This window comes from Sphingobacterium sp. KH_072 (assembly GCF_057837975.1).
In genome coordinates this window covers 1,093,360-1,324,045 of the sequence record NZ_CM174457.1, presented here as the reverse complement: position 1 = coordinate 1,324,045, position 230,686 = coordinate 1,093,360, and the positions used below count along the sequence as shown (strand labels likewise).

181 protein-coding genes, 8 tRNA genes, 3 rRNA genes, 3 pseudogenes and 1 riboswitch (1 of these 196 cut by a window edge) are annotated in these 230,686 nt (G+C 42.8%); of the genes and pseudogenes, 79 read left to right on the top strand and 116 right to left on the bottom strand.

Translation table 11 applies throughout. The features are described from left to right. Positions 1-998, top strand: partial view of a glycoside hydrolase family 125 protein gene (locus tag AC3IRT_RS06150; RefSeq protein WP_489395532.1) — the 3' portion only. Its footprint begins 424 nt before the window's first position; only the last 998 of its 1,422 coding nucleotides appear in the window; its start codon lies beyond the left edge, outside the window; its stop codon occupies positions 996-998. Positions 999-1,316: 318 nt separating this feature from the next. Here AC3IRT_RS06150 and infB read toward each other — a convergent pair whose 3' ends face one another. From infB to AC3IRT_RS06130, 4 genes are all read right to left on the bottom strand, one after another. Then, on the bottom strand, positions 1,317-4,298 hold the full coding sequence (gene infB / locus AC3IRT_RS06145; RefSeq protein ID WP_489395531.1) for a translation initiation factor IF-2: 2,982 nt from the start codon (positions 4,296-4,298) through the stop codon (positions 1,317-1,319). A gap of 103 nt (positions 4,299-4,401) precedes the next feature. Next, the gene (gene nusA, locus AC3IRT_RS06140) at positions 4,402-5,640 is read right to left on the bottom strand and encodes a transcription termination factor NusA (RefSeq protein ID WP_489395530.1); all 1,239 of its coding nucleotides are present in this window, start codon (positions 5,638-5,640) and stop codon (positions 4,402-4,404) included. Positions 5,641-5,642: 2 nt separating this feature from the next. Next, a complete protein-coding gene (gene rimP / locus AC3IRT_RS06135) occupies positions 5,643-6,107 on the bottom strand; it encodes a ribosome assembly cofactor RimP (RefSeq protein WP_489395529.1) in 465 nt (154 codons plus the stop codon). Between the two features lie 107 nt (positions 6,108-6,214). Further along, a complete protein-coding gene (locus tag AC3IRT_RS06130; RefSeq protein WP_489395528.1) occupies positions 6,215-8,482 on the bottom strand; it encodes a S9 family peptidase in 2,268 nt (755 codons plus the stop codon). A gap of 116 nt (positions 8,483-8,598) precedes the next feature. Here AC3IRT_RS06130 and AC3IRT_RS06125 point away from each other — a divergent pair, with 116 nt between their 5' ends. The 3 genes from AC3IRT_RS06125 to AC3IRT_RS06115 all read left to right on the top strand — a co-directional run bounded on the left by AC3IRT_RS06125 (position 8,599) and on the right by AC3IRT_RS06115 (position 9,703). Beyond that, complete coding sequence (locus tag AC3IRT_RS06125; protein ID WP_489395527.1) at positions 8,599-9,123, top strand: hypothetical protein; 525 nt, start codon at positions 8,599-8,601, stop codon at positions 9,121-9,123. A 111-nt stretch (positions 9,124-9,234) separates the two neighbouring features. After that, a complete protein-coding gene (locus AC3IRT_RS06120; protein ID WP_489395526.1) occupies positions 9,235-9,534 on the top strand; it encodes a hypothetical protein in 300 nt (99 codons plus the stop codon). 37 nt (positions 9,535-9,571) lie between these two features. After that, positions 9,572-9,703, top strand: a complete 132-nt coding sequence (locus AC3IRT_RS06115; protein ID WP_489395525.1) for a hypothetical protein — start codon at positions 9,572-9,574, stop codon at positions 9,701-9,703. 101 nt (positions 9,704-9,804) lie between these two features. Here the strand turns inward: AC3IRT_RS06115 and AC3IRT_RS06110 are convergent, their stop codons facing one another. The 4 genes from AC3IRT_RS06110 to AC3IRT_RS06095 are packed head-to-tail and all read right to left on the bottom strand — an operon-like array spanning position 9,805 to position 15,932. Next, positions 9,805-12,852: an efflux RND transporter permease subunit gene (locus AC3IRT_RS06110; protein ID WP_489395524.1), complete on the bottom strand. Its 3,048-nt coding sequence runs from the start codon at positions 12,850-12,852 to the stop codon at positions 9,805-9,807. A gap of 19 nt (positions 12,853-12,871) precedes the next feature. Further along, positions 12,872-13,936: an efflux RND transporter periplasmic adaptor subunit gene (locus AC3IRT_RS06105; RefSeq protein WP_489395523.1), complete on the bottom strand. Its 1,065-nt coding sequence runs from the start codon at positions 13,934-13,936 to the stop codon at positions 12,872-12,874. An 8-nt stretch (positions 13,937-13,944) separates the two neighbouring features. Continuing rightward, positions 13,945-15,294, bottom strand: coding sequence for a TolC family protein (locus tag AC3IRT_RS06100; RefSeq protein ID WP_489395522.1), 1,350 nt, complete (start codon positions 15,292-15,294; stop codon positions 13,945-13,947). A 20-nt stretch (positions 15,295-15,314) separates the two neighbouring features. Next, a complete protein-coding gene (locus AC3IRT_RS06095; RefSeq protein WP_489395521.1) occupies positions 15,315-15,932 on the bottom strand; it encodes a TetR/AcrR family transcriptional regulator in 618 nt (205 codons plus the stop codon). 241 nt (positions 15,933-16,173) lie between these two features. Here AC3IRT_RS06095 and clpB point away from each other — a divergent pair, with 241 nt between their 5' ends. Beyond that, entirely contained in the window at positions 16,174-18,783 is a 2,610-nt protein-coding gene (gene clpB, locus AC3IRT_RS06090) for an ATP-dependent chaperone ClpB (RefSeq protein ID WP_489395520.1), read from the top strand. Between the two features lie 86 nt (positions 18,784-18,869). Here the strand turns inward: clpB and AC3IRT_RS06085 are convergent, their stop codons facing one another. Together AC3IRT_RS06085 and AC3IRT_RS06080 are read right to left on the bottom strand one after the other, a co-directional pair. After that, positions 18,870-20,057 (bottom strand): S41 family peptidase, encoded by a 1,188-nt coding sequence (locus AC3IRT_RS06085; protein ID WP_489395519.1) that lies wholly within the window; start codon positions 20,055-20,057, stop codon positions 18,870-18,872. Positions 20,058-20,095: 38 nt separating this feature from the next. Continuing rightward, entirely contained in the window at positions 20,096-20,836 is a 741-nt protein-coding gene (locus AC3IRT_RS06080) for a porin family protein (RefSeq protein ID WP_489395518.1), read from the bottom strand. Positions 20,837-21,332: 496 nt separating this feature from the next. Between AC3IRT_RS06080 and AC3IRT_RS06075 the strand changes: the two genes are divergently transcribed. Both AC3IRT_RS06075 and AC3IRT_RS06070 read left to right on the top strand, forming a co-directional pair. Continuing rightward, entirely contained in the window at positions 21,333-22,751 is a 1,419-nt protein-coding gene (locus AC3IRT_RS06075; protein WP_489395517.1) for an SDR family oxidoreductase, read from the top strand. Positions 22,752-22,816: 65 nt separating this feature from the next. Beyond that, positions 22,817-23,245 carry an EamA family transporter gene (locus AC3IRT_RS06070; RefSeq protein WP_489395516.1) on the top strand — a complete coding sequence of 143 codons (429 nt, stop codon included), beginning with the start codon at positions 22,817-22,819 and terminating at the stop codon, positions 23,243-23,245. Positions 23,246-23,298: 53 nt separating this feature from the next. Here AC3IRT_RS06070 and AC3IRT_RS06065 read toward each other — a convergent pair whose 3' ends face one another. Continuing rightward, entirely contained in the window at positions 23,299-23,760 is a 462-nt protein-coding gene (locus AC3IRT_RS06065) for a 3-oxoacyl-ACP synthase (protein ID WP_489395515.1), read from the bottom strand. Positions 23,761-23,962: 202 nt separating this feature from the next. Between AC3IRT_RS06065 and rpsF the strand changes: the two genes are divergently transcribed. The 4 genes from rpsF (at position 23,963) to AC3IRT_RS06045 (ending at position 25,432) form a co-directional block, all read left to right on the top strand. Beyond that, a complete protein-coding gene (rpsF, locus tag AC3IRT_RS06060; protein ID WP_489395514.1) occupies positions 23,963-24,331 on the top strand; it encodes a 30S ribosomal protein S6 in 369 nt (122 codons plus the stop codon). After that, positions 24,331-24,594: a 30S ribosomal protein S18 gene (rpsR, locus tag AC3IRT_RS06055; protein WP_066750513.1), complete on the top strand. Its 264-nt coding sequence runs from the start codon at positions 24,331-24,333 to the stop codon at positions 24,592-24,594. The genes rpsF and rpsR overlap by 1 nt, the downstream gene beginning before the upstream one ends. A 14-nt stretch (positions 24,595-24,608) precedes the next feature. Next, complete coding sequence (gene rplI, locus AC3IRT_RS06050) at positions 24,609-25,052, top strand: 50S ribosomal protein L9 (RefSeq protein WP_489395513.1); 444 nt, start codon at positions 24,609-24,611, stop codon at positions 25,050-25,052. A gap of 86 nt (positions 25,053-25,138) precedes the next feature. Further along, a complete protein-coding gene (locus AC3IRT_RS06045; protein WP_489395512.1) occupies positions 25,139-25,432 on the top strand; it encodes a hypothetical protein in 294 nt (97 codons plus the stop codon). A 29-nt stretch (positions 25,433-25,461) separates the two neighbouring features. Here AC3IRT_RS06045 and AC3IRT_RS06040 read toward each other — a convergent pair whose 3' ends face one another. Further along, a complete protein-coding gene (locus tag AC3IRT_RS06040) occupies positions 25,462-26,223 on the bottom strand; it encodes a copper homeostasis protein CutC (RefSeq protein ID WP_489395511.1) in 762 nt (253 codons plus the stop codon). A gap of 153 nt (positions 26,224-26,376) precedes the next feature. Between AC3IRT_RS06040 and AC3IRT_RS06035 the strand changes: the two genes are divergently transcribed. The 4 genes from AC3IRT_RS06035 (at position 26,377) to AC3IRT_RS06020 (ending at position 34,790) form a co-directional block, all read left to right on the top strand. Continuing rightward, on the top strand, positions 26,377-26,688 hold the full coding sequence (locus AC3IRT_RS06035; RefSeq protein WP_489395510.1) for a DUF6660 family protein: 312 nt from the start codon (positions 26,377-26,379) through the stop codon (positions 26,686-26,688). 275 nt (positions 26,689-26,963) lie between these two features. Next, the gene (locus AC3IRT_RS06030) at positions 26,964-31,274 is read left to right on the top strand and encodes a CusA/CzcA family heavy metal efflux RND transporter (RefSeq protein WP_489395509.1); all 4,311 of its coding nucleotides are present in this window, start codon (positions 26,964-26,966) and stop codon (positions 31,272-31,274) included. Between the two features lie 7 nt (positions 31,275-31,281). Continuing rightward, positions 31,282-32,580 carry an efflux RND transporter periplasmic adaptor subunit gene (locus tag AC3IRT_RS06025; RefSeq protein ID WP_489395508.1) on the top strand — a complete coding sequence of 433 codons (1,299 nt, stop codon included), beginning with the start codon at positions 31,282-31,284 and terminating at the stop codon, positions 32,578-32,580. Between the two features lie 149 nt (positions 32,581-32,729). Further along, the gene (locus tag AC3IRT_RS06020) at positions 32,730-34,790 is read left to right on the top strand and encodes a heavy metal translocating P-type ATPase (RefSeq protein WP_489395507.1); all 2,061 of its coding nucleotides are present in this window, start codon (positions 32,730-32,732) and stop codon (positions 34,788-34,790) included. A gap of 123 nt (positions 34,791-34,913) precedes the next feature. Here AC3IRT_RS06020 and AC3IRT_RS06015 read toward each other — a convergent pair whose 3' ends face one another. Then, positions 34,914-38,162, bottom strand: coding sequence for a TonB-dependent receptor (locus AC3IRT_RS06015; RefSeq protein WP_489395506.1), 3,249 nt, complete (start codon positions 38,160-38,162; stop codon positions 34,914-34,916). 178 nt (positions 38,163-38,340) lie between these two features. After that, positions 38,341-38,435, top strand: a riboswitch (TPP riboswitch). Positions 38,436-38,504: 69 nt separating this feature from the next. Here AC3IRT_RS06015 and thiD point away from each other — a divergent pair. The 3 genes from thiD (at position 38,505) to AC3IRT_RS06000 (ending at position 40,998) form a co-directional block, all read left to right on the top strand. After that, positions 38,505-39,350, top strand: coding sequence for a bifunctional hydroxymethylpyrimidine kinase/phosphomethylpyrimidine kinase (gene thiD / locus AC3IRT_RS06010; protein WP_489395505.1), 846 nt, complete (start codon positions 38,505-38,507; stop codon positions 39,348-39,350). After that, complete coding sequence (gene tenA, locus AC3IRT_RS06005) at positions 39,322-39,981, top strand: thiaminase II (RefSeq protein WP_489395504.1); 660 nt, start codon at positions 39,322-39,324, stop codon at positions 39,979-39,981. Before thiD ends, tenA begins: the two co-directional genes overlap by 29 nt. Before the next feature lie 69 nt (positions 39,982-40,050). Beyond that, positions 40,051-40,998 (top strand): zinc dependent phospholipase C family protein, encoded by a 948-nt coding sequence (locus tag AC3IRT_RS06000; protein WP_489395503.1) that lies wholly within the window; start codon positions 40,051-40,053, stop codon positions 40,996-40,998. Between the two features lies 1 nt (position 40,999). Here the strand turns inward: AC3IRT_RS06000 and AC3IRT_RS05995 are convergent, their stop codons facing one another. Further along, positions 41,000-42,868, bottom strand: coding sequence for a TonB-dependent receptor plug domain-containing protein (locus AC3IRT_RS05995; protein WP_489395502.1), 1,869 nt, complete (start codon positions 42,866-42,868; stop codon positions 41,000-41,002). 109 nt (positions 42,869-42,977) lie between these two features. Between AC3IRT_RS05995 and AC3IRT_RS05990 the strand changes: the two genes are divergently transcribed. The 4 genes from AC3IRT_RS05990 to AC3IRT_RS05975 all read left to right on the top strand — a co-directional run bounded on the left by AC3IRT_RS05990 (position 42,978) and on the right by AC3IRT_RS05975 (position 47,183). After that, positions 42,978-44,477, top strand: coding sequence for an aminotransferase-like domain-containing protein (locus AC3IRT_RS05990; protein WP_489395501.1), 1,500 nt, complete (start codon positions 42,978-42,980; stop codon positions 44,475-44,477). A 107-nt stretch (positions 44,478-44,584) separates the two neighbouring features. Continuing rightward, positions 44,585-45,754 (top strand): MFS transporter, encoded by a 1,170-nt coding sequence (locus tag AC3IRT_RS05985; protein ID WP_489395500.1) that lies wholly within the window; start codon positions 44,585-44,587, stop codon positions 45,752-45,754. A 47-nt stretch (positions 45,755-45,801) separates the two neighbouring features. Continuing rightward, positions 45,802-45,948 (top strand): hypothetical protein, encoded by a 147-nt coding sequence (locus tag AC3IRT_RS05980; protein WP_489395499.1) that lies wholly within the window; start codon positions 45,802-45,804, stop codon positions 45,946-45,948. A 53-nt stretch (positions 45,949-46,001) separates the two neighbouring features. Continuing rightward, positions 46,002-47,183, top strand: a complete 1,182-nt coding sequence (locus AC3IRT_RS05975; protein ID WP_489395498.1) for a cysteine desulfurase family protein — start codon at positions 46,002-46,004, stop codon at positions 47,181-47,183. Positions 47,184-47,191: 8 nt separating this feature from the next. On the opposite strand, the gene AC3IRT_RS05970 is transcribed toward AC3IRT_RS05975, so the two are convergent. The 7 genes from AC3IRT_RS05970 to AC3IRT_RS05940 all read right to left on the bottom strand — a co-directional run bounded on the left by AC3IRT_RS05970 (position 47,192) and on the right by AC3IRT_RS05940 (position 52,756). Then, positions 47,192-48,175: an MBL fold metallo-hydrolase gene (locus AC3IRT_RS05970; RefSeq protein WP_489395497.1), complete on the bottom strand. Its 984-nt coding sequence runs from the start codon at positions 48,173-48,175 to the stop codon at positions 47,192-47,194. Next, positions 48,165-48,758, bottom strand: coding sequence for a dephospho-CoA kinase (gene coaE, locus AC3IRT_RS05965; RefSeq protein WP_489395496.1), 594 nt, complete (start codon positions 48,756-48,758; stop codon positions 48,165-48,167). Before coaE ends, AC3IRT_RS05970 begins: the two co-directional genes overlap by 11 nt. Before the next feature lie 2 nt (positions 48,759-48,760). Next, on the bottom strand, positions 48,761-49,708 hold the full coding sequence (locus tag AC3IRT_RS05960) for a CdaR family protein (RefSeq protein ID WP_489395495.1): 948 nt from the start codon (positions 49,706-49,708) through the stop codon (positions 48,761-48,763). 115 nt (positions 49,709-49,823) lie between these two features. After that, entirely contained in the window at positions 49,824-50,150 is a 327-nt protein-coding gene (gene yajC, locus AC3IRT_RS05955) for a preprotein translocase subunit YajC (RefSeq protein ID WP_489395494.1), read from the bottom strand. A 39-nt stretch (positions 50,151-50,189) separates the two neighbouring features. After that, positions 50,190-50,636 (bottom strand): DUF1573 domain-containing protein, encoded by a 447-nt coding sequence (locus AC3IRT_RS05950; protein ID WP_489395493.1) that lies wholly within the window; start codon positions 50,634-50,636, stop codon positions 50,190-50,192. A 21-nt stretch (positions 50,637-50,657) separates the two neighbouring features. Continuing rightward, on the bottom strand, positions 50,658-51,608 hold the full coding sequence (gene nusB, locus AC3IRT_RS05945) for a transcription antitermination factor NusB (RefSeq protein ID WP_489395492.1): 951 nt from the start codon (positions 51,606-51,608) through the stop codon (positions 50,658-50,660). Between the two features lie 74 nt (positions 51,609-51,682). Further along, positions 51,683-52,756 carry a Glu/Leu/Phe/Val family dehydrogenase gene (locus AC3IRT_RS05940; protein ID WP_489395491.1) on the bottom strand — a complete coding sequence of 358 codons (1,074 nt, stop codon included), beginning with the start codon at positions 52,754-52,756 and terminating at the stop codon, positions 51,683-51,685. Between the two features lie 152 nt (positions 52,757-52,908). Between AC3IRT_RS05940 and AC3IRT_RS05935 the strand changes: the two genes are divergently transcribed. Both AC3IRT_RS05935 and AC3IRT_RS05930 read left to right on the top strand, forming a co-directional pair. Next, positions 52,909-54,687 carry an ABC transporter ATP-binding protein gene (locus tag AC3IRT_RS05935; RefSeq protein ID WP_489395490.1) on the top strand — a complete coding sequence of 593 codons (1,779 nt, stop codon included), beginning with the start codon at positions 52,909-52,911 and terminating at the stop codon, positions 54,685-54,687. 73 nt (positions 54,688-54,760) lie between these two features. Then, positions 54,761-54,837, top strand: a tRNA-Ala gene (locus tag AC3IRT_RS05930). A 69-nt stretch (positions 54,838-54,906) separates the two neighbouring features. Here AC3IRT_RS05930 and AC3IRT_RS05925 read toward each other — a convergent pair. The 5 genes from AC3IRT_RS05925 to AC3IRT_RS05905 all read right to left on the bottom strand — a co-directional run bounded on the left by AC3IRT_RS05925 (position 54,907) and on the right by AC3IRT_RS05905 (position 64,186). Continuing rightward, entirely contained in the window at positions 54,907-55,215 is a 309-nt protein-coding gene (locus AC3IRT_RS05925) for a hypothetical protein (RefSeq protein ID WP_489395489.1), read from the bottom strand. Positions 55,216-56,508: 1,293 nt separating this feature from the next. Next, positions 56,509-56,826 carry a thioredoxin gene (trxA, locus tag AC3IRT_RS05920; RefSeq protein WP_066750467.1) on the bottom strand — a complete coding sequence of 106 codons (318 nt, stop codon included), beginning with the start codon at positions 56,824-56,826 and terminating at the stop codon, positions 56,509-56,511. Between the two features lie 95 nt (positions 56,827-56,921). Next, positions 56,922-61,346: a DNA polymerase III subunit alpha gene (gene dnaE, locus AC3IRT_RS05915; RefSeq protein WP_489395488.1), complete on the bottom strand. Its 4,425-nt coding sequence runs from the start codon at positions 61,344-61,346 to the stop codon at positions 56,922-56,924. An 89-nt stretch (positions 61,347-61,435) separates the two neighbouring features. Then, complete coding sequence (locus AC3IRT_RS05910) at positions 61,436-61,876, bottom strand: OmpA family protein (protein ID WP_489395487.1); 441 nt, start codon at positions 61,874-61,876, stop codon at positions 61,436-61,438. A gap of 117 nt (positions 61,877-61,993) precedes the next feature. Next, entirely contained in the window at positions 61,994-64,186 is a 2,193-nt protein-coding gene (locus tag AC3IRT_RS05905) for a glucoamylase family protein (RefSeq protein ID WP_489395486.1), read from the bottom strand. A gap of 209 nt (positions 64,187-64,395) precedes the next feature. Here AC3IRT_RS05905 and AC3IRT_RS05900 point away from each other — a divergent pair. Together AC3IRT_RS05900 and AC3IRT_RS05895 are read left to right on the top strand one after the other, a co-directional pair. After that, a tRNA-Gly gene (locus AC3IRT_RS05900) sits at positions 64,396-64,471 on the top strand. A 5-nt stretch (positions 64,472-64,476) separates the two neighbouring features. Then, a tRNA-Leu gene (locus tag AC3IRT_RS05895) sits at positions 64,477-64,561 on the top strand. Between the two features lie 95 nt (positions 64,562-64,656). On the opposite strand, the gene AC3IRT_RS05890 is transcribed toward AC3IRT_RS05895, so the two are convergent. Continuing rightward, the gene (locus AC3IRT_RS05890; protein WP_489395485.1) at positions 64,657-65,490 is read right to left on the bottom strand and encodes a helix-turn-helix domain-containing protein; all 834 of its coding nucleotides are present in this window, start codon (positions 65,488-65,490) and stop codon (positions 64,657-64,659) included. An 87-nt stretch (positions 65,491-65,577) separates the two neighbouring features. Here AC3IRT_RS05890 and AC3IRT_RS05885 point away from each other — a divergent pair, with 87 nt between their 5' ends. From AC3IRT_RS05885 to AC3IRT_RS05875, 3 genes are all read left to right on the top strand, one after another. Beyond that, on the top strand, positions 65,578-66,525 hold the full coding sequence (locus AC3IRT_RS05885; RefSeq protein WP_489395484.1) for an NADP-dependent oxidoreductase: 948 nt from the start codon (positions 65,578-65,580) through the stop codon (positions 66,523-66,525). A 237-nt stretch (positions 66,526-66,762) separates the two neighbouring features. Continuing rightward, the gene (locus tag AC3IRT_RS05880; protein WP_489395483.1) at positions 66,763-67,152 is read left to right on the top strand and encodes a DUF1398 domain-containing protein; all 390 of its coding nucleotides are present in this window, start codon (positions 66,763-66,765) and stop codon (positions 67,150-67,152) included. 157 nt (positions 67,153-67,309) lie between these two features. Further along, the gene (locus AC3IRT_RS05875; protein ID WP_489395482.1) at positions 67,310-67,714 is read left to right on the top strand and encodes an NUDIX hydrolase; all 405 of its coding nucleotides are present in this window, start codon (positions 67,310-67,312) and stop codon (positions 67,712-67,714) included. 33 nt (positions 67,715-67,747) lie between these two features. On the opposite strand, the gene AC3IRT_RS05870 is transcribed toward AC3IRT_RS05875, so the two are convergent. Then, positions 67,748-68,452 carry an SMUG2 DNA glycosylase family protein gene (locus tag AC3IRT_RS05870; RefSeq protein WP_489395481.1) on the bottom strand — a complete coding sequence of 235 codons (705 nt, stop codon included), beginning with the start codon at positions 68,450-68,452 and terminating at the stop codon, positions 67,748-67,750. Between the two features lie 539 nt (positions 68,453-68,991). On the opposite strand from AC3IRT_RS05870, the gene AC3IRT_RS05865 reads away from it, so the two are divergent. Genes AC3IRT_RS05865 through AC3IRT_RS05850 form a run of 4 tightly spaced genes read left to right on the top strand, consistent with a single transcriptional unit; the run spans position 68,992 to position 76,742 of the window. After that, positions 68,992-72,306, top strand: a complete 3,315-nt coding sequence (locus AC3IRT_RS05865; protein ID WP_489395480.1) for a SusC/RagA family TonB-linked outer membrane protein — start codon at positions 68,992-68,994, stop codon at positions 72,304-72,306. Between the two features lie 36 nt (positions 72,307-72,342). Then, on the top strand, positions 72,343-74,295 hold the full coding sequence (locus tag AC3IRT_RS05860) for a RagB/SusD family nutrient uptake outer membrane protein (protein WP_489395479.1): 1,953 nt from the start codon (positions 72,343-72,345) through the stop codon (positions 74,293-74,295). Between the two features lie 36 nt (positions 74,296-74,331). Continuing rightward, positions 74,332-75,534 carry a DUF5000 domain-containing lipoprotein gene (locus tag AC3IRT_RS05855; protein WP_489395478.1) on the top strand — a complete coding sequence of 401 codons (1,203 nt, stop codon included), beginning with the start codon at positions 74,332-74,334 and terminating at the stop codon, positions 75,532-75,534. A gap of 47 nt (positions 75,535-75,581) precedes the next feature. After that, the gene (locus AC3IRT_RS05850) at positions 75,582-76,742 is read left to right on the top strand and encodes a DUF4998 domain-containing protein (protein WP_489395477.1); all 1,161 of its coding nucleotides are present in this window, start codon (positions 75,582-75,584) and stop codon (positions 76,740-76,742) included. A gap of 78 nt (positions 76,743-76,820) precedes the next feature. On the opposite strand, the gene AC3IRT_RS05845 is transcribed toward AC3IRT_RS05850, so the two are convergent. The 5 genes from AC3IRT_RS05845 to AC3IRT_RS05825 all read right to left on the bottom strand — a co-directional run bounded on the left by AC3IRT_RS05845 (position 76,821) and on the right by AC3IRT_RS05825 (position 83,527). Further along, on the bottom strand, positions 76,821-79,295 hold the full coding sequence (locus AC3IRT_RS05845) for a glutaminase family protein (protein ID WP_489395476.1): 2,475 nt from the start codon (positions 79,293-79,295) through the stop codon (positions 76,821-76,823). A 67-nt stretch (positions 79,296-79,362) separates the two neighbouring features. Beyond that, positions 79,363-80,442: a family 43 glycosylhydrolase gene (locus AC3IRT_RS05840; protein WP_489395475.1), complete on the bottom strand. Its 1,080-nt coding sequence runs from the start codon at positions 80,440-80,442 to the stop codon at positions 79,363-79,365. 188 nt (positions 80,443-80,630) lie between these two features. Continuing rightward, positions 80,631-81,917: a type II toxin-antitoxin system HipA family toxin gene (locus tag AC3IRT_RS05835; protein WP_489395474.1), complete on the bottom strand. Its 1,287-nt coding sequence runs from the start codon at positions 81,915-81,917 to the stop codon at positions 80,631-80,633. After that, entirely contained in the window at positions 81,911-82,255 is a 345-nt protein-coding gene (locus AC3IRT_RS05830) for a helix-turn-helix domain-containing protein (protein WP_489395473.1), read from the bottom strand. The genes AC3IRT_RS05835 and AC3IRT_RS05830 overlap by 7 nt, the downstream gene beginning before the upstream one ends. Positions 82,256-82,723: 468 nt before the next feature. Next, positions 82,724-83,527: a class I SAM-dependent methyltransferase gene (locus AC3IRT_RS05825; protein ID WP_489395472.1), complete on the bottom strand. Its 804-nt coding sequence runs from the start codon at positions 83,525-83,527 to the stop codon at positions 82,724-82,726. A 193-nt stretch (positions 83,528-83,720) separates the two neighbouring features. Here AC3IRT_RS05825 and AC3IRT_RS05820 point away from each other — a divergent pair, with 193 nt between their 5' ends. Both AC3IRT_RS05820 and nhaA read left to right on the top strand, forming a co-directional pair. Next, on the top strand, positions 83,721-85,352 hold the full coding sequence (locus tag AC3IRT_RS05820) for an ABC-F family ATP-binding cassette domain-containing protein (RefSeq protein ID WP_489396108.1): 1,632 nt from the start codon (positions 83,721-83,723) through the stop codon (positions 85,350-85,352). A 72-nt stretch (positions 85,353-85,424) separates the two neighbouring features. After that, positions 85,425-86,618 carry a Na+/H+ antiporter NhaA gene (gene nhaA / locus AC3IRT_RS05815; RefSeq protein ID WP_489395471.1) on the top strand — a complete coding sequence of 398 codons (1,194 nt, stop codon included), beginning with the start codon at positions 85,425-85,427 and terminating at the stop codon, positions 86,616-86,618. Positions 86,619-86,640: 22 nt separating this feature from the next. Here the strand turns inward: nhaA and AC3IRT_RS05810 are convergent. After that, positions 86,641-87,363: pseudogene (locus AC3IRT_RS05810) on the bottom strand (DUF6850 family outer membrane beta-barrel protein); the annotation flags it as partial. On the opposite strand from AC3IRT_RS05810, the gene AC3IRT_RS05805 reads away from it, so the two are divergent. Together AC3IRT_RS05805 and AC3IRT_RS05800 are read left to right on the top strand one after the other, a co-directional pair. After that, on the top strand, positions 87,304-87,483 hold the full coding sequence (locus AC3IRT_RS05805) for a hypothetical protein (protein ID WP_489395470.1): 180 nt from the start codon (positions 87,304-87,306) through the stop codon (positions 87,481-87,483). The pseudogene AC3IRT_RS05810 and the gene AC3IRT_RS05805 sit on opposite strands and share 60 nt — an antisense overlap. A 134-nt stretch (positions 87,484-87,617) precedes the next feature. Then, positions 87,618-89,081 (top strand): hypothetical protein, encoded by a 1,464-nt coding sequence (locus AC3IRT_RS05800; protein WP_489395469.1) that lies wholly within the window; start codon positions 87,618-87,620, stop codon positions 89,079-89,081. On the opposite strand, the gene tnpC is transcribed toward AC3IRT_RS05800, so the two are convergent. Genes tnpC through tnpA form a run of 3 tightly spaced genes read right to left on the bottom strand, consistent with a single transcriptional unit; the run spans position 89,060 to position 91,233 of the window. Beyond that, positions 89,060-90,562 (bottom strand): IS66 family transposase, encoded by a 1,503-nt coding sequence (gene tnpC / locus AC3IRT_RS05795; protein WP_489393140.1) that lies wholly within the window; start codon positions 90,560-90,562, stop codon positions 89,060-89,062. The genes AC3IRT_RS05800 and tnpC overlap by 22 nt on opposite strands. A gap of 49 nt (positions 90,563-90,611) precedes the next feature. Continuing rightward, complete coding sequence (tnpB, locus tag AC3IRT_RS05790; RefSeq protein ID WP_489395468.1) at positions 90,612-90,950, bottom strand: IS66 family insertion sequence element accessory protein TnpB; 339 nt, start codon at positions 90,948-90,950, stop codon at positions 90,612-90,614. A gap of 1 nt (position 90,951) precedes the next feature. After that, positions 90,952-91,233 carry an IS66 family insertion sequence element accessory protein TnpA gene (gene tnpA / locus AC3IRT_RS05785; RefSeq protein WP_489393001.1) on the bottom strand — a complete coding sequence of 94 codons (282 nt, stop codon included), beginning with the start codon at positions 91,231-91,233 and terminating at the stop codon, positions 90,952-90,954. A gap of 79 nt (positions 91,234-91,312) precedes the next feature. On the opposite strand from tnpA, the gene AC3IRT_RS05780 reads away from it, so the two are divergent. Further along, positions 91,313-91,504 (top strand): hypothetical protein, encoded by a 192-nt coding sequence (locus AC3IRT_RS05780; RefSeq protein WP_489395467.1) that lies wholly within the window; start codon positions 91,313-91,315, stop codon positions 91,502-91,504. A gap of 713 nt (positions 91,505-92,217) precedes the next feature. Here AC3IRT_RS05780 and AC3IRT_RS05775 read toward each other — a convergent pair. The 3 genes from AC3IRT_RS05775 to AC3IRT_RS05765 all read right to left on the bottom strand — a co-directional run bounded on the left by AC3IRT_RS05775 (position 92,218) and on the right by AC3IRT_RS05765 (position 93,962). Next, complete coding sequence (locus tag AC3IRT_RS05775) at positions 92,218-92,730, bottom strand: hypothetical protein (RefSeq protein WP_489395466.1); 513 nt, start codon at positions 92,728-92,730, stop codon at positions 92,218-92,220. A 105-nt stretch (positions 92,731-92,835) separates the two neighbouring features. Then, complete coding sequence (locus AC3IRT_RS05770) at positions 92,836-93,687, bottom strand: IS3 family transposase (protein ID WP_489393126.1); 852 nt, start codon at positions 93,685-93,687, stop codon at positions 92,836-92,838. Then, on the bottom strand, positions 93,684-93,962 hold the full coding sequence (locus tag AC3IRT_RS05765; protein ID WP_489393147.1) for a transposase: 279 nt from the start codon (positions 93,960-93,962) through the stop codon (positions 93,684-93,686). Before AC3IRT_RS05765 ends, AC3IRT_RS05770 begins: the two co-directional genes overlap by 4 nt. 362 nt (positions 93,963-94,324) lie before the next feature. Here AC3IRT_RS05765 and AC3IRT_RS05760 point away from each other — a divergent pair, with 362 nt between their 5' ends. Next, positions 94,325-97,537 (top strand): S41 family peptidase, encoded by a 3,213-nt coding sequence (locus AC3IRT_RS05760; protein WP_489395465.1) that lies wholly within the window; start codon positions 94,325-94,327, stop codon positions 97,535-97,537. 91 nt (positions 97,538-97,628) lie between these two features. Here the strand turns inward: AC3IRT_RS05760 and AC3IRT_RS05755 are convergent, their stop codons facing one another. Further along, positions 97,629-98,672 (bottom strand): 2Fe-2S iron-sulfur cluster-binding protein, encoded by a 1,044-nt coding sequence (locus tag AC3IRT_RS05755; protein WP_489395464.1) that lies wholly within the window; start codon positions 98,670-98,672, stop codon positions 97,629-97,631. 149 nt (positions 98,673-98,821) lie between these two features. Here AC3IRT_RS05755 and murI point away from each other — a divergent pair, with 149 nt between their 5' ends. Next, the gene (gene murI / locus AC3IRT_RS05750) at positions 98,822-99,646 is read left to right on the top strand and encodes a glutamate racemase (RefSeq protein WP_489396107.1); all 825 of its coding nucleotides are present in this window, start codon (positions 98,822-98,824) and stop codon (positions 99,644-99,646) included. On the opposite strand, the gene AC3IRT_RS05745 is transcribed toward murI, so the two are convergent. Genes AC3IRT_RS05745 through AC3IRT_RS05735 form a run of 3 tightly spaced genes read right to left on the bottom strand, consistent with a single transcriptional unit; the run spans position 99,643 to position 101,770 of the window. After that, the gene (locus AC3IRT_RS05745; RefSeq protein ID WP_489395463.1) at positions 99,643-100,065 is read right to left on the bottom strand and encodes a Dabb family protein; all 423 of its coding nucleotides are present in this window, start codon (positions 100,063-100,065) and stop codon (positions 99,643-99,645) included. The genes murI and AC3IRT_RS05745 overlap by 4 nt on opposite strands. 28 nt (positions 100,066-100,093) lie before the next feature. Beyond that, complete coding sequence (locus tag AC3IRT_RS05740; RefSeq protein WP_489395462.1) at positions 100,094-100,513, bottom strand: SufE family protein; 420 nt, start codon at positions 100,511-100,513, stop codon at positions 100,094-100,096. Between the two features lie 9 nt (positions 100,514-100,522). Then, a complete protein-coding gene (locus AC3IRT_RS05735) occupies positions 100,523-101,770 on the bottom strand; it encodes an aminotransferase class V-fold PLP-dependent enzyme (protein WP_489395461.1) in 1,248 nt (415 codons plus the stop codon). A gap of 338 nt (positions 101,771-102,108) precedes the next feature. Between AC3IRT_RS05735 and AC3IRT_RS05730 the strand changes: the two genes are divergently transcribed. Continuing rightward, positions 102,109-103,428: an NAD(P)/FAD-dependent oxidoreductase gene (locus AC3IRT_RS05730; RefSeq protein WP_489395460.1), complete on the top strand. Its 1,320-nt coding sequence runs from the start codon at positions 102,109-102,111 to the stop codon at positions 103,426-103,428. Positions 103,429-103,582: 154 nt separating this feature from the next. Then, the gene (locus tag AC3IRT_RS05725; protein ID WP_489395459.1) at positions 103,583-105,268 is read left to right on the top strand and encodes a helix-hairpin-helix domain-containing protein; all 1,686 of its coding nucleotides are present in this window, start codon (positions 103,583-103,585) and stop codon (positions 105,266-105,268) included. Between the two features lie 40 nt (positions 105,269-105,308). Here AC3IRT_RS05725 and AC3IRT_RS05720 read toward each other — a convergent pair whose 3' ends face one another. Continuing rightward, positions 105,309-106,454, bottom strand: a complete 1,146-nt coding sequence (locus AC3IRT_RS05720; RefSeq protein WP_489395458.1) for a pepsin/retropepsin-like aspartic protease family protein — start codon at positions 106,452-106,454, stop codon at positions 105,309-105,311. A gap of 123 nt (positions 106,455-106,577) precedes the next feature. Between AC3IRT_RS05720 and AC3IRT_RS05715 the strand changes: the two genes are divergently transcribed. From AC3IRT_RS05715 to rodA, 6 genes are all read left to right on the top strand, one after another. Then, positions 106,578-108,239, top strand: coding sequence for a M1 family metallopeptidase (locus AC3IRT_RS05715; protein WP_489395457.1), 1,662 nt, complete (start codon positions 106,578-106,580; stop codon positions 108,237-108,239). 150 nt (positions 108,240-108,389) lie between these two features. Then, positions 108,390-109,412: a rod shape-determining protein gene (locus tag AC3IRT_RS05710; protein ID WP_066750435.1), complete on the top strand. Its 1,023-nt coding sequence runs from the start codon at positions 108,390-108,392 to the stop codon at positions 109,410-109,412. Positions 109,413-109,568: 156 nt separating this feature from the next. After that, entirely contained in the window at positions 109,569-110,402 is an 834-nt protein-coding gene (gene mreC, locus AC3IRT_RS05705) for a rod shape-determining protein MreC (protein ID WP_489395456.1), read from the top strand. Next, entirely contained in the window at positions 110,395-110,919 is a 525-nt protein-coding gene (locus AC3IRT_RS05700; protein ID WP_489395455.1) for a rod shape-determining protein MreD, read from the top strand. Before mreC ends, AC3IRT_RS05700 begins: the two co-directional genes overlap by 8 nt. A 26-nt stretch (positions 110,920-110,945) precedes the next feature. Beyond that, on the top strand, positions 110,946-112,889 hold the full coding sequence (mrdA, locus tag AC3IRT_RS05695; RefSeq protein ID WP_489395454.1) for a penicillin-binding protein 2: 1,944 nt from the start codon (positions 110,946-110,948) through the stop codon (positions 112,887-112,889). Between the two features lie 46 nt (positions 112,890-112,935). Further along, positions 112,936-114,213, top strand: a complete 1,278-nt coding sequence (gene rodA / locus AC3IRT_RS05690; RefSeq protein ID WP_489395453.1) for a rod shape-determining protein RodA — start codon at positions 112,936-112,938, stop codon at positions 114,211-114,213. Positions 114,214-114,289: 76 nt separating this feature from the next. Here the strand turns inward: rodA and AC3IRT_RS05685 are convergent, their stop codons facing one another. Genes AC3IRT_RS05685 through argS form a run of 3 tightly spaced genes read right to left on the bottom strand, consistent with a single transcriptional unit; the run spans position 114,290 to position 118,346 of the window. Then, on the bottom strand, positions 114,290-115,483 hold the full coding sequence (locus tag AC3IRT_RS05685; RefSeq protein WP_489396106.1) for a BaiN/RdsA family NAD(P)/FAD-dependent oxidoreductase: 1,194 nt from the start codon (positions 115,481-115,483) through the stop codon (positions 114,290-114,292). Beyond that, positions 115,479-116,555: a Gfo/Idh/MocA family oxidoreductase gene (locus tag AC3IRT_RS05680; RefSeq protein WP_489395452.1), complete on the bottom strand. Its 1,077-nt coding sequence runs from the start codon at positions 116,553-116,555 to the stop codon at positions 115,479-115,481. The genes AC3IRT_RS05685 and AC3IRT_RS05680 overlap by 5 nt, the downstream gene beginning before the upstream one ends. 9 nt (positions 116,556-116,564) lie before the next feature. Next, complete coding sequence (gene argS, locus AC3IRT_RS05675) at positions 116,565-118,346, bottom strand: arginine--tRNA ligase (protein WP_489395451.1); 1,782 nt, start codon at positions 118,344-118,346, stop codon at positions 116,565-116,567. Positions 118,347-118,452: 106 nt separating this feature from the next. On the opposite strand from argS, the gene AC3IRT_RS05670 reads away from it, so the two are divergent. The 8 genes from AC3IRT_RS05670 to AC3IRT_RS05635 all read left to right on the top strand — a co-directional run bounded on the left by AC3IRT_RS05670 (position 118,453) and on the right by AC3IRT_RS05635 (position 129,537). Next, entirely contained in the window at positions 118,453-119,844 is a 1,392-nt protein-coding gene (locus AC3IRT_RS05670; protein ID WP_489395450.1) for an arginine decarboxylase, read from the top strand. A gap of 42 nt (positions 119,845-119,886) precedes the next feature. Then, positions 119,887-120,972, top strand: coding sequence for an MBL fold metallo-hydrolase (locus AC3IRT_RS05665; protein WP_489395449.1), 1,086 nt, complete (start codon positions 119,887-119,889; stop codon positions 120,970-120,972). 193 nt (positions 120,973-121,165) lie between these two features. Then, positions 121,166-121,732 carry a sigma-70 family RNA polymerase sigma factor gene (locus AC3IRT_RS05660; RefSeq protein ID WP_489395448.1) on the top strand — a complete coding sequence of 189 codons (567 nt, stop codon included), beginning with the start codon at positions 121,166-121,168 and terminating at the stop codon, positions 121,730-121,732. A gap of 52 nt (positions 121,733-121,784) precedes the next feature. Then, the gene (locus AC3IRT_RS05655) at positions 121,785-122,954 is read left to right on the top strand and encodes a FecR family protein (RefSeq protein WP_489395447.1); all 1,170 of its coding nucleotides are present in this window, start codon (positions 121,785-121,787) and stop codon (positions 122,952-122,954) included. Positions 122,955-123,083: 129 nt separating this feature from the next. Next, on the top strand, positions 123,084-126,452 hold the full coding sequence (locus tag AC3IRT_RS05650; protein ID WP_489395446.1) for a TonB-dependent receptor: 3,369 nt from the start codon (positions 123,084-123,086) through the stop codon (positions 126,450-126,452). Between the two features lie 17 nt (positions 126,453-126,469). Next, positions 126,470-127,882: a RagB/SusD family nutrient uptake outer membrane protein gene (locus AC3IRT_RS05645; RefSeq protein ID WP_489395445.1), complete on the top strand. Its 1,413-nt coding sequence runs from the start codon at positions 126,470-126,472 to the stop codon at positions 127,880-127,882. 12 nt (positions 127,883-127,894) lie between these two features. Beyond that, positions 127,895-128,347, top strand: coding sequence for a DUF4843 domain-containing protein (locus AC3IRT_RS05640; RefSeq protein ID WP_489395444.1), 453 nt, complete (start codon positions 127,895-127,897; stop codon positions 128,345-128,347). A gap of 68 nt (positions 128,348-128,415) precedes the next feature. Then, positions 128,416-129,537, top strand: coding sequence for a metallophosphoesterase (locus AC3IRT_RS05635; protein ID WP_489395443.1), 1,122 nt, complete (start codon positions 128,416-128,418; stop codon positions 129,535-129,537). A gap of 54 nt (positions 129,538-129,591) precedes the next feature. Here AC3IRT_RS05635 and AC3IRT_RS05630 read toward each other — a convergent pair whose 3' ends face one another. Then, positions 129,592-131,067, bottom strand: coding sequence for a helix-turn-helix domain-containing protein (locus AC3IRT_RS05630; RefSeq protein WP_489395442.1), 1,476 nt, complete (start codon positions 131,065-131,067; stop codon positions 129,592-129,594). Positions 131,068-131,196: 129 nt separating this feature from the next. On the opposite strand from AC3IRT_RS05630, the pseudogene aceB reads away from it, so the two are divergent. The 3 genes and pseudogenes from aceB to aceA form a co-directional block, all read left to right on the top strand. After that, positions 131,197-132,384: pseudogene (gene aceB / locus AC3IRT_RS05625) on the top strand (malate synthase A); the annotation flags it as partial. After that, positions 132,370-132,780: a hypothetical protein gene (locus AC3IRT_RS05620; RefSeq protein ID WP_489396105.1), complete on the top strand. Its 411-nt coding sequence runs from the start codon at positions 132,370-132,372 to the stop codon at positions 132,778-132,780. The pseudogene aceB and the gene AC3IRT_RS05620, both read left to right, overlap by 15 nt. 71 nt (positions 132,781-132,851) lie before the next feature. Further along, positions 132,852-134,132, top strand: coding sequence for an isocitrate lyase (aceA, locus tag AC3IRT_RS05615; RefSeq protein WP_489395441.1), 1,281 nt, complete (start codon positions 132,852-132,854; stop codon positions 134,130-134,132). A gap of 158 nt (positions 134,133-134,290) precedes the next feature. Here aceA and AC3IRT_RS05610 read toward each other — a convergent pair whose 3' ends face one another. Together AC3IRT_RS05610 and AC3IRT_RS05605 are read right to left on the bottom strand one after the other, a co-directional pair. Beyond that, the gene (locus tag AC3IRT_RS05610; protein ID WP_489395440.1) at positions 134,291-134,956 is read right to left on the bottom strand and encodes a sterol desaturase family protein; all 666 of its coding nucleotides are present in this window, start codon (positions 134,954-134,956) and stop codon (positions 134,291-134,293) included. 146 nt (positions 134,957-135,102) lie between these two features. Next, positions 135,103-135,738: a DUF3267 domain-containing protein gene (locus AC3IRT_RS05605; protein ID WP_489395439.1), complete on the bottom strand. Its 636-nt coding sequence runs from the start codon at positions 135,736-135,738 to the stop codon at positions 135,103-135,105. 139 nt (positions 135,739-135,877) lie between these two features. Here AC3IRT_RS05605 and AC3IRT_RS05600 point away from each other — a divergent pair, with 139 nt between their 5' ends. Together AC3IRT_RS05600 and AC3IRT_RS05595 are read left to right on the top strand one after the other, a co-directional pair. Continuing rightward, on the top strand, positions 135,878-136,753 hold the full coding sequence (locus AC3IRT_RS05600; RefSeq protein WP_489395438.1) for a carbon-nitrogen hydrolase: 876 nt from the start codon (positions 135,878-135,880) through the stop codon (positions 136,751-136,753). 60 nt (positions 136,754-136,813) lie between these two features. Continuing rightward, complete coding sequence (locus tag AC3IRT_RS05595) at positions 136,814-137,905, top strand: agmatine deiminase family protein (RefSeq protein WP_489395437.1); 1,092 nt, start codon at positions 136,814-136,816, stop codon at positions 137,903-137,905. Between the two features lie 96 nt (positions 137,906-138,001). Here the strand turns inward: AC3IRT_RS05595 and AC3IRT_RS05590 are convergent, their stop codons facing one another. The 8 genes from AC3IRT_RS05590 to AC3IRT_RS05555 form a co-directional block, all read right to left on the bottom strand. Beyond that, positions 138,002-139,063, bottom strand: a complete 1,062-nt coding sequence (locus tag AC3IRT_RS05590) for an alpha/beta hydrolase (protein WP_489395436.1) — start codon at positions 139,061-139,063, stop codon at positions 138,002-138,004. A 214-nt stretch (positions 139,064-139,277) separates the two neighbouring features. Next, entirely contained in the window at positions 139,278-139,844 is a 567-nt protein-coding gene (locus tag AC3IRT_RS05585; RefSeq protein ID WP_489395435.1) for a DapH/DapD/GlmU-related protein, read from the bottom strand. 75 nt (positions 139,845-139,919) lie between these two features. Next, entirely contained in the window at positions 139,920-140,786 is an 867-nt protein-coding gene (locus AC3IRT_RS05580; RefSeq protein WP_489395434.1) for a helix-turn-helix domain-containing protein, read from the bottom strand. 243 nt (positions 140,787-141,029) lie between these two features. After that, positions 141,030-141,113: transfer RNA gene (locus tag AC3IRT_RS05575), tRNA-Leu, on the bottom strand. A gap of 51 nt (positions 141,114-141,164) precedes the next feature. Next, positions 141,165-142,046, bottom strand: coding sequence for a Ppx/GppA phosphatase family protein (locus AC3IRT_RS05570; RefSeq protein ID WP_489395433.1), 882 nt, complete (start codon positions 142,044-142,046; stop codon positions 141,165-141,167). A 108-nt stretch (positions 142,047-142,154) separates the two neighbouring features. Continuing rightward, entirely contained in the window at positions 142,155-143,186 is a 1,032-nt protein-coding gene (locus AC3IRT_RS05565) for a Gfo/Idh/MocA family oxidoreductase (protein WP_489395432.1), read from the bottom strand. A 12-nt stretch (positions 143,187-143,198) separates the two neighbouring features. Further along, complete coding sequence (locus AC3IRT_RS05560; protein ID WP_489395431.1) at positions 143,199-143,786, bottom strand: hypothetical protein; 588 nt, start codon at positions 143,784-143,786, stop codon at positions 143,199-143,201. Positions 143,787-143,860: 74 nt separating this feature from the next. Then, positions 143,861-146,437: a phosphoenolpyruvate carboxylase gene (locus AC3IRT_RS05555; protein WP_489395430.1), complete on the bottom strand. Its 2,577-nt coding sequence runs from the start codon at positions 146,435-146,437 to the stop codon at positions 143,861-143,863. 298 nt (positions 146,438-146,735) lie between these two features. On the opposite strand from AC3IRT_RS05555, the gene AC3IRT_RS05550 reads away from it, so the two are divergent. Both AC3IRT_RS05550 and AC3IRT_RS05545 read left to right on the top strand, forming a co-directional pair. After that, positions 146,736-148,916 carry an FUSC family protein gene (locus tag AC3IRT_RS05550; RefSeq protein WP_489395429.1) on the top strand — a complete coding sequence of 727 codons (2,181 nt, stop codon included), beginning with the start codon at positions 146,736-146,738 and terminating at the stop codon, positions 148,914-148,916. Beyond that, positions 148,909-149,895, top strand: coding sequence for a YpdA family putative bacillithiol disulfide reductase (locus tag AC3IRT_RS05545; RefSeq protein ID WP_489395428.1), 987 nt, complete (start codon positions 148,909-148,911; stop codon positions 149,893-149,895). The genes AC3IRT_RS05550 and AC3IRT_RS05545 overlap by 8 nt, the downstream gene beginning before the upstream one ends. Here AC3IRT_RS05545 and AC3IRT_RS05540 read toward each other — a convergent pair. Next, positions 149,881-150,492, bottom strand: a complete 612-nt coding sequence (locus tag AC3IRT_RS05540) for a TetR/AcrR family transcriptional regulator (protein ID WP_489395427.1) — start codon at positions 150,490-150,492, stop codon at positions 149,881-149,883. The genes AC3IRT_RS05545 and AC3IRT_RS05540 overlap by 15 nt on opposite strands. A 106-nt stretch (positions 150,493-150,598) precedes the next feature. Here AC3IRT_RS05540 and murB point away from each other — a divergent pair, with 106 nt between their 5' ends. After that, complete coding sequence (gene murB, locus AC3IRT_RS05535) at positions 150,599-151,615, top strand: UDP-N-acetylmuramate dehydrogenase (RefSeq protein ID WP_489395426.1); 1,017 nt, start codon at positions 150,599-150,601, stop codon at positions 151,613-151,615. Positions 151,616-151,899: 284 nt separating this feature from the next. Further along, on the top strand, positions 151,900-152,403 hold the full coding sequence (locus AC3IRT_RS05530) for an RNA polymerase sigma factor (RefSeq protein WP_116777136.1): 504 nt from the start codon (positions 151,900-151,902) through the stop codon (positions 152,401-152,403). 196 nt (positions 152,404-152,599) lie between these two features. On the opposite strand, the gene AC3IRT_RS05525 is transcribed toward AC3IRT_RS05530, so the two are convergent. Together AC3IRT_RS05525 and AC3IRT_RS05520 are read right to left on the bottom strand one after the other, a co-directional pair. Then, positions 152,600-153,445, bottom strand: a complete 846-nt coding sequence (locus AC3IRT_RS05525; protein WP_149914427.1) for an IS3 family transposase — start codon at positions 153,443-153,445, stop codon at positions 152,600-152,602. Further along, positions 153,442-153,720 (bottom strand): transposase, encoded by a 279-nt coding sequence (locus AC3IRT_RS05520; RefSeq protein ID WP_149914426.1) that lies wholly within the window; start codon positions 153,718-153,720, stop codon positions 153,442-153,444. The genes AC3IRT_RS05525 and AC3IRT_RS05520 overlap by 4 nt, the downstream gene beginning before the upstream one ends. 75 nt (positions 153,721-153,795) lie before the next feature. On the opposite strand from AC3IRT_RS05520, the gene AC3IRT_RS05515 reads away from it, so the two are divergent. Continuing rightward, on the top strand, positions 153,796-154,005 hold the full coding sequence (locus tag AC3IRT_RS05515) for a cytochrome b5 domain-containing protein (RefSeq protein ID WP_489395425.1): 210 nt from the start codon (positions 153,796-153,798) through the stop codon (positions 154,003-154,005). Positions 154,006-154,030: 25 nt separating this feature from the next. On the opposite strand, the gene AC3IRT_RS05510 is transcribed toward AC3IRT_RS05515, so the two are convergent. From AC3IRT_RS05510 to mgtE, 4 genes are all read right to left on the bottom strand, one after another. Then, on the bottom strand, positions 154,031-154,948 hold the full coding sequence (locus tag AC3IRT_RS05510; RefSeq protein ID WP_489395424.1) for a PfkB family carbohydrate kinase: 918 nt from the start codon (positions 154,946-154,948) through the stop codon (positions 154,031-154,033). 69 nt (positions 154,949-155,017) lie between these two features. After that, positions 155,018-155,091, bottom strand: a tRNA-Asn gene (locus tag AC3IRT_RS05505). Between the two features lie 137 nt (positions 155,092-155,228). Beyond that, positions 155,229-155,302, bottom strand: a tRNA-Asn gene (locus tag AC3IRT_RS05500). Between the two features lie 105 nt (positions 155,303-155,407). Beyond that, on the bottom strand, positions 155,408-156,781 hold the full coding sequence (gene mgtE / locus AC3IRT_RS05495) for a magnesium transporter (RefSeq protein WP_489395423.1): 1,374 nt from the start codon (positions 156,779-156,781) through the stop codon (positions 155,408-155,410). A gap of 658 nt (positions 156,782-157,439) precedes the next feature. Between mgtE and AC3IRT_RS05490 the strand changes: the two genes are divergently transcribed. Then, positions 157,440-160,274, top strand: coding sequence for a hypothetical protein (locus tag AC3IRT_RS05490; RefSeq protein WP_489395422.1), 2,835 nt, complete (start codon positions 157,440-157,442; stop codon positions 160,272-160,274). Positions 160,275-160,364: 90 nt separating this feature from the next. Here the strand turns inward: AC3IRT_RS05490 and AC3IRT_RS05485 are convergent, their stop codons facing one another. The 6 genes and pseudogenes from AC3IRT_RS05485 to dnaB form a co-directional block, all read right to left on the bottom strand. Beyond that, entirely contained in the window at positions 160,365-161,561 is a 1,197-nt protein-coding gene (locus tag AC3IRT_RS05485) for a phosphoglycerate kinase (RefSeq protein ID WP_489395421.1), read from the bottom strand. A gap of 164 nt (positions 161,562-161,725) precedes the next feature. Next, positions 161,726-162,217, bottom strand: a pseudogene (locus AC3IRT_RS05480) (YceI family protein); the annotation flags it as partial. 221 nt (positions 162,218-162,438) lie between these two features. Then, positions 162,439-163,764 (bottom strand): UDP-N-acetylglucosamine 1-carboxyvinyltransferase, encoded by a 1,326-nt coding sequence (gene murA / locus AC3IRT_RS05475; protein ID WP_489395420.1) that lies wholly within the window; start codon positions 163,762-163,764, stop codon positions 162,439-162,441. 69 nt (positions 163,765-163,833) lie between these two features. Then, positions 163,834-164,568 carry a DUF4290 domain-containing protein gene (locus AC3IRT_RS05470; protein ID WP_489395419.1) on the bottom strand — a complete coding sequence of 245 codons (735 nt, stop codon included), beginning with the start codon at positions 164,566-164,568 and terminating at the stop codon, positions 163,834-163,836. Between the two features lie 71 nt (positions 164,569-164,639). Further along, positions 164,640-166,904 carry an ATP-dependent helicase gene (locus AC3IRT_RS05465; protein WP_489395418.1) on the bottom strand — a complete coding sequence of 755 codons (2,265 nt, stop codon included), beginning with the start codon at positions 166,902-166,904 and terminating at the stop codon, positions 164,640-164,642. Between the two features lie 113 nt (positions 166,905-167,017). After that, positions 167,018-168,610, bottom strand: a complete 1,593-nt coding sequence (dnaB, locus tag AC3IRT_RS05460) for a replicative DNA helicase (protein ID WP_489395417.1) — start codon at positions 168,608-168,610, stop codon at positions 167,018-167,020. Between the two features lie 396 nt (positions 168,611-169,006). Here dnaB and ubiE point away from each other — a divergent pair, with 396 nt between their 5' ends. Genes ubiE through AC3IRT_RS05445 form a run of 3 tightly spaced genes read left to right on the top strand, consistent with a single transcriptional unit; the run spans position 169,007 to position 170,964 of the window. After that, entirely contained in the window at positions 169,007-169,744 is a 738-nt protein-coding gene (ubiE, locus tag AC3IRT_RS05455; protein WP_489395416.1) for a bifunctional demethylmenaquinone methyltransferase/2-methoxy-6-polyprenyl-1,4-benzoquinol methylase UbiE, read from the top strand. A 1-nt stretch (position 169,745) separates the two neighbouring features. Beyond that, positions 169,746-170,507, top strand: coding sequence for an SDR family NAD(P)-dependent oxidoreductase (locus tag AC3IRT_RS05450; RefSeq protein WP_489395415.1), 762 nt, complete (start codon positions 169,746-169,748; stop codon positions 170,505-170,507). Between the two features lie 7 nt (positions 170,508-170,514). Next, on the top strand, positions 170,515-170,964 hold the full coding sequence (locus AC3IRT_RS05445; protein ID WP_489395414.1) for a GatB/YqeY domain-containing protein: 450 nt from the start codon (positions 170,515-170,517) through the stop codon (positions 170,962-170,964). Positions 170,965-170,969: 5 nt separating this feature from the next. Here the strand turns inward: AC3IRT_RS05445 and AC3IRT_RS05440 are convergent, their stop codons facing one another. The 3 genes from AC3IRT_RS05440 to AC3IRT_RS05430 form a co-directional block, all read right to left on the bottom strand. Beyond that, on the bottom strand, positions 170,970-172,838 hold the full coding sequence (locus tag AC3IRT_RS05440) for a DNA polymerase III subunit gamma/tau (protein WP_489395413.1): 1,869 nt from the start codon (positions 172,836-172,838) through the stop codon (positions 170,970-170,972). A 234-nt stretch (positions 172,839-173,072) separates the two neighbouring features. Further along, a complete protein-coding gene (locus tag AC3IRT_RS05435; protein WP_489395412.1) occupies positions 173,073-173,567 on the bottom strand; it encodes a hypothetical protein in 495 nt (164 codons plus the stop codon). A gap of 83 nt (positions 173,568-173,650) precedes the next feature. Beyond that, entirely contained in the window at positions 173,651-174,283 is a 633-nt protein-coding gene (locus tag AC3IRT_RS05430) for a C40 family peptidase (protein WP_489395411.1), read from the bottom strand. Between the two features lie 74 nt (positions 174,284-174,357). On the opposite strand from AC3IRT_RS05430, the gene AC3IRT_RS05425 reads away from it, so the two are divergent. Continuing rightward, complete coding sequence (locus tag AC3IRT_RS05425) at positions 174,358-175,260, top strand: EamA family transporter (RefSeq protein WP_489395410.1); 903 nt, start codon at positions 174,358-174,360, stop codon at positions 175,258-175,260. A gap of 63 nt (positions 175,261-175,323) precedes the next feature. Here AC3IRT_RS05425 and AC3IRT_RS05420 read toward each other — a convergent pair whose 3' ends face one another. Continuing rightward, on the bottom strand, positions 175,324-178,491 hold the full coding sequence (locus AC3IRT_RS05420; protein WP_489395409.1) for a TonB-dependent receptor: 3,168 nt from the start codon (positions 178,489-178,491) through the stop codon (positions 175,324-175,326). 182 nt (positions 178,492-178,673) lie between these two features. Continuing rightward, the gene (gene mtaB / locus AC3IRT_RS05415) at positions 178,674-179,993 is read right to left on the bottom strand and encodes a tRNA (N(6)-L-threonylcarbamoyladenosine(37)-C(2))-methylthiotransferase MtaB (RefSeq protein WP_489396104.1); all 1,320 of its coding nucleotides are present in this window, start codon (positions 179,991-179,993) and stop codon (positions 178,674-178,676) included. A 274-nt stretch (positions 179,994-180,267) separates the two neighbouring features. Here mtaB and AC3IRT_RS05410 point away from each other — a divergent pair, with 274 nt between their 5' ends. Genes AC3IRT_RS05410 through AC3IRT_RS05400 form a run of 3 tightly spaced genes read left to right on the top strand, consistent with a single transcriptional unit; the run spans position 180,268 to position 183,416 of the window. Beyond that, complete coding sequence (locus tag AC3IRT_RS05410; RefSeq protein ID WP_489395408.1) at positions 180,268-181,089, top strand: thymidylate synthase; 822 nt, start codon at positions 180,268-180,270, stop codon at positions 181,087-181,089. Between the two features lie 56 nt (positions 181,090-181,145). Further along, positions 181,146-181,646, top strand: a complete 501-nt coding sequence (locus AC3IRT_RS05405; protein WP_489395407.1) for a dihydrofolate reductase — start codon at positions 181,146-181,148, stop codon at positions 181,644-181,646. A 27-nt stretch (positions 181,647-181,673) separates the two neighbouring features. After that, on the top strand, positions 181,674-183,416 hold the full coding sequence (locus AC3IRT_RS05400) for a M61 family metallopeptidase (RefSeq protein WP_489395406.1): 1,743 nt from the start codon (positions 181,674-181,676) through the stop codon (positions 183,414-183,416). A 69-nt stretch (positions 183,417-183,485) separates the two neighbouring features. On the opposite strand, the gene atpG is transcribed toward AC3IRT_RS05400, so the two are convergent. The 9 genes from atpG to AC3IRT_RS05355 all read right to left on the bottom strand — a co-directional run bounded on the left by atpG (position 183,486) and on the right by AC3IRT_RS05355 (position 191,541). After that, complete coding sequence (gene atpG, locus AC3IRT_RS05395; RefSeq protein WP_489395405.1) at positions 183,486-184,361, bottom strand: ATP synthase F1 subunit gamma; 876 nt, start codon at positions 184,359-184,361, stop codon at positions 183,486-183,488. 91 nt (positions 184,362-184,452) lie between these two features. Continuing rightward, positions 184,453-186,027 carry a F0F1 ATP synthase subunit alpha gene (gene atpA, locus AC3IRT_RS05390; protein WP_489395404.1) on the bottom strand — a complete coding sequence of 525 codons (1,575 nt, stop codon included), beginning with the start codon at positions 186,025-186,027 and terminating at the stop codon, positions 184,453-184,455. Between the two features lie 56 nt (positions 186,028-186,083). Next, a complete protein-coding gene (atpH, locus tag AC3IRT_RS05385) occupies positions 186,084-186,632 on the bottom strand; it encodes an ATP synthase F1 subunit delta (protein ID WP_489395403.1) in 549 nt (182 codons plus the stop codon). A 24-nt stretch (positions 186,633-186,656) separates the two neighbouring features. After that, positions 186,657-187,157 carry a F0F1 ATP synthase subunit B gene (gene atpF / locus AC3IRT_RS05380; RefSeq protein WP_489395402.1) on the bottom strand — a complete coding sequence of 167 codons (501 nt, stop codon included), beginning with the start codon at positions 187,155-187,157 and terminating at the stop codon, positions 186,657-186,659. Between the two features lie 110 nt (positions 187,158-187,267). Continuing rightward, the gene (gene atpE, locus AC3IRT_RS05375; RefSeq protein WP_028070619.1) at positions 187,268-187,456 is read right to left on the bottom strand and encodes an ATP synthase F0 subunit C; all 189 of its coding nucleotides are present in this window, start codon (positions 187,454-187,456) and stop codon (positions 187,268-187,270) included. A 36-nt stretch (positions 187,457-187,492) separates the two neighbouring features. Further along, positions 187,493-188,578 (bottom strand): F0F1 ATP synthase subunit A, encoded by a 1,086-nt coding sequence (gene atpB, locus AC3IRT_RS05370; protein ID WP_489395401.1) that lies wholly within the window; start codon positions 188,576-188,578, stop codon positions 187,493-187,495. A gap of 82 nt (positions 188,579-188,660) precedes the next feature. After that, entirely contained in the window at positions 188,661-189,071 is a 411-nt protein-coding gene (locus tag AC3IRT_RS05365; protein WP_489395400.1) for a hypothetical protein, read from the bottom strand. Next, positions 189,064-189,288, bottom strand: coding sequence for an AtpZ/AtpI family protein (locus AC3IRT_RS05360; RefSeq protein ID WP_489395399.1), 225 nt, complete (start codon positions 189,286-189,288; stop codon positions 189,064-189,066). The genes AC3IRT_RS05365 and AC3IRT_RS05360 overlap by 8 nt, the downstream gene beginning before the upstream one ends. A 42-nt stretch (positions 189,289-189,330) precedes the next feature. Then, positions 189,331-191,541, bottom strand: a complete 2,211-nt coding sequence (locus AC3IRT_RS05355) for a helix-turn-helix domain-containing protein (protein WP_489395398.1) — start codon at positions 191,539-191,541, stop codon at positions 189,331-189,333. Between the two features lie 101 nt (positions 191,542-191,642). Between AC3IRT_RS05355 and AC3IRT_RS05350 the strand changes: the two genes are divergently transcribed. Further along, positions 191,643-192,146: a cupin domain-containing protein gene (locus AC3IRT_RS05350; RefSeq protein WP_489395397.1), complete on the top strand. Its 504-nt coding sequence runs from the start codon at positions 191,643-191,645 to the stop codon at positions 192,144-192,146. A 72-nt stretch (positions 192,147-192,218) separates the two neighbouring features. Here the strand turns inward: AC3IRT_RS05350 and AC3IRT_RS05345 are convergent, their stop codons facing one another. From AC3IRT_RS05345 to AC3IRT_RS05295, 11 genes are all read right to left on the bottom strand, one after another. Beyond that, the gene (locus AC3IRT_RS05345; protein ID WP_489395396.1) at positions 192,219-193,019 is read right to left on the bottom strand and encodes a YoaK family protein; all 801 of its coding nucleotides are present in this window, start codon (positions 193,017-193,019) and stop codon (positions 192,219-192,221) included. 1 nt (position 193,020) lies between these two features. Next, positions 193,021-193,506: a hypothetical protein gene (locus tag AC3IRT_RS05340; protein WP_489395395.1), complete on the bottom strand. Its 486-nt coding sequence runs from the start codon at positions 193,504-193,506 to the stop codon at positions 193,021-193,023. A 50-nt stretch (positions 193,507-193,556) separates the two neighbouring features. Beyond that, positions 193,557-196,277, bottom strand: a complete 2,721-nt coding sequence (locus tag AC3IRT_RS05335) for a carboxypeptidase-like regulatory domain-containing protein (RefSeq protein WP_489395394.1) — start codon at positions 196,275-196,277, stop codon at positions 193,557-193,559. 84 nt (positions 196,278-196,361) lie between these two features. Next, a complete protein-coding gene (cls, locus tag AC3IRT_RS05330) occupies positions 196,362-197,825 on the bottom strand; it encodes a cardiolipin synthase (protein WP_489395393.1) in 1,464 nt (487 codons plus the stop codon). 95 nt (positions 197,826-197,920) lie between these two features. Continuing rightward, on the bottom strand, positions 197,921-198,613 hold the full coding sequence (locus AC3IRT_RS05325) for a sulfite exporter TauE/SafE family protein (RefSeq protein WP_489395392.1): 693 nt from the start codon (positions 198,611-198,613) through the stop codon (positions 197,921-197,923). Between the two features lie 12 nt (positions 198,614-198,625). Next, positions 198,626-199,051, bottom strand: a complete 426-nt coding sequence (locus AC3IRT_RS05320) for a FixH family protein (protein WP_489395391.1) — start codon at positions 199,049-199,051, stop codon at positions 198,626-198,628. Between the two features lie 30 nt (positions 199,052-199,081). Further along, positions 199,082-200,458, bottom strand: a complete 1,377-nt coding sequence (gene ccoG / locus AC3IRT_RS05315; RefSeq protein WP_489395390.1) for a cytochrome c oxidase accessory protein CcoG — start codon at positions 200,456-200,458, stop codon at positions 199,082-199,084. 30 nt (positions 200,459-200,488) lie between these two features. Further along, the gene (locus tag AC3IRT_RS05310; RefSeq protein WP_489395389.1) at positions 200,489-201,340 is read right to left on the bottom strand and encodes a c-type cytochrome; all 852 of its coding nucleotides are present in this window, start codon (positions 201,338-201,340) and stop codon (positions 200,489-200,491) included. A gap of 10 nt (positions 201,341-201,350) precedes the next feature. Further along, positions 201,351-201,536, bottom strand: a complete 186-nt coding sequence (locus AC3IRT_RS05305; RefSeq protein WP_489395388.1) for a hypothetical protein — start codon at positions 201,534-201,536, stop codon at positions 201,351-201,353. Positions 201,537-201,558: 22 nt separating this feature from the next. After that, on the bottom strand, positions 201,559-203,688 hold the full coding sequence (ccoN, locus tag AC3IRT_RS05300; protein ID WP_489395387.1) for a cytochrome-c oxidase, cbb3-type subunit I: 2,130 nt from the start codon (positions 203,686-203,688) through the stop codon (positions 201,559-201,561). A gap of 167 nt (positions 203,689-203,855) precedes the next feature. After that, positions 203,856-204,566: a lytic transglycosylase domain-containing protein gene (locus AC3IRT_RS05295; RefSeq protein ID WP_489395386.1), complete on the bottom strand. Its 711-nt coding sequence runs from the start codon at positions 204,564-204,566 to the stop codon at positions 203,856-203,858. A 307-nt stretch (positions 204,567-204,873) separates the two neighbouring features. On the opposite strand from AC3IRT_RS05295, the gene AC3IRT_RS05290 reads away from it, so the two are divergent. Together AC3IRT_RS05290 and AC3IRT_RS05285 are read left to right on the top strand one after the other, a co-directional pair. Further along, a complete protein-coding gene (locus AC3IRT_RS05290) occupies positions 204,874-206,382 on the top strand; it encodes a pseudouridine synthase (RefSeq protein WP_489395385.1) in 1,509 nt (502 codons plus the stop codon). 78 nt (positions 206,383-206,460) lie between these two features. Then, positions 206,461-206,931 (top strand): pyrophosphohydrolase domain-containing protein, encoded by a 471-nt coding sequence (locus tag AC3IRT_RS05285; protein ID WP_166334855.1) that lies wholly within the window; start codon positions 206,461-206,463, stop codon positions 206,929-206,931. Between the two features lie 50 nt (positions 206,932-206,981). On the opposite strand, the gene mnmL is transcribed toward AC3IRT_RS05285, so the two are convergent. From mnmL to ettA, 17 genes are all read right to left on the bottom strand, one after another. Further along, positions 206,982-207,929, bottom strand: a complete 948-nt coding sequence (mnmL, locus tag AC3IRT_RS05280) for a tRNA modification radical SAM protein MnmL/YtqA (protein ID WP_489395384.1) — start codon at positions 207,927-207,929, stop codon at positions 206,982-206,984. A gap of 125 nt (positions 207,930-208,054) precedes the next feature. Then, a complete protein-coding gene (locus AC3IRT_RS05275) occupies positions 208,055-209,386 on the bottom strand; it encodes an alpha-L-fucosidase (protein ID WP_489395383.1) in 1,332 nt (443 codons plus the stop codon). Positions 209,387-209,705: 319 nt separating this feature from the next. Further along, positions 209,706-209,939, bottom strand: coding sequence for a M12 family metallopeptidase (locus AC3IRT_RS05270; protein ID WP_489395382.1), 234 nt, complete (start codon positions 209,937-209,939; stop codon positions 209,706-209,708). A gap of 258 nt (positions 209,940-210,197) precedes the next feature. Next, on the bottom strand, positions 210,198-210,824 hold the full coding sequence (locus AC3IRT_RS05265) for a sulfatase/phosphatase domain-containing protein (RefSeq protein WP_489395381.1): 627 nt from the start codon (positions 210,822-210,824) through the stop codon (positions 210,198-210,200). Between the two features lie 22 nt (positions 210,825-210,846). Next, positions 210,847-211,176, bottom strand: coding sequence for a sulfatase-like hydrolase/transferase (locus AC3IRT_RS05260; protein WP_489395380.1), 330 nt, complete (start codon positions 211,174-211,176; stop codon positions 210,847-210,849). Between the two features lie 122 nt (positions 211,177-211,298). Further along, positions 211,299-211,410 (bottom strand): 5S ribosomal RNA (rrf, locus tag AC3IRT_RS05255). Between the two features lie 196 nt (positions 211,411-211,606). Continuing rightward, a 23S ribosomal RNA gene (locus AC3IRT_RS05250) occupies positions 211,607-214,493 on the bottom strand. Between the two features lie 196 nt (positions 214,494-214,689). Continuing rightward, positions 214,690-214,763 (bottom strand) — tRNA-Ala (locus AC3IRT_RS05245). Positions 214,764-214,781: 18 nt separating this feature from the next. Continuing rightward, positions 214,782-214,858, bottom strand: a tRNA-Ile gene (locus AC3IRT_RS05240). A 150-nt stretch (positions 214,859-215,008) separates the two neighbouring features. After that, positions 215,009-216,536 (bottom strand): 16S ribosomal RNA (locus AC3IRT_RS05235). Together the 16S, 23S and 5S rRNA genes with 2 tRNA genes alongside form the textbook arrangement of a ribosomal RNA operon. Positions 216,537-217,071: 535 nt before the next feature. After that, positions 217,072-217,227 (bottom strand): cbb3-type cytochrome oxidase assembly protein CcoS, encoded by a 156-nt coding sequence (gene ccoS, locus AC3IRT_RS05230; RefSeq protein ID WP_489395379.1) that lies wholly within the window; start codon positions 217,225-217,227, stop codon positions 217,072-217,074. Between the two features lie 12 nt (positions 217,228-217,239). Then, complete coding sequence (locus AC3IRT_RS05225) at positions 217,240-219,627, bottom strand: heavy metal translocating P-type ATPase (RefSeq protein WP_489395378.1); 2,388 nt, start codon at positions 219,625-219,627, stop codon at positions 217,240-217,242. Positions 219,628-219,652: 25 nt separating this feature from the next. Beyond that, positions 219,653-221,047 (bottom strand): oxygen-independent coproporphyrinogen III oxidase, encoded by a 1,395-nt coding sequence (gene hemN, locus AC3IRT_RS05220; RefSeq protein WP_489395377.1) that lies wholly within the window; start codon positions 221,045-221,047, stop codon positions 219,653-219,655. Further along, positions 221,010-221,462 carry a lactate dehydrogenase gene (locus AC3IRT_RS05215; protein WP_489395376.1) on the bottom strand — a complete coding sequence of 151 codons (453 nt, stop codon included), beginning with the start codon at positions 221,460-221,462 and terminating at the stop codon, positions 221,010-221,012. The genes hemN and AC3IRT_RS05215 overlap by 38 nt, the downstream gene beginning before the upstream one ends. A 130-nt stretch (positions 221,463-221,592) precedes the next feature. Next, positions 221,593-222,645 (bottom strand): response regulator, encoded by a 1,053-nt coding sequence (locus AC3IRT_RS05210; protein ID WP_489395375.1) that lies wholly within the window; start codon positions 222,643-222,645, stop codon positions 221,593-221,595. 1 nt (position 222,646) lies between these two features. Next, positions 222,647-223,840: a PAS domain-containing sensor histidine kinase gene (locus tag AC3IRT_RS05205; RefSeq protein WP_489395374.1), complete on the bottom strand. Its 1,194-nt coding sequence runs from the start codon at positions 223,838-223,840 to the stop codon at positions 222,647-222,649. Positions 223,841-223,849: 9 nt separating this feature from the next. Next, positions 223,850-225,532, bottom strand: a complete 1,683-nt coding sequence (gene ettA / locus AC3IRT_RS05200; protein WP_489395373.1) for an energy-dependent translational throttle protein EttA — start codon at positions 225,530-225,532, stop codon at positions 223,850-223,852. A 174-nt stretch (positions 225,533-225,706) separates the two neighbouring features. Between ettA and AC3IRT_RS05195 the strand changes: the two genes are divergently transcribed. Both AC3IRT_RS05195 and AC3IRT_RS05190 read left to right on the top strand, forming a co-directional pair. Further along, positions 225,707-228,259 (top strand): ATP-dependent Clp protease ATP-binding subunit, encoded by a 2,553-nt coding sequence (locus AC3IRT_RS05195; protein WP_489395372.1) that lies wholly within the window; start codon positions 225,707-225,709, stop codon positions 228,257-228,259. Positions 228,260-228,427: 168 nt separating this feature from the next. Beyond that, positions 228,428-228,859 (top strand): hypothetical protein, encoded by a 432-nt coding sequence (locus AC3IRT_RS05190; protein ID WP_489395371.1) that lies wholly within the window; start codon positions 228,428-228,430, stop codon positions 228,857-228,859. Between the two features lie 71 nt (positions 228,860-228,930). On the opposite strand, the gene AC3IRT_RS05185 is transcribed toward AC3IRT_RS05190, so the two are convergent. Together AC3IRT_RS05185 and AC3IRT_RS05180 are read right to left on the bottom strand one after the other, a co-directional pair. Further along, positions 228,931-229,557 carry a hypothetical protein gene (locus AC3IRT_RS05185; protein ID WP_489395370.1) on the bottom strand — a complete coding sequence of 209 codons (627 nt, stop codon included), beginning with the start codon at positions 229,555-229,557 and terminating at the stop codon, positions 228,931-228,933. A gap of 20 nt (positions 229,558-229,577) precedes the next feature. Continuing rightward, the gene (locus AC3IRT_RS05180) at positions 229,578-230,531 is read right to left on the bottom strand and encodes a hypothetical protein (RefSeq protein WP_489395369.1); all 954 of its coding nucleotides are present in this window, start codon (positions 230,529-230,531) and stop codon (positions 229,578-229,580) included. Positions 230,532-230,686 lie beyond the last annotated feature (155 nt).

Genomic DNA, 230,686 nt, shown 5'->3' with positions numbered 1-230,686 from the left:
ATCCATATGCCAATGCATTCTATAACGATCCAACCAAAGAGGGCGAATGGTTTTCGGATCATACCGAGATGAAAGCTGGAATCCATGAGCGCAAGTGGGAAATCGATTCTTTGTGTTATCCAGTTCGTTTGGCTCATGCCTATTGGCAAGAAACCAAAGATACTTCTCCTTTCGATGCGGAATGGGTACAAGCACAGGAAAACACTTACAAAACCTTCGTGGAGCAACAGCGTAAGGAAAGTTTAGGTCCGTACAACTTTATGCGTACCACACCTCGTGGTACAGATACCTTGCAAGTAGATGGCTGGGGATATCCAGTAAAGCCAGTTGGCTTAATCTGCTCTAGCTTCCGCCCATCGGATGACTGTACCATGTTACCGTTCTTGATTCCTTCAAACCTATTTGCGATTGTCAGTTTAAGACAATCAGCGGAGATCTTGAGAAAGGTAAAAAACAACACCGACTTAGCACAGAAAATGGAAGCCTTGGCAAACGAAGTGGAGCAAGCGGTGAATAAATACGGTATCATCGACCACCCAACACACGGACGTGTTTACGCATTCGAAGTAGATGGTTATGGTAGTTATATGATGATGGATGATGCGAATGTACCAAGCTTATTATCGCTACCTTACTTAGGTGCTGTGGATAAGAATGATGAGGTATACCAACGCACGCGCAAATTCATCCTTTCGGAAGAAAATCCTTTCTTCTTTAAAGGAACGGCGGCTGAAGGAGTTGGTGGTCCGCATATCGGACGTGATATGATCTGGCCAATGGCGATCATCATGCGCGCGATGACTTCTTCGGACGATGCAGAAATTAGAACATGTATCCAAACGCTGAAGAAAACGCATGGCGATACTGGTTTTATGCACGAATCATTTCACAAGGATGATCCTAAAAACTACACGCGTCACTGGTTTGCCTGGACAAATACCTTATTCGGTGAATTGCTTTGGAAAACCTATCAAGAGAAACCAAGCTTATTGGTATAATTGACGACGAGATTGACTGATCCAGGAATAGATGCGCTATCTGTAATTCTGTCCTGCTAATCATTTCACACAGAAGAGCCACCCAAGAAAGGTGGCTCTTCTGTGTGAATTATTTATTGCATATAGCTATTCCTACCCTCTTCTTCAACTCGAAATAATCGCCGAATTAGCTGCGCTATTAAATTAGTGCAAAGTGGGATTGAAATTACCTATACAACTTGGTGGAAAAGAAAAAGTCCTGACATGGATAAACCATGTCAGGACTTGTAACTGTATATTCTAGTAATCTTCTACGCTTCTTCAAGCGCGGAGCACCGATTACAATTTACGTTTAACTTCTACTTGCTCATAAGCTTCCACGATATCACCCTCTTGGATCTCGTTAAAACGATCGATGTTAAGACCACATTCGTAACCGAATGTTACCTCTTTCACATCGTCTTTGAAACGCTTCAAGGAAGCTAATTTGCCGGTATGAATTACCACACCATCGCGAATCACGCGGATATCATTGTTTCTATTAATCTTACCTTCCAAGACCATACATCCAGCAATAGTTCCCACTTTAGAGATTTTAAAGGTCTCACGGATCTCCACGTTAGCCACGATCTTCTCTTCGAATTTCGGTGCCAACATACCTTCCATCGCCGACTTGATCTCATCGATCGCATCGTAGATGATGGAGTACAATCTGATGTCGATCTGCTCTTGCTCGGCCAATTTACGTGATCCCTGTGTAGGACGTACTTGGAAACCAATGATAATCGCATCGGAAGCGGATGCTAACAATACATCTGACTCAGAGATTGCTCCCACCGATTTGTGAATGATATTCACTTGAATCTCGTCGGTAGACAATTTCAATAATGAATCGGATAGTGCCTCGATAGATCCATCCACATCACCTTTCACGATCAAGTTAAGCTCCTTGAAGTTACCGATTGCCAGACGACGACCGATCTCATCCAAAGTAATGTGCTTAGTAGCACGCATTCCTTGCTCACGCTGCAATTGTAGACGTTTGTTGGCTACCTGTCTTGCTTCTGGTTCGCTTTCCATCGCGTAGAATTTATCTCCCGCTGTCGGTGCGCCGCCCATACCCAAGATCTGTACTGGAGTAGCTGGACCTGCTTCTTTAACCCGCTCGCCACGCTCGTTGGTTAACGCTTTCACTTTACCAGAGTGTGAACCTGCTAAGATCGCATCTCCAACACGCAATGTACCACCTTGAATCAATACCGTAGTCACAATACCACGACCTTTATCTAGTGCTGCTTCAATTACAGAACCTACTGCACGTTTCTTAGGATCCGCTTTCAGATCTAATAATTCTGCTTCTAATAATACTTTCTCTAGTAATAACTCGACGTTATCACCCGTTTTTGCTGAGATCTCCTGAGCTTGGTATTTACCACCCCATTCTTCTACCAAGATATTCATCGCAGAAAGTTGCTCGCGAATTCTATCTGGGTTTGATCCCGCTTTATCTACTTTCGTAAAGGCAAATACAATCGGCACACCAGCTGCTTGCGCATGGTTAATGGCCTCTTTCGTTTGCGGCATCACGGCATCATCCGCCGCGATCACGATAATAACAATATCGGTTACCTTGGCACCACGTGCACGCATCGCCGTAAAGGCTTCGTGACCCGGTGTATCTAAGAACGTGATCTGACGCCCATCTTCTAGTTTTACAGCATATGCACCGATGTGCTGCGTAATACCTCCGGCTTCACCACCTGTCACGTTAGCCTTACGTATAAAATCTAATAAGGATGTTTTACCGTGGTCAACGTGTCCCATCACCGTTACGATTGGTGCTCTAGGAACTAAGTTTTCTTCTATATCTGCTACTTCAAGATCAGCAACCTCTTCGTCTTCTGGTTTGATGAACTCAATTTCATAACCGAATTCGTCTGCTACAATCGTTAGCGTCTCTGCATCCAAACGTTGGTTGATGGACACGAACATGCCTAAGCTCATACAAGTCGAAATAACCTGCGTCACCGACACGTCCATCAAATTCGCCAATTCATTCGCTGTGACAAACTCTGTGACACGAAGAATTCTTGATTGTGCTTCTTGCTCCATTGCCGCCTCTTCCGCAGATAGGGCAACATCATCGCGTTTCTGGCGACGTAGTTTGGCACGTTGAGCAAACTTACCTGATTTACCAGCTCCGCTCAAGCGAGCTAATGTCGCTTTGATTTGATCTTGGATATCTTTTTCAGTAGGTTCCTCTTTCGGAGTTGCCGGTCCTGTAGCTCTTCCACGATTATCTTGGCGACCTCTGTTTCCTGGGTGATTACGATCTCCCGGTCTTCCTGGTCCACCTGTTCTGTTACGATCATTCGGCCCGCCGCCTGGACGGTTCTGCTGAGATCCCGTAGCTCCTGGCGTAGTTTGGCCAGGTTTATTAGGTGGTGTAATCGTACGTTTGCGCTTACGTCTGTTGTCGTTGTTAGCGGCATCAGATGAAGAGGCAACTGGTTTATTCGATTTAAATACAGGAAGCTCAATTTTACCGATCACCTTCGGCCCTGATAAGGTGGTAGATCTGGCACGAATGACTTCATTGTTAGCTTCTGGAGCTTTAACGGGAGGTTTAGTCTCGTCTTTTTTCTCTATTGGCTGCGCTTTGGCAACTTCCGCTGGTTTTTCTTCCGGCTTTTTATTTTCGGCCGATACCACTGGTTTCTCTACTGGTTTCTGTTCCACTTTAGGTTCAGGTGCTGTTTCTTGTTTCGGAGCTTCTGCTTGAGGTTTTGCTACTACAGGCTCTTCTTTCTTCACCTCTGCTACCACTGGTGGTGTTACCACCGGTTCTGCTTTCGGCTCTTCTTTTACAGGTTGTTCGGCTTTTGGCGCTGGCTTACCCCGCTTAAGGCTATCCAAATCAATTTTACCGACCACTTTCAGCGGACTTCTTTCTTCCTTGATTTCTTCCTGCTTTTGTGCAACAACGGGCTCTACAGGCTCCTGCTTCGCAGCTGGTTCCTGATCGGCTTCCGCTTTACTTTCGCGGTCATCAGTGGCGTCGACAGTAGTTTCAGGCTGATTGACAACAGGAGCTTCATCACGGCGAATCTTTCCGATTACGATTTGTTTTGCTTCGTCTTTTACTATTTTATCTCCCTGAAACTCTTTCAAAAGAACAGCATACATATCTGGTCCCAGCTTCGTGTTTGGCTTCGACTCCACGTCAAACCCTTTCTTCACCAAGAAGTCTACGGCTGTCCCGATTCCTATGTTTAGTTCTTTTGCTGCTTTCAGCAAATTAATGCTTTTACCTTCTGTCATCTAACTTATACTCGCTATAAAATATGATACTACAAAAATATGTTTTTTTTACACCTATTTAACATTTTAATGAAAAATAGTCTTGCCGTTTTTGTTCTGTAGATTATTCAAATTCTGCTTGCAGAATTCGCACAATCTCTTGGATAGTATCTTCCTCCAAGTCGGTACGGCGTACCAATTCTTCTTGAGACAGTGACAATACTGATTTGGCGGTATCCAGACCAACGCGTTTCAATTCGTCGATGATCCAGCTATCGATCTCGTCAGAGAATTCTTCGATATCCACATCCTCATCAATTTCATCATTCTCTCTGTATACATCAATCTCGTAACCAGTCAACTTGCCGGCCAACTTAATATTGTGACCACCACGACCAATCGCTAATGATACTTGATCTGGCTTCAGGTATACGGCTGCTGTAGAATCCCCATCGCTCAATTTAATAGAACTGATGCGTGCTGGACTCAAGGCACGGGTGATGTATAATGAACTATTGGTGGTGAAGTTAATCACGTCAATATTCTCATTGCGCAACTCGCGAACGATACCATGAATACGCGAACCTTTCATACCCACACAAGCTCCTACTGGATCAATACGATCATCATAAGATTCTACGGCTACTTTGGCACGCTCTCCTGGTTCACGAACGATCTTCTTGATGGTAATCAATCCATCAAAAATTTCTGGAACTTCCAGTTCGAATAGACGCTGTAGGAATTCTGGCGCAGTACGAGAGATAATAATTTTTGGATTATTATTCATCATATCCACCTTGTGTACTACGGCACGAACGTTATCTCCTTTTTTGAAATAATCTGCAGGGATTTGCTCAGTTTTTGGCATGATCAACTCATTGCCATCCTCATCCAATACCAAGATTTCTTTTTTCCAGATTTGGTATACTTCACCAATCACTAGTTCGCCTTCGCGATCTTTGTATTTCTTGAATACCTCATCTTTCTCTAGCTCCAATACTTTCGAAACCAACGTCTGGCGAGCAGCTAAAATTGCTCTACGACCAAAGCTCTCTAATGTGATTTGCTCAATATAATCGTCTCCAACCTCCAAATCAGGATCGTATGTATGCGCTTCTTTCAATTCGATCTCTAGATCATCATCTTCAGAAAAACCATCATCCATTACCGTACGGGTACGCCAGATCTCTAAATCTCCATTATCAGGATTGACAATAACATCGACATTTTCGTCGGTGCCAAAGCGTTTACGAATCATACTACGGAATACCTCTTCCAATACGGTGATCACCGTCGGACGATCTATATTCTTGAAATCTTTAAACTCCTGAAACGAGTCAATTAAATTAATATCGCTGCTCATTTTTATTTAAATGAAATTAACACCTTAGTCTCCTTTATATCTGCAAAAGGAATCTCACGCTCTTCTTCGCGTGCTTTCTTCCCCTTTTCTTTTACTTTTTCTGTCAGCTGCACTACCGTATCGGAGGCTGCTAATAGCGTACCTTCTCGCGTGCTTGCATCTTGCAAAGTAATTTTCACTTGACGACCCACATTTTTCTGGTATTGACGCAACAACTCTAAAGGATAATCAACTCCCGGAGATGATACTTCCAAACGATACGCTTGGTCTAGCACATTTTCTTCCTCCAAATGATACCCTACGTGGCGGCTAATCTGTGCACAATCTTCAATCGGTAATCCTTGATCTCCATCTACTAAGATAGACAAAACACCATTGCTTTGCATCTTAATACGAACGATAAATAAGTCATCCCGATCGGCGATTTTTTCCTCCACCAGCTCCCGTACCCGTTGCTCTACCTGCATAAATGATTCACGATTTGAATTAAAAAAAGGGGGCAAATGATGCCCCCTTCCTCTCAGATGTACAAAGATACTAATATTATTTGAAATACAAACTACCGTTATAAAGATTAGTGAAGGTGCTTTCCGAAGAAACCCATCATCGCTTTATAGAATTGAATTTGATTTTCTTCTTTTCCAAAACCATGTCCCTCATCGTACTTCACCATATAAGGTACATCCACACCTTTCTCGCGCAAAGCTTTCACGATCTGGTCTGCCTCAGCAATCTTAACACGTGGGTCATTTGCACCTTGCACGACAAATAGTGGCGCTTGGATCTTCTCGATATGAAAGATGGGAGAAACTTCTGTCGCAATCGCTGCTTCTTTCTCATCATCCAAGTCATACCAGATTTCGTATAACATGTCTTTATAAGGCTTCCAGTATTCCGGAATCGAACTCATCAACGTGAAGATATTGGAAACACCCACATAATCTACACCAGCTTTATACAGTTCTGGCGTCTTGGTCAAACCACGCAACACAGCATAACCACCGTGGCTACCACCATAGATCGCAATATTGTCTTTATCGACCCAACCTTGCTCAATCGCATATTGAATCCCATCTTCTACATCGTCCATGGCTTTACGCCCAACTTGCTTGAACCCAGCACGCAAAAATTCTTTGCCATAACCGCCAGAAACGCGGAAATTCACCTGTAATGTTGCGTATCCACGACTCGCAAAAAGTTGCGTTTCTGGGTTGAAGCCCCAACTATCACGCACACCTTGCGGCCCACCATGCGGATTGACAATCAAAGGCACTTTTTGTCCATCAACTGCTGCTTTTGGAAGCGTAATATAGCCGTGAATCGTTAGTCCATCACGCGAAGTGAACTGAATAGGACGAACCTCTGCCATGTCCGCTTCCTTCAATTGAGGCATTAAGTCGACCAATAAGGTTGCTTTGCCAGAAGCCGTATCATAGTGATAATACTTGCCGTACAACTTATCGCTCTGTACAATAATCAACAGTTGATCCTCATCGTCAGTTTTGCCTACTACTCTAAATTCGTAGCCTGGAAACTGCTTTTCCAGATTCGCATAAATCTTCTTAAAGGTCTCACTGATTGGCTTGATCTCTACCTTCTCCCCTTCGAAACCTACATAATCCACTTCCCAGTTACGTTTTCTGGATAGAGAAATTAAATCGGCATCAAATTGATCGTGCGCAAATATTTCGCGAATCTCTTCATTCTTGTTCAAATCGTACAACACGATACGAGCACGATCGGAAGTGAGATTGGTAATCGCATAGGCTTCATCCTTATTTTCTGAGGCGTAATTGAAGGATACAATACTGAACGAATCATCCCATCTGCCCGTATGTTTCTTTACGAAACCATCTGTACCAGCAGCCTTATAATAATACTCGGTCTGCGTCCCGTTTAGCATCTTGGCGTAGCCGCGTAACACACCTTCTTTATCAAAATCATACCCGACAATCGCATTGGCAGGATCTTCATTGGTAAATAGCTTTTCTAGATCACCTGTATTGATATTTACCTTATAAGGCTCAAAAACTTGTTTATTATCCTTATTCATCTGCACGATGATAAAGTCTTTTTGCTCCTTCAGCATATTGAGAATACTGGCTTGCACACCTTCAAATGGGGTAAGATCTATGCCGTTGCTACCATCGATATTGATTGCAAATAGGTGATAATTTTCATTACCCCCTTCGTCCATCACATAAATCAATCGGTTATCATTAACCCAGCCCGTACCCCGAATAAGCTCGTCTTTCTCTTCGATCGCACGCATGACATTACCCGTAGATACTTCTTTGATCATCACATGACGCTTATTTTTGTCGTCCTTCTCGCGGTACAATATATATTTACCGTTTGGAGATAACTGAAAACCTGAAGTGACGGGCTTAGCAAAATAGTCTTTTACTTGATATGCGAAATCACCAGCGTCTAAAGCGATTAAGGCATCGATCTCTTCGGGACTAGAAACTAGCGACGGATCTCCGGGTTTTGTAATCGTGGTTTTTTCCAGAACTAAAGGCATTTCCATGCCTCCTTGCGAGAATGTTCCTGTGATTTTTCCACTTTCCAACGTGCCGGCATATTTCATTCCGGCTTGTTCTAGAGCCACCGATAAGGTATTATTCTCAAACGTGGATGGGGATAATGGCAATCCGCTCGCTCCCTGCATCGGAATGTCTAACGTGGCAGCGATGCCGTCAGGTGTTTCTGTAATATGGAAGACAAGCTCCAAGCTTGTGCCTTGGATATCCAACTTCCCTTTCCAATCACCTGCGATTTGCGCAAAAGTACTACTCATACCCAAAAGTACAAATATGAGTGTAAATAGATTTCTTTTCATTGTTAAAAATGGCTTTTTATACTAATTAGTAGCGCTAACCTACCGTTTGTTACACTTAATTACAAAAAAACTTTTTTATCCCTGCGCGGTTTTAATTAAGACAGAAAAGTTTAATTATGATTAATCGACCAACAACCTCAGCAGCCTATTTATTGTTTTTGGTATTAGCAACCGTACTCTATAGTTGCCACAGTATAGAACAAAAGCGCGAACAACAAAAAGATCCCGATAGCCTAGACTTGATGACGGATGAGCACGCAGGTACTGTATTAACAGATGTGCCATTTGCGATCGCACAAAATTATTTCGTAAAGAATGATGCCCAGATACCCGAAGATCCTAAAATCACCAGCCAAGCAGATTTTGACCTAGTTTTTGGCAATGCTACATTGATGGGCGAGGATGGGCAGTCGACTCCAATAGATTTTGAGCAGCAATTTGTCATTGCTATTGTGCTGGATCAATCTGATTTTGCAACGAAAATCGAGTCCATGGATCTACGAAAATTGGATGCAGAGAAAATCCAGTTTCGCTATACGGTTACTGTTGGGGAACGCCAACAGTATATTTCTCAACCTGCTTTGATCTTGGTGGTGGATAAAAAACACGATGCTGACGTAGTGCTTAAGCGGACAGATTAAACTTAGAAAGGATCTATTATTGTATCGTTAACTGTTCTAGTCAAGGTAATTTATTGCTTACAACTGTAGCGAGTAGTATTAATTGCCCTAACAAATCTTTAACTTTACCGCATGAAAGCATTGGCTGTACTCCTGTTAGCTCTACTATTCTCCGTAGAAAATTTTGCACAGGAAATTCCTGCCACATACGCCGTTTCTGAAAATTTTAATTTCTGGAATCTTGAAGAAGGTGCAACAGCTTATGTGATTGCAGATGAGGCCTACATCAGAGATTACCCAAGTACAAATGCTAAACTACTGGATTCTATTGTAGTAGGAACCGCTGTCAAAATTATCAGCATTGGTTACAACAACAGTATAATAAGAGGTTTTTATGCGCCTTGGCATATGATTTCGTACCAAAAAAAATAACGAAACCAAAACGGGTTTTATATGGTTAGGCCTATTGGTGTATAAAAACATTGAAGAAGGCGTAGCGGAGGATCCTGATCCGGAAGATTCTAAAATGACCATCACAAAAAGACAGGAAACGTATATCTGGGATGGAAAAATACTCTCACAAGTTGTGGAAATGAAATAAACATAAACTGCATTACGCAATAATAACATTAAAACTGCCCTGATAGCTTAACGCAATCGGGGCAGTTTCATTCAGAAAACACTTCGCAAGTACCGATATTACTAATCCGCTACGTTCGGCGGGATTAGTTTGTAAATCACGGGAGTCACGACACGTGATAGCAAAGTCGAACTAATCAAACCGCCGATCATGACAATCGCCAACGGCGAAATAAGCGGATTAGACGACCAGGCAATCGGCATCAAACCTCCAATAGCGGTTAACGAAGTAAGGATAATAGGCAAGAAGCGAATCTCGCCTGCTTTTTCAATGGCTTCGTTCAAAGGCATTCCTTCTCGACGCAATTGATTGGTAAAATCCACTAACAAAATGGTATTCTTCACCTCTATTCCAGCGAGTGCTACTATACCTATCGTTGCTACAAAAGACAGCGTATTCCCCGTCATTAGCAACGCTAAAACAGCGCCCACAATGCCCAATGGTATCACAGACAATACAATCAGCGTACTTTTGAATGTCTTGAATTCCAAAACCAACACCGCGATGAACATAAAGACAGTGATAATAATTATGGTCGAAAACCCGCCAAAGGCCGCTTCCCGACTTTCTACTTCACCGCCCATCGAATAGCTATAGCCATCTGGAAAATCAAAGCTGTCCATCTGTTGAATCACCGAGGTAATTACCTCGTCGTTGCCGTAGCCTTTTTGCACGAAGGAGTTGACCGAAACTGTACGTTCTTTGTTACGGTGAAAAATGCTTGATGGCGACGATTCTAGTTCGAAGCTAGCCAGTTGGTACAACGGAATCGATTGTCCTTCTATATTTTGTACAAATATGCCTTCCAAGGTATTCAAATCAGCATATTCGCCTCGGGGAACAGTAACCAGTACTTCGTAATCGTTGTCATCAGAGTTGGGATCCGAAAACGTTCCTGCGGAATATCCAGCAAGCGCTACACGCACCGTTTGATCAATCGTGCTACTCGGCACACCAAAAGCCATCGCTTTTTCGCGATTCACGCGCACACGAATATCGGATTTATTACTTTTGATAGGGTTGTTTACATATTCCGTACCGGCTGTCTTTTTAAGCAGTGTCTCTACCGATGCAGCCAATCGTTGGAGCGTATCAAGGTTCTCCCCTTCTATACGAACCTCCACAGGTGAAAGTACAGGCACACCTTGCTCAAAGTCACGTACTTCTACCTTTGCACCTAGATAGGGCGACCAACGTTTGCGTAATTGCTCGATCAATGCGATCTTTTGTTTTGATTTTACATCATCGTGTAGCTGTACAAATATTTCGGCATACGCCGGATTTTCATTGGCTTGCTGCATATTATAATACACGCGCGGATTACCTTTACCGACGTTACTGGTATAGTATTTCACATCCGCAATCTCGCTGAGTTCTTGCTCTATTTGTCGGGTAATGCTGTCTGTCGTCATGGTGTTTGCCTGCTGCGAAGCAGTTACATGCACCATAAATTGCGGTTTCTCGGACGGTGGAAACAGACTGAAACCAACTACTGGAATGAGCGCTAATGAAGCCACAAAAATAACTGCAGCAATCACCGTCGTGATTATCGGATGTTTCAATGCTTTGTCCAATAATTTACCATAGGTCTGGTGGATTCCTTTTTGCATGGTGCGGAGAATGATATTTCCACCCTCGTGCTCATGCGGCTTCAGCAGCTTACTCGCCAAGAATGGTACCACCAACAGCGCCACCAACATCGAGCCAACCACCGAAGCAATTACTGCCGTCGGCATACTGCGAATAAATTCGCCCGCCATTTCGGGCATAAACATCAAGGGCATAAAAGCAATCACCAACGTGACCGTACAACCCACCACAGCCAAGGCGATTTGTTGTGTACCTTTAATAGCGGCATCCAATCGAGAATAGCCATCGCGCATCCAGCGCTCAATATTTTCGACCACAACAATACTATCATCCACCACCAAACCGAGCGCCACTACAAAACCGACAATACTCAATTGATTAAGCGAATAACCCGCAATGTTCATCGTAATTAAGCCCAAGCCAAGCGATAGCGGAATAGCGATCATCACGACCACCGAAGCGCGTGTACCCAGTGGCAACAATGTAATCAGCACCAACGTAATCGCAATTAAGAAATCAATTCCTAATCCACTAAGGCGCTGGTTGACGTTATTTCCTTGATCGAATGATAAAATTAGATCGACATTATCCGGGAGCTTTTCTTTAAAGTTGGTTAATACTTTCGCGTACGCTTCCTGTGTTTGCGCAATATTCTCGCCCTCTTTTTGCGCAGCATTGATCAGTACACATTGGTATCCATTCAAGCGCGTGATGTGTGTATTAGGACCAAAACTCGGATATACATCGGCAATATCTTCCAAAAACACGTTGCGCCCTTCGGCACTTGATACGACTGTACGGCGAATTTGGGTTACATCTTGATAACTTCCGCTTGTCGTTACGCTGAAATGTCGGGTTCCTGCATCCAAACTTCCGCCGGGGATATTTTGGGTTTCGCTGCGTACAATTTGTAAGACGCGATCCATGGGGATTTTCTGCTCGCGCATTTTGTCCATATGCAGATCGACACGTATTTGCTGCGGCGGCATGCCAGATATGTTCACATCTTTCAATGATTTCACTTTTTCCAATTCCGCTTTCAGATCTTCAGAAAGTCGCTTCATGGTCGTTCGTGATGCGTTTTCAGACACCAAAGCCGCTTGTATCACGCTCACGTTGTTGGGATCTACTTTCAGCACTTGCATGCTGTAGATGTTTTCGGGCAATTCACTGCGTGCGGCATTCAACTCCCGTACCATTTCTTGATACTTGCTTTCGTAGTCCGTTTTGAATTCATATTCCACGAAGATAAAAGCCAGACCATTATTGATGGTCGTCTTGATCGTCTTGATGTTGTCTAATCCGTAAAAGCGCGATTCCAATGGTTTTACCACGAGATTCTCCATATCTTTTGGACTGGTACCGGGATAAACCACCACGACTGGAAAGTTTGAAGCCTTCATTTCAGGATCTTCTGCGCGCGGCATAGTGAGCAGGGTGCTAATGGCAACAACCATGATCATTACCACCATAATCAGGGTAAACTGATAGTTTTTGATTGGGTATTTTATAAGGCTCATAGCGATAGTTTCTAAAATATTATGGTTTTACGCGTATGAGTGATCCTTCGGTGAGGTAAGGACTTCCGGCCACGATCACATCTTGCACCTGTTCCAATCCTGAAACGATGGTGACGGATTGCTGACCGATCTCGCCTAATTGCACCGCTTGCTTGGTCGCCGTCTTGCCATCACGTGTTACAAATACATAAGCTTTCTTGCCATCAGCATCTACCAAGGCTTCGTAAGGAATTTCCCAACTATTCTGGCGAGCCGCTGTGCTATTTGGCTGCGCGACGGAGATGCGGGATTTACCAAAAACACCAGTCGCTAGTTTGCCATTAAGGGATGATTTTACATCCAGATAGATCGCAAAAGTGCCAGATTTCGGATCCATCGCTTCCAGTTTTTTCGATACGACCGCTTGCAATTTCTGACCGGGAAGGGCATCTGTTTCAATTTCAGCAGCATCTCCATTATGAATTCTAGCCCATTGGCTATCGCTAACGCCCACTTTCAGCATCCAAGAATGTGTGCCAGCGCCGTTGACTTGCAGTACAGGAGTTCCCGGACCGACGACCTGTCCCTGATTGGCCAAGCGAGCTAGCACAAATCCCGAAACGGGCGCGATAATGTGTAATTGTTGTTGATTGTACTGAACAGTTTCTATGTCGCGTTTGGCAAATTCCCACGCAGAACGCGCATTTTGCAATTGCTCTAAGGTGGCTACGCTATCGCGATACAATTTTTGAGCCCGCTGATAATCGCGCTCCGCTTTCTCTAATCCAACATTGGCTTGCCCGACTTTTGCGTCAACTTCTGTAGCCTGCACAGAAGCCAATCGCTGTCCTTTGCGGATCGGATCACCTTCTTTTACATAAATCTGCTGAATAATGCCGCCATTTTTAAAACCCAAAACGGTTTCATCATCTGTGGTAAATACACCTGTCGCTTCGATGGTTTCTCCACCATCAAGCTGTTGCAGCGATAATAATGTGACCGGAATGGTATCTTCTACCGAAATGGCTTCTTCGCGTTGCGCGTGACCGCAAGACGACAGGATGACGATCGTGATAAGAGATAAATTAATATAAGATATTTTCATGATAGGATTTAATCTAATGTATAACTTGCTGTTTCTCGTTCTAATTTGGCCACCGCGATCATCCACTTGTACAAAGCAAGATTTTCGGCCAATTGGGCATTAGTATATTGTGAACGCGCATCAATCGTTTCGATATAAGTATTTACGCCTTCATTGAATCCGCGTTGAATAAGTCGCTGATAAGTGCCAGCAGCTTCCAGCTGCTTCTTCGCATTTTGATAATTCCGAATCGTGCTGGTCACTTCATTATTCGCAACCCGTGCCGACGTTTCCAACTGCTGTTGCACACGCAGGCGCTGCTGCTGCGCTTCGGCGACAGCGACTTGACTTTCCCGAATTTTTAGCCTGTTGCGACCACCTTCAAAGAGGGGCACAGAAAGCTGTGCGCCGATCATCACATATTGCGACTCTCGATTGAAACGCATATGTTCTGCCTGCGATCCCACATCCACAAATGCGTTTAACTTCGGCACGAAGACTTGCTTGTTCATCTTCACCATTGTCTCCTGTACAATGATCTGATTGTTCAACACCTCCAATTCTTCCCTTCCTTCTACCTGCAAACCGCCACCCTGCTGCACCAAATTCTGCGCATCCGCTGGCTGTTGCATGATAGGCTCCTCTGCATCTCTATTTAATAACATATTAAAATAATAGCGTGCATTAGAAACCTGTTGCTCGGCTTCTACCAACTTGGACTCCGCTTGTGCTATTTCAGCATCCGCACGTACTACATAAGCAGGCAGTCCACTACCCGCTTCAAGCAGTTTTTGATTCACGCGCTTACCTTCATGCGCGAGATCCAAGGCATTTTGATAAACCTTTACCCCATCTTCTGCGCTCCAGTAATTGTAATACGCGATTTTTATGTCGCGAACCAGCTCTCTTTGATAGATTTCTACCTCGTGTTCGCGCATCTGCACCGCTTGTTCGTTCATGTGTTTGTTGTGCTTGATATCGGTATTGATGATGGGCATACCGGCACGAATACGCGCATCGTAATAGTTACGTGGCAAAAAGTTGATGCGCTCATTATTGATCATCGGAAATGCTTGTGATTGTGTAAGTTGATTGAGTGTTTGATACACTGGATTCAGCAAATCTCCAACTGGCAATTCGATCATACGCCCACCATTGGCCGTAGAATACATCGCATCAAAACTAACGGTAGGCATATACATACTACGCGCCATATCTAGATTGACGATCGCTTTATCAAGCGATAGGTTTTTCTCCGCGATCGTCAAGTTATTCTTCAAACCGATCGTGATATAGCCATCCAAAACGCTTTGTGCATTAACCGAATGAAAAAATAAGGTAGTGGCTAACACACACGTGATCAGAAATCTTGTTTTCATAGTTAACAGTGTTTATAAAATTATTTTATCCTTTCCAGCATACTGACGTATAACTGAAAAGTACGTTCTAAAAATTCGGCTTCTAGTGCTTCTGAAAACAATAAATTATTCAATTGTTTCAGGTGACCAGACAAAAACAAAGAAGCCATTCCATGCACTGTACTCCACGATTGTAAAGAAAGTGTTTGCGGATCCATTCCTTTAAAAAAACCTTCCTGCTGACACTCCTTAATCGTCTCTATCAACATTTCAAAGACACGATCACCTTCTTCCCAATAGTCTTCCCCACGATGATCATCTAAGAATTGCATCGGTTCTTTCATCATAAAAAGCAATTCGTAATACCCTGGCTCGGTTACCGCAAATGACAAATAAGCTTTTCCAATAGCTTTTAAACGTTCAAAAGCGTGATCCACATGCATCAATACCTCCATCCTAGTACGCAACAGGGAACAACCTTCCAAATGCAAAGCATACACGATATCTCGTTTATCTTTGTAATACAAATAAATGGTAGTTGGACTGATATCTACTTCCTTTGCGATTTTGCGAATGGAGGTCGCTTCAATTCCTTCTTCCACAAATAACTTCTTCGCTGCAACTAATATCTTGCTACGCGAATCCTCTTTATGTTTCATTTTTTTTTCTTGCACACTCATGACGCCGCAAATATACTTAACACTGTTAATAATTTTATTTTTTTTAACAACCTGACGATATCGTGACGATCCACGAAACTGAAATTTAGGCAGTCCCACCTAAATAAACAAGACATTTTGTCGCCTGAAAATAGATGTAACCGACATAATTTCAGTAAGTTAACTCAGCAATAGACTAGGCATATGATTTGATAAAGCATTCATAACAAAACGACACAACATGAATTTTAACAACTATACTATTAAAGCTCAGGAAGCCATTCAGAAAGCCTCTGAGATTGCTGGTGGAAATCAGCAGCAGGCCATTGAGCCAGCACATATACTGAAAGGATTGATAACGGCAGACGAGAATGTAGTCAATCATTTACTCAAAAAACTACAAGTAAATATCAATCATACAACAGCTGAACTCGATCAGTATATTGCCGCATTACCGAAGGTATCTGGTAGCAATATTTACCTTAGCAACGGTAGCAATACGGTGTTGCAAAAAGCCCAAACGTATTTAAAAGAGTTTGGTGACGAATTTATTTCGGTAGAGCATCTATTACTGGCCTTACTAAGCAGCAGCGATAAGGCAGCTACCTTATTGAAAGATCAAGGCGCAACCGAAAAGGATTTGAAATTAGCGATCAAAGAACTTCGGGGCAACAACCGCGTAACGGATCAAAATGCAGAAGCCACATACAATGCCTTGGGTAAGTATGCGCGCAACTTGAATGAATATGCGGAATCGGGTAAACTAGACCCTGTCATTGGTCGAGATGAGGAAATTCGCCGCGTAATGCAAATCCTTTCTCGCCGCACAAAAAACAACCCCATTTTAGTGGGCGAACCGGGCGTTGGTAAGACGGCGATCGCCGAAGGAATTGCGCATCGTATCCTCAAAGGTGATGTACCTGAAAACCTCAAGTCAAAAACAGTCTTTTCGCTAGATATGGGCGCATTGATTGCGGGAGCAAAATACAAGGGCGAATTTGAAGAACGATTGAAAGCAGTCGTCAAAGAGGTATCGGACAGCGATGGTGAAATTATCTTGTTTATAGATGAGATCCACACCTTGGTGGGTGCAGGTGGTGGCGAAGGCGCTATGGATGCCGCCAACATTCTAAAACCTGCGCTAGCGCGCGGTGAATTGCGGGCGATCGGAGCAACGACTTTAAACGAATTTCAAAAGTTCTTCGAGAAAGATAAAGCCTTAGAAAGACGCTTCCAAAAGGTGATGGTCGATGAGCCGGATACGCAGGATGCGATATCCATTCTTCGTGGATTGAAAGAACGCTACGAAACACACCACAAAGTGCGCATTTTGGACGAATCCATTATTGCGGCCGTAGAGCTTTCTCAACGCTATATAACCGATCGTTTCTTACCAGATAAAGCGATTGACTTGATCGATGAGGCAGCTTCTAAATTGCGACTGGAAATGGATTCGGTACCAGAGGTTGTGGATGAATTGAACCGTCGCATCATGCAGTTGGAGATTGAGCGCGAAGCGATCAAACGCGAAAAGGATACGCGTAAGGTGGATGAACTTTCGGAAAGTATCGCCAACTTATCCAACGAACGTGACTCCTTAAAAGCGGCTTGGCAATCCGAAAAAGACTTGGTAGATCGGGTGAATCAGGAGATTCAACACATTGAAGATTACAAACTAGAAGCGGAACAAGCAGAGCGCGCTGGCGACTATGGTAAGGTAGCCGAACTGCGCTATGGCAAAATCAAGGAAGCACAGGACAATACCGAAAAACTAAAGCTGGAATTGACCGAAAAGCAGCAAAACAGCCGCATGCTGAAAGAGGAAGTAACTTCGGAAGATATTGCTGATGTGGTATCAAGGTGGACAGGTATTCCGGTGAATAAAATGGTGCAATCCGAGCGCGAGAAATTGCTCAACTTAGAGGAAGAATTACATAAACGCGTCGCTGGACAAGAAGAGGCCATCGAAGCCATTTCTGATGCGATTCGTCGTTCGAGAGCAGGCTTGAGCGATGCCAAACGTCCGATTGGTTCTTTCATCTTCTTAGGAACTACGGGCGTCGGTAAAACGGAATTGGCCAAATCTTTGGCTGAATTTCTTTTCGACGATGAGCAAGCGTTGGTACGCATCGACATGTCCGAATATCAAGAACGGCATGCGGTATCACGATTAATTGGAGCGCCTCCAGGATATGTAGGTTACGAAGAAGGTGGTCAGTTGACTGAAGCCGTACGTCGTCGCCCGTACTCTGTCGTGTTGTTGGATGAAATTGAGAAAGCGCATCCAGATGTGTTCAACATCTTGTTGCAAGTGCTGGATGATGGGCATCTGACCGATAACAAAGGTCGCGTGGTGAATTTCAAAAACACGATTATCATCATGACTTCTAACACAGGATCACACTTGATTCAGCAGAACTTCTCGACCTTGAACGAGGAAAATAGGGAAAGTGTTGTGGCAAAAACGAAAGACGAGGTATTCGAGCTATTGCAGCAAAGCATTCGCCCAGAGTTTTTGAACCGGATCGATGAGATCATCATGTTTACGCCGCTAGGTCGTGACGAGATTGGAGATATTGTGCGGATGCAGTTCTCTCGGGTACAAAAACAATTGGCCGAGCAAAACATTTTTGTCGAAGCCACGGAGGAAGCTTTGGATTGGTTGGCACAATTGGGTTACGATCCAGTATATGGTGCTCGCCCGCTGAAGCGGGTTATTCAAAAGCGTATTCTCAATGAGCTTTCTAAAGCCATCTTGGCGGATAAGGTCAGAAAAGACTCGATCATCAAGATCGATAGCTTCGACGGACAGTTTGTATTTGTCGAGAAAGAGCCGAAAACGACGGTATAGTTTACATAATAAAACAGGAAAGGATCGAACTTCGTTCGATCCTTTCCTGTTTTATCGTATTTTATATTCTCATCAAAAAGATGAAATTACTGACGATTAATAAGTTGGATAGCCGCTTCTAACTGCGCATCCCGACCTGTCGCCAAGGTGACAAGATCGACAGGCACTGATACATCTGGAGTCAGTCCGACCCCCTCATAAACTCTATCATCTAACGCCTTGATTTGCAACGAGGAAGTATAGACCAAACTCATAAAACTTGTTGAAAATTGACCTGCGTTGTAAAAAAAATTAGCTGTTAAAGGCCCCATCGCTCCCCAAGTACGCTCTCCTACAAAATGACCATTCGGCAGGGCGCTCACAGCCATAGCTGTAATCTCTGACATACTCATAGAATAATTATCAGCAATCACCACAATAGGCGCCGTAATTTCTTTCGCTTCACTGTCAGGATTTACACTTGCTGGAATCCACGGCGTAAAATCCAACCGATTGTTCGTCAGTTTAGATTTTGTATATCCAAAATGAAGCGGGCTGGTAATCATACGACCAAGTAAGAAATCAAGGTCAGCCAGCGACCCACCGCCATTATTACGTACATCTATAATAACACCACGAGGCTGTTCTCCATCCAAAACATTGGCAAAGAAATGATTCAAAGTGGCTGCGTAGGTCGACGAAGTATTGTAGAGATTTGATAGATTGAATAAATTAAAATACAAATAGGCTATGCCTTCTGAAATTGTTCCGCTCACCGCAAAATATTGTGCATTTGGCTCATTAACAATCACCCTAGACAAGCCTGGGTTTAGGTAGCGTACTGGTATTGTATTATAGAAATGATTCGGATTAATTCGACCTCGAAAATCCTCTATGCGCTGTCTGCGTTGAAAGGACGGATTGATACTTGCAGAATCTCTCAAAATTGGCGATCGAAATTGAAGATCGTAATGGCTATCCACTAATCCGTTTGTCATCGTCTTAAAGTAGGTATAGCTTCTTCTGACATCAGCGGTATCATTGATATTCATAGTAGCGAAAATCGGCTGATAACGACGGTACACCTGATCCCAGTCTGTCGTATCGATATCCCAAAAGATATAATTGTTGTTCATACCATTCCAATACACTTCAAATACTTCTTCAAAGTTACCCCCAACATAATCTCCCGGACGCTCGAGCTCCGGCATATCTTTGCGGCAGGCATTCAGCATCAGGAATAAAGCTGGAATAATTAGAACAACAGATCGTGTGTTTAATATATATTTTTTCATTTTTTTCTAAGTATGAGACAAGAATTGATAAATGGAAATTAGCGACCGCCAAAGCCATATAATACGCCCAATTGCACACCAAACGTATTGTTGTAGCGTGGAATTTGATTGATCATATAGTTTTTCTGCAAGTCTGTTAGGCTATATTGGTAACGTGCTTCGGCAAATACTTTATACTGCGGAGATACGCGATATTCCAAACCTACACCAGCTAAAAGACCAAACTCTAATCGCCTATCCCGACGACTATCAAACGATACGCGCTCATTATAACTCGATAAGTTGAATATTTCGCTAAACCTATACAATTGGTCATCATCACCCAAATCTGTATCTGGCGAAAAAGGATCACCACTGGCTCCACGAATCCTGCTGCTGACCCAATAGCCTGCATATCCACCTAGATTCAAGAAACCTCGTAAATCTTCTCCACCAAAAGAGAAGTGCGCCATCAGCGGAGCTTGTATAAAACTATTGGTAATCTCATTTTCCACCCCTTCAAAAAAACCGGTACGTCGCAGCGCATAATTTTTCTTTATATAGGCGAGATCCAACTGAACACCAAACCAGTCATTAACGTGGTACTGCATCGGAATCGCGACTTGGAAACCGTTTAGCGGATAATTACGGGTGAAGGAACGACTTCCATTGTCCGTAGTCAGCGTATTGCGTGTGTAACCAGCAGATAAGCCGATTTCGTAACGTTGTTGCTGTCCATATAATTGGGTAACACCCACCATGAAAAAATAAGCCAACAAAATGAGTCTTCTTTTAGGCATAGTAGTGAATAGATATATTTCTAAATTTAGTGAAAGGAATAAGCTAGTTTTACTATCGATCACGCAAAAACAAATTTGGTTATCGAAAGGAAAATTAATAGTTGACACAATAATAGTAATATTTATCAATTATTTAGTAACTTGTTGTTAAAAACAATAGCAGATAAAGATTTCCATGTAACTAGCAAGAATAGAAATTGACGCACTAAAACACCTTAAAAGTGAACGCTCTGATACAAATAATTAATTACTTTTTTTACTCGATTTTTTCACGCAGCTTGGAACAGTTTTACCACCTTTCTTTTTAGTGCCTTCCTGTTTATAATCTGACCAGCATGGGTCTTTTTGATCTTTCTTTTTCATGGCTTTGTTTTACATCTAGAAACAGCTATTTGCAACAATTTGTTTAGCAAACAATCCTGCTACTCAGCGGTTCATAAGAGTATGATCGCGTCGAAACAAATCATTTTCATGTAAATCATCATCTTTCTACCGTATGAAAATATTACTGACCGGTGCCACTGGATATATTGGCAAGCGTATTTTACCCGCATTATTGCAGGCCGGGCACGAAGTGATATGCCTGGTAAGAGATGCTTGCCGAATGCCACTGCAATCATACCAAGATGAAAAGCTATCTATTATAGAAGCAGACTTAACCGATCCCGCTACGCTGGATCAAATCCCAACAGATATTGACGTTGCCTATTATCTCGTGCACTCCATGGGCAGCGATGGCGACAATTTTAGCGATACGGAACGTAAATCCGCAGAAAATTTTGCCGACGCAATCCAAAAGACGGACGCACAACAAATTATTTACCTCGGCGGCATCGTGAATAGCCACGAACTCAGTGCACATCTAGCCAGTCGAAAATTGGTAGAAGATGTATTACGCGCTGGAACTGTACCCGTAACTGCACTACGAGCGGGAATTATTATAGGTTCTGGAAGTGCGTCTTTCGAAATAATACGCGATTTAGTAGAAAAACTTCCTGTGATGGTGGCGCCAAAGTGGCTGAATAGCAAATGTCAACCGATTGCCATACGGAATGTGATCGAATTACTCATTGGCGTATTGCTGAAAGAAGAATTGTACGACAAACATATCGATATTTATGGGCCCGATCTGCTCACTTATCAGCAAATGCTAGAACACTTTGCGGAGGTACGAAGTCTGAAACGTCGTATATTCATCGTACCTGTTCTGACGCCAAAGCTGTCATCCTATTGGTTGTATTTGATCACGTCCACATCTTATAGTCTCGCGCGTCACTTGGTAGACAGCATGCGTATCGATGTAATTCCTACAGAAAATGAGTGGGCAGAGCGCTTGGGTATTCAACTTATCCCGTATCGCGATGCCATAAGCTTTGCTTTTGGAAAAATCGAACAAAATCTGGTCTCTTCGACTTGGAAAGACGCCGGAAGTAGACGTGCTTCGCAAAGATTGTCCAGCTATATGGAAGTTCCTACCTTTGGCGTATTAACAGATCGACAGACCATCGCTGTAAAAGATACGACTAAAACGTTGAATAGAATATTTGCTATTGGCGGACGTACAGGTTGGTATTATGCCGATTGGCTGTGGCAGTTTAGGGGATTTTTAGATCGATTGTTTGGTGGAGTTGGTTTACGTCGTGGACGACGAAATGCACTGGAAACCTCACCGGGTGAAGTGTTGGATTTTTGGCGTGTGCTATTTTCTAGCAAAAGTGAAAAACGATTGTTATTGTATGCGGAAATGCGCATCCCAGGAGAAGCGTGGTTAGAATTTCGCATTAATGAAAAAGATGAATTGGAACAGATCGCCACCTTCCGTCCACTTGGAGTTGCTGGAAGACTCTATTGGTATGGCATGCTTCCATTCCATTATTTTTTGTTTAGAGGAATGATCAAGAATATTGCACAATAATAGCGAGTCCTGTTGTAAAAATAACATTTTAGATTCGCATCTGTTTAAGAGACAAACAATACATTATGTGGTTTTTATGGGCAATGCTGGCCTCGATATCAGCAGCTTTGGTGATCGTATTGACAAAGGCAGGCTTGAAGAATGTAGATTCTAGTGTAGCATTTGCCATACAATCCGTTCTTATTTTTACCATCACTTGGTCTGTCGTATGCTATCAAGGCAACGTTGCTACGCTAAAAGAAATTGATAAGCAAGCGTGGATCTTTTTACTCTGCGCAGGTGTTTTCACCACGTTGTCTACCCTATTCTCTTACAAAGCTTTGTCTATGGGACCAGCATCCTATGTCGTAACGATAGAGCGCACCTCTTTGGTGATAGCGATTGTCTTGTCCGTTATTTTCCTCAAAGAAAAAATAACTTGGCAACTCGTTGTCGGCGCTGGTATTATGGTGGCGGGCGCCGTGCTTATCGCTTTATCCGATCCCGCTGAATAAACAAATAACCAAACCATAATATATCTAGGAATATACCTACCATCTTTCCAGTTTTATAGAATTCCCAGAATAACCTGTGATTTTTGCTGAAAGCTAAACTCTTCACCAACTGCTTTACCCAACAGCAATTGTCCAATAGGTGATTGCAGCGATACCACAAAAACCGTTTGCGCTGCACACGTTACCTTTCCGATACCAATCGAAAGAAAATAAAAGCCCATTTCTGTTTTCACCAAGCTGCCTAGTCGCACGCGATTTTCTGTTGCCGGAGGCAATGACGGAATGGACTGTAGGATTTGTAGATCTTTTTGCGCTTCGTTAAGCTGTCTTTGTAATCGATCGAGATCCTGTTGGATCATTTCACGTGACGTCTCATACTTATCTCCAGCACTACTTTTTGTATCACTCACCAAGGCATCTTGAGAAAGATCCAAAGAAGTTTGTATCTGCTTGATTTTTTCGTTGATCAAAATAGTACATTGCTCTAGAAGAGCGTGCTGAAAAGTTGGAGTCATGAATGCTGTGTGGTAAAGCCCCAAAGATAACGTATCTTCGACAACTCTTTATTATCTATCAGCTCGCGTTCGATAATTAATCGAGCAGTAAAATCTCACTAAAAAAGCTGCGCATAATATATTCCATTGTTTAAAATATATTTTCTACCTTTGCACTTCCGTGTATACGGAGACGATTTAATTAACATAACATATCAAACAAATGCAACAGTACGAATCTGTCATCATTCTTACCCCGTTGCTTTCAGAAGATGTAGCGAAAGAAGTCATCGCTAAATTCAAAAACATTCTTTCTGAGGGCGGAGCCGAAATTGTCGCTGAAGACAATTGGGGTTTGAGAAAATTAGCGTATCCAATCCAGAAAAAAACAACTGGATTTTATCACTTAACTGAATTCAAGGCTCCGAGTGAATTAATTCAAAAACTAGAACTTGAGTACAAACGTGATGAGCGCGTGATGCGTTTCCTTACTATCTCATTGGATAAGCATGCACTTGCTTACAACGAGAAGAAACGTAGCGGAGCATTCAACAAGAAAACGGAAACCAAAACTGAGGAGGTAGCAAACTAATGGCAAACGAAAACATCCAATACGTAACTGCCCCTAAAGTAGAGGACAACCGTAAAAAATACTGTCGTTTCAAAAAGAACGGTATCAAGTATATCGACTATAAAGATGGCAACTTCCTATTGAAGTTTGTAAACGATCAAGGTAAAATCTTACCTCGCCGTCTTACTGGAACATCATTGAAATTTCAACGTAAAGTAGCTCAAGCCGTTAAACGTGCGCGTATTATCGGACTATTGCCTTACGTAACTGATTCACTTAAATAGAGAAGGATACGACCATGGAAGTTATATTAAGACAAGATGTTAAACACCTTGGAGAGAAAGACGATGTCGTAGTAGTAAAGCCAGGATATGGCCGCAACTATTTAATCCCTCAAGGTTTTGCTGCTTTGGCAACAACATCAGCAAAAAAAGTATTGGCTGAGAACATTAAACAAGCTCAGTTCAAACAAGAGAAAATTCAGAAAGATGCTGCTGAATTGGCAACTAAATTGGAAGCTATTAAATTGACTATCGGCGCTAAAGCTGGCGAAAGCGGCAAAATCTTCGGTAAAGTAAATAGCCTTCAAATTGCAGAAGCTTTGAAAGCACAAGGTTATGAGGTGGATCGCCGTCGCATTACTTTCGAAGAAGAGCCTAAAAACTTAGGTGAATACGTAGCTAACCTTAACTTACACAAGGAAGTAAAGGTACAAGTTCCTTTCGAAGTAGTAGCTGAGTAAGCATTCATACCGAAAATAATAAAAATGGGATATCACATGATATCCCATTTTTATTTACTTTTATCTCAAACAATGCCTATCATCGTATGAATATTAAAAGTATTATCTCCGCCATCATACTTGCCGCCGTTATTATTGTGCTTTTCAACAACCACGAGGAAGCACCATTTTGGTTATTTGGCACAATATACGCCTCCAAGCTGTTGATATTAGGTATATTCTTCCTTTTAGGAATGATTGCCGGAGGTTTTTTATTTCGTCGTCGCAAAAAAGCACCAAAGGAATACACGGCCAGCAATCAATATGAGCCAACTTCTTCCTTGGAAAATCCACCTTCTGATCTATCTGAAGAAGATCGCAACTATTTACGCAGAGATTAGCCGATAGGCTAATCAGAGAATCACCGTAGCTATACCTTAGAAGAAAGCATTTCTAATTGTTGCACCAATTTCTGAGTGCGCTCTTTCGATGTATAAATCATGGCTTCATTCATACCTTGAATAGCTAAGTTCACATGTCGTACACTAGAATTTTCTACGGTCTTAGCCGAGCTATGTATGCTGTACGCATTTGTGTAGGTCAGTATCTCCGCGATATTATTTTCATCGACGCCTGCGCCTGGCATAATCTCGATTCGTCCTGCGGCTTGTTCGATTAGCTCGCGCAACATCTCCTTCCCTGCCAATGCCGTTTCTTGCTGACCGGAAGTCAAAATCCGCTCACATCCCAATTGAATAATCTCTTCTAAAGCCTGCGCTGGATAAGCACATAAATCAAATGCGCGGTGAAAAACCACTTGCATAGGTCTAGCTGCCGCAATGAGCTGAGTCATGCGCAGCGTATCCACCTGTCCGTCGGCATCTAAAACCCCAATCACAACGCCATCGCAACTCGCTGTCTTACAAAACTCTATATCTTGAAGCATTTCTTCAATTTCCAAGTCCGTGTACACAAAATTGCCCGATCTCGGACGAATCAACACAAAAATTCCGATCGTCAATCGTGTTCTCGCCAAACTAATCTGCGCATGCGATGGCGTGATGCCACCGCTTTCTAAGCTCTGACAAAGTTCTATTCGGCTCGCTCCGCCTTGTTCTGCTGCTAGCGCAGATGTCGGCGAGCTACTGCAAATCTCTAATACGTAATTCCCTATTTTGTGTTCTGTCCCCATATTCATAGACAAATATAAGGAAAGGGCGATAAACGGTCTCTAGTACTATTTGGCAAAAATACCATCGTATTAAATCTACAAAATAAAATTTCACAGACCTTTAACAACACAAACTAGATCGAAAAAAGGTTTTATTCTTATATTTGTTTCACTATGCGGTTAACGACGTTTATACTACTCACTTATTTGATGGCGCTTTTTGCGATGCCATGTAGTGATGCAGTAGCAGCAATGCGCGCCAATGACTTGACCGAATTTTCTCACAGCCATACTGAAAATGCAACAGACTCTTGTTCACCATTCTGTACGTGCATCTGTTGTGCTATCGCGGTCGAGACCCCCCAACTATACAAACTAGAAATATCCACTCCGTTTTTCACTTATTGGTCAACCAAATCAATAACTAAACAATTTATAATGGCGGATATTTTTTTACCATCTATCTGGCAACCGCCTCAATATTAATTAAGAAATATTTTCTTTTCCAGTGAATCTGCTTGGAAGAGTCTATTATTATACCTAGTAAGCGATTAGAATCGCAGGCTTAACTGTGTCTGTTTTTCTAATCAAGAACGTTCTTACTTCACATCTCCTACTTTGGATGAGCTGTATCAAAACTGATGCTGTTCCTAATTGAGAAATGCAGAAGAATCCAACTAATCTATTTCATTCAGAAAAATAGAAAAATCGTGTTAGATAGTATTATAAGATTTAGTATTAAGAATAAGATCATCATCGGAATGATGACCTTAATTCTAATCATTTGGGGTTTGTGGAGTGCCACCAAACTGCCGATCGATGCCGTACCAGACATCACCAACAATCAGGTACAAATTTTTACTTCCTGCCCCACATTGGCTGGGCAAGAAGTCGAACAATTAGTGACTTTTCCAATTGAGCAAAGCATAACAAATATTCCTGATATCGAAGAAATACGCAGTATTTCTCGTTTCGGACTCTCGGTTATTACCGTCGTATTCAAAGAAAGTGTAGACATCTACTTTGCCCGCCAATTGATCAACGAACGCTTGAGCGAAGCACTGGAGAATATCCCAAGTGGCGTTGGCACGCCCGAAATGGCTCCTGTAAGTACAGGACTTGGTGAGGTATACCAATACATCATTCACCCGAAAAAAGGAAGCGAAGATAAATACGATGCAAAAGACCTGCGCACCATGCAAGACTGGATTGTGGCACGTCAATTATATGGCACACCCGGTATTGCCGAAGTAAATAGTTTTGGTGGTGAGCTCAAACAATACGAAGTAGCGGTCAATTCAGAACGACTTCGTGCCATGGGTGTTACCATTCCGGAGGTATTTACCGCATTGGAAAATAACAACCAAAATACGGGCGGTGCATATATCGATAAGAAACCGAATGCTTACTTCATCCGTGGTATCGGCTTAGTCACGAGTTTAGCAGATGTAGAAAACATTCCTATCAAGACAAATGGTGGAGTTCCGATTTTGATTAGAGACGTAGCCGAAGTAGGTTTTGGAAGCGCCGTTCGTTACGGTGCACTGACCTTTAATGGTGAAGTAGATGCTGTAGGTGGCGTAGTAATGATGCTCAAAGGCGAAAACAGCAATGATGTCGTCAATCGTGTCAAAGAGAAATTGCCAACTATACAAAACTCCTTGCCAGAAGACGTGGTGATTGAGGCTTACCTCGATCGCACCGACTTAGTTGGCAGAGCGATGAAGACCGTAGAAACCAATCTGATCGAAGGTGCACTGATCGTCATTTTTGTGCTGGTTATCTTTTTAGGCAATCTACGTGCAGGTTTGATTGTAGCATCCGCGATTCCGCTGGCATTATTATTCGCTTTGGGCATGATGAATGTGTTCAACGTGAGCGCCAATCTGATGAGCTTAGGTGCGATCGATTTCGGATTAATCGTAGATGGTGCAGTGATCGTAGTAGAAGCTACGTTACACCACTTGGGATTGCGAAAAAGTAATCAAAGGCTCACTCAAGCGCAAATGGATGAAGAAGTATTTAACTCGGCTGCCAAAATACGAACACAAGCGGCTTTTGGAGAGATCATTATCTTGATTGTATACATTCCTATCCTCACGCTGGTCGGTGTAGAGGGCAAAATGTTTACACCCATGGCACAAACAGTTGCATTCGCCATCTTCGGCGCACTGATCTTGTCGCTTACGTACATCCCGATGATGTGTGCTTTATTTCTACCGAAACAATGGAGCGGAAAAAAAAGTTGGAGCGACCGCTTTATGGAAAAACTACACATCGTATATGCACCTCTATTGCAGAAAGCTATTCGTGTCAAGTACATTATCATCACGGCTACGGTTGCACTATTTGCGGTAAGCATATTTCTATTCAGCCGCATGGGTGCCGAATTCATTCCGCAATTGCAAGAAGGCGATTTTGCTTTTCACTGTATTCTGCCGCAAGGGAGTTCGCTCAGCCAAAGTATTGAAACTTCGATGCAAGCCTCTCGCATTATTCGCGAATTTGACGAAGTCGATATGGTGGTCGGCAAAACTGGTTCGGCCGAAGTACCGACCGATCCGATGCCACCAGAAGCAACCGATTTGATGGTGGTATTGAAACCACAAAAAGATTGGACATCGGGTAGATCATATAATGAATTAGGTGATGCCATCATGGAAAAACTAGAAGTAATACCGGGCGTATTCTTTGAGAAAAATCAGCCCATACAAATGCGTTTCAACGAACTGATGACTGGTATTCGCCAGGACGTGGCCGTTAAAATATTCGGAGAAGATATGGATAGTCTGGCAACCTATGCGCAACGCGTAAGCCAAATCATACAGTCGGTCAATGGAAGTACGACACCGCAGGTGGAGCAGGTTAGCGGACTACCGCAGATAAACATCGAATACAATCGGGCGCGAATGGCCAATTATGGACTTACTGTACGCGATGTCAATGATATCGTCAGCACGGCTTTCGCCGGAAAAAGTGCCGGCGTGGTTTACGAGAATGAAAGAAGATTTGATTTGGTCGTAAGATTAGACAAAGCAAATCGTACCGGCATCGATGACGTAAGCAACTTGATGATCCCAACTGCGCAAGGTGCTCAAATTCCGTTGTCGCAAGTCGCCCAAGTAGATTACAAACTAGGTCCAGCGCAGATTAGCCGCGAAGAAGGCAAGCGGCGGATCGTGATTGGATTTAACGTAGCTGGGCGTGATGTACAGAGTGTCGTGCGAGAGATCCAAGAAAAACTATCAAACGAAGTGCAATTGCCAACAGGCTATTACTTCACCTATGGTGGCCAATTTGAAAACTTGCAAAAGGCGACCGATCGACTGATTATTGCCGTGCCGATATCCCTACTCTTGATTTTTATGTTACTGTATTTCACCTTCCATTCGTTCAAGCAAGCAGCGCTCATCTTTACCGCTATTCCGATGAGTGCGATCGGTGGCGTTTTTGCCTTATTGCTACGCGACATGAGTTTTAGTATCAGTGCCAGTATAGGATTTATTGCACTTTTTGGCGTAGCCGTGCTCAACGGAATTGTATTGATTGGCAAATTCAATGAACTGGAAAAGGGAGGCATGAAAGATGTTTTCGAGCGGGTGAGAGAAGGTACAAAAATACGTTTGCGGCCAGTTTTGATGACAGCAGCTGTGGCTTCACTTGGTTTTCTACCAATGGCGATCAGTACTAGCGCGGGAGCTGAAGTGCAAAAACCTTTGGCCACGGTGGTAATCGGTGGTTTGGTAACTGCGACTTTTTTGACCTTGTTTGTCCTTCCTTTATTGTATATCATTCTATATACCAAGTTTGATTGGAGAAAACCAAGAAAGGCTGTTGTAGCGACCGTTGTTGGTATTTTAGCATTGGTTTCTTTAGCTATTAATCCGTTGCAGGCGCAAGAACGGCTTACTATAGATCAGGCAATTGACTTAGCGATTTCAGCCAATCTCAGCATCCAATCGCGCACACTTGATATTAGCGCAGCGGAGAGTTTGCGCAAGACGGCTGGAGAACTTCCGAAAACGAATTTAAATTTCCAATACGGGCAAAATGAAGGATTTGAGTTGAATGATGGTATTATGATTAGCCAGACCATTCCTTTTCCATCTTTGTTTGGTGCCAAGCGCAATGCCGCAGATGCACGCGTTGGTGCTTCGAAGTTGGATCGAGCGATCTCGATCAATGAACTGAAGAAGCAAGTGCGTACGTTTTACTATCAAATTGCCTTTTACGATCAAAATGCCGCTACCTTAAAGTCGTTGGATAGCATTTATCAAGATTTTATCAAGATCGCAGAGCTCCGGTATCGCACAGGAGATACGCCTAAAGTGGATATTAGTACGGCCAAAACAAAACGCGGGGAAATCACGGTGATGCTTGTACAAAATAACGTTGCACGTAAAAATGCACTGCAAAGTCTGCGCTTATTGCTGGGCACCCCAGCTGGCTTGGAGTTCTCGACGGAAAGTGAATATACTCCGTTAACATTGCAGAACAGTACTGATAGTAATTTTGTAGCTACCAATCCCGCGATTCAGGCCATTTATCAGCAAGCCAAGATTGCGGAACAAGATCAGAAAGTAGAAAGGGCTACGGGTTTGCCTGATTTTACTGTTGGCTATAATAATATTTCCTTGATTGGAAATTTGACAAGAAATGGTGTAGAGCAGTATTACGGTCGAGGTCAGCGGTTTAGCTTTGTCGATGTAGGCATTACCATTCCTATTACTTACGGCGCTACTAAGGCACGCATTAAATCCTTAGACTTTCAGAAACAAGCTAATATTGCGGCAGCAGAATGGCAGGAAGATCAGCTAAAAACAGAGCATACCAATACGTTACGGGCGTACGAACAAAGCCTCTTTCAGTACCGCTACTTTAGAGACCAAGCTTTGCCCAACGCCGAAGAAATCATTTTGGCTGCACAATTAAGCTATCGCACCGGTGATATTACGTATATGGAATACCTATTCTCTTTGCAGACTGCCACCGACGTAAAAATCAATTACTTAAAAAGTATACAGCAAGTCAACGATGCTGTGATCCAAATTTACTATCTCATCAATAAATAGTACCACAATGAAACGATATTTCAACATCATACTGCTTGTACTCAGTCTTATCTTTACAACGATAAGCTTGAATGCGTGCAAATTTGGCGATAAAAACAATGAACAGACGGCTGAAAGCGACGATCATGATGACGATGATGATCACGACGAAGAATCTAGTATTGCAGAAATCACACCAGCGCAAATGGATGCTGTCGGTATAAAATTAGGTTCGCTAGAAACTAAAAACCTAACGGCTAACATCACCGTAAATGGATTTCTACGGGTGCCCAATCAAAATAAAGCAGACATCACAGCATTGTACGGCGGTGTGATCAAAAACTTGCGTGTAGAACTTGGCCAGCGCGTCAGCAAAGGCCAAGTGGTCGCTACGATCGAAAATCCGCAATTCGTACAACTACAGGAAGAATACATTACGATCGCCAGCCGTATCACGCAGGCAGAGCAAGAGCTCACGCGCCAACAAGAACTCAATGAAGGAAATGCGGGAGCATTACGTAATCTGCAAAATGCAAAGGCAGACCTCACCACGCTACGTACACGACGCGCTTCGCTGCGTCAGCAGATATTGTTAATGGGGATCAATCCGGATCAAGTGAACGATTCCAATCTACGCAATGTGCTCAACGTCACGAGCCCAGTATCGGGTATAGTTAGTCAAGTATATTCTAAAGTCGGTAGTTATGTCGATGTCTCCTCGCCTATTGCGGAGATTATCGATAATAGTCAATTACACCTCGATCTTCAAATTTTTGAAAAGGATTTACCCAAAATCAAAGTTGGCCAAGTGGTCGACTTTACGTTAACGAACAATCCTTCGAAGGTCTATCAAGCCAAAGTATTCAATGTGGGTTCTACTTTCCAAAGTGATAGCAAAACGATCGCAGTACATAGCACGATACAAGGTGATAAGACCGGACTTATCGATGGTATGAACATCACGGCAGCGTTGAGCATTGGCGATGTGGCATCGGTAGCAGTGCCGGATGCAGCTATCGTCGAAGCCGACGGAAAATTCTACGTTTTCATTCAAGTAGATGCTAAGGCTGAAGAGCCGCACGTGCATGTAGAAGGTGAAGAACACGATCACGTCAAGGAGAATGATCATGCAAACAAAGCAGATGCGGATCATGAGGGCGCATTGAGCTTCGAACGGATTGAGGTCGCCAAAGGTGTTTCGTACATGGGCTACACCGGTATTACACCTGTAAAAGAAATTTCTAAAAACACCAAAATCGTCATTAGTGGTGGATTTTTCATTAACGCTAAACTAAATGACGCAGGCGAAGAAGGGCATGCGCATTAAGATAAGTCCAATGATTCTCTAAAACCCAACAGGTGATTACCTTCTTATAGTAGGTAGTCACCTGTAAATCACTTTGACTATAAAAAAACAGGATATAAATCATGTTGCTTTCGGCTCATAGATGACCGGCAAATTATAAGGAAACTATTATGAAACATCAACATACGTACAACGATAAAGGCGAAAGAATGTGCTGCAACCAAACAGAGAAAGTGTACACCAATGCTGGCGCGCAAGCACTATTACACAGGGAATCGGATGCTTCAGAACCGGTTGCACAAGAGAAAAACATACATGGTGACGATGATGGGCATGATCATAGCCATGACGATGATGCTAGCTCTTGGACGCTGTTTCTAGCACCCACTTCAGCACTTATCCTGCTGTTGTTGGCAATCAGCTTTGATAACAATTGGCTCAAATCAGCTTGGTTTGTAGAGACGAACCGACTGCTTTGGTACGTCGTCACGTATTTGATTGTGGGACTTCCTGTATTGAAGGATGCTGTTCGCAGCATGTTGAAAGGAGAAGTATTCTCTGAATTTCTCCTCATGAGCATCGCTACATTGGGCGCTTTCTACATTGGCGAATACCCGGAAGGTGTTGCTGTGATGTTGTTTTATGCAGTCGGCGAAGTTTTTCAGACCTTAGCCGTTTCTCGTGCCAAAAACAACATCAAGTCCTTGCTGGATCAGCGACCAGACGAGGTGACGATCTTGGAAAATGACAATCCAAAAACAGTCAAAGCCGAATTAGCTAAAATCGGTGACATCATCCAACTAAAACCGGGCGAAAAATTGGGGCTCGACGGAGAATTATTGTCCGCACGAGCTACATTTAACACCGCAGCGCTCACTGGCGAAAGTAAACCTGACACAAAGAAAAAAGGCGAACCTGTGCTAGCAGGAATGATCAATCTAAATACGGCCAGCCAAGTTCGGGTAACCGTAGCGTACACCGACAGCAAGCTGAGCAAAATCTTAGCATTGGTGCAAGATGCTACGGCACAAAAAGCGCCAACAGAACTATTTATTCGCAAATTTGCAAAGGTATATACGCCTATTGTCGTTTTCTGCGCCTTGGGTATTACACTGCTCCCTTATTTTGTGGTAGACAATTATCAGTTCAATGACTGGTTGTATCGCGCATTAGTTTTCTTGGTAATCTCTTGTCCTTGCGCTTTGGTGATTTCTATTCCGCTAGGCTATTTCGGTGGCATCGGAGCAGCCAGCCGAAATGGTATTTTGTTCAAAGGAAGTAATTTTTTGGATGCATTAGCCAATGTTCAGCACATCGTGATGGACAAAACCGGAACGATGACCGAAGGCGTTTTTCAAGTACAAGAGGTAAAATTTGATGCAGAGTTCGATGAAAAACAGATGTTAAGTCTGATCAACGCGATCGAAAGCATGAGCACGCATCCAGTTGCGACCGCTATACACGAATATGTAGGTGAAGTAGATCGTTCTATTGCCTTAGATGAAGCAGAAGAAATTCCCGGACATGGCTTACGTGCACTAGCGGACGGAAAAGAATTATTGGTTGGGAATTTTAAACTCATGGACAGGTTCAAGATTGCCCATCAAGTTGATGTTGCGTCCATCATTTACACCGTAATAGCGGTCGCTTATGGCGGCAAATTCGTTGGATACATCACGATTGCGGATGCTATCAAGGATACCGCTGCAGAAGCCATCAAACAATTCCACCAATTGAACGTGCGAAGCACCATGTTGAGCGGCGATAAGACGAGTGTGGTGGAGTATGTGGCGAAACAACTCAACATCGAGCGAGCATATGGTGATCTATTGCCAGAAGATAAAGTCGATAAAGTAAACGCAATCAAAAGCAAAAAAGAATCCGTGGCCTTTGTCGGCGATGGCGTAAATGATGCTCCTGTGGTAGCGCTGAGTGATGTAGGTATTGCTATGGGCGGATTGGGAAGCGATGCCACCATCGAAACCGCCGATGTCGTGATTCAAGATGATAATCCGCTTAAAATTGCGATGGCAATTCGCATCGGAAAGAAGACCAAGCAAATCGTATGGCAGAATATCACCTTGGCATTCGTGGTTAAAGGGATTGTATTGGTATTAGGCGCTGGCGGTTTGGCCACGATGTGGGAAGCGGTTTTTGCCGATGTGGGTGTTTCATTGATCGCTATTCTCAATGCGATTCGCATACTGCGCAGCAATTTCAAGTCAAAATAAAAAAACTGCTCAAGCTTTTAAAATACGAGATCCCGAAGATTGTTCAAGAGAGACAATCTTCGGGATCTCGTATTGTTAAGTTACCGGATACAAAAAGCGGCCTAGCTCAATCCAAGCAATTCATTAAAAGCTGTAACGCAATCCGAACTGCATTTGCCAGCGCGATGCAAAGAAATCGCGCGAATAGTCAGTTACGTTACCTTGGTCAAATGTGTAAATAGGATAAGTCGTAGCCGTTCCAGCGGTGCCCGATGATAGACCGACACTCGATGTAGAATTGAACGTATTGGGAGAGAAATACTGAATGCCCCAATTTCTACTTAAGAGATTGGTCAGATTGATGATGTCATACGTGAATGTCAGTGTTTGTGTACGACGGCCTTCTCTAGTGAAATTGAAATCTTGCGAGAATCTAAAGTCGGCCTGATAGTTCCATGGAGTACGTGCTCCGTTACGCTCTGTAAAGTTTCCGCGTCGGCCTCGCAGATAGCTATCCCCATCGATATATGCATCGAAAGCGGCTGCCTGTGCTCTCCCAGCATCGGTTTGTGCAAAAAACATCGCAGTCTCCTCCAGTGATGGAATGTAGGCCAGACTGATGTTTTGTGCTGTACCATTGATCGTGCTGTTTACAAATCCCAGCGTGTATGGTAGTCCGGATTGTGCATTAAAAAATAGCGAAAAATTAGATACATATTTTCCCTTACTCATCCACTCTGTTCTATAGTTCATCGTACTTACGATACGATGACGGATATCAAAATTGGAATAAGCGAGTTGCGGATCATTAGGATTGAGCGCTTGATTGAGCTGCCAATTAGATTCCATCGAATTACGAATACCATTGGTAATATCTTTAGACTGGCCGTACGTGTAGGCTGCCATCAAATCAAATCCCATCGAAAAACTCTTTGCCACCTGACCGGTAATGCTATAGCGATGTCCTTTATTGGTATTTGATAATAAATAAGCATTGGTATACAACGGATTTATTGCTTGCGAACCATCTACTGGTCTATAAATCGGTTGTTGGCGATCAGTATCATAGGGTAAGTAGATTGGATTATCCTTCAAATTGACATAAGTGAATTGCAAATCGTTGATCACCTTGGTATAGATACCTTCTAACGTGAATTTCCATCGATCTTCGGTCAAGTAATCAAATGCTAAATGGCTTCGCCAAGCTTGCGGCATTTTAAAATTATTATCAATCAAATCTACTTGCGTAGCTCCCAAAGCGTTATTAGGATTTACGCCCTGATTTCGAACAAATCCAGCAGTACCTTCACCCGTCATCGAATCGAAAATTGGATCCGAGCCAGGCGCAGGCATAACCGGATTATCACCGTTATAGGTATATCGCCTGTCAAATGCACCGTAGCTATCTCCATTGTTGTAATACGCATAACCTAGCCAAGCGAAGGGAATTCTTCCGGTAAATATGCCTGTACCTCCGCGCATGATTAATTGATTCGTACCAAACACATCATAATTAAAACCTACTCGCGGAGATACTTGGATCTGACCCAGAAATTCATTACGAATGGCTGAAGGCTGTGTGTAGGTGAAGGTAGTACCATACTGCGGATCGATTGGAGATTCTGTCGTTTTGGCGCTCAGACTAGGTTTGGTAGGCATTTGAGCAAGATCAAACCTTATTCCGGGTGATAAACGCAAATTCTGTCCGATCTGTATATCATCTTGTGCGTATAAACTATACAGATTTACCCGAAATTGAGCGGGTGGATTGTCAATGATATTTTCTCGCGTATTATCTTCATAATTGAAATTAGTACGTACACGGTTCGGTTGATTGTTTAGAAAAGCATTAACACTACCATAATTAATTCGACCATTCCAACCATTGACAAATCCATAATCGATATTATAAAACTCGTTGTGCGTGCCAAACGTAAATTGATGATTATCCTTGATCCAAGTGAAGTTATTGGTGAGTTCAAACGTTCGTTGTCGCAGGTCAAAAATACTCGCCTCTCTATCTGTTCCTAAAAAGATCGTTCCTCCGCCAGAGGAGATTTCTATCTGTGGGAATGCCGGATCGGAAGATGGTCTTCTGTAATCGTGAATATTAGAATACCCTAACAAAAAACTATTGGACATCGCGCTATTGAAATGACTTTTCAACTCGGCTACCGTAGAATTTTGATTGTTCACTTGTCGAAAATCTATGCTCCCGAAACGGAAATTTTGCTGGTCACGCTCTAAGTTGGTTGCTTGGGAAAGGATCGTATTATTGCGTATCGATAGGTTGTGTTTATTATTGATGATCCAATCCAAGCGATTGAAGAATTTGTTCGAGCGGGAGTAGGTATTGTAATCCCCATAATCACCAGCATCGAGATTATAACGACTAGATAAATAATCAGTAATTTGCTGTGCCTGTTCTAGGTTAATGACGGGCATATCTTCCGAGCCCGCTGCCAAAATAACCGGATCCTGTCTTCGCGTAATTTCCTGATTAGTGAAGAAAAACAGCTTATTGCGAATGATTGGAAAGCCCAAACGAAAACCAGTCTGGTATTCATAAAATGATGATGGTAATCTGGAATTATCTCCAGCACGATTCCGACCGGTAATCGTCGCATTTCGTCCAAAAGCATACACCGATCCTGTTACCTCATTAGATCCGCTACGTGTAACCGCATTGATACTTCCGCCTAGAAAGTTTCCGATCTTTACGTCAAATGGCGCCAAATATACTTGGATATCTTGAATCGCATCCAGCGAAACGGGGTTGGTACGTGTACTGCTACCCGGTTGTCCGGAAGTATTTCCTTGTCCACCCAAGGACGGACTAAAACCGATCGCATCGTTATTAATAGCTCCATCTAAGGTCACATTATTGTACCGGAAATTGGTTCCCATAAAAGAGTTATTGGAACTTTGCGGCGTGGTACGTGTGAAATCCTGCAAACTACGGCTAATGGATGGCATTCTCTTAATCTGCGCCTCATTGATTCGCGTACCGCCTCTCACATTATGATTCACTCTACCATTAATTACCACATCTTCTATCCGTGCCGACTCTTCTTGCAGTACAAAATTGTAATTAGATAATCCTAAACTCAAACTGGCATTGGTAATCACATCTGTTGCTAAGCCAATGAATGTAGCTTGTAGCGTATAGGGGCCACCTGGATTGAGATTAGCAATTGTATAGCGCCCTTCCGCATTCGTGGTAGACGTATAACTGGCACCATTTCCATTATTAGTAACAAGAATAGACACACCCGGCAAAGGTTTACCATTTTCATCCGTTGCCCGTCCTGAAATCGTGGAACTGGTAATCTGCGCTTGCGCGATAGAAATAACAGTAAAAAAGAGTAAAGCGACAATTAATTTAAGTTTCATAATCATTATTTGTTTTCGCAGTCAAATATCGATTAGCAACATTACTTTAATGTTAAATAATTCTTAATATTTAACTAAAAACACTTAAAAGAAAATTTAAAGCTAAATATTACAAATTCGTAAACTATCGATAAAATATAGCAGTTTACCAGTATTGATCGATATTTTTAATATATTTGAGTGGCTTTAGGGGTATTCTTTCATAAGAATTGAGACAGTCCCTTCGAACCTGATTCGGATCATACCGACGTAGGGAAAAGCGCGTAGCAGATCTGCCAAGATCTGTTTCCATTTTTTCCATGGTATTCCGTTTTATTAATTTTCTGACTTCGGATAAACAACATGGAAAAATACCAAGTTCCCACCGTATTAAGTATTGCTGGATTTGATGGAAGTGGCGGTGCAGGCATACAAGCCGATACCAAAACCATATCTGCGCTTGGCGCATATGCGATGAATGTGCTAACGGCTTTGCCCGTGCAAAACACACAAGGCGTTCGCCAAATCTACGATATCCCGACTCAGGCCGTCAAAGATCAGCTTAAAGCTATCTTTGAAGACATTTATCCCGACGCCATCAAAATCGGCATGGTACATTCGGTCGAGCTAGTGCGCTGTATTCATACCGAATTACAGGATTATAGGGGATCGATCGTATTCGATCCGGTCATGGTTTCTACCAGTGGTCATCAACTCATCCAAGAAGATACGATTGCTGCTTGCGTAGAACTGCTATTTCCGAGAGCGACGATCATAACTCCCAATTTGGATGAATTGGGTGTCTTGGTGGATAAAGAAATCCAAACGGTGTCGGAGATGGCAATCGCGGCGCAACAACTCATCCAAAGTGGCGCGCAAGCTGTATTGGCCAAAGGCGGCCATCTTGCCGGCTCACAGCTGACTAGTTTGCTATTACAACAGCAAAAGCCCGTGCAATCCTATCATTCGGAACGGATTGAAACGAAGAACACGCACGGATCAGGCTGTACACTTTCTAGTGCTATTGCTACTTTTTTAGCAATGGGAGACGTGTTGGAAACAGCTGTGCCCAAAGCATTGAACTACGTGTACACCGCACTACTATCCAGCGCAGATTTGCGAATTGGAAAAGGATCTGGTCCACTTAATCATTTTCATAACCCTCAAAAACTACATACTTATGCGCTGGAGCAATCAAGCATGGACTAATATTTCCGCACTTTACGATCATATCATCGCCATGCCGTTCATTCAGGAATTGAAAGACGGTACATTGCCATTGGAAAAATTTCAATTTTACATGCAGCAAGATGCCCGCTATCTCGAACAATTTGGTCGCGTGCTAGCCTATATTGGTAGTAAGAGCGGAGAAAATGAACAAGCGATGCAATTTTTTGACTTCGGGAAAAACGCACTGATCGTAGAAAAGGCGCTGCATGAGACCTATTTTAAACAATTCAGCGTGAAAGATGCTCATGAAGATAGCGCTATACAGCCGATATGCCATCACTATATCCATTACTTGAAAAGCACCGCGGCATTCGAGCCGATTGAAGTGGCTATCGCAGCCGTCCTACCTTGCTTCTGGATTTATAAGGCGGTGGGTGATTATATTTTAGCAAACGCCAAATCGAATAATCCGTATCAAGCGTGGATTGATACATACAGCGGCGACGATTTCGCCGAAGGCGTGAAAAAAGCGATTGCCTTCGCAGATAAAATGGCTGATAACACGACAGAAAGAATCCAAATACACATGTGGCTGGCTTTTGAAAAAGCTTCACAGCTGGAATATCAATTTTGGGACGCAGCATACCATACCATCCGATGGAAAGAATGAAGTTTTAAAGAAATTAATTTTCTTAAAACAATACATTAAGCAGTATTTAATATGTAAATTCGCTTAATTATGAATAGGTTGCTGATCGCTTTTGTTGGGATAATGCTAGCTGTATTATGCAGTTCTTGGGGATTTTTTGCTCATCGTCTTATCAATCAGACAGCTGTATATACGCTTCCGACGGAGCTTGCTGCATTTTTTAAAGAACACATTAAAACAATCACCGAACGATCGATTGACCCGGATAAGCGTCGCTATGTCGATTCTGCAGAATCCGTTAGGCATTTTATCGACTTGGATCGCTATGATGAAGTGCCTGACTCTATTCCGATCCATTGGTCGAAAGCCAAAGAAAAATATCAGGAAAGGGTGATGAATGCGCGTGGTATCGTGCCCTGGCAAATTGATCGTTCATATCGCAACTTGGTAAGTGCATTCTCCGAAAAAGACCTATCTCGTATTATAAGAAATGTAGCAGATTTAGGCCACTATATCGCGGATGCGCACGTACCGCTGCACACCACCGCCAATTATAATGGCCAGTACACAGATCAGATAGGCATTCACGCGTTTTGGGAAACCCGATTGCCCGAAATGTTTTCTACAGATTATGATCTGCTGGTTGGCAAAGCCAAGTACATCGCCGACCCTTTAGAAACAGCTTGGGACATCGTAAAACAGAGTTACGAACTGGTTGATTCGGTTCTGCTGGTGGAGAAAGAACTTTCTATAAAAATCCCCGCCAATCTACAGCGCGCGTATCTTACGCGAAATAATGTACTTGGACTACATTATTCCGATCATTATGCTACGGCATATCATGCAGCGTTGAATGGCATGGTCGAGCGAAGGCTGCGATCTTCTATTCATCTAGTAGGTTCCTATTGGTACTCGGCTTGGGTAGATGCAGGACAACCAACGCTTCAAAATTTAAAAAGTATCTCCCCTACCACTGTGCGAGATACCGCACAGCTCTTGCCGACCGATACGTCGCTCGGTCGACAAGAGTGGCATTAACTTAACGCTTGGTATATCGCAAGCCCAGCGTTTGCCAACGCCCCGGCATTGGTACAGCTCCTGCTTCCACATACGTGACGTCCCACAAATTTTGCAGATCAGCAAATACGGTAAACGAACCGATCTGATACGCAGCACGTAGATCCGAAATCACGTAAGCCGTAGCAGATGCACGTTCGATAAATCGATTTGTTGTCGAGAATGTCCAAGCATCTACGCCTAAAGAGATGGTGCTATTGAGTTGATGTTTCAGGTTTTCGATCCGATAGCGTGATATCACACCGTCTGTGGTAGATGCCACACGCGGATTGAGATAGGTATAGCCAAGTCGCACTTTGATCTCCGCGCGATCGCTCAAAGGTTGCCCATATTCCGACGAGAAATGCAATCCGCGCATGCGATTGTTATCTACATTCATTGCTTGGTAAGGCTCGTCTATGCTGCTTCTCTGCCAATCAATAAACTGCGCGACATTACGATAAAAATAGCCTGCCTGTGCCGTGAAGTTTCCGATCTGATAACGAAGACTTCCTTCGGCTTGCCACGCATTTTCCGATTGCAAATCTGCATTTCCGATATTACCGGGACGCTGATCGAGATATAGATCCGTAAAAGAAGGAATACGTTGGCTAGAACCAACATTGGCAGCGATACGCCACTGCGGCAGAAAATGATACGCCACATCAATGCCTGGAAAAGCCTGCCAACCATATTGTGAATTATAATTTACATACGTTCCAATGTTGAGCAATATATCCTGAATGTATTCTGTTCTGAACTCTGCATAGTAACCATGATTTTGTCTGCGATGATTACCAATATTGGTGCTTTCGATGCGCTCCCAACGCGATTCTGCTCCGACACCCACATCACCCAAATTGGTATGATAGCGCGCATTTAACTCTGCCGACCAGACATCGGTTTCGTGCTCACTGCGAGCACGCGAAAGGTCATTTCGGAAATAACGGTAATCATCTGTGTTATTGCGGTAGCTCAGCCGCGGACTGATGCGCAATCGATCATTAAGATCGTGTCGCGAGCTAATTGCGGCAATAGCGGTGCGTACCACCTCCTCCGATTCCACATCGCCAGGTGCCGCATAAAATCCATTAGCCCCAAATTTATTGTCGATGTATCCACCCATTACTTGGATTTCATCTTGCGCGCTTAATTGCATTTTATTTTCATAGAAAGCTCGGAAAGATTCAGAAGCTGTATTGTAACGTTGACCATTACTCTTTTCTGTCGTGAGATAGAGCTGATGCTGATGTTTTTCTCGAACGAACTGTCCGCCCAACTGATGTCCCATGCCATAATAAATACCTGACCTTCCCGCTTCTTCTTCCACCGATTTGAAAGAAGAGCCGGCATACGATTGCGCAAAAATCTCGGAGGATGCAGCTTGGCGCGTCACGATGTTGATAGATCCCGTCAATCCATTGATCCCATAAATACGAGAGGTTGGCCCACGAACTACTTCGATCCGCTCTATCGCTTCTAAAGGTATCGGAAGATTCAAACTATGATGACCTGTCTGTGGATCACTCATCTTAATTCCATTGACCAAAACCAGCGTTTGATCGAAACTCCCACCATCAATTCCAATATCTGCTTGCGCACCAAATGGACCGCGCTGTCGCAGATCAACGCCGTTGATGTGAGTCAATACTTCGTTGATCGTACGTACTGGCATCCGCCGAATTTCCTCGTAGGTAATAATTTCAATATGACGGCTATTCTTATTAAAGGGCACTTGTAATCTATTTTCCTGAATAATAACTTCGGAAATTTGAGCGGTATCTCGGCGACTTATTTGACCAAAAGCGGTGGAGCACGTTAGCAAACCCGCAATAGCTATGATACTTTTCATTTTTTTAGACGGTGTAGTTCGCACTCGCTTCACAGTTTGACTCATGTATTTATTTTAAGTGCTGCAAATGTAGTATATTGCCGGACTACAAAACTGTACCATTTTTTATATGATGACTAGTCCGGTCACAAATCCTATACTTACATCCTTGTCGATCGACCGATCCGCAACGAAAGATATCTACTTGCAGATTGTAGAGCAGATCGCCAACGCGATTCAGCGCGGGATGTTGCGTGAAGGCAGCAAACTACCTGGATCGCGCAGTATGAGCATATTATTGAAAGTGCATCGGCAAACGGTAGTGGCCGCTTTTCAAGAATTGGAATCACAAGGTTGGGTAGAAACACATCCAAATAGAGGTGTTTTTGTACTCAGTAATAAGCTCACAGTTGGCTCTCCACTTCATACGGAAGATGTAGCTTCGCACAAACAGCAGTATCCCACTCGGGTCGGATTTGCATTCAAAAAATCCAACATTTTGGACAATCCTTGGACACAAACCGTCAGTGAATTCACCTTAGATGATGGTGCCCCAGACATTCGGCTCACCCAGATCAATCAATTATCTACTTTTTATTCAGCGAACCTGAAGCGGAAGAGCAATATCAAGAAGCTCGATCGCTACACAAGCGAAGGTAGCGAGTATTTCAAGGAGCAATTGAGCACCTACCTGCATCAATCGCGCGGATTACGCATCAGTGAACAGAATATTCTGGTGACCAGAAGTACCGAGATGAGTTTATATATCATTTCCAAAGTCATACTTTCTCCAGGAGATATCGTGGTAGTCGGTGCGCTGAGTTACTTTGCTACCAATATGATTTTTCAGGAGTCTGGTGCACGGATGAAAACGGTACCAGTCGATGCGCAGGGTTTGGATACCGAGGGGATTCGCGCCTTATGTCAAAAAGAGAAAGTAAGAATGGTGTATGTGACCTCCCACCATCACTACCCTACTACAGTGACGTTGAGCGCACAACGTCGAGTGGAATTGTTAGCATTAGCGCAGGAATTTGGATTTGCAATTGTGGAAGATGATTATGACTACGAATTTCGCTATGATCAGCAACCCATTTTACCGATGGCCAGTGCCGATACAGATGGCATGGTGATTTACCTCGGCTCGTTTGGAAAAACGCTTGCACCCGGTTTCCGCACAGGATTTACCGTAGCGCCATGTGATATTATTGCGGAAATGCGCAAATATCTAGGCATTATTGATAGACAGGGTGACATCACCATGGAATTGGCTCTTGGGGAAATGATTGCCGAGGGCGAGATCAATCGCTATGCGAAGAAATCATTAAAGATTTATGAACAAAGGCGTGCGCATTTGGTGAATCTATTACAAAGTCGACTTTCTGATTACCTGCAATTCGAATCGCCGCGTGGCGGTCTTGCCGTCTGGACAATCTGGAATCGTCGTATAAATCTATCTCAATTAGCCACGCAATGCGAAAAACAAGGCCTGCATATTCCTAGAAATCTACTGTACCAACACAAGGACATCGCTGGAATGCGCATCGGATTTGGACGAATGGATGAAGGCGAAATGACGACTTGTATTGGTAAAATACAATCCGCGTTGCTGCAAATGAATACGATCTAAAATCCGTATTGCAGGAGCAGACAAATACCTTTACATTTGCTTCCGAATTTAGAAGGGTGAGCTTATCGCCGCATCATCTAAAATCATACAATATAGAGTCCTACCACATGTTGAAGAAAAGTTTAATATCTCTTGCATTCGGATCATTTGCGATCGGAATGACCGAATTTACCATCATGGGCATATTGCAGGATATTGCCTTAGATCAGAATATTAGCATTCCTACCACCGCGCATCTTATCGCTATCTATGCTTTAGGAGTTGTAGTAGGAGCGCCCACGTTGGTCTTATTCACTAGCAAATACCAACCAAAGAATGTACTTTTATTTTTGATGCTGCTTTTTGTGGTGTTCAATGCGCTGTTTGCCATCATGCCAGATTACAATTCTTTGATGATTACACGATTTTTATCCGGCTTACCGCACGGTGCATTCTTCGGTGTAGGCTCGGTCGTAGCCACACAGTTGGCCACCAAAGGCAAAGAAGCGCAAGCCATCTCCATCATGTTTACAGGAATGACGCTGGCCAATCTGTTTGGCGTACCGCTCGGCACGTACATTGGTCATCATTATTCTTGGCGTTGGACGTACGGCATTATCAGTCTTTGTGGATTGGCAACGATGGTCACCGTTTTCCTTTGGCTTCCTAAAGTAGTTAATTATCAAGCTGAAAACATGTACAAACAGTTGAAATACTTTGCAACCAAAGAAGCGTGGATCTTAATCGCCATGATTTCTATCGGTACCGGTGGCTTGTTTGCTTGGATGTCGTACATTTCACCATTGATGACCGAAGTTGCAAATCTACCAGAAGAGCATGTGAGTTACATTATGGCATTGGTCGGATTAGGCATGGTTGTCGGCAATTTTCTGGGCGGACGCCTTTCGGATAGTATTGGATCGGTACGAGCTTCTATCGTTTGTTTTTCATCTATGGCCGCATGCTTAGTGTTGGTCTACTTCACTATTCATATAGAGTACTTGGCTTATTTCTTGGCTTTCCTGACGGGAATGATTTCCTTTACGATCGGTTCACCATTGCAGATCACGCTTATTAATTCGGCACGCGGTGCCGAAACATTGGCAGCCGCTGGTGGGCAGGCCGCATTTAATATGGGAAATACCTTAGGTGCGTATCTAGGCGGGATTCCGGTGTTGTATGGCATGGCTTACAATTCGCCTTTACTGGTGGGTATCGGGATGGCGACTATCGGAGCGCTCATTGCTTTTTATTATAAACTATTAAGTAGCAAAACCGTAGTCCCTGTAAGCTCTTAAAACATTTTCGGCGATGGTGGTGTTATCATTGTTAAAAACCACCGCGCATGAAAAAGCAATTTTTCGGTTTCCTAAACAGAGTGAACAAGGCTGTACTACCAAGCTACAGCCAATTAGATCCTTCCGGATTGACCAAATTTCAGCAGGCCATTTTAGCATTTCGCTATTATGTGCTAATCCAATCCAAAGACTAGGTTTATCTTTTCGGCAAACGGGTTTCTTCGTATAGAAACCTTATTTTTATGGGATGATATACTTGGACAACAATGCCACAACTCGTGTAGATGAGGATGTGCTAGCCGCTATGATGCCCTATTTTAGAGAATCGTATGGCAACGCATCGAGCACGCAACATCGATTGGGCAGGCAATCCAACGAAGCGATTCAGCTCGCGCGACAGCAAATTTCAAAAGCACTTTCCATCCAAGACCCCAATGAATTGATTTTCACCAGCGGCGCGACAGAAGCGATCAACATCGCTATAAAGGGTGTGGCAGCGCGATATCATTCCGTCGGAAATCATATCATCACTTGCAAGACGGAACACAAAGCAGTGTTGGAAACCTGTGCGCAGATGGAAAAGAATGGTTGCCAAGTAACCTACTTACCAGTTTTAGCGAATGGACAGATTGAAATAGCACAATTGGAGCAGTTAATCACGTCAGAAACGATCTTGGTGAGCATCATGGCGGCCAATAATGAAACCGGCGTGTTACAACCCATAGCGGAGATCGCCGAAATATGCCAGCAACATGGCATTTTATTTTTCTGCGATGCCACGCAATATATAGGTAAGCAACATACGTTGAATTTAGCGCAAATCCCTATCGACATCTTATGCCTAAGTGCGCATAAATTTCACGGTCCGAAGGGCATTGGCGCTTTGTATGTGCGTCGCCGCAAAAGCAAACCGATCCAGATAGAACCTTTAATCGTTGGTGGTAATCAGGAAGGCGCACTGCGAGGTGGCACCTATAATGTGCCTGCTATAGTTGGATTCGGAGCAGCTATTGAAGGTATTCAATTAGATGAGTGGAAAACAGTAGCTACCTTGCGCGATTACTTAGAAACATCCCTATTGGAATCCATAACGCACATTTCTGTCAATGGTGCGGATTCTCCACGCTTGGGCAATACCAGCAACCTCACGATTAAACATGTGCTCGCTACTGAATTAATTAGTCGTTTGCCAGATATCGCATTTTCTACCGGCTCTGCATGTGTAGTGGGCAGTGCAGCACCTTCGCATGTATTAATCGCGATGGGTTTGCCGGAAGATATCGTGCGTTGCACCATCCGACTATCGCTCAGCAAATATACCACACGAGAAGAAGTAGATCATGTAGTGCAGCAAATGACAAAAGCTGTCAACAAATTACGAGAGCAATCGCCCGTATGGATGTTATTTGAAAAAGGTTTGATCGATTAGATACTGATTTAGGCCATACCTGCCGCAATCAGCGGAACCGATTGAATATCTCGCACATTGATCTGATCTTGTAAATGTATTTTCAGCTTAGAACCATCACCATGGATAGTCCAGATTTCGACAGGCTTTACCAGCGTAATATAGTGCAAAAGATCAGCCCAATCCACATGATCCGAAATGTATAAAGACAGATCATTATGCTGCTGCAATTTAGCCCAACCCGACGCAAAAACCCGTGTCACATTCGTCGCTCGGAAGTAACTATTGAAGGTTAATGGCGGCACCAAATACACTTTATTGGCCAATCCTTCTTTCATATCCTTCCGTCCGTACACTTTATAATTCAAAGCTGCCGCACCATACTCATCGTACAGTCGATGTGCCATAGTCATCCGATGATGCAACAATACGACCTTATCCGGACAATACGTATTCAGCAAATGGGTGATGCGCTGCGATTTCCCGAGCGTATAACAGCCCAATAATATGTTACCGTTGATCGCGTTAAGTTGCTGTATTTCCTGCACGGGATCTGGATGTATAATGTCTGGATCGGCAAATGTCGTCTCGGTAATCAATACATCAGCTTGCACCATTTGGATCGGTTCGCAGGTCGGATCTTCCTGCAATTTATAATCTCCCGTGTACAAGTAGCGCACATCTTGATATTCCATCAGAATCTGAGCCGACCCCAAAATATGTCCAGCTGGTATTAATGTGATCCGCACATGATTGAGCTCCCAAGATTGATTGAAAGGAATAGTTGTATATGCTTCTCTCGTATATTTTGGAAAGCGCTGTTGCATAAATGCGACTGTAAATGGCGTTGCATAAGTATCCAAATGACCGGGGCTAGCGTGATCTCCATGCGCGTGCGAGACGATGGCCGTCTTGACAGGATACAATGGATCGATATAAAAATCACCGTAACGGCAATAATAGGCATCTCCCTTTTTTACCAGAAAATCAGGTAGAATGGTTTTACTTTTCATAGTTTATTAAGCGCTCGTGTATTGTCATCACTTGCGAGATCAGCGATGCTACGCCATCATTGATGATGATCGCATCGGCCAACGGCGTTTTCTGACTATCTGGCCACTGTTTTTCCATGCGTGCTCGTACTTGTTGCTCTGTCACCTTATCCCTTTCCATCACACGCTCGATACGAATCGCCTCATCTGCGGTAACCATAATGGTGAAGTCAAGCTTTTTGTACGAACCACTTTCAAACAGTAGCGCAGCTTCCTTCAAGGAATAAGCACCTTCCTGCGAATCTGCCCAAAGCGCTCCAGCGCGAATCACTGCGGGGTGTACAATACTATTCAGTTCGTCAAGCTTAGCCTTATCGTTAAAGACCATTTCAGCTAAGTACGCACGATCTAGTTCACCAGAATCCTGATACACCTGTTCTCCGAAAGCTTTTTTCAGCGATGCAATAACAGAATCATCCTCTACCATAATGTTTTTCGCTTCTTGATCGGCGTCATATACCGGAATACCTAGCACCTTGAACAGTCGACAAACGATACTCTTCCCAGCGCCAATACCGCCCGTTATTCCTACTTTGAGTCCCATAATTATAAACGTACAAAAAAGTCAATATTCTGCGGTTCAATACGTAAAACCTGACAATATGGAGGTATTTTAGTGAGTTGAATGGGCAAGCTCGTCGCGCGTCCGCGTGTCCAATCTTGCACATCGGCTACCGCTTCAAAATCGCGCGCAGTCCACTTGCTATAATCTAAAAGAGAAACCAATAAAGTTACCTTCACTTTTCCCGGTATGGTACGCACCGAAGTATATGATTCTGCGTTTTGCACCCTAATGGGGAGCTCAATGATCTTCTCTGTCATCTCGCCAACAGGAATCAAAACCTCTGCAAAAGTGGGATAGATCGCGATGTTCATTTTATTTTTACGATTGAGATAACTCACCGTTCGCACATCGTGATCCACTAATTCTCCTTTGATACTATCTGTTTCTATGTAAGCAATATCATCTACATCCTCCGCTGGCCCCGTAATGGTCACAAAGGCAGGGTTTGTCCGCACTTCGCCAACGATGCCATATTGCTTGCGATAGGTGATGCCATATACTGGTTTCACCGGCACGCGCTTCTGCGTTTGCTTCGAGAAATCGAAGTACAAAGTATCTGGCATCACAGAAACGGCTTGTTTATTGACTGGAAATTGCTTGTTTATAAAGCCAATCTGATTGCTGAATGCAATAAAATTTCTAGTTTTCAGACCACCTAAATCAACTTCTAAACGCGTCGTGTCGGGCTGAAATCTCTTGACCAAAATATCCCATCCGCTCATGCGCAAACGAACTTGCACCATCTCCGATTGCAAAGGGTGAAATGCTCTTTCTTCAGGAAGGTTCACATAGCTAACCCGCGACATTTGTAGAAAATCATACGTACTGGAGATCGCGAACAAGGACCAAGCAACAAAGGATACCGCCAAGCAACGCAGAAATACATTTATTTTGCGCTTTTGAATTTTGGAAAACCGACGTGCTGGCATACCTACAAATGTAACATTAACCAATTAAATAACCATGACTTTTGAATAGCACGAAAGCCATTCTCCTTATCGAAGAATGGCTTTGTAGTATGGTCTGAAAAGAACAGAAATGTGCTTACGCGTCTTTCTTCTCTATTTTATCTACGTTTAATGCTTTTGATGCATCTAATGATACCGCAGATTTATCAAAACGAATTTTTACACCAGAACCTACATCCACTAAAAAAGAGGTCTCTCCTACTTCTACGATACGACCGTGAATACCCGCAGTAGTCACGATTTTCGCATTTACACCTAATTCTTGAATATATTTTTTGTGGTCTTTTTGTTTCTTCATCTGTGGTCTAATCATGAAAAAATAGAAAACCACGAAGATCAAAATCATAGGCAGGAACATGCTTAGTCCACTACCTTGAGCTTGTAATAAAATTGTTGATAGCATTATATTAAGTATTAGATTTATGTCGATTATAAGATATGATTAGCTTACCTCGCCTTTAAGCTGAATCGTTTGAATATTGTTTTTGGCATTAGATACTACCGTAATGATCTTTTGTTGTTTCCCAGATTGTCCATGACTATCAAAGCGCACTTTGACTTCACCTTCTTGGTTTGGCGCAACTGGGGTAGACGTGTATTCGGGCGTAGTACAACCACATGACGTGGATACACGTGATATGATCACGGGCTCAGTACCTGTATTTTTAAATTTGAAGGTATGATCTACCACTTCTCCATCCGCTATTTGGCCAAAATCGAACGCCTCTTCTACGAATGAAACTTCCCCATTACCGGTATTGGCTTTCGCCACTTCCGTGGTGTTAGCTGTTGTATCCGTAGATTCACCATCCGACGTTTTATTTGCATTGTTACAAGCAAATAATAGCAGTAAACTCATTACTGCAGATATGTTTTTTATATGCTTCATAGCCTTATTGTATTATTTCGTTTAACCTTGTAAGCCTCGACCTTCTTTGCGGATACGACCCTGCTGTTTAAGGTCAGACAAAATCTTATCCAAGATACCATTTATAAAGGTACTACTTTTCGCCGTACTGTAATCTTTTGAGATTTCGATGTATTCGTTCATCGTAACCTTCACCGGAATAGTTGGGAAATGCAACAATTCGGCAATCGCCATTTGCATCAATAAGCTATCCATTAGCGCGATACGGTCTGATTCCCAATTTTTAGTTTTATCACCCACCAATACTGCATATTCTTTTTGGTTGCGAATAGATTTCGACAAAAGCTCCTGCACATAATCTTGATCCTCTGCCCAGTTTGGGGTAAGATCAGCCAATTTATTTTGAGCTGGATTATCGCTTGAAAAGTTCTTGAACGTTTTAGCAACCATGGCTTGCAACACCTCTTTGTCTACCGACCAATCGATGAAACGCGCTTCTAAAGATTGTTCTATATTTGGTATTTTAAGAATAATCTTTTTGAATACATACTTGATGATATCCTTTTCCTTTGCAATGGAGCGATCTTCCTCCTTCAAATACGCGGTATAGATATCGGAAGCTGTTAGCTGAGCATATACAGAACGAACGATCTCGGGATCGAAGCTCCAATCTACATTGTATTTCTTGACCTTCTCCACGTACTCTCTATTCTGACGCAAGCTATCGATAAAAGCATTGTTATTTAACTTGGTAGAGGATAGAAACTTGTCCTGATCGGAGGGCAACCACTTTTTTCCACGTCCTTCAGAGTCAATTACAGCATATTCAGCTACTTCATCTAGCAAATTTAGGGTCCATATATACATATGGTCCACCTCTTCTATGCTTCTGAATAAAGCTTTTTCAAAATCTTTGATACTTTTATCCTCGTTGAGGGAATACGCATAAAGCGCCTGCATAACTTTTACGCGGAGATGTCTTCTGTTTAGCATTTTTTAAAGAACGGGTGTGTATATAAGAACGAACAATTTAATATATATTAATAGGTAATAAGCACATTAGGCGCCTATTTCAATTTGCGAAGGTCAAAGATACGCTTTTCTGCCAATTGTTTGGCTGCTTCATACGTAGATACGTTATCTTCATTCGCCTTTTGAATTACGTGGCGAGTAGCGGTGTATATATGGCGAATAAGATACTCTGTGCGTTCAGCACCGTATCCCTCCAATTCCGAATAGCAACTAATCAACGCTCCCGAGTTAATCAGGAAATCTGGAGCATATAATATATTGTGATCTTTCAACAATTGTATCGTGCGTTCTTCTTCTTTCAACTGATTGTTGGCAGAGCCTGCAATGATTTTGCAACGCATGCGTGGTACAGAATCCGGGTTGACCGTTCCGCCCAATGCACAAGGTGCATACACATCAATATCGTGCTCAAAACTGGTCGAGTATGTTAATGGCTCCGCTTTGTACTTCGCAGCAATCTTCATGGTACGTTCTTCGGTCATGTCAGTCACATATACCCGAGCATTTTCTCCGCGCAATAGCGCTACTAAATGCTCGCCTACACTGCCCACACCTTCTACCGCGATCTTACGTCCAGCTAAGTTGTCATCTCCGTATAACTCTTTGATGGCAGCTTTGATTCCGTAAAACACACCTTTAGCAGCAAATACGGTTGTATCTCCAGCACCATTCAGCGAAGCTGGCAAACCAGCGACATAATCCGTTTCGGCGTGGATATGCTCTAAGTCGATTTGAGACGTGCCCACATCGGTACTGGCGATAAAATTACCATTTAGTCCTTCTACAAAACGTCCGAATCGACGCATCAATAGCTCCGTTTTCTCGGTACGATGATTTCCCAAAATAATCGCGCTACCTCCACCCAGATTCAAGCCAGCAAGAGAGGCTTTATACGTAATGGCTTTGGACAAACGCAATGCATCTTCGATGGCATCGTCAAAAGATTCGTACGGCAGCATCCGCACCCCACCAATAGCCGGGCCCAATGTCGTATCGTGGATCGCTACGATAGCCTGCAATCCAACTTCTGGATCTTGACAAAAAAATAAATTTTGGTGATCCGATGATTTCATCAAATCAAACAAAGAATGGCCTTGTTGCTGACTCATGGTACTTGTATAAAGAATTATGCTCCGCAAAATTAGAAATAATATTCCACGTGCAGAATTTTATTGCATCAAATACTGGCCTTTCGAAAACACATGATTTACCACGAAATTTAAGAAATCAGATCGCAGATATTTGCGTACTTTTGTACTACATGAAAGAGCTTTCCTACCTCAATAAATATTTCTATAAATACCGCTGGCATGTCATCCCTGGTATTCTATTTGTTATTATTTCCAACTACTTCGGTATACTGCCAGCGCAGGTTATTCGCGAAGCATTTGACTTAGTGCAAGAAAACATTGATATGTATCGTTTGTACGACGGATTTGAACGTCAAAACGTGATTTATAGTGTATTTGGCAGTAGTTTATTATTTTTCGGTGTGGTGGTGCTTGTGTTGGCATTAATCAGAGGAATATTTTTATTCTTGATGCGCCAGACCTTGATTCTAACTTCCAGAAGGATTGAATATGACATCAAAAATGAGATTTATGAGCACTACCAGGCCTTAGATTTCAGCTTTTATCGCCGGAATAATACGGGTGATTTGATGAACCGGGTAACGGAAGATGTGAATCAGGTTCGCAACTATCTCGGCCCAGCCATTATGTATGCGATCAATACAGTGGTATTATCTATTATGATTATATACGCCATGTACAGCGTCAATGCTACTTTGGCCACCTATTCTTTGTTACCTATACCGATTTTAGCTGCCGTTATCTTAGTCGTAAATAAGGTGATCAATCAGCGTAGTACGCGCATTCAAGCGAAGCTTTCCAAACTTTCGTCTTTCGTACAAGAAACTTTTTCTGGCATTCGGGTGGTGAAAACTTACACGAAGGAAAATCAAAAACTAGAAATGTTCGTAGCGGAGAGCAACGATTACAAAGATCGCATGCTTGATTTGGTACGTGTACAAGCGTACTTTTTTCCGCTTATTATTTTGTTGATCGGCCTCAGTACGATCATTACCGTGTATGTCGGTGGTCTGGAACTAAGCAAGGGCAATATTACAGCAGGTAATATTGCGGAGTTTATTATCTATGTCAACCAGTTGACATTTCCTGCGATGTCATTGGCTTGGGTGACTTCCTTGATCCAACGCGCTGCAGCTTCTCAAAAACGTATTAACGAATTTTTGCATACAGAATCGGACATTCCAAACGGTGCGATAGACGAAGAGTTGAAAGGACGTATTAGGATTGAAAACTTATCCTACACGTATGAAACAACGGGTATTCAGGCATTGAAAAATATTGATCTGGATATTGCACCGGGCACTACGGTGGCTTTGATTGGTCGTACGGGATCGGGCAAAACAACATTGGCAAATATGTTGCTTCGCATGTTTGATACGGACGAAGGCCGTATTTTATATGATGAGCATGATATTCGTGATCTGCAAACGACGAGCTTACGCAGTCAGATTGGATTTGTACCGCAGCAGGTATTTCTGTTTTCGGACACGATTGCTCGAAATATTGCCTTTGGTCTGGATGTCCGAGATGACGAACAAATACAGCAAGCAGCACGCGATGCGGCCGTTTACGATAATATCATCCGCTTTGATGAAGGTTTTGAAACGTACATTGGAGAGCGTGGTGTCACCTTATCGGGCGGTCAGAAGCAACGACTTTCCATCGCTCGTGCTTTGGTAAAAGATCCGCAAATCCTCATCTTTGATGACTGTCTATCGGCGGTGGATACAAAAACAGAAGAGGAGATCTTGCACAACTTATCACGGATCATGGAGGGCAAAACTACGATCTTCATTGCGCACCGTATCTCGACGATCAAAAATGCGGATCTCATCGTAGTGATGGATAAGGGTGAAATCATTGAGCGTGGTACGCACGAATCACTTTTGCAGCAACGAGGCGAGTACGCTAACCTGTACGAAATGCAATTGTTGGAAACCGCAGAATAGGCGATGATTTTTGTACAGAATATGTTTTGATATTATACCTGAAATAGTATATTTGCATGCAAATCAATGCAACGGGGGATTAGCTCATTTGGCTAGAGCGCTTCGCTGGCAGTGAAGAGGTGATCGGTTCGAATCCGATATTCTCCACCATTAAAAAAGCGACTATAAATAGTCGCTTTTTTAATGACCCTATATTGACTTATTTCATTATTCGTTTCATCACTCCTCCCACTTGATATAGGTTTCCTCAGATTGAACCTGTGACAACACCAAAGTATTATGATAAAATTCGACCTTATACGTCTGTCCATCATATGTCAATTGATCTTCCACTAATACAAAGTTGCCATTGACAAACTCAATCAACACATTATTTTGGGTATTATAATGCGTAACAAATTCTAAACCATCGTCTGTGGACACCCAGCTGCGCGAATTGACATAGCGCCATTTACCCATAAGTTTGGCTTCAACCGATTTGGATTTACGACGTAAAATAAGACGAGATAGAAGGTTTAGAATTTTCATTGTCTTTAATAGCTCTGCAAAGCTATATCAATTTTACTTTAAATCGATACCTAAAAAGTAGTAAAATCCCATAAATTCCCGTAATACGCATTAGTTACCAATTCAAATCGCGTTGTCGTACCTTCGCGCGATAACGACTTGAAAGACGTCCTTTGCGAAGCCGAGGAACGAGGCTGTGGCTATCTAAACCGATATCAAAAAATCGGTCGATTGATTGCCCCATCGTGCGTTCTTATGACAGTAAAGGTAGAATTAAGTGGATCTCTATATTAAAATTCATTTTCGCTAACTTAGACTTGGAAAACTCTTTGCACCGAACTGATGTATTTTTGTACTGATTATATATCCAGAAGGTTGCTGAAGTGATCCTTGATTTGCAATCTTACCAGTAACGCATTGACTATCCGAATAAACCGATGATGAATGAAGATCAGAAAAAACACCTAGCAGTAAATACAGACTGGAATAATTTCATACAGCTTTGCATATATGCTCAGCCGCTTATGAGCATTTTTCTGACCATATCTCACATGGTTCAACACAATCTAATAAATAACCAACTGATTACTGTGTTCACCTCTACTATTTATGAACTCAGCTTCCTGCTAATTTTGCTCTTTCTGATAGTCAACGTAGTCATCGTCTTCTTTCAGTTCATCCGGCCAACTATATCCACCAATAGTAATCTCTGGCTAATGGGATATACTTTACTAAATATCGGAATTATTTTTTTGCCGGAAGCGCTCCATATCCTCCCCTCACTAAGGAATTCAATCCCCACATAATTTTCGGTGGTGCCATCTGCAATATGCAGCTAACAACGACCTCACACGATCACCATACTTGTTAGCAGCACCGCGATAGGAATAAATTTGCGTTCCATTTTTTTAAAAATTTCCGAATCTGAATGTTTATTTCCGAATATATACTTGCATATATCCAGGCCAGCTAGTACATTTGTAATGTTGTTTATATTTAATCTAAATAAATATTAGTAATAACTTCTAAGTACATTATCTCTTCTCAATACAAATGTCGTAGTCTCCCAAGCTACGGCATTTTTTGTTTTATGTGCGTTTGATATAAGATCTCATTGTTGTACTTCCGCACGATAACGGCAAAAAAACGTATTTGCAAAGCCGAGGCACGAAGGCTGCGGCAAGCTAAAATAGCAAGTCACTGAACTCTACTAACCTTATCAACTCAAAAAAAACAAATATAAAGGGCGAAACTCTACAGTTTCGCCCTTTATATGTACGGATTGTAATCTGCGTAACGCAGATCCCTCCAATTTTACAATTGTTTGTCTAATTTCTCCGTCAACACCGATTTAGGTACTGCACCGACTTGCTTGTCTACGATCTCTCCATTTTTGAAAAACAACAAAGCAGGGATGTTACGGATACCATAGCGTACAGAGATATCTGGGTTATTATCTACGTTTACTTTACCGATCACCGCTCTACCATCATAGTCTTTAGCGATCTCGTCTACTACTGGACCTACCATACGGCAAGGACCACACCATTCTGCCCAGAAATCAATTAAAACTGGTTTATCCGATTTCAAAACAACTTCGTCGAAGTTGCTATCTGTAATTTCTAATGCCATAATTTTATTCCTATTAATTTATCTCTAATAACAAATATAGCTATTCATTTGTTAGTGCCGTGTCCAAAAAGTGTAATTAATATTTCTCTGTTAGATCAATTTAGCTGGTACTCCACGTGTTCCATTTCCTTAATCCTTTCCAGAAACTCATTAGTGAGGTTAATTTTCATTTTCTTGGCCGGCATCTCAACAGCTAGCTGATCCTGCATATCCATTATTTTGAATTTCAACTGACAGTTGGCTTGCTGATCTTCGACCACCGTAAGTGCAATCAGCTCTTCCAAACTTTGCACAAATTCGTCATTCAATGACGACAACAAAACCCTGATAGTAAATGATTTAGCCAATTTATCGCGCAAATCGGACAGCAATTGGATACTACGTAGTTCAAAACCCCAGTTGCCAACTTGCTTGAAGCGCTCTTGCACAATACCACGGACCTGAATGAAATAGCCTTCCTGCAGATAACCTTTAAACTTCACATAATCCTCGCCAAAGGCCATGATCTCATACGAGTCGGAGTAATCCTCAATGACAAAGGAGCCGAACGGTTTCCCATTCTTTTGCGACACGCGGTGCGAGGCCGCTGCTACAATGCCACCAATCACGATTTCTCGGTTCTTGATTTTAGCAAATTGTTGAGTCACCTCCTCATCTACTTCCAGCGCCTTTGCCTGATTGATCAATTGCAGATCTGATACCTTGTTGGCACAAAAATGCGTCATCTCAAACCGGTAACTATCCAAAGGATGATTGGTGAGATAAATACCGATAACATCCTTTTCATACTTCAGCTTCTCGACTAATCCCCATTGGGCACAAGGTGCAAATACGGGCTCAGGCAGCTCCGCTGAACCGCCACCGCCAAATAAACTAGCTTGCGCAGAACTTTCATTTTCTTTAAATCGTTGGCCGAAGCGTATCGCTTTCTCTAAACCGTTTGCTTGCTCACCATCTTTATTAAAATATTGTGCGCGATGCGTATCCGTGAAGCTATCAAATCCTCCGGCATAGGTCAGGCTTTCAAAGGCTTTTTTATTCGCTGCGCGCAAATCAATGCGTTTGGCCATATCAAAGATGGATTTGTACAAACCTTTATCGCGATTTTGTACAATTGTATCTACCGCACCGGCTCCTACGCCCTTCACCGCGCCCATTCCGAAACGAATCGCGCCTTCGTCGTTTACCGTAAATTTATAATGCGACTCGTTGACATCCGGACCTAATACCACCAAGCCCATACGACGACATTCTTCCATAAAGAACGTCACCTGCTTGATATCGTTCATATTATTGGAGAGTACGGCCGCCATATATTCTGCTGGATAATGTGCTTTCAAATAAGCAGTCTGATACGCGATCCAAGCGTAACAGGTGGAGTGCGATTTGTTGAAGGCGTAACTCGCAAAAGCTTCCCAGTCGGTCCAGATCTTTTCCAACACTTTAGGGCTATGCCCTTTTTGCGCAGCCTGATCGACAAACTTGGGCTTCATCTTATCCAAGACGGCTTTTTGCTTCTTACCCATTGCTTTCCGCAATACGTCGGCATCACCTTTAGAGAATCCGGCCAGCTTTTGCGACAGCAACATCACCTGCTCCTGATATACCGTGATTCCATATGTTTCCTGTAGGTATTCTTCACAGGCATCCAAATCGTAGGTAATTGGCTCGATGCCGTGTTTACGCTTTACGAACGATGGAATATATTCCATCGGACCGGGACGGTACAAGGCATTCATCGCAATCAAATCGGCAAAAACCGTTGGTTTCAGCTCCTTCATGTATTTCTGCATGCCCGGCGATTCGTATTGGAATACGCCAACCGTTTCCCCGCGTTGAAATAATTCGTAGGTGAGGCGATCATCGATCGGAAATAGATCGGGATCGAGCGCTACATTGTGGCGCAGGCGCACATTGACCACGGTATCTTTGATCAGCGTCAGCGTTTTCAGACCCAAAAAGTCCATCTTCAATAATCCGGCACTTTCTACCACCGAGTTATCAAATTGCGTAACGTACAGATCCGAATCTTTGGCTACCGATACGGGTACAAAGTTGGTAATATCGTCTGGCGTGATGATGACTCCACAGGCGTGAATTCCAGTATTGCGCATAGAACCTTCTAGTACGCGCGCTTGCTTTATAGTTTCGGCCTCTAGGCCAGCACCATCGGCGATATCTTTCAATCGTTTTACCGCTTCTAGCTCATCACCTCGCAACGCTTCTTTCAATGCTTTATCTTCCAAATGAAAGATTTTGCTCAGCTTTAAGTTGGGGATTAGCTTCGCTATTTCGTTGGCATCCGATAATGGCAAATCCAATACGCGCGCCGTATCTTTAATCGAAGATTTGGCAGCCATCGTACCATAGGTAATTATTTGCGCTACTTGCGATGCCCCATATTTGTCGATCACATATTGCATGACACGGCCGCGACCTTCGTCATCAAAATCAATATCAATATCGGGCATGGAAACACGATCCGGATTGAGGAAACGCTCGAAAAGTAAATCGTACGCAATCGGATCGATATTGGTAATTCCAAGACAGTATGCCACTGCCGAACCGGCTGCCGAACCCCTGCCCGGCCCTACCGATACGCCCATTCTTCGCGCTTCGGCAATAAAATCTTGCACAATCAAGAAATATCCGGGATAACCGGTATTTTCAATGGTGGCCAATTCAAAATCCAAGCGTTCGCGAATGTCTTGTGTCAAGTCAGCATACCGCTTTTCAGCACCGACGTACGTAAGATGACGCAAAAAGGCATTCTCGCCCCGTTTGCCGCCATCTGTCAGATCTTCATCGGATTTGAATTGCTCTGGAATGATAAACTTAGGAAGTAAAACATCACGATATAAGGAATAGGCCTCAATCTTGTCGATAACTTCCTGAATATTGATAATCGCTTGCGGCAGATCGGCAAAGGCCTTTTTCATCTCCGCATCGGACTTGAAGTAGTATTCCTGATTTGGGAATCCAAATCGGTATCCGCGTCCGCGACCCTTTGGAGTGGATAGCTTTTCGCCATCTTTCACACACAACAAAATATCGTGGGCATGCGCATCTGCTTTGTTGACGTAGTATGTGTTGTTGGTGGCGAGCAACTTGACATCGTGCTTTTCTGCAAACTGTATCAAGGTTTCGTTTACCCGAGATTCGTCTTCCTGCCCGTGGCGCATAATCTCCAAATAGAGATCCGCTCCAAAGTGCTCTTTCCACCAAAGCAGCGCTTCTTCTGCTTGGCTTTCACCCATGTTCAATACCTTCGAAGGAATCTCTCCATATAGGTTACCAGAAAGTACAATCAGGTGTTCTTTGTATTTTTCGACCGTGGCTTTATCGATTCGAGGCACATAATAAAATCCTTCTGTATACGCTACAGAGGACATTTTGGCCAGGTTGTGATAACCTTGTTTGTTCTTCGCTAAGAATACGACTTGGTAGCCATTGTCTTTTCTGGTTTTGTCTTTACGGTCTTCGCAGACAAAAAATTCACAACCGACGATTGGTTTAAGTGTTTGTCCATCATAGTGCTCCCCACTTTCCTCGGCCTCCTTCCTTTTACCTTCCACCGCTTTGTTGTGATCGAAGATCTTGCTGACGAACTTAAATGCTCCCATCATATTGCCGTGATCGGTAAGCGCGACGGCCTGATGACCGTGCTTGATGGCAACATCCACTAAGCCATCTACCGAAATAGTCGATTGCAAGACGGAGAATTGCGAATGGTTGTGCAGATGTGCGAAAGATGCACCGTCTAATTCCGCCAACAGGTTTTTGTCGACCACAATCCGGTCGGCGTCGCCCGACTGCTCAGCGCGCAGCGCTTGCGAAGCAGCTTTGAGGTTAACGTGGCGCAGTCCGACTGTCGGAATAGTTTGCGGATTGCGGGTTTTGAAGTCTACAAAATAGCCGGTATCGGTCTGCAGATCTTCCGTTGTGAATACTTCCTGACGTACCAACTCAAAGAAGCAGCGCGTAGTAGCTTCCACATCGGCAGTCGCATTGTGCGCTTCCGCGAATGGCACACCGAAAAGGTATTGGTGCAACTCGGTCAGATTTGGCAATTTAAAACGGCCGCCTCGTCCGCCCGGTATCTTTAATAAATTAGCGGTAATCTCAGTACAAGTATCGAGCAACGGCATCGTGGCCATAGGAGAATCAACGCCGAAGCGATAAAACTCACAACCCATAATATTGATATCAAAGCCGACATTCTGCCCCACCACAAATTTGGCTTTGCCCAGCGCTTCATTGAATTTCTGCAACGCTTCGACGATTGAAATACCTTCTTCTGTGGCTAACTCGGTCGATATACCGTGTATTTTTTCAGCATCGTAAGGAATGTTAAAGCCGTCTGGACGAATCAAAAAATCCTGATGTTCGACCAGATTACCCATTTCATCATGCAATTGCCAAGCAATCTGAATACACCTCGGCCAATTATCCGTGTCGGTAATCGGTGCATCCCAGCGTTTGGGCAATCCTGTGGTTTCGGTATCGAAGATAATATACATGAACTATAAACCTGATTTATTTATAACGACAAAAGCAGCACATGGTATATGCTGCTCTTCATTTTTTTTATGTGTTGGCAAACAGTCTTTTAGTCGAGGATCACGACCTCTACTCTTCTGTTTTTCTGACGACCTTCCGGAGTTTTATTATCTCCAACTGGAGCTGTCTGTCCATGTCCTTTGATACTGATACGAGATCCGTATACACCTGCCGATTCAAGATACGCTTTCACGGAAGTGGCACGTTTTTCAGATAACCATTGATTATAATTAGCTTCTCCGGTAGAGTCCGTATGGCCATCTACTCGGATCTTCTTTTTGTTATCTGCGTTCAACAAATCAGACAATTTATCTAACTCCGTTTTTGCAGCATTTGTTAGGTAAGAGGAATTACTTGGAAACAATAAATCGGAAGAAAGGGTAAATTTGATACCTTCATTAGTCCGTGCAGCATCTTTGAATTCGCCCTTCACGTTATTTAGGCCGTCATCCGTACCATCTTTAGAAACTACCGCTCCAGGGTTTACCATAATATTCTTGGATTTACAAGAATAGAAAGATAGGGTTGCAGCGATACAAATAGCGAGAAGGTTGATCCTTTTTATCATGTCTGGTAATATTTAATCGTTTTTGTAAATATAGTAAATCTAATTCAAAGTGCTTTGGACAAATATTTTTTCTTGTACCGCTTTTATTTCCGGCACTTCGCTATACAGCTTCCAGATCAGTCCGCTGCGGGCATTTTCGATCATAATCGCTACGGATGCTTGGTTGATCGATAAGTATTCGTCCGAAACATCATGATTTTTCAAATCTATCCAGGCACGAAAGCCATATTCCGTCAGCAAAATATCACCATATTCTTTGTATAAAGTCAACAATGATTGCAATCCTTTATCATAATCTACCGCAACGGATGATACGCTGATCGCAGGATTGATATGGGAAATAGCCCGTTGATCCGTTTCTGACTGATATCCCCATACGGCCGCATTGCGTGTGCCGCGACCAGATTCGTTATCTCTTCTTTTCACATATTCAGTGTAGCGCTTTAACACATCGCCAAAGGCGAAATCCGACGTATTGGCCAATGCTGGATTGATGGTTAGAAAAGGCGTATACATCGACAACAAATTGCGATTAGTCAATTCGCCAAATGGAATGCGTACACCGTACAATAACGTATCGCGCAACATATTTTGCCTTTGCAGGGCTTTGTCCAGATCATTCATATCCGATTCCAAAGTGGCATTCAGCTGACGCTGATTTTGCACTAGAAGCTCTGGGTCAATATCATCTGCACTATCGGTTAGCACAGAGTTCTGTGTATTGTATTCATAGTTCAGGTTATTGAGGAAGCCGCTAGATGATATACCATTTTTAGTGGATGCAGCTGCCAAAATATAAGTATTCATACTTTCGTTGAATCCGCCCAGCGGCTTAATCTCAGTTAGTTCTTCAAGCACGCCCACATCAGCCACTAATACATCTTCGGTATTGGCCATTACCAAAGCTGGCCAATTAATATTTTCCCAAAGCTTGTTGATCTTACCTCGAATGTATACTTCATCTTCACTCTCACCATTCAAAAATTGGCGAACCACCAATAAGGACTGCAACATCGTCGTCGTCGCTGTCACGCTATAGTTGGGCCGTGCATCCATATATATAGGCTCTTTTTTTCTGCCATCGTAAAATGAAGCAAAGACACCATGTTTCTCTGGCACGGATTCTAAGAAATCTACGACACGTTTTACCCGGTGGGTAAAGGTGTTCTTAGAAACGAATCCTCTTTCCACGCCCACTAATAAGGCCAATAAGGCAAGGCCAGTTTCATTGGTAGAAACGACCGTCTTTCCTTGCTGACGGAATGGGGTGTGCATGCCGCTGTTGATATCAAAATTATCAACAAAATAATTGACATGTGAGCGCTGAATAAGATCAAACACTTGCTGATCAGCCAACCTCACCGGTTTTACTTCTTGAATTGCTGAATATGGGGATTCTTTGTAATCATAATCTACCCAAGCAATTTTGTAATAATACGTTTTATCTAATGCTGGTACATAATCCAAACCACCTTGCATGCTGATTGGACGAATAGAAACGGGTTCGAAGGTTTTCTTATCTTCCGAACGATAAATCTTCACATAGCGAATACTCGGGGTCAATGGCAGCTGCCATTGCAAATGAATATTTTTGTCGTACGGTGTCACTTTAGAAAGTACTGCTGGCGAAGTAAGGCGCGCTTTAGAATAATTGGCAGGAATAAACTCCACCTGATCAATATAGATATGGTGCGAACCCGTACCTTGCTGATGCAACACGACTGCTTTGATCGCACTTTCGACATCTAAGCCCCGGATCTTGGCGATGGGAATCCGTACATCCAACCAGGTATTCACATTATAATCTTCGATAAAATTGGCCAAATTTACTTTATCACTGTCCTTATTTTTCTGCCTAATAGACAGTGTAGGCAATTGTTTACTTGTCGTTTTGTCTGAATGCACGTATAATTTGAGCACTAAGATATCCTTATTCGATATGCGGTAATGGTATTTCTGACGGCTGTATTTGATTGCTGCCTCCCAATTTCCATCTTCCGTGTTATCATAACGTAAAGAAAGCGAATTGCCGGGTGTGAAAAAGATACTATCGGATACTGGCAGGTGCTTATCAACATTCTCGACCCAACTTCCTCCATCACAACGAATTTCGCTTTTGGCGTACACGCCTTTTATCAGACTATTATCAAAAATCACTTCTGGATAGGTGTCTGCGTGGGCGTTGATCCCGACTAAAAGTCCTATCCCTATAAGTAGATGTGCAATTTTCATATTTTCCTATTAATCCTTCAATCTGTGACATGCTGAGCAAAAATCAAACCAGTAAATATATCCTCATCCAAGGATGATCCTGTAGAGAATCTGGAAAGTGGTGATAAAAATAATTAACGCATTACTAGGCTTTTAGTACGTGTAAATGGGTTTGGACGCACAAATAATTTCTGCATATCGTTTTTCTAGCTATATTTGCAACACCAAAAGCGAAAGTAGCTCAGTTGGTAGAGCACGACCTTGCCAAGGTCGGGGTCGCGAGTTCGAATCTCGTCTTTCGCTCCATACCTGCCTAGGTGGTGAAACTGGTAGACACGCAGGACTTAAAATCCTGTTCCCGTTAAGGGAGTGCGGGTTCGATTCCCGCCCTAGGTACAAAAGCCTTCCTATCAACAAGATAGGAAGGCTTTTGTCGTTTATAAGAATTACTGTTTATCGCAACGACAGTATGGATTCAAACCATAGAAGTATCAACTACTTTTACTAACCCTGTAAGCCCTAAGGCTTACTGTTTTATGTCTTTTGAAAAATTTATTGATATGGCTCTCATCCGCAAAGCCAAATTCATCGGCTATTTCATGAACCCTTTTATCGCTGAAACGCAGCCGATGCTCAATAAGTCGAATCCTATAAGAAGAAATGTACTGTTGGATAGACTCATGGCATTGCTTGCGAAAATAACTACCAAGATAAGTTGGAGATAATCCAAATTTTTCGGCAATTACTGCGACCCTCAAAAGTTCGGGCTGACGTATATGTTCTTGTACATAGTCCAGTATTTGCAATAGACGATTATCTGGATTGTCTGTCAAGTTTTGCGGCTTGATGATAGCTATGTTTCGTGCAGCAATAACAATAATAGCATTCACCAAATGACGAACAAGATCTTCACCATATACCGATTCATTTTCCGCAGCTCTTTGCAGGTTCGTTATTAGTGAAGCGACCATCTGCCTGTCTTCATGGTTTACCAGCACAGAACCCGACAAGTGGGAAGCGTAGTATAACAGGCATTCAATATGATCTATACTGTGCCACTGGTATTCCCTGATATAACTTTCTCCAAAACGCACGACTAAAAACTCACAAGTACCTTCCAAATCAAATTCGTGACAATCCTTGGGAGTGATCAGAAACAAATCTCCTTCAAAAAAATCAAACCTATTTCCATTGACGGCATGACGACCCGTACCTGATATCACATAAACGAATTCAAAAAAGTTGAACTGCCTGTCACGTAACGGACAAGTATCAACTTTTTCATAGAACACTTCAAGTGGTTTATAGATATTTTCTCTAGCCATACCGCAAAAATACCCGAATATACTTGAAATGTACCTATTATTTCCACAAAATACGGTCTATACTTGTTGTGTTAATTTAATTTAGAAATGAAAGCAATCATTTTAAAGAAGTTCGGAGGTGTAGAAAACCTAATCTATGAAGACATGGAAACACCTCAAATAAAGGAAAATGAAGTATTGGTAAAGGTCAATGCGATTGGCATTAATCCGGTTGATGTTAAAGTCCGTAGCCGACAAGCTCCACTAGCTGATGATCTTGAAAATTGTGATCCCTTGATTTTGGGCTGGGATATTTCGGGTAAAGTAGTGGCAATCGGAAGTAAAACAACTAGATTTAATGTGGGTGACGAAGTTTTTGGTATGGTTCATTTCGTCGGACACGGAAAAGCTTATGCTGAATATGTCGCTGCTCCGGCTGACCATCTGGCCCTTAAACCTGAAAATATAAGTCATGTGGAAGCTGCTGCTAGTACATTGGCCGCATTAACAGCGTGGCAGGCCTTCGATAGTTATGGCAAATTAAGACCTCTGGACAAAGTTCTTATTCATGCGGCTTCTGGTGGTGTTGGCCACTTTGCAATACAGATTGCTAAACATATCGGTGCATATGTAATCGGCACCTCCTCTGCCGCCAACCAGAATTTTGTTTTAGGTTTGGGAGCAGATGAATTTATTGATTACAGATGTGTTCGCTTCGAAGAAGTTATACAAGAAATTGATTTCGTACTGGAATCTATTGGAGGTGATAATTTCCAGAAATCGGTGCATGTACTGAAACCATTTGGAACGATAGTGACACTACCCTCCGGACACACGAAAGAAGATGAGTCAAGGGCGCAGGAAAAAAACCTACATGCTTGTTATTTTATGTCTGTGTATTCTAGCGGAAAAGATATGCAGCATATTGCCTCTCTTTTAGAGAAAGGTATATTAAAGCCACATATCTCCGCAGTATATGGATTTGATGAGATGGCACAGGCCCATCTGCACATGGAAACCGGAAGAACCGTGGGCAAAATCGTAATCACAGTGTAAACTATAGTCAACTATCATCACAACCTCAAAAAACAAAAGAAAGCAGAAATCATTTTGTGATGAGCGGGGAAACACTCGCATTCATTCCTTTAACAACTAATGGGAAATTTATGCATCTACTATTCCTTTTGTCGTCTTCTAGATAAAACAATCATCCAATTTGTGATTATCTTTCCAATTGAATTCTTAAGTTTATACATTACTCCATTATTTAGCACGTTAATTTTTTCAAAACATATGTTTACAGTAGAGCAACTTCAAACAGCACACCACAAAGTAAAATCAGGTTCAGATTTCCCAGCGTATGTTCAAGAAATTAAGGCATTGGGCGTAACCCACTATGAAGCTTATGTAAGCGACGGACATCTTGTCTTTCATGGAGAAAACGACCATACAACACAAGTACCGGCAGAATATGAACCTCTAACGATTACGGATGTGGTACATAGCGATGAATTCAAAACGCAATTGCTTGCTCATCAACAAGGAAACACAGACTATTTAACCTTTATAAAAATGTGTGCTGAAACCGGAATAGAAAAATGGATCGTTTACACGGAGAAGATGACGTGTACGTATTTCGACACGGCGAAAAATGAAATACTGATCGAGCAAATTCCGCAATAGGATTGTACTGTGACTGGCCATACTTTGCAAGTTTGCTTAGATCAAATCAGCGCCGTCGATCAAAGTAGGCCATTCAAGAAAATATCCGCTATAGGTACATCTGTAAAAAATACTGTACGTAATGTACTGATTGAAATGTTTGAAATCTAAGTTTTATATGAGGACAAAGATTATTGATAAAGTTGCGCTGATATGCATCAAGGATAAGCGGATACTCACAACCCGTTCCAAAAACAAAGCTAAATACTATTTCCCTGGCGGGAAAAGAGAAGGAAGTGAATCGGACCTCGCCTGCTTAACACGAGAAATCCGGGAAGAACTAGATGTAACATTGATCGAAAGCTCCGTAAAGTTTTTTGATCAATTTGAGGCTCAAGCAGATGGTTGCGAGGAAAGCATATTGGTCAGTATGCGTTGTTATTTTGCTGACTTTGAAGGTACACTCACACCTTCTAATGAGATAGAAAGTTTCGAATGGATTAGCTATCAAGATAAAATGAAAACGTCAGCTGTCGATCACCTCATCATGGATCAATTAAAGGAAATGGATTTAATTGATTGAAGCTCGATATAATGAAGCGAATGATTTTCGTCTTTAATAATCCGTGTTGTTATTCAATGCTAGCAAATAGTGATCTATATACAACTGCTTTTCTCGTGATTTATATTGCTGAATAAAGCGTGGATGATCTACCGTGATTAGGCGGTCAAAAAGCTGCGCTTCTTTATTGAGCTTTTGGATAAACTGTGCATTCTTCTTACCAAGCACAATAACTTCTGACGTATCCAACCCCAAACTGATATGCTGTTGAAGCGAGGTAATCATAAAGTCCTTCACCATCTCAAAAAGACCTTCCTCATCGTAATAATTGGCATTGAGCCACTTACCTTCTTTGAGACGAATTAGTGCTAATGGAAAAGGAGAATTGATATAAAAATTCTGATAGAAAGCTTTGGCCCCGCCGTAAGCTGCAATCACATCATAAATAAAAACGGAGGAAATCTCATGCGTATGCGCCGATTGCATAGGGATACCACATACGCTTTCCAGCCGCTTGGTATCTGTAAATGGTACGCCAGTAACTCCTGCACCATGGCGACTGGGATTGATGCCAATGATAAATTTACGTTGCGCTTTATCATCGTAATACTTTTCGTAAAACTGTCGCATAACGGACATCGTTTCCGGATTATCCATATACGGATTGAGCACACGAAACCCTTCTGGCAGCAAACCATCATAGTGTAGTTTTTGGTTAAAATGGATTACTTTTTCTGCGAAGCTTTGAGCTAAAACCATGCGATGCTATTCTTTTATTCTCTGTTTTGTAGTTTCGATTCTATATACCATATCTCCAAATCGGAAAGAATGTTTGCCCAAATAGCAGCGGATTTGTCTCCTTATTAATTTCAGCGAAAACGTTATAGTTCTGATATTGAGACGATTTAACAATTTATTGAGACGAATTGTGAATTTTATGATCTCTACAATGGTCAAATTTGATCTGTTGAATAATGTCTAACCAACTTATAAACTCAAAAAACATCTAAGCGCAAAATCCTAATAGGATTATTCAACAACATGGCGTGGTCCAATTTTATGCATTTGTAATATCCAGAAAACAGCAATAGGAGACAAAAAATAGGCATTTACCCTAAACTACTAATCCTAAAATCCACCAAGCTGTCATCAAGCTTAAAAAAAACAATTTTTTTTGAGCCTGGAAATCTTTTGCCCTAAAATAAGGTGCACCACACCGCTGCTAACCATAGCCATCCAACCTGTATTGCACAGCGCGGAGTGGCCGACAAGTTATTAATTCTAACTAAATAAAAATTATGATGGAAAACAGATTAAACAGGACCTACAATTTATGGTTGCTCAAAATCGCTGTAATCTTGCTCGGATATCCGCCCGGAAATGCAGACGCATTTGCGCGAGAATATTCGGATAGAACGATCGACGATCCTATTACCCTATTTGATTCGCATGTTTACATCAAAGAACGTCCTGCACTATCCATCACCGACGACGCAGAACCTATCTCTACCCTGCAACAAGATCAGGAAGTACGCGGTAGTGTACGCGATAGCTCTGGAACTTTACTTCCCGGTGTATCTGTCACCGTCAAAAATAGACCGAGTATCGGCACGACCACCGATCTCAATGGCCGCTACATCTTAAAAGTTCCTACAAACTCCACGTTAGTTTTCAATACCATTGGTTACGAATCCAGAGAAATCAATGCGGCAGGTCGCGAGGTAATCGATGTGGTCTTAGTAGAAAGCGGCTTTGTGGTCGAGGAAACGGTCGTCACTGCATTTGGCCAACGGCAAAGAAAAACGGATTTAATTAGTTCGGTTAGCTCCATCAATCCCGAAGAATTGCGCATGCCAAGTAGCAACCTAACGGGTGCGATGCAGGGTCGTGTGGCGGGTATGATCTCGTTCCAGCGAAGTGGCGAACCGGGATTGGACAATGCCGATTTTTTTATTCGTGGGGTCGGCACCTTTGGCGTTAATAGCCGACCGCTGATTCTGATTGATAATATGGAAGTCACGACAGATGATCTTGCGCGGATTCCGGTAGATGATATTGCGAGTTTTTCCATATTGCGCGATGCAACTGCATCAGCAGTATACGGATCTCGGGGTGCCAACGGCGTAATATTAGTCACCACGAAGCTCGGTACAGAAGGTCGTCCAAAGATCACATTTCGCGCAGAACAACGGGTTTCTACGCCGACTCAGATGACCAAAATCGCTGATCCGGTCACCTTCATGCGGATGAATAATGAAGCGATCCTAACCCGCGATCCGCTAGCGATAACGCCTTATTCCGACGAAAAAATAGCCCGCACCGCCGCGGGCGATGATCCGATCAATTTCCCAGCAGTAAACTGGCTCGACGAAGTGACTAAGCCAAGCACGCATACGCAGAATTACAATATCAATATTCGCGGTGGCGGACAGCTTGCCCGTTATATGGTGAGTGGTAACTTGACGCAAGATAATGGACTCGTACGCGTCAACCCCATCAATAATTTCAATAACAATGTAGATTTCAAAGTATACAATTTACGCAGTAATATCGAAGTCAATGTCACCAACTCCACCCAATTGATGGTGCGGACAATAGCTAACTACCGAAATTATAGCGGACCACCTGAAGGCGGAAGTTCTTCGTTTCGGAATGCCCTGAGAGCAAATCCAGCTTTATTCTTGCCGGTTTACGAAGCAGGACCACAACAAGCGTACATCAGCCATCCCCTATTTGGTAATTATGACGATGGTAGCGGTAGTTCGTACCTCAATCCGTACGCCGAAATTGTACGTGGTTATTCGGAATGGTCGCAAAGTAATATGCAGGTACAAATCGAATTGCGACAGGATTTCTCCAAATGGATTGAAGGTTTCAGCTATAGAGGACTCGCCAACGCATCTCGGAGTGCTTACATGGAATACCGCCGACAATACAATCCTTTTTATTACTCACCTCAGGGCATAGACCCCAATACGGGAGCTTATAACTTTTTCAATCTCAATCCACTCGGCGGTACAGAATACTTGGATTACAGCGATAATGGGCGTGGACAAGAATCGCTTTTCTACATGGAAAATGCACTAAACTACAACCGTACCTTCAATGATGAACACGTTGTAACCGGTATGGTCATCAATACGATACGCAATCGCATTACCCTCCCGCGCGACCAAGTTGGTAACGTCATCAATACGCTTCCATTTAGAAATGTAAGCTTTGCAGGATCATTCACTTATGCCTACGACAACCGATACCATGCCCAATTTTCTTTCGGCTATAATGGTTCTGAGGTGTTTGCGCCCAATCATCGTTGGGGATTCTTTCCTTCTGCAGGTATCGCCTGGACAATGCACAACGAAAAGTTCATGGAGCCACTACAAGATGTTATCAATACTGCTCGTATTCGTTTTACGCATGGTTTGGTGGGGAATGATAATATTCACAATAGCCGCTTCTTCTACCTTTCGCAGGTAAATCTGAATGACGGTTTACGACGATTCAACTTCGGAGTGAATACTGGCGATGAAAATTACCATCGCAATGGTGTTTCTATCAATCGCTACGCCAATCCTTATGTCAGTTGGGAAGTATCCCAGCAAACTAACCTTGGTGTGGATCTCGGATTCCTAAATGGAAAATTAACCTTCACCGGAGATGCGTTCCGTCAAATCCGATCTGACATTGTGCAAGAGCGCGCAGCACTTCCTTCTTCGATGGGATTGGCCGCACCCGTGCTTGCCAATTTAGGAAAATACAAAAGTCAAGGATTTGATGCAGAATTAGTTTACAATCATAATGTGAATCAAAATCTGTGGTTTCAAGGTCGAGGAACATTCACTTTTGCCAAAGGGGAATACTTGTATTATGAAGAACCCACTTTCGACCATGCGTATTTAAGTCGCATCGGCACCGATGTCAATCAGCGCCGCGGCTACATTGCCGAGCGCCTTTTCATCGACGATGAAGAAGTTTATAATAGTCCGGAACAATCTTTTGGTGGCGTAGTGATGGGCGGAGATATCAAATACCTTGATATCAATGGCGATGGTATTGTCAACGCTAACGATGAATTACCTATCGGTTTCCCAACCGTGCCTCAGATCAACTATGGTTTTGGATTGACCTCGGGTTACAAAAACTTTGAGTTTTCCTTCTTCTTCAGCGGTATGGGTCGGACTTCGCTCTTCATCAATCCACGCTTGCGGGCTCCGAATGATAACAATGTCAATGGTGCAGCGCCATTCGGCAGCCAGACCTCACCCAATGCGGTATTGCAAGCTTGGGCAGATAGCCACTGGTCGGAAGATGACCGAAATGTCTATGCACTATGGCCAAGGTTGAGTCAAAATCCATTGGAAAACAATGTTATAAGCAGCACACACTGGATGCGAAATGGCGCTTTCTTACGCTTGAAACAGGTCGAGTTGGCGTATACGCTAAACAAAGATTTTTCGCGCCGCTTCAAAATAGATCAATTTAGAATCTATGCCAGTGGGAGCAATCTATTTAGCATATCTGCTTTTGACCTATGGGATCCTGAGATGGGCGATTCTGGTTTGCGGTATCCGCTTCAACGCGTATTCAACTTAGGTTTATTACTCACCTTATAACCTAGAAACATGCTGATTACATCAAAAAATAAGCACATGAAACGATTTTTTAATATCACGGTGGCTACGCTCACCATCCTGTTGAGCAGTTGCAATAAATACATGGATATCGTGCCCGACAATATTGCGGAGCTAGAGCAAGCGTTCTCGATGCGCGCGATGGCCGAGCGATACCTCTTTACCTGTTATAGCTATATTCCCAGAGGGAATGACTTACAGCGTAATCCTGCCCTCCTGTCGGGTGATGAATTCTGGTTGAATTCCATGAGTAATTATTCTCAAAACGATTACCCAAACTGGTACATTGCAATGGGCGCACAAAACACCAACAGTCCGCTACTGAACTACTGGGACGGGAATAATCAAGGTGGCAGTGCCGACGATCATATCCGCCTATGGCGCGGCATTCGCGATTGCAACATCTTTTTGGAGAACATCTACAATGTGCGTGATATGGATGAAACGGAGATCAAGCGCTGGGCTGCGGAAGTGACTTTCTTAAAAGCTTATTTCCACTTTTACCTCTTACGGATGTATGGGCCAATCCCGATTGTAGAGGAGAATACAGCCGTATTTGAGAACCCGGACAATGTAAATTTCGAAAGGCAATCGATTGACGACGTTTTTGCTTACATCGTAGGCAAAATAGACGGCGCTATGCCCGACCTGATGGTCGACGTGATGCAGCCAGTGCAAGAAAATGGACGGGTTACACAGATTGTCGCAAAAGCCATGAAAGCCGAAATCTTGGTAACGGCTGCCAGCCCATTGTTCAATGGAAATGCCGATTATGCCACCTATACGGATGCAGACAACCAACCTTTATTCAATGCGGTAGGGAGCATGGAGAAATGGCAAGCTGCAGCTACCGCTTGTCGCGATGCGATTGAGGCGGCGCAAGCCGCTGGAAAATCTTTGTACAGATGGGTACCTCCTACTACGATGGTGACGCGACCACAACAGAGCACGATCAATCAAATGAGTATTCGCCAAGCGATCACCGAACGGTCCAACAATCCCGAATCGCTGTGGGTGAACAACCGCAGCACGGCCAATCAATCGCATCAAGGACATGCATACATGCCACGAAGTATTGATCCTGCCAGAATTACCAACCAACAAACGGGCGGTTTTATGGCGCCGACCATTAATATCGCTCTGGCATTTTACACTAAAAACGGCGTGCCTATGGAGGAAGACTTCACGTACAACTATGCTGGTCGTTTTGACTTGCGAACAGTGCCGCTGGGAAGTTCACCTTATGAATACGATCTAATTCCGGGGCACACCACCGTAGGAATGCATTTTGATCGTGAAGATCGCTTCTATGGTTCGCTGTCCTTTGATGGTGGTCGTTATTTTATGAACAATCATACCAGCGATATATTGGCTTATCCAATCAATGCCCGACCGGGTGGCAATGCTGCAGCAACCAACTCACCTACGCGTTATTCGGGCACGGGATACACACCCAAAAAACTGGTCAGTTATTTTAATGTGATTGGAGAAGCTCAAGCCTTTAGCACCTACACTTATCCTTACGTGATGATGCGATTGGGCAATTTGTACTTGCTGTATGCGGAAGCACTAAACGAAGTGAATGGACCATCGGCAGAGATTTTTCAATACTTGGACGACTTGCGCGAACGCAGCGGTTTACGAGGCGTCATTGAGTCTTGGTCTGACTATTCAACGAACCCTAATAAACCAAATACCCAGGAAGGACTACGCGAAATTATTCGTCGAGAGCGTACAATAGAATTAGCTTTTGAATCACAACGATTTTGGGATCTCCGAAGATGGAAAACGGCGCAGGAAGAACTGAATACCCCCATATATGGATGGGATATCCGTCAAAACACCGCACAAACATACTATAGAAGAGTCGTAATGTTTACCAGAACATTTACGCAACGCGATTACTTCTGGCCAATCAGCATCAATGAATTGCGTCGCAATGATAAACTATTACAATCTCCGCTATGGTAAGCAACCTTAAAAACGATTCACTTTTAATCAAAAGATATGAGACATTACTTCAATAAAACATACGCTTCACCGCTGCTCTTGCTCGTGCTGCTCTTCGTGGCGGGTTGTGCAGAAGACATTGTGCCTGGCCCATCTCGCCAGGGAGAGAAACCTAACGCCATCACTTCCTATACGGTAACCAGTATACCAGGAGGTGCGGTTATTAATTACGAACTACCCAACCATCCTGATCTGCGCTATGTAAAAGCGGTATACAGCATGGCCGATGGTCGCATTCGCGAAAACAAAGCATCCATCTATAACAACAGTATTTTGGTAGATGGCTTCGCCAAAGCAGGCGATTATCAGGTGAAATTGGTGGCGGTCGGTGTTGGAGATGTAGAATCTGACGCAACACCCATCGCAGTCACGGCTTTAACGCCGACGTACCTACTCACTTTAGAGAAGTTGCGCGAGGAAGGAAATATCACCGCCACCTTTGGTGGCATACGCCTGCTATTCGAAAATGTGACCGAAACACCTCTGGCCATTCATATCATTTCTAGGAATGATGCAGGCCAATGGCAAACGGCCAGAGATTTCTACACGCGGCTTGGCGAGGGTGTGTTTAATGTGCGCGGATTTGCAGCGCAGGAAAGAGAATTTGGCGTCTTCGTGACCGACCGATGGAATAACACCTCAGATACCATACGGGCAAATTTTTTACCATTACACGAAGTGATGATGAATAAATCCCTTTTCCGGGAATACAATCTGCCTACCGACACTTGGCAGGCGCACACCGGATTTCGTACCCCATCGGTGTTGTGGGATGGCAATGATCGCGTATCGAGCACGATCTTTCATACCGCACCAGGAACTGGCATTCCACAGCATTTTAGCTTCGACATGGGTGTTGCGGCAAATCTAAGCCGCTTTCTCATGTATTCCAGATTGAGTTACGAATACCAATTCAATCATCCGAAGGTGTTTGAATTGTATGGATCGAATAATCCAGATCCTGATGGAAGCTGGGAATCATGGACTCTGGTTGGCACCTACAACTCGGTCAAGCCCTCTGGTCTTCCATTAGGCGAAAGCACCAACGATGATATCAACTACGCTCGAGCAGGGGAAGAATTTGACATTGATTTTCAGGAAGAACCCTATCGTTACTGGCGCTGGCGCACATTGGATACTTGGGGCGGAAATTCGGATGTTTCTCTAGGAGAACTCACCTTTTTTGGCACCGTCAATTAGGGACAATTATTTCAGATAATTCACATAATTATTAGCATTGAAAGTACATGAAACTATATTTTAATCAATTACTAGCGGGCTTTATAACCTTCTTAGGATTACTTTTGCTCACGCAATGTACGCCGGTAGATCACTTTTACAGCGACTATCTAGCCGATGGCGAACGCATCTACCCAGGCCGTATAGATTCGATACAATTCAAACCGGGCGACCGCCGTGCTGGCATTCGAGCACGGATCAGCACCGATGCGCGCGTCGTAAAAATGCGTGTATCTTGGGGACAAGGAAATAGCTTCGAAATTCCGGTGTTGCCCAGTGAAATTGCTCAATACAAAGATGTGGTCATTCCAGAAGTACCAGAAGGCACATACACATTCGATATTCGCACGTTTGATTCGAATGGCAACCAATCTATGCGCTCCGAAATATTCGGCCGTGTATATGGACAAAGCTACATCAACAACCTCAATAACCGGATTGTGAATAATCTGGAGCGCACTCCAAATGATGAGATGATACTCCATTGGTTTGTAGAAACTCCAGATACCACGTTACTTGGTACCATCTTACGGTATCCCAATTTAGCAGGCGATAGTGTAGAATTATTTGTGGCGTCAAACAGCAATCAAACGGTATTGCCAGGCATTGATATCCGAGGCACATTCAACTATCGTAACTTGTACAAACCTAATTCATTGGCCATCGACACATTCTATGCTCATCCAATCACATTGAGAACGCGAGAATTGCTACCGCCAGATCGAGAATTGTATCCTTACACCAACTGGTCCATCGCTGGATTCAGTTCGGAAGAACCCAACAACAGCCGCTTAGCAGCCCGATTAATTGACGGTCGGGACGATACCTTTTGGATTGCTCGGTTTTCGAATAACGCGACCAGCTATCCGAATCATTGGGTAACGGTGGACATGGGAGAACCGCTATTGGTCAACGGATTTATGTTCGCGCAGAAAAATGGAGATCGTAAAATAAGAGATATGGAAGTACAGGTGAGCAACGACAATCAAAATTGGAGCGTGGCCACACTGATCCGGTTGGTAGCAGTCGATCGCACCAAACAGTATTTTGACTTGCCAGAACCACTTACTTTCCGATATTTTAAAATCATTCCGAAAGATGGACATGATACGCAACAACAACCCGGTTTAGCATTGGCAGGAACGTTCAAGAACGTTTTCACGAATTAATTCATAATATCTAATAACAACAAAAGCGGCTCAGAATAGAGCCGCTTTTGTTGTTAAATAGAGATTTGTGTTATACAATTATTGCGCTGCAATCTTTCCCTCAAGCATTTTGATAAAGTATCCGCCCACGACAGAGCGCGCTTTGAACCCCCTGCGTACCGGTTTGTCCGTGAATACCCAATCTGACATCGGTGTACGTGTAGTACACGAATTCATGAAATGGTGCACCGGTTTTACAAACTGCTCGAAAGTAGCTTTGTCGTCTGCCATTGTCGCCGTCCAGCAGATCCAATCCGTTTTGGTGTAGGTTTCCCGATTATCCAACGGAAGACCATATTCGTTTTGCTTTGTTAGGTAATAGGCGATTTCTGTATCGATGATATCCTTGTCGAACAAGCCCATATCAAACAATTTATCCCACACCATATTGTATTTTTGGCTCCAAGTACCTGCTTTATCAAACGTCAAACGATAATGATCACCATCCTTGGCCATTTCTTTCCATTTAGCCGCCATATCTTTAGCAATCTTCTCGTATTTTGCGGCCACATCTTGCTTGCCCAACATGGCAGCCATTTTTGCATACGAGCCAATACCCACGATGGCTTTAATGGATAGATTCGCATTGTGCGCGAAGTGCCCCGCAAAATCATCTGTACACAACTGATTGTCTGGATCCAAACCATTCTCCACCAAATAATCTGTCCACGTGGTCAGCACCTCCCAATGCTTTTCAGCATATTTTGCATGTTGCTCCATGCGCGCGATCGCATACGTCAGGATCAACATATTGCCTGATTCCTCCACAGGCATATCACCTCCATACGTTTGCCCGTTGGCCAATGGATACGTACCGATATCATGCGCTGCAAATGGTTTTACCCATTTCCCACTTTCACTATACGCAAAGATGAAATTCAACAACGCTTTCGCTAGGTCAGGATTGTAATACAAATACAGTGGAGCAGAGGGATACGTAACATCTACCGTACCGATTGATCCATTGCTATCATTTTCTTTAGACAATAGCATCAGGTCACCATTAGGTGCTTCCACCAATTTGTGCGCAGCAATCGATTGACGGTATGCGAGGGCACAAAGCTCCGCATACTCTTTGCCTCCGGCCGCTGTGTATTGGCGCATGAAGTCGGCATCAAAAGCGTCTGCTCGCTTACGTAAGGTTTTGTACTGTTGATCTGCTTTTGCAAATACGGCTTCTATGGTGTTCTTTCCGTCTACGTTCCAATAACCTCTTAAGTTTTCTCCAAAATACTGGATAGAATAGACATCGTCATAACCCACCATGATATGATCGTGATGCTCACCATGTACACGGAATGATTTCGCGTACGCAATATTTTGGTGCCCATCAGATCCGGCTCCGCTCACCGTAGCAATGTCGTCGCCAGCAGCAAATGCATTTCGCAGGGCCTGGCTGCCACCGGTACCTACGCTACCATTTTGATCACTCCCTGCCAGATAGAAATATCCCCAATCAATATTGATATGATCTCCACTGCGTTGCAATACAGGTTGCGCAGCGCTTCCAGTTTTGGCAAATAATAAATTTCCTTTCTTGCTAGTCGACGAGGTCGACGCTTGCGAAGGCAGATTTAAAGCCCAGTTCGGTGCTGCTTCCAGATAAATCGACATATCACGCGGTTTGTCGCTCTTGATATCGTAAGATATATAGTTTACCGGACGAGAAACTAGATTCAAATCATCTAGAAACAAAGGCGCGGTGAACGTGACTTTTAAATCGACATCACCACAGCGAAAAGTATAATGTGTCTGCATAGCTTGCACATCAACCGAGATCTGCTGTGCCGTTTTTTCAAACGATCGTGGCATGTCCTTTTCGACGACGACGCCAACGTCAAAGAAACCATTTCCACCCGTGTTATGACAGTATCCCGCGATGAGGTGATTGCCTTTGGTTAGTTTAGCAGTTTGTTCAGGAGTCAGTTTAACACGCTTATTCTTTCCGGTTGCGGGTCCACTATTGACTACTTCTACCCCATCCAAATAAAGCACCACGTCATCATCGTGCGAATACTCAAGGTAAACCGTTTTACCTTTGAGATCCTGATCTAACTGAAATGGTCGGCGTACCCAGATTTTATCTTCATTCCATGCGGTTTTCGAGAGCGATTCACTGTCTGGCGTTCCGAATGCTCCTTCCCCTGTCTGCCAACCTTTATCATTGTATTTCGGAGAAAACCAATTGCCTGAAGGCATTTTCGTCGTGTATTTTCCTTCCCATGCCGTATCCTCGCCCATAGATAGCAAAGCGTACACTTCCACTTCTTCCGTTCCCATAAAGCGGTAGGTTTCATCACCTATTTTCAGCACGCCTAATAATGGGAATGGACGTTCTGTCCAATGTTTCACCGTAGATCCATACAATTCGTCAGTATACGACCAAGCACTGGTATTTGGGTCAATCGTGATCAGTGGATACGCTGGCGCTCGCAGACCGCTCTTAGTGGATTGCGCCGAAGCAGACAGTGCCAGAGCGACTAGTACGACGCCGGTTAAAAATCGTTTTATCATATTATTTATACATTTTGAGAAAGTAGTTTACTAATCCTTAGTAGACCAATCCTTTGATTACAATGGGTTATTTTTTGAAATAAGGTGCTGTTTGCCGCGCAAAGCTTGCTGTATCGCCTGTTACTGTTGGCCAATCATCTTGCCAACGAATCGGATCAAGCATTAGCACGCGCCTAGATGTGCCACTCTCTACACGGTCGTTCTGTGTATCGATACCATGGTATAGCATCCAATCTTGTTGTTTATCATCGGTGATGATGCGTGAATTGTGACCTGTACCCACAAATCTAGAATTCCCTTTCAGCACTAATGTTCCGTTGCCACGTTCAGCGATATCCTTTCCATTTTTATCGAGATATGGGCCTTGCAAGGTGCGGGAACGACCAACTAGCACACGGTACGTACTTTTCTTGCCTTCGCAACAGCTGCCCTTTGATCCAATGAAATAATAAAAACTGTTTCTCTTATGGATAATGACGGCCTCAAAATCTCCCGCTGCCACTTTAAATTTTTGAGCATTCGGGGCGAGAGCTAAGCCATCCTTTGTCAATTCCACCCCAAAATTACCTTGAGTCGGCGCATCGCTAAAGCTGCCCCAAAATAAGTACTTTTTCCCTTGATCTTCGTAATAAAAAGGATCGATGGAATTGGGCACATCAATACTTTTGCTATCGAATACTTTTCCTTGATCGGTAAACGGTCCTTCTGGAGACGGGGCAAGCGCCAATCCAATACCGGGATTGGGATCGCCCCAAGTCGAATAGGCGTAATACAAATGATACTGATTATTCACTTGCACGACATCTGGCGCCCAAATACCACCTTTCGACTTCCAAGTCGGCTTTTCACGCAAAGCATTTCCTACCAAATTCCAATGCACCAAATCCGTGGATTTCAAAATCGGCACGAGCCGACTTCCTTGTCCATCGCCCCAATTGTCTTGTGTGCCATACGCATAAAAAGCTCCCGTAGCAGGATCGCGATATACGGAAGGATCTGCCAAAATTGGCTCAAAAATAGGATTTGCATAGGTTAGTAAGGAATCGGTTGATCGATTCGTGCTGGAATCTACTCGCGCAGCATAACCAAAGCAAGACAGCAACAAAGCGCCTGCTGCTATGCGGAAAGAAAATTTAGAAAAATTCACAAACATCTGTACAAGAATTAGTTCAATTTATAATGGTCGCGATGCGTACACAGGTTTATGTCGACATGCGGGTTAGTTATAGATAGCTATCCATAACAAATTTGAACATTATAGGCCATAGCAATCTATCAATTTAGTTCATAAACTATCCAAATTGTATCATAAAAGGTTTTAGCAAAATGATTATTCTAGATTTCCCGTATCAAAGTACGATCGATAGCTTCGGCTAATTTTTCGTCCACATGGTATGTTTCGGCATATTTTGGCCATTTACGTACGGTTTCTAGAACCTTTGTCATGATACGCTCTGGATGACGGATAGAATTCTGCTTTGCCATTGCTAAAAGATCCTCTTTTACAAAATCTTTCCTTTTGCCATTTATGCTCAGGTTGTGTTGACTTACCCAATCACTGTCAGGACGGTAGGCATGGCATATATCGTAGGCTGGCGCCAATCTCCATTTTCCATCTTGTTCCATGATGAACGCAAAATTCTTCGTGTGGTCGTCACAATTTCGAGCAAATACATTGAACAGCATTCTTCGATACATCTGCTCGGCTTCTGCGTAGCTTAGTTTCAGCAAGCGCATCGTTTGGAACAGTTGTTCGTAGCTATAGCTACTGATCTGGTTAAAATCGTAATGCTGTATGGCGCAAAAAGTCTGTGCATGCAGTTTTTGGTTACCTTTTTTACGATCGAAACGTTTGGTCATAAAATGTGCTCTCCCGTCTTCTTCTATCAGGCGGCTCTCCATCATCTCGATACCGGCATCGGTAGCCATTTTATAATAGGCCATTTCTACCCTTCCGTAGCCAAAGGTTACACCAAACTGTGTGTCCTGGACTCCGTCAAATTTGATCAACCAATGTTCAAAGCTTTCATCCTGCAAAATTTGTCCGGAACGGATCATACCTGTAGATTCATTGTAGGCAATAATTGCTTTCGGTCTGGCACCACCTGCCGAAGTTCCCATCTTCAGTACATCGAGCAATACATCTTGCATATCATGATCCGTATGAGCTTCAAAATTTTCTCTGCTTTCCAATAATTTAATCGTCGTATCGATCAAACTAGACAACTCTATGGTATGTGAGCTACTTTTTGGTGACAGCGTAGTCGGCTCAAACTCTAGTGCGCCCATACCCCGACTGCCAATAAAACAAAGCAGTTCGACTGGGTTCAATGAGTTTTCTGGTCTTCCGTTGCGCGCAAGCCAAATATTAATCAGTTCATTTCCATATCTGTCGGGTAAGCTATCTGCCAATAAGCCCGAAAGGCCTTTAAAGGTGGAGGTATTGCGTAACTCTGGAAAAGAATAGATGCGTGAAGATAAAGTCATCTTGATGGGGGCCACATCTAGTTTTCCTGCGATGAACTTTTTATCGTACTCAAAGAAGCCCAGCTCCAGCTTTTCATCCCAAGCAATTGCACCAATACGCTCGCCCCATAGTTTTACAAATGCGGTTCTTACCATTCCCATTGATCTTTATCATGATGTTTAGTGGTACGATATGCTCTTTTGCGCTTCTTTTCGTCTTCCTTGGCCAGCAGCATTGGACTGATCTGATGCACCACTTTAAATGGCTCAAAAACATACAAGGCATCAAGTACGCGTAGGATTTTAAGCAGATTTTTCAGCGCAATATTTTCGCCTCTCTCTGCCAAGCTGAGTGTTGATCGGCTTATTGCAGCTCGCTCTGCTACCGCATCCTGCGACAGATTTTGTGCTACTCGACGTATTTTAATAAACTCGCCAATCTCTTTTAGAATCGCCGCATCGCTAAGGGTGTTAGTGTATGATAAATCATTCATAACAATGAATTTATTTAACTATTGCATAATATATCACTCAAATATACGCAAATACTGATAAATAATAAAAAATTATTTATGCATTATAAATCATTCAATTATTATAAAAAAACATACTATTGAATGATATTTCACTCACGCATAACATCCTTTATACTAGTTTATGGTAAACATTTAAATATGTGATCTATAACGTCATGCTAGAAGGCATCCATTGTGGTGATGGACTGAAAGCATGTGATGCTGTTAAGGTGAGTAATGTAATTTGTCAACGAAAGCAATGGTTGTAAAAGCGGATTGTCTATAATCGGAGGAATTATAGATTAGCGGCGATAATACTTCTTGCGGATCACACCGTAAGCGTACCAAAGTGTGTGTCCCATCCAAATTGTGTTGAGTATATGCAAGATTATTAACTCCATAATATCAAGACTTAGATATTATTAACATACAGACGTTTAAAATTGTTTATGACATTTTAGTAGCCGACAAGGCGTAGAGCATCGGGATTTTATTTCCGAATTGCTTTATGCGAAATTTCCCCGGCTCAAATTCTTCGGTATCGCTAAAACAGTCGTATGGCGAGTAATCATACTCTTCGAAGTGGTCTATCTGTAATCCATTGGCCAACAAACTTCCCAACACCTCACCTAGACTATGATTCCACATGACATAATCCTGATTAATCGCCGCTTCTTTATCTGCATACGTACCATTTTCATTCTCCACGATAGCACCCGCATTGAAATAGTTGTACTGCACGGTGCTAAAATCATCAGCAAACATCCACACGACTGGATGAAACTCGACAAATACCAATTTACCACTCTGCTTAAGATAGCGCTGGATTATTTTGGCCCAACGATCCAAATCGGGCAACCAACCGATCACGCCGTAGCTGGTAAATACATAATCAAACTGTTCATCCAGATGAGCAGGCAAATCATACACATCGCCGCAAATGAATTTTGCAGAAGAATTGGTCTGCCGAGCAATATCTATCGCGCTATCAATTGCTTTATCGGAAAGATCAACACCAGTCACCGCTGCGCCCAAGCGACTCAAGGAGATAGAATCCTGTCCAAAATGACATTGCAAATGCAGGATGGATTTGCCACGAATATCGCCCAACAGATTCAGTTCAATGTCTTTCAGCGAAGTATTTCCTTGCAAAAAGCCCGGCACATCGTAAAAAGTGGATTTTAAATGCGCATCTGTTCTGTTGTTCCACGATGCCCGATTTATCGCTAAATAGTCTTCCATTGCTTGCATAACATGAATTGGTTATCTTAAAACTAAGAAAATTATTTAGGCCTACCTCTTTTTTTAGTTTCTAAATCGTGACGCAATCATCTCTGATGTGATGAGATTACGCGGATTTCTGTATTATTTCTTCATTAGTAAGCAAGTGCTATACCAGATCGTAAATTCCATTATCTTTGCGAACATTTCAATAACAAACAAAGTGATTAGCGTAAACAATATCTCCGTTTCCTTCGGCGGCACCACCCTTTTTAGCGACGTTTCTTTCTCTATCAATGAGAATGATAAAATTGCCTTAATGGGCAAGAATGGCGCAGGTAAATCCACCTTATTAAAGATTATTGCCGGAGCAGGAAAGCCTTCTTCAGGCAATATTTCGGCTCCGAAGGATGCCATCATTGCGTACCTACCGCAGCATCTTCTCACGCAAGACAATGTAACGGTGTTTGAGGAAACTTCCAAAGCTTTTGACGAAGTCTATCAAATGCAAGCGCAGTTAGAAGAACTGAATGAGCAATTGACCGTGCGGACGGATTACGAAAGTGATTCGTACATGGAACTGATCGAGCAGGTTTCTGAATTGAGCGAGCGCTTCTATTCGCTGGAAGAAACCAATTACGATGCAGAAGTCGAGAAGGTATTGAAAGGATTGGGTTTTGATCGCGCCGATTTTGCACGACAAACATCCGAGTTTTCTGGCGGCTGGCGCATGCGTATCGAATTGGCCAAAATCCTATTAAAAAAACCTGACTTGATTTTGCTTGATGAGCCCACCAATCATATGGATATCGATAGCATTCAATGGTTGGAAGATTTCTTGATTAATTCAGCCAAAGCAGTCGTCGTGATTTCTCATGACCGGGCTTTTGTGGATAATATTACCAGTCGCACCATCGAGGTCACCATGGGTCGCATTTATGATTATAAAGCGACGTATAGCCATTATTTGGAACTCCGTAAAGACCGACGCCAACATCAGCTGAAAGCTTATGAAGAACAGCAACGTTTCATAGCCGACAATCAGGAGTTTATCGATCGGTTTAGAGGTACATATTCCAAGACGCTGCAAGTGCAATCGCGTGTCAAGATGTTGGAAAAACTGGAAGTAATTGAAGTAGATGAGGTAGATACCTCGGCGCTGCGTTTGAAGTTCCCTCCTGCTCCACGCTCCGGTAAATATCCGGTAATGGTCGAAGAATTGACCAAACGATACGGCGAGCATACGGTGTTTGAGAAAGCTTCGATGGTAATCGAGCAAGGTGAAAAAGTGGCTTTCGTAGGTAAAAATGGGGAAGGCAAGTCGACGATGATCAAAGCGATCATGGGCGAGATCGATTTTGAAGGTTCGCTAAAAGTAGGACATAATGCCAAAATTGGATACTTTGCGCAGAACCAGGCAGCTTTACTGGATCAGGAGATGACGGTTTTCGAAACGATCGACCAGATTGCGGTGGGTGATGTACGGGTAAAAATCAAAGATCTCTTAGGCGCGTTTATGTTTAGCGGAGATGATACCACGAAGAAGGTGAAAGTACTTTCCGGTGGTGAAAAAACCCGATTGGCAATGATAAAATTGTTATTAGAGCCCGTAAACGTATTAATCCTCGATGAGCCGACCAACCATTTGGACATGAAAACAAAAGACATCATCAAAGATGCCTTGCAAGATTTTGATGGCACCTTGATTTTAGTGTCACACGACCGGGATTTCTTAGACGGATTAGCAAAAAAGGTGTTTGAATTCGGCAACAAACGTGTACGCGAGCATTTTGAAGATATCAAAGGATTTTTGGAATACAAAAGAATGGACAACCTGAAGGATATTGAGAAATAGTTAATAATATTACACCAAAATCCACGGGGAATTTCGTATATTTATGTGAGTTAATCACTGTTTTAGTCACACATGCAGACTTTCATTCGTCAATTTTTCCAATCCGCATCAGCTGCTGGTGTCATTCTATTTTCATGCGTTGTCGTTGCCCTGATAATTGCGAATTCGCCTTTGGCGGAATCCTTCAATCAGCTATTGCATACAACCATCGGTTTCGAAACCGAACAAATACACTTGCTTTATAGTACGGAGTTGTGGATTAATGATGGTTTGATGGCTGTTTTCTTTTTGCTCGTGGGGCTAGAGATCAAGCGTGAATTAGTGAGCGGTGGTTTGTCTTCGCCCAAGCAAGCGGCTTTGCCGATCTTATGCGCATTCGGTGGTGCTATAGTTCCGGCGCTAATTTACTTTTTTATCAATAGCGGTCAAGACACTGTTAGTGGTTGGGGAATTCCGATGGCGACCGACATTGCTTTTGCATTAGCACTATTGGCTATGTTAGGTGATCGCGTTCCCGTATCTTTGAAAGTTTTCTTAGCGGCGCTGGCTATAGTCGACGATTTGATTGCGATTCTGGTGATCGCTATCTTTTATTCGACAAATTTAGAATTTGTATACCTCGCTTACGCGCTGGGCATCTTTGGGTTGATGCTGGTATTCAATAAACTCGGCATTCGTTCACTCTTCTTTTACCTCATTCCGGGTTTATTTGTCTGGTATTTTATTCATCATTCGGGTATTCACGCTACGATTGCAGGCGTGCTTACGGCATTCACCATTCCGATCCGTTCCGTAAATAGCAAAGAATCTCCGCTGGAACGCTTGGAGCATACCTTATTAACACCGGTGAATTTCTTGATTGTCCCTCTTTTCGCCCTGGCTAATACCGCCATTACTTTTACGCCCGTCATGCTCGATGGACTGACTTCGCCCTTGGGCTTGGGTATAATTCTCGGCCTGTTGATTGGTAAACCAGTTGGTATATTCCTGATGTCCAAAACAGTCACCAAGATAAAACTGGGCGTACTTCCAGCTGGCGCATCTTGGCAGCATATTATCGGTGTAGGATTACTCGCTGGTGTTGGCTTTACCATGGCCATATTTATTGCCCTGCTCTCTTTTGGAGATCCAGCCATGATTGCGGAAGCGAAATTCGCGATCTTAATTGCTTCTTTGATTTCGGGTACAGCGGGTTATATTTTATTGCGAAACACACCAAAATTACCAGAGATCACCCAAGATGGAGCTCCGGTCATTCAGCGGTAAAGCGAGAAAGCGGAAAACCTTTTTATTTTCCCGTCATGCGTACCTCATTGATATACATACGTACACCGATCTGCGCTTGCCAACGGCTTCCTTGTGGCACAAATGTCGGGTCTAAATCCGAACGCAAAGTAGGATCTGTTGCTTTACGATAGTCTACCCCCGCAAAAAATCCTAAATCATTATTACCAAAAAACCGACCGATATACTCTCCTTTAAATTGCGCTCCCCAGTAACGTGCTTGGTAATAGTAATAATCTGTAAACACGACATTTTTGACGAAGTCGGATTTTGCAATCGGATTGTAGTTTAATGTCGTCGATGTAGGTAAACTCAAATAAGGTTGAGCTGACAATCGGAAGCGATTGCCCGAGGGAAGCCTGCTATACAGACTTGCCCATAATCCCACTTCCATATTTCCCGCATCTAGCAAGACTGATTGTACCAAGTCCTGACGGCGAATCGTATGATGACTTAAATCCAAACCTATTTCTTTGACGGTAGCTTTATCCCTCCCCCAAAGCAGGCGATAACTTCCTAATAAATCCGACGTATTCACTTTATAATTAACAATATCCAAGCTTCCCGTCGTTCTGGTATTCCCATCTGATCCTACTTGATATCCTCCATTTAAGGTGAGCATGTGTTGTTTGCTTTTTTGCGATGGACTATACAACGCAATTTGTCCATGAACGCTGTGCAAATCGAATATACCCAGCGGCCCACTATAATTGACGGAAGATTTATCATTGACTTGATTGGTGTTGTGATACCATTGGTATTCTCCTGCGGCTTGTACACGCCATCCATTTTATTTCACCATCATTATTCATTAAAAGACTTATTCAACAAAGTCAACTACTCCTAAGATAAAAGAACTAGGCATATTAAAATTTATGGCGGCTATTCAGATAGTTTAAATAAACGAGAAAACTAATAACCTTCTATTTAAATTTAATCTAAATAAACTATATATTTGTATCATAAAAAAATCTCTACAAAATGAAAAAAAATATCATTAAGTACATTTCAATTATGGCGTGTGCGATAATTTTCAACACATCATGTAATAAAGAAGAATTACTGACCGAATCAAAGACAGGTAACGAAGAAATCGTTCTACGAGAAAGAAGTGGAAAATACCAAGTTATTTTGAGTAAAAATCTAAATGAAAATCAATCATTAGTTGTCGACAAAAAGTCTGCAAACATTCTAAGCGACCTACCTACAAACAGTTTACTAATGGCAAGGTATCTTGGTAGAGGATATATATTTAAAGAGATTCCTATTGCCAATCCTATGAATATTAAGTTCCCCATCGTTGACGTAGCGAAGTTGTACTCTGAAGATCAAGAAGTTATCTACAACCCGAGTACCAGATATGTAAACCACGATTTTTTCTCATTCTCCAATCACAGCCAGTATCTGGAAAAATCAGAGGCTAATGAAACTATAAAGGCAGGATTTAAATTGAATTTTAAGATCTTCTCAATAGGATCACAAAATACTTTCAATAAGGTATTTACGAATAGTTTAACTAACGAAAGCAACAGTGTTTATGGCCAACTAAGTATAAATGTTAATGCTGGAAACTACGAGTTGAATGCGGAAAATTCGCACCTTAGAAAGAAAATCGGAGAAAGATTTCTTTACCAACCATTTGTAGATGAAATATATAATGTGCCAATTAAAAATCTAATTAACAATCAGGGAGGACTTGTCGTAACGAATTTCACACATGGGGGCAACGCAATAGCACTATCTTATGGCACTTCTAATAGCACTGAATCAAAAGAAACTAGAGAACGAAAAATGGATATAAATCTTGATGCGAGCTTTGGAAAAGAGGATGATACATCTACAGTCAATTTCGGTTCTAATAACAGAAAATATCAAGAAATGGAATCGAAATACAAATTTGTAACTAATAAAACCTCTATTATTACAAATGGTGGAAGTTATAGCTCAGGAACTTTTACAACTGCAACAGAACTAGCAAACACATCTATTGATCTAAGCAACTGGATTTCAGGGTTCGAAGACATCAATAAGCACATTATAACAAAAATCAACAATGGGGGACTAACACCTGTATCGGACTTCATTTTGGAAGAAAATTTCCAAAATAGAATAAATAAAATTTTGACTAATGAATACGATTATCTCATCAACCCGACGACGCTAATAGAGCCCTACATTAAGATAAACATAGATAACAAAGGTACATACTCGAGTCTTTCATGCTTTCTGGTTACAAGACATTCAGATGTTATCAAGATCTCTGATCTCGGCATAGACATACCTAATTCCGAAAACCCTATGCAACATGCAATATCAATGGTAAATGACAAAAAGAATTTTTACGATCTGAAATATGTGTTAACTATGAATAGTTCTATAAGTGATGTTGATCTTGTTCAAGATGGTGTATCTATGTATCCGCCCTACGAACTACAAGTTAGCTGATTTTTGAAGTTCTGAGGATAAAGAAGCTTTAAGTTTTTATGGTTTATGGACATGATATTTTCCAGCGTATGTTTTAACCACTGAAATGGATTGACCTGATGTTTTTTGCAGATAGCAAAGAACGAGTAGATCATTGCCGCACGCTGTGCTGCTTCATGGCTTCCTGCGAAGAGGTAATTTTTTCGTCCCAGTGCAACCGGGCGAATAGCGTTCTCGACAAGATTATTATCTATATGCAGATTTCCATCATACAAGTATGCTGATAGCGCATCCCATCTGGCGTATGCATAGGCCATTGCTTTACCAATCTGACTTTTAGGAAGTGTATTTTTTATCTCTTCAAAGATCCATTTTCCCAGTTCGTTGATAACAGGCAGTGATTCGGCCAGACGGATTTCTTTGATCTGTTTGGCATCAAGCTCACCTTCTTTGACCCGACTTTCAACAGCGTAAAGTTTTTGGATCATCAATAATGCCTTTTCAGCTCTTTGCTTGTCATTATCCAGTGCTTTCTCAAACTCACGGCGCGCATGTGCCCAGCAAGCAAGGTGTGTCACCTGTTTCTTTTTACCGTATTTTTCATACACTGCATAGCCGTCCGTCTGGAGATAACCTTTGAAGTTTCCAAGCATCGGTACAGCAGCAATACCACCGCGGGTAGGGCTATAATCAAATAATACGGTTCCCTCCAATGGAGCATGGTATGCCCAATAATAACCTTGGTGGGTAGCGCCTTTTTTATCGCTGTCCAGTACTTTTATTGGGGTCTCATCTACCTGCAGATACCCTTGAGCTTTGGTATCGAAGACGAGTTGTTCATACAGTGGTTCCAGTTTTTCTAGCGCTTGTCTGGTCCATCCTTCGATGGTTGAGCAGGCTATCTGTATGTTTTCCCTGGCAAAGATCTGCTTCTGTCGATATAGAGGAAGGTGATCCATATATTTAGCGGTCAGGATCATCGACAGCAGGCCTGGCCCCGGTATTCCTTTATCGATTACCCGTTCAGGAAGTTCGGCGATGGATACAGCAGATCCATCTCTGGCGGCATACTTATAACGGATGTAACGTTTGATGTAGAACTTAGCAGGCTCGCATTCCAATTCTTCAGTAATTTCTTTTCCGATACAGACCATTTGGGACAGATCACCTTCGGGATGGATTTCAATCTCTTCCACAGCAAGGTGTGCAGGCAATTTAGCACGTCCTTTATGGTTAGGACGTTTACGGACATACTCGATTTTTTCTTTGATTTCTTCCTGTTGCTGCTCTACTTCAGCAGGCTCCGCATTGAAAGGGAGCATAGTCTGGTCAGGATTGCCTTCAAAGCGCTCACGCTTCTGTCCGAACTGCATACGCTTTAGCATTTCAACCTGATATTTTAAGTGATCGCGTTCCTGAATGAGGTGCTCTATCTTTACATCACGACTGGAAATGACCTTGAGAAGGTCTTCTTTTGAGAGGTTTTCCAGCGCTGTTTCCATATGGTGAATATACGAAAAAAGCGACTTTTATCCTATATGAAAGCCACTTTTAAGGTAAATAAAAACGTCTTTTTTGAATACTCTTTACGACCTGTATGCCTTCAACCATCAGTACCAGATCACTCCAGGACAACTCGTTGTTTTTTGTGGACGGAGCAAGAAAAGTTCCACTTTCCAAACGTTTGTAATACAATACAAAGCCACCCTTTTCCCAATGCAATAACTTCATGTGCGTACGGCTACGGTTTAGGAAGACGAATACTTCACCACTGGTGGCTTGCCGTTGAATCACCGAACTGATCAATCCACAAAGTCCGTCAAAACTCTTGCGCATATCGCAATGGCCATCGTAGAGATAGAACCGATGCGAGGAACCCAATGAAAACATATCAATAAAGGCGGATCAACTGGGAAAGTAAACCAAGATCGGTATCTACCTTGATCCGCACCCCATTGGGATAGACAACCTCAATAGTACTGTTTTTGACGGCCTTATCGATCGATATAAAACGCCCGCTGGACGTATCGTCTTCTTTAATGCGCGAAAACCAGTAATAAAACGTAGCCTCATTGATCCCTTTTTCCTCGCAGTATCGTTTCTTGCTCCTGCCGCTCTGCTGCCAGTCTGCTATCATAGCAAACATCTGAACTCTTTTCTCTTCTTTGCTCATAAACCAAAGGTCTGATTTATCAAGAACTTAGGAAATATGTACTTCGACGGGCGGATACGTATCTATAAGCGAATTGAATATGACAAAATACGTAAACCCTTACAACAACATGACTTACTTACTACATCGAGTTGGCAGTAATAGAGTAGCTTATGTAATTTATGATGATTTTATATTGGACACCTATGGCATGCGTAGCTGGTATAATAATCTTCCAACATCTCAAATAAGTTCTAATGAATTTTATCTATATCGTATCGTAGGTTTGTAATACTTTTACTTTTGAAAATTCAACTATTTGATAATCATTTTTTGATTTAATCAAATAAAAGCATAATACTCAAAAGCTGATAACCTGAGTAGAGGCTGTCTTAAAAGGCAGCTTCATTTTTGGTGCCCTCCCGGTTAATCAGGCTGCCATAAGTGGAATTTCAGGCTTATACAGATCATTGCACGACCAGAGGAGTACAAAAACCAAGTTTAAGAATTATTTACTAGCGCACTGGAGATAAGAAAGCGTAAGTCATGATCTTGTAATGTTGAGACGGTCTTTTGTAATAATAAAAAATAACCAAAGATTTCTATGATTTATACTTTGAGGTACAGTAAAAGTGTTTATAGACTGGGACTTATTGCCATTGCTAAAAATTAGGGAAAACAGTCAACAAACTAACCAGTGACAACCGCCTATCACCCGAGATTCATATACAAACGAAGAATATTTAAGAAGGCTATCTCGTGAAATTTGAGACAGCCTTTATTCGTACTTAGCATATGCAGGTCAATATGATAGTACTTCTTAAATTATCATCATACTAAACGTGAAATTGGCATCAGATTTACGACTAATGCACTATCATTTCCTTTAAGTTTTAACAACTTTTAAGCATTGAAAATTACAGACCTGAATTGTAAACGTTTATGCACATTAGTTTCACACAGCTCGATTTCAACAAACATTGAAAGAGCTTAATAAACCTACTCTTAGTAATGAACCAATGCTCCAGCTGGATCATTCTCAACGAAGCGTTCAACTTCTTCATAAATTGGCGATGCGGTACTTATCTCGAACACAAATTCTCCTAAGAACCAACCGTTTGGACTCATTTCAAAATAACGAGACTCTTCATAAACAATCGCAGTAAAATCATTTAATTTTATAGCTAAATCTTTTACTAAATATGGAAAATCCTTTTCACTATAACAATTTATGTTGGGATATTCTTCTGGAATCGCCCAGCAAATATCTTGATATGTATGAAACCTATACCTTTGGACGCTTCCCGATTGAATGTTCCAGTTCGTCTTTCTTATTATATTCACTTTTTTCTGTCTACCATTTATATTCATATTTTTAACTAAATGCACGTAATCACTGTCAGATTTAACGACATTACTTTCTCTAAATTTAGAATCTGATTTTATTTTATCTAGAATAAAACCAGCTTCCGAAATGCTTAAAGAACGATCAAATGTAGTAGCTTTCTCAGAAGACAAATTTTGTAAATCATTCGATATTAACTCCTCAAAATTTGATCTTTGACAAGACGAAATATAGTACTCCCTTTTTGCTGGACAGCAATAGTTCAAACTTAAGTTTATTTACGACACTTTTTTATTATTTTGATAGAATACCTGATTTGGGGTAAAATGGTCCATAGACTGATGTCTTCTTTCCGTATTGTAAAATTCGACATACCTTTTCACACCTTGGAATAACTCCATGCCACCGTTAGGTGGGTTCAAATAAATGTATTCCTGCTTCAATGACCTCCAGAACCTTTCGATAAACACGTTGTCCAGCGCTCTTCCTTTTCCATCCATAGATATACTCACACGATTATCCTTGAGGACTTTGGTAAAGATCGGACTGGTAAATTGTGAACCCTGATCGGTATTGAATACTTCAGGAGTGCCGTGCTCTGCTATTGTTTCCAACAGCACATCCCTGCACCATTCCACCGTCATGGTATTAGAGATACTCCATCCCACAATCTTTCGACTATACACATCTATAATGGCGAACATATACATGAAGCCTCTAAACATAGGAATATAAGTGATGTCGGCCTGCCAAACTTGGCTTGGCCGCTCTATCTTTAAGCCTTTGAGTAAGTACGGGTATTTGTAATGTGTTGCATTTGCTTTACTTAGGTTCTTCTTTGGGTAAATGGTCCGAAGGCTCATTAGCCGATATAAACGCCGTACGCGCTTGGCATTTATACGATACCCTAGATCTTTGTTGAGATACGCAGTCATCCGTTCCACACCGTAAAATGGACAGTCCAGAAACTTGCGGTCAATTAGCTTCATGATGGACTGATTCAACAAGGATTCACCTTTAGGCTTGAAATAATAGAAGCTACGCTGAAGATTCAGCAGCTTACACTGCCCCACAATACTTAGCGGTTTATATCCTGGGGAAACAAGTCCGCGCCTTTCTATCATGCTCATTTCCCCAATACCTTTTTTAAGAAATCAACTTGGATCTGAAGTTCACCAATCTTGGAATAAAGTTCTTTCTCTTTAGACTCTTCTTTCTGTGTAGGTTTCTCTGAACCGAACACCGTGTCAGCTTTCTCCAGAAATTCCCGTTTCCAAGCGGTGATCTGTGTGGGATGAAGGCTGTATTTGGAAGCAAGTTCCTGCATGGTACTAACTTCTTTAAGGGCTTCTAAGACTACTTTGGTCTTGAAAACCGGACTGAATTTTCTACGCTCTTTTTTCATTTTCAACTGTTAAATTATCGAATTTAATCAGCTGTCCAATATTTGGGGAGTATTATAAAATCACTAGTAAGAGTAACACACTGTACAGACGAAGTTTTAAAAGGTTTTTTTTCATGTTTGAATATTTATTTTTATTTATACTAAATCCAAATATATATTAAAATATCGAGCATAATATGCTAAAATTCTTTTTTTATTGATAACGGTAAAAAAAAGAAGCCTCCACAACATACTACCATATGCGTCGCCCAGAAAAATTACCGCGGTAGCGAATTGCCTAGTCAATTCACATAATACTGTGACAATGTATTTCTGCAGGAAAATGTATTTTTGTGTCTAACACTTTATTAACTACTAAGTCTATGCACAAATACTTTTCTATGCGAAAGCTCTTGGTTGCAGCCTGCCTGTGGGTTCCTGTCGTGCTTTCTGCTCAAGAAGCCTTGTGGCTTCGTTATCCAACCATTTCGCCAGACGGTACATCTATTGTATTTGGTTATCAAGGTAACTTGTACAAGGTAGCTGCTAGCGGTGGCAATGCGACGCCACTAACTGTGGGAGAATCGCATAGCATGATGCCTATCTGGAGCCGCGATGGGCAATGGATTGCGTTTGCCAACAATCGCCATGGTAACTTTGATGTCTTTGTGATGCCGGCAAATGGAAGGCAAGCGACGCGTCTTACTTACAATAGCGCCGACGATTATCCGTATGATTTCACGGCAGATAATGGATCGGTTTATTTCGGTAGTGCGCGTCAAGCTCCGGCTGCCAGCGTACGCTTCCCAAGCATCCGTTTGTTTCAAAATGTATATCAAGTGCCTGTAAATGGTGGCCGTGCCAAGCTGATATCTGCCGCAGGTATGGATCACGCCAAGCTAAGCCCGAATGGCAAGCAATTGGTATTTCAGGACCGCAAAGGCTATGAGGATGCGTGGCGCAAGCACCACACCTCTTCGGTAACGCGTGATATCTGGATCTACGATATCGAAAAAAATAACTATTTGGCGCTGACCAATGAAGAGATTGAGCATCGCGAGCCCGTATTCGCTCAAGATGGCCAGTCGGTATTTTACCTTTCCGAGAAAGACGGTACGCTGAATGTTTATAAGAAGGGCGTACAGGGTACTGGCAATACACAGCTGACCCGTTTCACCAAAAATCCAGTACGCCACCTTAGCGCTTCGAGCAACAATACCTTAGCGTTTACACAAGACGGTTCTATTTACACGCTCACAGAAGGTGGCACGCCAACTAAATTGAGTATCCGTATCAATACCGATTCTGGACTACCCGATGTAAAAAACTTGCCATTGAGCGGCGAAACAAGAGAATTCAAGCTCAGTCCAGATGGTAAGCAGATTGCCTACATCACCCGGGGCGAATTATTTGTCACTAGCGTAGAAGGTGATTTCACGAAACGGATCACCGAAACTGCCGGTCAGGAACGCATGCTCGACTGGGCACCAGACAGCAAAACGCTGATCTACGCGGCCGAACGGGATAGCACCGGCTGGGGCATCTATAAAACCGAGATTGGCAAAGCAGGAGAATCGTATTTCTTTAACGCCAGCTTGCTCAAAGAATCTCCTGTTCTGGTCAACAGCCACAATAACTTTGCGCCAAAATATTCGCCGGACGGCAAATCCATCGCCTTCATCGAAGACCGTAATATCCTGAAAGTAATGCCCGTAAGTGGTGGCAAAGCCATTACCATCCTTCCCGAAGGTCGCAATCACTCCTATGCAGATGGCGATTGGGGATTTGAGTGGAGCCCAGATAGCCGTTGGTTATTTGTGGATGATCAGCGTGGTTTCTTTTTGAGCGGCAACACCGCATTGGTGAAAGCCGATGGCAGTGGTGAACTTCGTCATCCTATACAAAGTGGTTTTGGTGATGGCGGAGCCAAATGGTCGCAAGACGGCAAAATCATGACTTGGGAAAGCAGCCGTTACGGCCGCAAATCGCTAGCCTATCAAGGAAGTAGAGAAGTGGACGTATTTGCCGCATTTTTCGATCAGGAAGCCTACGATCGCTTTCAGTTGAATAAGGATGAATTCAAATTGCTAGAAGAAAGAGAAAAACAAGATTCTACTAAGAAGAAAACTCCGGCTCCAGAATTCGTTCCAAATATCGAAAACCTGCGCGACAGAACAATACGCCTCACGATCAACAGTTCGTCCATCAGTGATTATGTGTTGAACAAAGATCTTAGCAAGCTATTCTACTTAGCAGCATTTGAAAAAGGTTATGATCTTTGGGTAACCGAACCGCGTACGCGCGAGACTAAAATCTTGGCTAAGCTGGGCGGATCACCAAGTGGATTGGAGATTAGCAAAGACGGCAAAAGCCTATTTATGACCAATCGCGGTAGCTTGGTAAAAGTAGATGCCGAAAGCGGAAAAGTAACTCCGATCAGCAGCAAGAGCGAAATCAGTCTGGATGCTGCGGCCGAGCGGGAATACATGTTTCACCACGCCTGGCTACAAGTAGAGAAGAAATTTTACGATCCAAAGCTGCATGGCATCGATTGGAAAGGCTACAAGCATACCTATGCGCGCTTCTTGCCTCACATCAACAACAACCACGATTTTCAGGAGTTGTTGAGCGAGTTGTTAGGTGAACTGAATGCTTCGCATACAGGTGGGCGCTACTCTCCGCGACCGTCTAATCCGGATATTACGCCGAGCTTAGGTTTATTATACGATGAGTTGTATATCGGCGATGGATTACGCGTTACCGAAGTGCTTCCAGGTGGCCCGTTGGATAAAGCGAATAGCAAAATTGACAAAGGTAGTACGATCACCGAGATCGATGGCAAACCGCTGAAAGCAAACGAAGATTGGGCGAAATTATTCAACCGCAAGGCGGAACAATACGTGCATATCAGCGGCAAAACAGCTAACGGCACTCCTTTTTCTGAAAATATCAAACCTATCTCGCAAGGTGAAGAAAATGGATTGATGTACAAGCGCTGGATCAAGAGTCGCCAAGCGTATGTAGACAAAATCAGTAACGGCCAGATTGGTTACGTGCATATCGAAGGTATGAACGATGGCAGCTTCCGCGAATTGTACGAGCGCGCCATGGGCGAAAACGTGGAGAAAAAGGCATTGGTAGTCGACACGCGCTTCAACGGTGGCGGTTGGTTACATGATGATCTCAACACGTTTTTAAGTGGTAAGCAGTACCTGCAATTTGCTCCGCAAGGCAACATCGTAAAAGGTGGCGAACCGGCTTCTCGCTGGACAAAACCTTCTATCGTGGTGATGAGCGAAGGCAATTATAGTGATGCGCACATTTTCCCGTACATCTACAAACAAAATGGATTGGGCAAACTAGTCGGTATGCCAGTACCGGGAACTGGAACAGCCGTTTGGTGGGAATCGCAAATCGACCCAACCATTGTATTCGGTATCCCAATGATCGGAACAATTGGCAAAGAAGGCCGCACGACAGAGAACATGCAAGTAGAACCGGATATCCGTGTACCGCTTCCTTATGAAGCTTTCTTGAATGGCGAAGATCCGCAGCTGAAAACCGCTGTTGAAGAAATGCTGAAAGAAGTGAAATAATTCACTCCCATTTCTATTAAAACTACCAAAGCCTCGATGAAAGTCGGGGCTTTGTTGTTTACTCTTTTTTAGCTTGGTGATTTCTTAATGTTTACAACACCTCCACCACTACGCCATCTTCCACAGGATGCGAAGTACAGATCAAGCAGCGGCCATTATCTACTTCCCGATCTGTCAATACTTCATTGTAGGTCATGCGAACAGAGCCAGCATGCACTTGCGATATGCAGGTACTGCACATTCCTGATTTGCAGGAATACGGCAACTTGATCTTCTGTTCAAGACCTACATCCAAGATGGTTTTATTGTATGGAATAGCGAGATCATAGCTTTGGCCTTGAAACTTCAATACCACCTGATACGTATTAGTATCTTCTACTTCCTCTTCGCGCTCATCGTCGTCTGCTTCTTCTTCTGGGAAGAAAAACGTTTCTCGATGAATGGTCTCATCCGGAAATCCCATCCCCAATAAGGTAAAACGACAGAGATCCATGTAAAACACCGGACCACATAGGTAAATAGCCGTTTCCTTTGCAGGATTGTGGAATTGTTGAATCAAGCCAATAACATACTCCCGATTCAAACGAGCCGTCAATAAGTTTTTAGAGTTCGAAAAGATCCATTCTACGTGCAGACGATCTGGGTATTTGGCTTGCCATTCGCGGAGTTCATTCCAAAAGAGAGTTCTTTCAGATGAGCCATTACTATATACCAAAACCACTTTCGTATATGGCTCAGCCACTAAAGCTGTTTTTAAAATAGAAAACAACGGTGTAACGCCCACTCCGGCCGCAAATAAAAAAAGCGTTTTGTGCACATCTGCTTGCGGTTTGTAGGCCAACAAGCCTTGTGCGGCCATTACCTCAATCGTATCTCCTACCGAAGTGCGATGGTGCAATAATCGAGAAATTTCGCCATTATCTACTCGCTTCACCGTAATGGCAATCGGTTCATCCACTACCGGTGAACTACTGAAAGAATACGATCTCCGAACTTGTCGGCCATTGAAATCAAATGCCAGCGTTAGAAACTGTCCTGCCAAGTAAGGCGGAAAATCCTTATCGACATCATCAAAAGCTATGGTGATATTATCATTGGGCTGGCGGATGATCTCTGCGATTTGAAATTTATGCATGTATGACGACGATTCGTTATGGAAAACTGGTTCAAATTTAGGTTATAATTATCAAAATACCTGACAGCTGAGTTTCGAGAGAATGCCTGTACTGAAATTACAACAGACGAACTAGCGGATTTCGAGAATAATGTGTAACTATGCAGAAGATGAATCAAGGACCTATCGGAATTTTTGACTCTGGATTTGGCGGATTAACCGTCTTTAAATCCATTTGCGAGCGCTTGCCACAATATAGTTACACCTACTTGGGCGACAATGCGCGCGTACCCTATGGCAACCGATCTTTTGAAACGGTGTACCAATACACGAAAGAATGTGTATTCAAGCTCTTTGAAATGGGTTGTCCAATCGTGATTGTGGCCTGCAACACGGCATCCGCAAAAGCATTGCGGAGCATCCAACAAAATGATCTTCCGCCTGGCAAAAAAGTGCTCGGCGTGATTCGTCCGACCACAGAAATCATTAACCAATATACCAAAACCGGTCATGTCGGTATTTTGGCTACCCAAGGCACGGTGCGCTCGGAATCGTACAAAATAGAGATTCACCGCTTTCATCCAGAGATTGTGGTACATCAACATGCTTGTCCGGTGTGGGTACCGCTCGTCGAAAACAATGATTTAGATAGCGAAGGGACGCATTACTTCGTAAAGGAAGATGTGGAAGCTTTACTCAGTCAGTCGCCCGAAATCGACACCATTTTATTGGCCTGTACGCATTATCCTTTATTGCTCCCGACTATTCAAGCACACACACCAAAACACATCAGATTAGTCCCGCAAGGCGAACTAGTCGCGGATAGTTTGGCCGATTATCTGAGGAGACACCCAGAAGTAGAAGAGCAGTGCCAACGTGGCAGCACATACACCTTTTATACCACAGATGATGCGGCGGACTTTGGAGAAAAGGCCAAATTATTTTTTGGACAGGAAGTGATCGCCTTTCACACGATCGTGGATGCCGTCGATTAAGCGATAGAATCGCGCACCTCGACTCTGGTCCAGTACTTCGAGAATTTTTCGGCAGCCGCTAAGTGATCAGGATGTTTTTCGTAGATATTGACTTCGTCCATAGAAGGGAATACGGCAATCCAGTGATAAGAAAAAGAATTATCAACCACTTCACGAGGCGTGGTTGGTGCTGGCGTAGCTACTCGGCAGGCTGTAAATCCGGGTACTTTCTTCAAGGCTTCAAAAAACTGTGGAAATTCCTCTTTTTCCTGATCCGTAAGATCGGTACGCAACCAGAAATAGACCGAATGTACGATCGTACCTTCACCCCATTCTACCGAACTTTCAGAAGATTGTGCTACTGGAGAACCGCAAGCGGCCAATACTGCACCAGTCAATACCGTTGCGCTTACGCCTTTTAAAAAAGATTTTCTTTCCATAATTGTAGATGCTTTCTCGAATGTACAATTATTTCATCTGTAATGCAATAGCATACAGCTTCATCTGCTTCACCATGGATAGTAAACCATTTGCCCTAGTTGGCGAAAGATGATCTTTCAATCCGATCTGATCGATAAAATATAAATCGGCATCAGCTATCTCTTTCGGGGTATGCCCCGAAAGCACTTTCACCATCAGACTGACCAAACCTTTGGTAATAATCGCATCGCTATCCGCGGCAAAATCTATCTTGCCCTGGTCGTTCATATCGGGGTGCAACCAAACTTTGGATTGGCAACCTTTGATGATGTAATCTTCGGTCTTATATTTTTCGTCGATGAGCGGAAGTTCTTTGCCCAACTGGATGATGTATTCATATTTTTCCATCCAATCTTCGTAGAAAGCGAAGTCTTCTATCAATTCATCTTGTTTTTCGTTGATCGTCATGTTGTATTCTTATCTTAACATATTTGCGGCGCGGGTTACACCTTTTACTAATGCATCCACGTCTTCTTTGCTATTATATAGGGCAAAGCTTGCGCGAACGGTACCCGGAATACCGTAATAATCCATGATAGGCTGCGCACAATGATGTCCGGTGCGCACGGCGATTCCCATCTTGTCTAATAGTACACCCACATCGTACGGATGCGTGCCGTCGATTAAGAAAGATACGACCGAGCTTTTCTCTTTGGCCGTGCCTATAAATCGCATACCTTCGATCTTAGCCAATTCCTGTGTAGCGTAATGTAACAACTCTTCTTCGTGCTTTTGAATGGCCTCTAGACCAACCTCATTGATATAATCAATAGCATAAGCCAAACAGATCCCAGCTTCGATATTTGGTGTACCGGCTTCGAACTTGAAAGGTAATTCGTTGTAGGTCGTCTTTTCGAGTGTCACTTCTTTGATCATATCGCCACCACCTTGATAAGGAGGCATCGCATTCAACAGATCTTCTTTACCGTACAGAACACCCACGCCCGTAGGGCCATACATTTTATGTCCGGAGAATACCAAAAAGTCCACATCCAAATCCTGTACATCAATCGCGATGTGCTGAATTGCCTGAGCGGCATCAACCAACACAACCGCGCCATAACGATGCGCTTCGGCAATCATTTCCTTTACCGGATTGATTGTTCCAAGCGCGTTAGAGACATAATTGAACGTCACCAGTTTGGTACGCTCGGTCAATAATCCGCGGTACGCATCCACATCCAATTCTCCATTCTCCAACATGGGAATCACCTTTAGCACGGCTTTCTTTTCTTCACAAAGCATCTGCCAAGGCACAATGTTGGAATGATGTTCCATCGCGGTAATGATAATCTCATCGCCCTCTTTCACAAAGGCTTTGCCAAAACTGTTAGACACCATATTGATGCTTTCTGTCGTGCCTTTAGTGATTATGATTTCGTAATCATGTGCCGCATGAATGAATTCCTGCACCTTGCGGCGCGTTACTTCAAAAGCATCCGTAGAAATCTGACTTAGATGATGCACACCACGATGCACATTACTATTCATGTTGGTGTAGTAATCGGTGATTGCTTGAATCACTTGCATCGGTTTTTGTGTTGTCGCGCCATTATCCAAATACACCAACGGTTTGTTGTGCACTTGCGTACTTAGGATAGGGAAATCTGCACGAATTTTATCTATATGAAATGGTTTCAATTGTTCCTCTCTTTTTAATCTCAAACAAAGTTACGATATCTCGTCACAAATCACTCGCTCAGTCGTCCCGTTTTACAGAAAGCATGACGATTCTATGAGATAACATACAGGTATTCGATGTCTAACCTCAAAAACGCTATCACAATGTACTCTTATGAAAATTACAAAGGCTTATTTAGTGTAGTAAATACACATTCCACAAAACTAATATAACTATCTAATTTGTAATATTTTAAATCAAACAAAATGCTTTAAAACATTGTATAACCTATAATAATTCATTTTTATTTATCGAAATGAGATAATTAGTCAGATATTTGCAGAAAAATCACAATTAAGATTTACATTTCATCGAAATCATTATGTTGCTAAATCGATCTGAGAGAAAATTCCCAAGAGTCATCGTTATCGGAGGTGGCTTCGGAGGTATAGAAGTAGCGCGTCGCTTAAAAGACAAAGAAGTTGAAGTTTTATTGATCGATCGCAACAATTTTCATACGTTCCAGCCGCTACTTTATCAAGTAGCTACGGGTACATTAGCGTCCGATTCTATTGCGTTCCCACTACGCAAAATGTTTAAATCTCAGTCCAATTTTCGCTTTCGTATGGCAGAAGTACTACGCATCGACAAAGATGCTAAAATAGTACATACCTCTGTCGGTGAGTTCGATTACGATTACTTGGTGATAGCAAGTGGTGCTACATCCAATTTCTTCGGAAATGCCAATGTAGAGAAGTATTCTTTAGGTATGAAAAGTATCCTAGAAGCGCAAAATATCCGGAGTTATGTATTGCAAAACTTGGAAGAAGCGGTATTGCGTAAGAACGCAGAAGATCGCGAGCGTCTACTCAATTTTGTGATCGTAGGTGGTGGTCCTACAGGCGTGGAACTTTCGGGAGCTATTGCAGAAATACAGTTGCACATGCTCAAGAAAGATTACCCAGAGCTATCCAAACATGAGATGAATGTATATCTGGTGGAAGGATTAGGCGAAGTACTGGCTGCACTTTCCGACAAATCTTCTCGCGATGCAAAACGCTACCTTGAAGAACTGGGAGTAAAAGTGATCTTAAATACGGTTGTAAAAGAATACGATGGCTTGACAGTCACCTTATCCAACGGCGATCAAATCCCAACTAAAACGGTGATTTGGGGTGCTGGTGTGAAAGGTCAATTCCCAGAAGGAATCAATCCTGATCTTGTACAACGCGGCAATAGAATCAAAACGAATGGCCAATGCCAGATCATCGATATGCCGGGCGTATACGCAATTGGTGACGTAGCGGCTACTGTAACCGAAAAAACTCCAAATGGACTTCCGGGTGTAGCGCCCGTTGCACAGCAACAAGGTAAATATGTGGCCGATCACATATTGAGTATTTTGAATAGTGAGAATAATACAGAAGATTTCAAGTATTTCGATAAAGGATCTATGGCGACCGTAGGACGCAATCGTGCGGTGGTTGATATGGGCAAAATACATTTGAAAGGATTCATCGCATGGTGTACTTGGATGTTTGTCCATTTATTATCTATCGCTGGATTCCGCAACCAATTGGTGACGTTCATCAACTGGAGTGTTAAATTTTTCACCAAGAATTCTGGTATTCGATTGATTATTCACAAATTCCACCGTCCGGATCCATTGATGAAAACCACAGAAGAAACGGAACAAGTGTAAACGCTACGGCTGTAGCAATACGACATAAATAATAATATAAAAGGGGGCAATTGCCCCCTTTTATCCTTTCTGGCAAGACGTGTCAATACACATCGCCGATTGCCCATATTTACCTATCTTTGTCTTTCAAATACTGAAAAAACACCCTATTTCCATGGATAATAAAAGCGTCGCAAAGGTTTTCAAACTATATTGTCAGTTGATGGAATTGCTGAATGAAAATCCATTCCGCACCAAAGCCATTACCAGTGCCGCTTTTAAGATTGACAAACTTCCTTTTGCAGCCGAAAAGGCCAGTATGGAAGAACTAAGCGAACAACCGGGAATAGGAAACAGCACGGCCGAAAAAATCAAGCTGATCATCCAATCGGGCACGCTGCCTGAATTGGACAAATTAAAGGAGCAAGTGCCCGAAGGAGTGTTAGAAATGCTTAGCATTAAAGGCTTAGGACCAAAGAAGATTCAGATCGTTTGGAAAAATTTAAACATCGAAAGCATTGGCGAACTGTATTACGCCTGCAATGAAAATCGACTGGTGGAAGCCAAAGGTTTTGGCTTAAAGACGCAGGAAGAAATTAAGAAAAACATTGAGTTCTCGATCGCCAACAAAGGTTGGGTATTGTATGCCCGAGCCACACATTTCGCAGAAGCGGTTTTGGACGCTTTAAAACAAAATTTCCCAGACAATCAGATCGTCTTTACGGGCGATTACCGCCGTAAAGCAGAAGTATTGCAACACATCGATTTATTGATCGATCTTCCGCAGCATGTATTGGTATCGACCTTAGAAAGCAAGGAATATGTTTTGCAGATCGATGCCGACCGAGAAGCTGTGCATTTCAAAGATGATAATAATATTGCGTATCGCATTTTCACCACCGCGACGGATTCTTTTGCCAAAAACTGGCTGTTGACCACCGGATCCAGTGAGCATATCGACTTACTAACAGCACGAAACAAAGACATTCCTAACTTGGCTACCGAAGTCGATATTTATGAAGCGCTAGGCCTGAAGTATATTGAACCCGAATTGCGCGAAGGATTCAATGAAATTGATTTGGCAGTGGAGAATACGTTGCCCGTACTCATTCGCAATGAAGATATCTTGGGCACACTACACAATCACTCTACCTATTCGGATGGTGTGCACAGCTTAGAACAAATGGCGACCTATTGTAAAGAGCAAATGGGTTTACAATATTTGGGTATATGCGATCACTCCAAAACTGCTGTCTACGCCAATGGCCTTTCGGTAGAGCGCATCGAACAGCAATGGCTAGAAATTGACCAACTCAATCAAAAATTAGCGCCGTTTAAAATATTCAAAGGCATTGAATCGGATATCCTGGGCGATGGTTCATTGGATTATCCGGAGGATATTTTAGCAAAATTTGATTTTGTCGTCGCTTCGGTGCACAGCAATTTGGGCATGACGGAAGAAAAAGCGACGGAACGCTTAATCAAAGCGATTGAAAACCCGTACACCACCATTTTAGGTCACCCGACGGGTCGATTATTACTTTCCAGAGCTGGATATCCCATCGACTACAAAAAAGTGATCGACGCGTGCGCAAGTAATAATGTTGTGATTGAGATCAATGCCAATCCGCTTCGTCTGGATTTAGACTGGCGCTGGCATCGCTACGCACTGCAAAAAGGTGTGCTATTATCCATAAACCCAGATGCGCATCGTATGGAAGGATTTCACGACATGCAATACGGCGTATTGGTCGGGCGCAAAGGCGGCCTATCGGCCGACAAATGCTTAAATGCGTTTAATCTAGAAGCCATCCAGGAGTTTTTTGATAAACGAAAAATGCAGAAAACGAAAAAAGCTTAGTTAATTATGTGTAAGCTATAGCCATGTTATGGGAACATGGCTATAGCTCCACCTCTACCAGTTTTCCATCCGACAAAATCTGCAATCGTTCTTTAGCGCGTGGAGAAATTTTCAACATGTCGCAAGGTGCTAAATTATTAATATCTACACCATCCACACTAATAATCTGATCACCAGGTTTCATCTTCGTTTTCAAATCTTCTCGGTAGATAAATCCTATCACCATTTTCTTATCCTTAACACTGGGCGTATAGGCTGGCAATTCTTTAGTAAAATCAACGACCTTTTCATTGCTTTCAAAATAAAAGTGTTTGTGTTTATAATCCAAGATCATATCACCATATTCCAGCAATCCCGTCCCTATCTTGCTACTACCGTTTGATGTTGCGATGTTCATGTTTTTTAGATCAACTGAACCAACACCAATATAATTCGCGGTTACGGCGTATTGATTACTGCTCGCCGATCCATAAATTCCCGTCGACCCAATGCCCTCCAAATCAATAACTTGACTAAAAACTCTTTTCTGAGCCTTCTTCTCATACTCTTTCTTACTTAACGTCAGCTGATGATTATATCCAATATCTACTAATACCGGCACATTTGTCTTTTTATCATCACCCAATGAAAGCGAGATATAGGGTAGTAGTTGTGAACCTACCAGCTTCATTTTTATTGGTATCGTGTTGGGATTTACCTTTGCCAAATCGTCCGTAACTATCAGCCTTTGCCCCTTCCAATCAATTTTCACAATCAAATCCCGAAACAGATTGCTCCCAATAAATCCAACGATATCATAGCAGCTGAACGGAAAGTTGTCTGAAAAATCGTGATCCAACGCGGCATAACCATAGAAACTCACACCGCCCAATGTGAGCGAATCAATAATTCCAAGTGCCATTTTACCTTTTTGATTTTGGCTATCGCTAATCTTTTGTGATTTAGGTTTGACATTGCTTGATAAAAATTCGCCTCGAATCATATTTGGAGCACCCGTATCAAAAAGAAAGCGATGGGTAGTGCCCTGTATTTCTGCCTGCACAATAATATGGCCATGAAAAACCTCAAAAGGCAATTCGATATAAATATCCTTATTAACTGTTCCTTTTTTAAATAATTGCGATTGGGCAAAAGAAGATAATCCGGACAATCCCCATATTAAGATGATGAAAAAGAATTTGTACATGGTTAACTGTTTTGGTTATCCTAATTTACCCAATTATTTACTGATAATCGCACAATCCACAAAGATTTGCCGATCCCTAGCGATTTTTTGTAGATTTACCTTACAACATATTTTTCATCAACCATGATTCAAAAGTTTGCCGCTATATTACTTTTCAGCATCGTGAGCGCACCATTTTGCGCATCAGCACAGCTGATGAAAGCCAAGCAATTATTTACTAAAGCCGATTCTTTACGCGGTGAGCTGACCCCGTACAGAACCTGCTACGATATCAAATATTACCACTTGGATGTGACGGTCGACATCGAAAACAAACACATCGCGGGAACTAATCTATTTCGTTTTGAGGCGGTGAATAATTTCGACACGTTGCAGTTCGACTTATTCGAGAATCTTTCGGTCGATAAAGTCGTGTACAAAGGTAAGGAGCTGGATTTTGACCGCGAATACAATGCTGTTTTCGTGGCTTTTCCAAGCACCATTCCGAAAGGAAAACTAGATTCTTTTGTCGTGCATTATTCTGGCAATCCTATTCAAGCGACACGCGCACCTTGGGATGGCGGATTTGACTGGAAGCAAGATAGCAATGGCAAACCTTGGGTAGCGACTGCGTGCCAAGGTTTGGGAGCGAGCGTGTGGTGGCCCAACAAAGATCATCAGTCGGACGAAGTAGACAGCATGCTCATCTCCGTAGCGGTGCCTCAAGGTGTGATGAATGTGTCAAATGGTCGATTGGTAAAAACCGAAAAACTAAAAAACACGTACACCAAATATCACTGGAAAGTGGTCAATCCAATCAACAACTACAATGTAGCGTTGAATATTGGTGATTATGTGCACTTAAATGAAAATTATAACGGCGAGAAAGGGCCGCTAACGGTAGATTATTATGTGTTGCGAGAAAATGCAGACAAAATGAGCCACTTACAAAAGAACGTGCGCGAAACCTTAGAATCTTTTGAGCACTGGTTTGGCCCCTACCCTTTTTATGAAGATGGCTACAAAATTGTGGAAACTGCGCATTTGGGCATGGAGCACCAAAGTGCGATCGCCTATGGCAACCGCTTTGGCAATGGCTATTTGGGTAGAGACAATTCGGGCACGGGTTGGGGATTAAAGTGGGATTTCATCGTGGTGCATGAATCTGGGCACGAATGGTTTGGTAACAATATCACTTCCAAAGATCTGGCAGACATGTGGATCCACGAAAGTTTCACCAATTATTCCGAAGCTTTATTTATCGATTACTTCCATGGCAAAGAAGCGAGTGGAGCATATGTGCATGGCAATCGTCGAGGCATTTCAAACAACGCACCTATTCAAGGCCCATACAACGTAAACAAGGAAGGCTCTGGCGATATGTATCCAAAAGGTGGCGTTATGCTTCACATGATGCGCACGATTATCAATGACGATGCGAAATGGCGAGAAATTTTGCGCGGACTAAATAGCTCGTTTTACCATAAAACAGTAGACTATAACGACATTGTGCAGTACGTCAACAAAACGTCGGGCATCGATTTTTCAAAAACTTTTGAGCAGTATGTCCAACATGCCGGCATACCGACTTTAGAGATCATCCGAATGCCTGAGGATCAGATCGCTTATCGTTGGATTGCCGAAGCACAGGGCTTCAGCATGCCCGTAGATATCCTAGTAGGTGAAGCGGACAGAATCCGCTTAAAACCGACAGATAAGTTTCAATTCATGGCGTTGCCAGGTATCAAGGATAAGCGTATTACAGCAGATATTTTTAACTATTACATCGGCACATCTATACAATAAACCAATCATTTACTCGTTGCCCTATAGCACTGATCAAACACGATCTTATATTCGAGAAAGTTCCTCATTTTTTATGAGTGAGTATAGCCGAAGAAAAGATTTTTTTCAGTAGGTTTGCATTTAAAATAAAACTTAGAAAATTCGCGTTAGATGGGTCTTTTTAATTGGTTTACGCAAGAAATTGCGATTGACTTGGGTACGGCGAATACCCTTATCATACATAACGACAAAGTAGTGGTGGACGAGCCTTCTATTGTCGCATTTGATCGCACCACAAACAAAGTTATTGCGATCGGTCGGCATGCTATGCAGATGGAGGGTAAAACGCACGACAACATAAAAACAGTACGCCCACTTCGGGATGGTGTTATCGCAGATTTTACGGCTGCAGAGCATCTAATCCGAGGTATGGTGAAGTTGGTGAACAACGGCAAGAGCTGGTTTTTCCCATCTCTGCGTATGGTGGTTTGTATTCCTTCTGGCATTACCGAAGTAGAGAAACGTGCGGTGCGTGACTCTGCGGAGATTGCGGGAGCAAAAGAAGTATATCTTATCCACGAGCCTATGGCTGCTGCTGTCGGTATTGGTATCGATGTAGAAGAGCCCGTTGGTAATATGATTATTGATATCGGTGGTGGTACCACAGAGATTGCTGTCATTGCCCTATCAGGAATCGTCTGCGATCAATCTATTCGCGTAGCGGGTGATAATTTCGACTCAGATATCGTACAATACATTCGTCGCCAGCACAACATCATGATTGGTGAGCGTACGGCCGAGAAAATTAAAATTGAAGTTGGTTCGGCATTGCCTGAGCTACAAGATGCTCCAGATGATTTCCCTGTACAAGGCCGTGATTTGATGACCGGAATTCCTAAGCAGATCACGGTTTCTTACACAGAGATCGCACACTGTCTGGACAAATCTATCTCTAAAATCGAAGAAGCAATTCTAAAAGCCTTGGAGATCACGCCGCCAGAATTATCTGCCGATATTTACCAAACAGGTATTTATTTGACAGGTGGTGGTGCCTTGTTGCGCGGTTTGGATAAACGCGTGCAAGCCAAAACAAAACTTCCAGTTCATATCGCGGAAGATCCACTTCGTGCTGTAGTACGTGGTACGGGTATCGCCTTGAAGAACATAGGAAGATTCAAATTTTTAATGCAGTAATTCATCTCCATTTTGGAGTAGGTAATAGACACGTTTGCGGATGATGATAGAAATGATTCCGTAAACGTGTCAAATAATTTTAGGGACAGGCTACACAGGGATATTTCAGGCAGCTAGCCATCCATAGGAGCAAAAGCAGGAAAATAAAACAACAGGATGAAAAACCTTTGGCTTTTCTTTATTCGTTATAATGCCTTTTTCTGGTTTTTGCTCTTTTTTACGGCGGCCGTGATCCTCGCCATCCGCAATAATTCCTTCCAACGCTCTTCTTTCGTCAGTTCCTCCAATGTGGTGGTAGGATCTTTTTATGATCGATTAAATTCTTGGAAAAGTTATCTAGACCTGAGCACCACAAACGAAGATCTGGCACGTGAGAATGCGCTACTAAGACAACGACTACAAAAGTACATCATACGCGATACGCTGGACTCCATTCCGCTGGCAGATTCCATCGACGAAAGTCGGTATGAGTTTATCGTGGCCGAAGTGGTCAATAATAGTATTCACCAAAAAAGTAATTACCTCACGCTGAGTAAAGGCACCAATGCGGGCATCGAAAAAGGCATGGGCGTCATCACATCCAACGGTGTGGTAGGCATTGTACTGCAAGTATCTACCAATTTTGCGACGGTTCGGTCGCTGCTTCACCCCGATTCTCGTGTTTCTGTTACTTTGGATAGCACAGAAGCTTTCGGTTCTTTGGTTTGGGGGAATAATATTGATCCCAAATTAGCCATGCTACGCGATATTCCAAATCATATCAAAGCCGAAAAAGGACAAGTAATTCGAACTTCAGGATTTTCTTTGTTCCCGAAGGGAATCAAAGTAGGCGAAGTGGATGAAACGGGTATAACGTCGGGAGAGAGCTTTTTGGATATTCGAGTAAGATTAAGTACTAATTTTCACAACCTACACCACGTATATGTCGTGAAAGATAACCTGGAAGAAGAAAAACAAATGTTAGAAGCAGAAAGGGAAGATAATGGCTAGAATCATTTTTCAAAATATCCTCCGCTTTATCGCCATGGTTATTATACAGGTCGTATTGTTTAAGAATATCGGCTACTATAATCTAGCGACCTTCTTCCCATACATTTTAATCATCTTTCTATTGCCGCTCGGCACATCAAATTTCCTTGTATATGTGCTGGCATTCGCCACTGGACTGGCCGTGGATGCATTTTACGATTCGCTGGGTATTCATGCCGCGGCCTGCGTGGTCTTAGCATGGTTTCGGATCGTCTTTGTACGTATTACATTAGAAATGGATGTGCGACAATCTTCCGACAGCCCATCTTGGGGCGAGTTGGGATCCAAATGGTATATCTCATACATCTTCTTTGGTACGCTAATACATCATCTTACGCTTTTTATCATTGAGGTATTCTCTTTCAAAAACTTCTTGATGACGTCATTGAGCATTTTACTAAGTAGTTTAAGTACTTTTGCAATCATTCTTTTGATCAGTCTGCTGTTTTACAAACGGAAGTCTCGATTGGGTATATAATTATAAACAGCCATCGCGTATCGTATATGAACAATAGCTTCTTTACACGCAAGTACATTATTCAAGGTATCTTCCTTACGACCGCTATTCTGATCGTGATCCGGCTTTTCTATATCCAGATTATTGATGACAGCTATATCTTATCGGCCAATAACAATGTGCTGCGCAAGGTCATTGTATATCCTGCACGCGGCGCCATTTTGGATCGCTATGGGGAGATTTTGGTACAGAATGAACCGATTTATGACTTGTTGGTCACCCCTCGCGAAGCGAAAGATATCGACACTTTATTGCTCTGCGAACTAATCGGTATAGACAAGAAAGGTTACATCCAGCGGATCGAAAAAGCCAAAGCGCATTCTCCTTATCGGGCCTCGCAGTTCGAGAAGCAACTTTCTTCTACTACTTATGCACGCTTGCAGGAGCATTTGTATAAATTTCGAGGTTTTTATGTGCAAAACCGTACGGTACGCAGTTATCCAGATAGCATTGCCGCGCAGTTTTTAGGTTATATTCAGGAAGTAAATCAACGCGATATCGAACGATCAGAAGGCTTTTATCGGCCGGGTGATTATATCGGTGCAACGGGTGTAGAGCGCGCGTACGAAGATTTGTTGCGCGGTAAGCGAGGCATCAAAAACCAAATGGTAGATGCGCTCAATCGGCCGCAAGGCTCTTTTATGGACGGTAAATACGACACGTTGGCCGTTACGGGTGATGGTATGGTCTCGTCTTTGGATAAAGATCTTCAAATCTTGGCTGAGCGACTAATGAAGAACAAACTGGGCTCTGTCGTGGCGATTGAACCATCTAGTGGGGAGATATTGGCGATGGTGAGCAGCCCAACGTATGATCCAAACCTGATGGTGGGTCGTGATTTGGGAAACAATTACATGGATTTGTTGAACAACGAAGATAAACCGATGTTCATTCGCCCAATTCAAGCCTCTTATCCACCAGGATCGATTTTTAAGGTAGTTGCGGCATTGACGGCACAGCAAGCGGGCATGATCGATGCACAAACGCGATTTACCTGTAGTGGTGGCTATCGCTATGGCGGCGGACGAGGGTTGATGCGCTGCACGGGCGTGCACGGCACGATCGACTTGGCAAGATCTATTCAATTTTCGTGTAATCCGTACTATGCGAATGTATTTGCGCGAATGATTGATTCACGGGGCATGTCGGGTCCGCAAGCTTACGATTTATGGCGCGAAGCGCTAATGAAGTTTGGTTTAGGAAATACCTTGGGCATAGATTTGCCGGGAGAAAAACCGGGTTTGGTGCCTACTTCAAGCTATTATACAAAAATTTACGGCAGTGGCAAATGGCGCTCTTCTTTTAATATCTCCCTGTCTATCGGACAAGGAGAATTGGGAATTACACCTTTGCAAATGGCGAATATCACTGCGATTGTGGCCAACCGAGGATTCTATTATCGTCCGCATCTCATCAAAGGTATTGGCGATCAACAGATCGTGAAGCCAGAGTTTGCCGAGAAAATCTACGCTGGCGTTGATGCCAAATATTATGAACCCGTGATTGAAGGTATGAGTCGCGTGGTGAATCAAGGCGGTTCGGGTCGTGCGGTGGCCATTCCGGGCATAGAGATGTGTGGAAAAACGGGTACCGTGCAAAATCCACATGGTGAAAATCATGCGGTATTCTTTGCTTTCGCTCCGCGAGAAAACCCAAAAATTGCCATCGCGGTATTCGTCGAGAACGCAGGTTATGGTGGTACTTGGGCTGCGCCCATCGCGAGTATGATGGTCGAGCAGTATATCCGTGACAGCATATCATTACCAAAATATTTGCAAGACCGCATCTACAATGGCGATTTGCGACCAAAGCCGAAGAAACCCGTCGCACCAGCAAATGCAGCACTAAAAAAACCGGCTGATAGCCAAAAACAGAAACCAGAGCAGGCTGCTTTATTGGTACACCATAGTCAAAGACCGCGCAGAGGTTAACCACTGGCACATGCTATAATACTATAAATAGACAGATCGTACGCATATGAATAGTTTACAGAAGAAGAGCTTTTTTGGACAGATCGACTGGTGGACGGTCTGCCTGTGGTTCATGCTTTGTATGATCGGTTGGTTCAATATCCACGCAGCCGTGTACGATCCAGATCAAGCCAGTCTATTTAATCTGAATACCAACTACGGTAAGCAATCGATCTTTATAGGCACGGCGCTAATTATCGGATTTAGCATATTAATCATAGATGCTAACTTCTTTATTTCATCCGCGCCGTTCGTTTACTTTATTGTCACGCTGCTACTCATCGCGGTACTCATTGTAGGACGAAATGTAGGTGGAAATCAGGCGTGGATTCCTTTGGGAAGCTTTCGACTGCAGCCTTCTGAATTTGGTAAGCTAGCCACTTGCTTGCTCCTCGCCTTTTATCTTAGTAATCAGATCACCAAAAACCCCAACCTCAAAACGTTATTTTTTGGATCACTGATTGTCCTTTTTCCTGTTATGCTAGTTATGTTGCAACCCGATACGGGTTCGGCATTAGCCTTCTTTGCATTGATATTTGTGTTTTACCGCGAAGGTTATGTAGGCACGCAAGTGTTGGTTATTGGTGGCTTGGCGATTGTTCTGTTCCTACTTGCTCTGTTGTTTAATCAATGGTTATTGATTGGGGTGTTGGCGGCTACCGCTGGCTTGTTTATGTTTTTGCTACGCAGAAAGCGAAAAAACCTGATCAATATTGCAATACTGTTTATCGCTTCTTCCACCTACATTTTATGTGTGGATTTTGCCTACGATAATATCCTGCAAACGCACCAGAGAAACCGTATTGACATTATTTTGGGTAAGATTGATGATCCGCGTGGACAAGGTTATAACCTCAACCAATCTATGATTGCCATCGGTTCTGGCCAATTGTTTGGAAAAGGCTATTTGCAAGGAACTCAGACAAAGTACAATTTCGTACCTGAGCAAAGCACCGACTTTATCTTCTGCACTGTGGGTGAAGAATGGGGTTTTGTGGGTTGTGTAATTCTGATCAGCGTATACATCGCCTTACTGATGCGACTTGTGAATATTGCCGAGAGACAGCGATCGGCCTTTGGTCGTATTTACGGCTACGGTGTGGTTTCCATCATCTTCTTCCACTTTTTTATCAATATAGGAATGACGATTGGTATCGTGCCGGTGATTGGTATTCCGTTGCCTTTTATCAGTTATGGCGGATCTTCTTTATGGTCCTTCACCATCTTGCTCTTTATTCTACTGAAATTCGATTCTTCCCGCAAGGGTTTATCCAATATAGGTTAAAAGAAAGGGGAATAAGAGGAAAAGATTGGTTTTAGATCACGAGTAAGGGATCTCGTGCAATAAACCTTTCTTTTACTTAGATAGCTTGTGCAATGGCGTAGCCAGATGCCCATGCCCATTGGAAGTTGTAACCGCCAAGCCAACCAGTAATATCGACTGCTTCACCACCAAAATAAAGCCCTTCCACCACTTTGGATTCAAGCGTTTTGGCATTCAATTCGTCGGTTGCTACACCGCCTGACATCACTTCTGCTTTATCATAACCTTTGTCGCCAGCTGGCTTTACTTGAAAGCGATGGATCGTGTCTTTGATGCGTTGCGCATCAGCCTTGCTTAGTGAAGCTATCTTTAGCGTTAATGGCAGCATATCGGCCATGGCATCCACCAGTTTTTTAGAGAAATGATCTTGCAAGAGCTGCGATACGGTGCGTTTGCCACCTTGCTGGCGTTCTACTTTAATCAACTCATCCAATCGATGTGTTGGGAGCAAATCGATAAAAAACACCTCGCCTGCGCGCCAGTATGATGAGATCTGCAGAATAGCAGGACCGCTCAATCCCCAATGCGTAAATAGAATGTTTTCTTCGAAAGAGATCCGCTCATTCCACACGCGCGCAAACAACGAATTGCCCGATAAAGCCGCGTACCAAGCCGCATCTTTGCCCGTAATCGTTAGCGGCACGAGTGCAGCCGCGGTGCGCACAATGCGATGTCCGAAATCACGTGCTACACGAATAGAAAAGTCTGACGCCCCCAATTTTTGCACCGGCAAACCGCCAGAAGCCATCACGACCTTTTTTGTGGTTAGCTGCTGTACTGCGCCACCTCGCTCTACCGTAATCTCAAAGCCTTTGTCTGTTTGCTTAACGCCTTTTACTAAACTATCCAACCACAACTCCTGCTCTGTTTGGTTCATCAACCGGAGAAACATGTCCACAACATCTTTGGCTTTATTGGAAGTGGGGAATAACTGACCTAATGTCTTTTCCGCACCTTGGATGGATCCATATCCTTCGAAGAAGGAAATGGTATGGTCTACCGTCCACTGGTTAAAAGCACTATGTAAAAAGGAAGGATTTTCGGTCACGAAATTATCGACTGAGGTGTGTAGGTTGGTATAATTACACCGTCCGCCTCCGGAGATCAAGATCTTAGCGCCCGGTTTGCTATTGCGCTCCAGCACGAGCACACGTTTGCCTAACAAACCAGCTTGTGCGGCACACATCAAGCCGCAGGCGCCAGCGCCAATGATGATCGCATCATATTTAATCATATGCAATGAGTTCTCCCGCTAAAGCGATCACGGTTTTATCGTTCCAAGATTGCTCACAAAACTCCAATATACGGATCACATCGCGGGCTTGCTCCGGCCGTACGGTGAGTGTACTTTTGCTTTGCAACACATCGACCACATTGGCATAAAAATCTTGTCCAGATCCGCGCTCACTCACGACTTTCTGTGTGTTTTCTACTTGATCGGCATCTACGACAGCAAGCGTACCATAGGTGGACTCGGGTTCTAATCCCCAATCTGCATTCAAATGCGGCAAACTACCATTGCGAAGCATGTCTTCTTGCGGATCTGTTCCAGGTTTCACAAAACATCCGGCTGTGCCGTATAGTGCGTAGCGTGGTGTTGGCAATTTGGCCAACATCTGTCCTTTCAGCGATACTTTTTGTGTGGGATAAGATAGGATAATTTCAAAATCATCGACAGCTGCTGCACCATTTCGTTGTACACGAAGATCGGCAAACACCGAAGTTGGCGCACCGAATAGTTGTAATGCTTGATCGATCAGATGTGCTCCCAAATCATAATGAATACCAGAACCTGGTAGATTCTGCTCACGCCAAGCGCCTTCGCGCAAAAAATTGCGAAAGCGATCGTAACGCGCTTCATAATTCGTCAACCTGCCGACAGCCTTTTCTTGGATCAGCTTACGAACGGTCTTGAAGTCAGAATGGAATCGTGCATTGTGATGCACCGTGAGCAACAAATTCTTTTCTGCCGCTAAAGCGATCAGCTCATCAGCCTGTTCGCTCGTATTGGTAAATGGTTTTTCGACCACGACGTGCTTACCGGCAAGCAAAGCTGCTTTCGCAAAATCGTAATGCATATCATTCGAAGTCGCTACCACAACAATGTCGATGTTAGGATCGTCAAAAATATCCGTGGCAGATGGCACTGCAATAGCGTCAGGATATCGGGCGGCAAGCAGCTCTTGCTGTTCTTGCTTACGTGCCGTGACTTTATATAGCTGCATTGCAGGATTTCCCGCGATAAAAGGCGCGTGGAATACCTGACCACCAATAGAAAAACCGATTAAACCAACTTTATACATAGGTAACAATTACATACTTTCTGGAACCGTGATTCCCATTAAACCCATACATCTGGCAATCACCGATGCCGTAGCAGCTGATAGCTTCAAGCGGAATACTTTAATGTGCTCCTCTTCTACTTTCAGAATGCTCACCTCGTGATAAAACTTATTATAAAGCTTAGCCAATTCATATACATAATTCGCGATCTGCGCCGGACTGAAATCTTTAGCAGCCGCTTCTACTGTTTGTGGATAATTAGATAGTGTCTGAATTAAATCACGCTCGTAAACCGTAATCGCATCGACGTTCTGATCTGAACTCACCTCGCCTGCTTTGCGCAATATGGATTTGATACGTGCATGCGTATATTGAATAAATGGACCGGTATGACCTTGAAAATCTACAGATTCATTTGGATCGAATAACAAGCGTTTTTTAGGATCCACTTTCAGTAAGAAATACTTTAATGCGCCCATACCGATCGTGCGGTACAATTCCTTCTTTTCTGCTTCCGAAAATCCTTCTGTCTTGCCCAATTCTTCGGTACGCGCTTGCGCTGTTTCAACCATTTCTGCCATCAAATCATCAGCATCAACGACCGTTCCTTCACGAGATTTCATCTTGCCAGAAGGCAGGTCGACCATCCCGTATGATAAGTGGAAAAGCCCATCTGCCCAAGCTTTGCCTAGTTTTTTAAGAATCAGGAATAAAACTTTAAAGTGGTAATCTTGCTCATTGCCGACTACATAGATGGATTCTTCCATCCCAAACTCATCGTATTTCAATTGGGCTGTGCCCAAGTCTTGCGTAATGTACACCGAAGTGCCATCGCCACGCAATACCAACTTTTCATCTAAACCATCGGCGGTTAGGTCGATCCATACCGAGCCATCTTCTTTCTTGAAGAACACATGATTATCTAGCCCTTCCTGAATAATATCTTTTCCTAATAAATAGGTATCCGACTCGTAGTAGAATTTATCGAAAGATACACCCAATGAATCGTAGGTAACACCAAAACCAGCATAAACCCATTCGTTCATGGTTTTCCACAATGTGATCACGGCTTCATCGCCAGCTTCCCATTGTTGCAGCATGTGCTGTGCTTCTTTGATCAACGGCGCATTCTTCTTGGCTTCTTCTTCTGTTTGCCCTTGTGCTTTGAGCGCTTCAATTTCGGCTTTGTAGGCTTTATCAAAAGCGACATAATATTTACCCACCAAATGATCGCCTTTCAATCCAGCGCTTTCCGGAGTTTCGCCAGCGCCAAATTTCTGCCAAGCCAGCATCGACTTACAGATATGGATTCCACGATCGTTAATAAGATTGGCTTTTACCACATCATAACCATACGCTTTCCAGATCTCTGCTACCGAAAAACCTAACAGATTATTGCGGATATGGCCTAAGTGCAAGGGTTTATTGGTATTGGGCGATGAATACTCGACCATAATACGCTTGCCTGTCGGCTGAAATACGCCGAACTCCGGAGACAAAATAGATTCGCTCAATAAATTGATCCAATAATGATCGGATAGGACGATATTGAGAAATCCCTTAATCACATTGAAGGATACTACCTCTGCAATTTCCTGTTGTAGCAGCGCACCAATCTCCTGACCGGTTTGTTCGGGAGATTTTTTAGAAAAGCGTGTTACGGGAAAGACAACGATGGTGAACTGCCCTTCAAACTCTTTTCGAGTTTCTTGCAAACTGATTTGAGTATCAGGAATATCGGCTTGATAAAGCGTTTTCACGGCTTTAACCGTCTCTTCTATGAGTATTTGTTGCATGGATAAATCCGCCATATAAATGTAAGAATGTTATAAAGCTTCTGATAATGAGGGTGAAAAATTACGGTGTTTGTAATAGGTATTCATTACGAAAGCATATCTTTGCCAAAAATAACAAAAAATGCAGAGCTATCAGGAATTTCTTGACTTAAGTGTTGGTTTCCCACAAGACGGATTCGACATCATCGATGACGAATTATACTTCCACGACCTTAACCTGATGGAGTTAATTGAGACGTATGGTACGCCCCTGCGTTTTACCTACCTCCCGATCATCAGCAAAAAGATCCAACAGGCTAAAATTTTATTTCAGACTGCGATCTTAAAGCATAATTACCGCGGCTCGTACAAGTATTGTTACTGTACGAAATCTTCTCATTTCAAGCATGTAGTCGAAGAGGCGTTGAAAAACGACATTCACCTCGAAACTTCTTCTGCATTTGATATGCCGATGATCGATGCATTGGAACGTCAAGGCACGGTCAATAAGGATATCACCGTGATCTGCAATGGTTTCAAAACCTATCAATACAAGCAGTATATCGTCGATATGTTGCACGATGGATACACCAATATCATTCCAGTACTGGACAACAAAGAGGAGTTCAATATGTATGATGATGAGGTCGAATTGGGCACACCTTGTAGTCTGGGAATCCGGATTGCGGCAGAGGAGCAACCCGATTCTCAATTCTATACTTCTCGTTTAGGAATCCGCATGGAGGATGTCATTGATTTCTACAACTCTAAAATTGCCGAGAATCCGCATTTCAAAGTGAAATTGTTGCATTTCTTTATCAACTCTGGTATCTCTGATACGCCGTATTACTGGAATGAGCTGGAGAAATACGTCACTCTTTACTGTAAATTCAAAAAAATCAATCCAGATCTAGACACCTTAGATATTGGTGGTGGTATGCCATTCAAAGATTCTCTGGTACATGATTTCGACTTTGAATACATGGTCAATGAGATCGTGAACCGTATCAAACAAATCTGTGCACACCACGAAGTATTGGAACCGGATATTATTACCGAATTCGGAAAATACACCGTGGCAGAAGCTTCGGGTATCTTATACAAAGTATTGGGACGTAAACAACAGAATGATCGTGAAAAATGGCTGATGTTGGATGGTTCATTCATCACTAACTTGCCAGATGTATGGGCGCTAAACCAAAAATACATCTTGCTCCCGATCAATAACTGGGATTCGGAATACGAACGCGTCAACTTAGGTGGTATCACCTGCGATGGACAGGATTATTATAACCAAGAAGCACATATGAACTCGGTATTTATGCCGAAGACACGTAAAGTGCAGTATTTGGGATTCTTCCATACGGGTGCTTATCAGGAAGTATTGAGCGGATATGGTGGCATTCACCACTGTTTGCTTCCTTCTCCTAAGCATGTACTGATTCGCAGAAATCGCGACGAGACATTCAACTACGAAGTATTTGGCGAGGAGCAAAACTCCAAACAAGTCATGAAATTACTGGGTTATCAATAGCAAGTTATCCATTTTACATATATCCAATCTTTGAAACGTTTTATGTGGATCCTTTTCATTCTACTGGTAGTAATAGCCTTGGCTGTTTACCTGTTTAGCAAACAAGATAAGATTGGTTATTATGCCAAAGGCGAGCGCCTGCAACGTATGGAGGCGGCGCCTAATTTTAAAAATGGTGTATTTGACAACTTAGAAAACACACCAAGCTTAGCCGAAGGGGAAACAATGTTGACCGTGATGCGCAAATGGCTTTTCACAAGTAATCCCAACAAACAACCTTTATCCGAACTACCACACGTACAAACGGATCTCAATGCCTTGCCATTAGATAGCAACGTATTAGTCTGGTTTGGCCACTCCTCGTATTATCTACAGCTGGATGGCAAACGTATTTTGGTAGATCCAGTTTTTAGCGGTAATGCGTCGCCCGTTAATAATATCAAAGCGTTCTTGGGCACGAATACATTCGGCGTAGCCGAAATGCCCGAAATAGATATCCTCCTGATCAGTCATGATCACTGGGATCACCTAGATTATGCGACGATTCGTGCTTTAGAACCAAAAGTAAAACGGGTATTGACTGGACTTGGTGTAGGCGCACATTTTGAAGGTTGGGGATATCCAGCTTCCAAAATCACGGAATTATACTGGGGAGAAACCGCGGATATCGAGGGCTTGCATTTCACCAGTTGTACTGCACGGCATTTTTCAGGACGCTGGTTGACACGCAATACCAGTTTGTGGTCTTCCTTTGCCGTTCGCTCCAGCAACCTCAACCTGTATTTGGGCGGCGATAGCGGTTATGGCAAGCATTTCAAAGAAATCGGTAACGCTTTGGGGCCGTTTGATTGGGCAATCTTGGAAAACGGACAGTACAATACGTCGTGGAGATACATCCATATGCTGCCTGATGAGGTTGTACAAGCGAGCCAAGATTTACGCGCAGAGAAATTCATCCCCGTGCATTCTGCCAAATTCGTCTTATCCATACATGATTGGGATGAGCCTTTGAAAGAAGTAACGCAACATGCCAAGAATAAGTCGGCGCTAGCCGCAACTCCCAAAATTGGAGAAGTCGTGTATTTGAACCAAAATCAGTCTTTCGACGCTTGGTGGGAAAATATTTAGCAATTGCTTAGTACCGCTTTAACATGGGTTTAACATAGCCCCAGTACCTTCGTGTACATCAGAGACCTTACTTATCAGCCAAACCTCTAGGTATTCGTTACATCAATCGACGTCAGATTTTTGTTTTTAGTTGTGCTTTTGGTTAAATTTGGAATTCTCTGATATAAGATCTCAGTCTTTCAATGAAGAGTACATGACGAACCCAACTATTGACAACAAAATCTACCTACAAGATGTGGATCATTTCCAATCTGTGTACCGTGATTTTTTTGCGCCCTTATGTCTCTTCGCTTCCAAATTCATTCCAGGGAATGAAAAAGACCTCGTCAACTCTCTTTTTGTAAAGCTATGGCAGCGTGAAATGGCTTTCGACAGCTACGAACATTGTCGAAATTATCTCTACAAATCTGTCCACCATGCCTGTTTGGATGAATTGAGCCTACAAAAGAATAGTAAACTTCGCGAAGATGGCTATGCCCGATCTATGCCTATCGAAGATGCTGCTGTGGATCATCTCATTATGGAGAACGAGTACTGGGCCATGATCTTTCGCGGATTAGAAAAGCTTCCGGCGGCCTACAGCAATGTACTTACTATGAGTTATGTGGAAGGCTTGAAAAATCAAGAAATCGCACAAGAACTCAACTTATCGATGCAAACGGTCAAAAACCAGAAGTCGAAAGGATTGAAATTACTGCGCTCGCTCCTGCTGAAACACGCTTCGCTACCCGCTCTCCTATACTGGTTACTGAATTTATAAAAAACTTACTTTTTTCAGGTACTTATTGATAGGCTGGCCGTATATAGAATATATGACTACCAAGTATCGAATTATTGAATTGCTTCACAAAGAGCGAACAAATGCACTAAATGCACAAGAACAACAGGAACTGACAGACTGGTTGTCTACCGCACAAAATGCTACCTTATACCAGCAGCTCAAAAATAGCGCGTCGGAAAAAGAAGCACTGGATCGATTACAGGCTTACGATACGGAAACCGAACTTGCACAGATTTTGGGCAAGCTTGCTCCACAAAAACCAAACAAAAAGAAAAACCGCAACTGGTTTAGAGTTGCTGCTGTGAGTGCAGCATGCCTCGCGGCCGCATTTATATTCATCCGTCCTTTATTCAAACCAGCGGAAGAAGTGAGCACCGTAATCGCGGCTGGAACGGATAAAGCAGTATTAACATTGGAAGATGGTACCATCGTGCCTTTATCCAATTTTGAAACTACTATGGATGACCTTTCCGGCACGATGCGCGTATATGCGGATGCCGAAGGGCGACCCGTGTATGAATACACAGGTACGGACAACAACAATACCTCCGGTTGGCACACGATCACCACGCCAAAAGGCGGACAATACACAGTAAAATTACCCGACGGCTCAACCGTGTGGCTAAATGCAGAATCAAAATTGAGTTATCCCCTTAACTTTTTGGCGGATAGAAAAGTAAAATTAGAAGGCGAAGGTTATTTTGATGTGCAGAAAATGCCTGTCAACAAGGCTAATTTAGCTCCTTTCACGGTAGAATTGCCGGGACATCAGGTGCAGGTACTTGGCACACAATTCAACATCAACGCGTATAAAGAAAATGCGCAAACGCAAACGACCTTGATCGAAGGAAAGGTGGAGATTAGCGCCGAAGCGAGTACACGTATATTGCGCCCCGGACAGCAAGCCATTGTATCCTCATCAGGATCTGGCGCTATTCGGATACAAGAGGTGGATACGCGCTCGTTTGCCGACTGGAAGGAAGGTTATTTCTACTTCGATGAAATTTCCATTCAAGATATTATGCAAAAGATTGCCAAATGGTATGATATTGAGGTCGCCTATGCAGCCCCTATTCCTACCGAGAAATTTGGTGGGGAAATCTCCCGTTTCGAAAATTTGCAGGAACTCTTAGATCTTTTGGAGATGACCGAAAAAGTGCATTTTAAAGTGGAAGGAAGGAGGGTAACAGTCATGCCATAATGCTATGCGCAAATAAATATGTTACCCTAGAGAATATAACAGGACATTGTTGCAGCAATGCCCTGTCAAATATAGGGCTAACAGCTATCTAATCGTGAAAATCGTAGTTTTCTAACCCTAATCAAATATATGAAATTATCAAAAGCCAAAGGTATCCTTATGCGCTTAAATTTAATCGTTGCCCTATTGCTCACCTGCGCAATCGGCACCTATGCAACAAACACCTTCGCTCAACGCGTTACCTTAAGCAAAAAGGACGCCAAGCTGAAAGATGTATTCTCGGATATTCGGAAGCAAACATCGTATAGTTTTATCTATACGCATGAATTGCTTGAGAAATCGAACCCGATCAATATTGAGGTACTCAATATGCCTCTCGCCGACGTTTTAGATTTATGTCTACAAAATCAGCCGCTCACCTACAAGTTATCAGGTAAAAGTATTATTCTAAAAGAAAAAAACCTGCCAGTAGCAAATAAAGCAAACGCTCGTGCCAATCAGCAAGAAACATTTCCGCTGCGTGGTACCGTGTACATTCGTACCGATGATGGTACCGCTACCGTAGCTGGCGCCAGTGTGCGTAGCAACTCACAAGCTGTCGGTACAGGAGCAGATGGTGTTTTTGATCTTTTGGTAAAACGCGGTGATAACATCGTCATTTCCATGATGGGCTATATCACCAAAACGGTGATTGTTAGCACAGCTCGCACCATCGATGTCATACTCGAACCGTTGATCAACGAAGTAGAAGATGTGGTCATTACTGGATATATGACACAGGAAAAACGCTCTATTACGGGCGCGATGTCTTCCATTAAATCGGATGTACTTGAAAATGTACCCGTACAAAGTATTGACCGCGCCATGCAAGGCCAGTTATCTGGTGTGAATATTATGGCTGCCAATGGTGTACCCGGCGGCCCGGTTAACATCAACATCCGTGGTATGGGGTCTATTACCGCCGGAAATGAGCCTTTGATCATTGTTGATGGTGTACAGCTAAATATGTCTACCAGCTCTGGACAAACGGCCAGCAATCCATTGGCTTTCTTGAACAATAATGATGTGGAAAGCATCGAAGTATTGAAAGATGGCGCTGCGGCATCCATTTATGGTGCACAAGCTGCCAACGGTGTTGTGTTGATCACGACAAAACGTGGTAAAGCGGGCAAAACAAAAATTGGCCTTAATTACTACAACGGTATCACCACACCGATGCCAGAGGTAGCTATGATGTCTACTGAGCAATATTTTGCATCACGATTCGAAGCAAGAAACAACAGATATCCGACGCGTACCCTAGAACGTAACCGCGGAGATATGCTAACCGCAGTTGGGCTACCAGCAGATCTTACCGATGAAGATATTGCTGCGCTAGGAACATACAATTGGCAGGAAGCAGCTTTCCGTACGGGAAGAACAAACAACGCAGATATCTCGGCTAGCGGTGGAAATGAAAAAACACAGTTTTTCGTATCTGCCTCTTACAATAAGACTGATGGTAACGTGGTCGCGATCGATTTTGAACGTGCTACAGCCAAGATCAACCTAAGACACGAGATTTCTAAGCGGCTTTCTTTTGATTTGAACACCAACTTAAGCAGCATCATACAGAATGGTACTTCTGGCAGTAATGGCTCTACTGGCGCGTATGCAGCACCGCAATATGCCGCGCCAACGATGTTGCCATTCATCCCGATCTACAATCCAGATGGTTCTATGAATGCGCCAATAGAAGGTTTTCCAGGATCGGCCAATAGAAATCCTATTCAGGAAAGTTTATTGGGCACCTTGCAAAGTCGTACCAAATCTTTGGTGACCAATGTGAGTGCGACGTACAAGATTTTAGATAACTTATCATTCAAATCGTTTTACGGATTAGATTTTCGGTTAATTGATGATGAGCGCTATGTAGATCCGCGCACCAGAAGTGGATTTGCAGCACAAGGTTCTTTAACGGTCGGCGCTCGCCAAAACCGAAACTTCATCACTAACCAGACATTGCAATACAATACCAGCTGGAACGATCAGCACAATCTATCTGCCTTATTGGGTTTTGAATACCGTAACGACAATCGCGAGATGAATTCAATCTCGGCGAGTGGCTTTACAACACACCAATTCCGCACCCTACAATCTGCGGCGGTAATCGGTAGCGCTTCTGGTAGTTGGACTGGATTTAAACGTGCTGGTTTATTTACACAAGTAAACTATGATTTCAACAAGAAATATTTATTGAGCGGTGTTTTACGCTATGACGGTTCGTCTCGATTTGGTGCAAACAACTACTTTGGATGGTTTCCAGGCGTTTCTGCGGGATGGAATATATCGGAGGAGTCCTTTATGGAAGATCAACCTTGGATAAACCAATTGAAACTACGCGCAGGCTACGGACAAACGGGTAACGACGCGATCGGCAATTTCGATGCTAGAGGTTTGTATGGCAGCTCGAGCTCTGCAAACTATAATCAAGAGCCTGGTCTTCGCCCTTCTGGATTAGCGAATACAGATCTGAGATGGGAGAAAAACATCACCTCTAATATTGGCTTAGATTACGGCTTGTTCAACAACCGCATTTCAGGTTCCATCGAGGTATTCAGACGCGTTAGTAGCGATCTATTGTTAGATCGGCCATTACCTTATTTAAGTGGTTTTTCTAATGTAACGAGCAATATTGGTCGCGTGAAAAACGAAGGTGTAGAATTTGAATTGCGCACCACAAACATAAAATCTGGACACTTTACCTGGACTTCTAACTTCAACATCACGTTCTTACGTAACCGCGTTTTGGAGCTGGCAGACGGTGCGCAAGTATTGCCGGGCAATCAATCAGTACGTGTCGGACATTCATTAGGCACCAATGTGACCTTGGATTATGCGGGCGTAAACTCCGCAACAGGTCGCCCAATGTGGTACGATGCTAATGGCGAAGTAACGTACACGCCAAGTAGTCCGAATGATCTGAAGATTTTCGGCAACCAGATGAGCGATTTCTTCGGTGGATTCACCAACACATTCAGCTATAAAGGTTTCTCTGCTAGTGCATTTTTCCATTATGATTACGGAAGAGAATTGAGCAATGCCGGTATGCACAGCCGTTGGTTCTTAAATGGTGGCGACAACCGTAACACGTTAGAGCGTATCTTCTTAAATCGTTGGACTACGCCTGGTCAAGTCACCACCGTACCGCGTCCATTTGATGCTAACACCGAGGTTGGCAGTATTTCACACGCTACTACCAGTAGTCGGTTTTTGGAAGACGCTTCATTCATCCGTTTAAAGAATGTCACTGTATCCTATCAGTTGCCTACAGGCATCGCACAACGTCTTGGCATGACCAACCTGAAAGTATATGCGCAGGGAGAAAATCTCGCGACGTTTACCAAATGGACGGGTTACGATCCAGAGTTAATGATTGGTTTTGGTGAGTTTTCGTCAACGCAAGGTACGATCCCTCAAACGAAGGTGTACACGCTGGGTGTACAACTTGGATTTTAATAACACAGGAAACGACAATGAAAAGAATATTATATATCACCGCCATAGCTTGGTCTACCCTACTATTTAGCGGATGTGAAAAAATGTTAGAAGTGAATCCTCGGCAATCCATTGACGCCGATGATGCATTGACTAGCAAAGAATCCCTTAAGGCAGCGACAAATGCCGTCTATGCCCGATTGAGAGAAGTAAGTTTATACGGTCGCGACCTGATTGCTATACCCGATGTATTGGCAGACAATACCATTAACACCCTAGCGGGAAATCGCTTGGTACGGGAATGGAATAATCAAATTGGATCGCACCTAAGCAATTGGCAACATTCTTACTACGGGATCAACCAAATCAACTTAGTGCTAGAAGCATTAGATGAATTTGATACTGATCAGGCTTTCAAGGATGGTATCCGCGGACAGAACTTGTTTTTACGCGCATTGTATTACCACAACCTGATGCGTGCTTATGCGTATGATCCAACGGCTATTGTAGCTGCACAAAATCGCGGTGGCGTACCGATCATGGAGCGCGGTGCCATTAAGATAGAACAGATCGTTTTTGGTTCTAGATCCACGATCGACGAAGTGTATGCGTACATCTACCGCGATCTTCAAGAAGCGTATGAGCTGATTCCAGCATCCAGCAATAGCAGAGGACCATTCTTTGCAACTAAAGGTGCGGTAGCCGCTTTATTCTCCCGGGTAGCTTTGTACAACGGAGATTATGAGCGCGTGCTTACAGAGTCAGAAAAAGCCATGAACAGTGGCGTAGCTACTTTCCCAACTGCGGCTCAATTGGTAGCTTCGTGGCGCAGTGAGCGTCATCCAGAATCATTCTTCGAAATTCCATTCGCTACGCCAGACAACATTGGCAGCAACGAATCATTACGCGCTACGTATATGACCAGAACGACGGTAGGTTCTACCGCAACGGCATCACATGGCAATGTCGTGATGAGCGAAGACTTGCTGGCGCAATATATGGCTGGCGATGCGCGACGCGCTTTTACGCAAAGTGGACTAGGTGCTAACCGCACGTATTTTGAGATCAACAAATTCGCAAGTAAAAATGGCGTGCCTAATCTAGACAATGTACCTGTGATCCGCTACGCAGAGGTCGTGCTTAACCGCGCGGAAGCGCTAGCGGCACTCAACCAAACCGCTTCGGCCAATATAGAGTTGAACAAAATCCGGACTCGTGCCAATCTAACTGCGGTAAACCTACAGGGAGATGCATTGAAAGCAGAAATCTTGCAGCAACGCCGATTGGAATTTGCTTTTGAAGGACATCGCTTTTTCGATTTAAAACGATTAGGATTACCGATTGTAAAGGAGTCAGAGACGATCGCTTTTGAAGACCTGCGCATACTGAGCAGAATCCCGGTTCGCGAAGTCGAAATCAATAGTAATTTGGTGCAGAATTTCGGATATTAAACTAACAAAAACATGAAAAATAGTATCATCATAGCGCTGTGTCTTCTTCTGACATCTTGTTTTAAAGATTATGAAGACAAGCTCATCTTTAAAGACTTCATGGTAGAGTTTCAGGACGCCGTAGTCGTGAGCAATGCCGTAGGAAAGAACTACCCTATTATCACTGCTCGCCCCGGCGAGCACAAGCTACAGGTAAATCTGTTGGGAGGCTTGTCCGAAAGCGCGCAAACCATCCGTGCTACCGTCGTAGCAAGCGAAACGACGGCAGTACAGGGCCAACATTATGAACTGAGCCAAGATGGACAAATTCAATTTCCAGCTGGCACGCCAATTAGTTCATTAACATATGTGGTACCGGCGCTAGCGCCGCAGACGGATGTTGTATTGGTTGTAGAGCTTCAAGCAAACGATCAAGTAAAAACAAGTGGAAACTACAAAACCGTAGGTATTCGAATTCGGAATTAAATAACTCCTTAATCAAGGGTTTGATAAAGTCTCTAGACTTCATCAAACCCTTTTTTGCTTTATAAAATATGATCCAATATTTTCTTTTGATAATGGGCTTAGCCAGCTCCGTAAGCTATGCACAAACTCCGACATCGGTAGTAAGTACGAAGCTAGCACAAGACAGCATCCAAGAGCCGCCTCATATCTTCTTTAACGCCAATGACACGCTTATTCGCTGGATAAAAGATGGCGCTTTGCAACAGATATCCAGCGCGGAATCATCTGATTTCAGACAGGAAGTGGCACAAATAACTAAAATATTCGACTTGCCATTATCTGCAGCTCTCCAAGAACATGCCTCGTACAGCACCTTATCCAATCCTTCGTACGAATATTCCGATGTACATGATTGGTTGGCCATTAGCGACATTCATGGCCAATATCCACTTTTTGTTGATTTGCTACAAAGTCATGGTGTGATCGATTCGGCAGCAAACTGGATCTATAATGATGGGCATTTGGTAATTAATGGCGATATTTTCGATCGCGGCGCTGGCGTTACGGAAGCCCTGTGGCTCACCTACAAATTGCAACAGCAAGCGGTATCTGCCGGTGGCAAAGTACATTACTTAATGGGCAATCACGAGCTGATGGTGTTGGATAATGATCTGCGTTATGTGCATAAAAAATACAACTTGATCGCGGAAATCCTCGACAAACCCTACGGAGAGCAATTCGGAAGACGATCGTTTTTCGGACAGTGGATCAGACAACAGCCTATTACGATCAAGATCAACGATACGTGGTTTGTACATGCAGGCATTTCTCCAGAGATCATTCAAGAAAACTTAACCCCCATCCAGATCAACAGCTTATTCCGGGATAGCATCTTTACGCAGCCACGAGCAGATTATCGCGCGAATTCTACCTTAAACTTATTGGCGACGTCCAATGGACCTGTATGGTATAGAGGCTACTTCAAAGATGAAACAATAAATCAAGCTGATATAACGCAGATACTTCAATTCTGGAATGCTGATCGCATGGTCATTGGTCACACTTCGCAAAAACATATCACTCCCTTATTTGAAAACAAGGTCATTGTGATCGATTCCAGTATCAAAAATGGCAAAACAGGTGAAGTGTTAATTTATAAGAATCGCCAGCTATATAGAGGTTTGCTCAATGGGCAGCGAGTCGCGCTTTAAACATCTAACTCGTGGCATATGCGTAAAATACGGAAGGATCAACTGGAAAAATTATTACAATAGGTCCTTTCGCATTTTATCGATAGCAGTTTTCATATTGGAGTTAAAATGCTCTTTCTCCAAGCGGATTGCAGGTGCCTGCCGCACCTCGCAATCAGCAATACTACAAGATTCGCAAGTAACCCCCACATTGATCGTCTTTAAACTGGGCGATTTTACAAATCGGATCTTCTTTATAGTCTGCGAATTGAGCAAAATACCCAAACAATAGCTTCTATTGCTTCCATCCGAAAATGGATTTTTTTGAGACGTGGAGATCACCAAATAGCTTATTCCCAAATCTTTATAATGAGATATCTGCGCATCAGTTAAGGTCTCGTTCTGCTTTAGATGGGCCAGGTTTTTCACTGCAATCCATCGTCCACAGTAATGCTCGTTGGTGGCATTAGCGTGCGGCGCTTGCTGATGATTTAGATGTAATTCTTTTAAGATCTGAATTTTGTCCGAATTTTTCTTCTTCACCAAGCATAAATAAAATAGATCTTTGATACCTAATTCTGAAGACAATATATTCGTCGATCGATAATAAAAAGTCTCCGGCGAATGCGTAAAATTATCAATGAGATCTTCGAAACCTGCCGGTCGCCAACTATTCTGCGAAAAGAAATTAGCGATGCTGTCGCGAATAGCATTTTTTGAGATAAGCAATGCTCCCGCAAAATACGACGCGTAAAAATTATTTAAAATTTCTTCAAAATTCCCAAAATGTAACCAAGAATAGGTGTTAGGACGATACTTTAAGTCTAGCACGTTAAAACCTATCTCCTTAGCTAGGATAAAAGTCTTCTTATCGGCTTCCAATTTATTATTAAGGAGCAATAATTTTTTTTCTGGCAGAAATAAAGATCGAAGATTATCCAAAACACCATAAGATTCAAAATCACTCGACTCAATAGCGTAGTTAAACTTATCAATAAGAACCTTTTCCAGAATTTCCGTCTGTATATTTTTGCCAATCACAAGCTGATTTTCATCGGCAAAACGCAACACTTCCGCTTCAATTTCAGGAAAATTATTATCGTACATTTCTTGGAAAGAGCGCAAAACTGCAAAATAAAAACGTTCTTTTCCAAGGTTATAATTTTGCGCAATTTCAATCAATGCATTGATAAATGCAGTCACTTTTTTTGGGGCATCACTAATGATGCTGATGAGATCATTTTTGTTAATTCCGAAAAGTTCTAAAGGGATTTCCTTAAAAAAATCAGACTGCAAAATCTCATTAAATGGCGCGAGACTTTTATCCAATTTAGTGGATACTAAGTCATCAAAAGTACAACTAAGTGATTCCGAAAGTAGAATGATCTTTTCATGCTTAGGGTATTTCTTTCCGTTTTCAATCTCATTCAAATACGATTTAGACAATCCTGTTTTTACAGCTAGATCCTGCAAAGACCAATTCCTTTTCTGTCGTTGCTGCTTCAATTTAAGTCCGAAAATAGTCTTGATATACTCACTATCTGATGTCATCTATCAAATGTAAATAATTACAATCGTTTATTCGTAAAGAAATTTTTTTAACAAAAAATAGCGAACGTTCGCTAAATTTTTTAAATATTTGTTTATGTTTGTTTTGTTAAACCATAAAATCAATGAGTTATGCATACTAAAAATAAATTCAAAGTAAAAACTAGCAATGAAAGAGCAGATGTTTTCAATTCCGAATTAATAAATTTCTTAGAAGAACTACATCAATTTTTCAATCAGCAAAGATTACAATTACTAGAAGCACGCAAACTAAAACAGCAAGATTTCGATACTGGTCATCTACCCACATTTCTGAAAGAAACGGAAAAGCTACGTCATGATGACTGGGTTTGCGCATCGCTTCCATCCGATTTACTAGATCGCAGAGTAGAAATTACAGGACCTGTTGATAGAAAGATGATCATTAACGCCCTGAATTCGGGTGCATCTACCTTTATGGCCGATTTCGAAGATAGCAACGCTCCAACTTGGAGTAATTGTATCGAAGGCCAGGTCAACCTTTCTGACGCTATTAACCGTAAGATTGACTTCACCAACGAACAAGGGAAATCGTATCAACTCAACGAGAAAACAGCGGTATTAATTGTACGACCTAGAGGATTACACCTGGCTGAAAAACACATTGAAATAAATGGTGAAGCGGCCTCCGCATCATTGATTGATTTCGGAATCTATTTTTTCAGAAATATTAAACAACTTATAAAAAATGGAAGCGCCACCTACTTTTACCTTCCAAAGCTTGAGCATTTTAAAGAAGCCCGTTGGTGGAATGAGGTTTTCGTATTCGCTCAAAACTATCTAGATATTCCGCAAGGCACGATCAAAGCGACCGTATTAATTGAAACAATTACGGCCTCATTCCAAATTGACGAAATACTGTATGAACTAAAAGAACATAGCGCAGGGCTGAATTGCGGACGCTGGGATTACATTTTCTCGTACATAAAAAAATTTCGCAACCTCCCAGAATTCATCGTTCCCGATCGTGATCAAGTGACTATGACCTCTCCTTTTATGAATGCATACTCCAAACGTGTGATCGAAATATGCCACAAAAGAAACGTACACGCTATCGGCGGAATGGCCGCTCAAATCCCAATCAAAGGTGATGAGGAGGCTAACAAACAAGCTTACGAGAAAGTAAGCAACGATTAAAAACGCGAAGCGCAAAATGGGCACGATGGCACTTGGGTAGCACATCCTGCACTGGTCGCGGTGGCCAAAGACATTTTTGACGAGTACATGCCTGCTGCTAACCAGATCGACAAAAAGTTTGATTACCAGATCAAGGAGAGAGATCTTTTAGAGATTCCTAAAGGAGAAATTACGGAACAAGGCGTACGAAAGAACATCAATGTCGGAATTCTGTATATCGAAAGTTGGTTAGTAGGCGTGAGCGCAGCTGCCATCTATCACCTCATGGAAGACGCTGCTACCGCCGAAATTTCGAGAACACAGATCTGGCAATGGCTCAAAAACAAAGCTACGCTAAATGATAATCGCACACTGACCCAAGAACTAATCCTAGAATTGGAAGCAGAAGAACTGATCAAAATCGAGCAGTACGTCGGCGCCGACCGATTCAAAAACGGGCAATTCACACGTGCAACAGAATTACTGAATGAGCTCATTTTTAATGAAAATTTTGAAGAATTTCTGACTTTAAAAGCTTACCCCTTCATAGTAAGTAACTAGCACTGCGCATCGCTATAATTTCAAATAGAAAAAAACCACTAACAAATAATAAAATTTATAAGAATATCATCATGAAAACTACACAAGAACAAATTCTGGCAATCGAAAAAGATTGGGATAGTAATCCAAGATGGAACGGAATCACAAGAACCTATACAGCAGAAGATGTATTGAAACTGAGAGGCTCGTACTTACAGCAATTTACGATTGCTTCGGAAATGTCAAAAACTTTCTGGACTAAGTTGAACAGTCAAGACTACGTCGCTGGATTAGGCGCTCTAACCGGAAATCAAGCAGTACAAGAAGTAGATGCAGGATTGGAAGCGATCTATCTATCAGGCTGGCAGGTAGCTGCAGATGCAAACCTGTCTGGCGAAATGTACCCCGATCAATCCCTTTATCCGGCCAATTCTGTACCATCGGTTGTCAAAAAAATCAACAATGCATTAGTGAGAGCGGACCAAATCCAATCGGTGAATGGTGGCGGAGATAAAGAATATCTAGTGCCAATCATCGCAGATGCAGAAGCCGGATTTGGAGGTAACTTAAACGCCTACGAACTGATGAAGCAAATGATCGAAGCGGGTGCTGCAGCTGTGCATTTTGAAGATCAATTATCTTCTGCTAAAAAATGTGGTCACTTAGGCGGCAAGGTATTGGTTCCTACCCAAGAGGCTATCAACAAATTGATCGCCGCCCGATTAGCCGCTGATGTGTTAGGAGTACCTACGTTAATTATTGCCAGAACCGATGCTGATGCAGCAGATTTATTAACTTCAGACATTGACGATAGAGATAAAAAATTCGTCACTGGAGAAAGAACTGCCGAGGGATTCTACTATGTAAATAATGGCGTAGCGCAGGGGATTGATAGAGGATTGTCTTACGCACCGTATGCCGACCTGATCTGGATGGAAACCTCCAACCCAGATTTGGAACAAGCCAGACAATTTGCGGAAGGCATTCACGCCAAGTTTCCTGGAAAAATGTTAGCCTACAATTGCTCTCCTTCTTTCAACTGGGCAGCCAGACTTTCCGTTGATGAAATGAAAAATTTCAGACAAGAATTAGCTAAACTTGGTTACAAATTCCAGTTTATTACGCTAGCTGGTTTCCACGCACTAAATACTGCAATGTTCGAATTGGCACTTGCTTACAAAGAGAATGGTATGGCAGGCTATTCTGAACTGCAAGAACGTGAGTTTGCATTACAGAAAAAAGGATTCCGAGCCGTAAAACATCAATCTTTCGTAGGAACAGGATACTTCGATGAAATACAAAACGTAGTCACCAACGGAGCAGCAACTACCGTGGCCATGAAAGATTCGACCGAGACAGCGCAATTCCACTAAACCATTATTTCATACCAAATGGTTTGTACACCTCTCATAAATTTAAGACAAGAAATATAGCAGAATACATGGTGTACAACATTAATAGCATCAAGGCCCGATCCACATTGAAAGTTGATCGGGCCTTGATATATTCTATTGTAGTAAATGTATGGAAATTATCCTTCGTGATGATCGTTTGTCGTATTGTTAGTTTTTTTACCTCTCTTTGGGATCATGGTTCCAAAAATGCGATCCCAAAAATACGAACTTACACCAAATCCCTTATCTGGATCCGAATAGTGATGTAACATGTGATGATCTTTAATCTTTTTCAGAAAACCAGATTTGAAATTAGCGTGATGTATCGCATAATGACATTCATCGTAGATCAAATAGCCAAAAAGAAATCCAGCAAAAAATCCAGCTAAATAAAATGTAGAAAAGAAGATGCTAAATAGTACATAAATAATAGCTGCCATCGGGATACTCGCCGATAAGGGCATCACCAACCGCATCCGATCTCTCGGATAATCGTGGTGTACACCATGGAAAATAAAATGGATACGCTTACCCAACTTACCCGGAGGCTCGTAGTGAAAAACCCACCGGTGTAGTACATATTCTGCGAAGGTCCAAAATGCCAAACCATATCCAAAATACAATGCCGTAGCACCACTTCCTATACCTCCTTGAACATACGCTCGCCACAGGAAGAAAATAATTACCGGAATCCAGAATATTAAAGGCACTGCATAATGTACCTTAGTGAGTGAGTTGAGAAGATCGTTTTTAAACATGCGAACCGACTCACCTGAGTTTGAAACATAATGTTTTTTAGCCATACGAAAGATGAAAATTGACTGCGTTAGAATAATTTCGTGCACTGCAAAAGTACGAAGCAGACGTCAGTAATAGACAAATTGAACTCAACTTTTGACCAAAAACTTACAATAGTCAAAAAACTAAATCATAACACAAAGAGTATCAGCTATGGAGTGTAAATAAAATATCCTGCCTCGGAGGGATGATCCAGAATCAAGGTATTAGCCTTCAACTTTCGCATCGTATAAACAATCATGATATCTCCAATGGCGGATACGGTAAAAAAAGTCCCGAACAACAGAAAAAGCCAATTGCCTGTAACCCAAGCGTACACTACAGGCGCGAATCCTAGAACAACCAAAGGAGTAAGTGCCCCAATAATGTAATGGCGAAGCCGCAATGGCTCCTCACAATGACAGTAAGGCACGTAATGGGGTCGAAGTATGCCGAAGCGAATGGACAACCAACCTTTCTTTGCAAAAAATGACCAAGGCAAACCATGTAATAGTTCATGCAAAACAATGCCTAACAAAATAATCAATATCGCTACAATAGGATATAGCCACGGAGCCATCACATCCAAATAACCATCTATAAAAAAAGCGGTGGAGAGTGATTCTTTCCAAAGTAAAAAATAGGGAAAAAAAAAGCCTAACATTACAGGAACCATCATAGAGCAACCCAGACGACTGGCTGCTTGTACATCAATTATGTGTTCTTCTTTGTGGTGTGGTAGCACGCTGAATGATTTGATATAGAACCGTATCGCAGGGATCGCGGCAAAATTTTCACCAAGATACATAATTATGCTATACCGAGTAGCAGATCAGTGGCCTCCGGCCAATTAAATGTCGTTCATTCTGTCGATAATTTTACCAACGTCCCACATACACCGTGTATAAAATAGATATCTTTGCATCTGGAAAAGCAGAGAAGAAACTATGAGTAAAGTAAAAGTTGGCGTCGTCCAGATGTCGTGCGTACGCGACAAGCAAGAGAACTTAGATAAAGCAATTACTAAAGTACGCGAAGCAGCAGCCAAAGGCGCGCAAATCGTATGTCTTCAGGAACTATTTACGTCCTTGTATTTTTGTGACATCGAAGATTACGATAATTTCGACTTGGCAGAAGCTATTCCTGGTCCATCCACCGACGCTCTAGCAGCCGTAGCAGCCGAATTGGGCGTTGTCATTATCGCTTCGCTTTTTGAGAAGCGCGCACAAGGATTATATCATAATACCACCGCGGTATTAGATGCAGATGGATCGTACTTAGGCAAGTATCGTAAAATGCATATTCCAGACGATCCGGCATTTTACGAAAAATTCTATTTCACACCGGGCGACTTAGGTTATAAAATTTTCCCTACCAAATTCGGCAAGATCGGAATTTTGATCTGTTGGGACCAGTGGTATCCAGAAGCATCACGCATTACCGCACTTATGGGTGCAGAAATGTTATTCTACCCGACAGCTATTGGTTGGGCAACGGATCAAGACGACGAAACCAACAAAGACCAATATGATGCTTGGCAAACCATTCAGCGCTCGCATGCCGTGGCGAATGGCGTACCGGTAATATCTGTGAATCGCGTAGGATACGAGCAAGATGGCGCGATGAAATTTTGGGGCGGTAGCTTTGTAACCAATGCACAAGGTCGTCTACTCTACTTAGCATCACACGATCAAGAAGAGGTAGAAGTAGTAGAAGTGAATCTTCAGGAAACGGATTACTTCCGTAAACACTGGCCATTTTTACGTGATCGCCGCATTGACTCATATAGCCAAATCACAAAACGCTTCATCGACGAGGACTAAGAGTTTTAATAAGATTTTTTACCGGAAAGTGCGGAGTGCTTTCCAGCAATAGATATCAGAATGATAAAACAAGGTGCTGACTTGAACTGGCAACAGGATTTTTTAACGACACCAAAAGATTTAGGATTTACGTTCCCGGCAGAGTGGGAACCGCAAGATGCACTTTGGCTTAGTTGGCCACACAAAGAAGCTTCTTGGCCTGGAAAGATCGATTTGATTTATGCGCCCTATTGTGCATTCATAAAAGCGGTATCTTCTCATCAAAAAGTGCGTATCAATGTCGAAAACGAAGATATGCATCACTTTGCCTTACAACATTTGGAAGCAGCTGGTGTTGCTACCGAAGAAATTGAGTTCTTTTATCATGCCACCAATGATGCTTGGTGTCGCGACCACGGCCCGGCATTTGTCATCAACCGTGAAACGGGTGAGAAAGCAGTGGTGGATTGGGGGTATAATGCTTGGGGTGGCAAATATCCACCTTACGATCTAGACGATGTGATTCCTACGCGGATTGCCAATCGTTTTGGTCATCGTTTATTTACGCCATCTATTGTGATGGAAGGTGGTTCTGTAGAATTTAATGGCGCAGGTACCGTGCTAACGACTACAGCCTGTTTGCTGAATGAAAACCGCAACCCGCACCTGACTAAAGAGCAAATCGAACGTTATTTGTTAGAGTTTTATGGCCAAAAACAGGTTTTATGGTTGGGAGATGGTATTGTCGGTGATGATACGGATGGACATATTGATGATATCACCCGTTTTGTAAACGAGGATACGGTGCTTACAGTCGTAGAGCAAAATCCGAGCGATGAGAACTACGCTATTTTGCAAGAAAATCTGCAAGCGCTGCGCGCGATGCGTCTGCCTGATGGCAGATCATTAAATATTGTGGAGTTGCCGATGCCAAAACCAGTGGTTTACGACGATCAACGACTTCCAGCATCTTACGCCAATTTTTATATTGGTAATAAGGTCGTGGTAGTGCCGACTTTCCAAGATGAGAACGATGCGAAAGCGCTTGAAATTATCGGTCGTTACTTTCCAGATCGAGAGGTAATTGGTGTAGATTCTGTTGATCTAATCTGGGGATTGGGCAGTTTTCACTGCTTGAGCCAACAAGAACCTACTGCAAACGCTGCACGGTAAATTCAGTAAACAGTATAGAACAAAAAAAGGAGATCAAACCGCGGTTTGATCTCCTTTTTCACTACAAAACGTACCGATCTGGCAATTAGCGAGCACTTATTGGAGGTTTTCCTTAAAAAAGGAATCCAGTTTTTCAAAAGGAATTACGCCCACCTTATCGTACAAATCTACGTGTACCGCATCAGGAATAATAACAAGCTCTTTTGGCTCTGCTGCCATCTGGTAAATATCTTCACTGAAATAGCGAGAATGTGCATTTGCACCCGCTATGATGAGGATTGGTCGTGGTGAGATTTCTTTGACATACGATAGCAACGGCATATTCATAAACGAGATTGGGTTGGTCACAAGCCACGCACCATTTGAATTGAGTGATCCCGGATGAAATCCTCGAGGAGTACGGTAGTAGTCAAAATAATCCACTACAAACTGTGGCTCATCGCCCTGCAATTGCTCCGGTAGATTGCGCGGACCATCAGCCGGCTCACCATTTGCAGCATCCTTCCAGCGTTGTGCACCCAAGTCTTCTAGCATTTTCGTACGTTGCTCGAGCGTCATGGAGTCATTATAACCTTTCGACATGACTCTGGTCATATCATACATGCTCGTGGTTGCCACAGCCTTTATACGCTTATCGACGGCCACCGCATTTAGCCCCATTCCACCAAAACCACAAATGCCTATAATTCCGATTTTATCTCGGTCTACAAAAGACTGTGATCCGAGGTAATCCACCGCAGCACTAAAATCTTCTGTGTTGATTTCCGGCGAAGCCAAATTTCTCGGTTCACCACCGCTTTCACCCGTGTAAGACGGATCGAATGCCACGACCGCAAAACCTCTTGCTGCCATCTCATTGGCATATAGACCGGAAGATTGCTGTTTCACTGCTCCAAAAGGCCCACTAATGGCCAACGCCGCCAACTTAGCGCTTCCTGCATTTTTGGGTAGATATAAATCACCACTTAATGTGATGCCATAACGATTTTTGAAACTGATTTTTTGTCGAGTAACCTGATCGCTCAACGTAAAAGTATACTGATCTGCTTGTTCTGTTGTATTCATTTTAGTCGTGTTTTTTGAAGATTGTTTTGTCTGCGCTGTTAAGTGACCAAAAGATAGTAAGGTCGCAGCGGTGATGCTTATTAGTGTTTTCATTTTAAATTATTTACTTGATCAAATTCTTCATCAGTTACGGGTTGCAACCACGTAACCTGAACGTCTTCTTTAAAATTGGTAATCGCAATATGTGTCATGGCCTTGGTGGCCGATGCACTTATCTTGCTTCATTTCTTTTTGATTTTGATTGTTACATGCTATGATGGCGATATACGTTATCACCACGAGTAAAGTTATTGTTAGAAATCTGTTTTTATTTTTCATCGTCTATTGTTTTGAGGATTTTTGCAGGAACGCCACCCACGATAACATTATTGGGAACGTCTTTAGCCACCACGGCTCCTGCCGCCACAACCGAGTTTTCACCAATGGTTACACCTGGTAGCACCGTTGCGCCAGCGCCGATCCATGCATTCCGTTTAATCAAAATCGGAGCACATACGATACCGCGCCTTTCTGTGGCCGAGAGAGGATGGTTTTCGGTCACCAGGTTTACTCTGGGACCAATGAGCACGTGATCCTCCAGCGTAATTCCGCCCATATCCAAAAAGGAACAGGCATGATTGATAAAAACGTGCTTACCAATCGTAATAGATCGACCAAAGTTTGTATGAAATGGTGTAAACACAGTGGTACTGTCGTGTAGCGGATAACCAACAATCTCACTGAGCTTTTGTCTGCTCTCCACAATACTGGTAGATGCATTCAGACCGACAGAAAGCGCGAGTGTACGATGAACAACTTCGTCCACCCGATGAAATGCAGGGTCACTTAATGGGACAAGTTCACCTTCTTGTAACCTTTGGAAGATATCTTTCATACCACAAAGTTCGGCACTTGCCGCTCCTGTAGATAAAGCTTATCAAACCGATAATTAAGAAATTCAAACCAATCTCTACCGAAAGGATGTTGGATTGCTTCCCGTGGCTTTTTTAAAGAAATTATTAAAATAGGTTGGGTACTCAAACCCAAGCGCGTAAGCAATTTCCGAAATGTTCCAATCGGTATGCAATAGGAGCGCTTTAGCTTCGGTAATGATCCGTTCGGAAATGTGCGCCGTCGTAGGCTTTCCCGTCACTTCTTTCACGGCACGATTTAAATAATTGGCATGTACATTCAGCGCGACAGCATAATCCTGTGCCATTCGGAGCTTCAGCGGCCTATCCGTCGTTTCCACAGGAAATTGCCTTTCCAACAACTCAAAAAATACAGCCGTCAAACGGCTTGCTGCATTTTTGTACTGATCAAACTCCGTAGCTGGTTGGATCTTTAATGCTTCATGTATAATTAGGTTGATGTAGTTCCCAATTAGGTCATCTTTGTAAGCATATTCACTCTTTTGCTCCTCGATCATCTTAAGAAAGATAGCGTTCAGGTCGCCCCTCTTATCTTCATCAATCTTGATGACCGGTGTACCGCCAATCTTAAACAAAGGGGAATGCTGCAAGCTCTCGCTACGCCCCAACGCATTAAAAAAGTCTTCGGAAAAAAGCACGGTATAGCCCACATAGGTGGTGGAAAGCGTTTCCCAAGAATAGGGAATATGTGGATTACCGAAAAATAAGATCGTCCCCTCATGCTCAAAACTTCTGTCTGCATAATGAACAGTGCTTTTGCCGGTGGTCAGGCATATTTTATAGAAGTCTTTACGATTATAGATTCGAGTCGCCTGGCTGTCGGCCTCCAATTGCCACACGTTAAAGCCTTTCAACTTGAGTTCACTATTGAACTCTGATATCGGACGTTCGATTTTCGCAACCATAACACAAAGTTAAGAAATTCAAATCCATTATTTAGTTGAGCCGTACTCAGTAACTCAAGCCACATTCTTTAAGTGGGTCGGAATGATACAGCCCAACGCTCTACCCTACTGCTTTTTTGCCACTACCCAGAAGCAGGCAGAACGTCGCAAAAAGCACTAATGCTTCTCGAATATGATTTTACAAAAAAACCACACTTTGATTGTTCAAAGTGTGGTTTTTTAACCAATTTATGTTTGGCTTAGTACCCGAGAGCAGATTCGAACTGCCACGCCGTTGCCAGCACCAGCCCCTCAAGCTGGCGCGTCTACCAATTTCGCCACCCGGGTTCGAAGTGTTACAAAAATAGCGGTTTTTCCGATACTTGCAACAGGAATAACTTACAATTTTTCCTTGTTTCTATCGATCAATGTTTGGATAATGCCATCTGCAAGGCCAACGCGTGGAGCCACAATATTTTTTAAGCGACCGAATTTCATCACCGTCAGAAAGATCTCTGCTGCTGGAATGATCACATCTGCACGATCGTTTTTCAATCCCAATACATTAATACGATCTTTGAGCGAGTACGAACTTAAGTACAAGTACATCGCCTTCAATTTTGCATAAGAAATGGGCTGATCTGGCTTATCGCTGGAAAGACGTGCCAGTTTATTGATATTACCTCCGGTACCGATGCCATAGATCACTTTATGTGACTTAGTCAATTCGCGCAACCACAACTTCATCTCTTCCCAAGTCTCTGATCTATCTTGATTATCGATGATACGGATCGTACCCAGATTAAACGATCTCGAATCGATCAAACGACCATTGGCAAATAAAGAAATCTCCGTACTACCACCGCCGACGTCGACGAAAAGGTAAACCCGGTTCTTATCCAGTTTTGCACCCAGATAGCTGTTATAGATGATCAGTGCTTCCACTTTCCCATCGATAATATCGATATCTACCCCAACTTCCTTACAAGCTTTGACGACATCTGCACCATTCGCGGCGTCGCGCATGGCAGAAGTAGCACAAGCCATATAATCCGTTACTTTATATACATCCATCAGATCTTTGAAAGAACGCATTGTCTTGACCATACTCTCAAACTTCGGCTCAGAAATATAATGCTGAATAAAAGCATCATCCCCGAGTCGTAGTGGTACGCGCAACAAAGTGTTTTTATTAAAGGAGATCTCTTGATCTTTGACAATGATATCGGCAATTAATAACCTCACGGCATTAGATCCAATATCGATGGCAGCGTATCTCATATAACGAATAGAATAATAGTGTACAACCTCTAGCAGAAGTCTGCAATTTGCTTGACGCAATGTTACAGAATCAAGGTTATTTAATTGTTAACAAATCATTAATTAACCTTATTTTCTTTTTGCAGGAGCTAGAATTTCTAATTGCCAACGAATTTGATCTGGAGTCACATAATAAGGAGCCCCATGACGAATACTATTGTACACATGTTTGAAAACCTCTTCATAACGTCCTTTCTCCGATGGCACGATCAATTTTTCCAATTCACCATCACCTTTGTTAATGGTAAGCAAGCCGTCGACATCAGTTGCTTCTAATCCATAAATCGGATCGGCTGGCTTGATGCCTGCGAGCAGCTGCGCCTCTTGCACATCGCTACGTTGCTTCACAAAAGAACCTTGCGTACCATGCAGCACAAAAGCGGCTTGCGGATCGGCCACTAACAAACTGGTAGTGATAAACACATTCAGTCCATCTACGTAGCTCAGGATAATCGTACCGTAATCGTCTACCTCAGAGCCAGCGCGATAAGCACCCGCAATCTTCGTCATCGATTTTGGCTTGCCAAACAGAGAAAGCACTTGATCCAATAAGTGCGAACCCAAATCGTAGAGCACACCAGCACCAGGCCGTTTGCTTTCTTTGAAAACCTTTGGACCAATTGCTGTTTTGTAACGATCGAAACGAAGATGCAATTCTATGGGTTGACCAACAAAATTCTTCTCCAACACATACTTTAGCGATAGAAAGTCAGAATCAAATCGCCTATTGTGGTAGGCGAATACGTGCTTGCGGTATTTTTCACCCAATGCAAATAGCTCATTTGCTTCCTCCAAGGTGGGTGCAAATGGCTTTTCTATCAGCACATGCTTACCATATTCGATGGCGCGCTTTGCAAATTCGAAGTGCGTATCGTTGGGCGTATTGACAATCACGAGTTCGATCAGCGGATCTAGCAAAAGCTCATCGACAGAATCATAGCTAGTGATACCCGGATAATCGATATGCGCGTTCTTCTTCGTTCGCTCGACCACCGCATGGAGATCAAACAAATCATTATCGCATAAAAAAGGCGCATGGAATACCTTACCGGACATTCCATACGCCAAAAGACCTGTTGTTATTTTGCCTTGCTTATTCAAATAAACTATAAATTAGTGGTGGCCGCCAGCTTCTTCTTTTCCACCTGCATCCTTGTACAAGGTGCTCAGAGCTTCTAATTTCGAAGCAGCGTAATCTCTCAAATCTTTGTTTGTATTTCTACTCAGACGGCTGAAGTGCTCTTTAATCAACGCCACTTCATGCTGTACATGGTGTGCATAGTGCTCATCCGATAGATCGGCATGCGTTACTGGAGCGCTAGCTACAGTAGAATCTGTGACCGCAACTACCGCATGATTTTCGTATTCCGCTTGGAATTGTTTCGCTCCACGAATCGGGAAATTCACATTGTAACGTGTTGCTAATGTATCCAAATCTACCATCATATCACCCAACGTAGCTCTCACTTTCGCAGCAAGTGCCCGATTTTCGCCTACAGAACTGTTGTTCTCCACATAGGTTGCGTAATCTGTTTCGTAAGGCACTTTTGCTCCAATGGTTTGAAGTGCCAGATAACCATCACCATCAACCTGTGTAGTATGGGTATACTTCAATTGCCGCTCTTTCATAGAAGGCTGGCAAGAAGTCGTAAATAAGATGCCTGCACACGCCCCAACGGCTAAAATTGTATTTATCTTCATTATGATTCGATTTTGATAACAAAAATAACAAAATATCCCTTATTACCCCACAAAGCGAGCAATTGAAATTCGTTCTAAGCTAAATTTCGACCTGCGTTAACAACACCATATACCGTCCGTGCAATCAATTTTTCATACACAGCTTTCTTTTCATCGCTGATCTTACCTTCATTCAGCACGCGAATCGCATAATGTTGAATCGTTAGCAATGGCAAAATGATTTTCTCTCGCTCCAAGATAGACAAACGTTCTACCGGATAGTTTTCCATCAAATGCTTTGATCCAGTGAGCTTGAGCACGTACTCTTTGGTGCGACTATACTCTTCGTATAAACCTTTCCAAAACTCACCGAAGGTCTTATCGTGCTGCACGTAAGAGGTGATATCAAAATTTGATTTTGTCATAGACATCATACAATTGTCGATGATGGTGCTAAACATGCCCGAGGTAGCGTACAGGTTTTGTACAACGGACCACAGGTTGTTGTCTTCTGCCCATTTCAAAGCGGTACCCACACCGTAAAACCCAGGAATATTCTGTTTCAACTGACTCCAAGAAGTCACAAAACTGATAGCGCGAAGATCTTCTAAACGCAGTTCACGGTCTGAATTACGTTTCACCGGGCGACTACTAATATTGATGGAAGACAACATCTTCAACGGACTAAGTACTTCCAGATATTTCAGGAACAAAGGATCGTGGCGAAGATTTAGAAATTTCTGATGACTTTCATGTGCCAATTGATCGATTACGCGCTTTTGCTGATCGGTCAATGTGTCGCCTTCCCTTTGTTTCAGTTCGGAAATAATTCCGGCATGCATCAATTGTTCGATATTATAGCGCGCGGTATCTAGTGAGCCATATTGACTACTAATCGTTTGCCCTTGAATGGTAAGTTGAATATGCTTGTTCTCAATTTCACGACCCATGCTCGCATAGAATCGTTGTGTTTTACCACCACCACGTGCTGGCGGCCCACCACGTCCGTCGAAGAATACTAAATCGACTTCATGCTCTCTTGCCATCGCGGTCAGTTCGATTTTCGCTTTGTAAATCGACCAATTAGCCATTAGGTATCCGCCATCTTTGGTACTGTCGGAGAATCCCAACATGATGGTTTGTTTGTTTCCGCGCGAGCGCAAATGTTCGGCATACCAAGGATGTGTATACAATGTCTGCATCACTTCAGCGGCATGCTTCAAATCATCGACCGTCTCAAAAAGCGGCACAAAATCCATGTGCAATTCGTCTTTCGTCCAGCCTTGCCACAAGAATAATTGCACTAAGCCTAATATATCAGCCGCTTTCTGGCAGTTACTGATGATAAATCGCTGTGCAGCACGCTCGCTACCCGAACGCTGAATATCTTTTACCAAACGGATCACGTTTACGGTATCCTCGATTAAGGAATCCGGAGATTCTTCCAGATCCAATTTGGCTTCGGTGAAGTTAATGGCTGCTTGTTTCGCTTCTGCCGATTCTTGGTATTCAGTTCCCGAAACACCCGTTTCTTTCGGATACTTTGCGATCAAGTGATTAAATGTTTCGCGCAAAATAGAACTATCCTGACGCATATCTAATGTCGTGAAGTAACAACCAAACGTATTGACTTTGTGGATCAAATCATCTACCAACTCGACGAATAAACTACCGTGCTGCTCTACAATCACCTTACGTGCCGCATGCAAATTAGCCAAAATTTCATCCGTAAGATCTACGGCATCCTCCTTCGGATTGAAGCTATTTTCGTAGAAGATATCCTGTAATTTTTGTAATGGTTCTTGTACACCTTGGAAGGTAATTCTGCGTCTTACCACGCGAAAATCTCGGTAATAACAACGGAACAAGATCGTGCGTAACAAAGAGGCTACTTTACGTGTGCTTTCCCAGGTCACATTAGGATTTCCATCCCGATCGCCACCGGGCCAGAAGCCCAATTCGACCAATTGCTTACCACTCTTTGCCGTGTCGTCCAATTCCGCATCCACGCGAAGATGAATTTCGGAAGCTACCTTGTAAAATACATTTTCCAAATACCAAGCTAAACTAGCCGCTTCATCCACCGGCGTCGGTTTCTCTTTATTTAAAAAAGGCGTTTTACCCAATTGCTGCAACAACAAATGTATATTCTGAATATCATCTGCCTTCAGCGATTCGATCAGATCATTGATAATGCCTAATACCGGCCCCGGATAGAACTGGGTTGGATGCGCCGTCAATACCAAACGGACTGAAAAATCTTTAAGCTTTTTAGCGATTTGCTTTTTCAGTTCTGGATTATTCTGCACGGATTTAAAGAGGGCATCCAAACCTTCGGTATCATCAGTTTTGCCTAATGCTTTGAAAGAAGAATCTTCTACTGCATCAAAAAGCACGACTTGGCGCTCGATGTATTGCACAATTCTGAACAAAAAATCAATGCGATCATCCTCCTGTACATATTGTTCATATTGCCCGAAAAAGCTATCGATGATATCTTCTGGCGGCAATTTGTCTTCCACTCCTTTTTGACAATGTGTGGCAAAAAAAGGCAGGATTGTACCGGTATGCTTAACACGCTGAAATGGCAAAGTCAAAAAGAGACTTTTAAACAAATCAAAGCGCACAAGCACTTCATTTTCGAATATAGCTTGTTTCTGTAATGATTTCATGTATACTGTTATTACTAATTGTCCTATTTACACTATCTTCAAATATAACATTTTGTTATTGACAACCAATTTTAATTGCTAATAACGTATTCGATAAACATATTATTTACGATTAAAATAAAAATAAAGACGTAAACTTATCAGTTCTGCTACAAACGATAAGCACGTTGCTGAATAAAAATCAATAGAAAAAGGGAAGTATTCCCCTGCTGAATCGTGCGTAGACGAACAGCAATTTATTGCTCATAAAGATGTTTTGTACAACTCATTATGGTTATCTTTGTAACCGAATACAGAAATGAAACAATCCAAAGAAATAAAAAGTTTTTTTTACGGACAATATTTCGCTGAAGGGCTGCGTATCACCATAGGAAGCATCATTCCTGTCTTGGTGTGCGCGCTGTTGGATCAACTTTTTGTTGGCACACTTATTTCTTTAGGCGCGCTATTGATTGGCTTATCAGACACACCTGGCCCACCGCATCATCGTCGTACAGGCATGTTGGCCTGTCTTGGCGTATGCCTGTTTACATTTTTGGTAACGATCTCGGTCAATAATTCTTTTATATTGATGGGCGTAGTGCTCGCCATCATTTCCTTTTCGTATTCCATGTTTGGCGTATTCAATGCGCGGGCTGCGACGGTTGGTGCCATGGGTATTTTGATGATGCTCATCCACATTGAAGGTGAATATACCTTGAAGGAAGAACTTCAATTTATCCTCTTTTTTATCATCGGTGCCGTATGGTATATGATTGTGAGCTTTTCCTTCAATCAAATACAGCCCTATCGGCTGGCGCAACAGGAATTGGCAGAATCCATTCGCCACGTAGCTGAATTTCTGCGTTTGCGCGCTAATTTTTACAACGTAAAAACGGATCATAATCAGAATTACCTGAAAATTATAGAGAAACAGATCGAAGTGCATCAGCACCAAGAAAATGTTCGGGAATTGCTTTTTCGGAGCAAACGCTCTGTGAAGGATACAACAAAGTTAGGCCGCTTGCTTATCTTGGTATTTAATGATATCGTTGATCTGTATGAGCAGACCATGACGACGTACTATGATTATGACGCTATCCGCAAAATGTTCAACGATACAGGTGTGCTGCATCACTTCCGTTATGTTGTCGTCAAACTCACGCACGAGTTGGATCATTTCGCGTATCAGCTCAATGCTAATCAGATGCCTCGACCAATGCACGATTTCACAAAAGATATTGAGCACTTACGCTTTAAGGTTGAGCAGATAGATAAAAACTATGATCGGAATACGATTCCATTAAAAAAGGTGATCGTAAATATCCGAAAGATGGTGGCGCTGATAAACAATATGTATAATTATAGCCAAGTCAACGCCTCCTCTATCATAAAAGAAGAAATCGATGAGGCGAGCAAGTTTATCCAGACATCACACATCGACTGGAAAAGCTTTAAAAGCAATTTGTCTAAAGATTCTTCGATCTTTAGACATGCGGTGCGCATGGCCATCGTCATGACGGTGAGCTACTTTGGCATGCATTTCTTTAATTTTAGTGATAAAGGTAGCTTCTGGGTGCTGTTGACGGTGCTGGTAATTCTAAAACCTGGTTTTGGTCTCACCAAAGAACGCAATGTGCAACGCTTGATGGGCACCGTAATAGGCGGAATCGTCGGTGCGCTCATTTTGATTACCATTCACAATCAAGTCGTGCTCTTTATCTTATTAATCCTGTTCTTTCTAATTGCATATAGCTTATTTCGGATCAACTATATTCTGTTTGTGGTTTTCCTAACGCCCTATGTGCTCATTATGATTAGTTTCACTGGCGTGAATACTTTTGAGATGGCCAAAGAGCGCATATTCGATACGTTTATTGGTGGTATGGTGGCTTTCCTTTCCAGTTACATCATATTTCCGAACTGGGAAAGCACGAAGATCAAGGAAACAGTTTACAAATTGCTAGTAGCTAACTTTGTGTATCTAGAGCAGGTCGCCAAAATGTTTCGGGATGAGCCCATCAACATTACGGAGTACAAATTAGCGCGTAAAGAACTTTATATTGCGTCAGCAAACATGGGATCCACCTTTCAACGAATGCTCACCGAACCCAAATGGCGGCAAAAGAATACCAAGGATGTCAACCGGTTTGTGGTTCTAAATCACATCTTTTTTTCTTATTCCGCGTCGCTGTTTACCGAGATTGATAAATCAAGCAATCTGCATATTTCAAACAATCAGTATGATTTGTTGAAAAGGACAGCCTTTAATCTCTATCGTCTTATTCAGCGATTTGATGAATATGAAGCACCAGTAGATTGGACAACGAATTTCCAAGGATCTTTGGATGAAGATGAGAATCATGAAGACTCCAAACTAATCACCGAACAGCTACAGTTCTTATTGAAAATATCGAACGATTTGCCATCGGCAACGGATGATGCCATCAAGAGAGATGCCATGAAGTACGACAAAGAAATGGAGGTAACACATGCATAATGACGTGCACGACGTATTGATTATCGGCGGCGGGCCGATTGGATTGGCCTGCGGCATCGCGGCCAAGGCGAATAATCTTTCGCACATTATCTTAGAAAAAGGTTGCCTCGTTAATTCCTTGTACAATTACCCGGTGAATATGACTTTCTTTTCTTCGGCTGAGAAATTAGAGGTTGGTGGAATACCTTTTGTGACGACAAATCCGAAACCCAAACGAGCAGAGGCATTAGAATATTACCGACGAATCGACAGCAATTTTGATCTGAATACCCGTTTATTTGAAAATGTGCTTGATGTGGACAAAGATCAGGATACCGGATTATTCACCATTACCACTTCGCGATCTACCTATAGCGCTCGCCATATTGTAGTGGCCACAGGCTTCTATGATATCCCAATGCAGATGAGCATTCCGGGAGAGGATTTGCCAAAGGTGCGTCATTATTATGATGATCCGCACTATTATGCCAAGCAGAATGTGGTGGTCATTGGCGCCAGCAATTCCTCGATCGACGCCGCTTTGGAAACCTATCGTAAAGGTGCAAACGTCACCTTAGTAATTCGGCGTAGCGAGATTAGCCCGCGTGTAAAATATTGGGTACGACCAGACATCGACAATCGCTTGGCTGCTGGCGAAATTCAAGTATATTTTGAAAGCTGTTTGTCAGAAATTTCGGAGCATGCTGTAAAAATCCGCACGCCCAAGGAGGAGATCGAAATAGAAAATGACTTTGTATTGGCACTAACTGGATATCGGCCAAATTTCACATTTTTGAAACATATTGGCATACAAGTACCCGATGATGACACACGGATTCCTCAGCATAATGATGCGACAATGGAAACGAATGTAGCTGGATTGTATTTAGCAGGCGTGGTTTGCGGTGGACTGAATACGCATTTGTGGTTTATTGAAAACTCCCGTGTGCATGCCGACCTTATTATTCAAGATATTCTCCGAAAATTAGCTCTTTCTTAAGCCATCAATAAAAATTTTAGCCAAGCGCTTTTGCATGTTAAGCATTTGTAACACCTCTTCTTTTATAGGCGGTGTGAATATGGCTTTGAAATCCTTGAGCAATCCCATACGCATTCCTAAGATAGATACGAGGAATATCCGTGCCGTTTCTACTTCATCTTCCATTTCAATTTCTTCATTGGCCACTCCTACTTGTAGTAATCGTACGAATTGCTGCAGCTCTTTCTCGAATATTTTGGGGATCAAATCTTGAATATCGGCCGGTATATCGAACCGAAACGAGTACGCATCTGCAAAAACATTATAATAGTCATTTAGGAAATGCATGCGCTCTTCCAACAACGCATTAGTCACCGTCGCTACTTTTCCTCCGCGAGCAATAATGGCATCTCCCCGATCCAGCAGTTCATCCAGCAAATGATTCCATACCGCGGCATAAAGATTATTCTTATCTGGAAAATAGTAGTAGAGTAATGCTTTAGAAAACGCTAAATCTTTCGCAATCTCTGCCATAGTGGTTTTTGCCATGCCAAAATGAGAAAATCTGCGCAATGCGGATTCAATAATTTTAACGCGTTTTGCATCAGCGCTCTTCATAGTCTTTCGTAGTTTTTCTAGCTTATAAGTATCACAATGGGTATCTTTACCCAGATATTATTAAAGATAAATCTTTTCTTTGATTTTTCCGTACAATTAGTCAAATATGGGCATACAGATTTTGGAGAACGCGGCGCTGGGTCAGATCAACACCTTCCGGATTTCGGCATTTGCCGATCGTTATGCGAAGATTACCAAAGAGACAGATCTTGTCACATTATACCAGCAGAATGCTTTTGTAGCGCCATTTTTTGTATTGGGTGGTGGTAGCAATGTTTTGTTTACCAAAAATTATGACGGACTGATTGTGCACATGGCGATTATAGGTAAACAGCACTTCATCGAAGGGAACTATGTATACGTCACTGCTGCTGGTGGTGAAGTGTGGAATGATTTGGTTTGGTATTGCATCGACCACCAATTTCCAGGATTGGAAAATATGGCATTGATTCCTGGATCCGTAGGCGCATCGCCCGTTCAGAATATTGGTGCTTATGGCGCAGAATTGATGGACGTATTTTATTCTTGCAGAGCATTTGATACGACGACCGGTGAATATGTCACTTTCGACCGAGAGGCTTGTGGCTTCTCTTATCGCGACAGCATCTTCAAGACAGCGTATAAAAAAAGGTATATCATTACCTCGGTGACTTATAAGTTGTATCTCAATGCGGCACAGAATACATCTTACGGCGCGATACAAAGTGAATTAGAGCAGCGCTCCATCACCAACCCGACGATACGCGATATTGCAGAGGTCGTATCGCACATTCGTGTAGAAAAACTTCCAGATCCAAGCATGATTGGAAATGCCGGCAGTTTTTTCAAAAACCCGATCATTTCAGCATCCGCATTTGATGCACTTATGAAAAAGTTTCCAAATGCTGTTTATTTTAACTTGCCAAATCAGGAATATAAGATCGCAGCCGGCTGGCTTATCGAACAATGCGGCTGGAAAGGTAAACAAATCGACCAAGTGCTGGTATGGCCAAAGCAGGCGCTCGTACTTACGAATGCTGGCGAAGCCACAGGTTCCGAAATTTACGACGTCTCTGAACGTATTGTACAAGATGTAGCAGCAAAGTTTGCTATTTCCCTAGAACGCGAAGTCAATATTCTATAATTAATTATTTTTTTTGATAAAATAATTTTTACAGACTAAATAAGTCCTATATCGCGTGTTAAGCCGCAAAATAAATACTTTGTCACCGGATATTAACACCTGATCGTACCCAATTTCTACTCATAAAACTTTTTACTATTCATTTTTGCACGGTATTTGTTTTTACCCTAGTAGCCGTGCGCTTCACTGCGCTAGCGATACATTTCGAATGCTATGACATTCACACATCGCTAAGGTTAGTCGTTTAGAGTCACACATTAATAAACACATAAATAACCAGTAGTATGAACAAGTTAGAATTTAATACACTCGTAATACAACATTCGGATTCGCTAAAATCTTACGCGAGAAACTTCACGAAAGACGGTGACGATGCTAACGATTTAGTTCAGGACACGTTATTGAAGGCCGTTACTTATTTCAAAAACTTCCGTGAAGGCACCAATTTAAAAGGTTGGTTGTATACCATCATGAAAAATACGTTTATTAACAATTATAGACGTGTCGTTAAAACAAACTCTTTCATCACTAAAGAGGAAGAAATTAGCAATGCTAATTTAGTGGTGTCTGCTACGCACAATAAAGGCGAAAATAAATTTATGATGGAAGACATCAATAGTGCCTTAGGAAAATTGAGTGAAGAATACTATATACCTTTCACAATGTACTACGAAGGTTATAAATACCATGAAATTGCAGTACATTTGGCTATTCCGATCGGGACGGTGAAAACCCGTATTCATGTGGCGCGCAAGACCATGAAGAAAAGCTTAAATGCATACAGTTAAAAATGACAGACAGCCTACCTGTGATACTCCCATTTAGTTGGACAACTATTTTCAAACTTAATATATAATCTTCAATTTTTGACTGCACTTGCTGATATTTTTCCTTTTTCAAATCCCCTCCCCAAAGGGATCGAGGGTGTTTGAAAAAGAGGGAAATATTTCATTTATCACCGGCTCAATTTATTGCACCAGCCTTTTACGAGGCCTTTTTTGCAGCATAGAGACTATCTGGAGTCTCATTGTTAATGGAATCATGACGTCGCACCGTGTTATAGAATTGTATATATTCTTTCACTTTCTGATAAAGATCCATCCCTCCATTGGGTGGATTTAGATAGATTTTCTCTCTTTTGAGTGAGCCCCAGAATCTTTCGATATATACATTGTCCAGTGCACGGCCTTTGCCATCCATCGAGATCTGAACTTCAGCATCCTGTAGTGCTTTAACAAAGATACTGGAAGTAAACTGGGAACCCTGATCCGTGTTAAATATTTCTGGCTTTCCATGCGCTGCAATCGTATCAAGCATGATATCTCTGCACCACTCGGCATTCATCGTATTAGAAACTCCCCAGCCCATGATCTTGCGGCTGTAAACGTCGATGATGGCAAACATGTACATAAAACCCCGGAACATGGGGATATAGGTGATGTCAGCCTGCCAAACCTGATTTATTCGTTCTATCTCGAGATTCCTCAGTAGATATGGAAACTTATAATCGGCTTTGTTCGCCCAGCTCAGGTTCTTCTTGGGATATATCGTCTTTAGGTTCATGAGCTTATACAGCCTGCGCACCCGTTTGGAGCTTACCAAATGTCCCAGGTCCTTACGCAGGTGGACTCGCATACGCTCTACGCCGTAAAAAGGACAATCCAGAAACTTGCGGTCTATAGCCTTCATCAATTGCTGGTTGAAGATAGATTCCCCTTTGGGCTTGAAATAATAACTACTATGTGGCAATCCAATCACCTTGCATTGCTGGTGCACACTCATATTCCTGTAGGAAGGGCAAATAAGCCCACGTTTCTCTGATGTGCTCATTTGCCCAAGACTTTTTTTAGGAAATCAACCTGTATCTGTAGCTCTCCGATCTTGGAGTATAATTCTTTCTCCTTGGAGTCATCTTTCCAGGAGGGCTTCTCGGACGTAAACGCAGCTTCTGCATTATCTAGAAATTCCCGCTTCCAAGTATTGATCTGGCTCGCCTGAACTTCGTATTTGGAGGCCAACTCGTGAATGGTTTCCCGTTCCTTAATCGCTTCGATAGCTACTTTAGCCTTGAAGCTTGCACTAAACTTTCTTCGTGATTGTTTCATTTCAAACTGCTAATTTAAACATTTATGCAGTTGTCCAGTATTTGGGAAGTATCATAACCCTCATTCAGTAAAAGCATGTTGGCTCGCCGCAATGGGCAAGACCGACAGGAGATTTGGGTAGCCTATCAAGGAGTTATTTATGATGTATCGAGCAGCAGGCTCTGGAAAAACGGCAAACATTATGAGCATTGGGCTGGACAAGATCTGACCGATGAACTCAAAGACGCACCGCATTCCAACAAAGTGTTTGAAAGATTTCCCGCGGTAGGGATTCTAACTATATAGAAATAGGGAGTAAGGGACTTACTCCCTATTTTATTTCAAATTTGGCTAGCGCAACAAATTTTTCAATTCTACGCGCAATCTCCTCTTTATTCAATTGTTGTAATTTCTCCGTACCAAACTGCTCGACGCAAAATGAAGCCAGCGCAGATCCATAAATGATCGCATTCTTCATATTGTGGAAATTGACTGATTGCACCTTCGCTAAATAACCTACAAATCCGCCGGCAAAAGAGTCACCTGCTCCTGTCGGATCAAAAACATCTGCTAAAGGCAATGCTGGAGCCGAAAAAACCTGACCCTCGCCGAATAACAAAGCGCCGTGCTCTCCTTTTTTGATAATTAAGTAAGAAGGTCCCATTTGCAAAATCTTTTCTGCTGCCTTTACCAACGAATATTCACCAGATAACTGACGCGCTTCACCATCGTTAATCGCCAAAACATCAACTCGTTTAAGAACAGTTTTTAAGTCTTCTAGTGCCACATCCATCCAATAGTTCATGGTATCCATCACGACCAGTTTTGGGGCTGTTGTGAGGCGATCTAAGACAGCTATTTGTACTTTAGGCATCAAATTGCCCAGCAAGAGATATTCGCAGCCTTGATACGAAGTCGGAATCTTTGGATCAAAATCAGCTAGCACATTAAGTTCTGTTGTTAATGTATCCCGGCTATTCATATCAACATGATACTTCCCAGACCAAAAAAATGTTTTTTGATCGTCGACGATTTCGATACCTTCAATATCTATTCCTTTTGCACGTAAGATATTGAGATTATCTTTTCCAAAATCGCCACCAACTGTACCAATAAGCTTTACCTCATCATACAAATAGGAGGCCGCTAAGCCTGCAAATGTAGCTGCTCCACCCACAACCTTATCCGTCTTACCAAAAGGCGTCTCAATCGCATCAAATGCGACCGAGCCAACGATTACTAAACTCATGTCTATACCGTTTTTAAAAATGCATCAAAAAAAAAATGCCGACAATTAATTGCCGGCATTTAACGAGTGCTCCTGAAGCTGGGCTCGAACCAGCGACCCTCTGATTAACAGTCAGATGCTCTAACCAACTGAGCTATTCAGGAATGTCCTTCTCTAAAGCGTTACCCCTCTAAAGCGGTACAAAAGTAGTAATTGAGAATTACACTTCCAAATGCTATTTTAAAAAAATATTGTAAAAAAAATAAGGCTGTCTTCGTAAAAACAGCCTTATTTTTTTGTGCTCCTGAAGCTGGGCTCGAACCAGCGACCCTCTGATTAACAGTCAGATGCTCTAACCAACTGAGCTATTCAGGAATATGCCCCGTTTGCTTTCGGTGACACAATATTCGGAAGATTTGGGGACTTATCAAAATATTCCTACTCAAAAAATCACAAGTTATTCAGTACCAACCAGAATAATTAAGCACCGACATCTTTCAAGATGAGCGAAATGAAAGTAAAGTAGATAAATAGGCCAGAAACGTCTACCAAGGTAGATACGAATGGCGCGGATGAACTCGCAGGGTCTGCCCCTAGGCGACGTAAAATAAACGGCAACATAGAACCAATCAACGAACCCCACAACACAATACAGACCAAAGAAAGAGAAACAGCGCCAGCCAGCAATTGCCAGTGATCGCCATAGGAAGAAGTAAAAGCCTGCCAAGCACCGATTCGCACAAACCCTAAAACACCAAGAATAATTCCCAAGGCAAGACCGGATAAAATTTCCCGTTTCATAACACGCCACCAATCGCCGATCGTGACCTCTCCTAAAGCCATCGCCTGTATAATCAAGGTCGATGCTTGCGAACCACTATTTCCTCCACTAGACATAATGAGTGGCACCAAGGCCAAAAGAGCGACCGTTAATCGTGCTTCGTAATGTTCGATAACCGAAGCAGTGAACAATTGCCCAACAAACAGGACAACTAGCCAGCCTGCACGTTTACTGACCAACTGAAAGATAGAAACATCCATATAAGGCTCATCCAATGCCTCTGTACCACCAAAACGTTGCATATCTTCGGTATACTCTTCGTTTGCCACCCAAAGGATATCATCAATCGTCACAATACCCAACATGATATCTTGATCATCCACCACCGGAAGTGCCACGCGATTGTTCATACGAAATATCGTGACCGCCTCTTCTTGCGGATCGTCTGCGTATAATTTAATCAGTCGATTATCGATTAGATCTTCCACACTGTTTTCTGGATCAGCAAGCAATACGTCTTTGATTCGAATATCATCCACCAGCTTACCTTCCCCATCGATAACATACAATACATCGATCGTTTCAGAAGCTTTACCATAGCGTCGAATATGATCGAGTACACGCGGTATCGACCAATGAGATTTGACGGTGATATAATCTGGCGTCATCAAACGGCCGACGCTATCTTCAGGATATCCTAAAAGTGATAAGGCTTCTTTACGCTCTTCGGGTGAGAGCAGGATAATAATCCGCTTGACCGCATCTCCTTTCAATTCACTCAAGAAGGATGTCCGGTCATCCGGCGGCATTTCGTTAATCAACTCCCGCACTTTCGGAGCAGAGAGCTTCTTGATTATACGCTCCTGCGTAGGAAAGTCAAGAATCCGAAAAACGTTGATGGCCCTTTTAATACTTAAGGTTTCTAAAAACAAAGGACCATGTTCTGGGAGTTCATCAATAATCTCCTCGACATCGGATATATTTAAGTCGTTTAAATAATCCTCCAACGAGAGCATATCACCTTGTTTGATGAGCAGCTCGATGCGCTCTACCTGCATGTCTAGTTCTTCCATAATGCCCTCCTGTTATTAAACCCTACATTGGTATTGTTCTGATAATTTGCTTGCAAAAGTCGGGTATTTTGCTGGGAATCGCTAATTAAATTTTAGGACCATACAAGCGTATTTGGCTCGACGCAATCCCCAAAAAAAAGAACAGCAGATAAACCCAAAAGTTCTATAAAGCTATCCACATAAAGACATAATGTCAGCATAAATTTCAACTTCCAAATACTTCAAATCTCCGCTCTAGAAAAGGAAAATCGATACATCGCCTGATGCAAATACGTTCGGATGTTGACAGGGCGATTTGGTAGTCCAAATGATTGCCATAAGCAGATTGACATTTCGCAACTCAAAAGTTTGGACAACATGATCCTGAACAAAAAGCACGACCGCGGAAATCGTACCCGCTGCAAAAATCTACTAATATCATTTCACAAATATTAAGCTACGATGAGGAATATATCGCAAAATAGTTTAGCTTTATCTTATGATCATACCAAATCGTAAAATGTGCACAATCAACAACTTTGCCACAATTTTAGCAGTAATTAATCGAAATAAATAAAACTCATAAAATACTATATATAAGATAAATACGTGTATCAAATAACTAATCAATATATATAAAATAACCTATTTATACTAAAAAATTTAGTTTTACCTTTAAATGAGCTTCAAAAATAGATTCAAATTATTATTTATCAGCGTTTTAACAGCAATAATATCAACTTTTAATTCACGTATTGTTTTTGCACAGATTATTGACAATGATCAGGTGGATCCACGTATCAAATGGGAACAGTTTAATCTGCCGCATCATCGGGTTATATTTCCGCAGGGTTACCGTCGGCAAGCTTCACTCCTCGCGCATCACCTGGACAGCATGCGACATTTTGCGAACGCAGATTTAAATAGTAACCCAAGAAAAATACCAGTGATTCTACATGCGAATCATATTCTTCAAAACGGATTTGTACAAATGGGGCCGCGGAAAACGGAGTTCTACCCATTACCTAGTGGCGTGGCAAGCAACGTAGAATGGTTACCAAATCTTGCGCAACACGAGCTGCGACATGTAGCACAAATGGACAAATTGACAGGACGACTGAAAGCGCCATTTTTTGAACAATTGGCTTTTGCCATGTTTGGCATTCACTTACCGGCATGGTATTTTGAAGGTGATGCAGTTGCCACCGAAACACAATTTTCTACGGGCGGACGCGGACGAATGCCCTCTTGGTTTATGCCACTTCGTGCTAACGAGTTGAGCGGTCGATCGTATACTTTTGACAAAAACATCTTAGGTTCATTTAAGGATATCACTCCTTCATTCTACCTCACAGGATACCTGATGAATATCCATTTGACGAACCAATTTGGTTATGATATTCGAACAGATATACTAGAAGAAATGCGCGGAAAACTCTTCCGCCCATTTAACTTTTACAAAGCCTTGCACCGAAATTCAGAGACTTTCAATAGCCGAATGCTGTATCAAAATGCTATGGATTCTATGGGAAATATTTGGAAAAGTGAAGCCATGGGAAAGACCTTAATGAATCCAATAACAACGCCATCGAGTCGCTACCCGCAAAACTATCTGCTTCCACAATACGACGATGGGAAGCTATTCAGCCTTTTCCAAGGACCACAAAAAGTAGCCCAAATCGTTAGCATTTCCGAAGGAAAAGCAAAGCATATCGCCTATACAGGGCAGCAGTTGATGCCCTATTTTCACGTCAACAAACACCTGATCGTGTGGGACGAAGTCCGCAAAAATGCGCGTTATGGAAAGAACACTTTTCAAGTCATTCACGTGATGAATTGGAAAACAGGGCACAAAAGAACCCTCCAGCTTCCCGATTTTGTATATACTCCTGCTCTATCTCCAAATAATGAAATATTGGCTACTGTACGCGTTGATCCCGCAGGCTGTAGTAGTTTATTATTATACGATATTGGTTCAGAAGCGATTATTAGCACATTTTCGCTCCCTGAAGGAATACATATTCAACAACCTCAATTCCATACGGATGGACAAAAAATAGTCTGTATAGCGGTTTCTGGCCAAGGCACAAGCTTATTCGAATTTGAAATTGCTAATAGACAGTACAGCCAAATTTTGCCTTGGGGACAACAGACTTTAGAACGTCCAATATATGCTGGCGACGATATTGTTTACAAAGCGCACTATAATTCCATAGATAACTTATATCGTTGGGATCGTAAGAATAAATCCATTCATCAGCTTACTAATGCCGTATACGGCGCTTTTAATCCTGCTCTCGCATCTACTAACTCGATGCTATTCAATGAGTATACGCCAGATGGACATCGGATTGTGCAATTGCCGATCATGGATTTAGAAGAGGTTACAGCCTCTTCTATCAAACACGTGCTATACGATCGACGTGACACGGGGCAATATCAATTGGAATTAACATCCACCCAAAAAATAGCGACAGACACATCACTTACTAAGCCATACAATACAATTTCTAGCTTGCTCAACTTCCACAGCTTATCGATAAGCAGCAATAATTTTGAAAGCTTAGATAATTTTCGACCGGGCATATTTTGGTTAGCAAATGATCTTTTGAACACATCACAAATCATGCTGGGTTACGAGTATGATACCGACATTCGTAAAAGCATCTATAGTGCCGACTTTACATACGCTAAATATTATCCAAAATTCTCGTTGCGCTACGAGAACAGAGGGCAAATTGGGCAGGCGCGCGTGAATGATGGCACCTTTACTCAGTTTGATTGGAGAGAACATGTTTATTCTGCGAATATGCAGATTCCTTTCTCTATCTACCGTCAGCAGATTATCTACAACTATGGGGTGAATTTGGGCACCTCGTACTTGATGCGCTACGATGTAAATATGCGCCTCAACAACTTTAATGATGAAATTGCTTTTCCATTGAATTATCAAGCTTATTTTAATCGTAATATGCGTCGAAGTGTGATGGATTTGCAACCGAGATGGGGACAAAACTTTAGCATGACTTATCGTCATTTACCATTCACGAATGAGGCGCTATCGGGAAACATTCTCTCCTTGAGGACAGGCTTCTTCCTACCAGGTGTGATGCTAAATCATGGTTTGCAGGTACGCATAAGCTTTCAACACAAGACGGGCACATACTTATTCAACAACGATATCCCGGTGGTCAGCGGTTTTGGATATTTCCCATCACCTCGTGTAGACAATACCTTGTTGCTTTCATACCGATTGCCAATTGCGTATCCAGATTGGACTGTCGGGCCGTTAGCGTATGTAAAACGCATTCAAGCACGACTATTTTCTGATTATCAAAATATACAGAATTCTGGAATAGCACCTAAAACATTTGGCCTCGGCATCTCTGCTGATGTCAATTTCTTACGCTACGTGCTGCCGGATGTTAATATGGGTATACAAGGCATTTATATCAATGATAATCGGGCATCGCAACGCGTTGTGCCGGTATTTAACCTGAGTTATACGTACTAATTTGGGGCAAATACCACAAAGCCTGTAAAGGAAATAGCTTCATCCGAAAAATCGGATGAAGCTATTTTTGTAGTACAATAATTATTTTTCTTATTCTCCTTCGGAGATCGCTTTTACACCAGGAAGTGTTTTACCTTCCATGTATTCCAACAAAGCACCACCGCCTGTACTAACATAACTTACATGCTCTGTCATACCAAATTTGGAAACCGCCGCCGCAGAATCACCACCACCAATCAGTGAAAATGCACCTCTTTCTGTTGCTTTTACTACGGCATCAGCGACTACGCGCGTACCTTTTTCAAAGGTTTCCATTTCGAATACGCCCATCGGGCCATTCCACAATAGGGTGTTAGAAGCACTAATTACTTCTGCAAAATGTTCACCAGATTCCGAACCGATATCCAAACCTTGTTTATCTGCAGGAATAGCATCATTGGCGCCATTGTAAACTTCTGCATCATTCGCGAAACGATCCGCGATCTGCGCATCCGTTGGCAAGACTAGATTCACGTTTTTCTCTTCGGCTTTCTTAACCAAAGCATTCGCTAAATCTAACTTATCCAATTCTACCAAGGATTGGCCGATTTCGCCACCACGTGCTTTCACAAAAGTGTAAGCCATACCACCACCGATGATAAGATTATCCACCTTATCCAATAGCGCTTCGATCAGCTCTAACTTATCAGATACCTTCGCGCCACCCATAATAGCGGTGAATGGTCTGGTTGGATTGTTCATCACTTTTTCTGCATTCTCCACTTCTTTGGCCATTAAGTAACCAACTACCTTGTTGTTAGGGAAGTTTTCTGCGATCACTGATGTGGAAGCATGTGCACGATGTGCCGTTCCGAATGCATCATTCACATAAACGTCACCTAATGCCGCCAGTTTTTTTGCAAATTCTTGGTCACCTTTTTCTTCTTCTTTGTAGAAACGAAGGTTTTCCAATAACAATACTTCCCCAGCTTTTAGAGCAGCCGCTTTATCAGTAGCCTCACTACCAATACAATCATTAGCAAATTTAACATCAACACCAAGCACGTCAGAAAGATGTTTTACAATATGCTTCAACGAGTATTTTTCTGTAGGACCTTCTTTTGGTCTTCCAAGGTGAGACATCAGAATAACGGATCCGCCATCCTTTAAAATCTTTTGTATGGTCGGGACAGCACCTTGAATACGATTATCGTCAGTAATATTGAAATCATTATCCAATGGCACGTTGAAATCTACACGAATAAGTGCTTTTTTCCCCGAAAAATTTAAATCGTCAATAGTCTTCATAGTTCAAACTTTAAGGCTTAAATATACAAAAAAGCAGGTCTTTTAAAAGCTAAAGCAATGTTAATTTATGAAGTAAGCTATAGCAAAGGCACAAAAAAAACCTACAGAAAATAATTCTGTAGGTTTATGAGAAAGACCGACCTTCGTCGGGCTACCAATATGTGTTACGCTTTGTTTGCAACAAGGTTAACTTTGAAGTTGATCTCTTTTGAAATCAAATCATCTTGTTTACCAGTATAGTTAACTCCCCAATCTGCACGTGTAATGTTAAAATCAGCTTTAACTTTCACAGTAGTTTCAGTAAGCTCTTCTACAGTTGCGTCGAAAGTAACGTTTTTAGAAATACCTTTGATGGTCAAGTTACCAGCGATAACAACATCATTCGCTGATGCACCTGCTGTAACCTGTGTAATTTGGAACGTAGCTTCCGGAAATTCTGTTACATTGAAGAAATCTTCATTTTTCAAGTGACCATCCAAGTTACCTTTGTACTCACCTTCTAAGTCAGTAGAACTGATGGTGTTCATATCTAATACAAAGTTACCACCAGAGATAGCTTCGTTATCTACCAATAAAGAACCAGATTTGATATCTACGGTACCTTCGTGAGCACCAGTAACTTTAGTACCTTTCCAGATTAGAGAAGACTGACTTGAATCTACGGTGTATGCTGTTCATAGAGCTTCGCCTGCTTCCACAGCATCTGCTGTTTCTGCTTTTTTACCTTCTGGATTGCCAGCACATGCCGACAAAATTAACGCAGCTGCTGCCGCTACTACTGTGATTCTATTCATGATTGATCTATTTAATGTTTAAACATCTAGTTTTAACAAAGATAAAAAGTATTCTGCAATAAGCGAAAAAAATCAAAAAATTGCTAATGACCTTGTGGTGAAGCGTCTACACGCCGAATATCAGCTCCTAATGCTTTCAAACGTTTCTCAATATGCTGGTAACCGCGCTCAATTTGTTCGATATTATGAATAACCGAAGTACCTTGTGCAGACAGTGCGGCAATTAAAAGGGAAACACCCGCACGGATATCTGGCGAAGTCATTTCGATTCCGCGCAACGTATTTTGCTTATTCAAACCAATCACAGTAGCGCGATGCGGATCACATAAAATGATCTGTGCTCCCATATCAATCAGTTTATCGACAAAAAACAGACGGCTTTCAAACATCTTTTGATGAATTAGCACATTGCCTTTGGCTTGTATAGCTGTAACCAATACAATACTTAATAAATCGGGCGTAAAACCAGGCCAAGGCGCATCGGAAATGGTCAAGATAGATCCATCTATAAATGTATCGATCTCATAACTTTTCTGCGCGGGTATATAGATATCATCGCCACGCAACTCGAATTGTATGCCTAAGCGAGCAAAAATAGATGGAATAATCCCCAATTCGGCGAAGCAAACATCTTTGATTGTAAGCTCTGATCCTGTCATGGCCGCTAGGCCGATAAATGAACCGATTTCGATCATATCTGGCAACATACGATGCGTCGTACCACCCAATTTCTCGACGCCTTCGATCGTCAATAAGTTAGATCCGATACCTGAAATATTGGCGCCCATACGATTCAACATCTTACAAAGTTGTTGCAAATAGGGTTCGCAGGCGGCGTTATAAATAGTCGTCTTACCTTTGGCCAATACAGCAGCCATTACAATATTAGCTGTACCGGTAACAGACGCTTCATCCATTAGTATGTACGTTCCTTTTAATTGGGTAGCATCTACATTAAAAAAGTGCTTTTCGGCATCGTAGTTAAACTTAGCGCCTAGCTTCTCAAAACCTAAAAAGTGTGTATCCAATCTTCTACGTCCGATTTTATCACCTCCCGGTTTTGGGATAGCGGCTTTACCAAAACGAGCCAAGAGCGGACCTACGATCATAATTGAGCCACGTAAGCTACCTCCTTTTTGCTTAAACTCTTCGGATTGGAAGTAATCGATATTGATATCTTTTGCTTCAAATTCGTACGTATCTTCATTCAAACGATTAACCGACACGCCCAAGGCAGCTAGCAGATCGATGAGTTTATTGACATCCTTAATATCTGGGATATTGCTGATCGTGATCTTTTCGGGAGAAAGCAAAACGGCAGAAATAATCTGCAATGCTTCGTTTTTTGCTCCCTGTGGAATGATCTCTCCACTCAATGGCTTACCGCCACGTATTTCAAATGCGTTCATAGGTATATAGCATTCCATTGAAGAAACAGAAGAGGTAAATGTCTATCTACCTCTTCTCCTCCTTACAACTTATTGATACTTCTTTCTATTGTTGTTATAATTGCTGTTGTTATTGCTCTTGTTATTATTGTTGTTGCTGTAGCCACCAACTTTTTTCTTCATCATCGGCTTCTTGCCCCCACCAGTATTTTTCTGGTAGCTATTTTGTTGATTGGTAGTCGCAGATTTTGTACGACTTCCTGGAGGCGCAGCTTTGAAATCTAATTTGGTCAACACCGTATCAGCAGGTAATACCAACACCCCTTTGGACAGTTCTTTTAAATCTTGAATGATGTGTTCGTCCGACACAGAATCTTTATTCCATGAAAGGTAAGCCATCTTCATAAAGTTAGCGATGGATAGCGCCATGCGTTCCGTATATTCTGGCTCGGGCTGCGCAATCGCTTTACTAATCATATCCTCTACAGTACGACCGTAGTGCTTATAACGAATACGCTTTTGCGGATAAGGTAATGTTTCTGGTTTTTGTCTGATTTGCCCTTTTTCCGGAATAGGATAAGGAGAATCTACATCGATTTTAAAATCAGAAATAATATAAAGATGATCCCACAGCTTGTGCTTGAAATCGGACACGTCACGCAAATGCGGATTCAAAACCCCCATCATATCGATCACGACCTGCGCCAGACGATTACGCTCTTCACGATCGGTAATGGTACAGATATAATCGACCATATTTTGCACATTACGGCCATATTCGGCCAAAATCAGGTGCGACCGAGTACTATTATAGTCAAAATTCATAGTGTTATTTTATATGCAAACGCCTGATTATAAAGTTAATGACGTTCTGTAATCATTTTAATTGTGCTTTTTTATACAATTCTAAGCTTAGCAAATTTAAGCAACAATTGCTTTTGTCCCAACTCTTTAAAAAAAATAGTTGCTTTTATGTCAGGTCGATTACCTTCTAAGTTAACGACTTTACCAAATCCGAAGCGTTCGTGCTCCACTTCCATGCCCACTTGCAGGCCGCTGGTATCCGATGGTGCAAAGCCCGCCGTCGGCACGTGAGCCTTTGGCAAAATTGAAGTCGTCTTGATCACTTTTGGTTTCGGCTTGCTGAATGATTCTTCCCGCTGCCAAGCGGTACGCTCCGATGAAAAACCACCTTCTTGCTGTGCAGGAACGCGCGGTTTAAAATCTAACTCCAAACATGCTGGAGCTAATTCATCCAAAAATCGACTCGGCTCACAGTTATTCAATGAACCCCAGCGATAGCGGGAAGTAGCATACGATATGTGCAATTTCTTCTCTGCACGGGTAACCGCGACATAAAATAAACGGCGTTCTTCTTCTAATTCCGATCTCGAATTTAGAGACAGTTGAGATGGAAAAAGGTTTTCTTCCATACCGACAATGAATACCGTATTAAACTCCAAACCTTTGGATGCGTGAATAGTCATCAACGATACCGTATCGGCATTGGGATCTTTGTCTTTGTCATCGTTAGTGAGCAACGCCACATCTTGTAAGAAAATATCTAGTCCTTTTTCTTCCAGATCTTCTCTTTCCGAAAATTCTTTGATACCGTTGAGCAGTTCCTGAATGTTTTCGTAACGGCTCAGGCCTTCCACCGATTTATCCTCGTACAGACTTTTTAGCAATCCAGAGTGCTGCGCAATGTGCATCGCCGTATCAAATGCGGAATGATTTTTTGCGACAGCCTGAAAACTTTGGATCATGGTGGCAAAATTGATCACCGCCGTGGCGCTGCGTCCATCCAGAATACTACCGGCATTGGCCAACACTTCCCACAATCGATAATTATTCTGATCAGCAGCGACCATCAACTTTTCAAGAGTCGTATCACCAATCGCTCTACGTGGATAGTTGATCACGCGTTTCAACGCTTCCTCATCATTTGGATTAAACGTGAGCCTGAAATAGGATATTAAATCTTTGATCTCCTTGCGCTGGTAAAATGACGTACCGCCGTACAATTTATAAGGCACATTGAGCTTGCGCAGGGCTTCCTCCAGCGATCTGGATTGGGCATTGGTACGATATAGAATGGCAAAATCTTTATAGACCAAACTTTTCAAAGATTTCTCCTGTAGAATGGCTTCCGCGACAATCTTTCCTTCTTCGTTGTCGGAAAATGCGCGGCTTACTTTAATCTTTTCACCATCCTCGTTGTCCGAAAACACATTTTTCTCCAACTGATTTTTATTGTTGGCAATGATGCTATTGGCGGCATTCACGATCATTTTGGTCGAACGATAGTTCTGCTCCAACTTGAAAACCTTCACATCTGGATAATCTTTCTGAAAATTTAGAATATTTTGAATATTTGCTCCGCGGAAGGCGTAAATACTTTGCGCATCATCTCCTACCACACAGATATTTTCATGCACCGCAGCCAAACGCTTTACAATGAGGTATTGTGAAAAGTTGGTATCCTGATACTCATCTACCATCAGGTATTTGAATTGATGCTGGTATTTGTGTAAAGTATCTGGATGTTTGTTGAGCAAGACATTGGTTTTGAACAGCAAATCATCAAAATCCATTGCTCCCGCACGGTAACAACGCTGCGCATAGGTCATATAAATCTCGCCCAATTGCGGACGGCCATTAGCACGATCTTCGGCCATGATGGCTTCGTTCTTATTGTATTCCTGCGGAGAGATCAAGTTGTTTTTGGCCGAAGAGATCCGGCCGTATACGTGATTGGCATTGTACAGTTTATCATCCAGATTCATCTCTCGAAGGATAGCACGGAGCAAACTTTTGGTATCGTCGGTATCGTAAATCGTGAAATTACGCGGATAACCAATCGATTCGGCTTCCGAGCGTAGAATACGTGCAAACACGGAGTGAAACGTACCCATCCATATATTTTTTGCTTCCGATCCCACGACTTTCATGATCCGCTCACGCATCTCTTTGGCGGCCTTGTTGGTAAAGGTCAACACCAAAATATTGAAGGGATCTACTCCCTGACGAATCAAATGAGCTACGCGGTAGGTGATAACACGGGTTTTGCCAGATCCGGCTCCCGCTACAATCATGACTGGTCCTTGAATTTGTTCTACAGCACCACGTTGAGAGGGGTTGAGCCCCGCTAAATAATCCAAAATAACTTCCTTTTAATTGATGAAAAGTAATGAAACCAAGGTGTAAAACTAAGAAAAATCCGGCAAGAAGCCTAGTTCGATATTGGCCTGCCAGACTGCTCGATTAGAAAAATCTAAAACGGCGCGTCGTCTGGCATATCATTCATACGAGACGGCATCGTGATACCACCACCGAAACTATCGGATGGCGCCATCGCTGATGGCGACGGCGGGCCGCCAAAAGCGCCAAAACCATCATCCTTGCCACTGTCCATTCCATAAAAATCGTCTTCGAGATCGACGAATTTGACATATTTACCAATAAATTTCAGAGGTACAATTCCGGTTTCTCCATTACGGTGCTTGGCGATGATTACTTCACCAACACCGGCTGTTGGGCGACCTTCTTCATCCTCCGTCATACCATAATATTCTGGACGATACAAGAATAACACCATATCGGCATCCTGCTCAATAGATCCAGATTCACGTAAATCGGAAAGCATTGGTCTTTTACTATTTCCAGGTCTAGATTCTACCGCACGACTTAACTGCGATAGCGCCAATACAGGCACATTCAACTCCTTGGCTACGGATTTCAAGGCACGCGAAATGCTACCAATTTCCTGCTCACGGTTTCCGCCACCTTTGCCTTCGCTTTTTCCCTGCATTAGCTGCAAGTAATCGACAATAACCATTTGTATATCATGCTGTGCCTTCAAACGACGGCATTTGGCCCGAAATTCAAACACATTTAAGGCCGGCGTATCATCGATAATAAGTGGCGCTTCGGTTAATCGACCGATACGAGAATGCAATTGCTGCCATTCGTGATCTGCCAGATTTCCTTTTTTCAGTTTCTCTTGCTCAATTTCTGTTTCTCCAGCGATCAAACGATTAACCAGCTGCACAGACGACATCTCTAGGGAGAACACCGCCACTGGCCGCTGATGATCCACCGCCGCATTACGTGCGACTGAAAGTACAAAAGCCGTCTTTCCCATCGCTGGACGTGCAGCGATAATCACTAAATCGGAAGGTTGCCAACCCGATGTCATGCGATCTAAGGCCGTCAATCCGCTAGGAATACCCGTTAGTCCGTCGGTGCGGTCACGCAAGAGTTCCAACGCGTTGATCGCTTCACGCATGATGTCGTCCATCTTGCGCGAATCACGACGCAGGTTATTTTGTGCAATGTCAAAAAGGCTTTTTTCCGCATGGTCCAACAAGTCAAAGATATCGCTGGTCTCGTCGTACGAAGCATTGATAATCTCGGTGGATACTTGAATCAGTTCCCGTTGTATGTATTTCTGCGAAATAATACGTGCGTGAAACTCGATGTTTGCCGCAGAAACGACACGATCTGTCAATTGTGTAATATAATATGCTCCGCCCACCATCTCTAAAGCACCCATTTGGCGCAATTCGGTGGTCACGGTTAACAAATCTATTGGAGATGATTTCTGAAATAGATTGTAAATTGCCTGAAAGATCTTCTGGTGAGATTCTTTGTAGAATGACTCCGGTTTTAGAATATCAATTACCTCACTCAAGGCATTTTTTTCCAACATGAGCGCGCCCAATACTGCTTCTTCCAGATCTGGGGCTTGCGGCGGTAACTTGCCCAGACCGCCGATCAAGTTATTTACACCTGCGCGCTTTCTGTTCAAATTGGCCTTGCCGGATTTTCCGGAGTCATTAGTATTATTTTCGCTCTGTTGTGACATATAAATAAAGTGGTTTTCTAAGGGGGTTTTTCACACATTCCCTGATTCCGTATTGCGGAAAACATTAATGGGATAGCAAAAGTAACAAAAATAGCTACGACGCATCATTTAAGTTTTAAACACTCCTTTTCACTAAACGCTTTAATCCTCTGTTTAGCGTGTGCTACACCAAGCACGTATTCCACAACAAAAAAAAAATTCGTGTTAACAAGCAGCATAAACAATTGAAAAACTGAACAATACAACAATGTTGAATTCACATCCCTGATGTGGATAAGGTATTTACACTCTATTGTAATATCCCCAATTTTCTCCGCCAATGTACTCATTAAGCAGAAACATATTTTTACATAAATAGCAGACCTTCTCCCCACGCATTATCGTATATTTGTGCCTATGACAGCTCCTAATTCAACAGTTAAACCCTATTCGGCAGACGGCAATAAAAAGGAACAAGTAGCTGATATGTTCAACAACATTTCTTCTACTTATGATATGCTTAATCGTTTCATGACGATGGGCATCGATATCATTTGGCGTCGCAAAGCAATCCGTTCACTACGTGTAATCGAGCCACAACATATTCTGGATGTAGCCACCGGAACCGGTGATTTTGCGATTGAATCGATCAAACTGTTGAATCCAAAAAAAATAGTTGGTATTGATATTTCTGAAGGGATGTTGGCAGTAGCCAAAGAAAAAATTAAGAAGAAGGAATTAACAAGCCAGTTCGATGTGATGCTGGGTGATTCTGAAAATCTTCCTTTCGTCGAAGGGCATTTCGATGCTGTTACCGTTGCCTTTGGAGTCCGCAACTTTGAGAACCTTCAACAAGGGTTAAATGAAATATATCGTGTGATCCGCCCTGGTGGGAAAGCCATTGTATTGGAACTTTCTAATCCGACTGCCTTCCCGATCAAGCAGTTGTTTCATTTTTACTTCCACAAGTTTACGCCAGCAATGGGTCGCCTCATTTCTAAAGATAAACGCGCTTACAGCTATTTACCGGAGTCGGTTGCACAATTCCCGAGCGGAGCTGTATTTGCAGAGATGATGCAAACAGCCGGATTTAAAGAAACCAAAGTACGACCACAAACTTTTGGATTTTGCACGATATACGAAGCCACCAAATAATATGAATAGAACTGTACTCATCACCGGAGCAAGTTCAGGTATTGGCCAAGCCTGCGCCTTATTGCTTGCCAAAGAAGGATATCGATTAGCACTTTGTGCTCGTCGTACGGAAAGATTAGAAGCGCTTAAAAATACAATTTTGAAAGATCTTCCGGAAACGGACATCTTCACCTTCACATTAGATGTACGCGACGCCGATGCCGTGCAACAAGCGATGACGGCGCTCCCAGCAGCATGGCAAGAGATCGACGTGTTGATAAACAATGCCGGATTGAGCCAAGGTTTGGATCCTATTCAAAGCGGTAAACTGAGCGATTGGGATACGATGATCGACACCAATATCAAAGGTTTGCTTTACGTCAGCCGTGCGGTGATTCCATTGATGGAAGCCAGTAAAAATGCGCATATCATCAACATCGGCTCGATCGCAGGCAAAGAGGTGTATCCAAACGGAAACGTATATTGTGCGACCAAACATGCGGTAGACGCACTGAACAAAGCGATGCGAATCGATCTGCTGGAAAAAGGAATTCGCGTATCGGCAATCCATCCCGGAATGGTAGAAACCGAATTTTCGGAAGTACGTTTTCATGGCGATACCGAACGCGCACAAGCGGTATATAAAGGTGTGGAAGCGCTCAGCGGACAAGATATTGCCGAAGTGATCGCTTTCGTATTATCCCGTCGTGCCCACATCAATATCAACGATTTACTCATCATGCCTACGGCACAAGCCACAGGTACTATTGTTAATAGAAAATAAATAAAATATGTCTTTAGAACTAACGATTAATCAAGATATCAAGGCGGCTATGATCGCCAAAGACAATGTAAAGTTAAGAGGTTTGCGCGCGATTAAGTCGGCAATCTTATTGGCTAAAACAGAGAAGACACACGTGGAAGATATCTCGGAAGATACGGAGATCAAGGTATTGCAGAAATTGGTAAAGCAACGTAAGGAGTCGGCTGAGATCTACAAAACGCAGAATCGTGAAGATTTGTACCAAGTGGAGATCGAGGAAAAAGAAGTAATCGAAGCCTATTTGCCAAAACAATTGGACCGCAGCGAGATTGAAGCAATCATCAAGGAGATTGTTGCAGAGACAGGTGCTTCTTCTATAAAAGATATGGGTAAGGTAATGGGCTTAGCGAACCAGCGTTTGGCAGGCAAAGCAGACGGCGGCACGATATCGCAAGTCGTAAAAGCTTTATTAGGATAATATATCTAGCTCAAGCCTAGATTAAACTTCTTTCTAAGGGTCTCCAAAGCTGGGTTTTTGGAGACCATCGCTTGATATTTTTCCTGAGAAGTATAGGGTTTTCGCACTTTCGTTTTATCGGTCACTACTTCGCGGATGTCCAAGGCAAAATTGCGCAGCTGTACTCGCAGGTGATTCAAAATATCGACCTTCCCGAGTTTCAGCTCTTCCATTTGCACCATATTTTCGACCTCCACCTCGATGATATTTCCTTTCAGCTCTGGCGTACTAGACGACATGATGGTATACAAGGTGATTTTGTTCTCCTGCTTCACAAAATCCGCGTATGCAGTCCACTTCTTTAAAAAATCTTCCGGTTCTACTTCGGTGAATTCCGAACCTTGCAGCAGTTTATTCTCTTCTTCCGCCTCATCCTTTTGATCGAGAATGGTATTAAGATCGGGCAACAGCTTTTTTGCCGGTAATGCGCCCCATCCTTTCGATGGCGCAACTATCGGTTTCCCTTCCGCTTCTTTGGCGACGGATGGATTATTTCCCGAAGGGATTGCTATGGAATTTTTAGTAATCGACTCGGCCGGCGAACTTGCCGATGACTGTGGAACTGGATTAGCCGTTGTCGAGTTAGTGTTTGCGGTAAGCGGTTCTACTCGCGCTTTTGCAGCCGTTTCGGCTTCGCGACTAGTCGTCGCAGAAGAAGTGCTGGCTATATCGGCCGGTTTATCCGTTAGTTTTTTTTTTACATCAACTTCCGTTGATGTTTCTGTAAGGCTCATTCGAATCGCGGTAGCGATGTGGCACATTTTGAGTAAAGCGAGCTCTACCTGAAGCCGATGGTTTTTGCTAGTTCGGTAATTAATCTCGCACTGGTTGGCGATGTTAAGCGCCGACAATAGCAAACCGCTGTTGAGCTGTTGCGATTGTTCCAAGTATTTTTTCCGAATAGTATCCCCTACTTCAAGTAACTTTAAGGTAATCGGTTCTTTGGCCACCAGCAGATTGCGCAAGTGTGCCGAGAGACCGGCGATAAAATGTCCGCCATCAAAGCCATTGCTCAATACCTTATCAAATATCAACAAGGCCTGCGCGGCATCTTGCTGCGCGATGTGCTGTAGTAGATCAAAGTAGTAATCGTAATCTAGAATATTGAGATTGTCGATTACCGCGCGGTAGGTGACTTCCTTATTCGAGAAACTCACAATCTGATCAAACATAGAGAGTGCATCCCGTAATCCGCCATCCGCTTTCTGCGCAATGACATGCAGGCCATCATCCTCGTAAGTAATGCCTTCATTTTTCGCTATTCTGGCCAAGTGATTGGCCATATCTTCGACTTGAATGCGGTTGAAATCAAAAATCTGACAACGGGACAAGATCGTTGGAAGGATCTTATGCTTCTCGGTAGTTGCCAAGATGAAGATGGCGTAACTAGGAGGTTCTTCTAATGTTTTCAGAAAAGCATTGAAGGCTTGCTGAGATAGCATGTGCACCTCATCGATGATGTAGATCTTGTATTTACCGGTTTGCGGTGGGATGCGCACTTGCTCAATGAGCGAGCGAATATCTTCTACCGAGTTGTTAGAAGCTGCATCCAGCTCGTGAATGCTAAACGAGTTGCCGTTCTGGAAAGAACGACAGCTATTGCATTCGCCACAGGCTTCGGTATTTTCAGAAATCTGCTCACAGTTTATTGTTTTCGCCAAAATACGCGCACAGGTGGTCTTTCCCACACCGCGGGGACCACAAAATAAGAATGCTTGCGCCAACTGATTGTTGTGTATTGCGTTCTTCAGCGTATTGGTGATGTGCGACTGCCCTACGACCGAATCAAAGGTGACTGGGCGGTATTTTCGGGCAGAAACAATAAAATTGTCCATTGCAACGAAGTTACGGAAATATTCGACCCTACGCAATATGAGCACCGCAAAAAAAGGATACAAAAAAAGCCATCTTATGGATGGCTTTTTGATAACTCAGTGGCATGTTTCGCAACAGACCTGTAACTAACTAAACACAAGTATATAAAACAAATAATCTACTTGCACAAAGATAATCCCGTCGTTTGAAGTCTGTGTTATCCATGCGTTATGTTAATACTTTTTTGTAGCGGATCAGCGAGCCTGTGCCTCGGCGATCATCTTCATGACCTCATCAATGGTGGTCTTTGCGGCTTCTTTCATCTTTGGATTACCCGGATAATCGGTATCCAAAGTCACTTCTTTGGATTTTTCCTTGTAGGTAAACTTAAGTACAAATCGGGCAGCCGAAGGCTGACGGTCGGCCACTGGTGTCGTCATGTCATTATCTACATTCCAAAAGCCCAATTCTTGTGCCTTGCGATGTAGGTACAACAGATCATTATCACGCAGCTTTACGGTATCTAATGCGACTGTTCCATTTTTTCGCTCAAACTGATACAGATGTGTCGTGGAGCTGTAATGATTTTGCATAGAATCGGGTTTACCGTAGGTCAGCTCAATGGCTTCGAAGTCGGTAAAGCGAAACGGTGCATTTTTTACCATCGCAGAATAATAGTAAAAACAGTAAATAAAGAATGGAACGATGATACAAATTCCGAGAAAAATCCGTTTTCCTCTGTCAGACATAGTTTTTAAATGTAAAGTGCGCACAAAAGTACGCATTTATGCAGACTTTATGATCGGAAGTGTAGAAAGAAACGATTTGCTGACTAAGTCTTTGGGCTACCCGCACGCTTGAAATAGTGATAATACCACGTATCTTTCAGGTCTGAGATGATGACCCCTTTCTTGGTAGATACATGGACAAACTTACCATTGTGCAGATAGATCCCCACATGGTCGATATTTCGCCCACCAAAGGAAAAGAACACGAGGTCACCTTCTTTTAACTGGTTTTCATATTTTCGTTTGACGTTATCGGCCATATCTCGAGAAGTACGTGGCAGATTTTGACTAAACACTTCGCGATACAACAATCCCACAAAGGCAGAGCAATCCATGCCATTGCGATCCAATCCGCCCGTACGATGTGGCGTACCCATCCAATCGTCGATAAAAAGATATAAGTCACTACTTTTGGAGATGTCTCGACTATTTACGCCCAGCAGTTGCGCATAATTATCCAATTTATTGCCCGAATAAGACATTGAACGTGCTTTGCTAGCATCAGATACAGGCGCTTTTGTTGTATTCCGGTGTTTACCACTTTCTAGTTTTCCATAGCGGTAGTTGGTATTGCTTTTCTTGCGCACCCCGCATGATCCAAACAGCAGCGCGCCGCAAAGTATGAATATGAGTTGATATGCTTTATACGCCGTAACCTGTGTGATAGGAGTTGCCATGTTACAAAAGTATTTTCGCGACACGAAAAAGCAAAGCACTTTTTTCCACAATTGTTATTTACTTTTGCGAGATAATGGAGAAACTTAAAGGATCATTAGCCGTATTTTTCGGAGCAGCAAGCTTTGGCGTGCTATCTACTTTTGTAAAAAAAGCGTACAAAGCAGGTTTTAGCTTGGGCGAAGTAACTGGCTCTCAAGCACTCTTTGGCGTAGTTTTTTTATGGTTGGTGTATGCTATTTCACAAATAGGTAAAGCTCCAAAGCACCATCCCGTCCGGAAGGATCCGAAGTGGTTATTGGTAGTAGCTGGCTTGAGCACAGGCTTGGTTAGCGTACTCTATTATCAATGTGTACAACTCGTACCTGCTTCGATTGCAATCATCTTGTTGATGCAATATATTTGGATAGGCGCCATCTTAGAATGGCTGCTATTCAAAAAACCGCCCAGTCAAATACAATTAATCGGTTGTGTGCTCATTATCTTAGGCACGCTATTTTCTACCGGTTTGCTCGAAGAAGAAGTGCCGAATTTATCTGTTGAAGGGCTACTATATGGTTTTGGTGCTGCTACGGCTTATTCGCTATTCATCATGCTGAATGGGAGAATCGGGAATGATTATCCCACGGTGTTGAAAAGTGCTCTGATGATCACGGGCGCGCTGGTACTTATTCTAGTCTTGTTGCAGCCAATGGGATTGCTATCGTTAGAAACTATGTATCGCCTGCTTCCTTACGGACTTCTATTAGCTTTATTTGGCACGGTGATACCACCCTTGTTATTTGCTTACGGAATGCCTAAAACGGGTTACTCCTTGGGTAGTATTTTAAGTGCGGTAGAATTGCCCGTAGCGGTCTGTATGTCGCACGTGGTATTAGGGGAATACGTATCCGGCTGGCAGTGGTTTGGTTTGTTATTTATTTTGACAGTGATCATTGTCATCCAGTTGCAAAAACCAAAAAAAGCTCCGACGGGTTAGTGTCGGAGCTGTATTATTTATTCCTATAAGAAATATTCTACGAAGCTATTTCGTGGTATTTCATTAAAACGCGTACCGTATTCCGAATTGCACTTGGAATGGATTGCCCGAAGGTGCTACACGACCAAGACTATTGACATTGTAATTAAACTGTCCGTCGGTGAAAGCATTGGTACCTGGCAGACCATACAAGGCTTGTGACCCCAGATTGTGCATTACGCCCCACTCTTTATTGAGCATATTCATAAAGTTGAAGATCTCGCCTGATATTTCTATGCTATGTGTTTTGAACAATCTTACGTTTTTCGCTAGACGAACGTCCACTGTTCCATAGAATCCGTTGATCCCGCCATTACGCTCCGCAAAGGTTCCTCTATATTCCTCAAGATAGTTTTTCATGCTTTGACTAGCTTCCGGATTATCGAGAATTGCTTGCAATCCTGTACGGATATTTTCGGGTGTGTTTGGATTGGTGTAGTCAAAGATATAGGCCAATTTATTCGCTGCACCACCAAAATCACCATTAGTATTCGCTCCTGCTAACAAACTGTATCTTGTTCCGCCAATTCCGGTGTATCTAACACCAACCTGCACGCCGTAAAATGTTGGTAGATTTCCGTAAGCCACCAATTTGTGGCGAAATTGGTTGGATGAATACGTCACCATACTCAGATCGCGTGGATCATTGACTACTGCTTGAGACAATGTGGCCGAGTTGGCTACGTTGCCGTTAAACGAGGTATTATCTTTGGTATCATTCCAAGTGTAACTTACGGTAATAGTACCATCTTTAAAATAGTTGTATGTACCGTCTAGCACGACTGCATAGTTATTTACTTTACCGATACTTGTTAATTCTAGTACACGACCCAATTGGTCGGAAATCCTACCTTGTTGCCAATCCGGCTGTCCGTTACTTGGAAAAGTATTCTGAGGCACAAATACGGCGCGATCACCTTCATTCGCTAAGCGGAAGAAAGGTTCTGCCACCATATTACGATCGATGTAAGTATAATTGTTGCGCCCCAAGGTCATGTATCCCGTCGCACTTACTTTGAATCTATCCGTGATAAAACGTGTATAGGATAAGTTGGCTTTGTACACCGTTGGTACGGCGGCATTTTCGCCGGTGTAATTGATCGTAGGTACTCCGCGATCCAACAGGGTCGGAATAGTGCTCATATCGGCACGATAGGAATTGAAATCTACTGCTGGTACTGCATCACCACGTACATCGACCGTCGCAAAGTTACTTCCATCGAAGGTAAGGTTATTAATAATCATATAATTATTAATATCTGAAGCAAAAATACCGGCACCTGCACGAATGATATCTGTACCATTTTGGTTGATATCCCAATTAAATTGCAAGCGAGGTTGCACGATAAACGTACCAAATTTATTGTCGGTACGAATACCTAATTGCTGATCTACCAAGGCATTATATTGTGCTTTTGGATAGCCTGCGTAATCAAAACGAAGACCCGCCGTCATTTCCATACCTGGGGCAATATCTTTACGCATTTGTCCGTAAAGCCCCAAATTGGCGATAGTTCCGCGTACCGCCACATCATCTTTTAAGGGTACTTCGCGATAGTATCTTGAAGCAATACCTTGTTCAAACTCATCTAATCCCAAGAAGTGAAAACGACCATTAACCTCAGAACCATATACTGATTTGGAAGTGGTTGTCATCAAATCTACTCCAAAAACATATTTTGCCCAGTCGGTATCATAGTACACATTATTCATCAGCTGTACGACATGATTTCGAAAATTTTCTTGCCCAAAACGATGACCACCCAATTGAAGATCAGTACGTAGCGTACTTCCATCTTCGAGCACGGAAGGCACTCTTTCTACAATAGCTCTTGGGATATATCCCGGAGCGATCTGATCGCCTTGCGTACTATTTTGGTATAGATATAGGTATTGTACTTTCAATTCATTGGTCAATCGAGGCGAAATAGAAGTTCTCAATGTTGCCAAGAAATTATTATCCACGTTTTTATCCGTTCCATACGATTCTAACAGATTTATACGGGTATTGTCCGCCAAACCTAAAGGATTGTAATCGTAGGTAAAGTTATTCCGTACGGTTAATAAGTTTTTATCATTGATCTGCCAATCCAACCTTAAGAAACCGGCATCAGACGTACGTTTCTTATCAATCGCTCCGGTCTGTGGCTGATCAGATACGCCATAGCGATTTCTGGCAATATCAAGGTATCGGTTGAGTGTAGTTTCGTTGATACCGAAAACTTGCTGATTCAAATCGCCCCGTAGATCGGCGATTAACAAAGCTCGGTTGTCTTGCTGGCGATCCCACACTGCGAAGAAATGGAGTTTATCTTTGATGATTGGACCTCCTAATGAAAATCCGTACTGATACGTACCGTAGCTACCTAAGCGTGGATTGCCGGCAATATCATATTTACTACTAGACCAGTCGGCACGACCAAACATAAAAGCCGATCCCGTTAAGGTATTCGTTCCTGCCTTGGTCACCGCACTAACTGTACCGCCACCGCTACGGCCAAACGTAACATCGTATTGGTTGGTCACGACTTTAAATTCACGCACCGCTTCCATCGATAAGGAATAAGGCGCACCACTTCTAGCGGTTGTCGATCCGGCAGATGTCGGATTTTTCGCACTCATACCATCAATCGTGAAGTTTGTTGAAGAAGCTAATTGTCCGGAGATAGAACCGCCTGGTGTTGCGAGTGGAGAAAGCTCCGTCAAGGAGGTAAAGTTACGTCCGTTCACAGGTAGGGAGCGAATCACTTTAGAAGAGAATGCGGTCGCTGCTCCTAAATAGTCTTTGGTATTTACTAAACCCGAAGCATTTACTTCGACAACATCTAAGTTAGATGTACGAGAAACGACTTCAATTTCGATACGCGCCACATCACCTTGATTGAGCTGAATACCGGTTACTGCTCCTTCACCGCTGCTCAAGTGCGTAGCAGTAACCACATAAGGTCCGCCTAATGGCAATTGTTTAATATCAAAATTTCCACGATCGTTACTTATTGAACGAGTGGTAAAACCTGTAGACTCATTTCGGACTTGAATAGTCGCTCCCTGAACTGGCGCACCAGAAGCATCTAAAACACGACCGGCGATAGCTGCCTGCGTACCCTGCCCAAATACGGAATTCCCCGCAACACACAGTAACGCAACCAAATAGAAAATGCAAAATGCGTAATTAGTAGCTGTTTTCTTCATAAAACAATAAGTAAGTATAGTGCTGATTAATTGTCAGCAAAAATACTGCTGTATCGTTATGTCAAAAACAAGCCGATATTAAGATAATATTATGAATATGTAGCAGTTATCGATCAGGATATAATATTAATGCATAGCCATGGTAAAACAAGAAATACCGTCAAAATACACTGTAGAAACAACTAATGCACCAGCAATTCTGGAAGTTCTTCCATATCCATCTCCCCGGAATCGGTTACGCTGGCAAAACGTACGGGAACAATTTCATTCACTAACAAAGGATCGTAAGGCGTACGGACTTTCACATAATTTTTAGAGAAACCATGCATATAGCCCTCTTTTTCATCGCCTTCAAAGAGCACATCACCAACGGCATTCACCTGCGATTCGTAGAATGCTCGGCGTTTTTTCTCGGATAGTATGTGCAACATTTTACTTCTGTCGCTACGCTGAGCGCCCGGAACTGCGCCGTCCATTTGCGCGGCAATGGTATTCTCGCGCTCGGAATACGTAAATACGTGTAGATACGATATATCTAATTCATTAAGGAAGTTATATGTATCTAGGAAATCTTCACGAGTTTCCCCAGGAAATCCGACAATCACATCCACACCGATGCAGCAATTGGGCATCAGAGATTTGATCTTTGCCACACGCTCTGCATAGAGTTCACGCTTGTAACGACGACGCATGGCAGCCAAAGTTTTATTATTACCCGATTGCAAAGGCATATGAAAGTGTGGCACAAAACGCTGTGATTGAGATACAAATTCGATGATTTCATTAGAAAGCAAGTTCGGCTCGATCGAGGATATCCGAATGCGGTCAATCCCTTGTACTTCATCCAAAGCCTTCACCAAATCCAGAAACTTATCTTGACGTTTGCCATCACGAATACCGTAATCACCAATATTTACGCCAGTCAATACGATTTCCTTCACTCCAGAAGCGGCGATATCTGCTGCTTGCTGCACCAAATCAGGAATACTTCCCGAACGACTTGCACCACGTGCTAAAGGAATAGTACAAAAAGTACAAGAATAATCACAACCGTCTTGCACTTTCAAAAAAGTACGGGTACGATCGCCAATAGAAAAGGCGGAAACAAATTGTTGCGTCTCCGTAATTGGCGCATTGTGTACGATGGCTTTCTCCTGCTTGGTCAAATCATTAATATGCTCAATGATATTAAACTTTTCGGCGGCGCCCAATACCATATCTACTCCCGGTATTTCTGAGATTTCCTTGGGTTTAAGCTGTGCATAGCATCCTACAATGGTAATGTAAGCGTTTGGAGAATGCTTTAGCGCTTCTTTTACAACTTTACGGCATTTTTTGTCCGCATTATCGGTTACCGAGCAGGTGTTGATGACATAGACATCAGCTTCGCTATTGAACGGGGTTGTATCATAGCCGGCGTCCTTGAATAAGCGGCCAATAGAAGAAGTTTCCGAAAAATTCAGTTTACATCCCAGCGTATAAAACGCCACCTTCTTATTCATTGTCATCTCATCCATGTGCTTACTCTTCTACGCAGCAATACCTACCGAGTTCGATAGGCACTTACTTTTCATTTTGCAAAAATACACAAAATGCCCGAAATGTGCTGTTTGGAAAAAATATGATCTCTGCATGATATGAAAAACCGTTATCTTCGCAGATAGTGGTGTCCACTACCACAAATATGCAGCATGCGCGATGTTTTGATGTCATTACCAAGAACAGGAAGGCGTTAGTAAGGAACATCGATATTTAAAATATGACAGAAATAAGAATATGAAGCAATATCTGGATCTATTGGATCATGTATACCGCACCGGCACCGAAAAGACAGATCGTACTGGAACAGGCACGCGCAGCGTATTTGGCTATCAAATGCGTTTCGACCTAAAAGCTGGCTTTCCATTGGTTACCACCAAAAAGCTACACATGCGATCCATTATCCATGAGTTGATCTGGTTCTTGAAAGGAGATACCAACATAAGTTATCTCAAAGAAAATGGCGTCAGCATTTGGGATGAATGGGCAGATGAAAACGGTAATTTAGGTCCTGTTTATGGCTCTCAGTGGCGCTCTTGGCCTACGCCAGACGGCAATCATATTGACCAGATCGCGCAAGTGATTGATCAGTTAAAGAAAACTCCCGATTCTAGACGAATCATTGTATCTGCGTGGAATGTGGCCGAAATTGGCAATATGGCACTTCCGCCCTGCCATGCTTTCTTTCAGTTTTATGTGGCGCCAGCGCAGCCCGAAAAAGGAATTCTAAAACCGCAATTATCTTGTCAGTTGTATCAGCGCAGTGCTGATATTTTCTTGGGTGTCCCGTTTAATATTGCTTCTTACGCCTTACTCACCATGATGGTGGCACAAGTATGTGATATGGAAGCTGCAGAATTTGTCCACACGTTGGGCGATGCGCACATTTACAGCAATCACTTTGAACAAACGGAATTGCAACTTTCGCGAGATCCGAAACCGATGCCAACGATGAAGATAAATCCAGCGGTGAAAGACATTTTCGACTTCAAATTCGAAGATTTTGAATTGGAGGATTATACTTTTCATCCACACATTAAGGCGCCTGTTGCTGTTTAATTAGTACATAAAGCATTCACCATAGCGTGATTTCGATTACGCTATTATTATAAAGCATGAATAATATTACAATCACAATCATAGCGGCAGCGTCAGAAAACAATGTCATTGGTAAAAACAATGGTATGGTATGGCACTTGCCGGATGATTTTCGCTATTTTAAAAACACAACCAAAGAACATTCGGTCGTGATGGGTCGCAAGACCTTTGATTCGATGGGAAAAGCACTCCCAGATCGTCGTAATATCGTGATTACCCGCGATCAAAAATGGTCGGCTGAAGATGTAGATGTTGCCAATTCCTTAAACGAAGTATTCACCTATTGCCGTGATGAGCGCGAGATTTTTATCATCGGCGGAGCTGAAATATACAAACAAGCACTCCCTTATGCACACAAAATCTTGCTGACGCGCGTACACACGAGGATAGATGGCGATGCGTATTTTCCAGAATTCGACGAGTCGAAATGGAAATTAACAGATTCTAAGCGACATGAGAGCGACGAAAAACATGCTTTCGCATTTACTTTTGAGGTGTACGAACGCATTGAAGCATAAGCTATTTATTTCCCCTTATCCAAATCCATGAGCGAACAGACTACACAAACGATCTCCTATACCCTATCATTCACAGAACCACAAGCACATTATGTGGAAGTCAGCCTTTCTTTAAAAGGTTTCGACGCTGATTTTATAGATCTAAAGATGCCGGTCTGGACACCTGGGTCGTATTTAGTCAGAGAGTTTGCACGTCATGTCGAGTCTTTTTCTGCGCAGCAGGATAATGGAGAAATGCTTCAACAGGAGAAGATTAGCAAAAATACGTGGCGCGTCTATCATCAGCAAAAAGATACGATTGTAAGCTACCGCGTATATAGCTTCGAAACGTCGGTACGTACGAATTTCATTGACGATACGCATGCATTCATCAGCCCTGCGGGCACATTTTTGTATGTAGATGGTCATTTAGATTTGTCATGCACGGTGCAGGTCGAGCTACCAAGAAACTGGTCAACGATTACGACTGGTTTGCCCGAAACAGAAAAACATGTGTACAAAGCGGAGAACTTCGACATTTTGTTTGATTCACCGATCGAGATAGGAAATCAAGATGTTTGGTGGTTCGAAGCGGCAGGAATACCACACGAATTTGCCATGGTCGGCGGTGGCAACTATAATAAAGAACAGCTTGCTGCTGATATTCAAAAAATCGTAGCCGAAGAAACACGGATCTGGGGATCCAACCCCAACGATCGCTATGTGTTTATCACGCACAATTATCAGCAAGGTGGTGGCGGTTTAGAGCATCTTAACTCTACCGTGCTCGGCGCTAGCCGAAATGCGTACACACAAGCTACCTCTTACAATAACTTTTTGAGCTTGGTAGCACATGAATATTTCCACTTGTGGCACGTAAAACGGCTTAGACCAGCACCACTTGGACCATTCGACTACGAAAATGAAAGCTATACGGCGCTGCTCTGGATCATGGAAGGCTTTACCTCGTATTTTGATAATCTCATTACGTACCGTTGTGCATTTCGCGATGAGGCGGATTATTTGCAGATGCTGGCGCAAGAATTTAATCTGGTGTACAATCGCCCTGGCTATGAGATACAATCGGTCGGTCAGTCGAGTTTTGATACGTGGATCAAACAGTATCGCCCGGATGAAAACTCGGCAAATACCAGCATATCGTACTACAATAAAGGTGCGATGTTAGCTGTTGCCATGGATTTAAAAATAATTGCAGAAACAGGTGGCGAAAAACGATTGGATGATGTACTGAAAGCGGCTTACAATCAATTCTACTTGAAAGAGCAGCGCGGATTTGAAGAAAAAGAATTCCAAGCATTAGCCGAGGCAGTATCTGGCGTGGACTTGTCCGAAATCTTTACGGCCGTATATACCACAGAAGAACTGGATTATAACCGCTATTTCAATCGCGTGGGTTATGAACTGATCGATCAATTAGCAGACAGCAAAACGCTTAGTTTGGGTATCCGCACGGTGAATAACGACACGCGTATTTATATTAAAGGAGTGGATCGGAACTCAAGTGCGTGGAAAGCCGGATTGAACGTAAATGATGAGATATTGGGTATTAATGGTGTTCGCATGGATCCAGCTGGAAGAGAATTGGAACTAACTATCCAACAAGGCACAGTCGGACAGTCTATCGACGTCTTGATCGCACGTGACGGTATCATTCGCACGATAAAAACACCATTAGGCTACAGCGATAAAAAATCCTTAGTCGTACAGCGTCGCGAGAATGCTTCTGATCAAGAAAAAGAACTTGGGGAAATTTGGTTAAAACGCTCCTAACGAAAAAAAGGTAGAGATTTTCATCTCTACCTTTTTTATGCGCTATCGCGCTTCGTATTGTGCTTTTTCTTAACTAAGGGCTGCTGCACCGGATACAATCTCGGTCAGCTCCGTTGTAATCGCAGCCTGACGGGCTTGATTGTACGACAATTTCAATTGCTTGATCAAATCACCTGCATTATCAGTCGCTTTATCCATCGCTGTCATACGAGCACCATGCTCCGAAGCATGCGAATCCAATACCGCTTTGTACAATTGTATTTTGATCGTTTTAGGAATCAATTCTTCAATGATCTTTTCTTTTGAAGGCTCAATGATGTAATCGATTTCTTCTACTTTGGTATCTTCTGCTTTCTCTGCTACTAATGGTAGTAATTGCTCCGAAGTAAGAATCTGTACTGCCGCGTTGCGAAACTGATTGTACACTACTTCTACGCGATCCACATGGCCCGCTTTGAACTCCGTCATGACCATGTCGGTCACTTCGGATACATTCTCAAAGCTCAAGCTATTGAAAAGCTCATTGTGATTACCTAATAAGGTGAAGTTACGTTTGCTAAAGAATTCGTGACCTTTTTTACCAATAGCGATGATACTCACATCACCACGAGCAAATTGATCCGCATATTTCGCTGCGATCAAGTTGTTAGCCGTTTTGATAGCATTGGCATTAAAAGCACCTGCAAGACCTCTATTAGACGTGACCACGATGATCATTACCTTGGTAGGAATACGATCTTCCGTATACGGAGAATCATTTCCTTCCACAGATGCCGATACCTGCGTCAAGATCTCTTTCAGCTTATCAGCATAAGGGCGTAACTGTACAATAGCATTGGTTGCTCTTTTCAACTTCGCTGCCGAAACCATTTTCATGGCTTTGGTAATCTGCTGTGTAGAGCTCACCGAGGTAATCCGGTTTCTAACTTCTTTTAAATTCGCCATTTTTCAGATGTAAGATGTGAGATTTGCGTATTGAATATTTAGAATAATGCGCTATACTAAATACTCAATACTTTTATCTCCTATCTAAAAATTAATATTTTGAAGCTAATTCTTTAGCTACTTTTTCTAATACACTTGTTTGCTCGTCAGAGAATTTACCGGCTTTCAAAGCGGCCAACACTTCTGGATGACGTTGCTCCAATTGCGTTACATATTCTTCCTCGAATTGACGAACTTGTTTGACAGGAACACTGCGCAACAAACCTTTGGTACCAATGTAAATAATCGCTACTTGTTTCTCCACAGATACTGGAGAGAACTGACCTTGTTTCAAGATCTCAACGTTGCGAGAACCTTTATCCAATACGGCTTTAGTCGCTGCATCTAAGTCAGAACCGAATTTAGAGAACGCCTCTAATTCACGGTATTGTGCTTGATCCAATTTCAACGTACCAGCTACTTTTTTCATGGATTTGATCTGCGCATTACCACCTACACGAGATACCGAGATTCCTACGTTGATCGCTGGACGAATACCTGCGTTAAACAAGTTGGACTCCAAGAAAATCTGACCATCTGTAATCGAAATTACGTTGGTAGGGATGTATGCAGATACGTCACCTGCTTGTGTTTCAATAATTGGCAATGCTGTCAATGAACCACCACCTTTTACCAAATGCTTGATAGATTCTGGTAAATCGTTCATAGAAGCGGCGATCTCATCATTGCTGTTGATTTTCGCAGCACGCTCCAATAGACGGGAGTGAAGGTAAAATACATCACCTGGGTATGCCTCACGTCCAGGAGGACGTTTCAACAATAGAGAAACCTCACGGTATGCTACAGCTTGTTTTGACAAATCATCATAAACGATCAATGCAGGACGACCTGTATCACGGAAAAACTCTCCGATTGCTGCTCCAGCCATTGGTGCATAAAACTGCATCGGTGCAGGATCTGCCGCAGATGCCGCGATTACTACTGTATACGCCATAGCGCCATTTTCTTCCAGTGTACGAACGATGTTCGCTACCGTAGAGTTCTTTTGGCCAACAGCTACATATATACAAAATACTGGCTCGCCAGCTTCGTAAAATTCTTTTTGGTTGATAATCGTATCGATACACACCGCAGTTTTACCTGTCTGGCGGTCACCGATAACCAACTCACGCTGGCCACGACCAACTGGAATCATTGCATCAATCGCTTTGATACCTGTTTGTAATGGCTCAGTTACTGGCTGACGGTAGATAACACCTGGCGCTTTACGCTCGATTGGCATTTCATACGTTTCACCAGCAATAGCTCCTTTACCATCGATCGGCTGACCTAATGTATTGACAACACGACCTAATAATCCTTCACCTACCTTGATAGATGCGATACGGTTTGTACGTTTGATCGTATCACCTTCTTTGATCTCATCCGATGAACCCAAGATTACAACACCAACATTGTCTTCTTCCAAGTTCAAAACGATACCTTGCAATCCATTTTCAAATTCAACCAATTCACCGGACTGTACTTTCGTCAATCCATAGATGCGAGCGATACCGTCACCGACTTGCAATACGGTACCTACTTCCTCAAGTTCCGCGTCTGATTTAAAGCCTGACAATTGCTCCCTAAGAATTGCCGAAACCTCATCTGGTCTTACCTCTATCATTTTATTATTATAAGGGGGTTTTGAATTTAATTTATACTTATCGCTGGTTATCTAAACTAGATAACATTTGCAGCAAAGTGTTTCTCCAATTTATTTAATCTGCCGGCGATGCTTACATCCACCTGGCGGTCACCTATCTTGATCACAAATCCACCGATCAATGCTGCGTCAACTTTATTGTTAAGCACCACCTCTTTCGCTTGGATTTCTTGGGCAACCTGTGTTTTCAATTGCGCTAGATTTTCTTCCGACAAAGGTACTGCAGAGGTTACTGTGACCTGTACAATTCCTTTTTCAACGCGGTATTCACGAATAAATTCGATCGCTACGTCGACTAAAATATTAGCACGACCTTTCGTCACTAATATGTGGAAAAAGCTCATCACCGAAGGTTGCACTTTTCCATCAAACAAAGCAGACAAGATACTACGTTTCTTATCTTGTTTGATAATTGGATTCTTTAGTACAGCAGCTAACTCAGCGCTTTGTTTTACCACTGCAATAAATTGCTCCATATCGTCCTTCACGGCATCCAAATTACCTTGCTCTTTCGAGAGGTCTATTAGTGACTTGGCGTAACGTGAAGAAACTGTGAATACTGACATAGAAATACTTTAATAATGGGTGAACTAGCTTAACTTAACGTCTTTCAGTAAATCTGCTACTAGCGATTCTTGCTTCGATTGATCCGCAAACTCTTTCGTCAATACCTTACGGGCAATGGCCAAAGATAGAGAAGAAACTTCAGATTTAACTTCTGCCAAGGCACGTAGTTTTTGTTCGTCGATCTCACGCTTTGCATCTTCGATCAGACGAGCACCTTCTGTTTGCGCGTGTAACTTCGCTTCGGCTACGATCTTATCTTTCAATTCTTTTGCTTCTTTCAAGATCAGGTCGCGCTCTTCACGTGCTTCTTTCAGCAATTGCTCGTTTTCATTAGTTAGGCGAGCCATTTCCAATTTGGCCTTTTCGGCAGAAGCCAATGCATCGGCAATACCATTCTCACGCTCCTCTAAGGCATTGACGATAGGTTTCCAAGCAAACTTTCCTAAAATAAAGATAACGATAAGTAGGATGATGAGCTGCCAGAAGAACAAGCCGTACGAAAACTGATTAATAAGTGCTTCCATTATATTGTGTAGTCTTAAACTGTTATATTTTTCTTTTTTGTTGCATTTAAGTAAACATAGTCTGCAACCAACCGTTGCAAACTATGTTTGTACTTTTAGTTGATCTGAGCTTATTTACCCAAAATCAAAGCACCGAATGCCAAGCCTTCAACTAAGGCACCGATGATAATCATAGCAGTCTGGATTTTAGATGCTGCTTCTGGTTGACGAGCGATCGCTTCCATAGCTGAACCACCGATTTTACCCAAACCTAAGCCTGCACCAATTACGATAAGACCTGCTCCAATTAAGTTGTACATAATAATTAATTTATAAAATTTAACAAAAAAATGCGATTAATGATGAGCGTGTTCTTCCACGGCCATACCTATAAATAATGATGATAACATCGTGAAGATAAAGGCCTGCAAGAACGCAACCAATAACTCCAAGAAAAACAAAAGCAATGTTAACAACATCGAAACACCAATACTACCAGGGATCGTCAATTGCTGTTGAAACAAATATACGATAGCGATCAATCCCATTACAACAGAGTGACCTGCCGTAATATTGGCAAACAAACGCAGCATCAAGGAGAAAGGTTTGGTAAACATACCTAAAACTTCGATAGGCGCTAATACAAATTTGAATGGAACTGGTACACCTGGCATCCAGAAAATATGTTTCCAGTAATCTTTATTCGCTTTGAACGTCGTAATGAAGAACGTAAACAAAGCCAAACACAACGTGATGGTGATGTTACCTGTTACGTTAAAACCTAACGGCGTCAATCCCAATAAATTCAATAAAAAGATCAAGAAAAATACCGATAACAAATACGGCATAAACTCTTTGTAACGGTGACCAATATTAGGAATAGCCATCTCATCACGTACATAAAGTACTAATGGCTCTAATACACGACCTGCACCTTTCGGCAAGTTGTTAGCACCTTTTTTATACGTTTTAGCTAAGCTAATGAATCCAATAAACAACAATACAGCAGCAAGCATCAAACCTACTACGTTTTTAGTAATCGAAAAATCTAATGGTTTGGCATTCGTAGGGTGATGATCTGTATCCATATCCAATGTTCCTGCAGCATCTGTTTTGTAGATCTTGCCGTGGAACAGGGTATAATGTTGCCCATCTTTCTCTACAGTATACTCACCATGATGAAATTCACCCGATGAAAAGACTTTCAATCCGTTATCAATTAATATAACGGGCAAAGGAAATCCATAATGTTTTCCAGCTTTCTTATCAGTGAACAACGAAAAATAATGATCGTCTTCCAAGTGATGTTGAATGTACTGGGAAATTTCCTCTGCTTGGCTGTGAGAACCTTCCTGATGCGCATCCGCTGCGCATAGTGAAAATGGACTTACAGCAAGTAAAAATACTGAGAATAAGATAAGTGCTTTGTTAAAATTTAGCATTTTAGATTTCGATTGAAAAACAAAAATTTTGCGCAAAAATACAACTTTCTTTGGCATATGCCTCCATTTCTGAGAACTTTTATTAAAATTTAGTTCCATGATTCGGCTCTGCCTGATTTATAGCACGATAGGCCATATAGACATCCATAAAAAGAAATAGGAAATAGGTAACGAGGAAGTGCGTTGCCAAAAATTTGTCACCCGCCATTTCTAGACCTTCCCGTATAAAAAGATAACCTGCGATAGCCTTTAGGAAAATTATTCCCAGAAAGATAAAACCAAGGTTTTTGGGCATCGCGTATTGTGCCAACAAGATCATCATCGCTACAAACACGCTAAGCAGCATCTGATACATATACAAACCAAGCAAAGAATACCCCGTCCCACTCCATCCATCCGGTACTTTTAGCAGGTATTCGGCACTGTAATGCATGACAAATACGACGACCGAAAAACACAGTACCAGCAAAAAAGATTTGATATAATTATTCATCGCGATTTATGTAGTTTACCAGCCGAATAAAATGATATAAAGAAGCCGCAACACCGATTAAAGTAAATGCTTTCATACACCATTCTCCACTGACGTCATACTTGTTATCTAACCATTGTCCAACCCAATAAAAAAGGTAAATCGTCACGCCCATCTGAAAGGGCATGCTGGCAAATACCAGCCATTTGTTTGCTTTCCTTTTTTCGTTTGGTGACATGGCTATTTGATCAAGTCGACAAATATACATTATTGGACTCTCCTACCCTAATCCCAATAGTTTTTGTCCGATACGGATGTCTGGATAATCAAAACTGCTTCCCAGAATGACTTTGATTTCTGAGGATGATTTGCCTTCGTTTTCGCGCAACACGGTGAGCACACGATCCAACTTGTCTTTCTCGATCAGATCTTCCGCATCAATCTCTTCGCCCACAAAGTGAATGAGGTGACCGTAAATGGTACCGGCAACCATGCCGCGCTTTTCGGCAATCTGCTCGATAGAAGCACCATCCTGATACATCATCAACGTGATGGCTTTGGTATCGGTTGGCATATCTTCACTAGCTACATTCGCGACAGCTTCATCCTTCACCTTTTCTGTTTGTAGGAGTTCTTGCGCCAGGACTGTAATATCGCCTGTTAGCGCTTCGGCAATCGTCAAGCTATGCTTGATCTGCTCGTACTTGCGTTTGTAATCCAGCAAGATGGCTTTTAGTTCGGTGATGTATTTTTTGGTTCTCTTCTTGATCTGCCATTCGGCAATATGTGCTTCCATGGGCTCAATCAGTTCCGATTCCATTTTTGGTGTAAACCAACCTACAGCCGATTTGGTGCGAGCATGAATATCGTCGTAGTTGACGTTCGCAACATCTCGAAACATATTATATAGTTGCGTCACAAACTTATTGGCAACGCCTTCTTGCGCTTTGGCCTGTTGCACCAAAGTGCTAAAAAATGCTTGCGCCGCTTCCTTGCCATCGATATTTCGCTCTGCTAAAGCAGTGGCTTGCGCTTCGGTCGCTTCGACCAGAGTGGCCCAGCGAAAGCTTTGCAATAAGATTTGGCCTAAATACTGCCTTTGATATTGCTGCAATACATGTTGCAACTTGTCACTATCCAATGTACGATCCATGTATCCAACTACCTGCGCATCGGTACGTATCGCATGCGATACAATTTGGCTACGCAACACTAGGCCTTCTAAACCACGCAAACGAGAGAGCGCCACATAAACCTGTCCGGCAGCGAACGATGTTCCTGCATCAATGATCGCACGATCAAAGGTTAGACCTTGACTTTTATGAATCGTAATTGCCCAAGCCAGGCGCAGCGGGAATTGCGAGAATGTACCCATGACCGTTTCTTCGATCTTATCATCGCCTTTATTGTAGCTGTATTTGATATTTTCCCAGGTTTCGCGTTTTACAGTCACTTCGTCAGAGCCATCAGCAAAGCTTACGATCACCTGCTGCTGATCCAGCTTCATTGCTTTTACCGTACCAATCTTGCCATTGAAGAATTTGCGATCTTCGCCCACATCATTTTTAATAAACATGACCTGCGCACCTTCTTTCAATGTCAGCGTTTCTTCGGTCGGGAAAGATCCTTGCTGAAAATCATCTTTCACGACAGCTTTCACATTAAACAGTTTGCCTGACAATTGCTGTAAGGCTTCTTGATTGATCTGATCGGCGAGCCGGTTATGCGAGGTAAGCGTGATGTACTGCTCTTCTTTGGGCGGCACGAAGTCTACCTTATAATAGCTATTCAGATGCGCCAGATCTTCTGCGGTGGTTTGATTATTCCGGATATTGTTTAATATCGTGATAAAGTGATCGTCTTTCTGCCGATAAATCTTCTGCAACTCGAGAATGACCGGCGGATGCTCGCGCAGCACCTTCGCATCGAAAAAGAATGGACTCGAATAATGATCACGCAGGACGTGCCATTCGTGATCGCGTACAACCGGAGGCAACTGGTATAAATCGCCAATAAACAGCACCTGCAACCCACCAAATGGGCGCATATCGCGCCGCACAGATTTCAGAATTACGTCGATCGCATCCAGCGTATCGGCGCGCACCATGGAAACCTCATCAATCACCAACAATTCGAGTTCTTGCAGAATAGCACGTCGTTGTTTGGTAAGTTTAATAGTGCTAAACAAGCGACTTTTGTTGTAGATATGGCTATCTGCCTGATCCCATTGCAAGGGATAATCTTCTATGAATGTGCCAAAAGGTAACCAAAACAGCGCATGTAACGTCGTGCCACCAGCGTGCATTGCTGCTACGCCTGTTGGAGCCGTGATCGCCATTTTTTTGTAGCAATTTTGCTGTATGTATTTTAGAAAAGTAGTCTTTCCAGTACCTGCTTTTCCGGTCAGGAATAGCGGTTGATTGGTTTGATTAACGAAGGCTACTGCTTGTAAAAATGATGGGTTATCGGTATCTAAACTTTCCATTGCCATAAGTTACAAAGCTACAAATATTTCATTCTGACAGGGAGTTTTCACAATATTTTGGCCGTTTTATAGAGAAATCCTATATTCACTTGAAAAACAAATAATAGATGGCAACTTATATTGATAAAAGCGAGCTTTTTAAGCAAATTGAAGAAAAATTAACTAGCGAAGGCTTCGGTATTGATAAAATTGATCAAACTCGCCCTTGGGGTGGTTTCTTTGTAATCAATGAAGATCAAGCGCAAGAATTCGCAAATACATACTTTGACGGACTGGATGTGCAAGATTTGAAAATCTCTGGCAAATTGAGTCCTAAGATTTTAGTGGTTAGCCCGAACAAGAGGCTTTCATGGCAATATCACCACAGACGTGCGGAAATATGGCGCGTAGTGCAAGGTGAGGTAGGTGTCGTAACTAGCCCAACTGATGAGGAACACGAACTAAAAATATTGAAACCACAAGACACGATCCGCTTAAGCCAAGGTGAGCGTCACCGTTTGGTAGGATTAGAAGGTTATGGTGTCTTAGCAGAAATCTGGCAGCATACTGATGTAGATCAGCCATCTGACGAAGAAGATATCGTACGCGTACAAGATGACTTTGGTCGCTAGTAGCTTTCGATTAATCACATAAAAAGGTCCCGATCTCGTTGAGATCGGGACCTTTTTTTTATAGATGGAAGATTAATCCTTAACGCTATCCGTACTTTTATCCTGCAGGGTACCATAGCTCAGCTCATTTTCCTCTGGAGCATCGTGTCTATTGCCGTACGCTTTCTTCGTGCGTTTCAACTTATAGAAGTCGTAAAACGCGATAAACATCAGCATAAAACAGACCACAAAAAAGGTGGCATTACCCAAGAAGTTGTACGATATACCACTGATAATACCTCCGATAACATAGCTAAACATAATGAATAACAGAAGATTGAATTTTTTCACCAACTGTTCATCACTTCGATTTTTTCGTTTGGTAAACATTGAAACTAAAATAGCCAAATCGGTGGTTAGACCAGTTAAATGGGTCGTCTTGATGACGGAGTTGGAGATACTGGCGGTCAAACCATTTTGAAGCCCCATCGCAAATAACAATATACCGACCAGAAACTCGGTCTCCAACAACGTATCGGTATAAAAAAACTGAAGATAGATACCAACTGCCAGTATTCCCAGAAATTCTAACATAATTGGAATAGCGTGCGCTAAATAGGAACTGATACGATCTTTGCCTTGAATGATGACAAAATTGGACAGAAAACTTCCTACAAAGAACAGGAGAATCCAGAAAAGGACGACCGCGCCTTGATATATATTGCCGCGCGATACTTCTTGGGCAAAAACGGCGTAGTGCCCGGTGATATTGGAGGTATAGGAAAAGAAAACAATGACCGACACAACATTTGTCATCCCGGCAGAGAGTGCCGTTAGTGCGCCTAACTTTAAATTATCTCCTTGGGTTCTGTGGTTACTGTATTTTCTAAGCATTTTACTGAACTAAATCGTCTCGTTTTAATAGTATTTTGATAACCCCCTTGATCTGTATATCCAGATTGAGGTGCAATTCCATCTGGTCATTACTTAATGTCTGAATCTGAAAACTTTCGATGGGTGTACCATTACGGCTGATTTCAAGGATGTGCCCACGCCCTTTGATAGACCAAGTCATATTGGCTACCGAATGATCATCGACCTCAAGCGTACCATCTTCCTTAAAAATCCACCGATTTACATGAAGGATTTCCAGCTTATCCAATATCTCAATGCGAATATTCTGTTCTAACACTTCCGCAAAGTTTTGCTCTTCCAAACGATAATCTGGTTTCTCAAAGTACCAACCAGCTTCTTTCCACTCCCCTACGATCATCTTCTCTGGGCTCGCCACATAGATCACCACGAGCAAGGAAGCCAATAAAAGCCCCCCCACCAATAAGTAGTTGAGCTTATATAGGGAATCCCGTTTTAAACGTAACATATATAATATGTATATCTCTTCTCTTAAAAACAGCTAGCAACGCAAGCGCATTAGCGCACGTTGTAATAATAGACTTTACGTCCTATTCCACCCAGTCGATCCATCCCTTCTACCACTACTTTGTAGCGGCCATTGCCATCACCGTTGTAGTAGTCCAAAGTCATCTCTCCTGTTCCCTCAATCAATACATCAGGATTCCAATATATTGTAGAGCGGTAATCTGCTGTATTTTTACTTGCCTGTGTATCATACTTCGGAGAATAGAACGAGCGCACCTTTACATAACCCAACGGATATAAATCAATGACATTCGTTTTTGGCAACATCGCTTCAATCTCGGCCAACGACATACGCGGGCGTTTTGGTGTATCGTCTTTTTTCGTGATGATAGATACCACACCGTCATTCTGATACGTACGACTGACTGTCCCCAAATCATCGCGCAAGAAAATCTCGATAGCCTCAATATCTGCCGGCTGAATGGAGTTTAATGAAGGCTCGTCGATCGGCATACCATTCAAGAAGAACTGTACAGGAACACGGCTACCTTGATTATAGTTGCGCGATATAAAGTACTTCTGCATGTTCGTATCGTGTGTTATTCCCGTCAACAAGGTACTTAGACACATCGTCAAGACATTACATCCTGTAATACGATCTGCTTCAATCCGGTGTTCTGGCATATTAAGTCCAGTCAGTGCACCGAAATCCCGACTACTTTGTTTTTTTACGACCGTTCTATTTATTTGAACTTCATCAATAAGTATCGAAGTCCGAAATTCATTTTTACTGTTAGCTAAATAGGACTGTAATTTCTCATCTATATTTTTTACATAGTCGCCTTTGTATGGCGAGTTCGCATCGATCTCGGGAAAAAAGGTCTGATCCATATTGATGACCAAAGCGCGATAGTTGTCGTTTCCTCTAGCATTGACCGTTACGCGTGCAGAATCTGGGAACACGATGTTGTCGAAAGAAAAACGCCCCTGCTGATCGGTATATGTATCTTTACGCATACCTATGGAAGGGATTGACAACAATAAACCGCCATTCGGTTGTGTGCGCCCCGTATTCATTCGCAATGTTCCTGATAGAGAAATACCTTGCTCCGGCATAAAAGACACTTGCGGATAATTTCCCTTTAACAGTTCTTTGTATTCAAATCTTCGGAAGCCCTGTGTCATCAACAATGCTTCCAGTGCCTCTGCCCGATTCTTATTTTCCGTATTGAAATAGTAATTCGGTTGTTCTACGAAACCCTGCAAATCCGAAACTAGTAACAAATTGCTTAGAATACTCAAATCTTGGTTATCGTCGTAGGGCACTTTTGCTTCATCGGTAACCGTAACGGAGAAGGATCCCATCACGCTATCCGTACCATTTTTAACGCCGATACGCAGTTTTACTGGATCTTTACTGGTATACGAGTCTTTATCTGTCGAGACACTGATATCCAATAATTCTTCGGTCGTCGATTGGCAGAATACCAAGCGTTCGCTCAATGGCGTACCATCTGCTGCGAACAAAGTATATTGTACAATACCATTTGGCATGTTTTCTCGAGGCACTTTGACCAATACCGAAGAATTTTTTAAAGCTACTTGCGCTGCATAGACCAAATGTCCGTTGGACTGCCCCAATACGTAGTAGGCATTATTTTCTACTTTTTTGAAGTGGCTGTCGCTTGTTACGATACCCAACTGCATATGCGTTTCGTCGGCTTTTAGACTAACTAGATTCACCGCTTCATCCACTGGAGCAGGTAGATCATAGGTGCGTTCTTGCCCATTCTCAAAGGTGATCACGGCTTTATACGTTTCGCCCGCAAGCGGAATAAAAGAAAAATATCCCATCCCCATGCCTAGATCTGAAAAAGTTAAGATCTCATTTTTCTTTCCATCGATGAGCTTACCATTGACCGCAGCACTTTTACCATCATTGCTTACCGCTTTGAAGGCCACATTCTTGGCCAAACCACTGATGAGATCCCCACCTTCTGGAAAGAATTGCACATCAGCATCCCACAGGGCAGACGCCAAAGAATATTGTCCAACTAGTTTTTCTTCATTATTATCAATCTGCACCAAAAGTCGCCCAGTTTTCATGAGTTCTTTATTCTTAGCAGAAAGGCTGATGGACACGCGGCCCATATCATCTGTTTCTGCCCTACCTTTGTCGAATTGATCCCAACCATCGTTGGCTTCCCAGGTGAGCTTTTTGCGCGACAAAATCGCGCCCGACTTATCTCTAAATTGCAGTGAGGCTTTGGTTTTGTTGCCATCTGGAGCAAAAGTGACTATCGCCCCCAACTTCTTATTGATGGCATCGCCCACGGTGACGATCTTATTATAGAAATATTCTTGGTTAAAATTGACCATCCACTTGGTGTACGCACGGAAACGGTAATTATCCTGACTCCAAAATTCGGGATCTAGTACCAATTGTCCTTTTCCGACGCCATGCTCCGATTGAATTCGTAGCGTTTGCATCAGGGAATCTCGGCTATTGAGCACTTCCACATACACGACTTTGCTGGGGTCGTATGTACCTAAATTGTAATTGAGGTAAGATTTAAACCATAAGGTATCACCAACGGCATAATAGGGCTTATCGAAATGCAAGTGTACTTTCTCCACTGGGTAGACGTTGAAGTACCCCTGCACCTTTTCTACAACATCATTGATGGGTACGGTTGGTTTTTGTTGCGCATAAGATAACTTGGAGACAGAAAATAGAAGAATTGCTAAATATAATCCGGTATAAAATTTCATGTATTGTACTTTCAGAACAGATAAATATATCGTTTTTTTAGAAAACCTTAAGAAAGGTTACCATTTTTTAACATTATAATAAGGCTAAAGCAATGGAGCTAGGAGACGGCAAATGGAGTCTAAACCGCGTTTCCACCTCGGTCGTGCTGCCCATATGTCGCTAGTTAGCAATCGGCTATTAGCGCTATCATCAGCGAAACTCATCCCCATTTGTTTTCCCAATTTTTGATCAGATACCACCGCTGCAATTTCATAATTGATGTAAAAACTCCGTGTATCGAGATTTACGGTACCAATAAATACCAATTGATCATCGATATTCGCAGTTTTGGCATGTATAAACCCCTTTTCGTACAGATGTACTTTGATACCGCGCTCCAACAACGGTTTTAGAAATGAGAAAGAGGCGTGTTGCACAATCCATGAATCACCTTTGGAAGGCACCATCAGCTCGACAGATACACCGGCCGCAGCAGCCACCATCAAAGCGGTTTCCAATTCGGGACTCGGTATATAATAAGGCGTGCACAATTGGATTTTATGTTTTGCGGCAGCAATGGCAATCAGCAACGCCTCCATATTGTAAGGCGCAGCAGAACCGGGATCGCTAGTCGCAAACGATATAGTCGCATCACCAGCTATATCACTCGTACGCTTTAAATAATATTCATCCAATGGAAAAGAATCCGCGTCAGTCTCATTCCATAAGATCCAAAAATGTAATTGTAGCAAAGCAACAGACTCTCCTTTGATGTGCAGTGACGTATCTCGCCAATATACGCCATCGGGATTGGGGTTGAGATAACTATCGGCGATATTGATACCGCCAATATAGGCACATTCGCCATCTATGATGCAGATTTTACGATGATTGCGATAGTTGCTATTGGCTAGCGAAGTAAAGGTAACAGGTAAAAATGCTTGAAATTGGATTTTGGAGGGATGTTTTTTCTGATACCGCACCATGCTTGGCGACCCAAAGGCATCGACCAACAACCTCACAGCTACGCCTTCATTAGCTTTCGCTTCCAATATAGCAATGACCTCCGCACCGACCTTGTCATGCTCAAAGATATAGTATTCCATATGGATAAAGTGCTTTGCCTGTCGTAGTGATTCGAGCTGGTGTGCAAACTTCTCTTCCCCATTTCGCAAAAGCGTCACCTCGTTGTGCAGGGAAGGAAAACAGACTTGCTCATGCCGTAGATAGGAGTACACGCGGCTGAGGTCACCAATATCCTGCTGTATCTGTTTTAGGTAATCTTGTATTTTGGGCTCCAACTGATTCAACTCGGCGGTGATCCGGGCTGACTGGGTCGCGCTGATACGTTTGAATTTCTGTTCTTTTTTAAATTTTTGACCAAATAAATAATATAAGATAATACCAATAATTGGCAGAAATACAATAACTAATATCCAGGCGACGGTTTTCGTAGGATTTCGATTTTCAATGAGGATGGTCGAAATGACGCCCAAATAAAGAATGGATAAGGGCACCCAGTACCATTCTCGGACAATTGGCCATACCACATCTATAATTTCTTTCATAACTTGTTTTCTGTTGACCTTAGTTCAACAGAAAACAAGTTATGAAAATAGTTTCGAGAATATAGGAATAAGCAATTATTAATCACCTACGTATCCTAGATGCAGTGAGCTGCTCCTGTGGGATACAGGATCGGACTGAGATAGGGAATGTCTAAATTGGCACCACGTAGAATGAACCAAAATCCCATCAATAGGTACAGCACTGGTAAGACCCAAGCAAACCGCCACTTCAAATACCGTTTGGACCATTGTGCAAAAAAGGAGAATAAAAACAACATCGGCCAAGTGCCTAAACCAAAGGCGAGCATAAATAAAAAGCTCGACCACATCCCATCAGCATTGACCGCGGAAGTGAGCGAAATATACACCATACCGCATGGCAACATACCGTGGAACATGCCGGCAACAAAAGAACCGCCCGGTCGATTTATCCAGCGCCCCATGGCGCGAGCAAAAGGTTGTACTGTCCAAGATTGAAATCGTTGTATTGAATCCGACTTCCATCCTAACACTTGGAAAATGCCGATGAGCAATAATAATATACCACTGATAATACTGATCGACTGTTGCCAACCGCCTATTTTGCTAGCTTGACCAATCAATCCTAACAAGAGACCTAGTATACCATACGTAAGCACTCTACCCGATTGGTATCGCAACTGAAACAGCAGACTAGAATAAAAAGTATGTTGACGCTGCTGCATACCAAAGATCAGCGGCCCGCACATGACTGCACAATGCAGACTACCAAATAATCCCATAAAAAAGGCAAAGTAGGCATAATGCATCGCGCGAGAGACCTAAGGAATAAACAGGTGATGTACGGACTGGTACGCTGTGCCGGCACCATTCCACGTGAGTTCTACCTTCCAATGACCGCGCGCGTAAGAAGCAAGTGGCAGCATGACAGAATCGGCCGATGTCTGAAATGCTTGTTCCTTATCTAGTTTCGCATCAGATCGGCGCTTCCAATGCGCTGTGCCTTTGTTGCTTGACGTTGAAAAATAAATACACAAGTTATCACCTTGCAATCGTAGCGTCGGCGTAGCCCGATCACGTTGTAGATTTTCTTTCAGCTTATACACTTCGCTGTATTGCATTCCTTTATCATAGTAATTCTCTTCTTCCAAGGTATCGGTATCTTGCCTTACCATGTAAAAGACAGAACCAACAATAAATGCCATAAAGGCAGCCATTCCTACAACGATACTTCCTCCCCAATTCATATACAATTATTTTAAGATCCCATATTATAGTTAATCTCCTTTACCGATCGGCGCTATGAAGGTGGTCTTTAACGATTTGATTTCTAGATTTTTAGATATCAATTCTATCTTCACATCCGTTTTATATTGCTGGACGTCTTGTTTATCTCGAATTAAGAAGAAACTCAACATCGCTGTACCATCTCTCTTTAGTGAATCGATGGAATTGACTCGCTGTACTAATACCGTGGTATCGGCACTCCGTATTGTAAAGGGAATGTCTTTGCCCGACTTATTCGTGAGTTCCAAAGTATAAAGATTACTCACCGTGCCATCCGCTCGTAATTGATACGAGCTGCCCGTAGCACGTAGTAATCGCGCATCGATAATAGAACGGTTGGCAAGGAGAAACCCAAAACCTATGGATAAAACGACTAGGATGCTAGCATAGGCCCATGTTCTGCCGCTTATTCCTTTCGATTTTTCTGTTTCGCCTTCCAATGTAGCCGCGCTGTAGAAGCCGACAAGCCCAGTTGGTTTCTGCAGCTTGAGCATCACCGCATCGCAAGCATCTACACAAGCCGTGCAATTCACACATTCTAGCTGTATGCCATTTCGAATATCAATGCCTGTCGGGCACACGTGCACGCAGAGCTTGCAATCCACGCAATCACCTTTCAAATCCTCCATTTCAGCATCGCGCTGCTGTTTACCTCGAGGTTCACCGCGACGCTGATCGTAAGCTACAGTCACGGTTGACTCGTCTAACAATACGCTTTGCAACCTTCCATACGGACAAATCGTCGTACAAACGATTTCGCGCAGGTGCGCGAATACGCCATAAAAAACCAGCGTAAACACGATCAATGACAAGAAGCCTATCAAATGCTGCTCCACCGGCTCCATTACGATTCGCCAGAGCGCATTTACACCAATAATATAGGCTAGAAATAGATTGGCTATTAGGAAGGACAAGAGTAGAAATATGCTATGTTTGGCCAACTTCTTCCAAGCGCGGGCATCCGTATCGGGCCCTTCATTCATTCTTCTTTGTTGCACCCAGTCGCCTTCGATCCAATACTCAATCCGCCGAAATACGAGTTCCATAAAGATGGTTTGCGGACAGGCCCAGCCACACCACACACGCCCGGCCATCGCGGTGATTAAGACGATGGCTACGAGCATAATCATCATCCCAAAAACGAAAATGTACAGATCTTGTGGGTAGAATAGGACACCAAAGATTGAAAACTTGCGTTCTACCACATGGAGCATCAACATCGGATGTTCGCCAATCTTGACAAAAGGAAGCACGAAGAGAATAAGCAGCAAGGTATAGCCTACCCATTGCCGGCGTTGATACCAAATGCCTTTCGGCTTTTTGGGATAAATCCATTTTCGTTTATTTTCTTCTGCTATTGATGTCATATCGATCCCTGTTTTTGCGGTATTCGGCCGTTATTCGTACTCTATTTCGGTACCTTCTGCTGCTTTTGGATTGGCAGGATTACTATCTCGCAAGGAGATGATGTAATTACTGACTTCCGCAATTTGTGCAGGCGTCAGCGTTTGTTCCCACGGCACCATCCCTTTGGCCGGCACACCGTATTTCACCGTTTTGAAAATATCGCGGATTTCGCCACCGTGCAACCAATGCCGGTCTGTAAGATTAGGTCCAATAGTTCCTTCGCCTTGCGCACCGTGGCATGCCGCACAATTCGCAGTAAAGATGGCTTGGCCAGCTGTGGCCATCGTGCCCGTAGAATCTACCGTGATCGACGACTCATCGACTAGATCGGCGACCTGACTGAGATACAACTGCCGCGCCTCTTCTGCTTGCGCCACTTCTACCACGTATTCTTGATCCTGATCTAGCCCCCAAGCAAATACATGATAAGAAAGCAGATAACCCAAACCAAAAACAATGGTGGAGTAAAACAAGGCATTGAACCAAAGCGGAATTGGATTATCCAGCTCGACGATCCCATCAAAATCGTGATCTTCGATTACCAGCGTATGTTCTTCCTCGAGTTTATGTAATCCAAGCAGACCATCCCAGCGCGCTTTCGTACGCTGCGTACGAGCGAGCCGAGCGGTAGATTTTTCAGCCAAATCATTCTGGTAGTTTTTTGGAAAACTAATTCGGTAAATCGCCTGCAAGGCACGATGAATTCTATATACGGCCAGCAATAAAACCAACATCGCGACGACCAACGTAATCAAGAATATCGTATGATGTATATCGCCATCTGATAATAGAAATGATTTAAAACCGGCAAAAATGTCTGTTGTCATCAAAAGTGTTGTCATTATGATTGTTTTAAACGGTTTCTGTATCTTTTTCTTGATCGGGATCGTCTAATGGAATCTGCTCCATGTAGGCGGTAAAATCCTTGCGCATCGTCAATAGCATGACAACCACAACAGTAAAGAAGATCAGAAAGATCCACAGCGATAAGATGAGGTATATCTCATCGCCATGTAGATTGGATATTTGCTTAAACATGAGCTTAATGGTTTGATTGTTACTAATTATCGGTCGCCGCCGGTGCTGTATTGACTTTAATATCTGTACCCAGACGTTGCAGGTAGGCGATCATGGCAATGATTTCCCGATCCGAATCTACGTCTACTTGGTTGGCGCGTAATGCCACAGCAATTTCTTGCGCTTGTTTTTTCGCCTCCGGCAATGCTTGTTGAATCTGCTGATCGGTGTACGGCACGCCTAGTGTTTTCATCACAGATAGTTTTTTCGATAAATCGGAATAATCGATTGCTTGCTCGATCAACCAAGGATAGGCCGGCATAATACTTCCTGGTGAAGTGATGGTAGGATCCAATAAGTGATCAAAATGCCATTTGTGCGGATATTTTCCCCCGATGCGCTGCAAATCAGGCCCCGTGCGTTTGGATCCCCACAAGAATGGATGATCGTACACAAATTCACCTGCTTTGCTATATTCACCGTAGCGCGCTGTTTCCGAACGAAACGGTCGAATAGTCTGCGAATGGCAATTCACACAGCCTTCGCGGATATATAAATCCCGACCTTGAATCTCCAGTGCGGTATATGGCTTTACAGATGGGATGCTAGGTATATTGCTGCTCATGGTGAATGTCGGAATCATCTCGACCATACCACCAATTAAGATAGCGACAAGCGCTAGCACCATAAACAGCATAGGTTTGCGTTCAAGGCGACGGTGACGGTATTTTTCCCCGTGGATGGCGTTGTCCAATGCGGGTGCTTCGGCTCTTTCATTTTCCAGCAAACGACCACTGCGCATGGTTTTGGCCAAGTTATAGGCCATCATGATCGCTCCTGTCAAGTACAGTGCTCCACCAAAAGCGCGCATCATGTGCATAGGAATGATCTCTAAGGTGGTAGCTAAGAAGTTTGGGTTTCTCAGTACACCCTCTGGTGTAAAGTCTTTCCACATCAATCCCTGTACGACGGCTGCCCAGTACATCGGGATCGCATAGAATAAAATCCCAAGCGTACCGATCCAGAAGTGGGCATTCGCCATTTTCTTGGAGTAAAGATCCGTGCGGTAGATGCGTGGCACAATCCAATATAAGATAGCGAAGGTCATAAAGCCATTCCAACCTAATGCACCAACGTGCACGTGGGCTACGATCCAGTCGGTAAAGTGCGCAATGGCATTGACTTGTTTTAACGATAACAATGGACCTTCAAAAGTCGCCATCCCGTACGCCGTAAGCGCCACGACCATAAACTTCAACGTAGGTTCTCTACGCACTTTGTCCCAAGCACCGCGCAAGGTCAATAAGCCATTAATCATTCCTCCCCAAGATGGCGCGATAAGCATCACCGAAAACACAACGCCTAAAGACTGTACCCAGCCTGGTAATGCCGTATATAAAAGGTGATGCGGACCTGCCCAGATGTAGATAAAGATCAATGACCAAAAATGTAGAATACTGAGTCTGTAAGAATAAATAGGTCGATTGGCCATCTTCGGCAAGAAGTAATACATCATACCGAGGTATGGCGTAGTTAGGAAGAATGCCACCGCATTGTGGCCGTACCACCACTGTACCAAAGCATCTTGCACACCAGCGTAGATATAATAACTTTTCCAGAAGCTGACCGGCATTTGCATAGAATTCACAATATGCAGTACAGCAATGGTGACAAATGTGGCAATGTAAAACCAAACGGCTACATACATATGTCTTTCGCGACGTTTGATAATAGTACCAAACATATTGATTCCAAAAATGACCCAAATAATCGTAATGGCAATATCAATCGGCCATTCCATTTCGGCGTATTCATGCGAGCTGGTAAATCCCAGCGGCAAGGTAATGGCGGAGGCCACAATAATCAGTTGCCAACCCCAAAAGTGGATTTTGCTGAGCGTATCGTTAAACATCCGCGCTTTCAATACGCGCTGCATGGAATAATAGACGCCCATAAAAATGCCATTGCCCACAAAGGCAAAAACGACCGCATTGGTGTGTACCGGGCGCACACGCCCAAAGGTGGTATACTGTGTCAGAAAATTCATCTCCGGCCAGATCAGCTGTAACGCAACGAGCAGACCGACAGACATGCCGACTATCCCCCATACGATGGTGGCCACCCCAAAATCGCGCACGATCTTGTTATCATATTCAAATTGCTGTAATTGCATTATTCTACGGTTTTGTTTGTCATCCAAAAGTAGAAAAGAAGCCCTGCAGCGCTAATGATGAACTATACCGAAAAAGGTGATCTTAATCACAATTTGCTAGGCAAAAAAATAGTCCATAGACGCGGTGTCTATGGACTATTTTCTTCTATGGCTTAGCCAGAATGATTTTACATCATCGTAGCGGCCGTTTGTGTCTCCGTATCTACTTTGGCCAATCTTCTATAACCAAAGCGATCTGGATTCTCAATCACTGATTTGACAGAGATGAGCTTGTACACGTATGACCCCGTCTCTCTATTGAGATTCAAATCATAATAACTTTCTGTACCCTGACGACGAATAGACCGTTTCAAACTACCACCACCTACATTATAAGCAGCAGCAACTAAGGTCCAATCACCAAATTCACGGTGCAATGCTTTTAAGTATTTTGCGGCAGCATGTGTAGACTTGTTGAGATCCATACGATCATCCACATCACCATTTACGCGCAGTCCATACAACCGAGCCGTAGCCGGTATAAACTGCCAGTAACCGCCTGCACCTTTGTGCGATGAAGTACGGGGATCCAAATCACTTTCCACTACAGGAATGTATTTGAAATCTTCTGGTATGCCATACGATGCCAATATCTTCGCTATGCGCGGCAGATACTCATTCGCTTTGCGATGCATCTTATACGATTGGATCTTCTTGTAGGAAAATCTTTTGAGGTAAGTCGTCAGCTTTGTTTTTACAGCTGGGTCATTTAAGGGTACTTCCTCTTCGGCAAATGTAACATCACTCCAGTAGGGATCTCGTTCTGCCGAGTCTACGGTTTCCGTTGTTTTTTGTAATTTATCGAATTGCCATGCCACTGGATTGGTCCCTTTAGGCATTTTTTCGACATTGGAGCTTGAGTATAATTTCGTCAGCAGAACCGCGACTAATACTACACTACAAACTAATGCTTTCTTTTTTATCATCCACTTCCTTAATGTTATCCGTCCCCAAATTCTTGTGTATGCAAGGGGAAAATGATAACTTGGTAAATTGAGCCGACAAAGATAGGGACGATTTCTTTAATAACCAAATAGTTATCTAGAATACGCTTTATGCCTATTTAAACAACTCCCACAAAATCAATGTAGTTATAGTAATTAATACAGATAAAAGTGTACCTTTGCAACCTAATTTAATTTCTATATGCCATTCAACAACAAAAGGAACAGTCGTGACGACAGCGCCAGAAGAGGTAGAAACAACGAAGACTCCCGTTCTCGTAGTAATGATCGTCCTAAATCCAGCTTTTCTTCATCAGACAAACGTTTTAACAAGGACAGCCGTGGAGAAGACAGCCGATCAAGAAATGCAGGGGAAGGATTTGCAAAAAAATCCTTTAGCGATCGCGATGATCGCAAACCATATAATAGCGACAACCGCAGATCTTCTGAGGATCGTAAACCATACAACAGCGACAACCGCAGATCTTCTGAAGACCGCAAACCATACAATAGCGACAACCGCAGATCTTCCGAAGACCGCAAACCATACAATAGCGACAACCGCAGATCTTCCGAAGACCGCAAACCATACAATAGCGACAACCGCAGATCTTCTGAGGATCGTGGTGGTAACAGAGATTTCGAAAAGAAAGCCGGATTCAGCCGCAACAGCGACAACCGCAAATCTTCCGAGGATCGCAAACCATACAACAGCGATAACCGCAGATCTTCTGAAAACCGTGGTGGTAACAGAGATTTCGAAAAGAAAGCTGGATTTAGCCGCAATAGCTCTTCTCGTCCGGATTTCAAACAACGCGAAGGATTCAATAGAAAACCTTTCAACGATCGTGAGGAGCAAGGCAAAGGTGGCGAGAGAACTAATCTCCGCAGCAGAAAGACTTTTACATCCGGTGAAGGTGATGAAAAGACTCCTTTTCCAAACAGAAAATTCTCCCAAGCACGTAAACCGGCATCTGGCCAAGCTAAAGATGATGGAACAATTCGCTTAAACAGATACATTTCCAACTCCGGCATTTGTTCGAGAAGAAAAGCTGATGAATTGATTGCACAGGGATTGATCGCCGTGAATGGTGAGATCGTGACCGAATTAGGCACGAAAGTAGACCCAGCAAAAGACGAAATCCGTCACAACAACGAACGTCTTAAGCGGGAGAAAATGGTGTATGTCTTATTAAATAAGCCAAAGGATTACATCACGACAACGGATGATCCGCAAGAAAGACGTACGGTCATGCAACTGGTCAGCAAAGCGACTAAAGAGCGCATCTACCCAGTAGGCAGATTGGATCGTAATACCACTGGATTGCTGCTATTAACTAATGACGGCAACTTAGCGGAGAAGCTTTCTCATCCAAGAAACAATATCAGCAAAATGTATCATGTGGAGCTAGACAAAAGTTTGTCTCAAGGTGATATGAACAAAATCGAATTCGGTATCGAGCTAGAAGATGGATTGATCAAACCAGATGAGGTAAGTTATGTAACGGGTGCCAGCAAGAAAGAAGTAGGTATTCAGATACATAGTGGCAAAAACCGCATTGTAAGACGTATTTTCGAGCATTTAGGGTACGAAGTGATCAAATTAGACCGCGTAGTATATGCCAACTTGACCAAGAAAGATTTGCCACGTGGCAGATGGCGTTACTTGGAAGAGCGTGAGTTGATACAATTGAAACACTTGATGAAATAGGAATATACGAGGCGCTAGAAATAGCGCCTTTTTTATTGCCTGTTAAAATGTGTATTTTTGACAAAATTATAATAGCACATGACAGACCCTAAAAGCTTAACATCCGTATCCGAATTTCACAAAACATTCCAGCACCCAATCTTGGAGAGTCCGCAAATCCCTGCTCCGAGCAGATCGGCTTTACGTGTTTCTCTCATAGCAGAAGAATTGAAAGAGCTGGAAGAGGCAATACAGAATAATGATTTGGTAGAAGTGGCTGACGCACTTTGTGATATTCAATATGTACTATCGGGCGCTATCCTCGAATTTGGATTACAGAATAAGTTTAATGCCTTATTCGAAGAAGTACAACGCTCTAACATGAGTAAAGCTTGTAAATCGGAGGAAGAGGCGATACAAACACAGGAGCACTATCGTGCAAAAGGAGTAGAATCCTATTACAAAAAAGTGGATGATCTTTACTTGGTATTCAGAGAGGGAGACCACAAGACTTTAAAGTCTGTTAATTATTCGCCAGCGGATCTAAAAACAATATTAGCAGAGAAATAGCGAAAATTGCTACTGAGCAAACGAATAGATTACGGGATCAGCTTGATCAATTAACCTTGGTAAGCTGATCCTTGTTTTACACCACGAGCTTCCAAGCCTTTGTCAATCTCGGTTTGGATTTTTGATTTGGGGAAGCCCCAATTCGGCGCGATCAAAAGCTCTTTATCTGCAATACCAAAAATCCGTTGAATAATAATGTCTGGTCTAAGCAAAGGGATGAACTTAGCCAAGAAATCGGTATATTCTGGGATAGTAAACAACTTGAACGGCTCGCGCTTATACTTCGCTCCCATGATCGATCCTTCTACAATATGCAGGTGATGTAGTTTCACAAACTTGATATGAGGTTGTTTATTGATTTCATCCGCATATTTAAGCATCATCTCTTCGGTCTCCCATGGAAAACCAAAGATGGTATGCACACAGATTTCTAGCTTGGTGCCTTCCAACAGCTTCATAATGTTCACGAACTCATCATGTAGACAACCTCGATTGATGCGCTCCAAGGTATCATTATAGATCGATTCCATACCCATCTCCAAATCCACATCATATCGATCGGTATAGCTTTCCAATAAAGCAATCTTCTCCAAGTCCAAACAATCTGGACGAGTACCAACTGATAGGCCAACAGTATGCTCTGGACAAATGCTTAACGCTTCGTCGTACATCATCTTGAGCAAATGTGTAGGTGCGTAAGTATTGGTATTGGGTTGAAAATAGATTACAAACTTCTCGGCGCCGTAAGATTTACGCGCTCTGGCAATACCATTCTCCACCTGCTCTCGCATGGAAGGAATCTTGCGCGCAGTATCTGGCGTAAAGGAATCGACATTACAATAGGTACAGCCGCCATATCCCTTGCTCCCATCCCGATTAGGACACGTAAAATTTCCGTCTACAATGACCTTGAAAACTTTCTGTCCTGCGTATTTCTCTTTGAGGTATGCTCCGTAATGATTGTACGGTTTTACTCCTGAATCTAATAGTGTTGCCATCTTGTGCTGCAAAGATACGCATACTTGCTGGCTATGCAACATGCGATGATTGAAGCAGGCGTTAAATACAGATTTGTATTATCATCACCTAGAAGACTTATAATTATTGATTTATAATCAAGATATTAATTTATCACTTCCAATACAATTACACGATTTAATTCATTTTGATGATATCCTGTAGAAACAACAACCTGACCATTGTTAATTTTTGCATTTACCATTGCACCATTTTTTAAATCGTAGGCCTTTTTTATTTTTTTGTAGGGAAACTTATCTAAGATAATGTCATGACCGTCGTTATTAAATACGTGCACATATACTTTGTCGCCTTTCTGCGTTAAGCAGCCCCAAGGCTGCGGAGCGAGATAGCCAGCAGATGTTCCATAGACACTTTCACCATTGATTTGAAGCCATGATCCGATGGTCGATAATCGTTCTTTAAATTCAGATTGAATTTCTCCATTTGGCATAGGGCCAATATTAAGCAACAGATTAGATCCAAGGGCTGCTGATTTCACTAAATATTCAATCAGTTGTTTAGATGACTTATACGTTGTGTCACTCAGATTAAACCCCCATGATTCACTAATAGTCTGACACGCCTCGACAGGTAGATGATCGGATGCTTCTTGAAAACTTAAACCTGATTTATTTTCTCCTGGTAGATCTCTTTCGAACATTTGAAAATCTTCTCCTGGTAGTGGAGTTAAATGGTGGTTATTTCCGATAAGGCATTGTGGCTGTAGTTCATGGATCAAACCGTATATTTCATCATATTTCCAGTCGAGTCGCGAAGTTCTGTCTTCCTCCCCTTCGGGAGCAGTTTGATCCCAGTGGCCATCAAACCAAATCCCACCTATCTCACCATAATTGGTCAGTAATTCGGTCAATTGATTTTTCATAAACTGGAGGTAACTCGCATAATCGCCAGTTCCCTTTCTTCCACTAAACTGTCCTGTTCTCCCCGTTTCATGCGGAAAATCTTCACGAGTCCAATCTAACAAAGAATAATAAAGAAATAGTTTAACACCTTGTTTTTGACATTCGTCGGCCACCAATTTCACGATATCTTGCTTATAAGGCGTATTCATAATATTAAACTCAGAATACTTTGTATCCCAGAGACTAAAACCGTCATGATGCCTTGTGATCAATGTGATGTATTTCATTCCGGCATTTTTGGCCATGCTCACCAATTCTTTTGCATCAAATTCTGTGGGGTTGAAAAAACGTTCAAGAAGTGCATAATTCTCTACGGTAATCTTACGATCATTCATCACCCATTCACCACTACCCGGAATACTAAAAGGTCCCCAATGTATGAAAAGACCGAATCGTGCATCTGTAAACCATTTTCTTGCCTCTATATTGGATGAAGATGGTATGTAAGACTGTGCAGATGATAATTGGCTCATCGTCACAAATAAAACAAATAATATAATTCTATAAATCATTGTATTTAGGTTATAGTCAAATATCTATAATTTTAAGCATTTAGCATTAAAAAATATCATTTCAATAATGCTTATAATTACGACATATTGCTATATCATTTACAGAAAACAATCTAAAAGCAGTAGATTCCAATAAGTAATTAAATCCTTTTGACCTATCTCTCAGGATTGAGCTACCTATCATATAATAAAAATGAGTGGTTAACAGACATGTCACCCACTCACTGTATATTATAGTATTTTGGATATCTAACTTACATAATGCGGTTATGCTTTATTAATATAGTGCATTTATACCTGCATAATCTCCAGCTGTAAGTCATGTACGTTGACTATTCCAAGTGGTGCCATTAAGTCTAGTTAAAGCTGGTAAACTACGATCAATAGAAAAGTCGAAAGAACCATATAGCATCACTGACTCAAAATCGAATGCACCGTGATTAACATAACCCGGCCAAATATTAAAATTACCTCTTACAGCTGGAACACGATTGATATAAACAATAATATATGAATCACGGTCAGGGCGAGTCTGCTCATGCATAATACCCATAGAGTGCAGAGTTTATGTGCCATGATTGCTGGAAACGTAATGTTGGCAATATTAATTTGATTAACACGACCTCAGGACCAACCTAAGGGTGAAATATTAGATGAAGGCGAATATACAAAATTGACATATTCTGGTTGCGTAGTACGTTCTACTAATCGGACGGAAGTTTCTGCTGTGCTGTGATCAAGTTAAAAGCTCCGTATGCTAGCGAGAAAGACGTTGTAATTGGCATTCGATAAGGAATCTTGGACCGGAAGTCTATAAAAAACTGTCCGATTCGGCCAAGTCTGACTTAAGTTCCGGGTGATCGTCGCACGTTCGGGCCCAATCAATATTAAGAACAGAATTTTCAATTACCGTACCAGCTTCAATCACACCCGGATAACGAATCATGAATGGTGTTCTTAACGACACTTCGTATATAAAGCCTTTATCAAACCAGCCATGCTCACCCAAATAAAATCTTTGATCAGAACCATAAATCACAATCGTATTCTCTGCAAGACCGTTTGCTGACAAGAAATCTACCATCTTTCCAATATTACAGTCTAGTGCATTGGCAGTTGCAAAATAATCACGCATATAACGTTGAAATTTCCATTCGGAAAGTGCATTATCATCAAGTTCTTGTTCATTAAACTCTTTACTTACAATGTCGTCATAATAAGCTTTGTATGCCGCACGCTGTTCTTCATCCAATCTACTGTAGATCCCGTTTTTTCCATAATCCACATTGATTTTGAGATCGGAAGCTAATTGCATCGTTTTAGCGATACTCATATCTTGGTGTTCGGTGGCCCTCCGATTTTCATAATTATCGTAAAGGCTTGCTGTAACCGGGAAATCGACATCATCATAGGATCCCAAATCTTCAATCGCAGGCAACCATTCTCGATGGGTAGCTTTTTCAACCCATCATTAGCAAAAAAAGTTTGTCACGATCTCTGTTCTTAATACAATCAGTAGAAAGTTCTGTTATAATGTCGATGACATATCCTTTATAATGCAATCTATCATTATTTTGATTATAAAGATCCGGATTGAAATAATGGCCTTGATTAGGCAAAATTTCCCAATAATCAAATGCATCGTCCGGCAATGTTTCTAAATGCCATTTACCAATCCACGCCGTTTGGTATCCAGATTCGGTCAGCAACCTCGAGAAAAGCAATTGATTGATATCAAACTGATTATCATTGGAAACAAATCTATTTATATGACTGTATTTACCGGTCAATAATGCAGCACGACAAAAATCCTGACTAGGTTATCTTAGAGATTTGTATAGATGCTGATACAACAAAAAATATTTACACAAAAAAAGCCCTTGCAATTTTGTTGCAAGGGCTTTATTATAAAATTAGGCACCGACCTACTCTCCCACCTGTTACGGCAATACCATCGGCTCTGGCGGGCTTAACTACTCTGTTCGGAATGGGAAGAGGTGGACACCGCCGATATAGGCACCTGAATATCTTTATTTCGTATCGAGTATATAGTAGTGCGTATCGAGATCAATCTCTATTGGCAGTACGTATATCCCAGTACAAAAGAATATCGTGACATATATTTGAAAGAAAGAAGGACAGTAAGAAAATATAATCTGCATACCATTCACTATTGCTAGCGTAAGAAACACAGGAAACAACAGAACACGTTTTCTATCATTGCGAAAGCTTCGGGCTATTAGTATCACTTGGCTATGGTATCTCTACCTTTACACCTATGACCTATCAACGTAGTCATCTTCTACGACCCTATAAGGAAGTCTCATCTCGTGGCTAGTTTCGCACTTAGATGCTTTCAGCGCTTATCTATTCCCGACGTAGCTACCCAGCCGTACACCTGGCGGCATAACTGGTTCACCAGCGGTCAGTCCATCCCGGTCCTCTCGTACTAAGGACAGATCCACTCAAACTTCCAACGCCCACAACAGATAGGGACCGAACTGTCTCGCGACGTTCTGAACCCAGCTCGCGTGCCACTTTAATGGGCGAACAGCCCAACCCTTGGGACCTTCTCCAGCCCCAGGATGTGACGAGCCGACATCGAGGTGCCAAACCTCCCCGTCGATATGAGCTCTTGGGGGAGATCAGCCTGTTATCCCCAGAGTACCTTTTATCCTTTGAGCGATGGCCCTTCCATACAGAACCACCGGATCACTATGTCCGTCTTTCGACCCTGATCGACTTGTTGGTCTCACAGTCAAGCGGGCTTATGCCATTGCACTCCACGTACGGTTACCAAGCGTACTGAGCCCACCTTTGAAAGCCTCCGTTACCTTTTTGGAGGCGACCACCCCAGTCAAACTACCCACCAAACAATGTCCTCGGCTAAACCGAGTTAGAAACCGAATACAGAAAGGGCGGTATTTCAAGGTTGATTCCACGACTCCTAGCGAAGCCGCTTCAACATCTCCCGCCTATCCTACACATCCTGTATCCAATTCCAATGTTAAGCTATAGTGAAGGTTCATGGGGTCTTTCCGTCCCGTTGCGGGTAATCGGCGTCTTCACCGATACCACAATTTCACCGAGCTCATGGCTGAGACAGCGCCCAGATCGTTACACCATTCGTGCAGGTCGGAACTTACCCGACAAGGAATTTCGCTACCTTAGGACCGTTATAGTTACGGCCGCCGTTTACTGGGGCTTCGATTCAATGCTTCTCTTACGATGACATCCCCTCTTAACCTTCCAGCACCGGGCAGGTGTCAGGCCTTATACTTCATCTTTCGATTTTGCAAAGCCATATGTTTTTGCTAAACAGTCGCCTGGGCCTTTTCACTGCGGCTTCTCCATCGCTGGAGGAAGCGCCCCTTCTCCCGAAGTTACAGGGCCATTTTGCCGAGTTCCTTAGCCATGATTCACTCGAGCACCTTAGGATTCTCTCCTCGAACACCTGTGTCGGTTTGCGGTACGGGTTTTATATACCTGAAGCTTAGCGGGTTTTCTTGGAAGTCTGATTACCTGCACTATCAGCGCCGCCGAAGCTTTGCTGTACTATCGTGTTTCAGCACAGTCTGCGGATTTGCCTACAGTCTGTATACCTACGCACTTCAACGAACTATTCCGTCAGTTCGCGGCAGTGTCACTACTCCGTCACCACATCGCAGTATATAAAAGTACGGGAATATTAACCCGTTGTCCATCGGCTACCTCCTTTCGGATGCGCCTTAGGCCCCGACTAACCCTGATCCGATTAGCGTTGATCAGGAAACCTGGTTCTTTCGGTGGGCGGGTTTCTCACCCGCCTTATCGTTACTTATGCCTACATTTGCTTTTCTATAATCTCCACAATAAGTCACCTCACTGCTTCTCCGACGATAGAATGCTCCCCTACCAGACATACATCTTTCAGTATGAATCCATAGCTTCGGTAATACACTTGATGCCCGTTTATTATCCACGCCCGGTCGCTCGACTAGTGAGCTGTTACGCACTCTTTAAATGAATGGCTGCTTCCAAGCCAACATCCTAGCTGTCTGGGCAACCGGACCTCGTTAGTTCAACTTAGCGTATATTTAGGGACCTTAGCTGATGGTCTGGGTTCTTTCCCTCTCGGCCTTGGACCTTAGCACCCAAAGCCTCACTGCCGGCCATATCTTGTAGCATTCGGAGTTCGTCTGGATTTGGTAGGATTTGACTCCCCCGCACCCAATCGGTAGCTCTACCTCTACAAGACTCTATGCCGACGCTGTTCCTAAAAACATTTCGGGGAGTACGAGCTATTTCCCAGTTTGATTGGCCTTTCACCCCTACCCTCAGGTCATCCGGAAACTTTTCAACGTTTATCGGTTCGGTCCTCCATTACATGTTACTGCAACTTCAACCTGCCCAAGGGTAGATCACAAGGTTTCGCGTCTACCTCATCCGACTATGCGCCCTATTCAGACTCGCTTTCGCTTCGGCTGCGTCGCTTAACGACTTAACCTTGCCGGACAAGAGTAACTCGTAGGCTCATTATGCAAAAGGCACGCCGTCACGGAATAAATCCGCTCCGACCGCTTGTAAGCACACGGTTTCAGGTTCTTTTCACTCCCCTGTTCGGGGTTCTTTTCACCTTTCCCTCACGGTACTAGTTCACTATCGGTCTCTCAGGAGTATTTAGCCTTACCGGATGGTGCCGGCAGATTCAAGCAGGATTTCTCCGGTCCCGCCCTACTCAGGATACCACTATGCTGTCATTCTTTACCTGTACGGGGCTATCACCCATATCGCGCAGTTTCCCACCTGCTTCCAGTTCATAGCGACAATACAATGTCGTGGTCCTACAACCCCATAATTGCCGTAACAACTATGGTTTGGGCTCTTTCGTGTTCGCTCGCCACTACTTACGAAATCATTATTATTTTCTCCTCCTACGCTTACTTAGATGTTTCAGTTCGGCGCGTTCGCGTATTATACAACTAGTCTTCTACTAGCTAGGTTGCCCCATTCGGAAATCCACGGATTAATTCACATATGCTAATCCCCGTGGCTTATCGCAGCTTATCACGTCCTTCATCGCCTCTGAGAGCCTAGGCATCCCCCGTGTGCCCTTTGTTACTTTCTTCAAATCCTCTTTCCGCTTTTGCTCGGAAGGGACGATTTTTCTATACAACTCCGAAAAGTTGCACAGATATGCTCTGTTGTTTCTTTTCTTGTGTCTTCTTTCTCTCAATATGTCAAAGAACGTTTTTCCTGTAGATATATATACTATATCGCCGTTTCTAATGTGCCTATATACTATATATTACCACTTGGAATAGTGGAGAATAACGGAGTCGAACCGTTGACCCCCTGCGTGCAAGGCAGGTGCTCTAGCCAGCTGAGCTAATTCCCCATCGTGTAAGATTGTGTTTGGTAGTCCCGAGCAGATTTGAACTGCTGACCCCTACATTATCAGTGTAGTGCTCTAACCAACTGAGCTACGGGACTAGCTTTATATATCTCTTCTCGGGTGATACTACCTAACCGTATATCTTTAGATATAGGGTGGGTGCTGTATTTCCTTCTTGTGTGTTCTATCTTTAATGTATTTAAAGTAATGTCATGTGCGTGGTAAGCAATACGTTTCCGCATCTCTAGAAAGGAGGTATTCCAGCCGCACCTTCCGGTACGGCTACCTTGTTACGACTTAGCCCCAATTATCGGTTTTGCCCTAACACGCTCCTTGCGGTTACATGCTTTAGGCACCCCCAACTTTCATGGCTTGACGGGCGGTGTGTACAAGGCCCGGGAACGTATTCACCGCGTCATTGCTGATACGCGATTACTAGCGAATCCAACTTCACGGGGTCGAGTTGCAGACCCCGATCCGAACTGTGACCGACTTTTCGAGATTCGCATCCTGTTGCCAGGTAGCTGCCCGCTGTATCGGCCATTGTAGCACGTGTGTAGCCCCGGACGTAAGGGCCATGATGACTTGACGTCGTCCCCACCTTCCTCTCCGTTTGCACGGGCAGTCTGTTTAGAGTCCCCACCTTAACGTGCTGGCAACTAAACATAGGGGTTGCGCTCGTTGCGGGACTTAACCCAACACCTCACGGCACGAGCTGACGACAGCCATGCAGCACCTAGTTTCCTGTCCCGAAGGACTGATCTATCTCTAAATCATTCAGTAACTTTCAAGCCCGGGTAAGGTTCCTCGCGTATCATCGAATTAAACCACATGCTCCTCCGCTTGTGCGGGCCCCCGTCAATTCCTTTGAGTTTCACTCTTGCGAGCGTACTCCCCAGGTGGATAACTTAACGCTTTCGCTAAGACGCTAACTGTATATCGCTAACATCGAGTTATCATCGTTTAGGGCGTGGACTACCAGGGTATCTAATCCTGTTTGATCCCCACGCTTTCGTGCATCAGTGTCAATCAATGCTTAGACAGCTGCCTTCGCAATCGGTGTTCTGAGACATATCTATGCATTTCACCGCTACTTGTCTCATTCCGCCATCTTCAACATAATTCAAGCTATTCAGTATCAAAGGCACTGCATCGGTTGAGCCGATGTCTTTCACCCCTGACTTAAATAGCCACCTACGCACCCTTTAAACCCAATAAATCCGGATAACGCTTGGATCCTCCGTATTACCGCGGCTGCTGGCACGGAGTTAGCCGATCCTTATTCTTACGGTACATTCAGCTTCCTATACATAGAAAGGGTTATTCCCGTACAAAAGCAGTTTACAACCCATAGGGCAGTCATCCTGCACGCGGCATGGCTGGTTCAGGCTTGCGCCCATTGACCAATATTCCTTACTGCTGCCTCCCGTAGGAGTCTGGTCCGTGTCTCAGTACCAGTGTGGGGGATTCTCCTCTCAGAGCCCCTAGACATCGTAGCCTTGGTAAGCCGTTACCTTACCAACTAGCTAATGTCACGCGAGCCCATCCATATCCTATAAATATTTAAATACATTAACATGTGTTAACGTATTGTTATGCGGTGTTAATCCGAATTTCTTCGGGCTATCCCCCTGATATGGGTAGGTTGCTCACGCGTTACGCACCCGTGCGCCACTCTCAAATCGGGTAGCAAGCTACCCTCAGATCCCGTTCGACTTGCATGTATTAGGCCTGCCGCTAGCGTTCATCCTGAGCCAGGATCAAACTCTCCATTGTAAAATGAATTGTTCGACACCTAACTATTTATATAAAATAATTAGAAATTGTCTTTTTTTAATATCTAATCCGGAATCGTATTTTTTATTCTAGCTTTCTCATTTTCTTATTCCGTGACTTTCGCCGCCTCATTAGAATCTAATTAAGCTAAACTACTCACCACGCATCATGATCATTTCTTTAAAGAACTTGCTCGCCGCCGCATCGCGCTTTGGCCTTTATGTTTTACTCTTTCGAGCTTAACGTTTCATTTTGTTGCCCTTCCTCTCGGTTGGGATTGCAAAGGTAGGAATCTTTTCTGAACTTCCAAATTTATTTTGAAAATAATTTGAAGATCTCCCCGCTCCGAAAATCAAAATTATCATAGCCTAAACCATCATAAACCCTCTTTTCTATCTTTTCAACATCGTTCCTCCCTTGCGGAGTGGTGCAAAGGTAGAATAAAATTTCGCACCCCAAAAACATTTCTAACTCTTTTCTGTTTAACAATACCTAACTGCCTTATTTGTAGAGAGATTTTTTTTAAAGAAAGTCTTTATAATTCCTCCTCCATCTCATCATCGAAGAGAATCCGGTAAGCTGGGGTTTCGGTATCTTGATGCTGCCCTGTGCTATTAGCCCAGAAAAAAGCGCCTAAAAATAGTAAAGCAACCAAAGCACTACAACCAATTAATAAAAAAATAATACCCATGAGCTCTAAAAATTAAAGCAGTTTGCGACGCTTTGCTAACCAACGCGTGCTTAAACTGGTAAACGAAATAATCGTGACGGTACTTAGCGGCATGAGAATAGCAGCAAACAAAGGCGACATCGTTCCCTGCACCGCAAAGCTCAAACCTACTATATTATATAAGATAGATATTCCGAAACTCAGGCGTATCACCAACACGGCATCCTTCGCGAAACGAAAGAAGTAAGGCAGCCGATCAAAGTGCGCCCCATCGAGTATCGCGTCACATCCTGGTGAGAAGTTGTTGATATCATCACTGACGGCGATACCCATATCGGCCTTTCGCAAAGCACCAGCATCATTCAACCCATCCCCTATCATCGCCACTAAGCGACCATCTTGTTGCCAGTTAGCAATTCTCTGGAGCTTATCGCCAGGATGCTGATTGAAGATTAAGCTCGCTTGATCCGGAAACAGCAACGTCATTTCCGAACGGTGTCTTTCATTATCCCCTGATATTAAGTGCAACGTGTACTCTTGCGATAAATCTTGTAAAACTGTGTCTAAGTTAGGTCTCCAGGATTGTTCCACTTGAAAAAAACCTTTTATTTCTCCATCAATTTGCACATATACTACTGTACCTTCTGCATGCACTTTTGCACCCACATGGCGCGCACTTCCCGCTTTCAGTAGTAATCCGGCACAGGTCGCTGTGATTCCTTGACCCGCTATCTCCTCAAAAGCACTCACTTCTCTATATTTTTTCTGAGCGAGGTATTGCACGATTTGGCGACTTAGCGGATGCGAAGAATGCCGACACACAGAAGCTAGGGCGATGGATTCATCATCAGTTAGCGGACCTTGCCACCGCATCCGCGCGGAGGAAGGAGACGAAATGGTACCCGTTTTGTCAAATACGAGGCAATCAATCGCAGCCATTTGCTCAATCACAGCGGCATTCTTAACGTAGAAACGATTCTTATCCAAAATGCTCAACGCTGCCGATAAGGTGAATGGTGAACTTAATGCCAACGCACATGGACAAGCAATGATCAGCACAGCGGTCAATGCCGCCCAAGCATGGTATGTATCCCCTACCAGCCACCAATACATCCACGCCACCAAGGCGATCAGCACCAAACCAATCGTGAAATATTGGCTGATAAAGCCAACGAAAGTGCGGTATTCCTTCGGTGGCGCTTCTTCGTGATCATTGTTCCACAATCTGGTGAGGTAACTTTGAGACACGGGCTTCATGACTTCCAGCTCCATCGCCTCTCCCATTTGCCGGCCACCGGCATAGATCATTTCCCCTAATCCTTTGTGCACGACCGTTGATTCGCCGGTAACGAAACTAAAGTCGACCGCGCCCTCTCCTTTGAGCAAGATGGCATCAGCCGGAATAATTTCTTGATGTCGAATCCAAATCCGATCTCCTACTTGCAATTCTGCCAATGGCACCGACCGTTCGGCTCCGTTATTCAACACCGTTACGGCAACCGGAAAGTAAGAGCGATAATCGCGTTCGAAAGAGAGATGGTGGTATGTACGCTGCTGAACCCAACGACCAATTAGTATAAAAAACACCAAACTACAGAGCGTATCGGCAAAGCCGGGACCAGTATGCATCAATACTTCATAGGCCGTGCGCAAAAATAAGACTAGAATCCCTAATGCCAAAGGCACCTCTAAATTCAAACGCCCCTGTTTCAGACTATGGCAAGCGGAGCTGAAATAGCCGGATGCGCTATATAAAAACACAGGCAGCGCCAATAGTAGATTGAGGTAACCAAAATAGTGGGAAAACTCTTTTTCAAATGCAGACATGCCAAAATAATCTGGAAAGCTCAGCATCATGGAGTTGCCGAAGCAAAAGCCCGCCATCGCTATTTTGGCAATCAAGCCCCGTTGGTCTACTTTTTTATTTTCTTGCACCACATCTTGCAAGGTGATTTTGGGCTCGTATCCTATGGAGGTCAATAAAATCACCAATTCGCGTAAGCTAATACGATGTTGATCGAATACGATACTAGCCTGCTTTTTCATAAAATCGACTTGACCGCGCGAAATCCCCTTATGGATACGGTAAAGATGTTCCAAAAGCCAGATACAGGAACTGCAATGAATCGCTGGAATGTAGAATGTAATAATAGATCGCTGCTCATCCATATAGTCTAGCAACTGTGCCCTGATCTTCGGCTCGTCCAGATAGCTTAGATCAGCGGTATGGTTATCGCGTTGAGATTTCCCAGGATGCGTATTATACTTATAATAGCTATCCATCCCATTATCGTACATGATTTGATAGACGGTCTGGCAACCTAAGCAACAAAACTGTCGGCCATCGAGCAGATAAGGCGCTGGACCAAGACTATCCCCACAATGATAGCAAGCTTGGTCGATAAGTAATTCGGGAGGCATGGGGAATCTGTTTTATGGTAATAATCTATACGGCTTGACTAAATCTAACCGGTAAAACATCGGCTTCTTGATGCAAATATTCATCAAAAGCGGTACATACATTTCGAATGAATGCCTTCCCTAATGGTGTTGCACGGACTACATGATCTTTCACCCGTACCAATCCATCGGCTCGCAGGGAGCGAAGACGTTTCATAATTTCTGCATTCTTATGCATATCTTTTGGGTCTAGCACAACCTTTTCGCGACACATCATCTCTAAGATATAGCGTCGAGATTGCTCGTCATCTTTGGACAATATATGTCCGTGCAAGACGGGCAATTCGTCTTGATCTAGTAGTCGATAATACTCTTCCACCGTTTTGACATTTTGTGCGTAAGCCGACCAGGCATCGCTAATGGAAGAGACGCCCAAACCGATCAAGATCGGTGTATAGCTATCCGTGTAACCCATGAAATTGCGGTGCAACTCCCCATTCTCTGACGCCAGCAATAAGCTATCACCTGGCAAAGCGAAATGATCCATGCCGACTTCCTTATAGCCTGCATCCACGATCATGCCTTTGCCCAATTTATACAGATCCATCTTTTCTTTGCCTACTGGTAGATCCTTTTCGCTAAAGTGCCGCTGACCGGGTTTGATCCAAGGCACATGTGCATAACTATAAAAAGAGATTCGCTCTGGCGTCATGGAAAGTGCAACGGTAATGGTTTCAAACACTGAATGCAGCGTTTGTAAAGGCAAACCATAAATCAAGTCGAAGTTGACCGATGTATAGCCGATAGCACGTGCCTGCTCCATCACAGTTTTCACATCTCCTACACTTTGCTTACGGTTAATCACGCGCTGCACTTCGGGATCAAAATCCTGAATACCCAAACTAAGTCGTCGAAACCCTACATCATACAATACCTGCAGATGCTCTATCGATGTGTTGGCTGGGTGTGCCTCGAAAGAGAAAGCAGGATTGGCATCAAGCATATTCCCATCTAACACCGCATCGATGAGCTGCCGCAAATTTTCTGGCGCAAAAAACGTTGGCGTACCGCCTCCAAGATGTATTTCCTTGATATGCAATGGCTGGACACCTAAAACTGACCGATACATTTGCCATTCTTTGATTACCGCGTTGATGTAAGGCGATTCTACTTGGTGATTTTTGGTAATGCGGGTATTGCAACCGCAATAGGTGCATAGGCTTTCGCAAAATGGCAGGTGTATATAGATACTAATACCTTGCGCGCGGTCACGTGCAAAGTTTTCTTGCAACTGACCGATCCAGCCTGATGTACTGTAACGCGCGGTATCCCAACATGGCACGGTGGGATAAGAGGTGTAGCGCGGAGTCGCTACATTATATTTGTCGATCAATTCGCTGAGGTTATCGGACATCGTGCGCTCCTCCTTCCTGCAATGCATCAGCGCTTTTCTTCGCGCAATCCATGCGGCATTGGCAAGCTTTTCCGGCGCAGCCGCCCACCATCCAATTGGTCAGATTTTGTACTACTTGCGTAGCGATGCCGTAGGACGTTTGATCGTCAAATGGCGTATTGGCTACGTGCATGCGGAGTATGCCAGCAGCCGAAAGATCGATATGCGATGTAGATGTGGTACGCGTAATGATACTTCTCACACCAAGATGGTACAGGTTTACTAACGCTTGCTGATCTAACACATCCCGTTCCGATATCACGATCACTTCTTTGCCATTTACAAAATGCATGGTATCCATCGTCAATGGATTAGAGATAAATGTAAAATCATGAACTTTAGAATTGGCTTTGATGAGCAGTTCTTTCTCTTGCTCCAATATACTGTATGCTATAACTCTCATATCTTTCTTCGGTGTTTGCAGATGATAAAACAACTACGAACAAAGATACCGGACACGAGTAGGCAGCCTCATGCACTGCATCAGCAAAAAATATGATCTTCGTCACCTATTGGCAACGGGTTCAGAAAGTCTAGTGTTTGATACGATGAAGTTTTTGTACCGACTTGACGACAATGGAATTACCTTCTTTGCTAATCAATTTCTCGTCTTTAAAATCAGCCAGCATTCTACTAATCGTCTCATTGGCCGTGCCGGCCAATGCCGCGAGATCCTCGCGGGAGATACGGATCGTACATTGATCTTGCTGCGGAGCAGATTTTTCGGCCACCTCTACCAGCGCATTGGCGACGCGCTTACGCACCGTATCGTAAGCGAAGCCCAACATTTGCTTCTCTTTCGCTTGCACATTTCCAGAAAGCATCTTAATCACTTGCGCTGCCAAAGCAGGTTTTCGGTACATCAGCTCGAAGAAATCTTCTTTGGGCAGCAATGCAACTTCGGCATCTTCTAGCGCCACTGCATTGTCACTATACGTACTATTGAGTAATGGAGATTCGTACCCAAAAAGTCGTTTTTCGGTAATAATCGCCGTTGAGAGTTCTCGACCATCCACATAGCTCAAGAAGGTACGCACTTTACCTTTTATCACATAATAGATGAAATAAGGCACGTCACCAGCTTCGTACAACAGTTGTTTTTTCTTGACACGCTTAATGCGTGCTTCTCCGACCATCTGATCTAAGAGAATTTCCTGAGCAATATCTTCCTGCGGCTCGTTGGTCGCATGCGCAGCGAGTTGACTTCTCTTTTTCAATCGCACCTCGATGGCGTTGAGCAATTCGATATCATCAAAAGGTTTAGTCAGGTAATCATCAGCGCCCATTTCCATCGCCTTCCGGATATCCGACCGTTCGGTCTTTGCCGTTAGGAAGATAAAAGGGATGTCTTTCGTGGTGGGATATTTCCCCAACATATAAAGCACACCATAACCATCCAATTCAGGCATCATGATATCACACAATATAATATCCGGCACATGCTCTAAGGCAAGATCTACTCCTTCGCGACCATGAGCGGCCGTGAATACATGATAGTTGCCCGTTAGTTCCAATATTTCGGCCGTGCCCTCTCGGATTTCCAAATGATCTTCAATGATCAGGACCTTTTGCTTATGTGATGCCATGTTATACTTTACTTGCAGAAAAAGTCATACTAAAAGATGCGCCACTATGCAACTCAGACCAATAACTCAGCTTGCCGCCCATCAGTTCTACATAGCGCTTTACGATATTCAGACCCAAGCCCGTACCGGGAATGCTTCCTGTATTGTGTGCTCGAAAAAACGGTTCAAACAAATTCTGCTGCTCTTCCTGCGGAATACCTATTCCATTGTCTTTCACGGTGATGGCGCAAGATTGCCCATTTATTTCGGTAGAAAACTCAATATAAGTATCTTCCCCAGAATACTTTATCGCATTGGAAATCAGATTGATAACACTGCTTTTTATTAGGTGCGGATCCAACGCAAACGAACCTTCGGAACCGGTGTGTTGGTAGACAATCAATTGATTTTTTTTGCAGATCAACTGCATCTCTTCGGTGATTTCCTCGGCCAACTGCACCACATTGACCAATTGCTTATCTACACGCACTACGCCAGCCTCCAACTTCTCTAAGGAGAGAAAGTCATTGAGAATCGTATTCAGCAATTGAACCGAACCTTTAATCCGTGCCGTATGCTTCGCTACAGCTTCGTGATCTGGCTTTTGCATGTATTTTTCGATCAGCGAAGCGGAAAGTTGCATCGAACTAAGTGGCGTACGAAATTCGTGTGATGCCATCGATACAAAACGAGATTTGAGCTGATTCAGTTCCTTCTCTTTTTCGAGTGACGTGCTCACCTCCTGTTTTGCTTCCTCCAATTGCGAAACGAGATTTATCAAGTCTTTAGTCCGGTCGCGCACCTTCTCTTCCAGTTCTACAGCATATTGCCGAAGTTGATCTTCGGCGGCCTTTTCCTTGGATAGATCGTGGATAAATCCGGTGAATATCTTCCGATTCTGATAAAACACCTCATTTACCGCTAGGCGAAACGGAAACGTTGTACCATCTTTCTTGCGGCCTAATACTTCGCGCCCTAATCCAATAATCTTAGCATGCCCCGTACGTTCATAATTTTGAATGTAGGAATCATGATTACCGCGATCAGGTTCTGGCATGAGCATCCGAATATTTTGCCCCACCACTTCTTCTGCGCGATAACCAAACAAGGCCAATGCAGCAGGATTGATCGATTCGACCAAGCCACGATTATCGATGGTAATAATACCATCGATAGCGTTGACGATGATGGCTTCTAATAGTTTTGCGTTATCCAAAACAAAAGATTACTTCACTAATTTTTTATATTTAATACGCTGTGGCGCTATATCACCTAGGCGCTTTTTGCGGTTTTCTTCGTATTCGGTATAGTTCCCCTCGAAGAAATACACTTGAGAATCACCCTCGAATGCCAAAATATGCGTACAGATTCGGTCTAAAAACCAACGGTCGTGAGAGATCACGACAGCACAGCCGCCAAAATTCTCTAAACCTTCTTCTAGCGCGCGTAAGGTATTCACGTCAATATCATTCGTCGGCTCATCCAGCAGCAGTACATTCGATCCTTTTTTCAAGGTAATGGCCAAATGGACTCGGTTACGTTCTCCTCCAGATAATACGCCCACTTTTTTTTGCTGATCTGCTCCGTTGAAATTGAACTTAGAGACGTATGCTCTGGAATTAACGGGCTTATTACCTAGATTGATATTTTCATTACCATCGGTAATGTTTTCCCAAACTGATTTTTCTGCATCCAGATCGTGGTGCATCTGATCCACATAGCCTAAGGCGACTGTTTCACCGACTTTAAATGTACCTGTATCTGGTTGTTCTTGACCGGTGATCAAACGGAATAACGTGGTTTTACCTGCACCGTTAGGACCAATAATACCGACGATTCCTGCCGGAGGAAGTGAAAAACTTAGGTTCTCAAACAAAATACGATCGCCATAAGATTTAGAAATCTGATCGGCTTCGATCACTACATTCCCCAGACGTGGTCCTGGCGGAATGAATAATTCCAATTTCGCTTCGCGATCTTGTGTTTCTTCCGAAGCCAATTTCTCATAGTTATGAAGACGTGCTTTTGATTTGGCATGCCTGGCCTTTGGTGCCATACGCACCCATTCGAGCTCACGCTCCAAAGTTTTTTGGCGTTTGGTTTCCTGTTTCTCTTCTTGTGCCAATCGCTTGGCTTTTTGATCCAACCAAGATGAATAGTTCCCTTTCCAAGGAATACCTTCTCCGCGATCTAATTCTAAAATCCATCCCGCTACATTATCTAAGAAATAACGATCGTGCGTTACCGCGATCACCGTTCCTTGATATTGTTTTAAATGTTGTTCTAACCAGTCAATAGACTCGGCATCCAAGTGATTCGTCGGCTCGTCGAGCAACAAAACATCGGGCTCTTGTAGCAACAAACGACAAAGTGCCACACGACGGCGCTCACCTCCTGACAAATTGGCAATTACTGATTCTGGGTCAGGACAACGCAACGCATCCATAGCACGCTCCAGCTTGCTATCCAATTCCCAAGCATTGCTCGCATCAATTTTATCTTGCAACACTCCTTGGCGTTCCAGCAATTTATCCATCTCATCGGCATTCTCATATACCTCGGGAAGACCAAATTTTTGGTTGATTTCTTCGTATTCAGCTAACACGGCTACGGTTTCCGCAACGCCCTCTTCTACTATCTGGCGAACCGTTTTTTCTAAATCTAACTGCGGTTCCTGCTCCAGATATCCAACCGAATATCCAGGTGAAAAGACCACCTCGCCCTGCATGGATTTGTCCAACCCAGCGATGATCTTTAAAAGAGAAGATTTACCCGAACCATTCAACCCGATAACTCCGATTTTGGCACCGTAAAAGAAGGATAAATAGATATTTTTGAGTACTTGCTTAGATGGCGGATAGACCTTAGAGACCCCTGCCATCGAGAAGATTATTTTTTCGTCTGACATAGCAAAATTGTAACTTATTTCAGACAAATATAGCGATTTGAAGTCAATTACTGCCATTTTGGTCACCGACGGCCGGTGGCGCGATTGTTGATAAATTTATTGAAACATTAACGTAAAGGTTATTTGTAATTTTACTTACATTTACGATAGCACAAAAATTAGAAAGGTTTATAGATGGAAGCTAAATTTTCACCACGAGTAAAGGATGTGATCTCGTATAGTCGGGAGGAAGCCCTGCGTCTTCGCCATGATTATATCGGTACGGAGCATCTTTTATTGGGATTGATACGTGAGGGGGATGGTGTAGCAATTCATGTTTTGAAAAACATTGGATTGGACATGGCCGCCGTGCGTGAGTCAATAGAAGATGCCGTAAAAGGATCTTCAATGTCTCGCACACCTATTAGCAGTGTACCGCTAACGAAGCAAGCAGAAAAAGTTCTTAAAGTCACGTATTTAGAAGCTAAAATCTTCAAAAGCGATATTATTGGCACAGAACATTTACTGTTGGCTATACTGCGCGACGAAGACAATATCGCCTCACAAATATTGAATAAACATCAGGTTACGTATGAGCAGTTCAAAAATGAACTTGCCCAGAACAAACCTGATATCACTAGCGAAGCAGCTGGCACGCCTCCGGGTGACGACGATTTTGCAGATGATGATGCGCAATTTGCACAGCCGAAGAAGGTATCGGATATAAAGTCTAAAACGCCGGTTTTAGACAACTTTGGCCGCGACCTCACCAAGGCTGCAGAAGAAGGAAAACTAGATCCAATTGTTGGTCGTGAGAAAGAGATCGAACGCGTATCTCAGATCCTGTCGCGCCGGAAAAAGAACAATCCGATTCTCATCGGCGAGCCGGGCGTCGGTAAATCTGCGATCGCCGAAGGATTGGCACTGCGCATTGTACAACGCAAAGTATCACGTGTACTGTTTAACAAACGCGTGGTCACACTGGATCTCGCTTCTTTGGTAGCTGGTACGAAATACCGTGGCCAATTTGAGGAGCGTATGAAAGCCGTGATGAACGAGTTGGAAAAATCACCGGATGTGATCTTGTTTATTGATGAGATTCATACCATTGTCGGCGCAGGCGGCGCTTCTGGTTCACTGGACGCATCCAATATGTTCAAGCCAGCACTGGCGCGTGGAGAGATCCAATGTATTGGTGCCACCACACTGGATGAATACCGTCAATACATTGAGAAAGATGGGGCATTAGACAGACGTTTCCAAAAGGTCACCGTCGAACCAGCAAGTCACGACGAAACAATCGAAATCCTCAACCGTATTAAAGATAAATACGAAGAGCATCATAATGTGGTGTATACGGATGAAGCGATCAATGCCTGTGTGTCACTGACCACACGTTATATTACCGATCGTTTCTTACCAGATAAAGCTATTGATGCCCTAGACGAAGCGGGATCACGAGTGCATCTGACGAACATTCACGTCCCACAGACCATTATCGATATCGAAGAGAAGATTGAAGAGGTTAAGGTAGAAAAGAACAAAGTTGTCCGTAGTCAAAAATACGAAGAAGCAGCAAAGCTAAGAGATACCGAGAAAAAGCTGATCGAAGAGCTGGAAAGTGAAAAAGCGGCTTGGGAAGAAGAAACTAAAACAACACGCCATACCGTAACGGAAGATAACGTGGCCGAGGTGGTGGCGATGATGACCGGTATCCCTGTACAACGCGTTAGCCAGACAGACAGTCAGAAACTGCTCAACATGGGCGACTCGATGAAAGGTCGTATCATTGGGCAAGACGAAGCGGTACAAAAACTAGTGAAAGCTATCCAACGTACACGCGCTGGACTGAAAGATCCTAAAAAGCCAATTGGTTCATTTGTATTCTTAGGTCCTACTGGTGTTGGTAAAACGGAGTTGGCTAAAGAGCTCGCACGTTTTATGTTTGACACAGAAGATGCCTTGATCCAAGTAGACATGAGCGAATACATGGAGAAATTCGCAGTTTCTAGATTAGTAGGTGCGCCTCCAGGATATGTAGGTTACGAAGAAGGTGGTCAATTGACCGAGAAAGTACGTCGTAAACCTTATGCAGTAGTATTGTTGGATGAGATCGAGAAAGCACATCCAGATGTATTCAACCTATTGCTGCAAGTGTTAGACGAGGGACAGTTGACCGATAGTTTGGGTCGAAAAGTCGATTTCAGAAACACGATCATCATCATGACCTCTAACATAGGTGCAAGACAATTGAAAGAATTTGGTCAAGGTGTAGGTTTTACTACCTCAGCCAAAGAGAATCAAGCAGATTCGCACTCACGTGGTGTTATCGAAACCGCTTTGAAAAGAGCATTTGCGCCAGAGTTCTTGAATCGAATTGATGATGTAATTGTGTTCAACTCCTTGTTGAAAGAGCATATCTTCAAGATTATCGATATCGAACTAAGAGCCTTATTCGGAAGAATTTCTGATCTCGGACACACGATTGAACTTTCTGACGACGCGAAGAATTACATTGCAGAGAAAGGATATGATTCTAATTTTGGTGCCAGACCTCTCAAACGTGCTATTCAAAAGCACTTGGAAGATCCGATCGCTGAGGAGATATTGAAAGGTAAGCTAAAAACTGGTGAAACCATCTTAGTGGAATTCGATAAGGAGAAGTCGGAAATCATGGTTTCTTCAAAGGAATCTTCTGCTACAGAAGATGATGATGTAAAATCGGACAAGCCGGATAAGAAAAAATAGAAGACCTTATCATAAAAAAAGGAGCGTTATAAATAACGTTCCTTTTTTTATGGCAATATTTTTGTTAGAACTGTTTAAACCCTGAATACTTAGGTAAGTCTTATAGAGAATTACTTTTACCTATACAGAGATAACATAGCAATACATTTAAAAAACAAATAACTCATTATGAAAAGAATTCTATTAGCCTTAGTGATAGCATCTGCTACTATGCTGTCCTTCAACTCCTGTACAAAAGAATATATTACGAACAACAATATGCTTCCAGGTGTAAGTTATGTTTTCGAAAATGTTAGTAATTGGACCCGTCAAGGAACTAGTGACACATTTTTTACAGACATTGCAATAGCGGACTTGGATGATAGATATTTTCAGGATGGTCATGTGACAGTGTCTCTTCAAATAGTTGATGAACTACAGGGCAATCGGTTAGTTTATGAAATTATCCCATCCCTGGTAGGAATTTACAACTATAATGTTAATTATAGTGTAGGAAGAGTTCGCATTTATGCTGAGTACTTGGGTGATCAGGCTACGCCTGTGGCGCCGGGACCTCAGGTAGTAAAAGTGGTTCTTACAGATGCCGAAATCGGAAACTAAGATTCTAAGTAAAACAGGGTGATGTGCATTGGTAATAAATGCACATCACTTTGTCACTTAAATATTTCTATTTATCTTAAATCTGGCATTATCAGAAGATTTACAAAATCATTTGGTCCTCCAATATAATACAATTTCGCATTATTAGGCGCCAATGCAGCTCCCCTACTGCCCATATTTTGCATGATTATAGGGTCTGAAAAATAAAAGGAGTACTCCCCAAGAAAGTCTGACTTTTCACTATAACTAAAAAAGAACTCTTGAGAACTAGTTCTTTTGCTACTGGAGCCGAAATTTAAACCAATATTACTCAAATTTAACCCAAAATTCGTAGCAAATTCTGCCGAGTTTGTAAACTTTTCAGTCCTTGTTGACTCACCGTCTACTTCATGAATTCGAATTTTCCAACCAAACGCAACAGATTCTAAATTCCAAGGTAATATTTCGATATTTAGATTATATGGTTTTGTCGGTATTCCTTCAAGTGTATACATATTGAATTGAGACCCATTAACTAAGCGAGTATTCAAAGTAAACAGATCATTTGGATTTATAGAAAAAACTTTAGTCAAGTTACCACCAACACCATCTTTTGAATTTATAACAAAATCAATTTGAAATTCAAAATCGCCCTCCGTCCAAAATCTTTTTCCATCTAATCCTTCACGTAAAAATGGATCTTCCGGATCATCCATCATTTTTCGCAATCCAGATTCAGTTATTTGAATCTGTTTAATAAATTCCTTATATCTAGAGATCTGAATGCTCCTGTTGTATTTGTTTTAGTCAATCCAAAATACACGTGATCTCTTTGCCAAGTTGTCTCATCAGTACCCATTTCTTCAAATGCTGACTTTAAAACTGCAAAATCAGCATAACTTTTAGGATAACCCATAGTTAAACCTTGCGGGTTGTTACGGCCTCCAGGTTGTGTAGGATTTGGGCTAACTCCTCTATCAGCGGTCTTCCTCAAATTAATGCTCGCTTTTTTGGAAAGATTCGATTTCGTTCCATCAAATTCATTGTACGTAAAACCATAACGACGATTATTCAATGTATGCGCTGCCGATCTACTGTCAGTTTGCAATGTAGCGGGCTGATTATTTATCAATTTAATTCTTTCATTCGCCTTAATTACCACTACCGGAAACCCTGGAATAAGCTTATCATCACTACGAAATGGCTCATCATTATCAGGACGATGATAAACAAACTCTCCACCTTTTGAAAAACTAGATGTAACAAGGGGAACTTCTGTGTCAGGCTGCCAACCCTCAGCAGAAAAACCACTTGGCAAATTTGGTACTAACATTGTTAATAATGGTAAACTAATCTCAATCATATCGAGCAACTCAGATTTTCCGGCATGTTTCACTAATTTGTCACGGAAAGTCTCTCCATTTGAGACAATTTCATCTCTGACAAAAGGATAGAATACTTCAAAATCTTTGTTCACTTTCTTTAACACTTCGGCCTTCAAGAACTCCCGAACATCTTGGTCTTGCATAGCTATCGAAAGGACTCGTGCAAAAGAATCTTGATATGCCTCAATTGACAATTTTGCATATCCATCATCCAACACTGTTGGATCATTTGAAATCTCAGATTGTTTGCAACTACCCAGCATCAATAATACACTAAAAAATTGCAATAATAATTTTGTCTTTTTCATGATTTTTGTATTTAATTATTTTTAGATGTATGCATAATTATTCATCAATGATAGCATTAATTATAAAAGTAAAATTCAAAAAAAATAAATATATTTAATTAAAACAACTAATACACTTAAAAGAAATACTAAATATTAATAAAATACCTGCAGTT

Bases quoted from the DNA above. Each gene is read 5' to 3' on its own strand.
- AC3IRT_RS05805 (WP_489395470.1), top strand. From the start codon at position 87,304: ATGAACGCTGTGCAAATCGAATATACCCAGCGGCCCACTATAATTGAC.
- AC3IRT_RS05640 (WP_489395444.1), top strand. From the start codon at position 127,895: ATGAAAAATAGTATCATCATAGCGCTGTGTCTTCTTCTGACATCTTGT.
- AC3IRT_RS05605 (WP_489395439.1), bottom strand. From the start codon at position 135,738: ATGTATCTTGGTGAAAATTTTGCCGCGATCCCTGCGATACGGTTCTAT.
- yajC (WP_489395494.1), bottom strand. From the start codon at position 50,150: ATGCTATCAACAATTTTATTACAAGCTCAAGGTAGTGGACTAAGCATG.
- nusA (WP_489395530.1), bottom strand. From the start codon at position 5,640: ATGAGCAGCGATATTAATTTAATTGACTCGTTTCAGGAGTTTAAAGAT.
- AC3IRT_RS05905 (WP_489395486.1), bottom strand. From the start codon at position 64,186: ATGAAAATTGCACATCTACTTATAGGGATAGGACTTTTAGTCGGGATC.
- murI (WP_489396107.1), top strand. From the start codon at position 98,822: ATGAATCAAGGACCTATCGGAATTTTTGACTCTGGATTTGGCGGATTA.
- AC3IRT_RS05360 (WP_489395399.1), bottom strand. From the start codon at position 189,288: ATGTCACCAAACGAAAAAAGGAAAGCAAACAAATGGCTGGTATTTGCC.
- AC3IRT_RS05740 (WP_489395462.1), bottom strand. From the start codon at position 100,513: ATGACGATCAACGAAAAACAAGATGAATTGATAGAAGACTTCGCTTTC.
- AC3IRT_RS06030 (WP_489395509.1), top strand. From the start codon at position 26,964: ATGATGACCTTAATTCTAATCATTTGGGGTTTGTGGAGTGCCACCAAA.
- AC3IRT_RS05755 (WP_489395464.1), bottom strand. From the start codon at position 98,672: ATGCATAAATTTCAAATCGCAGAGATCATCCGCCAGCCCAATGATAAT.
- AC3IRT_RS05940 (WP_489395491.1), bottom strand. From the start codon at position 52,756: ATGAGTCAGCAACAAGGCCATTCTTTGTTTGATTTGATGAAATCATCG.
- AC3IRT_RS06075 (WP_489395517.1), top strand. From the start codon at position 21,333: ATGAAAATATTACTGACCGGTGCCACTGGATATATTGGCAAGCGTATT.
- AC3IRT_RS05660 (WP_489395448.1), top strand. From the start codon at position 121,166: ATGACGAACCCAACTATTGACAACAAAATCTACCTACAAGATGTGGAT.
- AC3IRT_RS05405 (WP_489395407.1), top strand. From the start codon at position 181,146: ATGAATAATATTACAATCACAATCATAGCGGCAGCGTCAGAAAACAAT.
- AC3IRT_RS05870 (WP_489395481.1), bottom strand. From the start codon at position 68,452: ATGGTTTTAGCTCAAAGCTTCGCAGAAAAAGTAATCCATTTTAACCAA.
- AC3IRT_RS05520 (WP_149914426.1), bottom strand. From the start codon at position 153,720: ATGAAACAATCACGAAGAAAGTTTAGTGCAAGCTTCAAGGCTAAAGTA.
- AC3IRT_RS05540 (WP_489395427.1), bottom strand. From the start codon at position 150,492: ATGAAGAGCGCTGATGCAAAACGCGTTAAAATTATTGAATCCGCATTG.
- rimP (WP_489395529.1), bottom strand. From the start codon at position 6,107: ATGCAGGTAGAGCAACGGGTACGGGAGCTGGTGGAGGAAAAAATCGCC.
- trxA (WP_066750467.1), bottom strand. From the start codon at position 56,826: ATGGCATTAGAAATTACAGATAGCAACTTCGACGAAGTTGTTTTGAAA.
- atpE (WP_028070619.1), bottom strand. From the start codon at position 187,456: ATGTACAACTTAATTGGAGCAGGTCTTATCGTAATTGGTGCAGGCTTA.
- AC3IRT_RS05435 (WP_489395412.1), bottom strand. From the start codon at position 173,567: ATGTCTGACAGAGGAAAACGGATTTTTCTCGGAATTTGTATCATCGTT.
- AC3IRT_RS06025 (WP_489395508.1), top strand. From the start codon at position 31,282: ATGAAACGATATTTCAACATCATACTGCTTGTACTCAGTCTTATCTTT.
- AC3IRT_RS06045 (WP_489395512.1), top strand. From the start codon at position 25,139: ATGAATATTAAAAGTATTATCTCCGCCATCATACTTGCCGCCGTTATT.
- rpsR (WP_066750513.1), top strand. From the start codon at position 24,331: ATGGCAAACGAAAACATCCAATACGTAACTGCCCCTAAAGTAGAGGAC.
- AC3IRT_RS05210 (WP_489395375.1), bottom strand. From the start codon at position 222,645: ATGGCATCACATAAGCAAAAGGTCCTGATCATTGAAGATCATTTGGAA.
- AC3IRT_RS05570 (WP_489395433.1), bottom strand. From the start codon at position 142,046: ATGAGATACGCTGCCATCGATATTGGATCTAATGCCGTGAGGTTATTA.
- AC3IRT_RS05645 (WP_489395445.1), top strand. From the start codon at position 126,470: ATGAAAAGAATATTATATATCACCGCCATAGCTTGGTCTACCCTACTA.
- AC3IRT_RS05445 (WP_489395414.1), top strand. From the start codon at position 170,515: ATGTCTTTAGAACTAACGATTAATCAAGATATCAAGGCGGCTATGATC.
- murA (WP_489395420.1), bottom strand. From the start codon at position 163,764: ATGAACGCATTTGAAATACGTGGCGGTAAGCCATTGAGTGGAGAGATC.
- AC3IRT_RS06130 (WP_489395528.1), bottom strand. From the start codon at position 8,482: ATGAAAAGAAATCTATTTACACTCATATTTGTACTTTTGGGTATGAGT.
- AC3IRT_RS05345 (WP_489395396.1), bottom strand. From the start codon at position 193,019: ATGCTTAGAAAATACAGTAACCACAGAACCCAAGGAGATAATTTAAAG.
- ettA (WP_489395373.1), bottom strand. From the start codon at position 225,532: ATGTCAGACGAAAAAATAATCTTCTCGATGGCAGGGGTCTCTAAGGTC.
- AC3IRT_RS05835 (WP_489395474.1), bottom strand. From the start codon at position 81,917: ATGGTAAGAACCGCATTTGTAAAACTATGGGGCGAGCGTATTGGTGCA.
- AC3IRT_RS05365 (WP_489395400.1), bottom strand. From the start codon at position 189,071: ATGAATAATTATATCAAATCTTTTTTGCTGGTACTGTGTTTTTCGGTC.
- AC3IRT_RS05725 (WP_489395459.1), top strand. From the start codon at position 103,583: ATGGATAATAAAAGCGTCGCAAAGGTTTTCAAACTATATTGTCAGTTG.
- AC3IRT_RS05745 (WP_489395463.1), bottom strand. From the start codon at position 100,065: ATGGAAAGAAAATCTTTTTTAAAAGGCGTAAGCGCAACGGTATTGACT.
- AC3IRT_RS05800 (WP_489395469.1), top strand. From the start codon at position 87,618: ATGAAAAAAAATATCATTAAGTACATTTCAATTATGGCGTGTGCGATA.
- AC3IRT_RS05780 (WP_489395467.1), top strand. From the start codon at position 91,313: ATGACAAAATACGTAAACCCTTACAACAACATGACTTACTTACTACAT.
- AC3IRT_RS05350 (WP_489395397.1), top strand. From the start codon at position 191,643: ATGGCAACTTATATTGATAAAAGCGAGCTTTTTAAGCAAATTGAAGAA.
- rplI (WP_489395513.1), top strand. From the start codon at position 24,609: ATGGAAGTTATATTAAGACAAGATGTTAAACACCTTGGAGAGAAAGAC.
- AC3IRT_RS05860 (WP_489395479.1), top strand. From the start codon at position 72,343: ATGAAACGATTTTTTAATATCACGGTGGCTACGCTCACCATCCTGTTG.
- AC3IRT_RS05980 (WP_489395499.1), top strand. From the start codon at position 45,802: ATGAAAAAGCAATTTTTCGGTTTCCTAAACAGAGTGAACAAGGCTGTA.
- AC3IRT_RS05410 (WP_489395408.1), top strand. From the start codon at position 180,268: ATGAAGCAATATCTGGATCTATTGGATCATGTATACCGCACCGGCACC.
- AC3IRT_RS06110 (WP_489395524.1), bottom strand. From the start codon at position 12,852: ATGAGCCTTATAAAATACCCAATCAAAAACTATCAGTTTACCCTGATT.
- AC3IRT_RS06120 (WP_489395526.1), top strand. From the start codon at position 9,235: ATGAAAGCATTGGCTGTACTCCTGTTAGCTCTACTATTCTCCGTAGAA.
- thiD (WP_489395505.1), top strand. From the start codon at position 38,505: ATGGAAAAATACCAAGTTCCCACCGTATTAAGTATTGCTGGATTTGAT.
- AC3IRT_RS05995 (WP_489395502.1), bottom strand. From the start codon at position 42,868: ATGAAAAGTATCATAGCTATTGCGGGTTTGCTAACGTGCTCCACCGCT.
- AC3IRT_RS05355 (WP_489395398.1), bottom strand. From the start codon at position 191,541: ATGGCAATGGAAAGTTTAGATACCGATAACCCATCATTTTTACAAGCA.
- AC3IRT_RS05760 (WP_489395465.1), top strand. From the start codon at position 94,325: ATGCACAAATACTTTTCTATGCGAAAGCTCTTGGTTGCAGCCTGCCTG.
- AC3IRT_RS05515 (WP_489395425.1), top strand. From the start codon at position 153,796: ATGTTGGCTCGCCGCAATGGGCAAGACCGACAGGAGATTTGGGTAGCC.
- mnmL (WP_489395384.1), bottom strand. From the start codon at position 207,929: ATGGCAACACTATTAGATTCAGGAGTAAAACCGTACAATCATTACGGA.
- AC3IRT_RS05290 (WP_489395385.1), top strand. From the start codon at position 204,874: ATGCCATTCAACAACAAAAGGAACAGTCGTGACGACAGCGCCAGAAGA.
- AC3IRT_RS05960 (WP_489395495.1), bottom strand. From the start codon at position 49,708: ATGCCAGCACGTCGGTTTTCCAAAATTCAAAAGCGCAAAATAAATGTA.
- AC3IRT_RS05700 (WP_489395455.1), top strand. From the start codon at position 110,395: ATGGCTAGAATCATTTTTCAAAATATCCTCCGCTTTATCGCCATGGTT.
- AC3IRT_RS06020 (WP_489395507.1), top strand. From the start codon at position 32,730: ATGAAACATCAACATACGTACAACGATAAAGGCGAAAGAATGTGCTGC.
- aceA (WP_489395441.1), top strand. From the start codon at position 132,852: ATGAAAACTACACAAGAACAAATTCTGGCAATCGAAAAAGATTGGGAT.
- tnpC (WP_489393140.1), bottom strand. From the start codon at position 90,562: ATGGAAACAGCGCTGGAAAACCTCTCAAAAGAAGACCTTCTCAAGGTC.
- atpH (WP_489395403.1), bottom strand. From the start codon at position 186,632: ATGTCAGTATTCACAGTTTCTTCACGTTACGCCAAGTCACTAATAGAC.
- AC3IRT_RS05185 (WP_489395370.1), bottom strand. From the start codon at position 229,557: ATGATGGATGATCCGGAAGATCCATTTTTACGTGAAGGATTAGATGGA.
- ccoS (WP_489395379.1), bottom strand. From the start codon at position 217,227: ATGGGTATTATTTTTTTATTAATTGGTTGTAGTGCTTTGGTTGCTTTA.
- AC3IRT_RS05825 (WP_489395472.1), bottom strand. From the start codon at position 83,527: ATGCAAGCAATGGAAGACTATTTAGCGATAAATCGGGCATCGTGGAAC.
- cls (WP_489395393.1), bottom strand. From the start codon at position 197,825: ATGAAAGAAATTATAGATGTGGTATGGCCAATTGTCCGAGAATGGTAC.
- AC3IRT_RS05400 (WP_489395406.1), top strand. From the start codon at position 181,674: ATGAGCGAACAGACTACACAAACGATCTCCTATACCCTATCATTCACA.
- AC3IRT_RS05635 (WP_489395443.1), top strand. From the start codon at position 128,416: ATGATCCAATATTTTCTTTTGATAATGGGCTTAGCCAGCTCCGTAAGC.
- AC3IRT_RS06035 (WP_489395510.1), top strand. From the start codon at position 26,377: ATGCGGTTAACGACGTTTATACTACTCACTTATTTGATGGCGCTTTTT.
- AC3IRT_RS05990 (WP_489395501.1), top strand. From the start codon at position 42,978: ATGATGACTAGTCCGGTCACAAATCCTATACTTACATCCTTGTCGATC.
- AC3IRT_RS05285 (WP_166334855.1), top strand. From the start codon at position 206,461: ATGACAGACCCTAAAAGCTTAACATCCGTATCCGAATTTCACAAAACA.
- AC3IRT_RS05765 (WP_489393147.1), bottom strand. From the start codon at position 93,962: ATGAAAAAAGAGCGTAGAAAATTCAGTCCGGTTTTCAAGACCAAAGTA.
- ubiE (WP_489395416.1), top strand. From the start codon at position 169,007: ATGACAGCTCCTAATTCAACAGTTAAACCCTATTCGGCAGACGGCAAT.
- AC3IRT_RS05845 (WP_489395476.1), bottom strand. From the start codon at position 79,295: ATGATAAAACGATTTTTAACCGGCGTCGTACTAGTCGCTCTGGCACTG.
- AC3IRT_RS05215 (WP_489395376.1), bottom strand. From the start codon at position 221,462: ATGAGAGTTATAGCATACAGTATATTGGAGCAAGAGAAAGAACTGCTC.
- AC3IRT_RS05295 (WP_489395386.1), bottom strand. From the start codon at position 204,566: ATGCCTAAAGGGACCAATCCAGTGGCATGGCAATTCGATAAATTACAA.
- AC3IRT_RS05680 (WP_489395452.1), bottom strand. From the start codon at position 116,555: ATGTATAAAGTTGGTTTAATCGGTTTTTCTATTGGTGGTCAGGTATTC.
- AC3IRT_RS05190 (WP_489395371.1), top strand. From the start codon at position 228,428: ATGAAAAGAATTCTATTAGCCTTAGTGATAGCATCTGCTACTATGCTG.
- AC3IRT_RS05425 (WP_489395410.1), top strand. From the start codon at position 174,358: ATGGAGAAACTTAAAGGATCATTAGCCGTATTTTTCGGAGCAGCAAGC.
- AC3IRT_RS05545 (WP_489395428.1), top strand. From the start codon at position 148,909: ATGCATAATGACGTGCACGACGTATTGATTATCGGCGGCGGGCCGATT.
- AC3IRT_RS05890 (WP_489395485.1), bottom strand. From the start codon at position 65,490: ATGGCTAGAGAAAATATCTATAAACCACTTGAAGTGTTCTATGAAAAA.
- AC3IRT_RS05180 (WP_489395369.1), bottom strand. From the start codon at position 230,531: ATGAAAAAGACAAAATTATTATTGCAATTTTTTAGTGTATTATTGATG.
- AC3IRT_RS05610 (WP_489395440.1), bottom strand. From the start codon at position 134,956: ATGGCTAAAAAACATTATGTTTCAAACTCAGGTGAGTCGGTTCGCATG.
- AC3IRT_RS05450 (WP_489395415.1), top strand. From the start codon at position 169,746: ATGAATAGAACTGTACTCATCACCGGAGCAAGTTCAGGTATTGGCCAA.
- dnaB (WP_489395417.1), bottom strand. From the start codon at position 168,610: ATGTCACAACAGAGCGAAAATAATACTAATGACTCCGGAAAATCCGGC.
- AC3IRT_RS05340 (WP_489395395.1), bottom strand. From the start codon at position 193,506: ATGTTACGTTTAAAACGGGATTCCCTATATAAGCTCAACTACTTATTG.
- mtaB (WP_489396104.1), bottom strand. From the start codon at position 179,993: ATGAATAAGAAGGTGGCGTTTTATACGCTGGGATGTAAACTGAATTTT.
- AC3IRT_RS05270 (WP_489395382.1), bottom strand. From the start codon at position 209,939: ATGGGTATTATGCATGAGCAGACTCGCCCTGACCGTGATTCATATATT.
- AC3IRT_RS05590 (WP_489395436.1), bottom strand. From the start codon at position 139,063: ATGAAAACACTAATAAGCATCACCGCTGCGACCTTACTATCTTTTGGT.
- AC3IRT_RS05830 (WP_489395473.1), bottom strand. From the start codon at position 82,255: ATGAATGATTTATCATACACTAACACCCTTAGCGATGCGGCGATTCTA.
- AC3IRT_RS05655 (WP_489395447.1), top strand. From the start codon at position 121,785: ATGACTACCAAGTATCGAATTATTGAATTGCTTCACAAAGAGCGAACA.
- tenA (WP_489395504.1), top strand. From the start codon at position 39,322: ATGCGCTGGAGCAATCAAGCATGGACTAATATTTCCGCACTTTACGAT.
- AC3IRT_RS05880 (WP_489395483.1), top strand. From the start codon at position 66,763: ATGTTTACAGTAGAGCAACTTCAAACAGCACACCACAAAGTAAAATCA.
- AC3IRT_RS06070 (WP_489395516.1), top strand. From the start codon at position 22,817: ATGTGGTTTTTATGGGCAATGCTGGCCTCGATATCAGCAGCTTTGGTG.
- AC3IRT_RS05935 (WP_489395490.1), top strand. From the start codon at position 52,909: ATGAAAGAGCTTTCCTACCTCAATAAATATTTCTATAAATACCGCTGG.
- AC3IRT_RS05670 (WP_489395450.1), top strand. From the start codon at position 118,453: ATGCAGAGCTATCAGGAATTTCTTGACTTAAGTGTTGGTTTCCCACAA.
- argS (WP_489395451.1), bottom strand. From the start codon at position 118,346: ATGGCGGATTTATCCATGCAACAAATACTCATAGAAGAGACGGTTAAA.
- AC3IRT_RS05430 (WP_489395411.1), bottom strand. From the start codon at position 174,283: ATGGCAACTCCTATCACACAGGTTACGGCGTATAAAGCATATCAACTC.
- AC3IRT_RS05310 (WP_489395389.1), bottom strand. From the start codon at position 201,340: ATGACAACACTTTTGATGACAACAGACATTTTTGCCGGTTTTAAATCA.
- rpsF (WP_489395514.1), top strand. From the start codon at position 23,963: ATGCAACAGTACGAATCTGTCATCATTCTTACCCCGTTGCTTTCAGAA.
- AC3IRT_RS05970 (WP_489395497.1), bottom strand. From the start codon at position 48,175: ATGAAAAGTAAAACCATTCTACCTGATTTTCTGGTAAAAAAGGGAGAT.
- AC3IRT_RS05225 (WP_489395378.1), bottom strand. From the start codon at position 219,627: ATGCCTCCCGAATTACTTATCGACCAAGCTTGCTATCATTGTGGGGAT.
- AC3IRT_RS05985 (WP_489395500.1), top strand. From the start codon at position 44,585: ATGTTGAAGAAAAGTTTAATATCTCTTGCATTCGGATCATTTGCGATC.
- AC3IRT_RS05600 (WP_489395438.1), top strand. From the start codon at position 135,878: ATGAGTAAAGTAAAAGTTGGCGTCGTCCAGATGTCGTGCGTACGCGAC.
- mrdA (WP_489395454.1), top strand. From the start codon at position 110,946: ATGAACAATAGCTTCTTTACACGCAAGTACATTATTCAAGGTATCTTC.
- AC3IRT_RS05525 (WP_149914427.1), bottom strand. From the start codon at position 153,445: ATGAGCACATCAGAGAAACGTGGGCTTATTTGCCCTTCCTACAGGAAT.
- AC3IRT_RS05195 (WP_489395372.1), top strand. From the start codon at position 225,707: ATGGAAGCTAAATTTTCACCACGAGTAAAGGATGTGATCTCGTATAGT.
- atpA (WP_489395404.1), bottom strand. From the start codon at position 186,027: ATGATAGAGGTAAGACCAGATGAGGTTTCGGCAATTCTTAGGGAGCAA.
- AC3IRT_RS06040 (WP_489395511.1), bottom strand. From the start codon at position 26,223: ATGGGGACAGAACACAAAATAGGGAATTACGTATTAGAGATTTGCAGT.
- ccoG (WP_489395390.1), bottom strand. From the start codon at position 200,458: ATGACATCAATAGCAGAAGAAAATAAACGAAAATGGATTTATCCCAAA.
- AC3IRT_RS05715 (WP_489395457.1), top strand. From the start codon at position 106,578: ATGATTCAAAAGTTTGCCGCTATATTACTTTTCAGCATCGTGAGCGCA.
- AC3IRT_RS05470 (WP_489395419.1), bottom strand. From the start codon at position 164,568: ATGAATTTTGACTATAATAGTACTCGGTCGCACCTGATTTTGGCCGAA.
- AC3IRT_RS05275 (WP_489395383.1), bottom strand. From the start codon at position 209,386: ATGATTTATAGAATTATATTATTTGTTTTATTTGTGACGATGAGCCAA.
- AC3IRT_RS05710 (WP_066750435.1), top strand. From the start codon at position 108,390: ATGGGTCTTTTTAATTGGTTTACGCAAGAAATTGCGATTGACTTGGGT.
- AC3IRT_RS06015 (WP_489395506.1), bottom strand. From the start codon at position 38,162: ATGAAACTTAAATTAATTGTCGCTTTACTCTTTTTTACTGTTATTTCT.
- AC3IRT_RS05510 (WP_489395424.1), bottom strand. From the start codon at position 154,948: ATGAGTTTAGTAATCGTTGGCTCGGTCGCATTTGATGCGATTGAGACG.
- tnpB (WP_489395468.1), bottom strand. From the start codon at position 90,950: ATGTTTTCATTGGGTTCCTCGCATCGGTTCTATCTCTACGATGGCCAT.
- mreC (WP_489395456.1), top strand. From the start codon at position 109,569: ATGAAAAACCTTTGGCTTTTCTTTATTCGTTATAATGCCTTTTTCTGG.
- AC3IRT_RS05420 (WP_489395409.1), bottom strand. From the start codon at position 178,491: ATGAAGAAAACAGCTACTAATTACGCATTTTGCATTTTCTATTTGGTT.
- dnaE (WP_489395488.1), bottom strand. From the start codon at position 61,346: ATGTATATTATCTTCGATACCGAAACCACAGGATTGCCCAAACGCTGG.
- AC3IRT_RS05580 (WP_489395434.1), bottom strand. From the start codon at position 140,786: ATGGTTGCGAAAATCGAACGTCCGATATCAGAGTTCAATAGTGAACTC.
- hemN (WP_489395377.1), bottom strand. From the start codon at position 221,047: ATGCATTGCAGGAAGGAGGAGCGCACGATGTCCGATAACCTCAGCGAA.
- nhaA (WP_489395471.1), top strand. From the start codon at position 85,425: ATGCAGACTTTCATTCGTCAATTTTTCCAATCCGCATCAGCTGCTGGT.
- AC3IRT_RS05770 (WP_489393126.1), bottom strand. From the start codon at position 93,687: ATGAGCATGATAGAAAGGCGCGGACTTGTTTCCCCAGGATATAAACCG.
- AC3IRT_RS06000 (WP_489395503.1), top strand. From the start codon at position 40,051: ATGAATAGGTTGCTGATCGCTTTTGTTGGGATAATGCTAGCTGTATTA.
- AC3IRT_RS05720 (WP_489395458.1), bottom strand. From the start codon at position 106,454: ATGTACAAATTCTTTTTCATCATCTTAATATGGGGATTGTCCGGATTA.
- AC3IRT_RS05595 (WP_489395437.1), top strand. From the start codon at position 136,814: ATGATAAAACAAGGTGCTGACTTGAACTGGCAACAGGATTTTTTAACG.
- AC3IRT_RS05555 (WP_489395430.1), bottom strand. From the start codon at position 146,437: ATGAAATCATTACAGAAACAAGCTATATTCGAAAATGAAGTGCTTGTG.
- AC3IRT_RS05585 (WP_489395435.1), bottom strand. From the start codon at position 139,844: ATGAAAGATATCTTCCAAAGGTTACAAGAAGGTGAACTTGTCCCATTA.
- AC3IRT_RS05320 (WP_489395391.1), bottom strand. From the start codon at position 199,051: ATGAATTGGGGAGGAAGTATCGTTGTAGGAATGGCTGCCTTTATGGCA.
- AC3IRT_RS05325 (WP_489395392.1), bottom strand. From the start codon at position 198,613: ATGCATTATGCCTACTTTGCCTTTTTTATGGGATTATTTGGTAGTCTG.
- AC3IRT_RS05975 (WP_489395498.1), top strand. From the start codon at position 46,002: ATGATATACTTGGACAACAATGCCACAACTCGTGTAGATGAGGATGTG.
- AC3IRT_RS05925 (WP_489395489.1), bottom strand. From the start codon at position 55,215: ATGAAAATTCTAAACCTTCTATCTCGTCTTATTTTACGTCGTAAATCC.
- AC3IRT_RS05875 (WP_489395482.1), top strand. From the start codon at position 67,310: ATGAGGACAAAGATTATTGATAAAGTTGCGCTGATATGCATCAAGGAT.
- tnpA (WP_489393001.1), bottom strand. From the start codon at position 91,233: ATGAGCAAAGAAGAGAAAAGAGTTCAGATGTTTGCTATGATAGCAGAC.
- AC3IRT_RS05910 (WP_489395487.1), bottom strand. From the start codon at position 61,876: ATGGTAAACCCTGGAGCGGTAGTTTCTAAAGATGGTACGGATGACGGC.
- AC3IRT_RS05560 (WP_489395431.1), bottom strand. From the start codon at position 143,786: ATGAAGATAAATACAATTTTAGCCGTTGGGGCGTGTGCAGGCATCTTA.
- AC3IRT_RS05885 (WP_489395484.1), top strand. From the start codon at position 65,578: ATGAAAGCAATCATTTTAAAGAAGTTCGGAGGTGTAGAAAACCTAATC.
- infB (WP_489395531.1), bottom strand. From the start codon at position 4,298: ATGACAGAAGGTAAAAGCATTAATTTGCTGAAAGCAGCAAAAGAACTA.
- AC3IRT_RS06125 (WP_489395527.1), top strand. From the start codon at position 8,599: ATGATTAATCGACCAACAACCTCAGCAGCCTATTTATTGTTTTTGGTA.
- murB (WP_489395426.1), top strand. From the start codon at position 150,599: ATGGGCATACAGATTTTGGAGAACGCGGCGCTGGGTCAGATCAACACC.
- AC3IRT_RS05865 (WP_489395480.1), top strand. From the start codon at position 68,992: ATGATGGAAAACAGATTAAACAGGACCTACAATTTATGGTTGCTCAAA.
- mgtE (WP_489395423.1), bottom strand. From the start codon at position 156,781: ATGGAAGAACTAGACATGCAGGTAGAGCGCATCGAGCTGCTCATCAAA.
- AC3IRT_RS05665 (WP_489395449.1), top strand. From the start codon at position 119,887: ATGTGGATCCTTTTCATTCTACTGGTAGTAATAGCCTTGGCTGTTTAC.
- AC3IRT_RS05730 (WP_489395460.1), top strand. From the start codon at position 102,109: ATGTTGCTAAATCGATCTGAGAGAAAATTCCCAAGAGTCATCGTTATC.
- AC3IRT_RS06085 (WP_489395519.1), bottom strand. From the start codon at position 20,057: ATGAAAAAATATATATTAAACACACGATCTGTTGTTCTAATTATTCCA.
- atpB (WP_489395401.1), bottom strand. From the start codon at position 188,578: ATGCTAAATTTTAACAAAGCACTTATCTTATTCTCAGTATTTTTACTT.
- AC3IRT_RS06105 (WP_489395523.1), bottom strand. From the start codon at position 13,936: ATGAAAATATCTTATATTAATTTATCTCTTATCACGATCGTCATCCTG.
- AC3IRT_RS05530 (WP_116777136.1), top strand. From the start codon at position 151,900: ATGAACAAGTTAGAATTTAATACACTCGTAATACAACATTCGGATTCG.
- atpG (WP_489395405.1), bottom strand. From the start codon at position 184,361: ATGGCGAATTTAAAAGAAGTTAGAAACCGGATTACCTCGGTGAGCTCT.
- nusB (WP_489395492.1), bottom strand. From the start codon at position 51,608: ATGCTAAACAGAAGACATCTCCGCGTAAAAGTTATGCAGGCGCTTTAT.
- AC3IRT_RS05440 (WP_489395413.1), bottom strand. From the start codon at position 172,838: ATGGACAATTTTATTGTTTCTGCCCGAAAATACCGCCCAGTCACCTTT.
- atpF (WP_489395402.1), bottom strand. From the start codon at position 187,157: ATGGAAGCACTTATTAATCAGTTTTCGTACGGCTTGTTCTTCTGGCAG.
- ccoN (WP_489395387.1), bottom strand. From the start codon at position 203,688: ATGCAATTACAGCAATTTGAATATGATAACAAGATCGTGCGCGATTTT.
- AC3IRT_RS05650 (WP_489395446.1), top strand. From the start codon at position 123,084: ATGAAATTATCAAAAGCCAAAGGTATCCTTATGCGCTTAAATTTAATC.
- AC3IRT_RS05485 (WP_489395421.1), bottom strand. From the start codon at position 161,561: ATGAAGACTATTGACGATTTAAATTTTTCGGGGAAAAAAGCACTTATT.
- AC3IRT_RS05305 (WP_489395388.1), bottom strand. From the start codon at position 201,536: ATGTTTAAGCAAATATCCAATCTACATGGCGATGAGATATACCTCATC.
- AC3IRT_RS05335 (WP_489395394.1), bottom strand. From the start codon at position 196,277: ATGAAATTTTATACCGGATTATATTTAGCAATTCTTCTATTTTCTGTC.
- AC3IRT_RS06095 (WP_489395521.1), bottom strand. From the start codon at position 15,932: ATGAAACATAAAGAGGATTCGCGTAGCAAGATATTAGTTGCAGCGAAG.
- AC3IRT_RS05850 (WP_489395477.1), top strand. From the start codon at position 75,582: ATGAAACTATATTTTAATCAATTACTAGCGGGCTTTATAACCTTCTTA.
- coaE (WP_489395496.1), bottom strand. From the start codon at position 48,758: ATGGGACTCAAAGTAGGAATAACGGGCGGTATTGGCGCTGGGAAGAGT.
- AC3IRT_RS06065 (WP_489395515.1), bottom strand. From the start codon at position 23,760: ATGACTCCAACTTTTCAGCACGCTCTTCTAGAGCAATGTACTATTTTG.
- AC3IRT_RS05950 (WP_489395493.1), bottom strand. From the start codon at position 50,636: ATGAAGCATATAAAAAACATATCTGCAGTAATGAGTTTACTGCTATTA.
- AC3IRT_RS06080 (WP_489395518.1), bottom strand. From the start codon at position 20,836: ATGCCTAAAAGAAGACTCATTTTGTTGGCTTATTTTTTCATGGTGGGT.
- AC3IRT_RS06100 (WP_489395522.1), bottom strand. From the start codon at position 15,294: ATGAAAACAAGATTTCTGATCACGTGTGTGTTAGCCACTACCTTATTT.
- rodA (WP_489395453.1), top strand. From the start codon at position 112,936: ATGAATAGTTTACAGAAGAAGAGCTTTTTTGGACAGATCGACTGGTGG.
- clpB (WP_489395520.1), top strand. From the start codon at position 16,174: ATGAATTTTAACAACTATACTATTAAAGCTCAGGAAGCCATTCAGAAA.
- AC3IRT_RS05550 (WP_489395429.1), top strand. From the start codon at position 146,736: ATGAAACAATCCAAAGAAATAAAAAGTTTTTTTTACGGACAATATTTC.
- AC3IRT_RS05630 (WP_489395442.1), bottom strand. From the start codon at position 131,067: ATGACATCAGATAGTGAGTATATCAAGACTATTTTCGGACTTAAATTG.
- AC3IRT_RS05855 (WP_489395478.1), top strand. From the start codon at position 74,332: ATGAGACATTACTTCAATAAAACATACGCTTCACCGCTGCTCTTGCTC.
- AC3IRT_RS05490 (WP_489395422.1), top strand. From the start codon at position 157,440: ATGAGCTTCAAAAATAGATTCAAATTATTATTTATCAGCGTTTTAACA.